Below are 162,022 nucleotides of genomic sequence, written 5' to 3'. Positions count from 1 at the left end.
ATTGACATCGTTTTTTGTTTTACTTTTTATAAAAAAAGTAAAAACAAGTAGCGATTATCATCAACGAGTGCCCACACAGATTGATAGGTTTATATTGTTAAAGAGCTTGTTTCGAAGTCACCCTCAAAACGGACGGCCATTTTAACCAGTTAAAACTCAGTGTCAACCACTTTCTTTTTAACTTTAAAACGTTGATTTTCATCACCGCTTTGGCCTTGCCAGTTATCCCTGACAACGGAGGCGCATTATAAGTAGAATTCGGGGTAGCGCAACCCTTAAAACAACGATTTTCAGGTTTTTTATTCCAAGCGAATAAAAAACCGTCAAATCGTCATTTAATCGTACAATTACTGCGCTTATTGGCTCGCTACAATGCGATTATCACGTACGCTCAGAGTAATCGTTTTGTTCGGAAGAAGTTTACCAGCGAGTAAAGATTTCGCCATTGGGTTCTCTACTAAGGTCTGAATCGCTCTATTTAGAGGGCGTGCACCATAAACAGGATCAAATCCAGCTTTCGAAATAAACTCCAATGCTTCTTCTGTTACTTCTACAATAAAGTCTTTCTCTTTCAATCGGTCGGTCATTCGTCGTAATTGTATAGCAGCGATTGACTGAATATGTTCCGCTCCCAATGGGTGGAACACTACACTTTCATCCACGCGATTTAAAAACTCTGGTCTAAAATGAGTTTTCACCACGTCCATCACACTACTTTTCATTTGTTGATAGCTTGAGTGACCAAACCCTTCTTGAATCCGATCAGAGCCCAAATTGGACGTCATGATTAATACCGTGTTCTTAAAATCGACAGTACGACCTTGGCCGTCGGTTAATCGGCCATCGTCCAACACCTGAAGTAAAATATTAAATACGTCAGGATGTGCTTTCTCTACTTCGTCTAAAAGAATGACTGAATAAGGACGGCGGCGAACAGCTTCTGTAAGGTATCCACCTTCCTCATAGCCAACATAACCTGGAGGAGCACCGACTAATCTTGCGACAGAGTGTTTCTCCATAAACTCAGACATATCGATACGGACCATTGCGTCACTACTATCAAACAGAAATGTCGCTAACGTTTTGCACAGTTCGGTTTTGCCGACTCCGGTCGGGCCCAAAAATAGAAACGAACCAATGGGCCTATTAGGATCAGACAATCCAGCTCGACTGCGTCGTATAGCATTAGAGACCGCTTCAACAGCTTCTCCTTGACCAATGACCCGATCGTGGAGCACTTCTTCCATACGAAGTAGTTTCTCTTTCTCTGCTTCAAGCATTTTGGCCACAGGGATACCCGTCTGCTTCGACAACACTTCTGCTATCTCAACATCGGTCACTTTATTGCGCAGCAACGTCATCTCTTGCATTTCAGCTTGGGCAGCTAGGTCGAGCTGCTTTTCAAGATCAGGGATCTTGCCGTATTGAAGTTCGGACATTCTGTTCAAGTCGCCAGCACGCCTGGCTATTTCCATATCTTGTCGAGCTTGCTCTAAATCCGCCTTAATATGCTGAGTACCTGAGAGAGCAGCTTTTTCTGCTTTCCATACTTCTTCGAGCTCAGCAAATTGCTTCTCTTTGTCTTCGAGTTCTACATTAAGAAGATCACGACGCTTACGACTGGCGTCATCGCCCTCTTTTGCTAGAGCCTGCAATTCTATTTTGAGCTGAATGACACGGCGCTCTAGCTTATCCATTTGCTCTGGTTTGGAATCGATTTGCAGACGAATTGACGAAGCGGCTTCATCAATAAGATCTATGGCTTTATCGGGAAGCTGTCTATCCGACACATAACGATGCGACAAACTTGCCGCTGCAACGATTGCTGGATCGGTAATATCAACATGGTGATGCAGTTCGTAACGCTCTTTTAAGCCACGTAGTATTGCAACGGTATCTTCTACTGTTGGCTCGTTCACTAGCACTTTTTGGAAACGACGCTCCAAAGCTGGGTCTTTTTCGATGTATTGGCGATACTCATCGAGAGTAGTCGCACCGACGCAATGTAACTCACCACGTGCCAGCGCTGGCTTTAGCATATTGCCCGCATCCATAGCACCATCGCCTTTACCTGCGCCGACGATAGTGTGCATTTCATCGATAAAGAGGATCACATTGCCCTCTTCTTTTGCCAGCTCATTAAGTAATGATTTTAAACGCTCTTCAAACTCGCCTCGATATTTCGCACCCGCCACGAGCGATCCCATATCCAGCGCCAATACACGTTTTCCGCGCAGCCCCTCAGGGACTTCATTATTAATAATTCGCTGAGCAAGACCTTCGACTATGGCCGTTTTACCCACACCAGGTTCACCAATGATCACTGGATTGTTTTTGGTTCTGCGCTGCAATACTTGGATGGTTCGACGGATCTCATCATCGCGACCAATAACAGGATCAAGCTTGCCTTGTTCAGCTCGCTCGGTCAGATCAATGGTAAATTTTTCGAGCGCTTGACGCAGCTCTTCGGCGTTAGGATCATCGACTTTTTGGCCACCGGTCACTTTCTCAATCGCAGCCGTCACTTTTTCTTCGGTGATGCCTAACTTCTTGAGCAGTTGCCCCATTGGGCCTTTGTCTTGCACAGCCGCAAGCAAAAAGACTTCTGATGATATGTAACTGTCATTACGCTTTTGAGCAATCTTATCGCAAAGGTTAAACAAGGTTCCCATTTGTGACGACAGTTGAACATCGCCCCCTATTCCAGAGACTTTAGGTAATTTGTCCAACATCTCTGCAATTGAGGATCGAAACTGAACCACATCAACATTAAGTAATGTAAATAACGGGCGTATCGAACTGCCCTCTTGATTGAGCAGCGAAGACATTAAATGAACGGGTTCTATATATTGATGGTCACGACCTAATGCCAGCGATTGCGCTTCTGAAATCGCCATCTGAAATTTGCTGGTAAATCTATCTAATCGCATGTCCACTCCTCACACATCACTTGGGTGAAAGTTGTTTCTACTATGTATAGAAAGTGGTCATCAAATTCACTATTTTCAAGTGCTAATTAGGCATTAATTGAGCGATAACAAAAAGCGGGGGGCAAAAAAAGAAAAGTTTCTCATTGGTAGAAGCAGAGTTCTATGAAGGGTTATGTTTCCATCCAGATCATCGTGGCCTGACGGCCGGTAATGGAACCTTGACGGTAAGAGAAAAATCGAACGTCGTCATAGGTACAGAGCCCACTACTGCTAACCTCGTTTACGCCGGCATTAAACAGTCGAATCGTGACTAACTGTTCTAAATCAGCCATCCATTTCCCCGGATTGCTTGAAGGGACAAAACAGCGTTCAACCTCGTCATTGCAGTCGATAAACTGCTGCCGAACCTCTGACCCCACTTCAAAGCGAGGTTGTCGAATCGCAGGTCCGATCCACGCAATAATGCGACCATCGATCTTATCAATGGTGTTTTCGAGCACGCCATTAAGTAAACCTCGCCAGCCCGCATGCACTGCAGCGACTTGTGTCCCCTCAGCATTGCAAAACAATACCGGAACACAGTCTGCGGTCATAACACTGCAAACTTGCCGTGGTGAATATGCTATTGATGCGTCAGCGCTAACAATCACATCCGGCTCAAGCGGAAGTGCGACCACATCGGTAGAGTGAGTCTGATTTAGCCAAGCGGGTGAAGAAGGCAGTTTTGCCTTCTTCATTAACCAGTGTCGGTTGCGCTCGACGGTTTGAGCGTCGTCCCCAACGTGCCGACCAAGGTTTAAGCCATCAAATGGCGGACTCGAAAAGCCTCCTTCTCGTGTCGTGCTGATGGCCTTAACATTTCTAGGTGCGTTCCAGTTAGGGACAATCCAACTCACAATAGACTCACTGTATTTGCTCAGTAATGAAGATTAATGTCATTGTTCAAAATGGCACTTGGTTAGTAATCTTCTTCCGGGTTCTCTTTAGCGTCTACGCGCAGAGCTTCCGCGATATCAATCATATCGTCGGGTACCGGTGCATGAAACTCCATCGACTCACCGTGACTAGGGTGGTCAAAACGCAGCATCACTGCATGCAATGCTTGACGGTCAAACCCTCGAATTTTGGCGGTGAGTTCTTCACTTGCCCCTTTTGGAATTCGAGCACGACCACCATAAGCGATGTCACCAAGCAATGGGTGCTGTAAATACGCCATATGAACACGGATTTGGTGTGTACGACCAGTCTCTAGACGTAAGCGAATACGAGTATGTTCACGGAAATGCTCTGCAACACGATAGTGAGTCACCGCTGGTTTGCCCATTTCGTTAACGGCCATTAACACACGTTTTTGCGGGTGTCGGCCTATCGGTTTTTCAATCATGCCACCAGCGGTCATTTTACCAATAGCGATTGCTTCATACTCACGAGTGATTTTGCGTTTTTGCAGCGCTCTCACCAAACGTGTCTGAGTGGGTACATTTTTCGCCACTACCATGAGCCCAGTCGTGTCTTTATCGAGACGATGGACGATGCCGGCACGCGGCACTTCAGCAATATCTGGGTAGTGGAACAATAAGGCATTTAATACCGTTCCATCCGGTGTTCCTGCCCCTGGGTGTACCACAAGATCGCGAGGTTTATTGATAACCAAAAGATCATCATCTTCATAGACGATATCTAACGGAATATCTTGTGCTTCCCAGCGTTCTTCGTCTTCCAGTTCAGCTTGAATAACGATCTCTTCGCCACCCATCACTTTTTGACGAGGTTTAGTGGTTACTTCACCATCTACCTGCACATGTCCAGCCAGCAACCACTCTTTGTGTCGCGAACGAGAATATTCGGTAAACAACTCGGCAATGGCTTGGTCTAAACGCTGACCAAGTTGGCTTGGTTGTACTTGTTTTTTTAACTCTATTGTCTGGGCCATATCGAACTTTTTAAAAAACTGTGGGACTAATGCTTGCTACTGTGAAAAAATAGCGACTTTGTATATTGTATCTGCTCAGCCCCTACTTGTAACGGGCAATAGCAATTTAAATAAAAAATAGGGACAGTATCTATCCCATGAGATATAGACATTTAGCTGCCGCACTCAGTTGCGCATTGATTTTTGGCTGCAGCAGCACGGAAGACGTCGTTCCGGATATTCCACCAGCAGAACTATACGTAGAAGCGCAGAAATCCTTACGAGAAGGTAACTGGGTGACGGCTGTGGATCAACTAGAGGCGCTTGATTCACGCTATCCTTTCGGCCCTTACTCTGAACAAGTTCAGTTAGACTTGATCTATGCATACTATAAAAATGACGAACTTGCGTTGGGTCTCGCAACGATAGAACGCTTTACTCGTCTAAACCCTACGCACTCTAAAAGTGATTGGGTATTGTACATGCGCGGTTTGTCACACATGGCACAAGACCGCAACTTTTTACACGATGTATTTAACATCGATCGGAGCGACAGAGATCCAGAACCCGTAAAAAAAGCCTTTGCTGACTTTAAACGTTTGGTACAGCGCTACCCAGACAGTGCCTATGCTGAAGATGCCGCACTTCGGATGGTGTCGTTAAAAAACAGGCTGGCCCGCTATGACTTAGCAACCGCAGATTTTTATCTGCGACGAGAGGCGTGGATCGCAGCAATTAATCGTTGCCAGGAAATACAAAAAACCTACCCCAATACCGTTGCCGCAAAGGAATCTCTAGACATTCAGCTTCAGGCATATAAAGAGTTAGGGTTAGAAGACGCCATAGCTAGAACTGAAAAATTGATTGAGATCAATCAGCTATAAATGCTACATTTTGCCCATCGATTCAAGGAATGAATTGATGGGCTTTCACTTTTTTTACAACACTAAGCCCACCCCGACCTACACTTAATGTAGATGTAAGGCATGCGTACTATGCGCAATCAAACATGGATGTTGTATGAAAAAACAGTTATTGCAGCTGGCGTTACTGCTATTTTCAGGACCGTTATTCGCTTTAGAACTCTCCCCGATTTCCAAATCACATTCGCTTGGCGACTTTGATAAGATAGTCGAATCTGGCAACCTTCGCGTGCTGGTTTCTGCTGATCTCGGTTTTTATTATATCGAGAAAGGTCGTCCCAAAGGCATCATTGCAGAGCAACTTGCACACTTTGAAGCCTATTTGCAAAAGTCTAATCCACTGCTAAAGATACAAATTATCCCTATCGAGCGCAGCGATTTATTCGTTGCATTAGAGGCCGGTTATGGAGACTTAGCCGTAGCAAATTTAACCATTACCCCTCAACGCCAACAGCAAGTGCAATTTAGTACGCCTTTCTTAGAAGATGTTTCCGAGCTTTTTATTACCAACGCTGATGAAGATCCAATTGACGAGATCAGCGATGTCAGTGGACAAGAAGTCTGGGTACGAGCCAGCTCTAGCTACTTCGAAAGCATTCAGCGCATCAACAACGAGCTATCGAGCATGGGATTGCAACCGATGGAGGTGCGATTTATTGAAGAGACCATTCAAGATTACGAGTTAATGGAGATGGTGAACCAAGACTATATCGACCTCACTGTATTGGACTCTCATAAGGCTGAACTCTGGCTTAAAGTCATGGATAACTTAAAAGCACATGAGGAACTTCCGCTAAGAACCGAGGGAGAGATCGCATGGGCCATGCGACAGGAAAGCCCAAAACTGGAAAGTACCGTCAATGCCTATTTAAAAACCGCTAAGAAAGGTACCTGGTTAGGCAATGTCATCTACGAAAAGTACATTGATAACACCAGTTGGTTAACGCGAGCACTGAATCCGGATCAACTTGAAAAGCTCAATGACCTTTCAACGGTGTTCAAAAAATACGGTGAACAATATGACATCGACTGGCTAATGCTATCTGCGCAAGCGTTCCAAGAGTCTGGGTTAGATAACTCGAAAGTTTCTCACCGTGGTGCAGTGGGCATCATGCAAGTATTACCGGCTACTGCATCGGATCCTTACATCAACATTCCCGATATCAAAGACCTTGATAATAATGTGCACGCAGGGACCAAATATATGCGATTTATCCACGATCGCTACTTCAGTGACGACGATATTTCAGCCAACGACAAGGTTTACTTTAGTTTAGCCGCGTACAACGCAGGCCCAGCCGCGATCAGACGAATGCGTACCTTAGCGACTAAACACGGTTATGATCCTAACAAGTGGTTTCAAAATGTAGAAATCATTACTCGTCGCAATATAGGCAAAGAGCCTGTGACTTATGTAGGGAACATAAATCGCTACTACATTATTTACAAACAGCTAGGATTGATCCGCGATCAGCAGAGCAACGCGAACGCCTTTAACTATCAAAGCGTCGTACTTGAGTCGCTAACGGATGAGTAAACATAGAGTGTGATGAAATTCACAAAAGGTAGGTGGTGAAAGTTCATTCAATGACTTTATTTAGGTCGAACTAATGCCCTAAAAACGAATGAATTTTTAGCTGCTTACCCTTCCCAATCTACCCTCCCCTCGTAATAATTCAAGCAAAATTCACCGAGTTTCGATAACTTTTTATGGTTTGGTCACATTTTCATTGGAGTCGCTAACTCCACCTCAATTTAGTGATCCATATCACTAAATTGATTCCTCAAATGCGTAATCTGAACTCATCCCACAAGGGAAAGCCACAGAGGAAAAGACACTATGAAAATAAATGTAACCGGCAAAAACCTAGAAATTACCTCTGCAATTCGTTCACATATAGAGACGAAGTTTAAAAAACTAGAAAAGTGGCAAGTCGATATCATTGCCTGTAATACCAGCTTTAGTGAAGAGCCTAATAAGCAGAAAAAATTTGAAGCGAGCATAACGGTACCAAAAGGACAGCTTAACGCTTCAGCGAGCAATCAAGACCTATATGTCGCTATTAATGAAGTTGAGCAAAAGCTAGAGCGCCAACTTAACAAGCTGCGACACAAACCAGACGCCCGACGTGCAAGTCACGCAGAACAACCGGCGGTAGAGCCCGATGAGGAAGTAGAAGAAGCGTCATAACAGATTCCGTACGGGGAGCATCGCTCCCCGTTTTTTTGCTTGACGAATATCTGCCCCTTGCTTACTGTGTAAAGACACAACATATTCATGCAGTTAACATCATGAAATCAGCCTATTTTGACCGTTTTATTCAGTTTATGATTCACTCTATATAGAGGCTGGACTGAAACCTATACGTTTCGAAATAAGTGAAGCCTCCTCAACTGGGAGGCTTTTTTGTAAGGAAGCCAAGAAATGCCCCAACCATCAATGCCGTTAGATAGAATTCGACTCGAGCTCAACGATCTGGATAAACAGTTACTTAAGCTATTATCAGAGCGACGCACACTGAGTTTAGAGGTAGCTAAAAGCAAAGTTGAAACCTCCAAACCCGTTCGTGATGCTTCGCGAGAACAAGAATTGCTGGTCAAATTGATCAAAATGGGGCAAAACGATTTCGATTTAGACGCTCAATACATTACCAAGCTCTTCCATACCATTATTGAAGACTCGGTATTACTGCAGCAATCTTACTTACAGAATTTGGCCAACCCAAAACTTGCAAGAAAGCCGTTGGCTCGTGTCGCCTTCTTAGGCTCCCGTGGCTCCTACTCTCATTTGGCCAGCCGTGAGTACTTTAGCCGAAAAAATACCGAGTTGGTTGAGCTAAACTGTACCGGTTTCAAAGAAGTGCTCAATACCGTTGAATCAGGACACGCTGACTATGGCGTTTTGCCTATCGAGAATACCAGTTCTGGGTCGATCAACGAGGTATACGATTTACTTCAACACACCAATCTTTATCTTGTTGGCGAAGTTACCTTACCTATAGAGCACTGTTTACTGGCGTCATCAGACGTGCCTCTAGAACAGGTGAAAACTCTCTATTCACACCCTCAACCGCATGCACAATGCAGTGAGTTTATTAGCCACCTAAAAGGGGTGACATTAGAAACCTGCGCAAGCACCGCTGATGCTATGCGTATCGTCAAAGATCTTGGTCGAGATGACGTCGCCGCAATCGGCAACTCTCAAAGTGGCAAGCTGTATGGACTCCAGCCCATTAAAGGCGATATCGCTAACCAGACCGAAAACCATACTCGATTCATCTTAGTTGCCAGAAAAGCCGTCGAGGTGTCGCTGCAAATCCCTGCTAAGACGACTTTGATCATGTCTACAGACCAGACGGCCGGTTCACTGGTTGAGTGTCTGTTGGTGTTCAAACGATTCCAAATCAATATGACCAAACTAGAGTCTCGTCCAATCATGGGCAATCCTTGGGAAGAGATGTTCTACATCGATCTTGACTGCCACCTAGAGTCAGAGCACATGCAAGCAGCCTTGACCGAGCTCACAGCCTTAACTAGGCAAATTAAGGTGTTAGGGTGCTACCCAAGCGAAAATATAAAAGCAACTCAAGTGAAGTTAGAAGGGTAAAGCATGTCTAAGAAAGTGATTGTTACTTCACTGAACCCAGCAAAGATATCTGCGGTTCAATGCGCTTTTGAAGACGCTTTTGAAGGGCAAGAGTTTGAGTTCGTTGGGGTCAGTGTCGCGAGCGATGTACCCGATCAGCCTATGAGTAATCATGAAACCAAACAAGGTGCCCTAAACCGAGTTCGCAACGCTAAAGCTGACCATAGTGCGGATTATTTTGTTGGCGTAGAGGCTGGTATTGAGGGTGATCAAACCTTCGCGTGGATGATCATTGAGACAGACACAGTCCGAGGTGAGTCACGCTCTTCTAGCTTATCACTTCCGCCTGAGGTTATGGCTAAAGTGCAACAAGGCATGGAGTTGGGTCACGCGATGGATGCACAATACGATACCGACAACATTAAGCAAAAAGGTGGAGCAATTGGGTTACTCACTCAAATGAGGCTGACCCGAAGCAGCGTATATCACCAAGCGTTAATCTTGGCGCTGATCCCGTTTCTAAACCCGCAGGATTTTCCGAGTAACCTATAATTTCCCACTAGGCTGACAAGCGTCCTCAGGGAAACAATCGCGCCGGACCATAGCGATTCAAGCAGGCTAGGGTTGTTCAAATAGTCCGTCTAGAAACTGCTGCAATCGAGCCAATTCGGCTTGATCGTGTTTTTGAAGCTCTTTAGACCCGCGAGTAATGGTGGCGATGCCGACTCCAATATCTTGGCTCAGTTGTCTTTGGGACTGCGATTTAAGTAGCAGCCCATCGAAGATTTTGGCGCGTACCAATAGGGCTTCACGTTCGTCCGCAGTCAAAAGAAACTGCAGTAAATCATTTAATTCACCCTTGTGAGCTGCTTGAGAGAGTCGTTCGACCAGCGCGTGCCACTCATTGCTTTCCATTACTAGTACCTTAATGTTGCTTCAGACGGCGTTAGAAAAGGCCCTGATTCATTCATAAGGTTGCGATAATACGTCTCAAACATCAATACATTTTGAACGTAGCCTCGTGTTTCCTTGAATGGAATGGCCTCTATAAACGAAAACACATCAATATTTTCGTTACTTCTTTCGCGCCAACTACGGACACGATTAGGTCCTGCGTTGTATGCCGCAAACGCAAATATACGGTTATCATCATATTGATTTAAAAGCCCCTTTAGGTAGTGACTGCCTATTTCAATATTCTTGCCTACGTCATACAGCTCTTCTGCTCCTGCGTAGTTGATGTCGTATTTGTTGGCGGTGTATTGCGCGGTGGTCGGCATAACCTGCATCAAACCTCGGGCGCCAACCGGTGAGCGAGCTTGAATGTCCATGGCACTTTCTTGGCGCGCCAACGCCATCAGTGTGATGGGATCCATCTCATTTTGCTTGGCGTAAAAGTCAAACCACCACTGATGGGCGACTGGGAAACGCAGTGCTGTATGCTCCCACATACGACCTTCTATCGTCGCGGTTACGGTTAGGTTATGCCAGCGCTTTTGAGAGGCGTAGTAAGCTAAGGTCTGTTTATCTTCGTTGTAGGCTCGGGTTAATAGCCAGCGCCATTCACTTTTTGCGGCAGCAATTTTATCCAGCTCTATCAGCTCTTCAATTCGAGTTAGAGTTGATTCATATCTCTTAACATCATCAAGATTCACTTCGGTAACCGCGCTGTAGTACTCTATTGGCACACCCAAATGGTGCGCAGCGGCCGCGCTGTAAAAGCTTAGCGATCCTAATAGCGTTTTTAATCGCTGTTCGCCTCTTTGAGTGTAACCCGTTTCGATTTCAGCCCTAGCCATCCAGTATTGCCAGCGGCGATCGTTTTGTTTCGATTCGGGCAAACGTGCGATCCAATCGCTAATGCCTTTCCAGTCTGCTTGCTGTATCGCAAGCCTCACACGCCGCTCTAACCAGTTCACATTGTCACTGTGAGACAAGGCAATATCACGCCACTGCGCCAACACCTCATTGTCGGTATTGATCAGCTGATAAGCGATGTAATCGGCAAGTTGCTGACTGGTTTGGTTGTCAAAGTCTAACTGCTCAAGTGTATCGATAGCGAGTTGAGCGTCACTTCTAGCGATTTTCTTTACGCTCAACGCGGCCACTTTTTGATTAAACTCTGTGGCTGGATAACGCTCTACAAATGAAATAATTTGTTCAGGGGTATTATCTAAAGTTACCATCCAAGCAGCTAATTTTTTTGCACTGTCTGAGCTTGGCATCTTGGCAAGGTAAGTCAGTAAACTGGTGTTGCGCTTTTCGTAGGCCAGGAGCATGCGCTGCAAAACCAGATCGTCACTACGAAGTCCTGCCATGTGCCACTCTTCAAACAACTCATCGCAACGTTCAGAGACGCTATTGCCCGAGAGCCAAAGTGATTCCGCACCTTCAAACGCACTTTGCTGCTGTTCGTTTTGCAGTTGCGCATAGTAGTAACTACAACGATAGCTTTCCATTCGAGGAAGCTCTTGTTGGAACTCAAAAAATCGCACCCAATCTTCTTTCTCCACCAAGGCATCTAAATACGCGCCGCGTATGCGATTTGAGAAAGGAAACTTACGGTAGTCCTTCATAAATTGCTCCACTTCTTGTGGAGAGCGCTCACTCAATTCGGCAAGAAAGACACGATAATCGAGGTACGGCGTCAACGTGTAATGAGCGATATGAGGTCTAAGTTGGTAGTACTGATCAATATGGTTGTTGTCCAACAGGCGCTGCGATTGTTCATAGATTTCTCGCTGATCCTTTATAGACAGCTGATTTGTGGCATACGAAGCACTAGTGGCCAGAGAAATGAAGCCTAATCCAAGGAGAATTTTATACAAGAAGGGCATTGTCAGCGTTACCTAAATCCTATTTATCACACTTACCAACGGCGCATGTAGCGCCAAAAAGTCGTCGTTATAGGGACGAGAATAGACCAAAATTGCAATTCCCGTACCACTGTCCAGTTAGACCGCTATGAGCTTAGATAATTCAACCTATCACAGTAAATGGATTAACAATATGACAGGAGTTGAGTTAAACTCTACCCTTTATATCCATTTACAAAAAGGCATTTAAAGGCAATGGCTGAATACGTCTATACCATGTCACGGGTGAGCAAAGTTGTGCCACCGAAAAGACAGATCCTAAAAGATATTTCTCTGAGCTTTTTTCCAGGCGCAAAAATCGGTGTGTTGGGTTTAAACGGTGCTGGTAAATCGACACTTCTGCGCATCATGGCAGGTATCGACACCGACATTGATGGTGAAGCACGACCGCAACCTGGATTGAATGTAGGTTACCTCCCGCAAGAGCCTGTTCTGGACGAATCCAAAACCGTGCGTGAAATCGTCGAACAAGCGGTATCGGATGTCGCAGTGGCGCTTAAACGTCTTGACGAAGTGTACGCAGAATACGCAGAAGAAGGTGCCGATTTTGATGCATTGGCAAAAGAGCAAGGCGAACTCGAAGCTCTTATTCAAGCAAAAGATGGGCATAACCTAGATAACGCGCTTGAGCGCGCGGCGGATGCACTTCGCTTGCCGGAATGGGATCAAAAAATTGAGCACTTATCTGGTGGTGAACGTCGTCGTGTCGCTATCTGTCGCCTGTTGCTTGAAAAGCCCGATATGTTGCTACTCGATGAGCCAACCAACCACTTGGACGCCGAATCTGTCGCTTGGCTAGAACGCTTCTTAGTCGACTACACAGGAACCGTTGTTGCCATTACCCACGACCGTTATTTCCTCGACAATGCCGCGGGTTGGATTCTTGAGCTAGACCGCGGTGAAGGCATTCCTTGGGAAGGCAACTACACCTCTTGGTTAGAGCAGAAAGACGCACGACTTCAACAAGAAGCGTCATCTGAAAAAGCACGCCAAAAAACCATCGAGAAAGAACTTGAATGGGTTCGCCAAAATCCTAAAGGACGTCAGGCGAAATCAAAAGCACGTATGGCACGCTTTGAAGAGCTGCAAAACTCAGATCACCAAAAACGCAACGAAACCAACGAGCTGTTCATTCCGCCGGGTGAGCGCTTGGGTGACAAAGTGGTCGAGGTTAACAACCTTACCAAGTCTTTCGATGGACGTGTGCTTATTGACGATCTTTCGTTTAGCATGCCTAAAGGTGCAATCGTCGGCATCATCGGCGCAAACGGTGCGGGTAAATCGACCCTGTTCAAAATGTTAAGTGGAACAGAGCAACCTGACTCGGGCACTATTGAGCTTGGCGACACTGTTAAACTAGCGTCTGTTGATCAGTTCCGTGACTCTATGGACGATAAGAAAACCGTTTTCCAAGAGATCTCTGAAGGCGCTGATATCATCAAGATCAACAACTTTGAAATTCCAGCCCGTGCGTACTGTTCTCGCTTTAACTTTAAAGGCTCCGATCAGCAAAAGATTATCGGTGAGCTTTCTGGTGGTGAGCGAAACCGTGTTCACTTGGCCAAGCTGCTTAAGACTGGCGGTAACGTACTGCTACTCGATGAGCCAACCAACGATCTTGACGTAGAGACACTGCGTGCCCTTGAAGAAGCACTGCTTGAGTTCCCAGGTTGCGCAATGGTCATCTCGCACGACCGTTGGTTCCTTGACAGAATCGCCACACATATCATTGACTACCGTGATGAAGGTGAAGTGAATTTCTATGAAGGAAACTACACCGAGTACATGGATTGGCTGAAAAAGACTTTGGGTCCTGAGGCTGCTGAGCCACATCGCATCAAGTACAAGCGCATGACCAAGTAAAGGTTGTCGAGTCATCACAATTAACGATCAAGGCCGAGCATTAAGCTCGGCCTTGTTGTCTTTTACTGCCGCGTTATCCTCGGTGGACCGCATCATTAGCTTGCTTGAGTAGGGTTTGACTCTCTTGCATAAATTGCTTGGAGTAATCACCAAACCAATCGCTTACTTGTTCAAAATGCTCGACAAAATTTTGCTTTGCGCTCTCCCCCTCAAGAAGATTCACCGCCTCCCCAAAACGCTGATGGAAACGCTTGATCATGGCTAAATTCTCCGGGGACGACAAAATGATATCACCGTAAAGATTAGGATCTTGCCCAAATAGACGCCCTACCATCGCCAATTCCAAGCGGTAAATGGGCGAGCTTAACTGCAATAGCGTTTCGATTTCTGGGTTTTCTTGGCTTAAGTGTGAGCCGTAAGCGAACGACGTAAAGTGGCGAAGCGCTTGGATCAGGGTCATTCCCTCATCATGTTTCTTTGCAGGCATCGCACACAAAGACGCTCCCCAAATCGTAAATTGGTCAAGCAACCATGCGTACTCGTCGGCTTTGCGCCCTTCACAATGCACAATCACCTGTTTTGCAAGGCTTGGTACATCGGGGCCAAACATAGGGTGCAGACCAACCACCGGACCTTGGTGCACATCCAACATGGCTTGTAGAGGCTGATCTTTAATCGAGGTTAAATCGCAAAGAATGCAATTGTCTGGCAGTGGTGGCAGCGTACGTATCACATCCAATGTTTTATCGATAGGGACGGTCACCACGACCAATCCCGCATCCTTGACGATCTCTTCTGCGTTTTCCCACTGTTGTCGACCAAGAATGTCGACTTGGTAGCCTGACAACTCAAACATTCGAACAAACAAACTACCTAGTTGACCTTTACCACCGACGACAACAACCTTTCCAAGGTTGGGTTTAAGGCATTTGAATCCCGAGTCTTTCTCACTCGCGTAGGACTCACGCATGGTACGACGCAAAATATCTTCGATAAGTTGAGCTGGCACTCCTCGCGACTCGGCTTCTGCTCGACGCGATGCTAGCATGGCCGCTTCTCTATCAGGGGCATAAATAGGAAGGCCGTGCTCGCTTTTCACTTCACCGACTTCTTCTACCAGAGACAGCCTCTGTGCCAATAGGTCGATCATTTGCTTATCGACTGCGTCTATCTTATCTCGCAGATCCGCAAGTTGGTGTGCCATGTTGTTTCCTACTACTTAATTCTTTGTTCTAAAAAGGGTATCAAATCACGATGCGCTTTAGTTAGCAATGCTTCTGTGCTATCCCAATTGATGCACGCATCTGTGATGGATATACCATATTGCATTTCTGACAGGGGTTGCTCTGAAGACTGGTTCCCTTCATTGATATGACTCTCTATCATCAAACCAATGATTGAGCGGTTACCTTCGCGAATCTGATGAATAGCATCTTCTGCCACTAAAGGTTGTCTGCGGTAATCTTTACGTGAGTTCGCGTGGCTGCAATCAATCATTAACGCACTGTCTAGGCCAGCGCTGGATAACGACTCTTCACACTCTGCTACCGACACTGAATCGTAGTTCGTTTGTTTACCACCTCGAAGGATCACATGACCATCGGGGTTGCCTTGTGTGGTCAATAGTGCCACTTGCCCTTCGCGGTTGATTCCCATGAACCTGTGGCTTGAAGATGCAGCTTGCATCGCATTAATTGCGGTAGACAAACTGCCGTCAGTACCATTTTTAAACCCAACAGGCATAGATAGACCACTGGCCATTTCGCGGTGAGTTTGAGACTCAGTAGTACGCGCGCCAATGGCAGACCATGAGAACGTATCAGCTAGGTACTGAGGACTGATGGGATCGAGCGCTTCTGTCGCCAATGGTATTTCTAGCTCAGCGAGATCAACCAACAGCTGTCGAGCTACATGCAGACCATGCTCAATATCGAAGCTGCCATCAAGATGTGGATCATTAATCAACCCTTTCCAACCTACTGTCGTACGTGGTTTTTCAAAGTAAACACGCATTACAAGGTACAGTTGGTCACCCACCTGTTCAGAGAGTGCTTTTAACTTAAGTGCGTAGTCTTTTGCCGCATCCACATCATGGATTGAGCAAGGGCCGCACACCACCAACAAGCGATGATCTTTTTTCTTAATGATATTTGCGATGGTGTCACGTGATTCAGATACAAATGCTCGCGCTTTTTCACTTAGCGGAAGCTTTGCTTTCAGCTCATTTGGGGTAATGAGCACTTGCTCATCGCTAATATGGACGTTACTAAGTTCACTTTTTTGCATCTCAATCACCGTAAATTATAGTTTACATCTATGTAAACAAGACTTCGTTACGAGAAACAATACCAGCTTAAACAAGCTTTTCAAGGCATTTGATAAAATAAATGATGTGTACAATATAATTTACACTCCGTAGATTTCATAAAAGACCTGCAGGGTAACAGTATTTACTAAACCAATTAATTACAATAACGAAAACACTCAACACTCTATAGCGTTATGGAACTGATATTTAGCCTATTGCAGCAAATGTGCGTCTACCTAATGGTTGCTTATACATTAAGTAAAACGCCCATCATCATTCCATTGCTGAACAATTCTACCCATATCAAGCACAAAGCCACCTGCTATTTATTGTTCTCTGCCTTCTGCATTTTAGGCACATACTTTGGTTTACAAATAGACGACGCCATCGCCAACACTCGCGCTATTGGTGCAGTGCTGGGAGGAATATTTGGCGGACCTATTGTTGGGTTTTTGGTTGGGCTTACCGGTGGTATTCACCGTTATTTTCTAGGCGGTTTTACTGACGTTGCCTGCGCCGTTTCCACCACAGCGGAAGGGCTCATTGGTGGATTTGTTCACCTTTATTACGTGCGCAGAGAACGCGCTGAGGCGCTGTTTAATCCAATGGTCGTGTTCGTCATCACGCTGGTTGCCGAAGTGGTTCAAATGCTGATTATATTGGCCATTGCGCGCCCCTTTGATCAGGCACTCTCTTTAGTTCAAGCTATCGCCGCACCGATGATCATTGCCAACTCTGTCGGTGCTGCGGTATTTGTGAGTATTCTTCAAGATCGAAAAATCATTGTCGAAAAGTTTTCTGCCACCTTCTCACGGAAATCGTTAAACATCGCCGAAAAAACGGTGGGTATACTCTCACAAGGATTAACCTCTGAAAGCGCAGATAAAATTGCGCGAATTGTGTATCAAGAAACTCGTGTCGGCTCAGTGGCGATCACCGATACCAAACAAATTCTTGCGTTTGTTGGTATCGGAGAAGATCACCATAAACCCTCCACCCTCATCTCTTCGCAATATACCCGAGACGCGATCAACAATAATTCAATCATCTATTTAGACGGCTCTGAAAAGCCTTATCAATGTTCAATATCAGACACATGTAAGCTTGGCTCTGCACTGGTAATTCCACTGCGCCGCGGCGAGGAGGTGATCGGTACCATCAAGTTGTATGAGCCCCGTAGAAAACTGTTTTCATCCATTCATATGTCTATGGCCGAGGGTATCGCAGAGCTCCTATCGACGCAGTTACTGTATATGGATTATCAACAAAAGCAGATGCTGCTGTCACAATCCGAAATAAAACTGCTCCAAGCCCAGGTAAATCCGCACTTTTTGTTCAACGCTCTCAACACCATCAGTGCGGTGATCCGCAAAGACCCAGACAAAGCGCGAGACTTAATTCAGCACCTATCTACTTTCTTCCGTGGGAATCTAAAACGTAATGTAGAGACCGTGACACTTGGGCAAGAAATCGAGCACGTAAATGCCTATTTGACGATTGAGCAGGCACGATTCATGGATCGCTTAACCGTTGACATTGATCTACCAGATGCACTGTTAGAAACGGTCATTCCAAGCTTTTCTATTCAGCCTCTAGTCGAGAACTCGATTAAGCACGGCATCTCAAAAATGCTGGAAGGGGGGACGGTTCGAATCTATGCTCAACCTATAAATGGGCGACACTTCTTGATGGTTGAAGATAACGCAGGCCTGTTTCCTATTGATCTCGATCCTCAAACCAGTGTTCAGTCACAAGGCTTGGGGCTCAATATTGTCGATAAACGACTGCAAAACTTATTGGGACCGCAATCTGCACTTAAAATCGATTGTGAGGTTGGCTCCGTGACTCGTGCTCGCTTTATGCTCCCCGTTCAATCATAAGGACTAAAAATGCCCCTGTTTACCGCCATAGTCATTGATGACGAGCCCTTAGCACGAGAAGAACTGATTGATCTTCTCCACCAAAGCAACCAAGTAGAAGTTGTCGAACAAGCCAGCAATGCCATTCAAGGATTAAAAGTGATCCAGTCGGTAAAGCCTGACGTGGTTTTCCTCGACATCGAAATGCCGCAAATCAGTGGTATCGAAATGTTGGCGATGTTAGATCCCGAGACGATGCCCAAAATTGTGTTTGTCACAGCTTATGATCAATACGCAATCCAAGCATTTGAAGACAATGCCTTTGATTACTTGCTTAAACCCATCAACCCTGAGCGATTACTAAAGACTTTATGTAAGCTGAAAAAACACCAGCCTAATCCTGTAGAAGCGATTGCCCCTGCTCAACTCGAACAAATACCGTGCACGGGTAACCACAGAATCATGATCATCTCGACCCAAAACGTAGAATGTGCGTATACGGGAATAACGGGAGTATTAGTTCGAACAGCAGATTCAGAGCTAACCACCCAGTTGTCACTCAAAGTACTGGAAGACAAAACACCCTTGATCCGCTGCCATCGACAATATCTAATCAATGTGAAACGGATCAAAGAGATCTCTTTGCTCGAGAATGGATTGGCAGAGATCGTGACACAATCTGGTTTTACTGTGCCAATTAGTCGCCGTTATTTACGCTCTGTCAAAGAGCATCTCGGCATCATTTAACGCCGAAGGCGACCGGGATTGTCAGCCGTTACTGCGATTGAGCCCAGCCACGTTGCCACTCCATACGGAATTTTTGAGCATCCGGATGCCCCTCACACACACCCTCGTAGTATTGACCAGATAGACCTATTTGATAGGCAAAGTCTGCGTTGCAGTACTCTTTGTTTCCGCGCTCATAACCTTGTTGGTATTGCGACACATCAGCTTCACCGAGTTCACTTAACGCTTTATAGCTGCGAGCGGTGACGCCCTTAGCGCCATCTTGGTAACCAATTGCCCGCCAATCGCCCTTGTCTGCAAGCTGCTGCTGCGAAACCGCGCATCCCATTAGAGAAACCGCGAACCCTACTAATAGCCACTGTTGTTTGTTCATAAAATTGTCCTTGTGAAGTCTTAACATCTTACCTTATTTATCAGTGACACCATATTGAGACGCTCGTCACTTTCTCGGCTTTACTTTATCACCGCTTACCCTCAGCGATAAAACCGTTTAATTGCATCATCAACCACTCAGCTTTACATACAACCAGTGAATCATTGTTCACTTCTTTATCGATGGTGGCGATTTACAATAACTGTAGATTAATCGTAAAGGACTAAAATTATGCTCTGGTTTCTAACTTGTGTGGCGGCTTTAATTGGTGGCTACTTTATCTATGGTGCGTTTATTGAAAAGGTGTTTGGTATCAACGAACATCGAACAACTCCTGCGCACACCAAAAATGACGGCGTGGACTATGTTCCGATGTCGACCAAGAAAGTGTACTTGGTACAACTACTGAATATTGCCGGCGTTGGCCCTATCTTTGGCCCTATCATGGGTGCTCTATACGGTCCCGCAGCAATGCTTTGGATTGTTATCGGTTGTATTTTCGCCGGTGCTGTACATGACTACTTCTCTGGCATGTTGTCTATTCGCAATGGCGGCGCATCCGTACCAACAATTACCGGTCGTTATCTTGGCAATGGTGCCAAACACTTCATGAATGTGTTTGCCATTGTTCTGCTTCTTCTTGTTGGTGTGGTATTTGTTTCTGCCCCTGCTGGCATGATCACTAACCTAATCAATGACAAAACTGATTTCACAATGACAATGTCTGTGATGGTGGCAATTATCTTTGGTTACTACATCATCGCCACTATTGTTCCCGTCGACAAAATCATTGGTCGTTTCTACCCACTCTTTGGTGCGCTACTCATTTTCATGTCAGTCGGTTTGATTACCGCTGTCGGCCTATCTTCTGAGCACACTGTACTAGGTGGATATGAAGTCAGTGATATGTTCACTAACCTCAACCCAAATGACATGCCTATCTGGCCTGCTCTATTTATCACTATCGCTTGTGGCGCAATTTCTGGTTTCCACGCAACTCAATCTCCGCTAATGGCACGTTGCATGCAAAACGAAAAGAATGGCCGTTTTGTATTCTACGGAGCAATGATCGGTGAGGGTGTCATCGCACTTATCTGGTGTGCACTGGCATTATCATTCTTTGGCACCATGGATGAACTTGCAGCCGCAGTCGCGAGCGGCGGCCCAGGTAATGTTGTGTACTCTGCATCATTTGGCTTACTTGGTCTATTTGGTGGTGTACTTGCGTTCTTAGGTGTAGTGATTCTTCCGATTACGTCTGGCGATACTGCATTCCGCTCAAGTCGTCTCATTTTGGCTGAATACTTCAACCTAGAACAAAAAACACTTCGCAATCGACTACTTATGGCTTTGCCTCTATTCGTTATTGGTGGCATTTTGACTCAAGTTGACTTTGGTATTATCTGGCGTTACTTCGGCTTTGCTAACCAAAGTACTGCAGTGATGATGCTATGGACGGCTTCTGCTTACCTACTACGTCATAACAAACTGCACTGGATAACTACAGTACCAGCCATGTTTATGACGACTGTGTGTGTCACCTTTATCCTAAACAACAGCACACTAGGCTTTGGGTTACCTATGAACTTCTCCACCATTGTGGGCATTCTATTTACTCTTGGCGTAACAACACTCGTCATTAAAACCTCAAAAGGAAAAGGCGAAGACGAGTTGCCTGGCGAAAAACAAGACGCGCCAAATACGGCTACTCAAAAAGTTTAACCCGTTCAATCAAACTCACCATACTGACTGTACAGTGTGGTGAGTTTTTTTGTATGTGTCGCTCCTTTTCTATCTTGCCATGTTGCTGTTACCTCAACCTGCTTTAACGGTTCGGCCGCCAAGGCCACCGTATTGACCTCCCAGGACAGCTCTATTCCATCGATTTGCTCAGTTCTATGGCCAGTGGTCAGTAACGCAAAATCTAAGCTACCCACAGCGGCACTCGGCGAGCTTGAACGTGTGCGAAAGTATTCCAATTGAGAGTCTATCTGGTGCAGGGCGCGCAAGTTTTGCAGAGCTTGCTCTGTGCTAGTAATAAAATGAGCCTGCAGTGAAAATAGAGACAGTAACCCAGCGGTTAGAACAGACAAGCCAACCAATACCTCGATCATTGTGGCTCCCTTCTGGTTAGAGGTCATTCCAACTGCCTTTTATCCAACGATTCTCAAGAGTATTAAAACCTTTACGCACCGTGACGCTGCCCGACGTAGAATGAATCACCCAACCATCGGGTATAGCCAAAAGGTGAATATCACTCGCTGTTAACCCGCAGCTGTGCGATACAATTCCGCTATTGCGCAATTGCCCATATGCGCACTCTAATCCCCCTTCCGCAATCCAAAACTCTTCGGTCATAATCATTTGCATATGACTCTCCTTGAGCAGGCCAAATATGCGATGATGCATTGTCAGTGTGATCATTAATGAAGCGCTTAACATAGTGAGCACTAACAGTAATACAGCCAAACCCCGCTGCTTGCCCGTCGCTATCATCACTGCCAGTTTCGCTGTTTGATCAACGTAGATTGGCTCAGTTGCTTCGCGGTATTGGCATGGCTTAGCGTCATGTCTATCGATAGTAGACTTGTATTTCCGCCCGCTAACATCGCCTGCGAAATGGAAAACTCACTGAGCTGAACAGCGTTATTATCCAGCAACGAGAAAAAGTTCCCACTGCATGGTCCAATACCTGGCTTTAAAAGGTGCGTAGCGACACTCTGAGTACAGACGTCTAACGTTGGGTCGCTAGCATCCTTCTGATAACGTGTTTTGTACCATTTACCCTCATCGTCAATAAGCGAAATAACATCGACCCAATCACTGCCTGACTCGATCACTTTCGATGCACCAGTCAAAGTAAGCGAATGGCCCAATGTTGCATTAAAGCCAGCTCGCCTTGCTTCTGTCTTGAGCATATACAATGTTCGATACAAATCTTCGATCAGTTGAACATCCTGCAGTAGTTGGTACGACTGCTGCTGCGTTTTAATAAACAGACGGCTACTAGACACAAGTAAACCACTCGCAATTAACGTCGCAAGTAGCAATTCAATAAGACTCGCGCCACGCTGTGTAGCGAACATCATTTGCTTAACAGCCTTTGTAGCCATATTTATCCTCCCCTGCACTGCACACACGAATTCGCCCACTGCCATTGTGGTAGATAATTTTTAGCGAACTCGATTGAGCCGGTAACTGAAGCTTAAAATGCCCAGCTTGATTTATTCGGCCATGCCTGGGTGAGTAGCCAACAATAGAGTGAGTAGACGTTAACAGCGCATCCCTGCCAGAGACTGTGGCTAATGCATTATGCTCATGATCCGAATAATCCCGTTCAGCATCATCCAGATACAAACTCACCCGCCAGTTCATTTCGCTGCTGCTAGAAATCGCCCGATGAACATAAACAGGCTGTCGCCGCTTCATCGACTCGATTCTAGCTTGATCCATTAGGCGTTTGATTTGATTGGCGTAGTTTCTCATTTGGTGATACTCGTGAAGCCGAATAAAGCTTGGTGTCGCAACTGCTACAAGTAGCGTAAGTAGCGACATACCAATGAGAAACTCTAGTAATCCAACCCCTCGAAGCGTCTCGTAAAATTTCATGAAACCTCATGCAACTGCTTCCTGACCGTTGCGAAAAGTGTAATGTGATCGCAGGTTGTATGGAGGGGTATTGCTTAGAGTGGGATGGAGAAAACATGTTTATTAAGAACTCGACAAAAGTTGCATCGCTAGGGATGACGCTTATCGAAGTATCCATAGTCTTACTGCTGATTGGGATAATCGCGAGCATTGCTTACCCTAGTTACCAGCAGCATCTAATGCGTAGCCATCGGGCAAATGTTCAATCTGATTTACTGACACTGCAACTTCATTTAGAAGCGCGCTATGACCGGTTAAATCCAAGCTTTATTAACGGCTACGATTTTCAAATCGTTTCAGAAGGGCAATGTACGGTCTGCACCTCTTCGTCCAACGTAGAGTTTGGGATAACGTCTGCAGCAACCTATACCATACAAGCTACTTCACTCTTTGGTGACGATGACACCTGCAGTATGATGACCTTGACTCAAGCTCAGCACAAAGCCCCCACATCATGTTGGGGACAATAAAAAAAACGGAGGTATTCGCCTCCGTTTTGTCTGTTTAAACAGTAATCTTAACTGGTTAAGTCGTCAAAGAACTTCTTAACACCGTTGAAAAAGCCTTCTGATTTTGGCTTGTGCTTATTCGCAGCATCGCCACCGCACGACTCTTCAAACTCTTTGAGTAACTCTTTTTGACGCGCGCTTAACTTAACCGGAGTTTCAACAACCAACTTAACGATTAAATCACCAATACCGCCGCCTCGAACGCCTTTAACGCCTTTACCCCGCATACGGAACATACGTCCCGTTTGGGTTTCTTCTGGCACTTTTAGGTTTACACGGCCATCAAGCGTTGGTACTTCAACTTCTCCGCCCAATGCAGCCATGGCAAAACTAACGGGCACTTCGCAGTACAAGTTGTTGCCTTCACGCTCAAAGATATGGTGTTCACGCACATGGACCTGCACGTACAAGTCTCCGGCTGGAGCCCCCATTTCACCCGCTTCACCCTCGCCAGAAAGTCGAATACGGTCACCTGTATCCACGCCTGCTGGGATTTTAACATTGAGTGTCTTGGTTTTTTGTACGCGACCTTGACCATGACAGCTATTACATGGGTCTTTGATCGTTTTACCTTTACCATTACAGGTAGGACAGGTTTGCTGAACCGCAAAGAAACCTTGGCGCATTTGCACTTGGCCATGGCCATGACAGGTACCACAGGTTTCAGGGGTTGACCCTTTTTTCGCGCCAGAGCCTTCACAGGTATCACAATTAACCAGTGTAGGCACTTCAATCTCTTTGGAGACACCTTTCACGGCTTCTTCTAGCGACAGCTCCATGTTGTAACGCAAGTCAGAGCCACGCTGTGCACGTTGACCACCGCCACCACGGCGACCGCCACCAAAGATGTCGCCAAACACATCCCCGAAGATATCGCCAAAATCGCCACCAGCACCGCCGCCATAGCCGCCGCCCCCCATACCACCTTGTTCAAAGGCTGCATGACCGTATTGATCGTAGGCTGCTTTCTTCTGTGCGTCGGTTAATATTTCGTACGCTTCTTTTACTTCTTTAAACTGTTCCGCAGCACCCGCATCGCCCTGATTCCGGTCAGGGTGATACTTCATTGCTAGGCGCTTGTACGCTTTTTTAATATCACGCTCAGATGCGTCACGGCTTACGCCCAATACTTCGTAAAAATCACGTTTAGACATGTTATGTGTCACCAAAAAAATTACTGCATGCGGCTTAGCCGCGAATTGCCCATGTTGATAGAGATAAAGATCAGCTCTTATTCGTTCAAGAGGTAAAGAACAACTAATGCAATATGCCTTGCTTAAGTCTCTCTTTGGTCTTTCTTTATCACTAGCAACTTATTACAAATATGCGGGCGAGAGATTACTCCAACGCCCGCACTTCAAGAATGTAAAATTACCCTCTAGTTAAAGAGGGTCGTTGTTACTTCTTATCTTCGTCTTTTACTTCTTCGAACTCAGCGTCAACAACATCGTCTTGTTGAGGTTGTTCACCTGCGTCTGCGCCGCCTTGAGCTGCTTGAGCTTGCTGCTGAGCAATCTCCATTAGCTTTTGAGCTGCTTGCATCAATTCTTGAACTTTTGAGTCAATCGCTTCTTTGTCATCACCAGACTTAACAGATTCTAGTGCTGCAATCGCTGATTCGATCTTTTCTTTCTCTTCAGCTGGTAGAGCGTCACCCGCTTCTTCCATTTGCTTACGAGTGCCGTGGATCATTTGGTCAGCTTGGTTACGAGTAGTGACAAGTTCTTCGAACTTTTTGTCAGCTTCTTTGTTCGCTTCCGCTTCTTGAACCATTGCTTCGATCTCTTCGTCAGACAAACCGCCAGACGCTTGAATAGTGATCTTTTGCTCTTTACCTGTCGCTTTATCTTTCGCTGATACGTTCAAGATACCATCCGCGTCCAGATCGAAAGTGACTTCGATTTGTGGCATGCCACGTGGCGCTGGGTTGATACCTTCTAGGTTAAACTGACCAAGAGACTTGTTGTACGTCGCTTGCTTACGCTCACCTTGAAGAACGTGGATAGTTACCGCGCTTTGGTTGTCTTCTGCTGTCGAGAACACTTGATCCGCTTTAGTCGGGATAGTGGTGTTTTTCTCGATAAGCTTAGTCATTACGCCGCCCATCGTTTCGATACCGAAAGACAGTGGAGTAACGTCAAGTAGAAGAACGTCTTTAACGTCACCTGCAAGAACACCACCTTGAACAGCAGCACCCATTGCAACAGCTTCGTCAGGGTTAACGTCTTTACGTGGCTCTTTACCAAAGAATTCGGTTACCTTAGCTTGAACCATAGGCATACGAGTCTGACCACCAACTAGAATAACGTCAGTGATTTCGCTAACAGATAGGTCAGCATCCGCAAGCGCGACTTTTAGCGGCTCAAGAGAACGTTGTACTAGGTCTTCTACTAGAGACTCAAGTTTTGCACGAGTCACTTTAATGTTCATGTGCTTAGGACCGGTTGCATCAGCGGTAACGTAAGGTAGGTTTACGTCAGTTTGCTGCGCTGAAGAAAGTTCGATTTTCGCTTTCTCTGCCGCTTCTTTAACACGTTGCATCGCAAGAGGATCGTTTTTCAGGTCGATGCCTTGCTCTGCTTTAAATTCGCTAACCAAGTAGTTGATCATGCGGTTATCGAAGTCTTCACCACCAAGGTGAGTGTCACCGTTAGTAGACAATACTTCGAAGGTTTTCTCGCCTTCTACTTCGTCGATTTCGATAATAGAGATATCGAATGTACCGCCACCAAGGTCATACACTGCGATAGTGCGATCGCCACCTTGCTTGTCTAAACCGTAGGCTAGAGCTGCAGCTGTTGGTTCGTTGATGATACGCTTAACATCAAGGCCTGCGATACGACCAGCATCTTTGGTTGCTTGACGCTGGGCATCGTTAAAGTAAGCAGGAACTGTTACAACAGCGCCAGTCACTTCTTCACCCAGGAAATCTTCTGCGGTTTTCTTCATTTTCTTAAGAACTTCAGCAGAAACTTGAGGAGCCGCCATTTGTTGGCCTTGCGCTTCAACCCACGCATCACCATTGTCCGCTTTAACAATTTTAAACGGCATGATTTCGATATCGCGCTGAACTTCTTCGTCTTCAAAACGACGACCGATCAGACGCTTGATAGCGAACAACGTGTTAGTTGGGTTTGTTACTGCTTGACGTTTTGCTGGTTGACCAACAAGCGTCTCACCATCGGTGTAAGCAATAACAGATGCTGTGGTACGTTCACCTTCAGCATTTTCAATTACGCGTGGCGCGTTGCCGTCAAGAACAGCAACACATGAGTTAGTAGTACCTAAGTCAATACCAATGATTTTACCCATCAGTTCATCTCCAAATTCAGTTTTCTTGCTAACCCCAGTAATGGGGGGATGCCACAAACTTTTCAAGTTCGAAGCAAAAGTTCATTTCGTATGCCCCTTAGATAAGGTCGCGAAATTACTTTTCAAGGGTATTAGGCAAAAATATGCAAAAAAAATGGCCAGGCAAGCCTGACCATTTATCACTTTGTTGGCGTTATACGTATTCGCGCTCTGTCCCTTTGACTCGCTCAGCCAATTGTTTGTATTTATCGGCAATGGTTTCACCAAATACGGGATCGTCTTCTTGCGTTCCCCACTGTGCTTCTAATGCTTGCCAGTCAGACACGGTAAAGGTATCGGTGATCCTTGGTAGAATTTCTCTTTCTTCGATGTCCAAGTGCGTTTTTTGGTCTCGGATGAAATCTCCCAGCTGCTGGGAAAAAATATCTGTGGGTACAATGGCATCTTGCAGAATCATCTCCACTGTGGTGAGAAACGCATGGGACTTCTCAGACAGCTGAACATGATCGTCTTCCAGATTGGTTATGGTTTTATCCATTCCATAGTGGTCTAGGTAGTAGCGGTAGATTAGGTCTTCTTTAGGGTGATGCGTTTTTTCTGTGTGGTTACACAGATAGTCGGCGATTTCATACACCAGCGAATAGTTTATTGTTTCTTCCGCTTGGAGCGCGGTCAGTTTTTTCTTTAGTATCGCCAGCAAACGCACCATATATCCGTGCTCTCGACGAATGGCTTCAATCATCATGATCCTATCCTCCAGAATCCCATCTGAAGTATAAGTGTATATCTTTTCGCCACATGGTGCTTTGACACAGGTTAAATATTCAATACCGAGTATCGGTCTTGATGACTAAAGTTGCCAATTAATCGGGGTGTGACCGTTTTTAATCAATAGCTTATTGGTTTGGGAGAAATGCTGACAGCCAAAAAAACCGCGCCTAGCTGACAGTGGCGAGGGGTGAGGTGCAACGAGCAAATGGTGCCTGTCGGGGTCGAGTATTGCGGCTTTTTTTTGCGCATGAGCCCCCCACAACAGAAAAATGACGCCCTGTCGATGCTGATTGATTTCACCAAGAACGGCATCCGTGAACTGCTCCCAACCACATTTTGCGTGCGAATGGGCTTTGCCCTCTTCAACCGTCAAAACGGTATTAAGCAACAACACGCCCTGATCGGCCCACTGTTGCAAATAACCGTGTTCTGGAGGTGTGAATCCCGCAATATCTTGATCAAGTTCTTTATAGATATTTCGTAGCGAAGGCGGAATTTTAACACCAGGCTTGACTGAAAAACTCAGGCCATGCGCTTGCCCAGCACCGTGATAGGGGTCTTGGCCTAGTATCACTACTTTCACTTGATCAAACGCCACTGCATCAAACGCAGAAAACACCTCGTCTTGAGGTGGAAAAATGTTCTTACCTTGCGCTCTTTGAGCAGCCACAAAACGCTCAACCTCAGAATAATAGGCAAGCTTACGCTGTGTATCTAAAATGCTAGACCAAGTGGTAGTCATACACCCTCCCTCTGTTTTTCAGTGGCACAAGTGTAGTTTTTTTTGGAGAAGATAAAAACCCTCGCCCACCAAGTAGTCAGACACAGAGAGTTGAACAAAAATGCTCTGCTAGCGACATTGTTGGACGAACGCTATTTAGGTCTAGAGAGTCACTTGTTATGACGTCGAAGGCTTTTTCTTTTGAGGTGTACGGAAATGACCACGTGAGTGTGAGTTACGATTGGGTACGGGATGAGCGTGAACAATAGGCATAGGACTTCCCCTTCTGCAAATAAGTACCGAAATTGAGGCGCATACAGCTCTTATACGCCTCTTGCCTTTCTAAACCATCCAATTTCCGTGCCAGCCCATCGCTAAAAAAACACCTTGTAGCTAATTGTAAAACTAAGCCAAAAGATTTGCGTGGTAAGCTCTTAATTGTTGGATTTCATTGTGCCAGATTTCAGGTTCAATTGTCTCTAAAATCAGTGGGATACCATCAAATCTGCGATCTTGAGCAATATATTTGAAACAGTCCCACCCAATATGCCCCTCACCAAGAGAATGATGGCGATCCACTCGCTTTCCTAACTCGACTTTAGAGTCATTAATGTGCATTGCCCTTAGGTAGTGCATACCAACAATTTTATCGAACTCTTCAAACGTTTGATTAAAAGCATCTTGAGTTCGTAAATCATAGCCCGCTGCGAATGTGTGACATGTATCAATACAGATACCCACTCTAGATTTGTCGTCTACCTGGTCAATTATCGACGCCAAATGCTCAAATCGCCATCCTAGGTTGGTCCCTTGGCCAGCGGTGTTCTCAATCACTGCAATCACATTAGGAACAGCTTTATGTGCTAAGTTGATCGACTCAGCTATGGTCGCCAAACACTCTTCCTCACTGCATTGTTTCAAATGGCTGCCTGGGTGAAAATTTAGCAACGTCAACCCAAGTAACTCACATCGCTCCATCTCATCGATAAACGCTGCGCGTGATTTTTCTAACTTCTCTGGATCTGGAGCGCCAAGATTGATCAAGTAAGAGTCATGAGGAAGAATTTGATCCGCGCTAAACCCCAGCTCTTTACACCGTTGCTTAAACAGCGAAATACTCTCGGCCTCCAAAGGTTTAGCCTTCCATTGACGCTGGTTTTTGGTAAACAACGCAAACGCGTTAGCACCAATCTCTTGTGCTCTTACCGGGGCATTCTCGACACCTCCAGCGGCAGACACGTGTGCGCCTATGTATTTGACAGATGGAGTGTGTGTCATGTTCTTTTCCTAATCTTTATAGAGATAACTCTGCTAATTTTGCGACATCAAAACATATTGTGCGCAATGGGTAAAGTAAGAGAAATATTGAACTTATTTTTAACCGTTCATAAAAACCAGCAACTTATCAAATTTTTTTGAATAACCTACACTTTTTTAAAAAATAATCATTGATTGATTTAGCGCAATCTTTTAACCTTAAGAAAAATACGGATTAACAGATTTTATTGACCCAAATCAACACGCGCTGTTTTTTAACGGCTACCTGTTGGTTTGAATTAAACAATTCTTAACAGCTAGTTAAACTTCCTATACAGGAAAGGAGTGAACCATGATTCAAGGTATTCAAATTACAAAAGCAGCCAACGATGATCTACTAAACTCAATTTGGCTAATCGATTCAGACAAAAACGAAGCACGCTGTGTTGCAGCTGTAGCCGGCTTTGAAGCTGATCAAGTTGTTCCAGCTGCCGATTTAGGTGAGTACGAAAGCCGTGAAGTGGCTATCGAAAAAGCGCCTAAGATTGAAGGTGGTCAACACCTAAACGTTAACGTTCTAAAACGTGAAACGCTAGAAGACGCTGTAAACAACCCAGAGAAGTACCCACAGCTCACTATTCGCGTATCAGGCTATGCAGTACGCTTTAACTCTCTCACTACAGAGCAGCAAAAAGACGTTATTGCACGTACTTTCACAGAAAGTCTGTAATTGTCACTACCCATTCAAAACGCTCGGCAACTGCCGGGCGTTTTTTTGTTTAAGACCTCCCCTATCGAATACCGCTCTCCTAGTACTATCACTGCGCAGCAGAATTTTATACAGTAAGTCTTTGCGAGATCAGTTTGGCTGATTTGGCCTTCTGTACGACCTTAAGAGGTGGAAGTAGTAGGCATGTTCGAAAAGATAAAAAATGCGATTAACCCGAGTCAAAACCCAGATCTAACCCAAGCGCGTGATGTTCAGCGCCAGCACCTTCCTACTCTTTGGCTTTTAGGTAAAACAGGATCAGGGAAATCCTCACTCGTTCATGCCATAACCGGTGAAAGCCATATCGAAATCGGCAATGGATTTGAACCCTGCACGCTTACAGCATCCAGCTACACGTTTCCAAAGCAGAGCCCATTACTTCGATTTATGGACACAAGAGGTTTGGCTGAGTCCGGGTATGACGCCAGTCACGATATAGAACAAGCTTTGAGCGGCAGTCACGGCATTGTAGTACTTGTAAAAGCGGACGATCCCGAACAAAGTGCGTTACTTGCCGCATTGAAACAGGTGAAAAAGCGGCTAGGGTCGACTCAATTACTGTTGGTTCATACGGCGGTCTTATCCTCATCCAAAGCCGATAGAGAGCGCCAAGTTGCGTTTAACACTCAGCAAATCACTCACCTTTGGGGCGCTAACGTGCGCAGCATTGAAGTAGACTTTGCCCCTTTAGATGCACACCCAGAGCAGCAGACCAGTGTCAGTCCTAACAGCACCGAGTGTTATCATTACCCTCAACTGATTGAGCAGCTTGCTGCGCAAATTCCAGTCATTGGCCTCATGGCCAACCATTCTGAACACGCATCCCTTGAACAGCAAAACTTTAAAGCATTGGAAAATGAAGTACTGTGGTATGCCGGAAGCGCAGCGACCACCGATATCTTTCCCGCCGTTGGGCTGGTCACCGTACCGGCTATACAGGCAAAACTGCTGCACAGCTTAGCCAACCAATATGGTGTAGAGTGGAATAAGCGTGCCTTTTCTGAGCTCATTGGCTGTATGGGGGGCAGTTTTGCGGTTCAATACGCTGTTAAGCTGGGTGCAAGACAAGTCCCCAAGTTAATACCTGGATGGGGACAAACCGTTGCCGCCGCCGCTGCTGCTGCAATTAGTTTTGGCACCACATACGCGATAGGTCGAGCAGCCTGCTACTATTTTTACAAGAAGAGCAGTGGTGAAGAGCCCAACCCTGAAGAGCTACAAGCGCTCTATCGCGACGCACTAAAACGAGGTAAAAAGGCATCTGGCTATGAAAAAGATCACTAATCTCTATCGATTTCTGGCCGCAATTTCTGGTGGGCGCATCGGCATTACGCTCATCTCATTGTTGTTTCCTGTGCTTATAACGATGGGGTATGGGATCGTGTTGGCCTTTCAGCATGGATACTTACTGCAACTATCACTGATCACCACCATTAGCACCTTGCTCGTTGCCCTACCGCTATTCTGGATTGCAAAAAAAGAACACAATGAGCCCCCCGCTGACGAAGTCGATATTGCACTAAATCCCGATTGGTCTGAGAACGAGCAACGTATATGGCAGCACGCGCAACACGTGGTTGAGGAGCAACTTAATCGCGAACTCGCTTGGTCAGAAATGGATACTGCGAGTATCAATGTATTGGAAGCCGTTGCCACCGAGTTCGAAAAGTCGACCCTCGACTTCTCTATCCCTGAAGGGTTAAAACTGTTTGAAGAGATCAGCCGGCGATACCGGTTAACCGTCAATGAACATATCCCTGCTATTGAACTCATGAAAATCTCATACATTCGAGCAGGTTATGACGCCTACGATAAATATGGCGAGCTAGGCAAGAACGTGGTGACTGCCGCAATATGGGCTAACCATGCGAAGAACCTCTATTTTAATCCCGCGAAAGTCCTTTCTGATATCGGTAAACAGCAAGCAACGTCTTCGATGACTCGTGGATTGGCCGACGAAATGCAATTGAAGGCCAAGAAGCTTCTCTTAGATGAGGTGGCAGCGGTCGCTATCGATCTCTACAGTGGTCGATTTAGCCTAGACGATGATGACATAACAGACTCCACCATCGCCGAAGAAGACGAACGATATCAGCCAGTAGAGCCAGAGCCGATACGCGTTGTGCTGGTTGGCCAAACAAGTAGTGGTAAATCTTCATTAATCAATGCGATGCAAAAAGAACTTATCGCAGAAGTCGACCCATTGCCCTCAACCGATATGCATGCGGTGTATCAAACTGTATTGGACGATGCCACGGTTAAAATCGTCGACCAAAAAGGACTCGATGGTGATGCGAAGACCGCAAAACAGAGTCTCAAGCAGGTGACCCACGCCGATATCGTGCTGTGGGTATTAAAGGCGAATCAACCTGCAAGAGCTTTAGATTCGCAGTTACTTGAGATGATCAATCACTTCTACACTCTGCCAGAAAATATCTCGCGCAAGAAGCCACGAATTATTGCCATAGTGAATCAAGTGGATAGGCTATCTCCACAAGCAGAATGGAGCCCTCCCTATGACCTTAGCAACCCAACCAGTGCTAAAGCTAAGGTAATTGCAGCTGCCGTTAAGCACAATCATGAGCTACTAAACGCTGATGTCAGTGCGCCATTATGCATTGCACCTGACAGAGTCAACATGGGTGTCCTAGAGCTAAAGCAGCTTTTACAACAGGAGCTTCAGCACGCCATACAGGTTCAACATAATCGCCAACGAATAGAAGCTATCAAGCGAGGCACTGCGCTAAAAACCCAGTTAAGACGCGCGGGCAAGCTAGGAGGCAAAGCGGTCAAAAAAGGTGCGCCTAAAGTCGCTAAAATCGCGGTGAAGCAACTACTTAAATAAAAAAAGCCCTAGGGCATAAATGCCATAGGGCTAGATAATTCATTGAGCGTGATGTTATTTATGCGCGGCGTAAAGCACTTCTTTTAACGCGTCAAAATCGTTGTCGCGCTCTTCAGAGAGCAGCTCCATTGCAGCATGTTTTGCAAGTGGTCCAGGTAAATCGATGTCCGTACCTAGAATATCGTCCACCACTTCCTTAAATTTCGCAGGGTGTGCGGTACATAAAAACAGTCCCGTTTCACCTTCTGCTAACTGCTGGTCCAACACTCGGTAAGCGATGGCGCCATGAGGCTCACAAAGATAGCCAAGATCGTGAAGCTCCTTCACCGACTCTGCACTTTGCGTATCGGTGACCGCGCCCTTTCCTAATGTCTCTAATCCCCACTCCTTAACACGGCACAACTCTTCGATGCGCGGCCAGTTGTTTGGCTGGCTTACATCCATTGCGTTGGATGTTGTCGCAACTGTTGGCTTAGGATCCCATTGGCCTGTTTCTAAATAACGAGGCACTGTGTCGTTTGCGTTAGTTGCGGCGATAAAGCGCTTAACCGGTAAACCTAACGCCTTCGCAAGTAGACCTGCAGTTAGGTTACCAAAGTTGCCACTTGGTACAGAAATCACCAAGTTTTCTCGCTCTGCTTTACTCATTTGCGCAGCGGCTTCAAAGTAGTAACAAATTTGCGCCATCAAACGACTAATATTGATTGAGTTCGCTGAGTTTAGGCCAATATCCTGACGCAGTTTTTCGTCATCGAACGCGTTTTTAACCAGCGCTTGGCAATCATCAAAGTCTCCATTAATGGCGACGGTATGAATGTTTTTACCCAAAGTACAAAATAGGCTCTCTTGCAATGGACTGATCTTTCCTTTTGGATACAAGATCACCACGTTGATATTGTCCATGCCATAAAACGCATGGGCGACTGCCGCGCCAGTGTCACCAGAGGTTGCCGTTAGTATGGTGATTTTTCCACCGTCGGATACCGCAGCCAGTGATTGCGCCATAAAACGCCCACCGAAGTCTTTAAACGCTAACGTTGGACCGTGGAAAAGTTCTAGCGCATACACGCCGTCTTTGACTGATTTGATTGGTGCTGGAAATTGAAAAGCCGCATTCACCAGCTCTGAGACTTGTTGCTCAGGTAGCTCATCTCCAATCAGTGCCGACAATATTTTGCTGCTACGAGAAGTAAAATCTTCCGCCAGCAGGCTGTCAATGTCGTCAAAAAATGGCAATTGGCTTGGAAAGAACAGACCCTGATTACGGCCTAGTCCTTGGCGAACCGCTTGTCCAAATGAGACTTGCTCGTCATTTTCTTTGATGTTGTACAGCTTCATAATTCCTTTCCTGTTACGACAGACCCTTGCTTATCCAATCGACAAATATGCACGAATCCTTGGTCATTTTGAACATAATTTTCGGCAAGCCAGCTTGCCACTCGTTGCGCGATATCTTCATTATCGCACACGCTAAATAGCGTGGGGCCACTGCCTGAAATTCCGGTAGCCAAAGCGCCGGCTGTCGCAGCAAACTGTCTTGCTCCAGCGAAGTTTGGCAGTAATTTCTCTCTGTAGGGTTCGGCAATCACATCTTTAATCATTTTAGCCGCAAGCTTTGGTTCTCCCGCATGGCTTGCGTGGATAAACCCAGCCAAGTGACGACCATGAGCAATGATATCTTGGCGACGATATTGTGCGGGAAGAATCTCTCTCGCGGCAGCCGTAGATACCGTAATACCAGGGTACGCCATAACCCAATACCATTGGTCAAAACTCGGAACTGACTGCGAAATAATCCCTAGCTCTTCAATCATCAACTGCAATCCACCAAGATAACAAGGCGCAACGTTATCGTAATGCACGCCACCTGAGATTTGGCCTTCCATCTCGCCCATTAGCGCGAGCAGTTCTGTTTCATCAAGCGGTTTATCATGATACTGATTAAGCGCGTCGAGTGCGGCAACAATGGAACATGCACTAGACCCTAATCCTGACCCAATAGGCATGTTCTTTTCAAGTGTCATCTTGAGGGGCAATAACGGCACACGCTTACGACTTAATTCACGGCCAAACACCCGCCAGCAATCATAGACAATGTTTTCTTTAGGATCCGCTGGCAACTTATCGACAAAATGCCCTACTGCCGCGAGCTCAAACTCCTGCTCAGAACTTTCTACCATAACTCGGTCACCTAACAAGGTACCATCGATAGGAGACACTGCAGCACCTAGCACATCAAAGCCGACACTCACATTTCCGATAGACGCTGGTGCGTAAACGACAACGCTTTGTTTTACAGCCATATTACACTCCTAGCTTCCATCCAAGGGTACGCATTACGTCCGAAAATACGCCCGCAGCGGTGACTTCAGTACCGGCACCGTAACCGCGAAGGACCAGTGGAATCGGTTGGTAATAGCGGCTGTAAAACGCCAGCGCATTCTCACCGTCTTTCACTTTATACATTGGATCGTTACCGTCGACAGCAGCGATTTTCACGCGGCACTTTCCATCGGCGATTTCACCGACGTATCGCAATACCTTACCTTCTTCTCGTGCCTGATTAAGTAGCCCAGAGAAATAGGCATCGGCTTCTGGCAAGCGAGCCATAAATTCTTCGATGCTACCAGAGTCGTCAAAACCTGGTGGCAATGCCTGATCGACAATGACATCTTCTAGCTCAATAGACATACCTGCCTCCCGAGCCAAGATAAGCAATTTACGGGCAACATCCATTCCCGAAAGATCATCACGTGGGTCAGGCTCAGTAAAGCCGTTGCTTTTCGCTACATTGGTTGCTTCACTTAGGGTCATCCCTTCGTCTAGCTTGCCAAAGATAAAAGAGAGCGACCCAGAGAGAATCCCATTAAAGCGTTCAAGCTCATCACCGGCAGAGATTAAGTTCTGTAGGTTCTCAATAACCGGTAAACCAGCGCCTACTGTTGTCTCGTAAAGCAATTTGCGTCGAGATGAACGGGCCACATCGCGCAGTTGATGGTAATACGCCATGCTAGCCGTATTCGCCTTTTTATTCGGCGTCACTACGTGGAAACCCGCAGCGAGGAAATCGGCATACTGAGCCGCAATATCTTCGCTTGAGGTACAGTCCACCAGCACCGGGTTGATAATGTGATTACGTTGCACGATTGAGCTCAATTGAGCAACCGAGAACTTTTCGCTCACGTTGGACATGCGATCGCGCCACTGCTCGAGTGGCAGTCCTGCAGGATCCGCTAATAACCCTTTAGAGTTGGCTAAACCACATACGCGGATCACTATGCCTTTGTCTTTTAGTATCGCTTGCTGACGTTCAATCTGATCAACCAGTTCACCACCAACGCCACCAACGCCTACGACAAACACATCCAAAAAGTGCTTAGAGTTAAACAAGTTTTCATGACAGGCTTTAATCGCCTCTGAAATTTTGTCTTCTGGGATCACCGCAGAGATAGCTCGCTCTGATGAACCTTGAGCAATAGCGACTACGTTGACGTTCACCTCAGCTAAAGAAGCGAAGAATTGCGATGCCACACCTTTCGATGTGCGCATGCCGTCGCCGACCAATGTCACGATGGCCACATTGCTGATAAATTCTACCGGCTCTAAAAGCGCGTCTTTTAGCTCAAGCTCAAAAGAGTCTTCTAAGGCGCGTTTTGCTTTTACTTTGTCAGCTTCTTCTATACAGAAGCTAATGGAATACTCTGACGAAGATTGTGTGATCAACACAATCGAAACGCCCGCTGCTGACATCGCACCGAACACGCGACTCGCCATGCCCACCATGCCTTTCATACCAGGCCCGGAGACATTGACCATGGTTAGATCACTTAATGTTGTGATCCCTTTAATTGGTAAGTTATCTTCGCCAGTGTCTTGTCCAATCAGAGTACCCGCACCTTGAGGATTAAAGCTGTTCTTTATTAGGCAAGGAATGTGGAATTGAGCGATTGGTGCAATGGTTTTAGGGTGCAGTACAGAAGCGCCGAAGTAAGAAAGCTCCATCGCTTCTTGATAGCTCAAACATTTGAGTAGACGAGCATCTTCAACCAGTCTTGGGTCACAGTTATACACCCCGTCGACATCGGTCCAAATCTCACAACACTCAGCACGAAGACACGCCGCCAATACTGCCGCTGAGTAATCCGAACCGTTGCGGCCTAGAGTAACCAGTTCACCTTGTTCATTACCGGCTGTAAATCCAGGCATGATGTGTACAACACCACCTTCTAGTGGTTGAGTGGCAAAGTTGATGGTCGACTTCTCAACATCCACAGACGCTTCAAGATGATCGCCCGATGCAATCAGATATTTTACTGGATCGATTAAACTTGCTGGCTGGCCTTTTGCTTCCAGCACCGCTTTCATTAACTGAATTGAAATTCGCTCACCTTTACTAATTATGCGCGCGTAAACGTTGTTTGGACACATACCCAATAAACGAATACCTTCAACAAATTGAGTGAGGTGACTCAGTGACTCTTCCACCTGTTCAAGATAAGCGGCAGAAGATAGGGTTGGGAGTTCAGCGCGAACGTGTTCCAGCAGTTGCGAGAAACTTTGGCGTAGTTCGTCTATTTGAGGTGTTGGATTGAGCCCATTTAATGCCGTTTCGACAACAGCAACTAATTTATTAGTGGTTTTCCCTGGAGCAGACAATACAACCGCAATGTCTTCTTGCTGTGCGTTATTCGCAATTATGTTAGCAGCCCTTAAGAATCGGTCTACATCGGCTAACGACGAGCCCCCAAACTTTAATACTCTCATTCCTTTCTCCCTGTTCAAATTTCAAAAAAAAGGCCTGTATCTTGTTGGATACAGGCCTTTTTATAAATTTCGCTTAGCAGCCTGCCCCAACATCCTCTGTGTCGGTAATAATCATGGTGGTAATTAGGCGGCTGTTTAAAATCATTGCGTTGTGTTTCAATTATATTTTGCTTTCCTCTATGAATACCTACTTTGGATACTTGAGTCAAACAATAATTGAATTTTCTTTCATTTAGACTATGAGAACAAGAATGATACATCCAACCCAAACTTGATGGTTACTCTAAGTACGGCAATTAATGTTGCGCCTAATGCAGCCAGATGCAGGAAAACTGTGATCCATTGTAAAAAGGCTTGATTGTGTTGTAGAAATATTGTGCACTTAAGGCCATACTTATCGTCTATTTAATAGCAGCAAGGAGCGCATCTTGAAACACATTCTGTCGTTCATCGCTTGTGCTGTTGCTTTTCCTATATTTGCATCACCCACCCTACCGAACATAGAAGAGTCTGAATCCAAGCACAAAGTATTCATGAACTCTAAAAGCCAAACTAACGAAGGCTTTGATGTTTGGCAGATCGACAGTGGTTATGCCTACAACTTATTTGACTCGTTTGATCTCTACGTGGGTACTCGTATCAAGAATACCGACTCTGAGGCCGATCGCGGTTTTTTAAGTGGTGTCAGTTACCAGTTCAACCATAAGATTTCAGTCAACAGTACACTGTACACCGGCGATACTGCGGTGATTGAAGAGCCCTCTTTTAATGCCGAGGTCTCGGGTAATTTTGAAATGAGTAACGGGCTTAACCTGCATGCCACTCTCGATTATGACGAGTGGCAACAGGGTATTACGGTAGGACTAGGCTACAACTTCTAACGGTTCACTGCTCACCAGTACCCCATTCCAATCCGCGTAGATGTAATCTCCTGGGTGCACCGAAAATCGATTAATCATCAAACTGACATTGATCTCACCAATGTCACGTTTTTCGGTTTTAAATGGGCAGGCTCCAATCGCCTTGATACCTAACGGCATTTCAGATAACTCACCCACATCGCGTACCGCACCATTAATAATAATGCCTTCCCAACCATTGTCGATGGCTGTCTGAGCGACCTGATCACCCAGTAAAGCTCGTTGGGTGGAGCCGTTACCGTCGACCACCAGCACTTTTCCTTTGCCTGGTTGTGTTACAACTTCGCGAACTTTGGAGTTGTCTTGAAAACATCGAACCGTAACAATTTCACCAAAAAACGCTGATTTTCCACCAAAGTTTTGTAATGGGATATCCCAGAGTAAGACGTGTCCTTCGTACTTATCACACAGATCCGGTAAAATATCTTGCATAAATCCTCCATTCAATTATTCGTGCTCCATGCACGTAAGTGCACATGACTATGCACTAATGTTGATACACTATTCTACAAACTCTTTGAATATCCAAGAAAATCATCAATTACTTGAATAAATTTTTAAAATTAGAGTGTATTCACCAACCTAATTAATCATGCGCAGTTGTTACAAAGTTTCTATTGATTTAAATCAATAAAGTGAAAAAAATTAACAACTCTTGATTGTTAAACTGCTGTTACATAGGTAAAATCTGCCATCAAGTTAGTCAAAAATGAAAGATAATAACGGTTTCGTAATTATCTTAAACAGTACCACGGATGGGAATGGCGTGATCTGAAACAAAACAGCAAGCGAAAAGTTTGCTATATTGTTAAAAATAGATTGCCCGCGTGTTGATTTTTTGCCTAAAATTTAACTCGTTAGACAAATTCCTTTAGAATACTAGGTGCCAGTAATGCATACCCCAAAAATCCTGATTGTAGAAGATGAACAAGTTACACGTAATACGTTAAAGAGCATTTTCGAAGCTGAAGGCTACACCGTATTTGAAGCCAGCGATGGTGATCAAATGCATCAGCTATTATCAGAAAACTCAGTAAACCTTGTCATCATGGATATCAACTTGCCAGGGAAAAATGGCCTTCTACTTGCCCGTGAACTGCGTGAGCAAGCAAACGTTGCGTTAATGTTCCTCACTGGCCGTGACAACGAAGTCGATAAAATCCTGGGTCTAGAAATTGGTGCAGACGACTACATCACTAAACCTTTTAACCCACGTGAGCTGACTATCCGTGCTCGTAACCTTTTAAACCGTTCAATGTCTAGCAAAAGTGATGACGAAGAAGCGCGTAACGTCGAAAAGTATGTGTTTAACGGTTGGGTTCTAGACATCAATAGCCGCTCTTTGGTTAACCCACAAGGTGAGAGCTACAAGTTACCACACTCCGAGTTCCGTGCGCTGCTTCACTTCTGTGAAAATCCAGGAAAAATCCAAACTCGCGCCGACCTATTGAAGAAAATGACAGGCCGTGAGCTTAAACCACACGACCGTACTGTTGACGTGACTATCCGTCGCATTCGTAAGCATTTCGAGTCGGTTGCAGGTACGCCAGAAATTATCGCCACCATCCATGGTGAAGGCTACCGCTTCTGTGGTGAGTTTGAAGATCAATAATCGATAGTTCACAAGAAAAAAGAGCCTGGTGGCTCTTTTTTTTATTACTGCACTCTAAGAGCTTAATACACTTTATCGACTTTGACTGTGCGTTCAACTAACCACTGCTCGTTACTCAACTCAACCGCAACATCCATAGTCTCTACATCCATCGCATCTACATTAGCATTAACACGGATTTTCCAGATTGATGGACTGATTGCTTCTAATTCAAAGTCATTGATCTGCCATGTAGCACCGTTAAAGGCAAACAACAGACTTTGAACTTCAACCCCTGCAGGAATTTCATCGATAGAGCTTAGCACCAGTGAGCCTTTTAACTTAGGGAACTCTTCATCTCCTATTCTAGGCATCAAATCAATCCATAGTGCCGACTCAAGCTTTACCACAGCACTTTGCCCATCGTGCTCAACCAATTGCTCTGCACTTTGATTCCACGTTGGTAGCAAAGGGTCAGGTATTACTTCTGCTGGAGGTGGAGCCATACAACCCGACAGTAGAGCAGCGCAACCTAGCGCAATCACACTCATCTTCTTCATCTTTTCATTCCTCTAATCAGGCGCGACCCCACTAGTTTACGCTTGTTCTATCCACTGTTTTAGGATCTCTACGTCACTTTGGTAACTATTGCGAATCTCGTCAACCCATTCATCGATATTCTCCCACCAAGCAGGGAGTTCTGGAGATTGCGCTTTTTGAGCAACGCTCTGGATACGCTTCAACCCAACAGACCCTGCAGCTCCCTTAATTTTGTGCGCCTCAGAGACAATGGCATCTTTATCCTTGGCGATGAGGTTAGATTGAAGTATCGAGGTATAGTCAGGCATTAGTTTCTCAAATACAGAGACACCTTCGAGAACTTGGTTTTTGCCGACTATATCGATGTAGGAGCTGAGCATTTCAATATCCACGACGGTGTCAAAATGATCATTTGATGCTTCGTATTCATAGCTCGGTTGCGACAGCAACGCCCCAACTTCACTGCTGCCGACTCTCGCAAGAACTTTTTTCAACGCTTTTGCCGATAACGGCTTGCTAAGCGCTTCATCCATACCTCGCTCGAAATACTCTTTTTTATCCTTGAGTACGTTTGCGGTAAGTGCTACCAATGGAGGCAAATGCTGGTGTCGATTACGCAACTCTTGAGCGACGTCAAAGCCACTCATATCGGGCAATTGAATATCGAGCAACACTAAATCAAACGACCCTTGCTCAAACTTTCTTAATGCCTCTTCACCGGTCATTGCAACGGTGACTTGATGGCCTAGGCCCTCTAAGAGCGATCGCGCAACGGTCACATTGAGTTCGATGTCTTCAACCATAAAAATATTGAGTGCGTCAACTTGTTCATCGGCCACTTCTAGCGATATTTCGTTGGAAATAGGAACCGCAATGGAAACCGTAAATGTACTTCCAAAGCCAAGCTCACTGCTGACTTCGATATCGCCGCCCATCATATTAACCAGCTCTCGCGACACCGATAGACCTATACCGGTACCCATTGCGTGCAAATTGTCTTTGCCCGATTTAACCTGATAGTACATCGCAAAAATTTTGTCGACTTCAGTGTCAGGGATCCCAATCCCAGTATCTTCCACCTCAAACTGGATATAGGCCAATCGCCCACTCACGTCGGCGCTAACACTCATGACCACGCCACCTTCTTTTGTAAACTTCATGGCATTGCTGATTAAGTTCCACAAGACTTGCCTTAGACGAGTCGCATCCACCTCTATGACATCTGGGAGTTCGGTTAACCTTTCGAGATCAAAGCGCAAGCCTTTCTGCTCCCCCATTAATCCTGCAATGCTCTCCATTTCGGCGACGAACTCTTTAAACTGCAGTGGCTTAGGCAACAGCTCGAGTTTATTGCGGTCAAATTTGTCCATATCAATAATATCGTTAAAAATATTACCCAAAGTGATGGCACTTACATTGATGGTTTGCATGTAGTGACGCTGCTGCTTATCCAGCTTACTTTCAAGCATCATACGACTCAGCCCAACGATCCCATTTAACGGTGTCTTCAGTTCATGGCTAATCGTTGAAATAAAGGTGGTTTTGTCTCGACTGGCTTTTTCGAGGGTGTCTTCATGCTCTTTACGTTCGGTAATGTCGCGACCAAAGCCCACTAACCCCAAGTGCTGACCTGTTTTGTCATAAAAAGGCACCTTGCGCAGTTCAAAGTAGGCTTTACGGCCATCGGGATACTCCAGCCATTGCTCATAGGTTAACGCCTGATTGTTGCTAAAGACTTTATCGTCGGTCTCAACAATTTGCTGCGCGACTTCTTTGCTATAGACATCCCACGGAGTAAGACCCACCAGTTCTTTCTCTTTACGCCCCGTCAACTCTTCCATCGCTTTGTTACAGCCAGAAAAGACCCCCTGAGCATTACGGTAATAGGTTAAGTCGGGAGACGCATCGATAAAGGAGCGCAACAGCGCGGTTCGCTCGGCTAGCTCAATCTGAGTTTTTTCACGCTCAAACACTTCCCGCTTAAGATCATCCATAACCTCAAGGCGCGCCGCTTCGGACTTTTCACGCTCTGAGATTTGTTTATTCAACTCTTCCACTTTTTGATGAAGTTGATCATTAAGCTCGCGATCCCTGTCTCTCATGTCACTCAACTTCGCGACCAACTTAGTCAGTCTTTGACGAGACTCTTCCAGTTGATCAACGACCACCGTAAGAAAGTAGACAGCCCACGGTGTCACCAACAATCCAAAAAACACCGAACGGATAATGTCCACGTCAGATACGCTGCTATTAAGAACAATGGTGATCCCCACTTGAATCACTACAGCGAGTGCGACAAGCGCTAGGGCTAAAAGAATAGAAAACTTGATAATGCCAAGTTTGACCAGCAGGTCGACATAATATTGAGCGAGATTTTTTATAGGTTTCATCGAGCAATCCATTGAAATCGAACTGGATCAGTGTACCTAAACTGAAAAATAAATGCGGTGTTTAGATCTCTAAATTGCTAGCGATGTGGAGAGGTATTGCGCCATTGACCACCAAACATTAAAAATTTTAGGTGGTCAAAGCTAATGCGTGACATCTAGGCAAAAATAACCGAGAAGTTATGCTGACGTAAGTACTGGCTGTTGATAAATAAACGGCGTACCTAAATCACTACCTTGAGCACCTAGTTGATCTAGGTTTCGCCCTATATCCGTCATCGCTAACCAACGGTTCTCACACCAATCAGGGGCTAAAAGCACTGGCTTTTTAGCGGAAGATACAACGCGATGAAATACAACGTCAGGTGGCGTTTTTCGAATAAGTTCACTGCACGCTTCCACATACTCTTGCATGCTAATCACATCCAACCTTCCTGCTTTCCATGCTTTACCCATGGTGCTGCCGTCGACAATATGCAAGCTGTGGATCTTCATACCATCGGTGCCTACTTCAAGCACTTTGTCTAACGTATCGTGATAGTCAGCGCGTGACTCTTTTGGCAGCCCGAGAATTAAATGGGTACACACTTTAATCCCCAAAGCGCGCGCACGGCGCGTAATCTCTGCATAGCACTCAAAATCATGGCCACGGTTAATTCGCTTTAAAGTGTCATTGTTGGCGGTTTGCAAACCCAATTCAAGCCAGATTTCGTAGCCTTGCTCAACATAACCAGACAGCAACTCTAATACAGCATCAGGCACACAGTCAGGTCTTGTACCGACGCATAAGCCCACCATATCCGCAGCCTTTAAGGCTTCTTCATACATGTTTTTCAGCACTTGCACTTCAGCGTAAGTATTGGTGTAGGCTTGAAAGTACGCCAAATACTTTTTGGCACGTTTAACTTCACCGGCCCGATCTTGCAGTTGATCGTGAATGGATTTGATTTGAGTGGCTTCATCAGCGAAAGAGGCAACATTACAAAAAGTGCACCCACCACGTCCTATCGTACCGTCTCGATTAGGACAGCTAAACCCCCCGTGGAGTGACAACTTATGAACTTTTTGACCATAGCGACGCTGGAGATCCTGACCTATGGTATTGACTAATTGATGGAGCTGCATGGTACGACCTAAGTTAGATTAGAGTGACAATTCTAATTAGTGAAACTTAATTACATCCCTGCAATTTATTTTCGGCTAATTCTAGCAAAATTAAGCCTGTGTGACCTGCACTATTTTGTGTCATCAAATCTTCGATATGCACCATTATGTAGTAAAAGTGCGTTTCATTAACGTTTGATTCACATTCTTACGCATAGTTGTTCATTTCTATGTGCAATAAAAGTGCAATTTTGAATGGAATTCACAGAAACAAAAATGTAGGATAGTTTCACATATCGTCTAAAAGGACACCGTATTCGGGTTCGCTTAGAGGATATACTTCGGCAAAAGCACACTCCCACCAATAGGATTCACTAACTTTTGTGATTTCCTCGTGTGCCAAACCAAGGGAATGTTTTTCTCACGATATTTTCAGTGAGTGACAGAAAGGACTCACATCAGCCAAAGAGCTGATTGAATATACGATTATAAGGATTGGCTCCGTTTGCTCCGTTCACACTCAATGCAAACGATTGCCCTCAAATTGGAAGGATGGTTCTATGTCTAATGAACTGGTAGAACACAAGCAAGCAGCTCAGGGTCTTTATACCCCAGAGCTAGAGCATGATGCTTGTGGTATCGGCTTTGTTGCCCACCTCAAAAACCGCAAATCGCATGCGGTCGTAACTCAAGCACTCGATATGCTTGCGCGTATGGAACACCGTGGCGGTCAAGGATGCGATCCTTGTTCTGGTGACGGTGCGGGTATCTTGCTGCAAAAGCCTCATGAGTTTTTGCTTGAAGAGACCGTAAAACTTGGCATCAAGCTGCCATCATTCGACAAATACGGTGTAGGCGTTGTTCTATTCCCGAAAGACGAATATAAACGCGCACAGTGTCGCGACATTTTGGAGCGTAACGCACAACGCCTTGAGTTAGACGTCATTGGCTATCGCGTATTACCTACCGATAACTCGATGATTGGTGCTGATCCACTGAGCACTGAACCTCAATTTGAACATGTTTTCATCAGCGGCGGTCCTGGCGTTTCTCCAGAAGAGCTAGAGCGTAAGCTGTATGTATTGCGTAACTACACAGTACGCGTCTGTTTAGAAAGCATCTCCAACATCGGCGACGATTTTTACATTAACTCAATGTCATACAAGACATTGGTGTATAAAGGCCAGCTCACCACCGAGCAAGTGCCGCAGTATTTCTTAGATTTACAAAATCCTACCATGGTGACCGCGCTTGCACTTGTGCACTCTCGCTTCTCCACCAACACATTCCCGCGCTGGCGCTTAGCACAGCCTTTCCGTTACATTGCCCACAACGGCGAAATCAACACCGTACGTGGCAATCTAAACTGGATGAAAGCGCGTGAAGCGATCATTGAGTCGGATCTGTTTACCCAAGCCGAAATCGACATGCTTTTGCCGATTTGTCAGGAAGGCAGCTCAGATTCGTCAAACTTTGATATGGCCCTTGAGCTACTCGTCCTATCGGGTCGTAGCCTACCCCATGCCCTGATGATGATGATTCCGGAAGCGTGGCAAGAAAACAAGAACATGGACCCAACGCGCCGTGCGTTCTATCAGTACCACGCTAACGTTATGGAACCATGGGATGGCCCAGCGTCTGTCTGCTTTACCGATGGTGTTCAAGTGGGTGCAACACTAGACCGTAACGGCCTACGTCCGTCACGCTACACCGTGACCAAAGATGATTATCTAGTCATGGCGTCGGAGTCAGGCGTTGTTGATATTAAACCAGAAAACGTAGAATTCCGTGGTCGCTTGCAGCCTGGACGCATCTTTGTTGCTGACCTTGAGCAAGGCCGCATCATTTCTGATGAAGAAGTGAAAGACGGCATCGCCAATTCGCAGCCGTATGAAAAGTGGGTAAAAGAGAACCTGCTTAACATTAATAAACTGCCAAGTGCCAGCAACCAATTTAGCCAACCAACGCCTGAGCGTCTGCTGCATCGTCAGCAAGCCTTCGGTGTGAGCTCTGAAGAGATCAATGAGATTTTGGTTCCAATGGCGAACGACGCCAAAGAGCCGCTATCAGCGATGGGCGCGGATTGGCCACTGGCTATTTTGTCGCACCAATCACAGCATCTGTCTAACTACTTTAAGCAGCTGTTTGCTCAGGTGACTAACCCTCCCATCGATCCGATTCGTGAACGTATGGTTATGTCCCTAAATACCTATCTAGGTAAGGACCAAAACCTGCTCACTGAAACCCCAGAGCATTGTCAAAAAGTAGAGCTAGAGTCGCCAGTACTGGCTAACTCAGAGCTTGAAAAACTGCGTGCGATCGATAACGAGCACTTGCAGGCAAAAACCTTAGATATTGTTTTCCAGGCTAATGAAGACACTGGCCGTCTAGAGCGCGCTCTAAAACGTATTTGCCAATACGCTGAAGATGCAGTGGTCGATGGCTACTCGATTATCTTGCTGACTGACCGAGCAGTAAACTCTAACCACGCGGCTATCCCAGCAATGCTGGCCGTAGGCGCGGTCCATCACCACCTAATTCGTAAAGGATTACGTGCTAAATGTGACATCGTCGTAGAGACGGGTGACGCGCGTGAAACGCACCATTTCGCAACTTTAATTGGTTACGGTGCCAACGCAGTAAACCCTTACCTTGTGATCGAAACCATTAGGGATCTGCAAACTAAGAAGAAACTCGATCCAGAAGCCGATCCTCGTGTGTTGTTCGACAACTACCGTAAAGCGGTTAACGGCGGCCTGCTTAAGATTTTCTCTAAGATGGGTATTTCAACCTTGCAGTCTTACCACGGTGCACAAATTTTTGAAGCACTGGGTATCAGCAAGCCGGTTGTTGATAAATACTTTACGGGTACGGTTTCTCGTATTCAGGGTTTGACCATCGATGACATCGCTAAAGAAGTATTAGTGCGTCACCGTGTGGGTTACCCAACACGCGAAATCCCAGTCAATGTATTGGATGTTGGCGGCGTATATCAATGGAAACAACGTGGTGAGAAACACCTGTTCAATCCAGAAACGATTTCTCTGTTGCAGCAATCGACACGCGAAAAGAATTACGCTCAGTTCAAGCAATACGCACATGCCGTCGACGCGCAAGGCGACAACGCTGCAACATTGCGTAGCCAATTGGATTTTGTGAAGAACCCAGCAGGTTCTATCCCACTGGAAGAAGTGGAGCCAATTGAAAGCATTTTGAAGCGCTTTGCAACAGGTGCGATGTCGTTTGGTTCAATCTCGTACGAAGCGCACTCAACGCTTGCCGTTGCGATGAACCGCATTGGCGCGAAATCCAACTCGGGGGAAGGTGGTGAAGATCCAGCACGTTTCGAACGTAAAGAAAACGGTGACTGGGAACGCTCTGCTATTAAGCAGGTCGCATCTGGCCGATTTGGTGTTACCTCTTACTACCTAACCAACTCTGACGAAATTCAGATTAAAATGGCGCAAGGTGCAAAGCCAGGTGAAGGTGGGCAGCTACCGGGTGACAAAGTGGATGACTGGATCGGTGCAACACGTCACTCGACCCCAGGCGTTGGCTTGATTTCGCCACCACCGCATCACGATATTTACTCTATCGAAGATTTGGCTCAGCTGATCTACGACTTGAAAAACGCGAACCGCTCAGGCCGTGTTAACGTAAAACTCGTCTCTGAAGCAGGTGTCGGCACCATCGCATCGGGCGTTGCAAAAGCAAAAGCCGATGTGGTACTGATTGCCGGATTTGACGGTGGTACAGGTGCATCTCCTATGTCGTCAATTCGACACACTGGTCTGCCATGGGAACTTGGTCTTGCTGAAACGCATCAAACGCTTCTAAAAAATGGTCTGCGTAACCGTATTGTGGTTCAGTCTGACGGCCAAATGAAAACCCCTCGTGACCTTGCCGTTGCGACTCTGCTTGGTGCAGAAGAATGGGGGGTGGCAACAGCAGCGCTGGTTGTTGAAGGCTGTATCATGATGCGTAAGTGTCATAAGAACACCTGCCCAGTAGGTATTGCGACACAAAACAAAACATTGCGTGAGCGCTTTGATGGCCGCGTAGAAGATGTAGTAACGTTCTTCCAGTACATGGCTGAAGGTCTGCGTGAAATCATGGCAGAGCTTGGTTACCGCACCATCGATGAGATGGTTGGTCAGTCACACAAGCTGAAAGTGCGCAGCGATATTGGTCACTGGAAATACAAAAACCTCGATCTTACACCTGTCCTGCACATTGAGCAGGCACGTGAAGAAGACGGCGTGTACAACCAAATAGAGCAAAACCATAACCTGGAAGAGGTTTTGGATCGCAAGCTGATCCAAGCAGCTATTCCTGCCCTTGAGAAAGGTGAAGCGGTGACAGCCGATTTCCCAATCATCAACACTGACCGCTCTGCGGGTACCATGTTGTCGAATGAGATTTCTAAGGTCTATAAAGACCAAGGCTTACCTCAACCAATGCAGGTGAAGTTTACGGGCTCTGCAGGTCAATCTTTTGGTGCATTCTTGGCTAAAGGCGTGAAGTTTGAAGTCGAAGGTGACGCAAACGACTACTGGGGCAAAGGCTTATCAGGCGGCACATTGGTGCTCTACCCAGACAGCCAGTCGACCATCGTTCCTGAAGACAACATTGTAGTAGGTAACGTCTGCTTCTATGGCGCAACCTCGGGTGAGTCGTTCATTCGCGGTATGGCAGGTGAGCGCTTCTGTGTGCGTAACTCTGGTGCCAAAGTGGTTGTAGAAGGGGTGGGTGATCACGGCTGTGAGTACATGACCGGTGGTGCAGCAATCATCCTTGGCTCTACTGGACGCAACTTTGCAGCCGGTATGAGTGGCGGTGTCGCTTACGTGTGGGACAAGTCTGGTGACTTTGAATCCAAACTTAACCCAGAACTGGTCGACCTAGATCCTATCGAGCAAGAAGACAAAGACCTGCTTCTCGATATGCTCACAAAACACGTGGAGTTCACAGGAAGTGACGTCGCGAAATCGTTCTTAGACAACTTTGAGCAAAGCCTCGCGTCGATGGTAAAAGTTATGCCACGCGACTACAAAGCAGTGCTACAAAAACGTAAAGAACAAGCGGAACAAACTGAAGCGGAGGCAGTGTAATGGGTAAGCCTACTGGATTTTTAGAGCATGGTCGTGAACTGCCACAGAAGGTGGATCCGGCTGAGCGTATCAAGCACAACAAAGAGTTTGTGTTAAACGAAGAGTTTGGCGCGAAGATCAATACTCAAGCCTCTCGATGTATGGATTGTGGTGTACCGTTTTGTCATAACGGCTGCCCGATTGGTAACATCATTCCTGAGTTTAATGACGCGGTTTACCGCGACAGCTGGGAAGAAGCTTGGAACATTCTAAGCTCGACCAATAACTTCCCAGAGTTTACGGGTCGCGTTTGCCCAGCACCTTGTGAAAGCTCATGTGTGTTAGGGATTAACCAAGATCCAATCACAATCTGTAATATTGAAAAGACGATTGTTGAAACCGCATACCGTGAAGGCTATGCAAAACCAAAAACGCCTCGTTCACGTACGGGTAAAACCGTCGCGATCATCGGTTCGGGACCTGCTGGTTTGTCTGCTGCAGAGCAGCTCAATAGCGCTGGCCACAGCGTGACAGTATTTGAACGCGATGAAAAAGTTGGCGGTCTATTGCGCTTCGGTATTCCTGATTTCAAACTCAGCATGGAAGTGATTGATCGTAAGATCAACCTGATGGCCGAAGCGGGCGTAGAGTTTAAAGTCAATCAGCACATCGGTGTCGATGTCAACGCCGCGCAGCTTCGTCAGGAGTTTGATGTAGTGTTGCTGACGGGTGGCTCTACTGTGCCTCGCGACCTGCCAATTCCAGGGCGTGACAACAAAGGCGTCTACTTTGCGATGCAATTTTTGGGTCAAAACAACCGCCGCGCTAACGACATGGATCTTAAAACAGAAGAGATCCACGCCAAAGGTAAGCACGTTGTTGTGATCGGTGGTGGTGATACAGGCTCTGACTGTGTGGGTACCTCTAACCGTCATGGTGCAGCAAGCATCACGCAAGTTGAAATCATGCCAATGCCTCCAGAAAAGCGCCCTGCTAACATGCCGTGGCCGCAGTACCCAATGATTCTTCGTACCTCAACCTCTCACGAGGAAGGTGTGGACCGTCATTGGAATATTCTGACTAAAGAGTTTATTGGTAACGACAAAGGTGAAGTGACTGGTCTTCGTATTGCTGACATCACTTGGGAAGAAGCCGAAGAAGGCCAGCGCCCTAACTTTGTCGAAGTGGCTGGCAGTGAACGCGTACTCCCTTGTGACATGGCGTTCCTAGCGATGGGCTTCTTACACCCAGAACCAACCGGTGTACTTGCGCAGCTTGACATCGCACTGGATGAGCGCGGCAACGTAGCGACGACGGACTTTGCCACAAACCAAGAAGGCGTATTCGCCGCAGGTGACATGCGTACAGGTCAATCATTGGTGGTTCGTTGTATTAACGAAGGCCGTGAGTGTGCTCGCACCGTCGATGCCTACCTCATGGGGAACACCAAGCTAGAAGCGAAAGCGGACTCGTTGATGCTATCCGCGAGCTAATCGATAAAGTTTCCTTCCAAACTTTATTGTTGGCCAGCACGAAAGTGCTGGCCTTTTTTTATGAAATACATTGCAAATGAAGAACGCAAGAAAAAACTTTGTTTCCCATAGTGCAACCAAAAATCAAACGAAAACATTTAATTCTCAAATTTGAGACACCCCTTTGGTGGTACTTAAATATACTCAAATCGCACCAACAACACATCGGACCTCTTGTGTATCATTGAAAGTGGATCGCCATTTGGATAAATACAATGGGTCGTATTTTAGATTGCTATTAACGTCTAGGAGCTTAGTATGGCTAGATATACGTTGGTATTTTTATGCGTCGCAAGTGTACTTATAGGTTGTGGAGGCTCGGATTCGCCAACAGTCCAATCCACTCCGGGAACAACGGAAACATCAACTTTTACCGGTAAACTCATTGATTCTGCAGTGATCAATATTGATTACAACACAGAGACTCAAAAAGGTGTAACCGATCAGAGCGGACAATTTAAATATTTAGATGGAGAAACAGTCGAATTTTCCATCGGAAATATCGTCTTTCAATCAGTACCTGCTAAAACAGTACTCACACCGTTGGATCTGGCAAATAATCGAGATGAACAATCTGCTGTAGTCTCTAATATTCTTCGTCTCTTGCAGTCGCTCGATGGCGATGGTGATCCCACAAACGGCATTACGATAACCGGCGCTGCAAAAGAAGCCGCATCTGAATACATTGACTTTTCGGTTCCTGAGACGGTGTTTGAAAACAATAGTGAAGTTATGGCCCTAGTCGCTAAAGTCGGTGGCAACAATGGAAACCTTGTCGAAAAAAACGATGCTATTGCCCACTTCACGGAAAGCTTGCACCATTACGGTATTCTTAATGGTCCATTTGTCGGCACGTGGTTAGGTCAATTTAGCAGCAACACTGATGGTTTACTCATGTTCACCTTCTATTCTGATGGTACGTATGTCCAATATCAAACTGAGCAGGGGCCTGATGAATACAATGGGCTCGAATGGGGCAACTATAAAGTCACTTCGACTGGGTATTTATATCCTGTTCCTGGTGGCAATATGCTCGATCAAAATGATAATACCGGACTCACAGGTGTAGTGAGTGATTCAGATGTTTCCAACACAAGCGATTTGGATGGTGAAACCATCAAAATAAGCTACCCAACACCGAGCCAAATCACTTTTACTATTACCGATTATGAATCTGGTCAAGAGGTCGAGGTGTACACGCGTGAATTTACGAAAGTTGAGAATGTTGGATTGACAGGTACATGGTTCAATCAAACGACAGAAAATGAGCTTTTGTCTATTACCTTTCTAGATGATGGGAGTTACGTTCATGCAGAAGTCGACCTAGATCCTGAAAATGCCGATAACCCTCACGAATTAAACGGCCTGGAATGGGGCTTATACACTCTTGACGAATCTAACAATCGATTAACAGTGTCGATCCCGGATCCTGAGTTTAGAGACCTGAATGGTGCGGTCGGCTTATCTAGTTTTGTTGATAATACGAACGGTGATGAACTCTATGTTGTCGTAGAGAACAACGTTTTGCAGTTGACAGTCATTGAAGATGGAAATGAGGAAATCTTGTTTTTCTATCGAGAATAATGTCATCGCGAATAAAGCATTAATCATCTAAACAGCAAGTGCTCATTTATAGTGCTCGTTAGGCCGTAACAATTTTTACCCGTTTGACTGTTGATGTATCGACTTGCCAAGCATCAACATCGATCGGGTAAAAACGAAACAATGTTCTGATTGGGTCTATTCTTTATCACTAAAACCTAATCGAAATATAGCAATCTAAGAGACTTTTTATACCAACTACTGCTTTACTAACCTCTATCAAAGCCACCTTGACCTTTGCGTCATTTCCTTATACTTTGTCAAATCCCTGATAATAAAACTTGAGTAAAATGTTAAATAAATAGTCATATCAGGATGATAAAAATTAGAATTTAGTTCGTCAAAATTCAAAGAGTATCTGTCAGGAAGACAGAGCAAAGACAAGTTGCAAAAGGAGTAAAGCAATGGCTCTTTACGATCCCACGCTCGAGAAAGACAACTGTGGATTTGGCCTCATCGCCCATATGCAAGGGCAACCAAGCCACAAGTTAGTCAGAACAGCGATTTCAGCCCTCGATCGCATGACCCACCGTGGCGGCATTAATGCCGATGGTAAAACCGGTGATGGTTGTGGTTTATTACTGCAAAAACCAGACAGCTACTTACGCTTAGTCGCCGAAGAAGGTGGTATAAAGCTTGGTAAGCAATATGCCGTAGGTATGATATTTACCAGCACGGACACCACCAAAGCGCATCATTCTCGAGACGTTGTGAATCGAGAACTGGCAACCGAAACCTTCACCGTGGCTGGATGGCGTGAAGTGCCGACCAATGCTGAAGTATTGGGGCCTATCGCACTCACGACATTGCCAAATATTGAGCAAGTATTTATCACTGCCCCCGCGGGTTGGAGTGAGCGCGATATTGAGCGCCGCCTGTATGTGGCAAGACGACGCATAGAAAAAGCATTGGTCGACGACAAAGAGTTTTACGTTTGTAGCCTTTCAACCAATGTGATTGTCTACAAAGGGCTGTGCATGCCCGCTGATTTGCCTCGTTTTTATTTGGATTTGGCCGATCTCAGAATGGAATCTTCCATTTGTCTGTTCCACCAACGATTCTCAACCAATACCTCGCCAAAATGGCCGTTGGCTCAACCCTTTAGGTACATGGCGCACAATGGCGAGATCAATACCATTGAAGGCAATCGTCAGTGGGCGCGAGCGCGAGCATACAAATTCAAAACCCCGTTAATTCCTGATCTACAAGCTGCTGCGCCTTTCGTTAATGAATCAGGCTCAGACTCATCAAGCCTAGATAATATGCTCGATCTGTTTTTTGCCGGTGGTATGGATCTGTTTCGAGCGATGCGCATGCTTGTTCCGCCAGCGTGGCAAAATCACCCAGATATGGACGACGAGCTAAAAGCCTTTTATGACTTTAACTCTAAGCACATGGAACCTTGGGATGGCCCTGCTGGCATTGTCTTGTCTGACGGTCGCTACGCCGCATGTAACTTAGATAGAAATGGTTTACGCCCGGCTCGCTACGTCATCACTAAAGATGGTTTTATTACCCTTGCGTCTGAAGTAGGCATCTGGGACTACACCCCCGATGAAGTGTCCGAAAAAGGCCGCGTTGGCCCAGGTGAGCTTTTGGTTGTTGATACACTCGAAGGCAAGCTGTGGCACTCAGACGATATTGATGCCGACTTAAAATCTCGCCACCCCTACAAAGCGTGGATGGACGAGCACGTCAAACGCTTAACCCCCTTCTCTGAGCTTGCTGACGATAAAGTCGGTGAGCGCGTGTTTGATGAAAACCAACTCAAAACCTTCCAAAAGCAATTTGCTGTGTCAAACGAAGAAGTGGATCAGGTTCTACGAGTGCTTGGGGATATGGGACAAGAGGCAACGGGCTCAATGGGTGACGATACCCCAATGGCGGTGCTCTCTTCTAAGGAACGTTTGGTTACTGATTACTTTAGACAGAAATTCGCTCAGGTAACGAACCCGCCGATCGATCCATTGCGAGAAAAACACGTAATGTCATTGGCGACCAGTATCGGCCAAGAGATGAATGTGTTTAACGAAACCGATGGTCACGCGCATCGAGTCACCTTCGACTCTCCGGTGCTCCTATACTCCGACATGCAGCAGTTGTTAACGCTCGATACGGAGTACTATCAACCTAGCATCATCGACATCAACTATGATCCGCAACACCTAGACTTAGAGCAGGCAATCCATCAAGTTTGTGATAAAGCCACCGCGGCCGTCAAGCAAGGAAGCGTACTGCTGGTATTATCGGATCGCGAACTGCAGAAAGGTCTCCTTCCTGTTCCTGCGGCCATGGCTGTAGGCGCGGTGCAAACTAGACTAATTGACGAAAACCTTCGCTGTGATGCCAACATCATCGCAGAAACGGGCTCGGTGCGAGACCCTCATCAATTTGCGGTGTTACTCGGCTTTGGTGCAACCGCCATCTACCCTTATTTGGCCTACGAAACTCTAGGCAAAGTGATTGACGATGGCGCGATAGATAAAAGCTACCGTCAGGTGATGCAAAATTACCAAAGCGGCATCAATAAAGGGTTATACAAGATCATGTCCAAAATGGGCATATCGACGATTGCGTCTTACCGCTGTTCGCAGCTTTTTGAGGCTGTGGGCTTAAGCGAGTCGGTCGTTGATCTCTGTTTTAAAGGCGTCACAACACGTATTCAAGGCGCCGATTTTGCGGACTTCCAGCAGGATTTGTTTAATCTATCTCGAAAAGCCTGGGCAAAACGTAAATCTATCGATCATGGTGGGTTACTCAAATACGTTCATGGTGGTGAGTATCATGCCTACAACCCAGATGTGGTGTCCACACTGCAAACTGCGGTTAAAACCGGTGAAGCCACCGACTATAAAACGTACGCAAAGCATGTGAATGCGCGACCTGCGGCGATGCTTCGCGACCTTATGCAACTCAAGAAAAGCGACTCACCGTTAGCGCTGGATCAAATAGAGCCTAATACCGAGTTGTTTAAGCGCTTTGACTCAGCCGCTATGTCGATAGGCGCATTAAGTCCAGAGGCGCACCAAGCACTAGCCACCGCAATGAACCGACTTGGCGGTTACTCCAACTCTGGTGAGGGTGGCGAAGATCCAAGCCGTTTTGGCACCGAGCGAAACTCTCGAATCAAGCAAGTGGCATCGGGACGATTTGGTGTGACTCCGCACTATTTAACCAATGCCGATGTACTGCAAATCAAAGTCGCGCAAGGGGCAAAGCCCGGTGAGGGTGGTCAGCTTCCTGGCCATAAGGTTACGGCTGAAATAGCCAAGCTTCGCTATTCAGTGCAAGGGGTTACGCTAATATCCCCACCCCCACATCACGATATTTACTCGATTGAGGATTTGGCGCAGCTTATATTCGACTTAAAGCAGGTGAACCCTAAAGCCTTGGTGTCGGTTAAATTGGTTTCAGAACCTGGAGTTGGCACTATCGCAACGGGCGTTGCCAAAGCCTATGCCGATTTAATCACCATTTCTGGCTACGACGGCGGAACGGCTGCAAGCCCACTCACCTCGGTGAAATATGCGGGTAGCCCATGGGAGCTCGGTCTTGCGGAAACCCAGCAAGCGCTTGTCGCGAATGGCTTACGACATAAGATCCGTCTGCAAGTTGATGGCGGTCTTAAAACCGGTCTGGATGTGGTTAAAGGGGCCATTTTGGGCGCCGAAAGCTTCGGCTTTGGTACCGCACCTATGGTCGCTATGGGCTGTAAGTTCCTTCGCATCTGTCACCTAAATAACTGTGCAACCGGTGTTGCAACCCAAGACCAGACCTTACGAGATGAGTACTTTAAAGGGTTACCAGAAATGGTGATCAACTACTTCACAGGCCTTGCCGATGAAGTTAGAGAGCTGCTCGCTGAGTTAGGCGTTGAAAAGCTCACTGACCTTATAGGTCGTACCGACCTACTAGAAGCCGTTGAAGTTAAAACCGCAAAACAGTCTAAGCTGGACTTGTCTCACATACTGGAAGCGCCGGTTTCACCTGGAGACTTCCCACTGTTTTGGACTGAGCCTAACCAACCGTTTGATAACGCAGAATTAAACCAAAAAATGGTTTCCGATGCCCTTGCCGCTGTAGAAGCTAAAGAGTCACTAAATCTATTCTATGATGTGATCAATACCGACCGCTCGGTGGGTGCTCGTTTATCGGGTGAAATTGCTCAGCGCTATGGCAATGCAGGCGTATCAGGCTCACCGATTAAAGTGCACCTAAATGGCACAGCAGGACAGTCGTTTGGCGTCTGGAACGCCGGTGGCCTAGAGCTGTTACTAACCGGTGACGCTAATGACTACGTAGGTAAAGGCATGGCAGGTGGCAAGATTGTCATCAAGCCTCATACGGGGACAACCTTTGCCTGTAACGAAGCCACCATCATTGGTAACACTTGTTTGTACGGTGCAACAGGTGGAAAGCTATTTGCTGCGGGCCGCGCGGGCGAGCGCTTTGGCGTTCGAAACTCGGGCACCATTGCGGTAGTAGAAGGCGCTGGTGACAACGCGTGCGAATATATGACAGGTGGTATTGTCGCGATTTTGGGTGCCACAGGGGTGAACTTTGGCGCGGGTATGACGGGTGGGTTTGCATACGTGTTAGACGAGAATGGTGATTTCTCGGGCCGTGTTAATGGCGAATCCGTCGAATCATTACCGCTGAACGAGTTGGCTATACATCAAGAACATCTTAGAGGGCTCATCGCGCAGCATCTCGAACTGACGCAATCAAGCCACGCCGAGACTATTTTGGCAAACTTTGATGAATGGATTCCAAAGTTCCACCTCGTGAAACCGAAAGCGGCAGACTTACGCACCCTTCTTGGGCATCAAAGCCGCAGCGCCGCAGAATTGCGCGTTCAAGCACAGTAATTGGAAGGAGCCAGTTTTATGAGCCAGAACGTATACCAATTTATTGATGTCAGTCGTGTGGATCCGGCCAAAAAGCCGATCAAGATCCGCAAGATTGAATTTGTCGAAATTTATGAACCCTTTACCAAGCAGCAAGCAACGGCGCAAGCCGACCGCTGCTTAGATTGTGGTAATCCCTATTGTGAATGGAAGTGCCCTGTTCATAACTACATCCCTCAATGGCTAAAGCTGGCCAACGAAGGACGTATCATTGAAGCAGCCGAACTATCACACCAAACCAACAGTCTTCCAGAAGTCTGTGGACGGGTGTGTCCGCAAGACAGACTGTGCGAAGGTGCCTGTACGCTCAACGACGATTTTGGCGCAGTCACCATTGGTAATGTGGAAAAGTACATTACTGACAAGGCCTTTGAAATGGGCTGGAAGCCAGACATGTCCAACGTTGAATGGACAGACAAAAAAGTCGCCATCATCGGCGCAGGACCTGCTGGGCTCGCCGCCGCAGATATTTTGGTGCGCAACGGTGTTAAGCCTGTAGTCTTTGACCGTTACCCAGAGATTGGTGGTTTGCTCACCTTTGGGATCCCTTCCTTTAAACTGGAAAAAGGGGTGATGGAAAACCGACGCAAGATTTTTACTGACATGGGTGTAGAGTTTCGATTAAACACTGAAGTTGGCAAAGACGTCACAATGCAAAGCCTGATTGATGATTTCGATTCGGTCTTTTTAGGCGTTGGCACCTATAAGAACATGCGCGCGGGACTGGATAACGAAGAAGCGCCAGGCGTGTACGATGCCTTGCCATTCCTTATTTCCAATACCTATAAGGTCATGGATCTGCCGACCGATGAGCACTACATAGATATGGCCAACAAAAAGGTCGTGGTGCTTGGTGGTGGTGATACCGCAATGGACTGTGTACGCACCTCTATTCGCCAAGGTGCTAAGCATGTCATTTGTGCTTATCGTCGTGATGAACAAAATATGCCGGGTTCACGTCGCGAAGTAAAAAATGCCCGTGAAGAAGGCGTCGACTTTCAATTTAACCTTCAGCCTTTAGGCATAGAAGTTGATCAAAATGGTCATGTCACTGGTGTGAAAGTCGTCAAAACCGCACTTGGTGAACCCGATGAGGCTGGTCGTCGTCGTCCAGAGCCGGTAGAAGGTAGTGAGCATGTTCTTTCCGCCGACGCTGTGATTATGGCATTTGGTTTCCAACCCCATGCTATGGAATGGTTAACGCCTTACAACGTCGACTTAGACCAGTGGGGTCGAATAAAAGCACCGAAAGATGGCGAGTTCTTGTATCAGACCACCAACCCTAAGATTTTCGCGGGTGGTGATGCGGTTAGAGGATCGGACTTAGTTGTTACTGCGATTGATGAAGGTCGTAAGGCGGCTGAGGGGATTTTGGATTACTTAGAGGTTTAAGAGCTAGGGCGCTTCGCTTTGAGGAGCGAGGTGCGGGGACGCTGCGCTGCGAGGGGCGAGAGGCGAGAGGCGAGTCTTAGCATCAATACCGGCCCAATCTCGCGCTAGCGAGCATTGTACCGGTAGTGACCCACGAAAGCCTCTGAGGATTTTGGATTACTTGGGGGTTTAAGGCTATGGCGCTTCGCTTTGAGGAGCGAGGTGCGGGGACGCTGCGCTGCGAGGGGCGAGAGGCGAGAGGCGAGTCTTAGCATCAATACCGGCCCAATCTCGCGCTAGCGAGCATTGTACCGGTAGTGACCCACGAATGCCTCTGAGGATTTTGGATTTCTTGTGGGTTTAAGGCTAGGGCGCTTCGCTTCGAGGAGCGAGGTGCGGGGACGCTTCGCTGCGAGAAGCAAGAAGCGAGTTAGTCTTAGCATCAATACCGGCCCAATCTCGCGCTAGCGAGCATTGTACCGGTAGTGACCCACGAAAGCCTCTAGTAGGACGCTTCGAAAGGCGAAAGTCTTAGATAGCCGAGATTGAAAGGTAAGAGGATGTTATCTTCTTGCCTTTTTGTTTTTTGGCTTGACGTTAGGCTGAATTGGCCTAACATATATGGAAATACATATATTCATATAAGGTTTTGAGATGGGGTTGTTTGAACGCTACTTAACGGTATGGGTTGGGTTGGCCATTGGCCTGGGGCTACTGCTGGGAAGCCTGTCACCGGAGCTATTCATTGGAATTGCAAGTTTAGAGTACCAACATGTCAATTTTGTGATTGCGGCGCTCATCTGGTTGATGATTTATCCAATGATGATCCAAATTGATTTCTCCTCCCTAAAAGACGTGGGCAAAAAACCGAAAGGATTAGTGCTCACGCTTGTGATCAATTGGTTGATCAAGCCTTTTACTATGGCGTTTTTAGGTTGGCTGTTTTTTAAAGTCTTTTTCGCAAGCTGGGTCGACCCGCAAACCGCCTCAGAGTATATCGCTGGAATGATATTGCTTGGTGTTGCACCTTGTACCGCTATGGTGTTTGTTTGGAGCCAGCTCACTAAAGGCGACGCCAACTACACCTTGGTTCAAGTCTCGGTAAACGATCTGATTATGATCATTGCATTCGCACCTATTGCGGGCTTCCTATTAGGCATTACCGACATCACCGTACCATGGGGGACCTTAGTGTTGTCGGTGGTATTGTACGTACTAATTCCACTGATCGCTGGCGCACTCACCCGTCGACAGCTATTAAAAAAACATGGTTCTAAAGCATTAGACCACTTTCTGGCGAAGCTAAAACCCTGGTCTATCATAGGATTATTGACCACGGTAGTGGTGTTGTTTGGCCTACAAGCCGAAACCATTATTGCAAAGCCTCAAGCCATTGTGATGATTGCCATTCCATTGATGATCCAGACCTACGGCATATTCGCCCTAGCCTACTGGATGGCGAAAAGAATTAAGCTACCGCACAATATCGCAGCGCCTGCCTGCATGATCGGTACGTCGAACTTTTTTGAACTCGCAGTAGCGGTCGCGATCTCTCTGTTTGGCCTTCATTCTGGAGCGGCACTTGCGACCGTTGTGGGTGTGCTCGTCGAGGTTCCAGTGATGCTATCTCTCGTCGCCTTTGCCAACAAAACCCGTCACTGGTTTGACGATTCTGACGCCAATGCGTAAAAAATAGGGTACCCTATTAGAGTTGAAGCTCAATTTTAGGCTTATGTACTGTAAAGGATTGAAATAAAATGAGAACATGGATAGTTGGATTGTTCAGCTTAGGCATCGTCGCCTGTAGCAATGGAGTAACAGAAATGGAAGACCGTACTTCTAACCCTTGTGGAGATAAGCCCAATTGTGTCTCGACACAAGACCAGCGCGAAAAATTTAATTTGGCTCCCTTTAAACTCAAGCCAGACGTCACCCTCGATCAAGTTGAACTGATTGCACTAGGTTTAAAAAATGCGAAAACGGCAGAAAAAAGCGAGCAGTATTTGCGTATAGAGTGCACCAGCAGTGTATTTCGTTTTGTTGATGATTTAGAGCTCAGTCTTAACGGTGATATGTTGACCGTTCGATCGGAGTCCCGCACTGGCCACTCTGACTTAGGGGTAAATCGTAAGCGCGCAGAAGCGCTACGAGAAGGGTTAACTAAAGCTGGATTGATGGCGCAATAACCCCTATTCATACTCTCCCCTCTTCAATGAGGGGAGCTGTAACGCGATACCGTCCCCACCTTGATACCGTCCCCCTGAGCCCTGCGAAGGGTAACGGTAGCAAAAATGCACCGACACACCCTTTCCCACCGCCACTACCATGAGCCCTTCGCTTCGCGAAAAGCGCACGGTATTGCCTTAGGCGCAGCTGCCTAACTCAACATTTAGTGCTACAATCGCGCCTAATATCTCCAGATTCTATTGAACAGGTTCACTATGAAAGTCGGTATCATTGGCGCGATGGAACAAGAAGTCGCGATCCTAAAAGCTAAAATTAACAACTGCACAACTGAAACCATTGGTAAATCAGTCTTTTACACTGGGACGATCGATGGTAAAGAAGTGGTGCTCCTTCAATCTGGAATCGGCAAAGTCGCCGCAGCTATTGGTACGACACTACTAATCGAAAAGTATGCGCCTGACGCGATCATTAACACAGGATCCGCGGGTGGGTTTGACCCTTCTCTAAACCTTGGCGATGTGGTGATATCAACAGAAGTTCGTCATCACGACGCAGATGTCACAGCCTTTGGCTATGAAATGGGACAAATGGCTGGCCAACCTGCGGCATTTGTCGCTGATGCTAAGCTTTGTGAATTGGTTGAGAAAGCCCTCACAATGACAGATAAACATGCTGTACATGGCCTGATCTGTACCGGTGATACGTTCGTGTGCACACCAGAGAGACAGCAATACATTCTGAAATACTTCCCGTCAGTCGTCGCCGTTGAAATGGAAGCCTCAGCGATTGCTCAAACCTGCGAGCAGTTTGGTGTACCATTTGTTGTGGTACGCGCTATTTCGGACGTTGCAGACAAAGAATCCCCAATGTCATTTGATGAGTTTTTGCCTCTGGCGGCACAAAGCTCATCTGAGATGGTCAGCAAAATTCTATCTCTGGTTTAATCAATGAATGAAGCGTGGCAGAGCGGTATTTCACTAGACACCTTCTATGCCGATGGCAGTGTGTTAGTGTTGTGCGCCGCTTTGCTCGCTCATCTGCTGATCCCTATCCCTCGCGAATTACACCCTACAACGCTGTGGCGTAAGTTCGCGCACCTATTAGCCAATAAAGTGAATCAAGGCAACGACCCAAATTATCAACGATTTGCAGGGTCACTTTCCTGGTTAATGTTAATGCTACCCGCAACAGCACTGCTGATAGCCGTATCCAATCTAGTCTGGGAGCCTTTGGTGTTTCAGTTTACGCTGCTGTTTTTCTCGCTGGGTTGGAGAGAGCAAGAAGTGTTTGCGCGCCAAAGTGGCCAAGCATTGGCTCAAGAAGATAAAGCCTCACTCAGAAAGTCACTGAGCCACTGTCTTAACAGAGACTGTGCGACATTGTCATTGTTAGGGTTGGGAAAAGCTTGCGTTGAAACCCTAACGCTTGGGCATCTTCGAAATGTTACTGGTGTTTTGTTTTGGTTTGCCGTTGCAGGTCCCATTGGTGCAGCGCTGTTTCGCCTGTGTGGCGAGATCGCTCGCGCTTGGCCAGCTCATTACCGACAATATAAAACCTTTGGTCAATTGGCTCGCACTTTTTATGCTCTGCTCGAGTGGCTACCAAGTTCGCTGTTTTCTCTATTACTCCTCCTAAATCAGCAATCGTTGTCATGCCTTTCAACCATAGTTAGCCAAGCAAAAACTTGGCGAAACAAGTCATCAGGTACTGCGCTTGCTTCTCTTGGAAATCAATACCAATTAAGTTTAGGGGGACCAGCGCTTTATCAAGGTCAAAAACTTGAGCGCGCCAAGCTAGGCGGCAAGATTGCTCCATCAGCCATTCATTTATCTCAAGTGGCAACTAAACTTCGCAACAGCCAGTACCTATTTATTGTATTGCTACTCATTACCTTAGCTTTGGCTAACGGTGGTATCTAAACCGAGTTTCCCATAGAATTGCCCCACCCTAACGATCCATTAATGCCATGAACCTTTCACTCCTTTATCTGATCGATCTTTTTGGAACCGCCATTTTTGCTATCTCTGGTGTGCTATTGGCTGGCCGACTTCGTATGGACCCTTTTGGCGTCATGGTATTGGCGACGGTGACTGCCATTGGTGGTGGCACGATAAGGGATCTGATTTTAGGCGCTACTCCAGTTTTTTGGGTAACCGATACTACTTACATGTGGATCATCATCATTACTAGTTTGGCAACCATGATACTGGTTCGTCATCCTAAACGACTGCCCTGGTACGTTATGCCCGTGTGCGACGCAATTGGTTTGGCGGCATTTGTCGGTATTGGTGTAGAAAAAGCGCTTGCCTTTCAGGACTCGCACTTAGTCGCGGTAATGATGGGCGTGCTAACAGGCTGTGGTGGCGGCATTATTCGAGATGTCCTTGCTAGAGAAATCCCTATGGTGCTACGTAGTGAGGTCTATGCCACCGCATGTATCGCAGGTGGTAGCGCGCATGTTCTACTTGTTCAGTGGGGGCTCGCTCACTCTCATGCAATGCTAGCTGGAGTCGTGGTTACTTTAACCATTAGGCTCACAGCCATTCGATGGCATTTGTCACTGCCTACATTTGCGCTCAACAAATAGCCCCAGTCATTCAAAAACATCTGGGGCCAGTGGAAGGTTAAGCTTTGGCGACCTCCTGATATTTAGCAAGATCCGTGTACAATTCATCCTTTATTGGGTTCAGTTTCATCTGAACTATGCGATAGCCCTGAAACACCACCAACGCAACGTTAGCCACAAAACTGAGCATTGAAATCAACCACATGGCATCTGGGTTATAGCTCACTTTTACCGTATAGATACTGTCGGTAAACATATACGGGAACGTCATCATAAACATCGCCCACAACGCCAACGTGTGTGCACGATGTTGTAACCAAGCCCCTTTTGCCCACCACAATGCAGGAATGGTACAAGAAAGTAATAACGCGACGCCCGTATAGAGCACATTGGCGGTTAAGCAATTATAGATGTATGCGAAGTTCCAAATGTCATAGGCGATAATCCAAAACCACAGCATATCTGGCCACACCATATCTCTATTTTTACCACGCGTTACTGCATAGATTCCCGCCCAACCACATATGGTCACAATATTTAAGATCCCTGCTGCGGCATTAAAGTAGTTCCAGTCTCCGCCCAGTAGCAACAGCCCCTCACTGACACCTTGAATATCCGCGACCTGAATTTCTCGGATCACCGCTTCGAGTATATTGATACTTAAAATGAGCGGTGGAAATAGAAGGTACCAGCGGTGCTTATTGGCAAAATTGCTAAAGCGTATCACCATAAAACCCACCGCCCCCATTAGCGCAGAGTACACTTTGACCCAAACGAACCAGTTGGAGACTTCGTTATCCATGTACATCCAGTAAGGGGTTAACATTATCGGCAGACCGACAAACAAAAACATCGACCACTTTAGGTTTCGACGAGACAATTCATTCACACCAATAAGGCCGAGCAATACCACCACAAACATGATTACAGCAGGTGTGGTAAACGATTCAAAGAAAAACATTAGTTATCTCCCTATTGAGCCAGCGGTGCTGGATGGGCTTTATCTGTCGGCGGTTCGTGCGTCTCGCTTTGAGATTTTTTATAGAAGTACCAGCAGAAATAAGGGACATGCAGAGCAAGGTTAATCGCCCCCCAATACCACAGTACTGTGTCGTTGTGCCACGATTCAGAGTTCATGACTGGGGTAAAAATGTCCGCACAGGCGCGCGCTAAAATATGGAAAGCCAAGGTGTAGACGCGAGCGATGATATACAGCTCTGGTCGCCCTTTAATGAGTGGATACAGTTCGGCAGCCATCAAAATACAGAACGAGCTAGCAAAGAACATTGGGGACTCACCGTACACAAACGCGAGATTCCAGGTGGTGTACAAGAAGTTCCAAGACGCAGTCGAATAAAACAGCAAGTCGTTGGGCTTATCTTTACCTATGACCCAATACTGGCGCAGGCCATTTTTGTAGCGAGGAAAAGGAATAGTCGCACACAAGATCACACCCGCTAGGGCATTAAAGTAGTTTGCAGTAGCGAAGTCTTTCAGCGTCGCTTCGGCAATATTTAAGAACAGCACTGCGTACAGCACTTTAAGCACCCAATCTCCTCGGAAAAACTGCAGCACTCGATTTGGATTGTCGTAATACAGGTACGCTATCCTCGCACCGCCAACCACAATCGCAGTAGGGATCAAAACGCTGACAGTTTTAGCCCAACGAAACCATCCTTCTACATTTTCGGCCCAAAGCGGCGCGGTAAGCAACGAAAGAAGCCAAAATACCGCCGTGATCCTTGGCGAACGGCGCATAAACTCCACTAGCAACAGTAGAAACAAAATATAAACACTCATAGAAAGAGCGTATTGCAACACTGGAATACCCATTGTAGATCCTCCTTAATCACAAATTAGAGTAATTACTCCATATTTTTGATTAATGGATATTGCGCCAAATCATATCCAAGTTAGATTTGTAATCGCAGCGTAATTGAAGTTGTTATTTTGTGATCATTACCACTGAACACTCGAAACAATTAAATATATAAATAAATAACTTTACTTAAAAAACAAACCTTCTACCCTATAGTTAATAAACATAAAACATTACTTAATTAGGAGGCGTGAATGAGTCAACCCTTTGTTGAGCACGATAGTTTGGAATGGGAATTTGTAGAATACCTATCCAGCGACAACCTTAAACGAAATGACTATGAGAGCTAAATCATGAAAACGGTCACTATCATTTACTACTCCAAAAACGGCTCTACCCATTCTTTGGCGCAAGCTCTTTCAAAAGGCGTGTCCGATTCACAGGCCCAATGTCACTTATACCGTATTGATCCAAGCCTCATAGTTGAAGGGCGGTTCAGAGATAACGACCTATGGCCACTGCTCGATAAAAGCGACGCTATTGTGTTTGGCGCCCCCACTTACATGGGGAGTGCCGCGGCACCTTTTAAGGCATTTATGGACGCCACTAGCGACAGTTATGTGAAGCAATCTTGGAATGGAAAGCTCGCTGCAGGGTTTACCTGTGGGGGGAGTGTGAACGGTGAACAGCAGCAAACGCTACTCAACTTTTTCGCTCTCTCATGCCAGCATGGCATGCTTTGGACCGGTTTAGACACCTGCAAGCACACCGATAAGAAAAATCTAAATCGTTTGGGATGCAGTATTGGGTTAGTCGCTTCGCACCATAACGAAGACAGCGACAAGATACATCCGATTGATCTCGCGACTGCCGAGTATCTTGGACAGAGAATAGTAACATTACTCGGTAAGCAATAAATCGACACAGCCGAACTTAGGTTCGGTAATAAATTTTGTCTATTTCTCACCAGTAAGACGTACCGACTGACACAAAATGATATTCTACTTGCGCATATGCTTTGCGGTTGTGATCTTCTTATCTACCGTTTTTACAACCAACAATAGCGCGTAAGGAGACAATCAATGTCTAACACCATTGCATCTGCCATAAACCAGTACTCAATCACCGATACTCATCTGCGAGTACGCCAGGATCAGTATGATCTAAACAAGATATTTCGCGCACAAGTAAAAGAACTGAGTTGGCGTAACCACTTACTCAAAATAATGTTGAGTGGGCTGCTGATCTCGAGTCTTCTGTTTCTTTTTGTGCCTGCATCACTGCCATTTGCACAGTGGTTACCTGTTATGGGGTTTACGGTGGGGGCTATTGCAACACTGTCGGCGTGCCATCGCTATGAACTTCGCGTGGAATTTATGCACATCGATGAGACAGGACTTCAGTGGGTAACCGTCGACTCGGGCCGAAACGTTGACGACCTAGAACGGTTTAAAAAGATGGCTAGAGAGATAAACCAAACTGTAGATTAAGGCTTACTCGTTCTATTTTTAGCGGGAGCGGTGGGCAATTTGTGTTTGCTCACCGAGACGCTATTTTGTGTGAGGCAGTTTGAGTATGGCTCAGCAGTAGTCACAAAATAGCGTTACGGGATTACCTTGAGGCAAAGTACGCAGCAATTAAGCGGCGTGTTTGCTCAATTCGTGTGGGTACACACGAGAACCGGTAGTTGTGTTTTCGTAGACTGATTCTTCTTTGATGTAAGACCAATCATAACGAGTGCTGTTAGTTTGCAGTGCTAACCTTTCGATAACAACATCAATGTCACGACCAGCATAATCTTTCTTCGGGATAAATAGTTCTTTTATTACGTTAATCATACTCAATACCTGTAATTTAGTTTCAATATTTTATGTACACATAATACATCAGCCAAAAAGTGTGATCAACATCTGATTTATAAATTAACAAAAGATTCATTTAGGTGGTTTAATTTCACATTAATGGAAGTGAGTTTATGTAGCAGAACTATCGCCAGAACATCATTGTTACTTAATTGTTGCTACACAATTTAAACGAACTTGATCGTAAGCAACCTATTGGTATTGATTATCTAATTTCGCAATCTCATGCCCAAAGCGCTGCATTTCCCCCCTGTCCCATCGGACTCTAAACTGGCAGCAAGATCTTCTTAAAAGAATTGTCGAGCGTAACCTGTGGCCAGAGCAGAGCATACTTTGCTCTGAAGACTCCCTTAAACGACTGGAAACCGGATTGATTGCGTTACTCGATCTATGGTGGCAACAAGCCTAATGAATGCCGCGCAACCGCGACATGGCAAATACGTTTATCATGGACGTATTCGCTATCGAATCAACGACACAGAGAACAAAAGAGAAGTTTGGACTAGACGGCGTTTTTTAGCTTCGCCAACCCATAAGCGGCTGTGGTCACGCAATCTTGAATCGAGCCATCAATAATCATTTTTTCAAACTCTTCTATCGCAAAGTCTTTCGCGATCAAATCTTCTTCTTCGCTATCAAGTTGTCGCTCTGACTGAGTTAGATCTGACGCGAGATAGATATGGCAGGTCTGGTTTAAAAAACCGTAGGCAATAAACTGACAACCTAAGTAAGTCATCTTGCTGGCGACAAGTCCGGTCTCTTCCTTGAGTTCACCTTTAGCCAACTCAAGTGGATCAGCGTCTGGGTTAGACTCCCATGCGCCTTGCGGCAACTCCCAAAAGCGCCCCTGTACAGCATAACGATACTGATTCACCAAATGAATTCGACCATTATCAATGGCTAGGATCGCCACACAATCGGGTTTGTCGACTACGCCATAAATGCCTTGAGATCCACTTGCGCGCTCTATACGATCTTCACGCACCGACATCCATCGATTCTGGTACACAACTTGCGACTCTAGCTGTTTTATCGACCTATCCGACTGATTGTCCATAGTGCACCCTTGCGTGTTGTTTATGAGAACATTACATCCACTTTAACTCGTCGTGCAAAGTCACTACATGACCTACCACAATAAGGGCAGGACTTTGCGCTTGACTGGCAAGCTCGGCAAGGCCATCAATATCACCTATGAGCACTCGCTGCTTCTCCGTAGTGCCATTTTCAATGATGGCGACAGGAGTATCTGCGCTCATACCCGATCCGATTAAGTTTTTAGAGATGTTTCCAGATTGCTTTAGCCCCATGTAGAACACAAGCGTAGTATTGGGGGCGGTTAACGTATCCCAAGCGACATCTTTACCATCCGACTTAAGATGCCCCGTTATAAACTGAACGCTTTGCGAGTAGTCTCGGTGCGTAAGGGGGATCCCTGCGTAGGCTGTAGCACCTGCAGCAGCGGTAATACCTGGAACGACTTCAAAGCCGACGCCTTGCTCAACTAGAGCTTGAGCTTCTTCGCCACCACGGCCAAAAATGAATGAGTCACCGCCCTTCAATCTGACAACATGCTTGCCTTCTTTCGCCTTGTCGACCAAGATCTGGTTGATTTTTGGTTGAGGAACATAATGAAAATCGAGCTGCTTACCCACGTACACCATTTCGGCATCTTCGCTGGCAAGCGCGAGAATCGCTTCTGAAACCAATCTATCGTACACCACCACATCCGCTTGTTGCAGCAGTCGATACCCTTTTACCGTTAATAGGTCAGGATCACCTGGACCTGCACCAATCAACGATACAATCCCTGATTTTGGGCCGGTTTTTTGCGAATCACTCATAATACAGTTTCCTTTAAAACGACAAAGCCCCCACCGAAGCAAGGGCTTAAAACCAGTCTAAACAATCACAGTGATCGTCACTAGTGGTTTTTTCTTATATGTTATTCAACTCGATTAACGCGCAGTTTGTGGCGCAGCAGTAGGTGCTTGCTCTTCGCTGTCGAGTGCCGGTGCTGTTTTAGCGTGCGTCAAGTAAAGTGGAATACAAGTAAACAGTAAGCCACCCACAACGTTACCCAATATCGTTGGGATCAAGTTGAAGTTAACGTAAGTTGCGATACCAAACTCTGCACCTAGCAACATACCTAGCGGGAATAGGAACATGTTGACTACGGTGTGCTCAAACACCAATGCGAAGAAGATGAAAATAGGCAGCCACATTGCCGCAATTTTGCCAGCCACAGTACGTGCGGTCATGTTACCTACTACACCTAAGCACACCATCAGGTTACACAGGATGCCGCGCACGAAACAGGTGATCCAACCGTCAGTGCCTAGATTTTCAAAACCAACGGTACGCGCAGTGGCAACTGCGATGATTTGTTGACCGACAGCATTAGGTTCTACAGCAAAGTTCATAGTCAGTGAGAGGGCGACCAGATAAGCCACAATCAAAGAGCCAATGAAGTTTCCTAAGAAAACCCAGCCCCAGCAGCGGAAAACACGATTCCAAGTGATGCCTGGGCGGTTGTCTAATTTAGCAAGAGGCGCTAAACCAAACACGCCAGTGACCAAGTCGTAACCCATTAAGCTAAGAATACAAAAGCCAACAGGGAACACCAGTGCACCAACAATACCGATGCCTGTTTGGGTGATCGTAGTCAGCGCGACGACTACTGCTAGCGACAAAATAATGCCAGCCATAGTGCCACGTAAAACAAGATCGCGAGCGGCGGTTTTGGTTTTTGCTTCGCCGATATCGATCATGGTTTGAACGAATTCAGCCGGTTTAAGTGCAGACATAGTTAATTCCTTTAAAAGTTTAAGATTAAATAGTCATAAGCTCAGCACTTCTCACCTCATCATCAATCCTAAAAACGATGACAGAGTGAGAAGCCGGTAGTGAGCTTATTGCTATTTACTCTTAGGCGAGTTCGACTTGCCCTTTGGTCACGCGAGCTTGGTAGGCTTTGATGTTAAATTGCTCATTTTCCATACATACGCCAGTTTTTAGATTGAAGCGCTGCTTTTTCAGCGGACTTGCCACCCATAGCTCATCGCTGTGCTCTACAATCAAGCCGCGTGATAGCACGTTAGATTGGTAGAATGGGTCCATATTGCTAATTGCAAACACTTCCTCATTAGCAGTAGGTCTAAATATCGCAACCTGCTCGTCACCCAACAACGCGCAAACGCCAGTGCCTGGGATAATGTCGTCAATGTTACAGATGGTTGTAAATGCCATGATGATTGCTCCCAATTACTCTGCGGTTACATGAAGGATATCGCCCTTCAATTCTGGATATTTTTCGGTAAATGTTGCTGGGCGATGCTGAGCACGCTCTGACACAAACACCACATTATCGTCACGCTTATCTGAGTTGATAAAGTGCGCGAAACGCTTCTGTTGTTCAGCGCTGTTCACCGTATCGGTCCACTCACAGCGGAACTCTTCCACCAACTTCGCGACGTCTTGTTCAAGTTGATCATTGATGCCAAGCTTGTCTTCAACAATCACCTGGCGAAGGTAATCAACGCCACCTTCGAGGTTTTCCATCCACACAGAGGTGCGTTGCAGCGGTGCCGCAGTGCGGATATAGAACATCATGAAACGATCGATGTACTTAAGCAGTGTTTGCTCATCAAGATCGCTGGCGAGTAGGTCGGCGTGACGAGGCTTCATACCACCATTACCACACACATACATATTCCAGCCGGCGTCTGTCGCGATGATACCCAGATCTTTACCTTGGGCTTCAGCACACTCACGAGTGCACCCAGAAACACCAAACTTCATCTTGTGCGGGGTGCGTATGCCTTTGTAGCGATTTTCGATCATCACACCAAGGCCGACAGAGTCTTGAACCCCGTAACGACACCAAGTAGAGCCGACACAGGTTTTCGCCATGCGAAGTGCTTTAGCATAGGCTTGACCGGTCTCGTAACCCGCCTCGATCAGCTTTTTCCAAATCGCTGGTAGATCATCTTTTTGCGCACCAAATAGGCCAATACGCTGTGCGCCAGTCACTTTGGTATACAGATTGTATTCAGCAGCGACTTCAGCCAGCACTTTTAGTGCTTGAGGTGTCACTTCACCACCCGCCATACGAGGGATCACTGAGTAAGTGCCGTCCTTTTGAATATTGCCAAGGAAGTTATCGTTGGTGTCGTGCAGTTTTACCAGTTCAGGTTTTAGGATGTGATCACCCCAGCATGACGCCAGAATTGACCCCACTAACGGTTTACACACTTCACAGCCGTAGCCTTTACCGTATTTTTCCAACAGCTCATCGAACGATTTGATCTCTTCAATGCGGATCAGGTGGAACAGCTCTTGACGAGAGTATGGGAAATGCGCACAGACATCGTTCTTCACTTCCACACCGGCTTTAGCAAGCTCTGCATTAAGCACTGAGGTCACTAGTGGAATACAGCCGCCACAGCCCGTTCCTGCGCCCGTTTCTGCTTTGATGTCTGCGATAGTATGATGGCCATCGGCAACCGCTTGAGCGATCTTGCCTTTGGTTACGTCAAAGCATGAACAGATTACCGCTGTCTCTGGCAGTGAATCCGCTCCAAGCGTTGGCTTCTCTGCCCCCGCGTGCGCTGGCAAGATAAGCGTGTCTGGGTGCTCTGGCAGTTCGATTTCGTTGAGCATCAGTTGCAGCAAGTCGCCGTAGTCAGAGGTATCCCCAACCATAACCGCACCCAACAGTTTCTTGTTGTCTGCAGAGACGATAAGGCGTTTGTACACCTCTTGCTCTTGGTTTTGGTATACGTAGCTGATAGAGCCTGGTGTGCGGCCATTAGCATCACCAATTGAGCCCACTTTGACGCCCAGCAGTTTAAGTTTGGCTGACATGTCAGCACCTTCAAACTTGCTTTCGTTGCCGACGACATGGTCCACAGCAACGGTCGCCATTTTGTAGCCTGGTGCTACAAGACCATAGAAGTTCTCATTCCATGACGCACATTCACCAATGGCGTAGATGTTTTGATCAGACGTTTGGCAGTGATCATTCACTGCAATACCACCGCGCGGAGCAATCTCTAGCTCCATTTGACGAGCGAGTTTATCTTGAGGACGAATACCGGCTGAGAAAACGATGAAGTCGGTCTCAAGCTCTGTGCCATCAGCAAAGCGCATCACGTTGCGAGCGTTCTTACCTTCTGGAGCGATCTCCAGCGTATTTTTGCTGGTGTGTACCTGAACGCCCATGCTTTCAATTTTACTACGCAGTTGCTCACCACCCGCTTGGTCAAGCTGCTCTGCCATCAGTTTTGGCGCAAACTCAACCACGTGTGTTTCTACACCCAGTGCTTTCAGTGCACCAGCGGCTTCAAGGCCAAGTAGCCCACCACCAACAACCACACCGACTTTGCTCTTTCTAGAGCACGCTTCAATCGCTTTCAGATCTTCGATAGTGCGGTACACAAAACAATCTTGGCTTTCACGCCCTTTAATTGGCGGTACAAACGGGAATGAGCCCGTCGCCATGATCAGTTTGTCATATTGAATTTCACGCCCTGAGCTTGAGTAAACCGTCTGCTTGTCACGATTAACATTGATTGCTCGTTCACCAATCAACATGTTGATGCCGTGCTTCTCGTAGAAGCCTTCTTTCACTAACGACAACTCATCGGCCGTATGGTGAGAGAAGTATGAAGATAGGTGCACGCGGTCGTAAGCAACACGTGGCTCTTCACAGAACACTGTAATGTTCATGCTGGCCAAATCACCTTTATCGACGAGATCTTCAATATAGCGATGGCCAACCATACCATTGCCTATAATGACGAGATTTAACTTGCTCATAGCGCTCTCAAAATTGTTAATAGAATCTACGGCGAATCTTATTCATAGGCCTATTTTTTAACCTGATCTACATCATTTTTACCCCTTAAACACCTCTAAAGGGGTAGTGTTTTCGGTGATTATTTCACCCAAAAAATTCAATAATCATACAAATTAAAATGCACTTATGAGCATAAGAAACGACTATGATCGCACTAGCCGCTAGAGAAAAGTACGCAATTGCCTCCCCTAATAAAGCTTACTGTCTATAAGGGTATTGACCTTTCATATGGCTAAAAACTGGCCGTAATAAAAGGGGCAACATCAAGGGTGAGTATGAAGTCGCTTAGATGTAGGGAACAAGTTCAGGGGAAACCAAAACTCATACCAATCGGAGTAACTAACTGGTCAGAAAATTGCGCCGAACAAATCGCTGATAACGAGCAAGAATGTTCAGATAACTGCTTTGGTTGGTATCAGTGCATAAAAAAGCCCGCTCATGAAGAGCGGGCAAAGAGGTTGTCTATAGGAGCGCTATACGCTCCCTAGTTGTTATTATTTAATTAACTTAGCTAAGGCTTTGCTTTACTTTTTCGTGCAGCTCTTGAACTGACGTCACTGATGTTTTCGCATCCGCTTCGTGCGCCAAGCAAGTGGCAAAGGCTGCATTTAGCGTGGTGGTGTAGTTTACCTTCTCAGCCAGAGCGCCACGACGAAGAACTTTAGAATCTTCAATCGATTGACGACCTGCGGTGGTGTTCACAATGTAGGTGTACTCATTATTCTTGATACGGTCAAGAATGTGAGGGCGACCTTCATGGACTTTGTTCACCAAGCGAGGGTTGATGCCCGCTTCGCCAAGAATAACCGCTGTACCGTGGGTAGCATCGAGTTGGTAGCCCAACTTGATAAGCTTAGAGGCTAGGTCTACAACACGCTCTTTGTCACCCTTACGTACAGACAGTAAAGCACGTCCGGCTTCAGGGTAGACATGGCCACAGCCAAGTTCAGCTTTAGAGTAGGCTTCAGCAAACGTTGCGCCCACACCCATTACCTCGCCGGTAGAGCGCATTTCTGGGCCTAACAGTGGGTCAACACCTGGGAACTTGTTAAACGGCAATACCACTTCTTTTACAGAGTAGTACGGTGGGATGATCTCTTTAGTAAAGCCTTGCGACTCAAGAGACTGTCCAGCCATTACGCGTGCTGCGATTTTCGCAAGCGGTGCACCGGTTGCTTTCGATACGAACGGTACCGTACGGGCAGCACGTGGGTTGACTTCAATCAGATAAACATCGTTGCCTTTAACCGCAAACTGCGTATTCATCAAACCGCGAACACCCAGCTCAAACGCCAGCTTTTCAACTTGCTCGCGCATAACATCTTGGATCTCTTGGCTTAGCGTATAAGCTGGAAGTGAACAGGCTGAGTCACCAGAGTGAACACCCGCTTGTTCGATGTGCTCCATGATGCCACCAATCACAACGCGCTCACCGTCACAGATAGCGTCGATGTCGACTTCAGTCGCATCGTCTAGGAAACGGTCAAGCAGTACTGGAGATTCGTTCGATACGCTGACGGCTTCGTTAAAGTAACGACGCAAGTCTTGCTCGTCGTACACGATTTCCATCGCGCGTCCACCCAATACGTAAGAAGGGCGAACCACCAATGGGAAACCGATCTCTTTCGACTTCTCGATAGCTTGGTCCATGGTGGTAACTGTTGCGTTTTGAGGTTGCAGCAAACCAAGACGATCAACCGCGACTTGGAAACGCTCACGGTCTTCTGCACGGTCAATCGCATCAGGGCTGGTACCAATAATAGGTACACCTGCCGCTTCTAGAGCGCGCGCAAGTTTCAGTGGTGTTTGGCCGCCGTATTGAACGATAACGCCCTTCGGCTTTTCAACGCGAACAATCGCTAATACATCTTCAAGTGTTACCGGCTCAAAGTAGAGACGGTCAGAAGTATCGTAGTCTGTTGATACGGTTTCTGGGTTACAGTTAACCATGATGGTCTCATAACCATCTTCACGAAGCGCCAATGAAGCATGTACACAACAGTAGTCAAACTCGATGCCTTGACCGATACGGTTTGGACCACCGCCCAATACCATGATCTTGTCGTTGTCGGTCGGTTGCGCTTCACACTCATCGTCGTATGACGAGTACATGTAAGCAGTGTCTGACGAAAACTCAGCTGCACATGTATCAACACGCTTATACACTGGGTGAATATCGTATTGGTCACGTAGGCGACGGATTTCACTTTCGGAAACACCAAGTAAGTCTGACAGACGCGCATCAGCGAAGCCTTTGCGCTTCAATACGCGTAAGGTGTCTTCGTTTAGACCTGCAAAACCACCGGCTTTTACTTGCTCTTCAAGTTTGATCAGCTCTTCAATTTGAACCAAGAACCAACGGTCGATAGACGTTAGGTTAAATACACCGTCTACTGACATGCCCGCACGGAATGCATCAGCGATGTACCAGATACGCTCAGCACCGGCTTCTTTCAATTCGTGACGAATTTTAGTCAGTGAGTCAGGTGCGTCTAGGTCAACCATAGGGTCAAAACCATTTACACCGACTTCTAGACCACGTAGGGCTTTTTGAAGCGACTCTTGCTGGTTACGACCAATCGCCATCACTTCACCTACAGACTTCATCTGCGTGGTTAGACGGTCGTTGGCACCGGCAAATTTCTCGAAGTTAAAACGAGGGATCTTAGTCACAACGTAATCGATAGTTGGCTCAAACGAGGCAGGCGTTGCTCCGCCAGTGATGTCGTTTTGTAGCTCATCTAGGGTAAAGCCTACAGCCAGCTTGGCTGCAATCTTAGCAATTGGGAAGCCCGTTGCTTTAGACGCCAGTGCCGATGAACGAGATACGCGTGGGTTCATCTCGATGATAACCATACGGCCATCTGCTGGATTGATACCAAACTGAACGTTAGATCCGCCAGTTTCAACACCGATTTCACGCAGTACCGCAAGAGAAGCATTACGCATCAACTGGTACTCTTTATCGGTGAGCGTCTGAGCAGGCGCTACCGTGATTGAGTCACCGGTGTGGATACCCATTGGGTCAAAGTTTTCGATGGCACAGACGATGATGCAGTTATCCGCTTTGTCACGAACCACTTCCATCTCGTACTCTTTCCAACCAATCAGTGATTCGTCGATAAGTAGCTCGTTGGTTGGAGAAAGATCCAAACCACGACGACAAATCTCTTCAAATTCTTCTTTGTTGTACGCGATACCACCACCGGTACCACCCATGGTGAACGATGGACGGATGATACAAGGGAAACCCACCATATCCAGAACGCCATAAGCTTCTTCCATGGTTTTTGCTGTATCAGCGCGAGGACACTCAAGGCCGATAGACTTCATCGCTTTATCAAAGCGTGAGCGGTCTTCCGCTTTATCGATAGCATCGGCCGTTGCGCCGATCATCTCTACACCAAACTCGGCAAGTACGCCTTCACGCTCTAAGTCTAGCGCACAGTTTAGTGCGGTTTGGCCACCCATGGTTGGAAGAACCGCATCTGGGCGCTCTTTTTCAATAATGTTGCGTACCACTTCCCAGTGAATAGGCTCGATGTAAGTCGCATCGGCCATTTCTGGGTCAGTCATAATAGTGGCTGGGTTCGAGTTAACCAGGATAACTCGGTAGCCTTCTTCACGAAGGGCTTTACATGCTTGTGCGCCTGAGTAGTCGAACTCACACGCCTGACCAATTACAATCGGTCCCGCACCCAAAATAAGAATACTTTGAATATCAGTACGTTTTGGCATTTTCTTCTACTCCAACTTACGCTTTATGTTGTTTAATTAATTCAATGAAGTGGTCAAACAGCGGCGCTGCATCGTGAGGACCTGGGCTTGCTTCAGGGTGTCCCTGGAAGCTAAACGCTGGCTTATCAGTACGATGAATGCCTTGCAGTGAACCGTCAAACAGCGATACGTGCGTTGCACGAAGCGTCTCAGGTAGCGTGGCTTCGTCAGCCGCAAAACCGTGGTTTTGAGAAGTGATCATAACGACGTTACGGTCGAGGTCTTTAACAGGGTGGTTAGCACCGTGATGACCAAACTTCATTTTCACTGTTTGTGCACCAGAGGCCAACGCCAGAATTTGGTGGCCTAAACAGATACCAAAAATAGGTAATCCTCTGTCTAGGAAAACCTTGGTCGCTTCAATGGCGTAAGTACAAGGCTCCGGGTCACCAGGACCATTTGATAAGAACACACCGTCAGGGTTGAGGGCCAAAACGTCTTCTGCTGAGGTTTGCGCCGGTACCACTGTTAAACGACAGCCGCGGTCAACCAACATACGTAGAATGTTGCGTTTAGCACCAAAATCGTACGCGACTACGTGGAATGGCAGTTCAGAGTCTGCTTTCGCTTCTGGCAATCCACCAGTCAGAGTCCAAGAGCCTTGTTTCCAAGGGTAGGCTTCTTTAGTGGTCACTTCTTTTGCCAAGTCCATGCCTTTTAGGCCTGGGAACGCTTTGGCATCGGCCAATGCAGCGGCTTCATCAATATTATTACCCGCAACGATACAGCCATTCTGAGCACCCTTTTCACGCAAGATGCGCGTCAATTTACGCGTATCAATGTCGGCTATGCCAACAATGTTTTGTGATTTAAGGTAATCAGAGAGGGTTTGTTCGTTTCGGAAATTAGATGCGATAAGAGGGAGGTCGCGGATCACAAGGCCTTGTGCATGGATTGAAGTAGATTCTTCGTCTTCGGAATTGGTTCCGGTATTGCCTATGTGAGGGTAAGTAAGAGTAACGATCTGTTGAGAATAGGATGGGTCGGTCAATATTTCTTGGTAACCCGTCATCGATGTATTGAAAACGACTTCACCAACTGCAGACCCGTCTGCTCCAATTGATACGCCCTTAAACACAGTCCCATCTTCTAGGACTAGTAGTGCTGGCTTATTCAAGACAACCTCCAAAAGAATAAAAATGCTAAATTAATAAATAAATTCGCAAAAATGCCGTCCCAGTATGCCTAAAAAATGCCATTTAGGGAAATTCGACAAATTGGGCGCATTCTAAATGTGACCTAGCTCTCTGTCAACAATCGCACCCCATTTTATTTAATCTTTTAGCAATGTCATCTAGAAAGCTATGCCAAGCCACCAAAACAATACTTTTAGTGGGCGATTTTCATTCATGTAATGCATTACTTATAATTTAACTGCTATTAGTGACGAATAATCGCACCATTTTTTAGCAAACCAAAAAAGCAAACGGTTATCCTGAAATTTAATAGCCACTTTTGCAGCCCAAAACGACAACTTAAAGATTAACCCACCAAAAGATCACATTAAGTATCTCTTTTTCATTAATTATCGACACTTTAATTTTGCAATGCTCACAAAAAAAGCCAGGCAATGCCTGGCTTCATGTATGAATAGTTATATTTTATTTATAGTTCGTCTAACGACAATACTTCTGTCATCGTGTAAAAGCCAGCAGGCTTATTTGATAACCATACCGCCGCTTTAACTGCACCATTAGCAAATGTCATGCGATCAGTAGCCTTATGGGTGATTTCTACCCGCTCACCAATATCGGCAAACATGGCGGTGTGCTCACCGACAATGTCACCTGCGCGAATGGTCGCAAAACCAATTTCATCTTTAGTGCGCTCACCGGTAATACCTTGGCGCGCGTAAACCGCCACATCTGACAGCTTGTTACCCATAGCTCCTGCAATAGCTTCCCCCATACCGATTGCCGTTCCCGATGGAGCATCCACTTTGTGACGATGATGCGCTTCCACAATCTCGATATCGGTGTAATCGCCCATGACCTTAGCCGCTTTCTCCAACAGCTTAAACACTAGGTTTACACCCACGCTATAATTTGGGGCCATAACCACTGGAATCGATTTGGCGTACTCATCAATTTGTGCACGCTCCTGCTCGCTAAAGCCCGTCGTACCGATGATGATACGCTTGTCATGCTGCTTACACAGTTCAAGGTTTGCTAGCGTGCTAGCTGGGGCAGTAAAATCAATAATGACATCAAAATCATTGATCGCTGAGCCGAGATCGTCGATGAGAGCAATATCGAATTTACTTTCACCAATTAGCTCACCAATGTCGGCCCCAACCAAGCTTGAGCCTGGTCGCTCTGTGCCCACCGAGATCTCTGCTTGCGGGTGCATAAACGTCGCCTTTGCTAAGTTACGTCCCATACGTCCTGCTGCACCGGCAATCGCGATTCTGATCATTATGTCTACTCCCTAAATATGTTGTGTGTTTAAACTATCAATAAAGATGCGCTTAGGTCAATCAGCTATAACGACTCTGTCGGCATATCAATTCATTTCGTTGTTCGACTCGGTAAGTGTCCAAGCCCTGAACTAAAAAACCATCCATGTTTTCACCCTAGTTCTATTTACCGTATTGCTGGATAACTTTATGCAAAATAGGCACATTGGCCTCAGGAAATTCGTACTGTGCTAACTGCTCGATAGCTACCCAACGCGCAGGTTGCCCTTCCCTTCCATAAGGGGTTCCTCGAAATTGAGTCACCGTAATAAAGTCGAACGTAAGTGCTTTATCGGGATAGTCGTGGTGCAAATGCTCAAACAAATTTTGTTCGGTCACTTCAATGCCAATCTCTTCATCCAATTCACGGGCAATAGCTTGTTCGACACTTTCAGACTCCTCAACTTTTCCGCCAGGAAACTCCCAATACCCCCCTTTATGTTTATCCTGTGGGCGCTGGGTAATAAATACTTCAGTTTTTTGAGGGTTAAAGATGATGGCGGCGACAATATGGATTCGCTTCATAGTCATTCCTTTGATTAAACGGTGGGGCTGGTCTGTTATTGCCTAGCTAATAAAAAGGCTGGTCACTTAAAAGTGACCAGCCTTATGGTAACGCGTAGAGAGTGTTACTCAACTTTACCGTGGCACTGCTTGTACTTTTTACCACTGCCACAAGGGCAAGGTTCGTTACGGCCTACTTTACGACCATCGCGGACCATCGGTTGCGCTGCAGCATCTTGTTGCGGCTGTTGTTCATCATCAGCGAGTTGATTTTCTGCTTGCTGATGTTGAGTTTGAGCTAAACGAGCCGCGGCTTCTGCTTGCGCGCGGCGCTGAGCTTCCATCTTTTCAACTTCATCTTGCGCTTGTACACGAACTTTACTAAGCACAGAGATCACGTCGAACTTCAGGGTATCTAGCAAGGTTTCGAACAGTTCGAACGACTCACGTTTGTACTCTTGTTTGGGGTTCTTTTGTGCGTAACCGCGTAGGTGGATACCTTGACGCAAATGATCCATCGCTGCAAGGTGCTCTTTCCACAAGGTATCAAGCGTTTGCAACATGACAGATTTTTCGAAGTTGCGAAGGATTTGTTCACCCACTGCTTCTTCTTTTTGCTTGTAGATTGCCACCGCTTCTTCGAGGATTCGCTCACGCAGCGCTTCTTCATACAGCTTGTCGTCTTCGTCAAGCCAAGACTGTATCGCAAAATCCAAATCAAAGTCAGCTTTAAGGCGAGCGGTCAATCCTTCGATATCCCACATATCTTCAAGTGATTGAGGAGCAATGTACTGATCAATAGTGCTGTTAAGCACTTCAACACGGTTGCTTTCAATCATGTCGCTAATGTCATCAACTTGCATCAGCTCGTCACGCAACTCGTAAACCACTTTACGTTGATCGTTGGCAACGTCATCGTATTCAAGAAGCTGCTTACGAATATCGAAGTTGCGGCCTTCCACTTTACGTTGGGCTTTTTCGATAGAGCGAGACAACATCTTACTTTCGATCGCTTCACCTTCGTCCATACCACTTTGGATAAGACCTGCCATACGATCAGAGGTAAAGATGCGCAGCAATGAATCTTCCATTGAAAGATAGAAACGAGATGAACCAGCATCACCCTGACGACCAGAACGACCACGCAGCTGATTATCGATACGACGAGATTCATGTCGCTCTGTACCAATAATATGTAGGCCACCTGACTCGAGCACTTTATCGTGAACAACTTGCCAGTCCGCTTTAATTTGATCAATTTGTTCTTGAGTTGGATTATCCAACTTAGCAATCTGCGCCTGCCAACTGCCACCTAGCACGATATCGGTACCACGACCGGCCATGTTAGTTGCAATAGTCACGGCCCCTGGTGTACCCGCTTGTGCAACGATTTCGGCTTCCATTTCATGGAACTTAGCGTTAAGAACATTGTGCTTAATCTTCGCTTTTTTCAGCGCGTTAGACAGCAGTTCAGATTTTTCGATTGACACTGTACCCACTAGACTAGGCTGGCCTTTTTCAACACGGCCTTTAATGTCTTCAATAATGGCGTTGAATTTTTCAACTTCTGTGCGATATACCATGTCTGGCATATCATCACGAACCATAGGTTTGTTGGTTGGGATAACAACCGTTTCTAGGCCATAGATCGATTGGAATTCGAACGCTTCTGTATCGGCGGTACCTGTCATACCTGACAGTTTCTCGTAGAGACGGAAGTAGTTCTGGAAGGTAATTGATGCCAGAGTTTGATTTTCGTTCTGGATCTTAACGCCTTCTTTAGCTTCTACTGCTTGGTGCAAACCTTCAGACCAACGACGTCCTGGCATAGTGCGGCCAGTGTGCTCATCAACGATGACCACTTCGCCTTCATCAGAGATGATGTAGTCCACATTGCGCTCAAACAACACGTGCGCACGCAATGCGGCATTGACGTGATGCAGAAGCATAATATTGGCCGGAGAATAAAGCGTATCGCCTTCATCCATCAGACCATTTTTAACCAATAGCTCTTCAACAAACTCTTGACCCGTTTCGGTCATGTGAACTTGCTTACTCTTCTCATCGAGTGTGTAGTGGCCATCACCGCGGTAATCCTCGGTATCTTCTTCATCCTGACGCTCAAGAGATGGGATCAACTTATCGATCTTTTGGTACATCTCTGAACTGTCTTCTGCAGGACCAGAGATAATAAGCGGCGTACGTGCTTCATCAATTAAGATCGAATCCACCTCATCGACTACCGCAAAGAAACGCTCACGTTGAACGCGATCTTCAGCTCGAAACGCCATGTTGTCACGCAAATAGTCGAAGCCAAACTCGTTGTTGGTTCCGTACAGGATATCCGCTTTGTAGGCTTCTTTTTTCTCAGGTGGTGGCATATTGGGTACGTTAACACCTACCGTCATGCCTAAGAACTCAAACAACTCTCGGTTGGTTTCGGCATCACGCTTTGCAAGGTAATCGTTGACCGTGACAATGTGGACACCCTTACCTGGGAGGGCATTGAGATAGGCTGAAAGCGTTGCCGTAAGGGTTTTACCTTCACCGGTGCGCATTTCTGCAATTTGGCCGCTATTGAGGACCATACCGCCTATCATCTGCACGTCAAAGTGACGCATCCCGTAGACACGCTTAGACGCTTCACGGACCGTTGCAAATGCTTCTGGAAGTAGTTTATCCAGAGTTTCGCCTTTTTCTAGGCGCTCGCGGAATTCAACGGTTTTGGCTTGTAAATGCTCATCGCTGAGTTGTTCAAATTCGGGTTCGTAAGCGTTGATCTGTTTGACGATTTTACCTAAACGCTTGATGGTTCGATCGTTGCGACTGCCTACGACTTTGGTCAGTATCTTAGTTATCATTATCTATTCTCTATCCAGTGACCTAGAGGTCTATCCCTGTACTGGGCTGTATCCTAAAAATGCTCTGCTTGATATATGGAGTTTAACTTTAGTAATTTCAAGCTTTAATCGAAATTGAGTTATGGCAAACAGTGTAGGGAAAAACCTGCTGCCAAACCAACTTGATTGCGGTTTGTTTGATGAAGATTTTGTTTTGATGTGCATATGCTGAATTTGCGAGCAATATCTCAACTCCAAAGCACAAAAAAACCGAGTTATTGCTAACTCGGTTTTCACATTCTTTTGCTGTTTGGCTTACGCTAGAACCATATTGGGTTCTGCAAAGGCAACTGGAGAGCCGACTTCTTCTTCGTAGCTCACCCACTCCCAAGCTTCTTGGTCAGCAAGAACTGCTCGTAAAAGTTGGTTGTTCAAACCGTGGCCCGATTTGAATGCACGAAGCTCACCGACGATCGGGTGGCCACACATGTACAAATCACCAATAGCATCGAGCACTTTGTGGGTAACAAACTCGTTATCAAAACGCAAACCTTCTTCATTAAGAATTCGGTATTCGTCGAGTACGATTGCACAGTCAAAGCTGCCGCCTAGACATAGGTTTTGAGACTGCAAGTATTCGATATCGCGCATAAACCCAAAGGTACGTGCGCGAGAGATTTCTTTTACGAAGCCCGCTGAAGAGAAGTCGAACAACATGTGCTGCTCGTCCACATCTATCGCTGGGTGATCGAATTCAATCTCGAAATCCATACGGAAACCGTCATAAGGGACAAGCTCTGCCCACTTATCGCCGTCTTCGATGCGTACTGGCTTTTTGATACGAATAAAACGCTTTGGTGCGTTGAGTGTTTCAACACCTGCCGATTGCAACAGATAAACGAAAGGACTCGCACTACCATCCATAATTGGAATTTCAGGAGCGTCGACTTCGATAACGATATTGTCAATACCCATACCAGCAAGCGCTGCGTTTAAGTGCTCAACCGTCGAAATACGAACGCCTTCATCATTGACCAGCGCCGTACACAGCATAGTGTCACGAACTGAGTTTGCGTCTGAAGGAAAATCCACAGGTGGGTTAAGATCCGTGCGGCGATAGATGATACCAGTATTCGCGGCAGCTGGACGCAAAGTAAGCGTGACTTTACGACCGGAGTGAAGACCTACTCCGATTGTTTTCACAATCTCTTTAATTGTACGTTGCTTAATCATCTATTTACCTCCATCCGACGATGAATATCCGTCGAACTTGCTAATTGGCCGCACATCCTATCACTTTTTTGACTGATGTCAAAGTTTGTGAAATTTCAGTCTAGTCTGCTTGACGACGTAAAAACGCTGGAATGTCCAAGTACGCAGACTCATCACGCTCGGTTTGTGGTGCTGTGCTCTGTCCACCAGTAGACGCTGCTTTTGACACAGACGCTTGTGATGGTGCAACGTTAGCTTCCACTTCTGGCGCTTTAGGCTGTACAGGTTGAGCGCGTTTTACAACAGGCTCAGACTTCACAGCCTCTTGCTCAACAGGTTGTGGAGCTACTGCTTTTTGCTTCACACCGTGTACCAGCGAGATTTCAGGTTTCTTCTCGTTACCGATACCCGTTGCAACAACAGTGACTCGGAACTCGTCAGTCATGTCTGGGTCTAGTGACGTACCAATCACGACTGTAGCATTATCTGATGCAAAGGCTTTCACTGTGTTACCGACCACTTCAAACTCGTCCAGACGCATGTCCATACCAGCAGTAATGTTAACGAGAACGCCACGCGCTCCTGCCAAATCGATATCTTCCAGTAGAGAGTGAGAAATCGCGGCTTCTGCGGCTTCTTCTGCACGTTCTTCACCTTTAGCCACGCCACTGCCCATCATTGCTTGACCCATCTCCGACATCACAGTGCGAACATCCGCAAAGTCGACGTTGATCATGCCAGGGCGCGTGATCAGCTCAGCAATACCTTGAACAGCGTCTTTCAATACATCGTTGGCATAGCCAAACGCTTCTAAAAGAGTGACATTACGTCCATACACCTTAAGCAATTTCTCGTTAGGGATCGTAATTAACGAGTCCACATGCTTTGACAGTTCTGTAATGCCTTGCTCGGCAAACGCCATGCGTTTTTTGCCTTCAAATCCAAAAGGCTTGGTGACAACGGCAACCGTCAACACATCGAGCTCTTTTGCAATTTCAGCAATCACAGGGGCTGCACCGGTTCCAGTGCCGCCACCCATACCTGCGGCTACAAACACCATATCGGCACCGTCAAGCATATCTTTAATCTTTTCGCGATCTTCGAGAGCAGAATCACGGCCTACTTGAGGGTTTGCACCCGCACCAAGACCTTTGGTGATATCACTACCAATCTGGATCACTTCATTAACGCTGGATTTGCGCAAAGCTTGTGCATCGGTGTTTATGGTAATGAACTCCACGCCTTCGATGGACTCGCGCACCATGTGTTCTACGGCGTTACCGCCACCGCCACCTACACCAACGACTTTAATTACTGCATCGTCTGACATTTCCATCATCGGTTCAAACATCTGTTTTCTCCGTATCCCTGTTGTTCAGGTTAAAACTCTTTTTGTATCCATTTTCGCACTTTGCCGAACATATCCGACAATGAAGAAGATTTGGGCTCTGTATAGTCGCTTTCTTCAACAAATTGATTATCTCTAGCATAGTGCAATAATCCGATGGCCGTAGACATATACGGCGCTTTTACGTAGTCGGTCAAACCCTTTACTTCAATTGGACGACCGACTCGGACTTGATTGCCAAATACGCGCTCTGCGCACTCGACCAAGCCTTGAATCTGAGCAGCACCACCGGTTAAGACAATGCCTGCTGCCAATTGGTGTTTGACTCCCGCTTGACGCATTTTTTCTTGCTCAGATTCAATCGTTTGGTTAATCAAACCCAATAATTCTGTATAGCGAGGTTCTATCACTTCTGACAAAGTTTGACGTTGCAAACTTCTTGAAGGACGGCCGCCCACGCTAGGTACATTCACTGTGTCGTCTTTACTGACCAACTCACTCAATGCACAGCCAAATTTCACTTTAATTTGTTCAGCATCACTTAATGGGGTGCCAAATGCAAACGCGATATCACTGGTCACGGCATTGCCTGCATAGGCGAGTACCTCTGTGTGTCTCAGTGCGCCACCAGTCCAAATGGAAACATCCATTGTACCCGCACCCACATCGACCACACACACACCGAGTTCTTTCTCATCGTCTGTAATGACCGCCTCACTGGCCGCTAACCCCGAGTAGACAACTTGCCCAACCTCCAGATTGCATCGGTGAACCGCTTTTTCTATGTTTCGTGCCATATCGCTATGACACGAAATCATATGAACGCTCACTTCCATTCTAACTCCGGAGAGTCCGACTGGATTTTTAATGCCCGCCTGATAGTCGATAGTGAACTCTTGTGGGATCACATGCAATATGCGCTCCTCATCACCAATTTTTATCGACTTAGCCGTGTGTATAACACGTTCAATGTCTTCTTGTGCCACTTCTTCGTCAGAAATGGTCCCCATACCTTTTTCGATACGGCTAGTAATGTGCTGTCCTGAGATCGACAAAAACACTTTACTAATGGTGCAATCGGCCATTAATGCCGCTTCATCTATCGCGCGTTGCACCGATTTGGTGACCGCTTCAAGATCGTTTACACCACCTTTATCCATTCCTCGAGCTGGGCTTGTGCCCACACCAATCACATTGATTTGTCCATCGGGAAGCATTTCACCGACAATGGCCGTCACACTCGAGGTACCGATATCAAGACCGACTACTAGGTCATCATCCGTATGTTTAGTCATTGTCACTCTCTTCGATGGCGTCTTGCTCTGGCATCCAACCTACTGCAGCGCCGGTATCATATCTTAAATCGATGTAACTGATCTGTTCGGTCTTTTCACCCATTTTTTTATAAAGGGAGATAAACCGCTGTAATCGCTCTTTTAATGCTTCGGTTCCAAGTTCTAACCGAATGCCATTTTCCAAAATTATCTGCCATGCTAAACGATCATTAAGCACTAATGAATCAATTCGCATACCAAGTTCTTCAAACTTGGGCTGTAACTCTCTATATGTCTCAAGAACAAGAAGACTTTTCTCGTCTGGCCCATACAATTTTGCAATATTGGGGGTATCCAATCGACTTGCGTCAGCATGAAAAACCACACCTGCTTGATTCAACATGGAAATACCATTCCAAATCGCCGCAGCTCTGTGCTCTACCGCGTAAATTTTTATGGTATCGGGCCACTGTTTACGAATCGACGCTCTATTCACCCATTCCAGCGACTCAACGGCTCGTTGCAACTGATTCACATCTTGGGTCATGAAGGTGCCCATTGGCGCTATTTGTACAAGCTGATGATGAACATCTTGCTCAGTAATATAGGCCAAGTCTCCTTGCAATATAAAGTTCGACAACGGCATGCTACGCTCATCACTCATCCAAGTGATTGTTTTATAAAGCAATCCACCAATCAGAAACACCACGATCAATAAAAACAACCCGTCAAACAGCGAATATTTTATTCTTGGCGAAGCCTGCTGTTGTTCGTAGTTGCTGTCGTCTATGTCCGTAGCGTCCAATTGTTCTACCGTTATCTGCAAGTCTCTATTCCCTTTTGCTTTGCAGAAGCGCATTGAATATACAAAACGCCGTCCAAATTATACGGTTTTCTTTGCTCGAATCCAGCGTTGAAAACCGTATTTGAGAACAAAGCAGTGCTATTTATCTTCGTTTGAAGAAGTTTTCTGCATTTTTGCAATATTTAGCTTTAAAGCGGCTAATTCTTTTGCCACTTTACCCACATCGCCAGCACCTTGTGTCAGAACTAAATCACCATCTTGCAGCACATTAGCCAATATGGAAGGAAGCTCATTTTTATTGGCAACGAATATTGGATCGATTTTTCCACGTGAACGGATTGTGCGGCACAATGAACGGCCGTCAGCCCCTGCAATTGGAGACTCACCAGCAGCATAAACATCCAACATCAGCAGAACATCAACTTTATCAAGAACATTGGCAAAATCGTCATACAGATCGCGAGTTCGGCTGTATCGGTGCGGTTGGAAAATCATCACCAGGCGTTTGTCTTGCCAACCAGAACGAGCTGCTGCAATCGTCACATCAACTTCGCTTGGGTGGTGGCCATAATCGTCGACGAGCATTGCGACGCCATTTCCAGTATCAAACTCACCTAGGTGGTCAAATCGACGGCCTGTTCCTTCTGTCGAAAGAAGTGCCTTTACAATGGCTTCATCCGCGACGTCATCTTCTGTTGCAACGGCAATAGCTGCAGCAGCATTTAGGGCGTTATGTCGACCAGGGATATTGAGTGTAATCGACAAATCTGAGCGATCTTTGCGAGAAACCACAAAGTGTCCTTGCTGCCCAACCTGGCGATACTCTTTTATGTGCACATCGGCTTCTTCAGAAAAGCCATAGGTAATCACTTGTCGACTGATTGATGGAATGATTTCTTGAACCACGGGATCATCAATACACATAATCGCTTGGCCGTAGAAAGGCAGCTGATGCAAGAAATCTCTAAAGGTTTGCTTAAGCACTTCAAAGTCACCACCGTAAGTGTCCATGTGGTCAGCTTCGATGTTAGTGACGATAGAAACCATCGGTTGCAAATGCAAAAACGACGCATCACTTTCATCGGCTTCGGCAATCAAAATACGGCTAGAGCCCAAGCGTGCATTGGTGCCAACACTTTTAACCAAGCCACCATTAACAAATGTTGGATCGAGGCCCGCTTCAAAATAAATTTGAGTGACCAAGGCTGTGGTCGTGGTTTTACCGTGCGTACCTGCAACCGCGATGCCATGTCGATAACGCATCAGTTCAGCCAGCATCTCCGCGCGTCGTACGACAGGTATACGACGAGACTTGGCTTCCATAACCTCTGGATTACTTGGATCAATCGCTGTAGATACCACCACAACAGACGCTGATTCTATATTGCTGGCTTGATGCCCAATAAATACCGTCGCCCCTTTTGACTCTAATCGTTGGGTTGTCGGATTACTGGCAATATCAGAGCCGGTAATGGCATAGCCTTCATTTAGTAAAACTTCAGCGATGCCGCTCATGCCTGCGCCACCAATTCCAATGAAGTGGATGGTCTTCACACGACGCATTTCAGGGATCATTGCGCGAATTTGCGCTAAGTCTTGCTTGTGGTTAATCGGCATAGTTGTTCTCAAGATTTTTGTTGTAATTCGATAATGGCATTGGCAACGATCTGCGCTGCATCGGTTTTCGCTCGTTTGCGCGAAGCGATGGCCATCGTTTTCAAGGCATCTCTATCTAAAGATTGTATCGCATCCTTTAGCGACTCAACACTTAATTGAGGCTGTTCTATCATTAGTGCGGCATTGGCATCCACCAAATAATCCGCGTTTAACGCTTGTTGCCTGTCTTTATGCTGAAACGGGATAAAAATCGCAGCGACGCCCGCGGTGCAGACTTCCGATACGGTGAGTGCGCCTGCTCGGCATACCACTAAATCCGCCCAGCGGTACGCCTTAGCAACATCATCAATAAAGTCAGACACGTCTACCTGATCAAACTGAGCCTGTTGGTACAATCCGCTAACTTCGTCGGTGTTGCCTTTACCGCACTGATGTCGCACTTCAACGCTGGCTGTGTTGTCTTTTAACAGTTGACCAAACACCTCAGGTAAAGTGTGATTCAATATTCTTGCGCCTTGGCTTCCACCCATGACCAACACACGTACCGGCCCACTTCGACCGGCTAATCTCTGTTGTGGTGGTTCTATCGCCAGTACGTCATCGCGTACAGGGTTACCAACGACCTCGGCGCGGGGAAACGCCCCAGGGAAAGCCTGGAATACTTTGCTGGCGACTTTCGCCAGCCACTCATTGGTCAGCCCAGCAACCGCGTTTTGCTCATGCAACACCAGAGGGATCCCACACATGCGCGCAGCGATGCCACCGGGGCCACTCACATAACCTCCCATGCCGAGCACTACGTCGGGTTGAAATCGTTTTATATGTTTGCGCGCCTGTGCAATCGCACTGACAATTTGAAATGGGGCTTTAACCAACTTAGCCAAACTTTGTCCGCGCAAGCCTTTGACTTTTATGAAATCAATATCGATACCATGTTTTGGTACTAACTCAGCTTCCATACGGTCTTCTGTGCCCAACCAACGGATCTCCCAGCCTTGTTGCTGGAGGACTTTGGCAACGGCCAATCCTGGAAACACGTGACCACCTGTACCACCTGCCATTACTAATAATTTTTTAGCCATGTTGCTCTTCTAACTGCTCGGGGTCGGAATGAGTGTGCTCGTCTGCAGAGCCTTCTTTACCAACCGCCAATCTTGTTTCAAAATCGATGCGTAACAGTAAACCTACCGCTACGGCCATAATACTTAAACTCGAGCCACCATAACTGATGAGAGGTAAGGTTAACCCTTTCGTTGGTACCATTCCAGCGGCTGCACCAACATTAACGACTGTCTGAAACGCAAACCAAATACCAATAGCGAAGGCAAGATAACCACCAAAATCCTGCCTGGCATCAAAAGCTTTTTTGCCTATGGTGATCGCTTTTATCACCAGTGCAAAAATCACCAATAAAACCAGTGTCACTCCCACAAATCCTAATTCTTCACCAACCACAGCAAATACAAAATCGGTATGCGCCTCCGGTAGATATTCTAGCTTTTGTATCGAGTTACCTAAACCGCGACCAAACCACTCGCCACGACCAAACGCCATTAAAGACTGGGTCAGCTGATAGCCACTGCCAAACGGGTCTTCCCAAGGGTCTAAAAATGAAGTAACGCGGCGCATCCTATACGGCTCAAAGACAATGAGTAGGACCACAGCAAATATGCCGGCAACCATTAGTGCCAAAAACTGCCAAAGTTTCGCTCCACCAATAAACAGCATGCCAAAGAGGGTCACGAGCATAACGATGACAGTACCCAAGTCTGGTTGTCCCAACAGCAATACTGCCAGTGCACTAAACACGATAAAGGGCTTAAAGAACCCCCCAAAAAAACTTTCCCTGACTTCGTCTTGCTTACGCACCATGTAACCCGACATGAACGTAAACAGAGATAGCTTAGCCAGCTCTGCTGGCTGGAAGTTAAAAAAACCTAACGGGATCCATCGTGACGCTCCATTCACCGACTTGCCGCCCAAAAGAACGACCACCAGCAAGACAAAGGTGACGCCTAGAAGAGGGGCACTATATTTAAACCACTGTTGTGTTGGGACTTGGATAACCATGCCCAAAATAACCATCGAGAAAGCCAAAAAAATGCCATGACGTATCATGAAATGAAAGGGCTGCTCGGTCAGTCGCGTACTGACTGGAATGGATGCAGACGTCACCATAATCAAACCAAATGCCATGAGTGCAAGCGCAATCCAGATCAACTGGCGATCATACAGCACGGCCGGTAGTGGCTGTTTTGGTTGATTCAGTGAAGCGCCAAGTTGTGACAATTTTGAAATCACGTATGCATCCCTTGCAGGTAAATCGAGTCAAATAGTAACGTGGTCTTGAAACGGCTACTTAATGCTTTAGCTTAAGCGTATTGTTTCGCCAAGGCGATAAAGGCATCACCACGGCACATAAAATTGGGGTATTGATCAAAACTCGCGCATGCGGGAGAAAGCATCACCATGTCTCCTGATGTCAGTTTGGTTGAAATTGACTCAATAGCCTGATCCATCGTTTGAAAACGCACAGAGTCCTTAGACAAGTTCATGAATGCATCCCCATCCCGACCAAAGCAACAGAGTGTAACGGGCAGTTGCTCTAGGTGCTCTTTAAGCGGTGTGAAATCGGCCCCCTTACCGTCTCCCCCCACAAGAAGATACAATCTACCGTCAACCTCTAAACCCGACAATGCCGCTTGTGTACTCGCAACATTTGTCGCTTTCGAATCATTCACCCAGCGCACCCCTTTTTGGTGCTCTACCACTTGGCAACGATGGCTTAACCCCGTGTAGGACTGCAGTGCACCTTGGCACTGAGTCGTATCGATGCCCGCCAGATCCAAAAGTGCCAGTGCCACGAGCGCATTCGATTGATTATGGCGGCCAACAATCGAAAGTTGACGCGTAAGAAAACTTGCTTTTCCTTGCAACCGGAAACGAGCTTCGCCATCAATCACTGCTATATCGTAATCCGTATCGCCCAGGGTATGTGTGGGCGAAAAACGATGCAGTTTTAGAGAGTGTGAATTGACTGGAGCAGTCTCTGGCTCGTCACCATTTACCAGCGCTTGCTTCGCATGGTCGAAAATCCGCAACTTCGCTTGTCGGTATTCTTCCATACCGACATAGCGATCCATATGATCTTCAGACAAATTTAAGAAGGTCGCGACTTTTGGTGCAAGATGATAGGTGGTTTCAAGTTGAAAGCTCGACAACTCTAAAACGTAGAGATCACAATTTTGCTGCAATAATGACAACGCTGGCGTGCCAATATTGCCGCCAACCCCAACTTTAATGCCGGCAGCTTTGGCAAGCTCTCCCGTCAAATCGGTCACGGTGCTTTTACCATTAGACCCTGTAATAGCGATGACTGGCTTAGTCACCTGCCAAGCAAATAGCTCTATATCACCGACAACCGGTGTACCTTGCTCTATAACAGTCGCGATTTCAGGCGTCGCCACGGCTATTCCTGGACTGCAAATCACAAGTTCGGCTTGTTGCAACCACGTGGTGTTCCAACTACCGCAGCAGAGTTCTACATCGTCGTCAAGGTGTTCACTCCCTGGCGCTTGTTCACGGGTATCAATGACCTTAACTTCAGCATGCTTGGCAAAAGTACGAAGGTGCTCCACCACCGATAATCCGGTGATACCCAACCCAACCACAACAATTTGACGATAGTCTTGCAGCGACGTAGAAAAACCCACCGATTTTGATGGCATATTAACGCACCTTAAGTGTGGCCAATCCCACCAAAACTAATACGATAGAAATGATCCAAAAACGCACAATCACGCGCGGCTCTGGCCAGCCTTTTAATTCGTAATGATGATGAATTGGTGCCATGCGGAAAATACGCTGACCGCGTAATTTGTATGAGCCTACTTGAAGTATGACCGACAAAGTTTCCATTACAAACACGCCGCCCATGATCACCAATACAAACTCCTGACGAACCAATACAGCAATGGTTCCCAGTGCACCGCCTAACGCAAGTGAACCAACATCGCCCATAAACACTTGTGCTGGGTATGTGTTAAACCATAAGAACCCCAAACCGGCACCGACCATGGCGGTACATACAATCACCAACTCGCTGGTGTAAGGAATATAAGGAATGTGTAAGTAGCTAGCGAAGTTAACGTTACCGGTTGCCCAAGCGATCGCAGCAAAGCCCGCTGCAACCAGAATAGTCGGCATAATGGCTAACCCATCGAGGCCGTCGGTTAAGTTAACGGCATTACTGGTTCCTACAATTACAAAGTAGGTAAGCACAATATACAAGATGCCTAACTGAGGCATGATGTCTTTAAAAAATGGCACCACGAGCTGAGTTGCTGCGGTGTCTTTACCATGAGCATACAAAGCAAATGCAACCACTAGTGCAATCACCGACTGCCAGAAGTACTTCCAGCGCGCAATGAGACCATCGCTGTTTTTTCGAACGACTTTTCGATAATCGTCGACGAATCCAACCACACCGTAACCCAGTAAAACCACCATAACGGCCCAAACATAAGGGTTGCTAAGATCGGCCCACATAAAGACGGTAAACGAAATAGCCGCTAGGATCATCACCCCCCCCATGGTAGGTGTACCGCGTTTACTAAAGTGAGACTCAGGGCCATCGTTGCGAACAACTTGGCCAATCTGCAACATTTGCAGTCGAGCGATAAGACGCGGACCCATCCACAAAGAGAGAGCAAGCGCGGTCAACGCACTAACGATGGCGCGAAAAGAAAGGTATTCGAACAGGCGGAAGAACGAAAAGTATGGCTGTAACAAGTCGGCAAGCCAAAGAATCATGGGTACATCTCCTTCAATGCAGATACCACGGTTCCCATTTGGGAACTGAGTGCTCCTTTAATCAGCAACGTGTTGGGCTCTGCAGGTGTTAAATGCGCTTTAATGTGCGCTATTAGGGCTTGATGGTCACTAAAATGGCGCCCTCCAGTTAACTCGCTGACCACTTTAGTATCGTCACCAAAGGTGAGCACGTGCTCAAACCCAAAAGTAGACGCATGTTCTCCGACTTGTCGGTGAAGTGCAAGACTTTCATCGCCAAGTTCGGCCATAAAACCCAATATCAGCCAGCGTTGGCCCTGATAACGAGCCAGCAAGTCGATAGCGGCTTTCACCGCCGGCACGCTGGCATTGTAGCTATCATCGATCAATCGTATATTGTCGGTCAGCGATTCTACCGCAACACGGCCTTTCACTTTGGACAGTTGCTCTAGACCTTGCTTGACTTGCGCCAAATCTGCGCCAACGTTAAGCGCCAAAGCGGCGGCGGCAACGGCATTAGTGACATTGTGCTCGCCAATGACATTGAGTGAAACAGGTAATGTGCCGTATGGAGTGTGTAGATGAAAATGCGAGTACCCCTGTTCGTCCATTTCTATATGTGAGGCGTAGTATTCTGCCAGAGAGTTCTGTTGAGAAAACTGCTGCACGCGCTTATTGCTGAGTGCATCTTGCCACTGTTGACCGCCCTGACTGTCCATATTCACTAAAGCGAAACCACCAGCAACGAGTCCTTGGTAAATCTCACCTTTTGCCTGCTTAACGCCATCGATTGAGCCAAACCCTTCCAAGTGTGCCGCGGCAACATTATTCACCATCGCCGCTGCGGGTTTCACTAAACCACTGGTATAAGCGATTTCACCAATATGATTGGCCCCCAACTCAATGACGGCGTAATCGACACTTTTATCCAGGCGCAATAACGTTAGTGGGACACCAAATTCATTGTTGAAGTTGCCCTTTGTCGCTAACGTTTTACCTTTTAGCTGTAAAATCGACGCCAGCATTTCTTTCACTGTGGTCTTTCCGCAACTTCCGGTGATAGCTATTGTTTTTACATCCGATTGCTCAAGCACCCAAGCCCCTAAATCACCGAGTGCCTTAGTGGTGTTGGCCACAACGACTTGTGGCGCATCAATATCTAAGGTTTTCTCGACCAACAAGGCAGAGGCACCATTAGACATGGCTTGTTCTACAAACTCGTGCGCATCGAACCGAACACCGTGAATAGCGACAAACAGCGCACCCGGCTCTATATGGCGCGTATCGGTTGATACCGCAGATACAACCTTGTCTTCACCAACTAAATGGCCTTGGGTAACACTTGCCAACTGAGCCAGAGAGATTGGGATCATAGTGACACTCCTAACTGTGTTGCTGCGTTATACCTATCAGAGGCTTCAACCGTCCGATCCGCATAAACTTGATAGTCTTCATGACCTTTGCCCGCCAACAAAATAATGTCGTTGGTGCTGGCATCGGCGAGCGCACGTTCTAACGCTTGACTGCGATCATGAATGGTCAGTATTTGTTGGGGCTGCTCTGTACCGTCAAGCATATCTGCAACAATGGTTGCTGGATCTTCACTGCGCGGATTGTCGTCACTAAAAATCACTCGATCCGCAAGTCGTTCGGCACTGGCAGCCATCATTGGACGCTTGCCCTTGTCACGATCACCGCCACAACCAACAACGACCCATAGCTTCCCAGAGCAATGAACACGAAGCGCCTGCAACGCTTTTTCCAGTGCATCTGGCGTGTGAGCATAATCAACCACGACTTTTGGCCTATTGGGCGCTGAAAACAGCTCCATTCGACCGATAACCGGCTTTATATTGCTGCTGATTGAAAGCAAACGCTGCTTATCGAAGCCTAGGGTTAAAAGCCCTGCGAGAGCCAATAGTAAATTGGAGGCATTAAATTCACCAATGAGTGGAACCGTCAATTGCCCTTCCCCCCAAGTCCCATCGATGCTTATTTGGATGCCCTGCTCGGTAAATTCGAGCTGAGTTGCCCATAAGCCACGAGTATTCTTAGGTAATGGCTTCACTGACACCGCGTAGGCATTGTCTAGCTCATCAAACCATCTAGCCCCTACCGGATCATCGACGTTAATCACTGCATGCTCACAATGATGCTCGGTAAACAACGAACGCTTGGCGGCTTCGTACTCAGCCATGGTGTGGTGATAATCAAGGTGATCACGACTTAGGTTGGTAAACATACCCAGTTTAAATGGTACCGCTTTCACTCGGTGTTGGACTAAACCATGGGAAGAGGTCTCCAACGCTGTGTACTCGGCGCCAGCTAATTCGAGTGAATGGAGAGTCTGCGCTATTTCTATTGGGCTACCAGTGGTATTTTTTGCCTCTGTCAGCGCGTCCAGAAACCCATTTCCTGTTGTTCCCATAACAGCAGCGCGATGACCAATCAGCTCTAACCATTGAGCGATTAGCTGCGTGATGGTGGTTTTACCATTTGTGCCTGTCACTGCTATCACTTGAGTGTTATTTACTGGGTAAAACCGCAATGCGAGTTCAGAGACCCTATCTTGCAAATCACTCATTTCAATTATGACAGCGCCATCCTTGTGGCTCACTGTCCCATGCTGTTCAGAATCACACTGAGACAGCACTACTTTAGCCCCATTGAGAATGGCTTTATCAATGAAGTCTCGACCATCAACAGTGTGACCCGGTACGGCAATGAATGCACTTTGCACCCCAACGTCTCGACTGTCGAGAGTAAGGTGATGTAACGAGAGTTGACTGATATCGTCAGCCAAACTCAACGCCCATGGCTCAAGCAAATCAGCCAATGTCATCGACTCGTGCTCACTTAGATTAATGGATGTGAATGCATTTTTTGTCATAGTTAAATACTGTAGTGTGTGTCTTAGTTGCCGTCAGGGGCGATGTTTAAAATCTGCAATGCCCCTTGCATAACTTCGGCAAAAACTGGGGCAGCTACGGAGCCACCGTAATATAGGTCACCTTGGGGCTCATTAACCACAACCACCAATGCAAGCCTTGGATTACTAATAGGCGCAACACCTGCTGTAATCGCAACATACTCATCGCTGTAGCCACCCGCCTGGGCCTTTCGTGAAGTACCTGTTTTTGCTGCAATTCGATAACCCGGTACAGCGGCGCGTGTTGCGGTACCGCCTTTTTGCGTTACCGATTCCAGCATCTCTAGCACCAGTTTGGCATTGTCACGATCGGCAACTTGTTTAGGTTCAATGTTGTGTTGATCTTTAATGATGGTCAGCGGGAAGAACTCACCATAACTGCCCAAGGTCGAATAGGCATGAGCTAGCTGAAGCGGCGTTACCGACAACCCATAGCCAAAAGAGAGTGTCGCAATTTCAAAGTTGGACCAGCGCCGACGATTTGGAAACAGCCCAGTCGTCTCACCAATTAAATTCAGCCCCGACGTGCTGCCAAAGCCTATAGAACTGTACTGCCCTAGTAGCGCTTCCAACGGCATGTCTAACGCCAATTTAGCAACACCAATGTTACTCGACTTCTGCAAAATGGTTTGTAAGTTTGCTTTACCAATCTTTGAGGAGTCTCGCACCCGGCTTCCGCCAATTTGCATCAAACCATTACCTGTATCAATGATGGTATCTTCGTCAGCGACACCGTTTTCCAGAGCCGCTAGCACGACAAATGGTTTCACGGTGGAGCCAGGTTCCATCGCATCGGTAATGTTGCGATTTCTCATTCTAAAACTTTGCAGCTGCTGTTTATTGTTAGGGTTATAGGAAGGTGCGTTCACCATCGCCAACACTTCACCAGTTTTAACATCAAGAAGCACGACAGAGCCTGACGTAGCACGGTGGTCGGCTACCGCCTGCTTGATTGCTCTATATGAAATTGCTTGCAATCGTTGATCTATCGTCAGCTCTAAAGGCTTACCCAACTCGCTCTCTGTTAGAGAGATGTTTTCAACCACCCGACCATAACGATCTTTACGTATAGTTTTAGAGCCTGCCTGTCCTGAAAGCCAGTTATCGTAACTGCGTTCTACGCCTTCCAAACCGTGGCCATCAATGCCAGTTACACCAATGACATGAGCACTCACTTCGCCCGTTGGGTAATAGCGACGAGACTCATTCGCAAGGCCAATGCCTTTTAGCTTTAGTTCTTTGACGTAGTTGGCCATCGCAGGGCTAACTTGACGCTGCAGGTAAATGAATTTTCGGGTACTTTGTTCTTCGATTCGTTTGAGCATACTTTGACGCTCAAGCCCTAACACATCAGCCAGCGCATACCAGCGATCTAACTCATTAAGGCCACCAAACTTAAACACGTCCGACGGGTTGGCCCACACAGCCTGTACCGGCACACTAACCGCCAACTGTTCACCATTTCTGTCTGAAATAATGCCTCGTGCAGTAGGAAGTGTTTTTACCCGCACCGAACGCATGTTGCCTTCTTTAATCAATCGATCCGGTTCAATCACCTGGATGTAAGCGACTCGGGCAACAAGTGTTGCTAAGACCAACCCCATAGCAAACAATACAAACAGGTATCGCCAACGAATCAGTACAGGTTGTGAACTGACACTTTGTTCGGCTTCAGGTTTGGCTTTATTTCTCTTGTTGGCAGGTACCCCAGTTGCACGAGCTTTTTTGTTGGTGACAACTTTGCTCGTATCGCTTTTTGCGGGTGCTTTTTTAGAGGGTCCGTTTGCACCTCTGCTCGGTCTGCGAGGGGCGTTACGTCGACGGGTCACAGGTGTCATCATGGGAATCTAACTATTACTTCCTTTTTTGAGTCAGGTCGCTTCATTTCAAGCTCTGAAACCGCCAGCTTGGTCACTCGGCTGTGTTCCGCTAACGCACTTTCTTCTAAAATCAGGTTACGCCATTGCTCATCCAACTTTAAACGTTGCTCAAATGCCATATCTTTTTGTGTGATGGCTTGCCGAGTGTGGTGTGTTATCCACACGACGCCCATAGCGGAAACAAGGATAAGAATTAGCACCAATAGATTCCAGCGCCCCACACTGATTAGGTCGCGAAAAATTATAGACAGTAAGTTAGGCGTTCCTTGCTGAGACATACTGAGTTCTTTTGCTAATGGGTATTATCGCTTCTGAGCGATGCGAAGTACCGAGCTACGAGAGCGTGGGTTAGCATCAACTTCTTCTGCGGTTGGCTTAATCGCTTTACCAATGGTATCTAGCGCCGCGCTGCCAAGTGCAGCGATTTGAGCTTCCGTCATCGGAATGCCATGCGGTACTTGAGGGCCACGGCTTTCTTTACGCATGAAGCGTTTAACCATGCGATCTTCTAGTGAATGAAAACTGATCACGGACAGTCTTCCTTCAGGCGCCAATACAGATAGCGCACCTTTTAAAGCCACGTCGATTTCTTCGAGTTCGCTGTTTATGTAAATACGAAAAGCTTGAAACGCACGAGTGGCTGGGTGCTTCTTCTCTTTAAAGCTTTTAGGGGCAGCTTGCTCAATCAGCTTGGCCAACTGGGACGTCCGCTCTAGGGGTGGCAGTTCTTCATCGTCACGGTTCGCGACAATGGCTTTGGCAATTCGTCGCGCGTGCTTGTCTTCGCCAAACTCGCGAATGACCCACGTAATATCGTCTAAATCCGCTTGTTTGATCCACTCTGACACAGGGATCCCAGAAGTTGGATCCATTCGCATATCGAGTGGTCCATCTTTCATAAAGCTAAATCCACGTTCTGCGTCATCAAGTTGCGGCGAAGAGACCCCCAAATCGAACAGCACCCCGTCCACTTTGCCCACCAAGTTGTGTTGCTCTGCGTACTGAGCAATACCAGAGAACGGGCCATGGATTATGGTAAAACGTGGGTCGTCGATTTTTGCGGCTTCAGCAATGGCTGTAGGATCTCTATCGATACTGTAGAGACGACCTGCCTCTCCCAACTTTGAAAGAATCGTTCGGCTATGACCACCTCGGCCAAAGGTTCCATCAATATAAATACCATCCGGTTTAATCGCCAACCCGTCGATTGACTCATTCAACAGAACAGAAATGTGTTTGAAGCCTTGTGTCATGCCGCTCTCACTATTTGGTTTAATTCTCTAGTTTACCCAATTACGCGACTGGTGCCACTACTCGCCCGAGGAGAATGCACCACAGCACGTGACTTCGGGCTAATTTTAGGTAAATTTTTGGTTAATATTGAAGCCTATAGGCGAACATCTACGGTTCTCCTAACGCCAAATGAAAAACCCACCGCCGAAGCGATGGGTTAAATAGAGGGAATTGGCCTATAAGCCGGGTTCTGTATCCGCTTGCGCGGTAGTAGCCATTCGTCTAGGCCAGCAATCGCTCACTGGCTCAAGCAACCTACCCGCCTCCTAACGCGAGCCGCGCTGTGTGAAGGCCTATTTGGTCTTGCTCCGAGTGGAGTTTACCCTGCTACGCACTGTTACCAGACGTACGGTGCGCTCTTACCGCACCCTTTCACCCTTACCTGTGCCATCTATAAAAGAGGCCATCGGCGGTTTTCTCTCTGCTGCACTTGTCGTGACCGCCGTCTTAAAACGGCAGCCCCCAGGCGTTACCTGGCACCCTGCTCTATGGAGCCCGGACTTTCCTCCCCTCCGTCAGTCTCCCCCACCCTTGCCTATACAGACGAGTTTGAAGGGACGTCAACGAAGCAGCGACTACTCAGCCAATTCCGCCGCGCAGTGTACTGATATTCGCTCCCGCTGTCCAACGAAAACGCCGATTAGATCACTGTTTCAATCCTTATAACGACTGCCTCAAAGTATGTAAGTTTGCAAAGTTGCTCCAAAACCAACGCACACCTCTTACTCATCAACATAAACAAAAGTGAAGTCGCTGCTAAAACCGTGTTGAAGGACTGCTTACCAATCGCGACTTGCGATAGTTTTTGTGGACCATCAGCATAGGAGAAGAGCATGAATACGTCGCATCAAAAAGGGTTTACTTTGGTAGAGCTATTGATTGTGGTCGCCATCATTGGGGTATTGTCTTCGATTGCAGTACCTACCTACAAAAACTACGTAAAAAAATCAGAAGCAGCCGCAGGGTATGCAACCGCTCGGGCTTTACTCACTAATATTGATATGCATTTGCAAGAGCAAGGGAGCTTTCCAACCGATCTTGCCGATGCTGGCGGTAGTGCCAATATGAGCAATCTGGGTCTACTGAGTTTTGACGACACAGAACAAACGGTCACCTTTGAGTTTAATGATAACTCAACCATCGACAATGCCAGTTTTGTACTAACGCGCAGCAGTACCGGGTGGGGCTGCCAGTTTGTGAGTGCGGGTGTCTCAATTGAAAGCAGTGAGCTGCCTAAGTCATGCAATTAACTCCACTGCGTTAAATCGACAATGACTTACTCTCAACTCCCGTTATTGCTACATAGCGAAGGTTATCTATCCGCGGAAGGTTTGCAGCGCTATGAACGTCAAAGCAATCAAAGCCAACGTTCGCCCCACCAAAGGCATTGTGAGCTGTTAAAAGTGGCAGACATCTCGGATGACAATTTGTGCCATTTGATAGCGGATCGCTTAAGCTACCCGACGGTCGAGCTGAGCTTAGTTGATCGTAAACAGTTCACTCAATGGTGCGAACTGGCCGATCTCTGTTTGGAGCACCTTGCGATACCGATATTGTATAAAAACGGTAATATCTGTATCGCTGCCGTTGACCCTACGCTCAAAGAGATTGAACAAAATTATCAGTTTGCGCTTCAACAACCTGTCCAGGTTGGGGTATGCACCCTCAAGTCTTTGGCTCAGTGCTATCAAACAGCCTTTGAACGGCCATTAAACGTGTCGTTGGACTCTGTAGGCTTAACGGCAACACAAAAACCAATGACCTCTCATGCTCAACTTACCAATAGAGACGATCAGTCACCTGTTAGTCAATACATCACTCACTTACTACTCGATGCTCATCAGCAAGGCTGTTCAGACATACATTTTGAGCCTTATCAGTCTCGATTTCGGATCCGCTACCGAGTCGATGGCATGCTGCGCGATGTGCCAAACCCTGCGCAAACAATCACAGCGCGATTAATCAGTCGTCTAAAAATCATGGCAAACTTAGACATAGCTCAGCAGCGAGTGCCGCAAGATGGCCGTATTGCCATTGAGTTGGCAGAGAAAGTTAACGCCGAGTACCGAGTTTCTACCCTGCCAACACTCTGGGGTGAGAAAGTCGTCTTGCGCAGTACACAAACTCAAACCCCTTTGCAATTAACGCAATTGGGGCTAAATGTTCAGCAAGTTCAAGTATTGAAAGACGCGCTCACTAAGCCGCAAGGTATGATCCTAATCACTGGGCCAACCGGAAGTGGTAAAACACAAACTCTTTATGCTGCTTTGCGGTTCTTAAATCAGTCTCATCGCAATATTTCAACCGCCGAAGATCCAATAGAAATGCAACTTGATGGGATCAACCAATTGCAGCTGCATTCTGGGGTTGGGCTAGACTACCATCAAGCTTTACGAGCCTTTTTACGCCAAGACCCCGACGTGATTATGATCGGAGAAATTCGTGATAATGATACCGCTTTGGCAGCCATTAAGGCCTCACAAACTGGCCACTTACTGTTGTCGACCTTACATACTAACTCAGCTTTGGAAACCATCACTAGGCTTGTCAATTTAGGAATCAAACCCTATAACCTCGCCGCGTCATTGAGTGTGATCATTGCCCAAAGACTGCTGCGATTACTCTGTACTGAGTGCAAACAACCTCAGGTTATGAATCAACAGATGAGAGAAATACTAAATCATGCCGATGCTGACGCCACGACTTTGTTTCAGGCGAACCCAATGGGGTGTTCTCACTGCCACTTGGGCTACAAAGGTCGTATCGCTATTTTTGAGTTCTTACTGGTCGATGCATCGATAAAACGAGAACTCCTCTCTACTCAGCATTTACTGCCTGGCGAGGCTGTGATTGAACAGGCCTGTATTAGCACTTTAATGAGCAGCGGGCTTGAATTAATAGCGAAAGGTCTAACGAGTTACTCCGAGCTCAAACGCATTGTCAGTGAGTACTAAATGCTTATCGACTCATTCCATCCCACCATTTTTTGTATCTATTATCGCGCGAGAGATGCAAAACGACAGGTTCGTACTGGACGTTTTTATGCGCTGTCGATGGCAGACGCGCAACATCAGTTTAGCCATATGGGGCTAACTCCGATGCGTGTAAAAAGCCGCGTCTATCAACCCAGCGTTTTTCAATCGACCTTTACCACTAAACAACTCAATGAATTTTCCACCCAACTGGCCACTCTACTAGCAAGCTCAATATCTCTTGAACAATCACTCAATATTATGCGTAAAGGAAGTTCGAACCCTGCACAACAAAGAGTGCTGTGTAAAGTTTTGCTGGCTATAACTTCCGGGATTTCACTGTCTGACAGTCTGCGCATGGCAGACAAAAAGTTTGACGGCTTTTACGCCAACTTAGTTAAAATTGCCGAAGCTCACGGAGATTTAGCAGGGTGTTTCAACGACCTCGCGACGTTACAACAAAAAAGTCAGCGCCTCAAAAAGCGAGTAACTAAAATGCTGATCTACCCAGCCCTTGTTACCGTTGTCGCCATGATTGTTTGCTATTTAATGCTCACACAAGTGATCCCAGAATTTGAGCTGATGTTTATCAGCTTAGGAGGCAGCCTTCCCTCATTTACACAGCATGTTTTAGCTCTATCTCATTGGCTACAAGCACACTCGCTGACATTAGCCCTAGTACTGCTGTCGCTGTTTGGCTCGCTTAGTTGGATATACCAACGCAACGCTCTAGGTCGTTATCTCATGCACAAGTACGCTCTAGCCATTCCACTTGTAGGGGATACCCTCAAACAGTTGGCTTGGTGTCGCATCTGCCAAACATTGGCCATCACTCTAGCGGCAGGTATGCCGTTGCTACACTGCCTAGCCTGTGCCAAAACCTCGTGCACCAACGACTACATAAAACAAAAGATCACCCACACCGGCTCGTTACTTGAGTCCGGAAACACCTTGTCACAGTCACTGCACGACAGCGAGCTGTTTGATCTTACGCGGCAGCAATTACTCTCTATTGGTGAGCAAAGCGGTCAGTTAGAAAAGATGTTAACCCACGGAAGCGAACAACTCACACAAAGTATTGATAGCAAGGTCGACCACCTAAGCCAACTTATTGAGCCGCTTATGATTGTCATCCTCGGCAGCATAGTAGGAAGCCTGGTGATTGCAATGTACCTACCCATTTTCGAGCTTATGAATCACCTGGGATGATACAAATCGTCATTTTTCTTACAAACTTAGGCATTTAGGTTGCACCTTGGGGGAGTAAGCAGGGATAATTCAATCTCTTCGTGATCATGAGAGACAGAATGGAACTTTTTTACTCTTACCCTTGGCTTTATCCTGCAGTCATTGCAGTGCTTGGCCTGATCGTAGGCAGTTTTCTGAATGTTGTGATCCACAGGCTTCCTATTATGATGGAAAGACAATGGCAACTCGATTTCTCTGAAGCGTTTACAAAGTATAATATCCCTGCTCCAGAGGGCGAATATGACCTCAGTACTCCACGTTCGACCTGCCCACATTGCAACACCCAAATTCGCGCAATAGACAATATCCCCGTGCTGAGCTGGATCGTTTTGCGTGGCAAGTGTCACCATTGTAAAGCCAGCATCAAGGTGCGTTATCCCATGGTGGAACTGCTAACTGCAGTACTGAGTACCGCCATTGCTCTTAAATTTGGCATGACGCCATTTGGCATGGCTCTAGTGGTATTTACTTGGGTGTTAATAGCTGCAACGTTCATCGACCTAGATACCATGCTGCTGCCAGATAGCCTTACCCTACCACTCATGTGGGCGGGCATAGTATTAGCATTACTTGGTCACTCTCCGGTTGACCTGAACAGCTCTGTTATTGGCGCGGTACTTGGGTATATGTCGCTATGGAGCTTGTACTGGATGTTCAAAATCATGACCAAAAAAGAAGGCATGGGTTACGGAGATTTTAAGCTGCTCGCCGCGCTGGGTGCCTGGTTGGGTTGGCAGGCTCTACCTCTAATTGTACTGATGTCATCATTTGTGGGGTTAATTTTTGGTGTAATACAATTGCGACTGAAGCAACAAGGCATTGATAAAGCGTTCCCATTTGGGCCTTACCTTGCCATCGCTGGGTGGGCCTATGTCATGTTTGGTGAGCAGATTGTGACTTGGTACTTGTCTCGATTTTTAGGAATGTAACTATGAGCTATGTTATTGGCCTCACCGGTGGGATCGCAAGCGGCAAAACGACGGTTGCCAACTGTTTTCACGACGCCTTTGGTGTCCCCATTATTGATGCAGACATCATCGCCAGAGAAGTGGTTGAACCCGGCACGCCGGGCCTTGCGGCTATACAAACGCACTTTGGAGACGACATTGTCGTGGATGGTGTGTTAAACCGCGCAGCCCTCAGAGAGCGTATTTTTAGTCACCCAGAACAAAAACAGTGGCTAAACAACCTACTGCACCCACTTATTCGCAAACAGATGCTGCAGCAAATTCAGCAGGTAAAAGAAGATTACTGCCTTTTAGTTGTGCCGCTATTGGTCGAAAACCAACTTACCGAGCTTTGCGACAGAGTTTTGGTGGTGGATGTGACTGAAGAGACCCAAATTGCACGGACTCAAAAACGCGATGGAGTGGCAAGCTCGCAAGTGAAATCCATCATTGCTTCGCAAGCTTCTCGTGCGGAACGTCTAGCAATTGCGGACGATGTGATTGATAATGATCAAGCAAATCATGAACTGCTTGCACAAGTCACAGATTTACACCAAAAGTATCTAGCCATTAGCACTAAAAATCGTTCAAAATACAAGGACTAACGGGTAAGGACGCACGGCATGAGCACCATTCACAAATTTGAGCATCCTCTCAATGAAAAAACACGTATCTATTTACGTGTCGAAGCGCTATTGCGCCAAATAAATCACTGCTCAGATTTTGCTGACCCTCAGCACTATCAAGTGCTGTTTCGTTCAATGTTTGATCTGTTGGATATTTTTGAACAGATACAGCTAAAGGCTGAACTTGCTAAAGACCTAGAAAAACAACGCATCAGTTACCGCAATTGGCTCAATGTCGATGGCGTCAATCAACAGATGCTGCAATCGGTTCTTAGCGATCTCGATGCTGTTCACCGGGGACTCATGAGTTCAGAGCGGTTTGGCGTGTCCCTAAAAGAAGACCGATTTTTAAGCGTGGTTAGACAGCGGTTTAGTTTGCCTGGTGGCAGCTGCTGTTTTGATCTGCCAAGCCTTCATTATTGGTTACACCTTCCTATTGAACGCAGGCAACAAGATGCTCAGCGCTGGATTGAAAGTGTAAGCGCTTTGAATGCCGCTCTTAACCAATGGCTTAAACTAACGCGAGAAACAGGTGTCTATCACCCTCAAATTGCGCGCAACGGTTTCTTCCAAAGCGATGCCGAAGAAGCCAATATCCTACGATTAAATATTCCCATGAACTATGGTGTATTACCCACCATATCGGGCCATAAAAATCGTTTCGCCATAAAATTTGTCAATTTTGAAAACGGACAAGCCAGTAGTCAAGACGTTGAGTTTGACTTGGCGGTCTGTCAATAGAGTACCATTATGAACAAAGTTACCACCGTACCTTGCCCTCAATGCAAAACACCTGTTGTGTGGAGCGAGAAAAGCACCTATCGACCATTTTGCTCTAAGCAGTGCCAACTGATCGATTTTGGTGAATGGGCTGAAGAAGAAAACAGCATCCCAGGTGCGCCGGATATGTCCGACAGTGATGGATGGTCTGAAGACGAGTATTAGGGTCCAAGCCAATTTAACCACGAAAGATCCGTAGACCCCAAAATTTGAAGCAAAAAAAAACGGAGCCTCAAGGCTCCGTTTTCATACTGAGAGAATGCAGGTTGTGCATTACTTCTTAGCAAGTTTCTCTTTAATACGAGCTGACTTACCAGAACGCTCACGTAGGTAGTACAACTTGGCACGACGTACTGCACCACGGCGTTTAACTTCGATGCTATCAACCATTGGAGAGTGAGTTTGGAACGAACGCTCAACACCTTCACCGTTAGAGATTTTACGAACGGTAAATGCTGAGTGAAGACCACGGTTACGAATAGCGATTACAACGCCTTCGAATGCCTGTAGACGCTCACGGTCACCTTCTTTTACTTTAACCTGAACCACAACAGTGTCACCTGGTGCGAATTTAGGAAGATCTGTTTTAAGCTGCTCTTGCTCAAGAGCGTTAATGATATTACTCATGTTTCTATACCCTAGAATAAACTGAATCTAAATATATTAATTACTTGTTGTTTTCGTGTTCACCAATGAACTCGACAAGCAATTTTTCCTGTTCGTCAGTCAGAGCTAGGTTTTCCAGCATCTCTGGTCTTCTTAGCCAAGTCCGGCCTAACGACTGTTTTAGTCGCCAGCGACGAATGTCCTTGTGGTTACCCGACTTGAGTACCGAAGGCACTTCTTTGTCGTCTAACACTTCAGGGCGCGTGTAGTGTGGACAATCTAGCAAGCCATTGGCAAAAGAGTCTTCTTCTGCTGACGCCATATCCCCAAGTACTCCCGGTACAAACCGAGCGACTGAATCAATTAACGTCATGGCTGGCAGTTCGCCACCCGTCATTACAAAATCGCCGATAGACCATTCTTCGTCTACCATTGATTCGATAATACGCTCATCTATCCCTTCGTAGCGTCCGCAAATCAGAACTAAGTTCTCACTCGTAGACAGCTCTTCGACACCTTGTTGGTCGAGCTTGCGACCTTGAGGTGACAGGTAGATGACTTTCGTCTTACCAGGTGCGTGCTCTTTAGCTGTTGTGATAGCGTCGCGCAAAGGCTGAACCATCATTAACATGCCAGGGCCGCCCCCGTAGGGTCTGTCGTCGACAGTGCGATGTTTATCGTGCGTAAAATCTCGAGGATTCCACGTGTTGATAGACAACACCCCTTTTTTTACCGCTTGACCAGTTACTCCGTAATCGGTAACGGCTTTGAACATTTCAGGAAACAGGCTAATCACCCCAATCCACATGTTCGCCTCCGATGAGTAAGTTAGAATCCAGGATCCCAGTCAACTTCGATCCGTTGAGCTTCGCGATCAACATTAATGATCACTTGCTCTTCAAGGAACGGAATTAAGCGTTCCTTTTGTCCAAAAGCATCTTTTAAGTTCGCTTTGACTACCAAAACATCGTTTGAACCTGTCTCGAGGATGTCAGTGACCTCCCCTAAGTCGTAACCTTTTGTGGTCACTACTTTCATGCCAAACAATTCACGCCAGTAGAACTCATCTTCTGACAGCTCTGGTAAAGCGGCTGGATTAACGCTGATTTCAAAGTTGACCATCAAATGCGCGCTTTCACGTACATCTAGGCCTTCAAGCTTACACACATAACCTTTGTTATGACGCTTCCAGCTCTCTACTTTGTGTTCAACCCAGTTGCCATTTTGGTTAACTAACCAAGGGCTATACTCAAAAATACTTTCAGGATTTTCTGTGAAGGAATGAACCTTAAGCCAACCACGAATACCGTAGGTAGCACCAAACTTGCCTACAATAATTGCTTCGTTTTGTTCACTCATGTTTAATCCTTATACACCGAAAATGGCCAATTAAGCCGCTTTAGAAGCGTCTTTAACTAGCTTAGCTACGCGGTCAGAAACGCTAGCACCTTGTGAAACCCAGTGGTTTACACGGTCTAGGTCTAGGCGCAAGCCTTCTTCTTGACCTTTAGCAGTAGGGTTGAAAAAACCTACTTTTTCGATGAAACGGCCAGTAGCCGCATTGCGGCTATCAGCCACTACGATTTGGTAAAATGGACGCTTCTTAGCGCCGTGACGTGCCAAACGAATGGTAACCATGTCGTTCCTCTTTGCTTTCTCAAAAATAAAATTAACCCCAATAACTGCGCCGTCTTGAGTAACTCAAAACGGAAGTCTGGGGTCTCGTGCCAAAATAAAGCCTCGGAATTTTACTCTTATTACGTTTCTTTGCAAGGGGTTTAGGCACTTTTTAACCAGTCTCAGTAGGAAAACCATTGTGTGAGCTAGGTAACAGTTTGAAAACTCTTGGAGAAGGGCGCGAGGGGCGAGAAGCGAGGGACGAGGAAAAGCAATCAGGCCTTCGTGGATCACTACCGGTACAATGCTCGCTGACGCGAGATTGGGCCGGTAGTGATGCTCGCGCCTCGCAGCGAAGCGTCCTCGCTCCTCGAAGCGAAGCGCCCAGCTCTTTCCCATTGGTGAGGAAATGCAGTTAAACCTCCGTGGGCCACTACCGGTACAATGCTCGCTGACGCGAGATTGGGCCGGTATTGATGCCCGCGCCTCGCAGCGAAGCGTCCTCGCCCCTCGAAGCGCAGCGCCCTGCTCTTTCCCATTGGTGAAAAAATGCAGTCAGACCTCCGTGGGCCACTACCGGGACAATGCTCGCTGACGCGAGATTGGGCCGGTATTGATGCCCGCGCCTCGCAGCGAAGCGTCCTCGCCCCTCGAAGCGCAGCGCCCTGCTCTTTCCCATTGGTGAAAAAATGCAGTTAGACCTCCGTGGGCATCAATACCGGTACAATGCTCGCTGACGCGAGATTGGGCCGGTATTGATGCTCGCGCCTCGCAGCGAAGCGCCCTCGCCCCTCGAAGCGCAGCGCCCTGCTCTTTCCCATTGGTGAAAAAATGCAGTCAGACCTCCGTGGGCCACTACCGGGCCAATGCTCGCTGACGCGAGATTGGGCCGGTATTGATGCCCGCGCCTCGCAGCGCAGCGTCCTCGCCTCTCGCAGCGCAGCGTCCTCGCCTCTCGAAGCGAAGCGCCCTGCTCTTCCTTGGCTACTCCAAATTCTCCAATCCCCACTTATAAAGCGCATTTTTTTTCAGGCTAAACAGTTCCGCTGTAATTGCGGCGGCCTTTTTAAGAGGTAACTCATTTGCTATGGCCGTCAAGGTACGGATGACCTCTGGAGACATCTCTTCAGTGGTCGTTGCGCGGTAACCATGAACCAATAGCACCATTTCACCTCGCTGCTGGTTGCTGTCGGCAGCAACCCATTCTATAAGCTCACCGAGTGGCAGCTTCTTGAAGGTTTCAAAGGTTTTAGTTAGTTCACGAGCCATCACCACTTCTCTATCGGGGCCTAATACCTCCAACATATCCTTTAATGAATCAATGATACGATGAGGAGATTCATAAAAGATGGTCGTGTGTGGCATCTGCTCAACTTCTTTGAGCTTATCTTTACGCCCTTTGCTCTTCGCGGGCAAAAAACCTTCAAAGCTAAAGCGGTCAGAAGGAAGTCCTGATGCACACAACGCGGTAGTGACAGCGCAGGCGCCAGGTAAAGGAACAACCTTGACCCCAGCATCACGACATTGAGTCACCAGATGATAGCCAGGATCACTAATAAGAGGTGTTCCCGCATCCGAAACTAAGGCTATGGACTCACCATTTTGCAATCTTTCGATTAAATAAGCGGCTTTTTGCTGCTCATTATGATCATGCAGTGCAAAAGTTTTTGTTTGCACACCTAAGTGCGACAGTAATTTCCCCGTATGCCTTGTATCCTCAGCTGCAATCACGTCTACGCTCGATAATATGTCGATGCTGCGCTGGGTAATATCGCCCAAATTGCCTATTGGAGTAGGCACAATATAGAGAGTTGAGACCTCTGCAGGGTGCAAAATGTTATCTGTCATTTGTTTACCATCACTCAAGGGATTAATATAGAGGGTATTGCAACTAATTCAGCAGTTTAACATGGCCGAAAAACGACTCAATCGACACAGTGTATCACGCGTACTCTCACCTATCGCTCTTTCTCTATTTTTAGTAGCGTGTGGCAGTACTCCCGACCAGCCAACTGAGACTCGCGTCAACCAACAAGTCGCCGAGAATCAGGATTCGGCTTACTACCTTCTGCAAGCGGATAGAAGCAGTGGCAGTGAGCAAGTAGACTGGCTACTGATCGCCTTTGATGCTGCTATCAATGAAGGTGACTTGGAGCTATCCGATCGCATTATGCGTAGATTGGCGCAATCAGAAATGTCTGCGCAACAGCAGGCACTATGGCAATTGAGTCGAGCTGATTTGTTGTTGGCCAAAGAGCAACCAAGCGACGCAATTCGACAGTTGAACTTCTTACCTAACTGGATACTTGAAGATTCGACTTGGGCTAGGTACCACCAAACCCGTTCAGAGATCTATTTTGCTCTATTTGATCCACTTTCAGGGTTAGAAGAGTTGGTTTCAGGATTTTCTTACCTGACTCAAGAGCAGCGTCAACCGTTCTCTGACACCGTCTGGTCACGACTCAACACATACTCGGCAGATGAACTCGCTGCATTCGACACACAAAATCTAGACCTTCAAGGGTGGATTGATCTCGCGACGATCGCCCAGCAGTACCCGAACGATTTTGCCAACCAAAAACGCCGCTACGAGCTTTTCTTAAACGAAAACTTCGATCACCCAGCCGCCTTTTACACGCCAAACGCTATTAAAGAAGTCTTGGCGATGGATATTGTCACTGCAAGTAATACAGCCTTGCTGCTCCCACTGAGTGGAAAATACGCCAAACAAGCAAGCGTCATTCGTGATGGATTTTTATTTGCGCTGTTCAATGATAAAGAGCGTGACGAAACTCTGCGTTTTAGTGTAATTGACACAGATGGGAAATCCATCGAACAGTTAGAGCAAGAGCTTGCCAATAACAACTCTGATTTTATTGTTGGCCCTCTACAAAAAAACACCATTGAAGAATTGCAGGTTTCGCAACAAGCCAGAATTACTCCAATCCCAATGCTTGCACTAAACTTCCCAGATGAGATTATGCAAGACCAATCTCTTTGCTACATTACATTATCACCTGAACAAGAAGCCGCAGAAGCAGCGCAACACCTGTTTGATTTAGGGTATCGATTCCCGCTGCTTGTTGCACCAAACAATAGCTACGGCAAACGTATGCAAGCGGCCTTTGACACCCAATGGCAGACTATTTCTAACACGGTATCCGACGATGTGTACTTTAAAAATCAACGTGAACTGCAGTACGTGATTAATACCGCGTTCGACATTCGAAATAGCGAGGCTAGAATTGCTCAACTTAGCGCACTTTTTGATACTACACTTGAAGGTGAAGCACGAAGTCGTCGAGACATAGATGCCGTCTATATCGTCGCCAAAGACAGCGATTTAAATCTGATAAAACCTTTTATTGATGTAGCGATAAACCCAGAAGCACAGGCACCTGCGGTTTTTGCCAGCTCATACAGTAATTCTGGTGGCAATAATGCAACCCTCGATCTTACTGGCGTTATTTACAGTGACATTCCATTTCTAGCTGCCCCGGATCCAACAGTGAAAGAGCAGTATGAGTTCATTTGGGAAAAATCAAGTCACGCTCAAAAGCGACTGTTTGCTTTAGGAATGGATGCCTATTCACTGACGCATGCATTGCCGAATATGAAGCTTGACCCTGAGTTCGAATACAAAGGTCAAACCGGTGTACTATCCATTGACGAAAGCTGCGTTGTCGATAGACAACTTAGTTGGGCCGAGTTTAGTGCTGAAGACGAGCAAACTCAGGCTGACGAGGTGGCTGATGAGCTACCCGAAACATTCGTCGACAATGAATAACCGACGTCTCGGCGAGTCGTACGAATCGCAGGCCTGTGACTATTTAACGTCACAAGGCTTGCGTTGCATTGATAAAAACTACCACGCTAAATGTGGTGAGCTGGATATCATCATGCAAGATAAAGACACCTACGTGTTTATCGAAGTCAAATACCGAACATCAACACATTATGGGTTACCGCAAGAAATGGTCACTCGCAATAAACAACGAAAAATTATTAAAACCGCTCAGCATTGGTTGCTGTCTAAGCGTCTATCGCCTCACACTACTGACGTAAGATTTGACGTCGTTGCGATACACGCCGATCAACCCCATCCTGAGTGGATAAAAAGCGCATTCTATGAAGGATAATCATGCTAGACAGTATTAAAGAAACGTTTACTGAAAGTATTCAGATTCAAATCGCCGCAGCTGAGGCGCTTCCTGACGCGATCACCCACGCGTCACAAGCGCTGGTCGCCACACTATTGAAAGGTAACAAAATATTATGTTGTGGGAACGGAGGTTCAAATGCCATCGCACAGCAATTCGTATCTTGCCTACTCAATCGATTTGAAACTGAACGTCCAAGTCTACCAGCATTGATGTTGTCGCAAGATCCAACAACGCTAACCGCTGTCGCCAACGATTATGATTACGATGAAGTCTTTTCAAAACAAGTTCGCGCATTTGGTCAGACGGGCGATATCTTGCTGGCGATCTCAACCAGTGGTAATAGCCGCAGTATCTTAAAAGCGATGGAAGCTGCAGTGACTCGCGATATGACGATCATTGCGCTCACCGGTAAAGATGGTGGTGAAATGGCAGGTCTACTGGGTGAACACGACGTGGAAATCCGTATCCCATCTCATCGCACAGTTCGAATTCACGAGGTTCAATTGGTTACTCTTCACTGTCTTTGTGACCTGATTGATCAAGTGCTTTTCCCTCCACATGCCGACTAAAGGTAGGACAATGCAAACAACGTTATTCACTCGTATCTCACTCGTACTATGTAGCCTGTTACTTCTCGGTGGATGTGTAAATACACAGCCTCAAGATGTCGATGGGCAAGATCCTCGGACAACGAAACAGAAGTGGGTAGACAGCACCATAGAGTTTGAAGCCGCTTCATGGAATAACAAAGCGCCATTCAAAGGTGAAGTGCGTGTCAACGCGACCGCATACAATGGAAGAGTGGTGCTGTTTGGTCAGGCAAGCAATGACACGTTAAGCCAAGGTCTAGAACAGAAGGTCAGTGAAATAGCCAACGTCACCTTGGTGCACAACCAAATTAGGATCAAGCCCCCGCTAGCGTTCCCCGAACAAAGTAAAGATGGTTGGATTACCGCAAAAGTGAAAACGGCTTTCGCCGAAGAGCCGTTACTAAAAGGCAATAACATCAAGGTGATCACTGAAGATGGGGAAGTGTTTTTATTAGGGTATATTTCACCAGCCAAAGCGGATCTTGCGACCAACATTGCACGTAATGTACAAGACGTGAAACAAGTCGTGAGAGCGTTTAACCTATCGGAATGATCTTATTCGCTAGCGTCTACGCATAAAAAAAGCAGCTTTCGCTGCTTTTTTTGATTCTATACTTTGAGTGCACTCAATGAGTAGTACTACTTGATCACACGTAGAGACGGCTTGCTCTTTTTAGGCGGTTCTGGAGTTGGATCGTCATCCCCATCATCTGCTCTATGGATTACTGTCGGTGCTTCTGGTTGCGGCTGTGTTACAGCAGACAAACTTGGCTTTTCAACACTAATTTTCGGCTCATCGTTACTTGGTTGGTCGAGATTATCGTACGCCTCTTCAGGCTCAAACATTGTCCCAGCACCATTTTCACGCGCATAAATCGCAAGCACCGCATACATAGGGACAATCACCGAATGAGGCTTGCCACTAAAACGAGCTTGAAAAGTGATCACTTCATTGCTGATCTCAATATTACCCACCGCACGCGGCGCCACATTCAAGATAATTTGTCCGTCTTGAACAAACTCAAGAGGAACGCGAACACCACTCATGTTCGCATCGACCATCAGATGTGGAGTCAACTCATTATCCAGTAGCCACTCATAAAAAGCGCGTACCAAATAAGGACGACGAGGAGTCATATTATCCATGTTCGTTATCGAACCAAGCGCATTTCACGTTCAGCTTCTGTGAGCGAAGCAAGGAATGAATCACGTTCGAATACACGGTTCATGTAAATTTTTAGCTCTTTTGAACCTGGACCTGTCAGCTCGATGCCAAGTTGAGGCAAACGCCATAGTAGCGGCGCTAGGTAGCAATCGATAAGGCTAAACTCTTCGCTCATGAAGTATTCGTATTCCGCGAACAGTGGGGCAAGAGTGAGCAAATCGTTTTTCAGTTTTTCACGGGCTTTCTGTGCTTCTTCACCAGACGCGTTGACGACTTTTTCAGCTAGGCTATACCAGTTACGTTCGATACGGTACATCATCAAACGGCTGTTACCACGGGCAACAGGGTAAACCGGCATCAATGGTGGATGTGGAAAACGCTCATCGAGATACTCCATGATGATCTTTGAGTCGTACAAAGCAAGCTCACGATCCACTAGAGTTGGAACTGACTTATAAGGGTTCAGCTCGATGAGTTCAGTGGGAAGAGAACCTTCTTCAACTAACTCAACTTCTACACTCACCCCTTTTTCTGCAAGTACGATGCGTACTTGATGACTTTCCATCTCAGTTGCGCTTGAGAATAGAGTCATCACAGATCGTTTATTGGCAGCTACAGCCATTGAGCCCTCCGGTATACAGTACAAAAACAACAGTGGAGGCCAATTGCCTCCACTGATTTATAATTAGCGCCTAATGATATCACATCTAGTGAATATCACGCCAATACTCTTTATACAGCAAGAATGCGACTGCTGTGAAAATGACTAGGAAAAGCAGCACCCAAATCCCCAGTTGCTCACGCTCTACCTGTACCGGATCAGCAGCGTACTGTAAGAAGTTCACAAGGTCGCGCATTGCCGCGTCGTACTCAGACGTGCTTAGCTCACCAGTACCATCTGTTTGCACGCCAACCACGGTATCCACTTCTTCACCACCAACGACAGTTTTGCCCCAGACAGGTTGTGGCACACCCTGAAGCTCTTCCAATACATGTGGCATACCCACATTTGGGAAAACGATGTTATTGACACCAAATGGACGAGATGGGTCTGCATAAAATGTACGAAGGTATGTATATAGCCAATCAGTACCACGTACACGTGCAACCAAAGTCAAATCCGGTGGCGCAGTACCAAACCATTTAGCACCGTCTTCTGCTTTCATTGGATTGGTCATTAGCTCACCGATGTTAAGCTCAGGATCAAACATTAAGTTTTCTTTCATCAGCTCTGATGGAATGCCCAAATCGGTCGCAACGCGCTCATAGCGTTGATATTGCGTTGCGTGACAGCCAAAACAGTAGTTCATGAACAACTTAGCACCGTTTTGCAATGACGCTTTATCGCGAATGTCGTTATTTGGGTTATCTAGAGGAACAGACGATCCTCCAGCGGCAAACACCAACGATGGCAACAGAGCGAATACTAATGTCATTAACTTCTTCATTATTTAGTGATCCTCGTTGGTAGTTCTTTGGTTTTCTCGTTTTTACTGTAGATAAACAGCAGCACGAAGAACATGAAGTAGCCGATAGTAAATACACGAGCCAATAGTGTGTACAGTTCAGTTGCAGGCAATGTACCCAATACACCTAACGCGACAAAACTAATAATGAATTGTACTAGGTTAATGTAGTGGATCTTGCTGCGGTAGCGGAACGAGCGAACGTTGCTACGGTCAAGCCACGGTAAGAAGAACAACACAACAATAGACGCACCGAAGAAGACAAAGCCAATAAGCTTATCTGGGATGGCACGCAAAATGGAGTAGTTAGGTGAGAAATACCAAACTGGTGCAATGTGCTCAGGGGTCTTCAGTGGGTTTGCCACTTCAAAGTTAGGCGGCTCTAGGAAATAGCCTCCCATCTCAGGGGCATAGAACATGACTAAGGCGAACGCGATAAAGAACAGACCTGCATAGAACAAATCTTTCAATGTACCGTAGGGATGGAACGGCATTGAGTCAATAATGTCGTACTTCTTAGTGAAGTCTTTGTGGAACTTAAACTCTGGCTCGTAATCATCGCCCATAGTGCCTTTGGGTAACTTAGTTTCGATACCGTCAGGGTTGTTTGAGCCCACTTCGTGAAGCGCTAGTACGTGCAAGGCAACCAGCAAGATGAGTACAATCGGTAGCGCAATAACGTGAAGCGCGAAGAAGCGGTTCAGTGTTGCACCAGAAATAACATAGTCCCCACGGATCCAGAGCGTTAGGTCGTCACCAATAAACGGTATCGCACCAAACAGCCCTATGATTACCTGCGCACCCCAGTAAGACATTTGTCCCCAAGGCAGTAAGTAACCCATAAAGGCTTCGGCCATCAGTACCACCAGCAGCAACATACCAAACAGCCACACTAACTCACGCGGTTTTTGGTATGAACCGTAGATAAGTCCACGGTACATGTGAAGATAGACAACGATAAAGAAGAACGACGCACCGGTTGAGTGCATATAACGCAGTAACCAACCGTATTCCACATCACGCATGATGTATTCAACAGAAGCAAACGCACCATCACCGGATGGTTCGTAACTCATGGTAAGGAAAATACCAGTAACAATTTGGTTGATGAGCACAATCATGGCGAGCGCGCCAAAAATGTACCAAAAGTTAGAGTTCTTCGGCTGCGGGTACTCCGCCATGTGTTTGTTGTACGCATTCATCATTGGAATGCGTTTTTCGATCCAGTTAAGCAAAGCGTCCATTATGCTGCTCCCTCATCCTGTCCAACTAGGATACGGTTATCGTCCAGATACATATGCGGTGGAACCACCAAGTTCAGCGGCGCTGGCACCCCTTGGAATACTCGACCTGCCATATCAAACTTTGAGCCGTGGCATGGGCAGAAGAAACCCGCTTTAATTCCAGAAACGTGCTCGCCGAATGTATCTGGCAAGTGGGTTGGCGAACAGCCTAAGTGGGTACAAAGTCCAACCGCCACAAAAATTTCTGGCTTAAGTGAACGGTGCGCATTTTGCGCATAACCCGGCTGCTGCTCTTCTGCTGACGCAGGATCACGCAATTGACCGTCAATTTGGGCTAACTGATCAAGAGTTGCTTGAGTACGACGAACCACCCATACAGGTTGTCCACGCCAGATAACACGTTGCATCTGACCTTCTTCAAGCTTGCTGATATCCACTTCGACCGGTGCACCCGCTGACTTGGCTCGGGCACTCGGATTCCAAGATTTAATGAAAGGTACAGCGACACCGACCGCTCCAACCCCGCCCACTACTGCTGTAGTGGCGGTTAAGAACTTACGACGACCGCTATTTAATGGCGCATTGCTCATCCAACTTATCTCCCATTTGCCCTTTAGGACCTCCGAATTCAGATAAAATAACCCCTGAATTGCGACGTCTCATCCCTAAGAGAGCATGGCTATGTTTATTTGTACTTGAATGACCGAAAAAAATGGCTTTGAACGTGCCTCAAGTACAGTGCTTTTATTTATCGCGAAATGATAAATAAAACCCTACTTTTTGACAAGATAAAGCTACCTTTTTATAACAATTGTGAGAGGTATCATCGCTATCGTCACAAAACTGTTAAAATAGCACCAGAATCGGCGGGAGTGTGAGGTGTGCTCTTGCATTAGCAAATTGCAGAAATAAAAAAGCTCGGCAATAATGCCGAGCTTTTGACCAGATATTCTGCAAGAGAACGTAATTTCTGAAATAGAAATTAACGCTTTGAGAATTGTGGACGACGACGTGCTTTACGTAGACCCACTTTCTTACGCTCAACTTTACGAGCATCACGAGTAACGTAGCCAGCTGCACGTAGTGCAGGACGTAGAGACTCATCTAGCTCCATAAGAGCACGAGTGATACCGTGACGAATTGCGCCAGCTTGACCTGTAGTACCACCACCAGAAACGGTGATGTAAAGGTCTAGGTTTTCAGTCATTTCAACAAGCTCAAGAGGTTGTTTAACAACCATACGTGCTGTTGGACGACCAAAGTACTCATCAAGACCACGCTTGTTGATTACGATGTTGCCACTGCCTGGTTTGATGAAAACACGAGCAGTTGAGCTTTTGCGACGGCCAGTGCCGTAGTATTGATTCTCAGCCATTTTCATAGTCCCCGATTAAATGTCTAGTACTTGAGGTTGTTGAGCAACATGGTTGTGCTCAGTTCCCGCGTAAACTTTCAGCTTACGGTACATAGCGCGGCCTAGAGGACCACGTGGTAGCATACCTTTAACCGCTAGTTCGATAACCATTTCTGGTTTACGGTCGATCAGCTTGTCAAAAGTGATTGACTTAAGGCCACCTGGGAATTCAGTGTGACGGTAGTAAGTCTTCGCAGCAGCTTTGTTACCAGTTACAGTAACTTTTTCCGCGTTGATAACGATGATGTAATCACCAGTGTCAACGTGTGGAGTGTATTCTGCTTTATGCTTGCCACGTAGGCGAGATGCAATTTCACTTGCTAGACGGCCAAGAGTTTTACCTTCAGCGTCTACAACGTACCAGTCGCGTTTTACAGTTTCTGGTTTAGCAACGAAAGTTTTCATGCTAATAATAACCCGTTAATTAAAAATTAAACTAAAAGGAGCATTTGCTCCCACTGTCTAAGAGCCCAGTCATCACCCCTTCGAGTGGTTGGCACTCTCGGCACTATTTCGAAAAATAGTATTGCCGCAGTAACGGTGGGTCGCAGGATTATACCCAAGTCGCAGAAAAAATCATCTTTTTTTTGGCGTAAGCTATGATTTTTTAAGTTGCTATAATAATCGGCTCAAGCCAAGTGCTCTAAGGCGAGGTACTCTTCGCTTTGCATTTCAGTAAGGCGAGAAATACAGCGTTTAAACTCAAACTCTAATTGCCCATGTGTATAGAGCAGATCCATCTCGACTTCTGCCGAAATAATAAGCTTTACCTTACGTTCGTAAAATTCATCCACCAACGCAATAAAACGCCTTGCGGCATCATCGTTGCTCGACGACATCTGACGAACATTGGCCAACAACACAGTGTGATACAGCCGCGACATCTCTATATAGTCATTGTGACTGCGCGCACTTTCACAAAGCTGTGCAAATGTGGCATGAAGAAGCCCTTTGCATTCAGCTTCAACCTCAACCCAGCGATGGTTAATTTCAATGCTTGTTGACGACAAACTGGGCTCACCCGTTAATTGCTGGCGGTAATTGAGCAAGTTTTCCGTCGCTTGAGCATCAAGAGGAGAATGATAGATTTCTGCTTGGGTGAGGGTGCGAAGTCTATAGTCTACCCCACCATCCACATTCAACACTTCACAGTGAGCTTCAATTTGCGCAATAGCCGGTAAAAAACGGGCGCGCTGTAGCCCGTTTCGGTATAAATCGTGAGGCGGAATGTTGGAGGTCGCAACCAATATGACGCCTCGCTCAAATAGCGCTTCAATCAGCGTACCGAGAATCATGGCGTCTGTAATGTCTGAGACGAAAAACTCATCAAAGCATAAAATGTCCGTTTCCTGCTTCAGCCTGTCTGCCACTATCAGTAAAGGATCGCTCACATCTGACAGTGTTTTCAGCTCATCATGGACTCGATGCATAAAACGGTGGAAATGGAGACGCAACTTACGCTCGCTGGGTAAGGTGTCAAAAAACGTATCCATAATGTAGGTTTTACCGCGCCCTACTCCACCCCAAAAATAGAGCCCTCTAGGTGTCGAAGGTAGCGCCTGTTGCTGTATTCCTAGCCATTTTTTCCATTTGGTCACAGCAACAGGCTTAAATGACTGGTAATCAGCGAGTTGATGATAGAGCGCATCCAGTTTGGTGACTGCGTGCATTTGAACGCTATCGGATTGATAACCATTATGTTCAAGGTCGTGTTGATATCGTTGTAATGGAGTCATAGTGCAAATATTTCTAAGTCTTGGATTAAGGTAAAGAGTAGAGGCACATCGCAAACCGCACTGAACTTTTAGGCGATATTGAAGAACTAAAACAAAGAAAAACTGATGTCAATTCTCGCTTAGTCGGCTTTATTGAGTGACCAACTCATAGTAACATGGAGTCTGGTGATATGTAATCAGAGCGTGACAAAGCTGTAACAAAAACAATAATTAAGGAGTCAATATGCCTTGGATTTTTGGGGTAGTAGGTTTGGTCGTTGGGCTGATTGTAGGTGTCGTAGCCACTCGTATGACGGCGCCTCAATACAGCAAGCAAAAAGACCTTCAAAAGGCGTTAGATACGTCAAAATACGAACTAGAACAGCAAAAACAAGACCTTACCGATCATTTCGCTCGCAGTGCCGAGCTGCTTGAGGAGATGGGTAAACAGTATTCTAATCTTTATCAGCACATGGCAAAATCATCGTCAGAGATGCTGCCAAACATACCCGAGCAAGATAACCCGTTTGTCAAAAAACTGGATGTTACCGACAACCATGTTGAGAGTGAACCTGCCGCAGATATCGAGGGACAACCTAAAGATTACGCGAATGGTGCAACAGGTATGCTAAAGAGCGAAGAAAAAGTGATCGTCGACTCTCCTAACGTTGCTAAGCCTGCTTAACTGCTGAAAACAAAAAGAAAATAAAAAATTAGGAACTCAAGCTCGATTTTTTTGTCATACTCTTCACAGGAACAATGAGGAGTTAAATCGATGAAAAAACCGATGTTAGTCTTATCAACATTAGCCTTAAGCTTGAGTTCAGTTCTTACCCCTATTCACGCTACTGCCGCATTACCACTGAGTGTTAATGGTGAGCAACTTCCCAGCCTAGCGCCAATGCTAGAAAATATTACTCCAGCTGTCGTTAGCATTGCGGTTGAAGGTACGCAAGTCTCTCAGCAGCGCATTCCCGACGCTTTTCGTTATTTCTTCGGGGATGACTTTCCTGGTAACCAAGTCCAAGAGCGACCGTTTAGAGGATTGGGGTCCGGTGTGATCATTGATGCAAAAAATCGTCATATAGTCACCAACTACCATGTTATTAATGGCGCCGACAGTATCACTGTTCAGCTAAAAGATGGCCGCGAATACGACGCCGAGCTTATTGGTGGAGACCAAATGTCTGACGTTGCTCTGCTTAAGCTGGAAGAAAAAGCCACCAACTTAACCCAGATCGAACTAGCTGATTCCGACAACCTCAGAGTTGGTGACTTTACCGTTGCCATAGGTAATCCATTTGGATTAGGACAAACCGCGACATCCGGCATTATTTCCGCGCTTGGCCGAAGCGGCCTCAATATGGAAAACTTAGAAAACTTTATTCAAACCGATGCCGCCATAAATAGTGGTAACTCTGGTGGTGCTCTAGTCAACTTAAATGGTGAGCTCATCGGTATCAATACCGCAATCATCGGTCCCAATGGCGGGAATGTCGGTATCGGGTTTGCGATTCCATCAAATATGATGAAGAACCTAACCGATCAAATTGTCGAATTTGGCGAAGTAAAACGTGGCCTATTGGGCGTACGTGGTGGCGAAGTCACTTCTGAGCTTGCTGAAGCACTTGGCTACAACTCCAGTAAAGGCGCATTTGTCAGCGAAGTTACCGAAGATGGTGCAGCCGAGCTTGCAGGTATTGAAGCGGGCGATATCATCGTTTCTATCAATGGTAAGCGCATCAACACCTTTAGTGAACTGCGCGCTAAAGTAGCCACATTAGGCGCTGGAAAAACGGTTGAAGTTGGTATCGTTCGTGACGGTGAAGAGCAAACCTTTGATGTCACCTTGCAAGAGCAAAGTGATGTAAAAACCAAAGCGGAAAATCTCCATGAAGGGTTGGCCGGTGCTGAGCTCACAAACACCACATCAGCCGACAGCGTCGAAGGGGTTAAAATCGCTAGTGTGGTAGAAGGCTCTGCGGCTCAACGTTATGGATTGGCCGAAGGTGACATTATCGTTGGACTCAACCGCCAACGAGTCAATAACGTAGCTCAATTGCGCGAAATGCTGGAAGAGAAGCCAGACGTATTGGCGCTCAATATTCAACGTGGTGAACGCGGTTTGTATATCGTTGTACGCTAAGTACTTCATTTAATGAACAAGGGTGGCTTAGGCCATCCTTTTTTTGTTTATAAGGCAGTGTTATCCTTAAACCATATCTAATACCAATATATTAAGGCTAGCATGCTTCGCTATCTGACACGCTCGATCGCCATTGGATTGGTCACTGCGCTACTGCTTATTGCTGTAGTGCCCTCATTGCGTGATCCACTGTTGGATAAGTTTGCTTCGCAAATTACTCAGCCCAATTCATTAACTGAAATGCGTGTGTCGTTTAAAAATGCGGTACGCAAGGCAGCGCCTGCGGTTGTTAACATCTACTCACGCCAATACTCCCCGCAAGACCGTTCACAGTTAAAAACCCAAGGTTTGGGCTCAGGCGTAATCATTGACGAACGGGGTTACATCATTACCAATTATCACGTCATCGCACAGGCAGACCAAATTATTGTCGCTCTGCAAGATGGTCGCATCGCTAACGCGCAAGTAGTCGGTAGCGACCAACGCACCGATATAGCAATATTGCAGATCGCCATGACAGACTTACCCGTTATCCCGCAAAACCCAGACAACGAGAGTCAAGTCGGTGATGTCGTGCTTGCTATTGGTAATCCATATAACCTCGGCCAAACCACAACTTTTGGTATTATTTCAGCCACCGGCCGCTCCTCTATAAGTGCCGATGGGCGCTACTCATTTCTGCAAACCGACGCTGCAATCAATGAGGGTAACTCTGGCGGCGCATTGGTTAACACCCTAGGCGAGCTCGTAGGGATCAATACAGCTTCGTTCCAACAAGCGACTGATATGGATACCTATGGCATTTCGTTCGCCATTCCGTATGGGCTAGCAAATGTGATTATGAAAAAAATCATCGCTGATGGTCGAGTGATCCGCGGTTACATCGGGATTGATGCTCAAGACATTAATGCGGTTACTGCAAGGTTGCTTGGGGTAAACTACACCCATGGGATCATGGTGTTGGCGGTCAATACCGGTGGACCAGCCGACCAAGCGGGGCTGCAAGAACAAGACATCATTTTAGCCATCGATGACAAGAAAGTAGAAGGCCGTGAAAGCGTGATGGAAATCGTCACAGATTTGCGCCCAGGCACCACCGCCAAATTTGATATTCTTCGAGATGGTGACGCTATGACCTTAGACGTCATAGTGGGTGAAGACACCCAATAACAAACTACAAACGTAAAACTACAAGCGTAAAAAAGGTAGCCAATGGCTACCTTTTTTACGTTCTACAGCACATAGCTTAGCTTTCGACATCCGAGACATCATCGACTTCAATGCGTGTAACGCGTTGCAGTCCTCGAGGGAGCATTCCACCGCGACGGCCACGCTCTCCTCGGAAGTTATCAAGATCGGACGTTTTAAGCCCTAGCTTACGTTTGCCCGCATAAAGAGTCACACTCACACCCGCAGGGATCGCCATTAGATGGGAGACAATCTCTTCACGAGATTTCGCTTTTGCCGAGGGTATATTAATGATCTTGTTGCCTTTACCTTTACCCAGTTGAGGCAAATCTTTAATCGGGAATAACAGCATGCGGCCCTGATTAGTGATCACCAATATCTCGTCCGTATCTAAGCTAGATACAGGCATTGGTGGAACCAGTTCAGACGCTTGTGGAAGGTTGACGAGTGCTTTACCACTGCGATTTTTAGATAACAGATCGGAGCCTTTACACACAAAACCGTAACCCGCGTCAGAGCCTACTAGCCATAATTGGTCATCTTCGCCCATTACAACCTGACGAACAGAGGTGCCCGCTGCAATGTTTAATCGACCTGTAATCGGCTCTCCTTGACTACGCGCAGATGGCAACGAGTGCGACTCCAATGAGTAGCTTCGCCCATCAGAACCCATAAAGACCGCTTGCTGATTACTCTTGCCTAGTGCATGAGCAAGGTATTTATCTCCAGACTTATAATTAAGCCCTGCAACATCCACATCATGCCCCTTCGCATGACGTATCCAACCTTTTTCAGAAATCACCACGGTGATGGCTTCATTAGGCAGTAAATCACGCTCAGTCAACGCTTTTGCTTCAGAGCGCTCCACCAGAGGCGAGCGCCTTTCATCGCCGTATTTTTCAGAATCTGCGATGATTTCTTTTTTGAGTAGTGTGTTCATACGGCGCTCAGAACCTAGCGTCAGTTCAAGCTTCGCACGCTCTTTCTCTAACTCTTCTTGCTCGCCACGGATCTTCATCTCTTCCAGCTTCGCCAATTGGCGTAAACGCGTATCAAGGATCGCGTCAGCTTGAATGTCAGACAGTCCAAAACGCGCCATTAACACCGCTTTTGGCTCGTCTTCTGTACGAATGATCTCAATCACTTCATCCAGGTTGAGGTACGCAATTAACAAACCTTCCAGAATGTGCAATCGCGCCATAACCTTGTCGAGGCGAAACTGCAAACGGCGACGAACGGTTTCGCGCCTGAAAGTGATCCACTCACCCAGTATTTGCACCAAGCCTTTAACTTGCGGACGGTTGTCCAAACCGATCATATTGAGATTCACTCGGAAGTTTTTCTCAAGATCGGTCGATGCGAACAAGTGGTTCATAAGCTGATCGCAATCGACACGATTGGAACGTGGCACAATCACAATTCGAGTGGGGTTCTCATGGTCAGACTCATCACGTAAGTCATCCACCATTGGCAGCTTTTTGGCTCGCATCTGATTGGCGATTTGCTCTAGCAACTTAGCGCCAGACACTTGATGAGGAAGGGCTGTGATCACGATGTCACTGCCTTCTTTAACCCAAACAGCGCGCATCTTAATGCTGCCACGTCCTGTGCGATAGATTTTCTCAATATCACTGCGTGGTGAGATAATTTCGGCTTCGGTCGGATAATCCGGACCTTGCACAAAGTTCATGATGTCTGGCAACTCTGATTTAGGATTATCAATCAGATGAATGGTCGCATCAGCAATTTCTCTCACATTGTGTGGAGGAATGTCCGTTGCCATACCCACGGCGATACCGGTAATGCCGTTCAGCAAAATATGCGGTAAACGTGCCGGAAGCATCTTAGGCTCTTTCATGGTGCCGTCAAAGTTCGGCTGCCATTCAACCGTGCCTTGACCCAGCTCCCCAAGCATCACTTCGGCAAACTTAGACAGTTTTGCTTCGGTATAACGCATTGCTGCAAACGACTTAGGATCGTCAGGCGCACCCCAGTTTCCTTGACCATCTACCAGTGGGTAACGGTAAGAGAAAGGTTGAGCCATCAACACCATCGCTTCATAACAGGCTGAGTCGCCGTGTGGGTGATACTTACCTAATACGTCACCAACGGTACGTGCTGATTTTTTGTATTTAGACGAGGCCGAAAGGCCCAGTTCAGACATGGCGTAAATGATCCGGCGTTGAACCGGTTTTAGACCATCGCCAATATAAGGTAATGCGCGATCCATGATCACGTACATTGAGTAGTTTAAGTAGGCGTCTTCGGTAAACTTGCGCAGTGGCAACTGCTCGACACCATCGTATGTAATTTCGTTAGACATTCTTATACCTCAGCCTGATCGCCATAGTCTTGTAACCATGCACGGCGATCATCTGCTCGCTTTTTACCAAGCAGCATATCCATCATTTCCATCGTTGATTGGTCATCGTCGATGGTTAACTGCACCAAGCGTCGTGTGTTTGGATCCATAGTGGTTTCACGCAGTTGTAATGGGTTCATTTCACCCAGACCTTTGAATCGCTGGACATTTATCTTGGCGCGTTTTTGACTTAAACGCTCTAATACGCCTTCTTTTTCATCTTCATCAAGGGCGTAAAACACCTCTTTACCGCAGTCGATTCTAAACAGCGGTGGCATGGCGACATACACGTGCCCTGCACGTACTAACGATTCAAAGTGACGCATAAAGAGTGCGCACAACAACGTCGCAATGTGCAGCCCATCGGAGTCCGCATCCGCAAGAATACAGATTTTACCGTATCGCAAGCCATCTAGATTTTCGGTATCCGGATCAATACCTAGCGCCACAGAGATGTCGTGTACTTCTTGAGAAGCCAACACTTGATCGGCCGCAACTTCCCAAGTGTTTAGGATTTTACCGCGCAATGGCATGATCGCCTGAAACTCACGGTCACGAGCCTGTTTCGCTGAGCCACCCGCCGAGTCACCCTCCACCAAGAAGAGTTCTGTACGAGACAAATCTTGCTGAGAACAGTCCGTCAGTTTACCGGGCAATGCCGGTCCAGAAGCCACCTTTTTACGCACGACTTTCTTTGCTGCACGCATACGTCGATGAGCACTTGCAATACACAGATCTGCCAGCAATTCCGCAAGCTGTGGTTTTTCATTGAGCCACAGACTGAATGCGTCTTTAACCACACCTGACACAAAGGCGGCGGTTTGACGAGAAGAGAGACGCTCTTTAGTCTGTCCCGCAAACTGAGGATCTTGCATCTTCACCGACAACACGTAAGACGCTCGGTCAAACACATCATCGCCGGTAAGCTTAACGCCACGCGGCAGCAAATTACGAAATTCACAGAACTCTCGCATTGCATCAAGTAAACCTTGGCGCAAACCATTTACGTGAGTACCACCTTGAGCCGTAGGGATCAGGTTTACGTAGCTTTCGGTAATGAGCTCGCCACCTTCTGGCTGCCAAATGATCGCCCAATCAGCGGCTTCTGTTTCTGCAGAAAAGTCACCCACAAACGGGGCTTCTGGTACAACAGTGTACCCTTTGACGCCTTCTGCGAGGTAATCTTTCAACCCGCTTTGATAAAGCCACTGATGTTCTTTACCGTTTACTTTATCGGTAAACACAATCTCAAGGCCTGGGCACAACACTGCTTTTGCTCGTAAGTTATTGACTAAACGAGTCACAGAGAAGTTTCCAGAATCGAAATAGCTGACTTCTGGCCAAAAATGAACACTGGTACCGCTATTGCGACGGCCGACCGTGCCAGTAACTTGTAAATCAGAGACTTTGTCACCGTGTTCAAATGCAATTTCATACACTTGGCCATCGCGGCGAACTTTCACCTCAACACGCTTCGATAAAGCGTTTACAACCGATATACCTACCCCATGCAAACCACCAGAGAACTGGTAGTTCTTGTTGGAGAACTTACCACCAGCGTGAAGTTTACATAAAATAAGTTCAACACCAGATATGCCTTCTTCTGGATGGATATCCACAGGCATACCACGACCATCATCGATCACTTCGAGTGATTGGTCGGCGTGAAGAATAACGTGTACCTTTGATGCGTGTCCGGCTAATGCTTCATCGACACTGTTATCGATAACCTCTTGCCCCATATGGTTAGGGCGAGCCGTATCCGTATACATGCCAGGGCGACGACGCACTGGCTCCAATCCATTGAGAACCTCTATGGCTCCGGCATTATATTGTTCTGTCATAGTTGAACGTTTCTTAGACTTGGGATGCGATAACGATAATCACCGCAAAAATTGAATCTAGTATTGCAGACAGTCTCAAGATCTGGGGGATCTATGTCAAGCAAAGGCGCTGTTAGCAACTGCGAAAATATGACTTTGAGCATTTTCGCAGCAACATCCTCTTGAATTTGCCGCGAATTTAGCCACTCTATTACAGTTTTAAAAATTGGATGATTTTCTCAGGGAAGCGTTCGAACTGCTGGAAACTGTGATCTCCACCTCGCTCTACCGTTTGGCGACTGGCAGAGAACTTGTCGACCGCTTGACGATAGTCTAGCACCTCATCCCCCATTTGCTGTATCAACCAAAAATCAGTGGGGTCATTGAGCCGCTCTACATCAAGTTGCTTTAGATCTTCAATATGGCTGTGATCAAGTGTGTAATGTTCATTGGTATACGGATTAGTTTGCTCACCAAGATAGTCACTCAATAATTCGTAGGGTTTAACTGCTGGATTCACCAACACAGCTTTCAACCCATACTGTTGATTGAGCCATGTAGAGAGGTACCCACCTAGAGAGCTACCTACCAGTCCAATCTCATAATCGTCCTGGTGAGTCTCAACAAGCTGAGTAAGCAAGGCTATCGCAGTTTTTGGATAGCAAGGGATCTGCGGGATAAGTAACTGAATATCAGGGCGATGAGTGTTCACATAATCAGCCATGAGGTTGGCTTTCATCGACTTTGGAGATGAGTTAAATCCGTGAATATAGAGAAGTAATGAAGGCTTAGTAGACATAAGTATCCGCTTTTATCTTTGGTCGTATAAGCGGACTCGTTAGTAACCTTCCGCATCAAAGTCTGGTTCAAATAGTCCCGATGCCAATCGATAAACCTGTGTCTCGATCTGCCCATTTTCAAGTAAGCTCAGGCTCCGCCAACCCGGCGCTACATTATCGAGCGCAAAATCGTTGGAGTTGGGTTTGAATTGAGCACACGTTGATGGTGTCGCAATCACTCGGACCCCACTGTGAAGTTGGTCAAAGTCTTGATGCACATGCCCGCACACCAACCCTTTTACATTACTGTGACGATTGATCACTTCCCATAATTGGGATGCGTTCCTTAACGTATGTTGATCAAGCCACGCACTGCCAATCAAAACGGGATGATGATGCAGCAATACTAAGCTGTGTTTGTCGGGGTGTTGATTCAAGCATTGATCGAGCATCGCTAATTGCTGTTGGGACAGCTCACCGTATGGCACTCCAACAACTTGGCTATCGAGTAATATCAGTTGCCAGTGTTTCCCCATCATCACATGAGTGTCTTCGACAATTTGGCCAGTAGGAATTACGCTGCCCATACTGGGCTTGTAATCGTGGTTTCCTGGCAACCAGTAACACTGTTTTACAAGCGGCCGAATACCTTGAACGAATTTTTGGTATGACGCTGGGGTATGATCTTGAGAGATATCTCCAGTCGCCAAAACGGCATCAAACGCACATTGACTATCGATCACATTTTGCACTACCGCGTGGAAGCTTTGCTCAGTATTCACACTCAGCAAATTGCCATCCGCAGGTTCAAACAAATGCGTATCAGTAATCTGTACTAACTCAACCCTGTCCTTTGAGGGCGCAACGTGTTGGCTCAATCTCGTATCCTATGCCCAATTGGGGTTTCATAAACCCACAAGGGTTTCTCTTTTTCAGGTCAATATGACCAAATAATCTAAAATAGTTGCTCGCGGCTGATGCCTTGTTTTAGGCAGTAAGTCAGCCACTCCCCCAAAAACTGATTAAGTTGAAATTTTTCATCTTTTTGTCGCATGTCAGGGTTGGGGTAGTCATATCGAGCATGCATCCGACTTATTTTGTCACTCGCGAATACTTCTGCAACCCTTGCGTCATGATAAAGGCGTACTGTCATATTCGGAAGTGGAAAAATGGGCACTTGCTCACACTGAGCAACGTTTACAAGTGTTGTATAACGAGTAACTTCCAATACCGTGATCTGATAAATATTGTGATTGACCTGATAGGTTCGAACATCGTCGACCTCAGGATTGACCGATATTAACGCGTTCAGCTTGGCATAATTGGTCTCATAAAGACGCATTAAAGCGGCTAAATCGACGTGATAAGGTGTAGTATTACTCACACTGACCAGCGCTCTTGGATCTGCTTGTAATTGAGTTCTAACCATTGCAGCAAGATTATCGATGCTCCGTTCTCTATGACTCCCTGTTTCACCAGATCGTACGCTTTTTCTCTAGACATTGTGGTCACTTTTATGTCTTCGTTTTCATATTCAAGACCATAAATACCACCTGCTTTTGAGCAATCGACTTCACCTACATACACATCCAACTTTTCTGAACAGCCTCCAGAAGATGGGTAATAGCTGGTCACAAACTCTAGATGACCAACTTCAACGCCCGCCTCTTCCATTGCTTCCCGTCTAACAACCTCTTCAGCGGATTCATCGGTATCAATAATTCCAGCAACCACTTCAAACTGCCAAGGACTTGCTTGTTCAAGTGCGCCAACGCGGATCTGTTCGATGATCACCACTTCATCACGAATAGGATCATAGGGCAACATGGCGGCGGCATGACCACGCTCAAACATCTCGCGATCAATAGGTTCACTCCAGCCGCCAGCAAACAATTTGTGACGAAAACGGTATTGGATCATACGGAAAAAGCCGTTAAATAACGGTTTCTTATCTAAAATTTCGACATCTTCTTTCGAGAAAGAGACGGTAGGTTGTTTAGACATAACATTCCTTGAGCAAAGCCTAAAACTGCTTATCATACCTGAATTACTCTAAAAACGGAGTTGAAAGGTGATAGAGATCCCTAATTTACACTAAACTTCTTAGAGTTAACTATTATTAGCATTTCAACTCTTAACCCATTTACTGTAGAGTTGAAATCAGTACAACTCTTACATTTACTCATCGGATCCGAGTTTAAAACATGAAAAAACTAGTCGCATTAGCAGTAACTGCAAGCCTAGCAAGTCTCTCGACTTTCGTCATAGCAGAAGACCTTGCTCAAGTTTATACTCAAGCCAAAGATAATGACCCAACGATTCTACGATCAATTGCGCAGCGCGATGCCGCTTTTGAAGCGATTACCTCTAGCCGTTCTACCCTATTGCCTCAAATTAATTTAACGGCGGGATACAATTACGCAAATAATGCTTCTGATGTTACGAGCCAACAGCTTTCTGCTGGCATTGGTTTTTCTCAAGAGCTATATAACCGTTCAAGCTGGATTAATCTGGACACCGCAGAGAAACAAGCGCGTCAAGCAGACTCTGCCCTTGCAGCTCAGCAGCAACAGTTAATTTTACGTGTCGCAACCGCTTATTTCGAAGTACTAAGAGCGCAAGACGCTGTAGTTTTCGTTCAAGCGGAGAAAAAAGCGGTTGCTCGTCAACTTGACCAAATGAAGCAGCGTTTTGAAGTGGGTTTGTCTGCAATTACTGATGTACACGAAGCGCAAGCTCAATACGATACCGTATTGGCAGACGAAGTGGTTGCTCAAAACAACTTGGTGAACAGCTACGAATCACTACGTACTATCACTGGTCGCGATTACCAGTCGCTCGATATCCTAAATACTGATCGTTTTTCTGCTAGCGCCCCTGCTGACACAGTCGATTCACTGGTACAGCGAGCAGAGCAAGAAAACTTATCACTGCTGGCCGCAAGAATTAGTCAAGACATCGCCCGAGATCAAATTGAGCTAGCAAGTTCTGGTCATTTACCCAGCCTGTCTCTAAGCGGTGGCTATGATGTGGGTCGTGGTGAAGCAGATTCAATTGACTGGACAACGTCAGACCAATACAACATTGGCATCAACTTGTCTGTTCCGTTATACACTGGTGGCAACATCACTTCGCAGGTGAAACAAGCTGAGTTCAATTATGTGGCTGTCAGTGAAGACCTTGAGGCTGCCTACCGTGAAGTCGTGTCAGGCGTTCGTGCTTCTCGCAACAATATCAATGCGACCATCGGTTCTATCCGAGCATTTGAACAACTTCAAGTTTCTGCTAAATCTGCACTAGAAGCGACGGAAGCTGGTTTTGAAGTGGGTACTCAAACTATCGTTGAGGTGTTAGATGCAACACGTCGTGTGTTTGAAGCTGACCGTAACCTTGCAGATGCGCGTTACAACTACATCATTAGCGTATTGAACCTGCGCCAAGCGACGGGTTCTTTGAGCGAGCAAGATATCCTAGATATTAATGCAGGATTGATGAAGCCTACTTCATAATTCTTTATCTAATAAAAAAACCGCAATTTTTTGAATTGCGGTTTTTTTGTACCAGAAGGAAAAGGCTTCGATGCCGATAAGGCACCAAACTTTTCTTTACCTTAGCCCTTGCCACCTTTGATTGCGTTGATGATTTCGGAGGTTGAACAGCCGTCTTCAAAATTGAGCACTTTAACCTCACCACCAGCGGCAATGACTTCTTCACCACCGGCAATCTCTTCAGGTTGATAATCGCCACCTTTGACCAATAGATCTGGCAATACATTTGCGATCAATCGTTGTGGTGTTTCTTCACCAAACGGTACGACCCAATCTACTGCACCTAACCCCGCTAGCACCGCCATTCGGCGATCTGTTGGGTTTACAGGGCGACCTGGACCTTTCAATATTTTCACTGATTCGTCCGTGTTCACTGCCACAATCAGCAAGTCTCCCAGCTCTGCCGCATGATTTAGGTAAGAAACATGACCAGCGTGCAAAATATCAAAGCAGCCATTAGTCATTACCACTTTCTTGCCACGAGACTGAGCTTTTTTAACCGCCTCAATAAGGTTCTCTTCTGTCATGATGCCAAAATCAGTATCGCGGCTACCATGCACAGCTTCTGCCAATTCAATGGTAGATAATGTTGACGTACCTAGTTTTCCAACCACAACGCCTGCTGCTGCATTCGCCAATGCACACGCCTCATCAAGCGGCTTTCCAACCGACACTGACGCTGCTAGTACCGAAATGACCGTATCTCCAGCCCCGGTTACGTCATACACTTCTTGAGCTTGAGTTGGCAGATGGAAAGGTTCGCAATTTTTGCGCAGCAGTGTCATGCCATGCTCGCTTCGCGTGACCAACAAGGCTTCAAAGTCGTACTGCTCGATCAACGCCATGCCTTTTTTAACAAGGTCTGCATCATCTTTAACTTTACCCACCACCGTTTCAAACTCAGATAGATTTGGCGTTAGCAATGTCGCACCGCGATAACGTTCAAAATCTGCACCTTTAGGGTCAATGAACACTGGCACATTATGCTCACGTGCTTTGCGGATAATGGCTTTGGAATGCTCTAATGCACCTTTCGCGTAGTCCGATAAAATCACTGCTTTGCAGTGCGTTAACGCGGTGTCCATACGCTGCGTGATAGCGGACAAGTCAGTGTTTTCAAATTTGTCTTCAAAATCGAGGCGGATCAGCTGCTGGCCGCGGCTCATCACACGCAACTTGGTGATTGTAGGGTGCGTATCAACAGCTATAAAATCACAGTTAACATTCAGTGATTGCAAAGTGTTGGTTAGTACCGCTGCTGGTTCATCATTGCCGGTAAACCCCACCAAGTGAGAATGGCCACCAAGGGCGGCAATATTCATGGCAACGTTCGCGGCACCACCTGGACGTTCTTCGTTCTCTTCAACTTTCACAACCGGTACGGGCGCTTCTGGTGAAATGCGTCCAGTTGGGCCATACCAGTATCTATCCAGCATGACATCGCCAATAATCAATACACCAGCGTTGGCATATTCAGGCAAAATCGGTTTCATTTTTTTCTCCACTGGGGGTTTAGCGAGAGTGTAGCACAACTCATTTTAGTTAATCACTTTAGAGGGTTAGCTTTAGCGCTAGCCCTCGTTGTTTGGTGATAATTCAACCATTAGCCTTCACTCTCAAGCCATTGCTTCCAGGCCGTTTTAATCACCTCTCGGTGCTCGGTAAAGCGTGCTTCATCAACGTCGGCATCTTGGTTTAGTAAATTGCGATGATGGATCTCATCTCTTAATTCGGTATAGGCCAAATTGAGCGCTTGCTGTTGCGTTTGAGTAAAAATATCCAACTGTGCTAAGGTTTCAAAAATTCGAACATTGTCCGACCATGTCACCAACTCCGGATGTTTGTGTGCAAGATCCAACACCAAAAACTGCGCAATAAACTCAACATCAGTGATCCCTCCAGGATCTTGCTTAAGCATAAAGCGACCGGCCTTTTTGCCACCAAGGTGATCACGCATTTTCATTCTCATATCGACCACGTCTTTACGCAGTTTGTTACTGTCACGTGCTTGGCAAAGCACTTGTTGTCGAATATTGGTAAACGCGTTCTGCAAAGGTTCATCGCCATATATCATACGCGTACGTACCAGCGCCTGATGCTCCCAAGTCCAAGCTTCTTGTAACTGATACTCTAAGAACGCTTCTGTTGGGCTGACCAGCAGACCCGACGCTCCCGATGGGCGCAGTCGAGTATCAACTTCATACAAAATGCCCGACGCTGTGCGCACAGAGAAAATGTGTATGATGCGCTGAGCAAGCCTTAAGTAGAACTGTCGAGCATCGATCTCTTTTTTACCGTCGGTGTAACTATCCAGCGGGCTATCGTGCAAAAAGACGATATCGAGATCCGAATTATAACCCAGCTCCCATCCTCCCACTTTGCCATAACCAATCACCGCAAAACCTTTACCATCACGCTGCGCAAGGTGGTTTGGTTCGCCATATTTTTCGGACAGTTGTAACCACGCTTGATGCACGACGGCATCGACAATAGCTTCCGCGAGTGAGGTTAAGTGATCGCTCACTTTCATCACTGGCAATGCACCCGCAATGTCGGCCGCTGCAATACGCAAAATGCAAACTTGCTTAAACTGACGCAGACCTTCCATCTGCTGCTCCATATCATCTTGCGGGATGCGCGCTAAAAAGTCTCTAAGCTCACTTTTGTAACTGCTCAGTTCGACCGGGTTATACAGATGCGCAGGATCGAGAAGCTCATCCAGCAAGATAGGGTATTTACCCAGTAGCTCTGAGATCATCGGACTGGCGGTACATAGCCTAACCAACTGTGACAGCGCTCCAGGATGTTCATCTAGCAACTCTAAATACGTGGTACGCGTAGAAATCCTATTGAGTACGTGAAGCACTCTTGGTAAACCAAATTCAACGTCTGCGTTGGAAAAGGCCTTTTCAAACAGCTTCGGCATTAAGTGGTTTAACACCTCTCGGCCACGGGGGCCTAAAGTTCGTTTGCCGAGCTCTTGTTTAAACTCAATGATCGTTCGCGTAAGCGCTTCTGCTGCTGGGTGCCCTAGGTCGCTTTCAATCACGTTAATCACCAATTCACTGTCTGCTGCGTTATCCCACATTTCAGCAAAGTGCCTTGGCACTGCAGCGTCACCGTCTTCTTCTTCGTCACCTATCAACTGCTCAAATACGGAATGAACTTGCGACATGTTGTCACTCACTGCAGCGCTTAGCTGTGACCAATCGTCATAACCCATCGCATAACATAGGCGTGATCGATTGAGATCATCTTGTGGAAGGGTTTGCGTCTGTTTATCCTCGAGCGCTTGCAGTAAGTTTTCTAGGCGACGTAAGAATCGGTAGCTGTCTGCAAGCTGCGTTGCCTGCCCATCGTGCAACAATTGCAGATCGTCTATCGCTTTAAGTGTGATCAGTAGCCCGCGTTCACGCAGTTGCGGCTCTCGTCCACCACGGATAAGCTGAAACACCTGAGCAATAAACTCTATTTCTCGAATGCCTCCAGCCCCTAACTTAATATTGTCTGTTAAGCCACGTCTGCGCACTTCACTGCGGATCATCCCTTTCATTCGGCGCAATGATTGTATCGCGCTAAAATCGATATAACGCCTAAACACAAAGGGGCGAAGCATTTTGCGCAAACTTTGGTATTGCGGGTACATTTCTTTGCCCATGACTCGCGCTTTGACCATAGCATAACGTTCCCAGTCTCGGCCTTGCTCTTGATAGTAATCTTCTAAGGCAGAAAAACTCATGACCAAGGGGCCACTGTCCCCGAAAGGACGCAATCGCATATCGACGCGATAACAAAAACCATCAAAGGTTTGCTGATCCAGTGCTTTAATCACTCTTTGGCCAAGGCGAGTGAAAAACTGCGCGTTCGCAATAGAGCGGCGTGCCCCCTGAGTTTCGCCGTTTTCTGGGTAGGTAAAGATAAGATCGATATCCGATGAGAAGTTTAGCTCTCCTCCACCCAGTTTCCCCATTCCAATCACCAGCATAGGTTGAGGAACACCTTGCTCATCGACAGGCGTACCCCATAGATTACAGCAGAGCGTGTATTGCCAATTGTACGCCTCGACAATCAGTGCTTCGGCAAGCTCAGACAGCTGCGTTAAGCTTGGCTCGACGTCCCACAGCCCTAAGAAGTCTCGCCACGCAATGTAGAACATTTCACGATTACGCGTCTTTCGTAAAATTCGTAGACCTTGCAGTTCATCATCGCAAGTCGCCAATTGCTCGGCAAGGGAGGCTCGATAATCGATGCTGTCAACATCGCGCGACAGCCACTCAGGGAGCATCTGCACAAATTCAGCGTCTCGTTGCAGCACTTGCATGCAAAACGGGCTCAAGGCCAACACGGCCTTCAACGGCTCAATAAACTCTGGTGTCCAGCGCGAAGTGCAGTCGGAATAAAGAGATTCAAGCTCGGTATAATGTTTGTCTGCGAGCAAGTTGAGCGTGCTGGGTAATGGCATCGGCTTTCCTTAAGCAATAATGAACGGTCTACTGTAGTTATAACAAAAAATGTTCCATAAAAAATGCCCACTCCGTCAGAGTGGGCATTTGGTCTCGCACAATGTTAGCGGTTACACCGCAAATCGGCTTACTCGGCTGTTCAGCTCTTCCGCGCCTTTTTGAATAAAGTGCGAACTTTCCTCAAGCTCAGAAACCGTGATCACGGTGATTTCTACAATCTCTTTCACTTTCTCAACGTTTCGGCTCATCTCTTCCGCAACTGTCGATTGCTGCTCTGCGGTAGTGGCAACTTGATAGTTCATGTCGTTAATTTGGTTCACCTGCTCAACAATGCCGTCGAGCTCGCCACCTGCGCTGCTGACCAAATCCACACTGTCAGCGGTATCAACCACACTTTTTTCCATTAAGCCCACGGCCCGATTTGCACTGTCTTGTAATTGAGTGATCATGTCTTGGATTTCAACGGTGGCTTGTTGAGTGCTCTGCGCCAGTTTACGAACTTCATCGGCTACGACAGCAAATCCGCGGCCAGCATCACCCGCTCGCGCAGCTTCAATTGCGGCATTCAGTGCCAACAAGTTCGTTTGCTCTGAAATGCCTTGAATGGTTCCTACCACACTGCTGATCGCTTCAACGCGCTCTTCAACTTGGTTTACCGCGCCCGCTGATTGCGAAATATCTTTCGACAACGCCGTCATTTTAGCGACCGTGTCTTGAACAAAACGTTGACCTGTTTCTGCTTGAGTAGCAGCGCTCTTCGTCACATCAGAAGTACCACGAGCATTGTCCGCCACCGTTTGGACGGTTTGTGCCATTTCACTCATTGCCGTCGCCAACATCTCTATCTGACCGTACTCTTCTTCAGAGGCTTGCTTGGTTTCAGCCATGCTATTGGTCATCACTGAGGTCATTTCTTTAGTCTCTTCAGACGAATCACGCTGAGCACGAATAGTTTCACTAAACGTCACACGCATCTTTTCGAGGTTACGTGCAACATCACCAAATTCGTCTTTGCAATCCATCATAATTGGCTTGGTGAGATCTCGATTGGCTAGATGGGAGATGGATTCTTGCAAATAGGTAAACTGGGCGTTAAGCAATTTAGCCGCCCCCAGCAATACCAAGCAAAATATCACGAGTAACCCGACCGTTTGCAATGCCGCGTTTTTTACGTAATCGATGTAGAACTCTTGGGCAATTGCAGGATCGGATGTCGCCTCCAATACGTAACTATAAACCAGCGATGCGTCCCAAGTTTGCTTTAGAACCAACAAGATTGTACTGAATACCATGAGCAGTACCAACTTGTTGGTGAAGCGAACATCTGTGATCACTTTTTGCCATGGTTTGAATGTCATTTTTTGCATTTCGAGACCCCGCCTAAGGTTGTGCGCTATATTCTTTTTGTGATGACCCGTGAATAGAAGCTTATGGTTAAATTGGTTGTCAAAAGCTATCACTATCCATTGCGCGTATCGGCGGCTATTCGATCAACTTTAATCAATTACACCAAAAAAGCCTTACTGATCACAGTAAGGCTTCAAGGGTAAAACAATAAGTAACAAATTGTTAAGGTTTAGTCTTCACGCCAATACGGTCTGGCTTCTAAACTGCTGGTACGAGTTTGTTCCATAGCGTGCAAAATGGAGCTTTGCTGGCGAGCAAGCCAACGTTCCAGCTGCTCTTTTTCGTCGCCTTCTAGCGCCGCCAAGTAAGGCGTCAAGACATCCAACTGAACCAGATCGTGAATGCCTTCTAACAAATCATGCCATGGCAGGCGAAAACGCATTCGTTCTTCTTTGTCGTATATTGAGGCAAAGCTAATTCCGGTATATAGGCACCGGCTTAACTTGTAGTACTCTTTTTTATAGGCTTGGGCATCAAGAAAGGTTTCGACTGGAAACGTGTCCATCAACTCTTTCCACGTATAATCGAGCTGTTGTTTCGAAAATGCTCTAATTGAACTGGCTAACATTTTACGAGCTTTGTCATCCAAAAATGGTTGCCAGCCACGAGTGAGTAACCAACGATTAAGATCCAATATAAGGCCGGTATAGCGCGCAGATGCAAACAGAGCCAATACTTGATCTCGATTTGGTAATTGCTGACGTTCGTGTTTGAGCTGTTTAACCAACACTTTCTTAGCATCGAGCTTACGTAGCACATGCCCTTTATCTTCGGTAAGCTCGTCGATGCACTGATATCGATATACCCACTCCAACTCTTGCTCTAACCACTTCAGCTCTTGCCTTAATATCGCACTGGCACGACGCGGCACAATATCACCGTACATTGCCAATATATGTCGTATATAGCTGGTCGAGTTTCTTACTTCTATCAGGGCTTCAATCGAGTCTAACTCGGTATACACCTCATCGTGATACAGCCACTGAGACAAAGCGTGTTCCAATGAGTTGATAAGGCAATCTTCTGCAGAATCATCGTAGCGAGTATTTACAAGGGTAATTGGCTTTGGCTCTCTCGCTGGCGCATCAAACGCTAGGCGATAGCCACGAGCTGCTTTGCTCATATTACCAAGTCGCATCCCACCAGACTCAGACAATTCGCGGGCAAGAGAAAAAAGTGCGTCGGTTTGCCCCGACTTTAATTCGAGCTCCACTTCGCAAATGGGCGATTGTTTATTAGCGGCTTCAACAACACCTTGATCAAACGCCACTTCTATTTGACTGCCATCGGTGGTCCCAACCAACCACTGCTCGCGCATAAAGTTAGTTTGGAATAGAGGGGCGAGTTGGTCTTGAAGCTGTTCAAGATCGCGCTGCTCTGGCCATATATCTTTAGGGTGAAGGCCCACATCGGGCTGGTCTGAATCGATAGGGGCATTAAACTCGGGGCGCTGATGCAATCCTGCCACCACGCGGCCCGCCGTTTTTACAGTTTGTACTCGAGCGCCTTCCACAGAACGTATTCTCATGCCTATATCGTGTTGACGTAGCCAGTTGTCTGGCGTGTCGAAGTAGATATTACCTAGCTCTCTGCTGCTGTGTTGCAACACTTTATGTTGTGCAATTTTCTTGCGTAGCACGTCAGCAAATTCTGGTTCTACAAAGAACTTCAGCTCTATTTCTGTTTCCATACCTTTCCTATAACACTCGTGTCGACAGACTAGAATCTATTATGCGCTAAAACGAATCGAATTTTTAGCCACTGTTTATGATCTAAAACAGTTTTAAATAGTAGGGGATTAGGATAACATTCGCGCCTTTGTAGACTGCTGTCGATTTATTCACCTACTATTAGAGTTAGACAGTTAGGTTCAATTAAAAGGTTTGTATACCATGCCAGTAAATACCATCATGGGGTTATTCGCAAAATCCCCTATCCAACCGCTGCAAAAGCATGTGGTTTGTGTCAATGAGTGCTGCTCGCACCTATTAACCTTCTTTGAAGTATGTGCACAAGGAGACTGGGAAAAAGCAGCAGAAATACGCGCGCAAATTTCTCACCTGGAAAAGGAAGCCGATGTACTAAAGCGTGAAATCCGACTTTCACTACCCCGTGGGCTATTTTTACCCGTTGATCGTAGCGACATGCTCGACCTACTGACTCAACAGGACAAACTCGCCAACATAGCAAAAGACATCTCAGGTCGTGTACTTGGTCGTCAATTGCAAATTCCTCAAAACATGCAAGGTGGCTTTAACGCCTATCTTCAACGTTGTTTAGATGCTGCGCAGCAAGCTCAAAAAGTGATTAATGAGTTTGATGAGCTACTTGAAACAGGCTTTAAAGGCCGTGAAGTTTCATTGGTTGAAGAGATGATCCATCAATTGGATTTGATCGAAGACGATACCGACAGCATGCAGATTGAACTTCGCCAGCAACTGCTTAAGCAAGAAGCTGAACTTAACCCAATTGATGTGATGTTTTTATACAAGACATTAGAGTGGGTAGGCGGCATTGCCGATCAGGCTCAACGTGTTGGATCACGCTTAGAGCTTATGCTATCTCGCACTTAGTTTTTAAAGCGCTGTGCAAACTGCGGCGCTAAGTAATTTGAATAATTTGTAGGAATGACAATGGATATCATTGCAAACCACGGCACCACGCTCATTATGATTGCCGCCCTTTTCGGCTTTTTAATGGCAATCGGTATTGGTGCAAATGACGTAGCCAATGCTATGGGTACTTCGGTCGGTTCTAAAGCTCTGACCGTGAAACAAGCGATTATTATCGCAATGATTTTTGAATTCGCCGGTGCTTATTTGGCCGGTGGTGAAGTGACCGACACAATCCGTAAAGGGGTTATCGATACCTCTCTGTTTGTCGACACACCAGACATACTGGTCTATGGCATGATGTCAGCACTTTTGGCCGCAGGTACATGGCTATTGCTGGCATCTTTTATGGGTTGGCCGGTATCTACAACACACTCAATCATCGGTGCAATCATCGGTTTTGCTTGTGTTGCTGTGGGTACAGAAGCTGTAGACTGGGGTTCAGTACAAGGCATCGTAGGTAGCTGGATTGTTACTCCTCTTATATCGGGCTTTTTCGCCTATGTTATCTTTGTGAGCGCACAACGCCTCATTTTCGATACCGATAACCCGCTCATTAATGCGAAACGTTTTGTACCTGTCTACATGTTCATGACCACTATCATCATCTCTTTGGTGACCATCAAAAAAGGTCTAAAACACGTTGGGCTTGAGCTTACCAATGGCGAAGCATGGTTCTGGTCTGCTGCAGTGTCTGGATTGGTTATGCTATGTGGTTACCTATACATCAACCGCCGTTTTGCTAATCGTGAAGACGACCATAGCTTTGAAGGTGTTGAGAGCATTTTTAGCACGCTAATGGTTATCACTGCATGTGCAATGGCATTTGCCCATGGTTCTAACGATGTTGCCAATGCCATCGGCCCACTATCTGCGATTGTTTCAACGGTTGAAAACGCCGGCGAAATCATGGATAAAACACGTATTGCTTGGTGGATATTGCCACTGGGTGGTATTGGTATCGTTGTTGGCTTGGCCACTTTAGGTCATAAAGTGATGGCAACGGTCGGCACAGGGATCACGGAGCTGACACCAAGTCGTGGCTTTGCTGCACAGCTAGCGACTGCGTCTACGGTAGTGCTTGCCTCTGGTACTGGCCTTCCAATCTCGACAACGCAAACGCTAGTGGGCGCAGTCCTAGGTGTTGGCTTTGCTCGCGGTATTGCTGCACTTAACCTTGGTGTAGTGCGAAATATTGTCGCTTCTTGGGTGGTGACTCTGCCAGCAGGTGCTGGTTTGGCGGTAATCTTCTACTACTGCATGTTGGCTTTCGTCTCTTAATGTAAAACTTGTGTCAAAAATTAGATGCAACATCAGAAATAGGGAGCTTAGTCTCCCTATTTTGTTGCAGCGCCCGCAAAATATTCTTACTATTTGAAAAGAGAAATCGACGCTCGCGCCTATCATTAACAAGGACCGATTGTGAAAAAACAATTTTTTGTACTGCTAGCCCTCTTACTTGCACTTCCTTCTGCTTTTGCTCAGCAGTATTTTATCGCCGACAAGCTATTTACATACATGCACGCTGGCCCCAATAACACCTACCGTATTATTGGCAGTGTGAATGCTGGTGATAAAGTCACATTCATTAGCAATAATAACGGCACTGGATACACTCAGATTCAAGACGACCGAGGCCGTAAAGGCTGGGTTGAATCTAAGTTTGTTTCTCAACAAGAAAGCATGGCTGTTCGCCTACCACGAATTGAGTCTGAGCTCGCAACGGTAAAAACTGAGCTTGAGAAAGCACGCAATACCGCCGATCAAGAGCAGGCTGGGTTAATCAGTTCTCTCGAAGCGCGCAATACTCAAATTGCCGAGATGGAACAGAACTACTCTGAGATCAGCCAAAAGCTCACTGCGGCACAAACTGAGGTTAGAAACCTTACCGCTAAGCTAGACACTCAAAAAGAGGACCTACTGCTTAAGTACTTCATGTACGGCGGTGGTGTTGCTGGTGGTGGCTTATTGCTGGGTTTGATTCTGCCACATGTGCTACCACGCAGAAAGAAATCACCAAACGGCTGGGCGTAATACCTTAGGCTTAATAGGTGATACATTGAATACGTAAATAAGGCTTGCCGATCGGCAAGCCTTATTTTTTGGTTCTTTATTCGGATATACTGACTGTACAATCAATGGCTATTGCCACTCAAACAGGGCTGGAAATTCTATCTGCTGCCCATCGAACTCCATCACCACATATCGAGGGGCAATTTCAACGACTTTCACTTCTTGATCTAGCCACTCTCCCTGTTGCAACTCTTTTCCATTGACCTTAACCCATCGTTTTTGTGGGTCGCTGGCGTACATATGAGTTTGAAAATTCATTGTAGGAAGGCGCTCGGTGAGTTGCGGATCGGCACTCTCGATCTTAACCCTTCGGCTCGACAGCACTGAAGGCGAGGCTTCAGAATTAACTTCTGGCGTGTTCTCAATAGCGTTGGCGACCATCCTAGCAATGTCGGGATCAAGTTCGTCCAGGTTAAGCTCTTTAAAATCAAAGTGTTCGCTGCCATCAGGCTGAGTAGGAATGACTACCGGCTGTCGCGTCACCCGTTCAGAGGCGTCAAACTGCTCTGCTGACTGCGCCTCAGATACAGACAAGCTCGCTAAGGAAGCAATTGTCGGTAACATAAGCTTTAACGCTTTATCTTCAATCATAATGTCTGCATCAACGGGTGGAACGCGTGTTGATGGCGCTGCACTATTGGATGCTTTATCTAGTGCTTTCAGCGTCTGATTGCCAACCACACCATCCACGTCCAGACCTTTCCATAATTGGAAGGCTTTAACTTTGTTGGCCAATATAGAATCAAAGCGATCATTAAGTCTGGTCGGCTCGCTTAACGCTAACGAAAGTTGATCCTCAAGAACTTGTATTTGATCACTCTGCTGACCTTGTTTTAGCGGTGCCTGCAAGGCGCTGTACCAAAGCTCAATGTAATCCCCATCCCAGTATCGCTCAATCCATTGTGTCTTTACTCGAAGGCGAGCCTCGTCAAACAAAATATCGACCGCATCGTTATGAATGGCATACACAACCCCATACTTCAGCTGCTCATCGTGACGTAGTGCCAAAATGACTGGTCTTTGGGTCTGCACAACTTGCTCCCAACTTCCTTGATTCACGACGCACCGAAATGGTAAAGGCACTTGCGAGCAGCTTGATGCCATGATTGACGCTTGGTATCCCCACAGCTGAAACAGCCGCTGCATGGCGATGATTTCACTATTAAAGCGAGGGTCTACATCCACCAGCCAGTCAGGGGTCGTCACCTGGGTGACAACAGTGGTTTGTGCGTTGTTCACAACGTCAAGAGATTCACCTAACGACTCTTGAGACACTGGTACCTCTGGAACAATATCTTGACTCTTAGTCTGATCATTCTCAGATAAAATCGTAGCCACAGGTTCAACCGGTTCAGTGGGTAATTGAGGCGCTGTTACATCGCTTTGACTTGCACTAACACCGGTTGGCTGCATAGTATTTGATGGTTGATACCACCACCATGCAGTGACTGCGCAGGCCGCAACAATCGCCGCGGTAACCGCTTTGAGTGGCCACTTATGGCCTGTCGTGGGTGGGTGTTGATATTGATGCAACATCACAGATTCAATTGCTTCTGCGACATAGTGTTTGCTGACGTGAGTCGCTCCTGCCATATAAGCGAGCTGCAACGATTTATCGGCAATCAAGTTTATGAGCCGTGGCACCTGAGCCGCTTTCGCAATTTGTTTGGTTTGCGCCGCCATCAGTATTGACTGATTTGCGCCTGCTTTGGTCAATCGGTGTTGAATGTAGGCTTCGACTTCATGAGGTTGCAGGGCCAGCAAATGATAACGGCCGGTGATACGCTGTGCGAGTTGACGTAACTCTGCGGTTTGTAGACGCTGCTGAAGCTCTGGTTGCCCAATGAGCCACACCTTTAAGAGTTTATGAGGGCCAATTTCAAAGTTCGTCAGCAGCCTAAGTTGCTCCAACGCTAGCACCGACAAGTGATGAGCTTCATCCACGACTAGAAGTGGCTGAGTACCGCCTTCAAATAGCTCGGTTAAGTGCTGCTTTAACTGCTCGACCAAAGGGCGGTTCACATCGATTGGACAGGAAAATTGCTCGCAAATACTTAATAGCAAGTCGTGCTCAGACAACTTAGGGTTTACGATAAGTGCAACCTGAGTATGCTCGGATAGCTCTTCCAGTACCGATTTACAGACCAAGGTTTTACCGGTGCCAACTTCGCCCGTTAACATGGCAAAACCGCCTCCCGCCGCAATGCCCGACTTTATGTGAGCGATCGCTTCTTTGTGTCGCTCACTTAAATAGAGAAACTGCGGATTGGGGACAATAGAAAATGGCTCTTCATTTAGGCCAAAATGAGACAAGTACATAGAAGGCGTTGTTCACAGTTATCATTCACATATCAGTAGAGGCAAAGTATCATTGCACGCTAGAAAGTAAAGGTTGGCACACTTTTTTTGGGAACATAACAAATGGCACAAGTAGGAACCGTCTATCTCGTAGGCGGCGCAGTACGCGATCAATTGCTCGGCATTGACAACTATGACCAAGATTATGTGGTGGTAGGCGCGACGCCCGAAGCGATGCTAAAAGCAGGCTATCAAGCGGTGGGCAAAGACTTCCCAGTATTCCTGCACCCCAAAACATCACAAGAGTATGCACTAGCGCGTACTGAACGCAAAAGCGGGCAAGGCTACACAGGCTTTGAGTGTCATTTTGCCCCTGACGTGACGCTAGAAGAGGATCTCCAACGTAGAGACCTCACCATCAATGCCATTGCCCAAGACAGCCTAGGAAAACGCTACGACCCATACGGTGGCGAGCAGGACCTTAACAATCGTGTATTACGACATGTCTCTGAGGCATTTAGCGAAGACCCGCTGCGCGTACTTCGTGTCGCTCGCTTTGCCGCTAAACTCGACCACCTTGGTTTTACTATCGCAGCAGAAACCCAGCAATTGATGAAAGAGATTGCCCAAAGCGGAGAACTCAAAACACTGACGCCCGAGCGTGTATGGAATGAGTGGCACAAATCGCTTTCAACACACTCACCGCAGCGCTTTTTAGAAGTACTGAGAGATTGCGGAGCCTTGCATGCACTGATTCCAGAGATCGATGTGTTATTTGGCGTGCCACAACCGGAAAAATGGCACCCAGAAATTGACACCGGCATTCATACATTGATGGTCGCAAAGCAAGCCGCTGAGTTAACTGACAATGTGCAAGTTCGCTTTGCCGCTCAAGTGCATGACCTAGGCAAAGGGATCACTCCCAAAGAAGAGTGGCCCAGTCATAAAATGCACGCGCAAACCGGTGTTGCGCTGATAAAAGATTTGTGTGAAAGACTCAAAGTGCCCAATAAGTTCAAACAGTTAGCTATGGTGAGCTGCAAACAGCACACCAATATCCATCGGGCGATGGAGCTCAGACCAGAAACGTTTATCAAGGTTTTGACTCAAATAGATGTATGGCGAAAACCTGAAGCGCTTGAGCATGTACTGCTAGTATGCCAAGCAGACCATCAGGGCCGATTAGGGTTAGAAACCCAACCTTATCCACAAAAAAGTCGATTTGAACAGGCATTTAAAGCCGCCGAAAGTGTGAGCATTCCACCGATTATTGAGGCTGGATTCAAGGGTGCAAATATTCGACAAGAACTGGATAGGCGCAGAGTGGCAGCGGTCAGAGAAGCCTTGAACGCCTGTCGCTGAAGACTAAAAAAGAGACACAAAAAAAGCAGCCGGCTTGCACCAAAGCTGCTTTTTTATTACCTGCTAAGCCTCTATTGCATGGTCAAAAATGCAAACAGACCAATACCCAGAGCCAGTCGATAAATCACAAATGGCGTCATACCCATTCGAGAAATCAGCTTTAAGAAAAAGTGAATACACAGATAAGCGCTGATAAAGGAGACCAAGATCCCCAATGCAATAGGACCCCACGTGACCGCTTCACCACTTGCGACCAACTTAGAGCCTAAGTAACCACCCGCTAAAAAGATGATTGGAATCGACATCAAAAATGAGAACCGAGCGGCTGCTTCACGGGTAAACCCAAGATATAAAGCAGCGGTGATAGTAGCTCCAGAACGAGACGTCCCTGGAATCATCGCCATCGCTTGCGCAAGACCGCATATTAGCGCCTGTTTCCATGTGGTTTGGTACTCATCTTGGTTTTGCGGAGCATTTTTGTCGGCATACCAAAGCAGCAAGCCAAATACGATAGTGGTAATGGCAATCACGTACGCGCTGCGCAGGTATAGCTCAATCAAATCGTTTAGGAACAGTCCCGCTAACCCTGCTGGAATAGTCGCTAAAATGATCATCCAAGCAAGTTTAGATTCTTTCGTCTGTTGTTTCTTAAACACCGATGCAAAGAACGCACGAAGCAGTGTTACTACTTCGTTTCTAAAATAAATCACTACCGCCGCTAACGTACCAACGTGCACAGCCACATCAAACGCAAGGCCTTGATCATCCCAGCCTAAAACCGCTGAGGGCAGGATGAGGTGAGCAGAGCTTGAGATAGGTAAAAATTCAGTAAGGCCTTGAATTAAGGCTAAGAAAAAGGCTTCGAAATAACTCATTTAACAATCCAGTTGAATGGGAGTAATAGGTTGTTGTACCAATAATTGATGCTGTCGTTGTTCCCATAATTGAGAGATGGAGGTCACCGTACCTGGAATGACCAAGTTCGGGGCTAACTCATACATAGGCAACAGCACAAACGCAAACTGATGAATATCCGCCCTCGGTATCGAGGGTGTATTAGAAATGAGGTCGTTAAATAGCAGAATATCAATATCGATGCTTCGATTTTGGTTCTTCTCGGCCAGTTCAGGTCGACCCAGCGTAAACTCAAGTTCGCGACAAAACGTGGCAACTTGCTCAAGCGATAGCTCAGTCTCCATTTCGACCACAAGATTCACAAACCTTGGCCCGTCAAAGCCAACGGCGTCACTTTGATATGCCGTAGAGCATCGGACCGCAGAGCTAACAGCCTTGATTGCTACAATCGCTTGAACACAATGTTTTAGAGGCTCTATATTGCTACCGAGCCCCAAATAGACTCGATTCAACGCTCACCTCGAGTAATCACAACACCCACACCAGCAGCCTGCGCAACCGCTCCTGGCTTGGTCAGTTTGATTCTCACCCAAGGCACTGAGAATTGAGTACGGATCAACTCGGCAACTTCTTCAGCCACACGCTCAACCAATAAAAACTGCCCCGATTCGATATGCTGGATCACCGCTTGTGACACCGAGAAATAGTCCAATGCGTCACTCACATCATCACTTTTTCCTGCCGGTGCATTGTCGTGCGCCATTTCAATGTCGAGCACCAATTTTTGCTTTATGGTCTGCTCCCAATCGTAAACACCAATAGTGGTAATGACTTCCAGTTGCTGTATAAATACCGAATCCATAACAATTCCTAATAAAGAGACGATTTTTGAGGTCGGATTCCTCAACATGTCGCGATGGCGTAATATACTACACCTTCACCCTAAACATACTCAATCATCTAGACAAAATGTAAGGAAGCGTATGTCCGCACTGACACTAATCATGATCGTTTTTTCCTACTTGCTAGGCTCGATCTCGAGTGCAGTGTTGATTTGTCGTGTTTTTGCTCTTCCTGACCCACGTAAAACAGGCTCGGGAAATCCTGGCGCGACTAATGTGTACCGTCTAGGAGGCAAGACCCCTGCGGCGCTGGTATTACTGTGCGATATGCTAAAAGGGACAATACCGGTTTGGCTTGCGTATTACTTGAACATCACCCCGTTCTTTCTAGGTGTTATTGGCATAACCGCGTGCTTAGGGCATATTTACCCTATCTTTTTTCATTTTGATGGTGGGAAAGGCGTTGCGACAGCCATTGGGGCAATTGCGCCTATTGGTCTCGATTTAACAGCAATGCTAATGGGGACTTGGTTAGTTGCAGCGTTCATTTTTCGATTTTCTTCGCTTGCGGCGATTATCGCGGCGCTGCTGGCACCGTTTTATACTTACTTAATCAAACCTCAATACACCATGCCTGTGGCCATGTTGTGCTGCCTGATCATCTGGCGACATCAAGACAACATTAAAAGACTATTCGAAGGCACCGAACCCAAAGTAGGAAAGCGCTAACCCATGTAGCGCTTTCACTGGTTTCTCGTTTCTCGCCTCTCGCTTCTCGACTCTAACTTGTCGCCTCTTCCTTCACAGGCGTTAACTGGTCAATAGGCCAACGCGGCATTGCTTTAACCGATAACGGCGCTGTATCGCCATTTTTGAGGCGCTGCATTCCTGCGTACGCAATCATTGCCCCATTATCGGTACAAAACTCTGTACGTGGGTAATAGACGTCGCCACCAATTTTATTGGCTAACGTTTCAAGTTCAACTCTTAACTGCTTGTTGGCGCTGACACCGCCGGCAATAACCACACGTTTCAGCCCAGTTTGTTGAAGAGCGCGTTTACACTTGATCACCAATGTCGCACACACCGCTTCTTGAAATGCATACGCAATATCGGCGCGAGTCTGTTCGCTATCATCATTGGCTGAAATAGTATTGGCGGCAAAGGTTTTAAGACCCGAAAAGCTCATATCGAGCCCTGGTCTGTCGGTCATTGGACGAGGAAACTTAAAGCGACCGGGTGTCCCTTTCTCTGCAAGACGAGAAAGTAAAGGCCCACCAGGGTAGTCGAGCCCCATTAACTTGGCCGTTTTATCAAACGCCTCGCCCGCGGCGTCATCAATGGACTCACCTAAGATGGTGTAGTCACCAATATTTTTTACTTCCACAATCATAGTGTGTCCACCAGACACCAACAGCGCTATGAAGGGAAAAGGAGGAGGATTATCTTCCAACATTGGGGCCAACAAGTGACCTTCCATGTGATGCACAGGGACTGCCGGAACATCCCATGCAAACGCCAAGCTGCGACCTATGGTTGCGCCCACAAGCAGTGCACCTACCAAGCCTGGGCCTGCGGTATACGCCACGCCATCAATATCGTCTTTGGTTAAACCGGCTTCTTTTAACGCTTCGCGAATCAGAGGTAAGGTTTTTTTAACGTGATCACGAGAGGCAAGCTCAGGCACGACGCCGCCGTAGTCTGCGTGCAGCTTGATTTGACTGTACAGCTGGTGAGACAATAGCCCTTGCTGGTCGTCATAGATTGCGACGCCCGTTTCGTCACAGGAGGTTTCGATACCTAAAATGCGCATGGTGAATCCAAATTACTAAAAACTTTGGCGAATCTTACCTGTTAATCCTCAAGCAAACAAATATTGCTGATTTTCTCGCACCAAATGCTTTACAAAGCCCCTCTGTTCGGATTAAAATTCCGCACCATTTTTGATCTAGCTGACACTTTCTCGCTCAATGTTGAGCAACATGAATCGTCAGCACAAACGAATAACCCCTGAGGTGAAAGGCATATGCCAGTAGTTAAAGTACGTGAAAACGAACCGTTCGACGTTGCACTACGTCGTTTCAAGCGCTCTTGCGAAAAAGCAGGTATCCTTTCTGAAGTGCGTCGTCGTGAGCACTACGAGAAACCAACTACCGTTCGCAAACGCGCTAAAGCAGCAGCTCAAAAGCGTCACGCTAAGAAGCTTGCTCGCGAAAACGCACGTCGCGTTCGTCTTTACTAATCAACAAACTGACGTTTAGTCACTGAGGTTTGATGATGGCTCTTATTGAAAGACTCAAAGAAGAGCAAAAATCTGCGATGAAAGCCAAGGACAAACCGCGCCTTGGCACAATTCGTTTAGCTCTATCTGCTATTAAGCAACGTGAAGTCGACGAGCGTATTACGCTAACGGACGACGACATTACTGCTGTTTTAGTAAAAATGGTTAAACAACGTCGAGATTCTGTCGCTCAATTTCAACAAGCAAATCGTACCGATCTTGCTGATGTTGAACTGGCCGAAATTGCTGTGCTAGAGGATTTTATGCCTCAACCGCTTAGCGATGATGAAGTAAGCGCGCTTATTGAAGCTGCGATTGCCGAATCTGGCGCTGCGGGCATGCAAGACATGGGCAAAGTAATGGGCGTATTGAAGCCACAGATTCAAGGACGCGCAGATATGGGGAAAGTCAGCGGACTCGTTCGCTCAAAACTTGGCTAACCCCACCCCGGTTTAGAACAAGCCGTGCTATTCTAAGAATGCACGGCTTGTTTTGTATCTAACGTCCTTATTTCTAGTAAAAATTTTACGGAGACAACCTTAAAGTCATGGCTGGCCATATTCCACGTAGCTTTATCGATGACCTCCTAAATCGCGTAGATATTGTCGATATCATCGACCCTCGCGTAAAACTAAAGAAAAAAGGTAAGAACCACGGCGCTTGCTGCCCATTCCATAACGAAAAAACCCCCTCTTTTAGCGTAAGCCAAGAAAAACAGTTTTATCACTGTTTTGGGTGCGGTGTGCATGGTAATGCCATTGATTTTCTTATGGAGTACGAACGCCTAGACTTTGTCGAAGCCATCGAAGAGCTCGCCTCCTTTTCCGGTGTCGAAGTCCCTCGAGAAGAGCGTTCTGGACACTTTCAAAAAGGTCCTACCGCCAACAGTGAGCAAAAACGTTCACTGTATGATTTGCTGGGCTCCATCTCTAACTACTATCGCAGCCAACTCAGCCAAGCCAGTGGCAAAATAGCCATCGACTACCTAAAAGATCGCGGTCTTTCTGGTGAGGTGGTGAAAAAGTTTGGCATTGGTTGGGTCGCAGACGAGTGGGATTCCGTTCGCAAGAACTTTGGCCAACAACCCGCGACTCAAGAGATGTTAGTGAGCGGCGGCATGCTCATAGAAAACGATCAGGGCAACCGCTATGACCGCTTCCGTGGTCGAGTGATGTTCCCTATTCGCGATCGACGTGGACGTGTCATTGGCTTTGGCGGCCGTGTGATTGGCGATGGCACGCCCAAATACCTAAACTCACCAGAAACTCCGATTTTCCACAAAGGCAAAGAGCTGTATGGATTGTACGAAGTGCTGCAAGCGCACCGCGAACCACGTGAAGTGCTTGTTGTTGAGGGGTATATGGATGTGGTGGCACTTGCTCAGTTTGATGTTGACTATGCGGTCGCGTCATTAGGCACGTCAACCACTGGTGATCACCTACAGCTGCTATTTAGACAAACCAATACCGTGGTCTGTTGTTACGATGGCGACCGCGCTGGTCGTGAAGCTGCGTGGCGAGCGTTAGAAAATGCGCTGAGCTATTTAAAAGACGGCAACACATTAAAATTTATGTTTTTGCCCGATGGTGAAGATCCAGATTCGTACATCCGTAAACATGGAAAACAACAGTTTGAGGCGCAAATTGCCTCAGCGACCCCAGTTTCGGAATATCTGTTCGATAACTTGCTCACCCAAGTTGACTCAGGTAACGAAGAAGGCAAGGCAAAACTGGCGGCACTGGCCAAGCCACTCATTGGTAAAATCCCATCCGATGCGTTGAGACAGCAACTCACCAAACGGCTTGGGGAGCGCATAGGTATTTTTGATCAGCGCCTGTTGAATCAAATGGCCCAACCAAGCCAGAAAAAGTCGACAATTCCTCGACCTCATCAAGAGATAAAACGTACCCCAATGCGAGAAGTGATTGCATTGCTACTTCAGCACCCTTCGTTCATCGAATTGGTCCCGAATCTTGATGCGGTTCGTGAACTAACCGTACCTGGGTTAAGTTTATTGTGTGAAGTGGTTGATATTTGTGTAAATACCCCCAATATCACCACTGGTCAGTTACTTGAGAATTGGCGCGGAACAAAACATGAGTCTTTGTTGTTTCGATTAGCGGCGTGGGATATCCCACTCGACGAAGACAACGAACAAACAATATTTATCGATTCATTGGACAAAATATTCGCCCAATGCGTTGAAAAGCAAATAGAAAACTTACAAGCCAAAGAGAGAAGTGTCGGCTTATCAGTCGATGAAAAAAGGGAGCTAGTCGCATTGATGCTAGACTTAAAGGCATGAATCCCTATCGAATGGCGCGTCAAGTGATATTTTGCTATAATGAGCGGTCTGCATTTCGCAAACTATAATTCTTTACCAGACCTAAAGTTGGATACCGTCTATGGATCAAAATCCGCAGTCACAGCTGAAGCAACTTGTTATAAAAGGCAAGGAGCAAGGCTATCTGACATACGCAGAAGTTAACGATCACCTACCTGCCGAAATCGTAGATTCGGAACAAGTAGAAGATATCATTCAGATGATCAACGACATGGGCATCAAGGTGGTGGAAAGCGCCCCTGAAGACGATGACATGTCTATCAACGATGACGATGCCGTTGTCGACGAGGAAGCAGTAGAAGCGGCTGCCGCTGCACTTTCAAGTGTAGAGAGCGAAATTGGCCGTACTACCGACCCTGTGCGTATGTATATGCGTGAAATGGGCACGGTAGAGCTGTTGACTCGCGAAGGCGAAATCGACATTGCAAAACGTATTGAAGACGGAATTAACCAAGTACAGCGCTCTGTTGCTGAATACCCTGGTACCATTCCTTACATCTTAGAGCAGTTCGACAAAGTACAAGCTGAAGAGATGCGTCTAACTGACGTGATCAACGGTTTTGTTGACCCTAACGATGATGAAACAGCTGCACCTACTGCGACACACGTAGGGTCAGAGCTGGCTGAAAACGACTTGAAAGACGAAGACGCAGAAGACAGCGACGACGACGAAGATGACGAAGAAGAAGATACCGGTATTGATCCGGAGCTTGCTCTAGAGAAGTTCACTTCACTTCGCAACTCATACCAAGATCTTCAGCTGGTCATCAACGAAAAAGGCCGTGATGGCGCAGACTACCAAAAGGCCAATACTGAGCTTTTGGAGATCTTTAGCGAGTTCCGTCTTACACCAAAACAGTTCGACCACTTGGTTAACGAATTGCGCACCTCTATGGACCGCGTTCGTACTCAAGAGCGTTTGATTATGCGTCAAACGGTAGAATACGGTGGAATGCCAAAGAAAGAATTTATTCAGTTGTTCACAGGCAGCGAATCAAACCAAGCTTGGTTTGATATCGTACTGGCGTCTGGCTCTTCGTACATTCCGAAGATCAAACGTAACGAAGAAGAAATTCGTCGCAGCATTCATAAGCTAAAGCAGATTGAAGAAGAGACCTCTTTAACCGTTCAAAACATTAAAGAGATCAGCCGTCGCATGTCAATTGGCGAAGCGAAAGCTCGTCGCGCCAAGAAAGAGATGGTTGAAGCGAACTTACGTCTGGTTATCTCGATTGCGAAGAAGTACACCAACCGTGGACTACAGTTCTTGGATCTTATCCAAGAAGGTAACATCGGTTTGATGAAAGCGGTTGATAAGTTTGAGTACCGTCGTGGTTACAAGTTCTCGACTTACGCTACATGGTGGATCCGTCAGGCGATCACTCGTTCAATTGCAGACCAGGCACGTACTATTCGTATCCCTGTTCACATGATCGAGACCATCAACAAGCTGAACCGTATTTCTCGTCAAATGCTTCAAGAAATGGGCCGTGAACCTCTACCAGAAGAACTTGCTGAGCGCATGCAAATGCCTGAAGACAAGATCCGTAAAGTATTGAAGATCGCGAAAGAGCCTATCTCTATGGAGACGCCAATCGGTGATGACGAAGATTCGCATCTAGGTGATTTCATCGAAGATACGACTCTAGAGCTTCCTTTAGACTCTGCAACATCGACCAGTCTAAAAGTCGCGACTAAAGACGTTCTTGCTGGATTAACACCCCGTGAAGCGAAAGTACTTCGCATGCGTTTTGGTATCGACATGAACACTGACCACACCCTAGAGGAAGTGGGCAAGCAGTTCGACGTTACTCGTGAGCGTATCCGTCAGATCGAAGCAAAAGCACTGCGTAAACTCCGTCACCCAAGCCGCTCAGAAACCCTGCGCAGCTTCTTGGACGAGTAATCGTTTGATGTAAAAGTGTTTAAAAGGTGAGCTTAGGCTCACCTTTTTTGTATCTACTGGTCTAAGTGGATAAAAACTAAGCGCAAATCCACCCTTTGCTCTCTAGACAGCCTGAGAAGCATCCCCTATAATCGTTCACCTATTCGGCCCCTTAGCTCAGTTGGTTAGAGCGCACGACTCATAATCGTTAGGTCCACAGTTCAAGTCTGTGAGGGGCCACCAAATACATAAAGGCCTGAGAGCGCATGCGTTCTCAGGCCTTTAGCTTTTGGGGTCAGAGTCAATTGACTCTGACCCCATTCCGGAAGCTCTGGATTAATTATGAACTGAGGCTATTCGCTAATTTGGCTCTAAAACTATGCATAAACATAGAATGTAGATTAAACTCTAAAAAATAACGTTGAACTGCAAATACGGGCCCCACATTAAATTCGAGCCTGAATAAGCGATCTCTAAGTCATCATGACTTGACGGCGTAAACGCAGCTTTTGATGATGTCCAGTCGTATTTAGCGCGCAGACCACCTTGTACTGAATACCCAAGCCCTTTTGATTCCAGCCAACGGCGCTGATAGATATACCCGAAGTCAATCGTCCCTGTTAGTGCTAGTGCGAATTCGCCAATGACATCTCTACCATCACCATTTAGTGCCTCTTGAATGGCGCTATCCGAGAACCCGTGTTGCACCGCACCAATGCCAAGAGTAGGCAGAAGGTAAATACCTTTGTAATCCAATTCGTAGCGGGAAGCGTAAGCCGCAGCATCACGACCAATCACAAACATATATTTCTTGTGTTCATAGTCTTCATCGAACGCGATACCGTGTAACCGTTCCGACGAAGTCTGTAAACCCAGTGCGCTAGGCATAGCGTAGTTTGTGTAACTCAGTCCCATGAAGTTACCACCTTCACTGAATACTAAAGTTTCAATGTTGACATATTTCGAATCAAACTCGCTAGTAACATTGCATCCACTCTGTAAACAGAAATTTTGATTACTGGATTTGAAATTAGCAGTGCCACTGGTTTTCATAATATCCATTTTAAAACGCAGTGTATCTGCACCCTTAAAAAAACCATCAAAGTCGACGAGGCCAGTTAAAATGTCTACAGATTCGCTTGCACCTTGTGTGTTACTTTCATCGGCTAAACTGGTTAAGTACTTTAGACTGACTTGAGTATCCTTTATTCGCCCCTGCAGGTAAACAGTGTGAAGTAATGAATCATCAATGCTGTATTTAGTTTCAATATCCTCGTTAACACTCTGCCAAGCTTCCCATTTATTCGCTTGGACCCCATAACCTCCCATAAATTCAAACATGCTCGCATTATTGTTTTCATTAGAATATGTTTCGGGTTCCGATAGTAAAGATGAGTCTATATAGTAAGTTGCCTTATCGTTGTTAAACCCTTGCTTAGCCGTGATTACGTATTGTCCGCCAATATAAAACACTTCAGGTTCAAATCCCCAGCTATTGTCTTCATTATTGGTGACAACGCGATAACTGCCTCCTTCTTCATCAAACTGATATAGATTTAGCCCTTTGTTTAAAGCGCTTACATATTCATAGACTGCAACGACACTTTTAGCCCGGTTTACAGGATATAAAGCCATTACGTTACGGCGATCAGAGCGACTATGAATCACGGTCGGCATTGTTTGCCAAGCCTTATCGCCATTCGCATTAAGATTGTAATAATTGCTATAGGCCAGTTGCTTACTTTGAGTGTCAATAATAGAAATGCCCAAGGTGCCAGCTAAGTTATTGTTGATAGTAGCGATGTCGGCACTGACAGGGAGTTCGATTTGTTGGGAGTCATTGACATCGTGAACTTCAATAGATTTGTTTGTGACGCAAATAAGCTCACCACGAACTGTAATACCTGTATCAAGTGAGTTACCACACAACGTTTTAGCTATTCGCCTTTGTGCCCCCTGCTCACTAGCGAAGTGATACTCATCACGACTAAAACTTTTTTTACCATCATTCTTAATATAACCTTGTTTGACTACTGCGTAACTTTTTCCTTTGTATCGAGCCCGTGCTATTACGCTTGCATCAGGATTGAAACGCATTACTTTGTTGCCTATTTCTAAATACCTATCACAGTTTTCTTTACAAGATTTCTTAGTATAAAAATGAATGGTAGGTGCGCCATTTTGTGACTTGAAACTCGACTCTAAATACAACTGTTCGCTTGGAGTGGTTATTTCGTATGCGCTTACATTTGAGAATGCAGCAGTGGCGAGTACGATGCCGAAGGCTCGAACCAAGTATTGCTTATAACTCATGCTCTATCCGTGTGAAATGATATATATATAAGATAAGGCAGCTACTAGCTGCCCATAGGGAGTAAATCTAAAACGAGATGCGGGTTGGTGTGCTATCTTGCTTAGGTTTTGTTGCGGCAGGTTTAACAGGAGTCGGAGTTTTGGGAGAACTGTAAACAATAGGAACACTGCGAACAAACGCATGCTTTGCCACATTATCCAACGACCCAGAAGTTAACTCAACGTAAGCAAGTTTAGGCAACACGCGACTAACACGCACTTGGCCAACTTTGGTTTCATTGTAGCCAAGAGACTCTTTTGTTATTGGGTCAATAATCTTTTCACCAAGTGAAAAGACATCAAAGCGCTGCCCCTGCTTGACTGTTTCACCACCAGAATTAAGCACTAAGCTGCCATCAGTATTCTTGATAAGCATAAGTGGGTAGATGTTCTCTTTTAGTTGATCAAACACTTTTCCTGCTGACAGTGTAATAAGCAAACTGAGGTTATTGCGACCGGAGGTGGTTGGAACTACGGCGCTCCACTTTACCTGCTGATTAACTCGATCGATTAACTTGTATTCGAGCAATACTTTAGAACGATAGGTGGTGGTGATATCTTCGATATATTCACCGGTTAATTTTACGGTCCTAGAGTTATCAGTGACAGATTTATGCGTATACGCTTCAATAACCCTTCCTTCGAGTACATAGTCTAAATTAGTGCTGTTTAAGTCAGTCAGTACCGAGAATTTGCGATCTTGAACAAAACGCGCTTCAACTTCACGTGCTATTGCCGCGGCCTTGGGGCCAGTAAAGGGGGCAATGGCGATAGTACGGCGATTTTTGTTTAGTGATTTTAAGTTCTTTTGACGTTCATAACCGTCAGGTACCGACACGTCAACACTTAGTCTTACTCGACACTCGTTTGCTTGACATTTCTCACTGATAATTCTGTAGGTGGCATTGCCTTGAGTGGTCACAGATTGGCCGTGTTGGGATTGGTTTTTAAAGTTTGAACCTTTATTGCTGTCTCGTTCATAGGAAGACTCGTTGATACGAATACTTTCAATCGAAACACCCTTCACCTGCTCGATTGACCGCCTAACAGCTTCATCAATTGCCTGTTGAAGTGATGCACCCGTACCCGTGTTCTCTACGTTGATTGTTTCGGCATGCGCGGAAACCGTCATCGCCACGCATAATGCCGCAGCGATGACGAGGGTGCGCCACCATTTGATCGGTGATTTCACGTTTTCCCTTATCGTTTAAAAGTCAGCTAAGTCGAAACCGTCGTCCGACTCATAGCTTTTTGAAGTAGTTGAATTGACGGGTTCATTAGCGTTAACCGTGCTTTGGTTAATATCGGTTGCGCGTTTACCACTTTGCAAGTTAATGGTTTCTTGCACCGCAATAGGGTGCCAAACCAACGCAACACCAACCATCTCTTTGCCACTAGCTGGATGTTTAGCGCGCCACTTATGTTGGAACGTCACACCATTTAGTCCGCTAACTTTTGCTGTCATCGCAGTACTGGCCTCTAGGCTAGAACGGATACTGTGCTGAATTCCCGTTGTAGCTGTACTTACAGAGCCTGGACCAACGAGTGTCGACATTCGTTCTTTTTCTGCTGTTTTAGCGGATAGCGCACTTTGGCTATATTCACCACTGAGATTATAAGCTGACGCCAGTGAACCCCAGGCATCTGATTCTGCAAAATCATATGCGGCTTTGCGTTCAAAGTAAGTCTCATCGGGATCGCTGCTATAGGTGACTCCGCTTTGCCCGTAGGCGATTAGCATCGGGTAGCCTTGAGCGTCATAATGAACACGTACACCTTTGTTTAAATAAGGGGCTGGATTCTCAGAAAGTGCGGCGTTAATGTTAGCAAACTTGGGGTTGGCTTTGTCAGGCGACGGCGCTATCTGACCATCAGAGTTAACCATATCCACAATTTGATCGCGCCTGTCAGCGGACAAAACCATAATGACGCCTACTGTCCCTTTGCCATTATCTAGATAGTTCTCAAAGGTTTTAGTGACGGTTAAGCCAGAAATATCACCATAGGCTGTGGTAACGGTTTTAGTTCCAAAGTATTGGCGTAATAAAGTTTGTTTCTTTTGCGGTGGCGAAGATTCAAATTTAGCAGCGTCAATACCCATCCCTTTCAATTGATTGAGGAGCGCGGTATCGACAACGGCTATCGCCTTATCCATAAGCTGTTCAAACGTCGACTGAGATTTAAATTCGTCGGCTGTTGGTTCTGGCAATCCGCGCTCTTTAAAAAACTCTTTAACGGTTTCTTGCATGACAGAGGTGTTAACGGTCTTTAGGTACTCCTCTCGCGCACTTGCAACAGCTTCATCTAGTGCATTAGCACGAAATATTGCCCAATCGGGATTATCTTTGGTTACAGGGATTTGTGCAGTACCACTGTAAAACTTAAACAAATGAGACTTGCCAGCATTAATAATCGATTGATTAGTCTTCGCTAAGTAACGTTCAATTTGTTGCTGTGTATCATCAGCAGGGCTACTCGCATCTTGAGTGATTTGCGCCGCTGTTTGCGCTGGCTCATCAATTTCGACGATAACTTGCTCATCAGTCTGACCAATAGCAGCAGACGTAAATGAGAAGCCTAACGCACTAACAAGTAGCGTCTGTTTAAGTGAATTTTTTGTTTTCATTTTTTTCATCTCTACCAGTTTACGCTCGAGCCATCAGCGATTTTACCTACTACCTCCTCACCTTCCCAATATGCAATCCCTGTTTTAAGGTGCGTTAACGAGAGTTGGAAGTAGTAATCGAGGCGAGTGTCACCATTATCTAACCTGTTGGTACGCTCCAAAATTTTACCGGTCATGCTAAAGTCTGGAGCAATCACCGTTTGTCCTTTATTGACGGTCGATTGATCAACCATGTCAGAGTCTTTAAGATCTCGGAAATCCTTTGTCGCACTGTCTTCACCAAATGCTGTTGTCATTGCAAACTTACCTGATCTCAGCATTTTTACGCGCAGACCCTTTGCAAGTTGGTCTGTATCAATTCTTTGCATAGTGTCGTTTTCGATATTACCCATATAAACAATAATCCGAGAGCCGTCTGCACGATCGAATCCTGGGCTAGCGTTTAGATCATCAATTAATATGCTGCTGGCACCATTGAAATCTGCGTATGACAACCCTGCAACGATATTACTCGATTGGTCCTTGGCATCGATAACCGTAGTAGGTGTAGAACAACCGGTAAGGGCAAGTGTTGAGGCAACAGTGGTTGCAATAAATAATAGGCGGTAATTAGACATATTTTGACCTTAAAGATTAATTATATTGATGATAGGTTCGACGTTTGCGACGGGAGCTTTTACATGCACAATATGGCTGTTCGCGGATTCGTCTAATTCGATGATATGTGATTGCCCGCCTATCTCTAACGTAAAGCTGTTTCCTACCTTATCAACCTGAGCCGTGTGATACTGACTTGGCAGGGCACTAAAGCTGCGAACATCTGCTGATGTAGTTGCAATCGAATAAAGGGACGCTGCCAACCCAAGTAATTCATCTTGCTCATTGAGTGCGACTTCTGCCGTCAATTTAACCAGCATGCGTGATATTTCTCGACTAAGGATGGTTGGAAATTCTTTATCAAATTCAGCCGCGATGATCCGATCCATATCGGCAACAATGGTACTTGATTCACCATTCACTCTAATTTCGGGATAGGCAGCACCACGCGCTTTTAGTCTTGGTAAAGCCATGCCGGTATAATTGGCTTTATTGGTTACTAGGAACAGCGGAATATCAACGCGTTTTTCTTCTTTAATTGATGATTGACCATTTTCAAATACTAGCCAAATCTTATTGTTGCGAGCATTTGTATTGCCCGCCGCTAATTGGCGCGCAAGTTCAAGATCTTTTTTCACCATTGGTGATGGCGAAAGACTATCGACTCTTTCAAAAGCCTCTATGGCTCTTTGGTAATCTGAGCGGCTTTTACCATGAATCAGATAATTGAGCCCAAAAGTATAAGTTGTAAAAGGATTGACGTAGCCCTGGTAGGGCTCCCATTTTCCCATTTGGAATCCGGCTCGTTGTAGCGCGATTTGAGTTTCTTTAGCCGTTAACGTTTGATCGATTTGCGCATTGATTTCATCCGATTGCGCTTGCTGTTGATTTGAGATCTGTTTTTCAAAATAATGAACCGCTCTTCTTTGTCTTTCTTCTGCCCTATTGAGCTCAACTCGAGCGTTTGCATAATCATTTTGAGCCAAAAACGCCCATGCTTTAGTCGTATTTAGCATCACACCATCATAATGAGACTGTTTATAACTAAGTTGAGCATCATTCGTTAATGTTGAGCCCATAATGGATGTGCTTCGTGAAAGGACACCTTCTAAGTCTTCATCTTTCATCATGTTTTCGCTTGCGTCTAAAATAGCAATCGAAGTGTCGACCTGACCTAATTGGGCTTGCGTTAGGCCGGCTTGAAGGCCCCAAAGTAAATCGTCGACGGTGCCATGTTTAGCATTGAAACCAGAGTGCTGAACTGCCATTGTAGAAGCGGTGACGTAATCCCCTTTCTCCATCGCATTATTAAAAGAAGAGAGCGTTTGTTTTTGGGTAATTGAGGCACAACCACCAAGGACTAAACAGCCAAAAGCAAATAAACACTGCTTTCGCATGCTATTTTTAGCAATAGACATTGAATTCCCTTTCCAATTTTAAATTTTTATTATGTTGAATTGACGCGTATTTTTCGTTTAGATCAAGGTTAACTTTTTAAATCGTATAGCGTCTAGTAATAAATAGGTCGCACACTAAATTGAAAGTAACGAGCTATTTTTAACTGTAATTAAATGTAACCCCCTCTTGTAT

135 protein-coding genes, 1 tRNA gene, 1 other RNA gene and 1 other annotated feature are annotated in these 162,022 nt (G+C 46.5%); of the genes, 52 read left to right on the top strand and 85 right to left on the bottom strand.

The genetic code is table 11. The features are described 5' to 3' along the window. Window positions 1-356 precede the first annotated feature (356 nt). From clpB to rluD, 3 genes are all read right to left on the bottom strand, one after another. Window positions 357-2,930, bottom strand: a complete 2,574-nt coding sequence (gene clpB, locus ST37_RS19625; RefSeq protein WP_084889234.1) for an ATP-dependent chaperone ClpB — start codon at window positions 2,928-2,930, stop codon at window positions 357-359. A 170-nt stretch (window positions 2,931-3,100) separates the two neighbouring features. Next, window positions 3,101-3,826 carry a peptidoglycan editing factor PgeF gene (gene pgeF, locus ST37_RS19620; protein ID WP_084889233.1) on the bottom strand — a complete coding sequence of 242 codons (726 nt, stop codon included), beginning with the start codon at window positions 3,824-3,826 and terminating at the stop codon, window positions 3,101-3,103. Between the two features lie 62 nt (window positions 3,827-3,888). Then, window positions 3,889-4,863, bottom strand: coding sequence for a 23S rRNA pseudouridine(1911/1915/1917) synthase RluD (gene rluD / locus ST37_RS19615; protein WP_084889232.1), 975 nt, complete (start codon window positions 4,861-4,863; stop codon window positions 3,889-3,891). A gap of 137 nt (window positions 4,864-5,000) precedes the next feature. On the opposite strand from rluD, the gene bamD reads away from it, so the two are divergent. The 5 genes from bamD to yjjX all read left to right on the top strand — a co-directional run bounded on the left by bamD (window position 5,001) and on the right by yjjX (window position 9,903). Then, complete coding sequence (bamD, locus tag ST37_RS19610; RefSeq protein ID WP_084889231.1) at window positions 5,001-5,726, top strand: outer membrane protein assembly factor BamD; 726 nt, start codon at window positions 5,001-5,003, stop codon at window positions 5,724-5,726. Window positions 5,727-5,862: 136 nt separating this feature from the next. Then, the gene (locus ST37_RS19605) at window positions 5,863-7,302 is read left to right on the top strand and encodes a lytic transglycosylase F (RefSeq protein WP_084889230.1); all 1,440 of its coding nucleotides are present in this window, start codon (window positions 5,863-5,865) and stop codon (window positions 7,300-7,302) included. 303 nt (window positions 7,303-7,605) lie between these two features. Beyond that, window positions 7,606-7,956, top strand: coding sequence for a ribosome-associated translation inhibitor RaiA (gene raiA / locus ST37_RS19600; RefSeq protein ID WP_084889229.1), 351 nt, complete (start codon window positions 7,606-7,608; stop codon window positions 7,954-7,956). A gap of 234 nt (window positions 7,957-8,190) precedes the next feature. Then, the gene (gene pheA, locus ST37_RS19595) at window positions 8,191-9,372 is read left to right on the top strand and encodes a prephenate dehydratase (RefSeq protein WP_084889228.1); all 1,182 of its coding nucleotides are present in this window, start codon (window positions 8,191-8,193) and stop codon (window positions 9,370-9,372) included. A gap of 3 nt (window positions 9,373-9,375) precedes the next feature. After that, complete coding sequence (gene yjjX, locus ST37_RS19590) at window positions 9,376-9,903, top strand: inosine/xanthosine triphosphatase (RefSeq protein WP_084889227.1); 528 nt, start codon at window positions 9,376-9,378, stop codon at window positions 9,901-9,903. A 66-nt stretch (window positions 9,904-9,969) separates the two neighbouring features. Here the strand turns inward: yjjX and trpR are convergent, their stop codons facing one another. After that, on the bottom strand, window positions 9,970-10,266 hold the full coding sequence (trpR, locus tag ST37_RS19585) for a trp operon repressor (protein ID WP_084889226.1): 297 nt from the start codon (window positions 10,264-10,266) through the stop codon (window positions 9,970-9,972). Window positions 10,267-10,268: 2 nt separating this feature from the next. Further along, window positions 10,269-12,188, bottom strand: coding sequence for a transglycosylase SLT domain-containing protein (locus ST37_RS19580; RefSeq protein ID WP_084889225.1), 1,920 nt, complete (start codon window positions 12,186-12,188; stop codon window positions 10,269-10,271). Between the two features lie 234 nt (window positions 12,189-12,422). On the opposite strand from ST37_RS19580, the gene ettA reads away from it, so the two are divergent. Beyond that, the gene (gene ettA / locus ST37_RS19575; protein WP_084889224.1) at window positions 12,423-14,090 is read left to right on the top strand and encodes an energy-dependent translational throttle protein EttA; all 1,668 of its coding nucleotides are present in this window, start codon (window positions 12,423-12,425) and stop codon (window positions 14,088-14,090) included. Between the two features lie 73 nt (window positions 14,091-14,163). Here the strand turns inward: ettA and tyrA are convergent, their stop codons facing one another. Further along, window positions 14,164-15,294 (bottom strand): bifunctional chorismate mutase/prephenate dehydrogenase, encoded by a 1,131-nt coding sequence (tyrA, locus tag ST37_RS19570; RefSeq protein ID WP_084889223.1) that lies wholly within the window; start codon window positions 15,292-15,294, stop codon window positions 14,164-14,166. Window positions 15,295-15,305: 11 nt separating this feature from the next. Then, complete coding sequence (locus tag ST37_RS19565; protein WP_084889222.1) at window positions 15,306-16,376, bottom strand: 3-deoxy-7-phosphoheptulonate synthase; 1,071 nt, start codon at window positions 16,374-16,376, stop codon at window positions 15,306-15,308. A 216-nt stretch (window positions 16,377-16,592) separates the two neighbouring features. Here ST37_RS19565 and ST37_RS19560 point away from each other — a divergent pair, with 216 nt between their 5' ends. Both ST37_RS19560 and btsR read left to right on the top strand, forming a co-directional pair. Beyond that, complete coding sequence (locus ST37_RS19560) at window positions 16,593-18,278, top strand: sensor histidine kinase (RefSeq protein ID WP_084889221.1); 1,686 nt, start codon at window positions 16,593-16,595, stop codon at window positions 18,276-18,278. 15 nt (window positions 18,279-18,293) lie between these two features. After that, window positions 18,294-19,004 (top strand): two-component system response regulator BtsR, encoded by a 711-nt coding sequence (btsR, locus tag ST37_RS19555; protein ID WP_084889242.1) that lies wholly within the window; start codon window positions 18,294-18,296, stop codon window positions 19,002-19,004. Window positions 19,005-19,032: 28 nt separating this feature from the next. Here btsR and ST37_RS19550 read toward each other — a convergent pair whose 3' ends face one another. Next, on the bottom strand, window positions 19,033-19,377 hold the full coding sequence (locus tag ST37_RS19550) for a DUF2799 domain-containing protein (RefSeq protein ID WP_084889220.1): 345 nt from the start codon (window positions 19,375-19,377) through the stop codon (window positions 19,033-19,035). 231 nt (window positions 19,378-19,608) lie between these two features. Between ST37_RS19550 and ST37_RS19545 the strand changes: the two genes are divergently transcribed. Next, window positions 19,609-21,099 (top strand): carbon starvation protein A, encoded by a 1,491-nt coding sequence (locus tag ST37_RS19545; RefSeq protein WP_084889219.1) that lies wholly within the window; start codon window positions 19,609-19,611, stop codon window positions 21,097-21,099. A 5-nt stretch (window positions 21,100-21,104) separates the two neighbouring features. Here ST37_RS19545 and ST37_RS19540 read toward each other — a convergent pair whose 3' ends face one another. From ST37_RS19540 to ST37_RS19525, 4 genes are all read right to left on the bottom strand, one after another. After that, window positions 21,105-21,491 (bottom strand): hypothetical protein, encoded by a 387-nt coding sequence (locus ST37_RS19540; RefSeq protein ID WP_084889218.1) that lies wholly within the window; start codon window positions 21,489-21,491, stop codon window positions 21,105-21,107. A gap of 16 nt (window positions 21,492-21,507) precedes the next feature. Beyond that, on the bottom strand, window positions 21,508-21,747 hold the full coding sequence (locus tag ST37_RS19535) for a hypothetical protein (protein WP_084889217.1): 240 nt from the start codon (window positions 21,745-21,747) through the stop codon (window positions 21,508-21,510). 125 nt (window positions 21,748-21,872) lie between these two features. Beyond that, on the bottom strand, window positions 21,873-22,490 hold the full coding sequence (locus tag ST37_RS19530) for a hypothetical protein (protein WP_084889216.1): 618 nt from the start codon (window positions 22,488-22,490) through the stop codon (window positions 21,873-21,875). Continuing rightward, window positions 22,471-22,986 (bottom strand): GspH/FimT family pseudopilin, encoded by a 516-nt coding sequence (locus ST37_RS19525; RefSeq protein WP_084889215.1) that lies wholly within the window; start codon window positions 22,984-22,986, stop codon window positions 22,471-22,473. The genes ST37_RS19530 and ST37_RS19525 overlap by 20 nt, the downstream gene beginning before the upstream one ends. 95 nt (window positions 22,987-23,081) lie before the next feature. On the opposite strand from ST37_RS19525, the gene ST37_RS19520 reads away from it, so the two are divergent. After that, the gene (locus ST37_RS19520; RefSeq protein ID WP_242426365.1) at window positions 23,082-23,495 is read left to right on the top strand and encodes a type IV pilin protein; all 414 of its coding nucleotides are present in this window, start codon (window positions 23,082-23,084) and stop codon (window positions 23,493-23,495) included. Between the two features lie 47 nt (window positions 23,496-23,542). Here ST37_RS19520 and dnaJ read toward each other — a convergent pair whose 3' ends face one another. The 5 genes from dnaJ to nfo all read right to left on the bottom strand — a co-directional run bounded on the left by dnaJ (window position 23,543) and on the right by nfo (window position 29,616). Next, window positions 23,543-24,688: a molecular chaperone DnaJ gene (dnaJ, locus tag ST37_RS19515; protein WP_084889214.1), complete on the bottom strand. Its 1,146-nt coding sequence runs from the start codon at window positions 24,686-24,688 to the stop codon at window positions 23,543-23,545. A 244-nt stretch (window positions 24,689-24,932) separates the two neighbouring features. Beyond that, window positions 24,933-26,846, bottom strand: coding sequence for a molecular chaperone DnaK (gene dnaK, locus ST37_RS19510; protein ID WP_084889213.1), 1,914 nt, complete (start codon window positions 26,844-26,846; stop codon window positions 24,933-24,935). A gap of 193 nt (window positions 26,847-27,039) precedes the next feature. Next, window positions 27,040-27,591, bottom strand: a complete 552-nt coding sequence (locus tag ST37_RS19500) for a hemerythrin domain-containing protein (RefSeq protein ID WP_084889211.1) — start codon at window positions 27,589-27,591, stop codon at window positions 27,040-27,042. Window positions 27,592-27,696: 105 nt separating this feature from the next. Beyond that, window positions 27,697-28,359, bottom strand: coding sequence for a uracil-DNA glycosylase (ung, locus tag ST37_RS19495; protein WP_084889210.1), 663 nt, complete (start codon window positions 28,357-28,359; stop codon window positions 27,697-27,699). A 384-nt stretch (window positions 28,360-28,743) separates the two neighbouring features. Further along, window positions 28,744-29,616 (bottom strand): deoxyribonuclease IV, encoded by an 873-nt coding sequence (nfo, locus tag ST37_RS19490; protein WP_084889209.1) that lies wholly within the window; start codon window positions 29,614-29,616, stop codon window positions 28,744-28,746. Window positions 29,617-29,947: 331 nt separating this feature from the next. Here nfo and grcA point away from each other — a divergent pair, with 331 nt between their 5' ends. The 3 genes from grcA to ST37_RS19475 all read left to right on the top strand — a co-directional run bounded on the left by grcA (window position 29,948) and on the right by ST37_RS19475 (window position 33,209). After that, a complete protein-coding gene (gene grcA / locus ST37_RS19485) occupies window positions 29,948-30,325 on the top strand; it encodes an autonomous glycyl radical cofactor GrcA (RefSeq protein ID WP_084889208.1) in 378 nt (125 codons plus the stop codon). Window positions 30,326-30,508: 183 nt separating this feature from the next. After that, on the top strand, window positions 30,509-31,648 hold the full coding sequence (locus ST37_RS19480) for a GTPase (protein WP_084889207.1): 1,140 nt from the start codon (window positions 30,509-30,511) through the stop codon (window positions 31,646-31,648). Beyond that, window positions 31,632-33,209 (top strand): GTPase, encoded by a 1,578-nt coding sequence (locus tag ST37_RS19475; protein ID WP_084889206.1) that lies wholly within the window; start codon window positions 31,632-31,634, stop codon window positions 33,207-33,209. The genes ST37_RS19480 and ST37_RS19475 overlap by 17 nt, the downstream gene beginning before the upstream one ends. 54 nt (window positions 33,210-33,263) lie before the next feature. Here ST37_RS19475 and thrC read toward each other — a convergent pair whose 3' ends face one another. From thrC to thrA, 3 genes are read right to left on the bottom strand one after another with little or no spacing between them, the layout of a single operon-like run. After that, entirely contained in the window at window positions 33,264-34,547 is a 1,284-nt protein-coding gene (gene thrC, locus ST37_RS19470) for a threonine synthase (RefSeq protein ID WP_084889205.1), read from the bottom strand. Beyond that, window positions 34,544-35,512, bottom strand: coding sequence for a homoserine kinase (thrB, locus tag ST37_RS19465; RefSeq protein ID WP_084889204.1), 969 nt, complete (start codon window positions 35,510-35,512; stop codon window positions 34,544-34,546). Before thrB ends, thrC begins: the two co-directional genes overlap by 4 nt. 1 nt (window position 35,513) lies before the next feature. Further along, window positions 35,514-37,973: a bifunctional aspartate kinase/homoserine dehydrogenase I gene (gene thrA, locus ST37_RS19460; RefSeq protein WP_084889203.1), complete on the bottom strand. Its 2,460-nt coding sequence runs from the start codon at window positions 37,971-37,973 to the stop codon at window positions 35,514-35,516. 23 nt (window positions 37,974-37,996) lie between these two features. Further along, window positions 37,997-38,111 (bottom strand) — a sequence feature (Thr leader region). A gap of 290 nt (window positions 38,112-38,401) precedes the next feature. Here thrA and ST37_RS19455 point away from each other — a divergent pair. Then, entirely contained in the window at window positions 38,402-38,854 is a 453-nt protein-coding gene (locus ST37_RS19455) for a hypothetical protein (protein ID WP_084889202.1), read from the top strand. Here the strand turns inward: ST37_RS19455 and ST37_RS19450 are convergent. Further along, window positions 38,837-39,325 carry a putative 4-hydroxy-4-methyl-2-oxoglutarate aldolase gene (locus ST37_RS19450; protein ID WP_084889201.1) on the bottom strand — a complete coding sequence of 163 codons (489 nt, stop codon included), beginning with the start codon at window positions 39,323-39,325 and terminating at the stop codon, window positions 38,837-38,839. The two genes, ST37_RS19455 and ST37_RS19450, sit on opposite strands and share 18 nt — an antisense overlap. Before the next feature lie 460 nt (window positions 39,326-39,785). Here ST37_RS19450 and arcA point away from each other — a divergent pair, with 460 nt between their 5' ends. Next, on the top strand, window positions 39,786-40,505 hold the full coding sequence (gene arcA, locus ST37_RS19445) for a two-component system response regulator ArcA (protein ID WP_084889200.1): 720 nt from the start codon (window positions 39,786-39,788) through the stop codon (window positions 40,503-40,505). Between the two features lie 62 nt (window positions 40,506-40,567). On the opposite strand, the gene ST37_RS19440 is transcribed toward arcA, so the two are convergent. From ST37_RS19440 to ST37_RS19430, 3 genes are all read right to left on the bottom strand, one after another. Next, window positions 40,568-41,044 carry a hypothetical protein gene (locus tag ST37_RS19440; RefSeq protein ID WP_143698255.1) on the bottom strand — a complete coding sequence of 159 codons (477 nt, stop codon included), beginning with the start codon at window positions 41,042-41,044 and terminating at the stop codon, window positions 40,568-40,570. A gap of 36 nt (window positions 41,045-41,080) precedes the next feature. Continuing rightward, window positions 41,081-43,414 (bottom strand): aerobic respiration two-component sensor histidine kinase ArcB, encoded by a 2,334-nt coding sequence (gene arcB, locus ST37_RS19435; protein WP_084889198.1) that lies wholly within the window; start codon window positions 43,412-43,414, stop codon window positions 41,081-41,083. Between the two features lie 177 nt (window positions 43,415-43,591). Next, on the bottom strand, window positions 43,592-44,536 hold the full coding sequence (locus tag ST37_RS19430; RefSeq protein WP_084889197.1) for a TIGR01212 family radical SAM protein: 945 nt from the start codon (window positions 44,534-44,536) through the stop codon (window positions 43,592-43,594). Window positions 44,537-45,087: 551 nt separating this feature from the next. Between ST37_RS19430 and gltB (ST37_RS19425) the strand changes: the two genes are divergently transcribed. The 10 genes from gltB (ST37_RS19425) (at window position 45,088) to ST37_RS19380 (ending at window position 63,791) form a co-directional block, all read left to right on the top strand. Further along, entirely contained in the window at window positions 45,088-49,626 is a 4,539-nt protein-coding gene (gene gltB, locus ST37_RS19425; RefSeq protein ID WP_084889240.1) for a glutamate synthase large subunit, read from the top strand. Further along, window positions 49,626-51,098 (top strand): glutamate synthase subunit beta, encoded by a 1,473-nt coding sequence (locus ST37_RS19420; RefSeq protein ID WP_084889196.1) that lies wholly within the window; start codon window positions 49,626-49,628, stop codon window positions 51,096-51,098. Before gltB (ST37_RS19425) ends, ST37_RS19420 begins: the two co-directional genes overlap by 1 nt. Window positions 51,099-51,395: 297 nt before the next feature. Then, window positions 51,396-52,721: a hypothetical protein gene (locus tag ST37_RS19415; RefSeq protein ID WP_084889195.1), complete on the top strand. Its 1,326-nt coding sequence runs from the start codon at window positions 51,396-51,398 to the stop codon at window positions 52,719-52,721. 422 nt (window positions 52,722-53,143) lie between these two features. Continuing rightward, window positions 53,144-57,607 (top strand): glutamate synthase large subunit, encoded by a 4,464-nt coding sequence (gltB, locus tag ST37_RS19410; protein ID WP_084889194.1) that lies wholly within the window; start codon window positions 53,144-53,146, stop codon window positions 57,605-57,607. 18 nt (window positions 57,608-57,625) lie between these two features. Further along, window positions 57,626-59,038: an FAD-dependent oxidoreductase gene (locus ST37_RS19405; protein ID WP_084889193.1), complete on the top strand. Its 1,413-nt coding sequence runs from the start codon at window positions 57,626-57,628 to the stop codon at window positions 59,036-59,038. A 633-nt stretch (window positions 59,039-59,671) separates the two neighbouring features. Further along, on the top strand, window positions 59,672-60,706 hold the full coding sequence (gene arsB, locus ST37_RS19400; protein ID WP_084889192.1) for an ACR3 family arsenite efflux transporter: 1,035 nt from the start codon (window positions 59,672-59,674) through the stop codon (window positions 60,704-60,706). A gap of 68 nt (window positions 60,707-60,774) precedes the next feature. Continuing rightward, on the top strand, window positions 60,775-61,203 hold the full coding sequence (locus ST37_RS19395) for a DUF1499 domain-containing protein (RefSeq protein ID WP_084889191.1): 429 nt from the start codon (window positions 60,775-60,777) through the stop codon (window positions 61,201-61,203). A gap of 255 nt (window positions 61,204-61,458) precedes the next feature. Then, window positions 61,459-62,148 (top strand): 5'-methylthioadenosine/S-adenosylhomocysteine nucleosidase, encoded by a 690-nt coding sequence (mtnN, locus tag ST37_RS19390; protein ID WP_084889190.1) that lies wholly within the window; start codon window positions 61,459-61,461, stop codon window positions 62,146-62,148. Between the two features lie 3 nt (window positions 62,149-62,151). Further along, window positions 62,152-63,123, top strand: a complete 972-nt coding sequence (locus tag ST37_RS19385) for a cobalamin biosynthesis family protein (RefSeq protein WP_084889189.1) — start codon at window positions 62,152-62,154, stop codon at window positions 63,121-63,123. 47 nt (window positions 63,124-63,170) lie between these two features. Then, window positions 63,171-63,791 (top strand): TRIC cation channel family protein, encoded by a 621-nt coding sequence (locus ST37_RS19380; protein ID WP_084889188.1) that lies wholly within the window; start codon window positions 63,171-63,173, stop codon window positions 63,789-63,791. 37 nt (window positions 63,792-63,828) lie between these two features. Here ST37_RS19380 and ST37_RS19375 read toward each other — a convergent pair whose 3' ends face one another. After that, the gene (locus tag ST37_RS19375; RefSeq protein ID WP_084889187.1) at window positions 63,829-64,731 is read right to left on the bottom strand and encodes a DUF5692 family protein; all 903 of its coding nucleotides are present in this window, start codon (window positions 64,729-64,731) and stop codon (window positions 63,829-63,831) included. Between the two features lie 11 nt (window positions 64,732-64,742). Continuing rightward, window positions 64,743-65,603, bottom strand: a complete 861-nt coding sequence (locus tag ST37_RS19370) for a hypothetical protein (RefSeq protein WP_084889186.1) — start codon at window positions 65,601-65,603, stop codon at window positions 64,743-64,745. A 339-nt stretch (window positions 65,604-65,942) separates the two neighbouring features. On the opposite strand from ST37_RS19370, the gene ST37_RS19365 reads away from it, so the two are divergent. Next, a complete protein-coding gene (locus tag ST37_RS19365; RefSeq protein ID WP_084889185.1) occupies window positions 65,943-66,506 on the top strand; it encodes a flavodoxin family protein in 564 nt (187 codons plus the stop codon). 165 nt (window positions 66,507-66,671) lie between these two features. Next, window positions 66,672-67,079, top strand: coding sequence for a DUF6232 family protein (locus tag ST37_RS19360; protein WP_084889184.1), 408 nt, complete (start codon window positions 66,672-66,674; stop codon window positions 67,077-67,079). A 147-nt stretch (window positions 67,080-67,226) separates the two neighbouring features. Here ST37_RS19360 and ST37_RS19355 read toward each other — a convergent pair whose 3' ends face one another. From ST37_RS19355 to rnpB, 26 genes are all read right to left on the bottom strand, one after another. After that, complete coding sequence (locus tag ST37_RS19355) at window positions 67,227-67,427, bottom strand: hypothetical protein (RefSeq protein WP_084889183.1); 201 nt, start codon at window positions 67,425-67,427, stop codon at window positions 67,227-67,229. A 526-nt stretch (window positions 67,428-67,953) separates the two neighbouring features. Then, the gene (locus tag ST37_RS19350; RefSeq protein WP_084889182.1) at window positions 67,954-68,508 is read right to left on the bottom strand and encodes an NUDIX hydrolase; all 555 of its coding nucleotides are present in this window, start codon (window positions 68,506-68,508) and stop codon (window positions 67,954-67,956) included. A 31-nt stretch (window positions 68,509-68,539) separates the two neighbouring features. After that, window positions 68,540-69,295 carry a uroporphyrinogen-III C-methyltransferase gene (gene cobA, locus ST37_RS19345; RefSeq protein ID WP_084889181.1) on the bottom strand — a complete coding sequence of 252 codons (756 nt, stop codon included), beginning with the start codon at window positions 69,293-69,295 and terminating at the stop codon, window positions 68,540-68,542. 114 nt (window positions 69,296-69,409) lie between these two features. Then, window positions 69,410-70,258 carry a formate/nitrite transporter family protein gene (locus ST37_RS19340; protein ID WP_084889180.1) on the bottom strand — a complete coding sequence of 283 codons (849 nt, stop codon included), beginning with the start codon at window positions 70,256-70,258 and terminating at the stop codon, window positions 69,410-69,412. A gap of 121 nt (window positions 70,259-70,379) precedes the next feature. Further along, entirely contained in the window at window positions 70,380-70,700 is a 321-nt protein-coding gene (nirD, locus tag ST37_RS19335) for a nitrite reductase small subunit NirD (RefSeq protein ID WP_084889179.1), read from the bottom strand. Window positions 70,701-70,715: 15 nt separating this feature from the next. Next, a complete protein-coding gene (gene nirB, locus ST37_RS19330; protein WP_084889178.1) occupies window positions 70,716-73,271 on the bottom strand; it encodes a nitrite reductase large subunit NirB in 2,556 nt (851 codons plus the stop codon). Between the two features lie 547 nt (window positions 73,272-73,818). After that, entirely contained in the window at window positions 73,819-77,049 is a 3,231-nt protein-coding gene (gene carB / locus ST37_RS19320) for a carbamoyl-phosphate synthase large subunit (RefSeq protein WP_084889176.1), read from the bottom strand. Between the two features lie 16 nt (window positions 77,050-77,065). After that, entirely contained in the window at window positions 77,066-78,205 is a 1,140-nt protein-coding gene (gene carA, locus ST37_RS19315) for a glutamine-hydrolyzing carbamoyl-phosphate synthase small subunit (protein WP_084889175.1), read from the bottom strand. 488 nt (window positions 78,206-78,693) lie between these two features. Then, entirely contained in the window at window positions 78,694-79,503 is an 810-nt protein-coding gene (gene dapB / locus ST37_RS19310) for a 4-hydroxy-tetrahydrodipicolinate reductase (protein WP_084889174.1), read from the bottom strand. A 163-nt stretch (window positions 79,504-79,666) separates the two neighbouring features. Beyond that, on the bottom strand, window positions 79,667-80,068 hold the full coding sequence (mutT, locus tag ST37_RS19305; protein WP_084889173.1) for an 8-oxo-dGTP diphosphatase MutT: 402 nt from the start codon (window positions 80,066-80,068) through the stop codon (window positions 79,667-79,669). A 104-nt stretch (window positions 80,069-80,172) separates the two neighbouring features. Then, the gene (gene secA, locus ST37_RS19300) at window positions 80,173-82,908 is read right to left on the bottom strand and encodes a preprotein translocase subunit SecA (RefSeq protein ID WP_084889172.1); all 2,736 of its coding nucleotides are present in this window, start codon (window positions 82,906-82,908) and stop codon (window positions 80,173-80,175) included. A gap of 294 nt (window positions 82,909-83,202) precedes the next feature. Next, window positions 83,203-84,120, bottom strand: a complete 918-nt coding sequence (gene lpxC, locus ST37_RS19295; RefSeq protein WP_084889171.1) for a UDP-3-O-acyl-N-acetylglucosamine deacetylase — start codon at window positions 84,118-84,120, stop codon at window positions 83,203-83,205. A gap of 100 nt (window positions 84,121-84,220) precedes the next feature. After that, on the bottom strand, window positions 84,221-85,450 hold the full coding sequence (gene ftsZ / locus ST37_RS19290) for a cell division protein FtsZ (RefSeq protein WP_084889170.1): 1,230 nt from the start codon (window positions 85,448-85,450) through the stop codon (window positions 84,221-84,223). Between the two features lie 29 nt (window positions 85,451-85,479). After that, window positions 85,480-86,742, bottom strand: a complete 1,263-nt coding sequence (ftsA, locus tag ST37_RS19285; protein WP_084889169.1) for a cell division protein FtsA — start codon at window positions 86,740-86,742, stop codon at window positions 85,480-85,482. Continuing rightward, window positions 86,735-87,547 (bottom strand): cell division protein FtsQ/DivIB, encoded by an 813-nt coding sequence (locus ST37_RS19280; protein WP_242426364.1) that lies wholly within the window; start codon window positions 87,545-87,547, stop codon window positions 86,735-86,737. The genes ftsA and ST37_RS19280 overlap by 8 nt, the downstream gene beginning before the upstream one ends. A 117-nt stretch (window positions 87,548-87,664) precedes the next feature. Then, complete coding sequence (gene murC / locus ST37_RS19275; RefSeq protein WP_084889167.1) at window positions 87,665-89,143, bottom strand: UDP-N-acetylmuramate--L-alanine ligase; 1,479 nt, start codon at window positions 89,141-89,143, stop codon at window positions 87,665-87,667. A gap of 8 nt (window positions 89,144-89,151) precedes the next feature. After that, a complete protein-coding gene (murG, locus tag ST37_RS19270) occupies window positions 89,152-90,225 on the bottom strand; it encodes an undecaprenyldiphospho-muramoylpentapeptide beta-N-acetylglucosaminyltransferase (protein ID WP_084889166.1) in 1,074 nt (357 codons plus the stop codon). Beyond that, entirely contained in the window at window positions 90,218-91,444 is a 1,227-nt protein-coding gene (gene ftsW, locus ST37_RS19265; protein WP_347336212.1) for a cell division protein FtsW, read from the bottom strand. Before ftsW ends, murG begins: the two co-directional genes overlap by 8 nt. Window positions 91,445-91,515: 71 nt before the next feature. After that, window positions 91,516-92,871: a UDP-N-acetylmuramoyl-L-alanine--D-glutamate ligase gene (gene murD, locus ST37_RS19260; protein ID WP_084889165.1), complete on the bottom strand. Its 1,356-nt coding sequence runs from the start codon at window positions 92,869-92,871 to the stop codon at window positions 91,516-91,518. A 1-nt stretch (window position 92,872) separates the two neighbouring features. After that, on the bottom strand, window positions 92,873-93,955 hold the full coding sequence (gene mraY / locus ST37_RS19255; protein ID WP_084889164.1) for a phospho-N-acetylmuramoyl-pentapeptide-transferase: 1,083 nt from the start codon (window positions 93,953-93,955) through the stop codon (window positions 92,873-92,875). Continuing rightward, window positions 93,952-95,307: a UDP-N-acetylmuramoyl-tripeptide--D-alanyl-D-alanine ligase gene (gene murF / locus ST37_RS19250; RefSeq protein ID WP_084889163.1), complete on the bottom strand. Its 1,356-nt coding sequence runs from the start codon at window positions 95,305-95,307 to the stop codon at window positions 93,952-93,954. Before murF ends, mraY begins: the two co-directional genes overlap by 4 nt. Next, entirely contained in the window at window positions 95,304-96,824 is a 1,521-nt protein-coding gene (murE, locus tag ST37_RS19245) for a UDP-N-acetylmuramoyl-L-alanyl-D-glutamate--2,6-diaminopimelate ligase (RefSeq protein WP_084889162.1), read from the bottom strand. Before murE ends, murF begins: the two co-directional genes overlap by 4 nt. A 23-nt stretch (window positions 96,825-96,847) precedes the next feature. Then, window positions 96,848-98,704: a penicillin-binding transpeptidase domain-containing protein gene (locus ST37_RS19240; protein ID WP_242426363.1), complete on the bottom strand. Its 1,857-nt coding sequence runs from the start codon at window positions 98,702-98,704 to the stop codon at window positions 96,848-96,850. Next, window positions 98,701-99,021: a cell division protein FtsL gene (gene ftsL, locus ST37_RS19235; protein WP_084889161.1), complete on the bottom strand. Its 321-nt coding sequence runs from the start codon at window positions 99,019-99,021 to the stop codon at window positions 98,701-98,703. The genes ST37_RS19240 and ftsL overlap by 4 nt, the downstream gene beginning before the upstream one ends. 24 nt (window positions 99,022-99,045) lie before the next feature. Then, window positions 99,046-99,996, bottom strand: a complete 951-nt coding sequence (gene rsmH, locus ST37_RS19230; protein ID WP_084889160.1) for a 16S rRNA (cytosine(1402)-N(4))-methyltransferase RsmH — start codon at window positions 99,994-99,996, stop codon at window positions 99,046-99,048. Window positions 99,997-100,199: 203 nt separating this feature from the next. Beyond that, window positions 100,200-100,627, bottom strand: an RNA gene (gene rnpB, locus ST37_RS19225) — RNase P RNA component class A. A 242-nt stretch (window positions 100,628-100,869) separates the two neighbouring features. Here rnpB and ST37_RS19215 point away from each other — a divergent pair. From ST37_RS19215 to yacG, 7 genes are all read left to right on the top strand, one after another. Beyond that, window positions 100,870-101,286 carry a pilin gene (locus tag ST37_RS19215; protein ID WP_084889158.1) on the top strand — a complete coding sequence of 139 codons (417 nt, stop codon included), beginning with the start codon at window positions 100,870-100,872 and terminating at the stop codon, window positions 101,284-101,286. A 21-nt stretch (window positions 101,287-101,307) separates the two neighbouring features. After that, on the top strand, window positions 101,308-102,990 hold the full coding sequence (locus ST37_RS19210) for an ATPase, T2SS/T4P/T4SS family (protein ID WP_084889157.1): 1,683 nt from the start codon (window positions 101,308-101,310) through the stop codon (window positions 102,988-102,990). Next, entirely contained in the window at window positions 102,991-104,217 is a 1,227-nt protein-coding gene (locus ST37_RS19205) for a type II secretion system F family protein (RefSeq protein WP_084889156.1), read from the top strand. Window positions 104,218-104,315: 98 nt separating this feature from the next. Then, on the top strand, window positions 104,316-105,185 hold the full coding sequence (locus ST37_RS19200) for an A24 family peptidase (RefSeq protein ID WP_084889155.1): 870 nt from the start codon (window positions 104,316-104,318) through the stop codon (window positions 105,183-105,185). A 2-nt stretch (window positions 105,186-105,187) separates the two neighbouring features. Further along, the gene (gene coaE, locus ST37_RS19195; protein WP_084889154.1) at window positions 105,188-105,808 is read left to right on the top strand and encodes a dephospho-CoA kinase; all 621 of its coding nucleotides are present in this window, start codon (window positions 105,188-105,190) and stop codon (window positions 105,806-105,808) included. A gap of 18 nt (window positions 105,809-105,826) precedes the next feature. Next, complete coding sequence (gene zapD, locus ST37_RS19190; RefSeq protein ID WP_084889153.1) at window positions 105,827-106,570, top strand: cell division protein ZapD; 744 nt, start codon at window positions 105,827-105,829, stop codon at window positions 106,568-106,570. Window positions 106,571-106,579: 9 nt separating this feature from the next. Then, window positions 106,580-106,774, top strand: coding sequence for a DNA gyrase inhibitor YacG (gene yacG, locus ST37_RS19185; RefSeq protein ID WP_084889152.1), 195 nt, complete (start codon window positions 106,580-106,582; stop codon window positions 106,772-106,774). Between the two features lie 108 nt (window positions 106,775-106,882). On the opposite strand, the gene rplS is transcribed toward yacG, so the two are convergent. The 5 genes from rplS to rsmI all read right to left on the bottom strand — a co-directional run bounded on the left by rplS (window position 106,883) and on the right by rsmI (window position 110,680). Beyond that, the gene (rplS, locus tag ST37_RS19180) at window positions 106,883-107,236 is read right to left on the bottom strand and encodes a 50S ribosomal protein L19 (protein ID WP_084889151.1); all 354 of its coding nucleotides are present in this window, start codon (window positions 107,234-107,236) and stop codon (window positions 106,883-106,885) included. 40 nt (window positions 107,237-107,276) lie between these two features. After that, a complete protein-coding gene (trmD, locus tag ST37_RS19175) occupies window positions 107,277-108,023 on the bottom strand; it encodes a tRNA (guanosine(37)-N1)-methyltransferase TrmD (protein WP_084889150.1) in 747 nt (248 codons plus the stop codon). 20 nt (window positions 108,024-108,043) lie between these two features. Next, the gene (gene rimM, locus ST37_RS19170; RefSeq protein ID WP_084889149.1) at window positions 108,044-108,574 is read right to left on the bottom strand and encodes a ribosome maturation factor RimM; all 531 of its coding nucleotides are present in this window, start codon (window positions 108,572-108,574) and stop codon (window positions 108,044-108,046) included. A 30-nt stretch (window positions 108,575-108,604) separates the two neighbouring features. Beyond that, window positions 108,605-108,853, bottom strand: a complete 249-nt coding sequence (gene rpsP, locus ST37_RS19165) for a 30S ribosomal protein S16 (RefSeq protein ID WP_084889148.1) — start codon at window positions 108,851-108,853, stop codon at window positions 108,605-108,607. Between the two features lie 963 nt (window positions 108,854-109,816). Further along, window positions 109,817-110,680, bottom strand: coding sequence for a 16S rRNA (cytidine(1402)-2'-O)-methyltransferase (gene rsmI / locus ST37_RS19160; protein WP_084889147.1), 864 nt, complete (start codon window positions 110,678-110,680; stop codon window positions 109,817-109,819). A 61-nt stretch (window positions 110,681-110,741) separates the two neighbouring features. Here rsmI and ST37_RS19155 point away from each other — a divergent pair, with 61 nt between their 5' ends. The 4 genes from ST37_RS19155 to ST37_RS19140 are packed head-to-tail and all read left to right on the top strand — an operon-like array spanning window position 110,742 to window position 114,138. Then, window positions 110,742-112,619 (top strand): penicillin-binding protein activator, encoded by a 1,878-nt coding sequence (locus ST37_RS19155; protein ID WP_084889237.1) that lies wholly within the window; start codon window positions 110,742-110,744, stop codon window positions 112,617-112,619. Then, on the top strand, window positions 112,585-112,971 hold the full coding sequence (locus ST37_RS19150; RefSeq protein ID WP_242426362.1) for a YraN family protein: 387 nt from the start codon (window positions 112,585-112,587) through the stop codon (window positions 112,969-112,971). The genes ST37_RS19155 and ST37_RS19150 overlap by 35 nt, the downstream gene beginning before the upstream one ends. Window positions 112,972-112,973: 2 nt before the next feature. Next, window positions 112,974-113,564: an SIS domain-containing protein gene (locus ST37_RS19145; RefSeq protein WP_084889145.1), complete on the top strand. Its 591-nt coding sequence runs from the start codon at window positions 112,974-112,976 to the stop codon at window positions 113,562-113,564. A 10-nt stretch (window positions 113,565-113,574) separates the two neighbouring features. After that, window positions 113,575-114,138: a BON domain-containing protein gene (locus ST37_RS19140; protein WP_084889144.1), complete on the top strand. Its 564-nt coding sequence runs from the start codon at window positions 113,575-113,577 to the stop codon at window positions 114,136-114,138. 86 nt (window positions 114,139-114,224) lie between these two features. Here ST37_RS19140 and sspB read toward each other — a convergent pair whose 3' ends face one another. The 8 genes from sspB to zapE form a co-directional block, all read right to left on the bottom strand. Further along, window positions 114,225-114,722 carry a ClpXP protease specificity-enhancing factor gene (gene sspB / locus ST37_RS19135; protein WP_084889143.1) on the bottom strand — a complete coding sequence of 166 codons (498 nt, stop codon included), beginning with the start codon at window positions 114,720-114,722 and terminating at the stop codon, window positions 114,225-114,227. A gap of 14 nt (window positions 114,723-114,736) precedes the next feature. Then, window positions 114,737-115,372 carry a stringent starvation protein SspA gene (gene sspA / locus ST37_RS19130; RefSeq protein ID WP_084889142.1) on the bottom strand — a complete coding sequence of 212 codons (636 nt, stop codon included), beginning with the start codon at window positions 115,370-115,372 and terminating at the stop codon, window positions 114,737-114,739. 85 nt (window positions 115,373-115,457) lie between these two features. After that, window positions 115,458-116,198, bottom strand: coding sequence for a cytochrome c1 (locus ST37_RS19125; protein ID WP_084889141.1), 741 nt, complete (start codon window positions 116,196-116,198; stop codon window positions 115,458-115,460). Next, on the bottom strand, window positions 116,198-117,460 hold the full coding sequence (locus ST37_RS19120; RefSeq protein ID WP_084889140.1) for a cytochrome bc complex cytochrome b subunit: 1,263 nt from the start codon (window positions 117,458-117,460) through the stop codon (window positions 116,198-116,200). The genes ST37_RS19125 and ST37_RS19120 overlap by 1 nt, the downstream gene beginning before the upstream one ends. After that, the gene (gene petA, locus ST37_RS19115; protein WP_084889139.1) at window positions 117,460-118,050 is read right to left on the bottom strand and encodes a ubiquinol-cytochrome c reductase iron-sulfur subunit; all 591 of its coding nucleotides are present in this window, start codon (window positions 118,048-118,050) and stop codon (window positions 117,460-117,462) included. The genes ST37_RS19120 and petA overlap by 1 nt, the downstream gene beginning before the upstream one ends. Window positions 118,051-118,442: 392 nt before the next feature. After that, window positions 118,443-118,835: a 30S ribosomal protein S9 gene (gene rpsI / locus ST37_RS19110; protein WP_084889138.1), complete on the bottom strand. Its 393-nt coding sequence runs from the start codon at window positions 118,833-118,835 to the stop codon at window positions 118,443-118,445. Between the two features lie 15 nt (window positions 118,836-118,850). Beyond that, window positions 118,851-119,279, bottom strand: a complete 429-nt coding sequence (gene rplM / locus ST37_RS19105) for a 50S ribosomal protein L13 (protein ID WP_084889137.1) — start codon at window positions 119,277-119,279, stop codon at window positions 118,851-118,853. A gap of 224 nt (window positions 119,280-119,503) precedes the next feature. After that, window positions 119,504-120,610 carry a cell division protein ZapE gene (gene zapE / locus ST37_RS19100; RefSeq protein WP_084889136.1) on the bottom strand — a complete coding sequence of 369 codons (1,107 nt, stop codon included), beginning with the start codon at window positions 120,608-120,610 and terminating at the stop codon, window positions 119,504-119,506. Between the two features lie 223 nt (window positions 120,611-120,833). Here zapE and zapG point away from each other — a divergent pair, with 223 nt between their 5' ends. The 3 genes from zapG (at window position 120,834) to degS (ending at window position 123,905) form a co-directional block, all read left to right on the top strand. Continuing rightward, complete coding sequence (gene zapG, locus ST37_RS19095; RefSeq protein ID WP_084889135.1) at window positions 120,834-121,274, top strand: Z-ring associated protein ZapG; 441 nt, start codon at window positions 120,834-120,836, stop codon at window positions 121,272-121,274. Between the two features lie 90 nt (window positions 121,275-121,364). Continuing rightward, the gene (locus ST37_RS19090) at window positions 121,365-122,735 is read left to right on the top strand and encodes a Do family serine endopeptidase (protein WP_084889134.1); all 1,371 of its coding nucleotides are present in this window, start codon (window positions 121,365-121,367) and stop codon (window positions 122,733-122,735) included. Between the two features lie 102 nt (window positions 122,736-122,837). Then, on the top strand, window positions 122,838-123,905 hold the full coding sequence (gene degS, locus ST37_RS19085) for an outer membrane-stress sensor serine endopeptidase DegS (protein WP_084889133.1): 1,068 nt from the start codon (window positions 122,838-122,840) through the stop codon (window positions 123,903-123,905). Window positions 123,906-123,981: 76 nt separating this feature from the next. Here degS and parC read toward each other — a convergent pair whose 3' ends face one another. The 6 genes from parC to nudF all read right to left on the bottom strand — a co-directional run bounded on the left by parC (window position 123,982) and on the right by nudF (window position 130,891). Next, window positions 123,982-126,246: a DNA topoisomerase IV subunit A gene (parC, locus tag ST37_RS19080; RefSeq protein ID WP_084889132.1), complete on the bottom strand. Its 2,265-nt coding sequence runs from the start codon at window positions 126,244-126,246 to the stop codon at window positions 123,982-123,984. Between the two features lie 2 nt (window positions 126,247-126,248). Continuing rightward, on the bottom strand, window positions 126,249-128,129 hold the full coding sequence (gene parE, locus ST37_RS19075; RefSeq protein ID WP_084889131.1) for a DNA topoisomerase IV subunit B: 1,881 nt from the start codon (window positions 128,127-128,129) through the stop codon (window positions 126,249-126,251). A gap of 190 nt (window positions 128,130-128,319) precedes the next feature. Continuing rightward, window positions 128,320-128,907, bottom strand: a complete 588-nt coding sequence (gene yqiA / locus ST37_RS19070) for an esterase YqiA (RefSeq protein ID WP_084889130.1) — start codon at window positions 128,905-128,907, stop codon at window positions 128,320-128,322. A gap of 39 nt (window positions 128,908-128,946) precedes the next feature. Then, window positions 128,947-129,765, bottom strand: coding sequence for a 3',5'-cyclic-AMP phosphodiesterase (cpdA, locus tag ST37_RS19065; protein WP_084889129.1), 819 nt, complete (start codon window positions 129,763-129,765; stop codon window positions 128,947-128,949). Between the two features lie 77 nt (window positions 129,766-129,842). Next, window positions 129,843-130,280 (bottom strand): DUF1249 family protein, encoded by a 438-nt coding sequence (locus tag ST37_RS19060; RefSeq protein ID WP_172401047.1) that lies wholly within the window; start codon window positions 130,278-130,280, stop codon window positions 129,843-129,845. Next, window positions 130,268-130,891: an ADP-ribose diphosphatase gene (gene nudF / locus ST37_RS19055; protein ID WP_143698254.1), complete on the bottom strand. Its 624-nt coding sequence runs from the start codon at window positions 130,889-130,891 to the stop codon at window positions 130,268-130,270. Before nudF ends, ST37_RS19060 begins: the two co-directional genes overlap by 13 nt. 200 nt (window positions 130,892-131,091) lie before the next feature. Between nudF and tolC the strand changes: the two genes are divergently transcribed. After that, window positions 131,092-132,396 carry an outer membrane channel protein TolC gene (gene tolC / locus ST37_RS19050; protein WP_084889126.1) on the top strand — a complete coding sequence of 435 codons (1,305 nt, stop codon included), beginning with the start codon at window positions 131,092-131,094 and terminating at the stop codon, window positions 132,394-132,396. Between the two features lie 101 nt (window positions 132,397-132,497). On the opposite strand, the gene hldE is transcribed toward tolC, so the two are convergent. The 4 genes from hldE to ST37_RS19030 form a co-directional block, all read right to left on the bottom strand. Beyond that, entirely contained in the window at window positions 132,498-133,928 is a 1,431-nt protein-coding gene (gene hldE / locus ST37_RS19045; protein WP_084889125.1) for a bifunctional D-glycero-beta-D-manno-heptose-7-phosphate kinase/D-glycero-beta-D-manno-heptose 1-phosphate adenylyltransferase HldE, read from the bottom strand. A gap of 110 nt (window positions 133,929-134,038) precedes the next feature. Further along, window positions 134,039-136,897 (bottom strand): bifunctional [glutamate--ammonia ligase]-adenylyl-L-tyrosine phosphorylase/[glutamate--ammonia-ligase] adenylyltransferase, encoded by a 2,859-nt coding sequence (glnE, locus tag ST37_RS19040; RefSeq protein ID WP_084889124.1) that lies wholly within the window; start codon window positions 136,895-136,897, stop codon window positions 134,039-134,041. Between the two features lie 111 nt (window positions 136,898-137,008). Beyond that, on the bottom strand, window positions 137,009-138,265 hold the full coding sequence (locus ST37_RS19035; protein ID WP_084889123.1) for a methyl-accepting chemotaxis protein: 1,257 nt from the start codon (window positions 138,263-138,265) through the stop codon (window positions 137,009-137,011). 209 nt (window positions 138,266-138,474) lie between these two features. After that, a complete protein-coding gene (locus ST37_RS19030; protein ID WP_084889122.1) occupies window positions 138,475-139,995 on the bottom strand; it encodes an inorganic triphosphatase in 1,521 nt (506 codons plus the stop codon). Between the two features lie 202 nt (window positions 139,996-140,197). On the opposite strand from ST37_RS19030, the gene ST37_RS19025 reads away from it, so the two are divergent. The 3 genes from ST37_RS19025 to ST37_RS19015 all read left to right on the top strand — a co-directional run bounded on the left by ST37_RS19025 (window position 140,198) and on the right by ST37_RS19015 (window position 142,951). Then, the gene (locus ST37_RS19025; protein WP_084889121.1) at window positions 140,198-140,878 is read left to right on the top strand and encodes a TIGR00153 family protein; all 681 of its coding nucleotides are present in this window, start codon (window positions 140,198-140,200) and stop codon (window positions 140,876-140,878) included. Between the two features lie 60 nt (window positions 140,879-140,938). Continuing rightward, on the top strand, window positions 140,939-142,198 hold the full coding sequence (locus ST37_RS19020) for an inorganic phosphate transporter (RefSeq protein WP_084889120.1): 1,260 nt from the start codon (window positions 140,939-140,941) through the stop codon (window positions 142,196-142,198). Between the two features lie 141 nt (window positions 142,199-142,339). Beyond that, on the top strand, window positions 142,340-142,951 hold the full coding sequence (locus ST37_RS19015; protein ID WP_084889119.1) for a TIGR04211 family SH3 domain-containing protein: 612 nt from the start codon (window positions 142,340-142,342) through the stop codon (window positions 142,949-142,951). 108 nt (window positions 142,952-143,059) lie between these two features. Here ST37_RS19015 and ST37_RS19010 read toward each other — a convergent pair whose 3' ends face one another. Then, entirely contained in the window at window positions 143,060-145,309 is a 2,250-nt protein-coding gene (locus ST37_RS19010) for an AAA family ATPase (RefSeq protein WP_084889118.1), read from the bottom strand. 102 nt (window positions 145,310-145,411) lie between these two features. Here ST37_RS19010 and ST37_RS19005 point away from each other — a divergent pair, with 102 nt between their 5' ends. Next, window positions 145,412-146,650, top strand: coding sequence for a multifunctional CCA addition/repair protein (locus tag ST37_RS19005; protein ID WP_084889117.1), 1,239 nt, complete (start codon window positions 145,412-145,414; stop codon window positions 146,648-146,650). 71 nt (window positions 146,651-146,721) lie between these two features. Here the strand turns inward: ST37_RS19005 and ST37_RS19000 are convergent, their stop codons facing one another. The 3 genes from ST37_RS19000 to folB are packed head-to-tail and all read right to left on the bottom strand — an operon-like array spanning window position 146,722 to window position 148,367. Beyond that, window positions 146,722-147,525, bottom strand: coding sequence for an undecaprenyl-diphosphate phosphatase (locus ST37_RS19000; protein WP_084889116.1), 804 nt, complete (start codon window positions 147,523-147,525; stop codon window positions 146,722-146,724). Then, the gene (folK, locus tag ST37_RS18995; RefSeq protein WP_084889115.1) at window positions 147,526-148,017 is read right to left on the bottom strand and encodes a 2-amino-4-hydroxy-6-hydroxymethyldihydropteridine diphosphokinase; all 492 of its coding nucleotides are present in this window, start codon (window positions 148,015-148,017) and stop codon (window positions 147,526-147,528) included. Next, window positions 148,014-148,367: a bifunctional dihydroneopterin aldolase/7,8-dihydroneopterin epimerase gene (folB, locus tag ST37_RS18990; protein WP_084889114.1), complete on the bottom strand. Its 354-nt coding sequence runs from the start codon at window positions 148,365-148,367 to the stop codon at window positions 148,014-148,016. The genes folK and folB overlap by 4 nt, the downstream gene beginning before the upstream one ends. A gap of 121 nt (window positions 148,368-148,488) precedes the next feature. Between folB and plsY the strand changes: the two genes are divergently transcribed. After that, window positions 148,489-149,076 carry a glycerol-3-phosphate 1-O-acyltransferase PlsY gene (gene plsY / locus ST37_RS18985; protein ID WP_084889113.1) on the top strand — a complete coding sequence of 196 codons (588 nt, stop codon included), beginning with the start codon at window positions 148,489-148,491 and terminating at the stop codon, window positions 149,074-149,076. 52 nt (window positions 149,077-149,128) lie between these two features. Here the strand turns inward: plsY and tsaD are convergent, their stop codons facing one another. After that, complete coding sequence (tsaD, locus tag ST37_RS18980; RefSeq protein ID WP_084889112.1) at window positions 149,129-150,160, bottom strand: tRNA (adenosine(37)-N6)-threonylcarbamoyltransferase complex transferase subunit TsaD; 1,032 nt, start codon at window positions 150,158-150,160, stop codon at window positions 149,129-149,131. A gap of 213 nt (window positions 150,161-150,373) precedes the next feature. On the opposite strand from tsaD, the gene rpsU reads away from it, so the two are divergent. The 5 genes from rpsU to ST37_RS18955 all read left to right on the top strand — a co-directional run bounded on the left by rpsU (window position 150,374) and on the right by ST37_RS18955 (window position 155,100). Further along, window positions 150,374-150,589, top strand: coding sequence for a 30S ribosomal protein S21 (rpsU, locus tag ST37_RS18975; protein WP_001145625.1), 216 nt, complete (start codon window positions 150,374-150,376; stop codon window positions 150,587-150,589). Between the two features lie 35 nt (window positions 150,590-150,624). Further along, window positions 150,625-151,068: a GatB/YqeY domain-containing protein gene (locus ST37_RS18970; RefSeq protein ID WP_084889236.1), complete on the top strand. Its 444-nt coding sequence runs from the start codon at window positions 150,625-150,627 to the stop codon at window positions 151,066-151,068. Between the two features lie 107 nt (window positions 151,069-151,175). Then, window positions 151,176-152,933 carry a DNA primase gene (dnaG, locus tag ST37_RS18965; RefSeq protein ID WP_084889111.1) on the top strand — a complete coding sequence of 586 codons (1,758 nt, stop codon included), beginning with the start codon at window positions 151,176-151,178 and terminating at the stop codon, window positions 152,931-152,933. A 100-nt stretch (window positions 152,934-153,033) separates the two neighbouring features. Then, window positions 153,034-154,878 carry an RNA polymerase sigma factor RpoD gene (gene rpoD / locus ST37_RS18960; RefSeq protein ID WP_084889110.1) on the top strand — a complete coding sequence of 615 codons (1,845 nt, stop codon included), beginning with the start codon at window positions 153,034-153,036 and terminating at the stop codon, window positions 154,876-154,878. A 145-nt stretch (window positions 154,879-155,023) separates the two neighbouring features. Further along, window positions 155,024-155,100: transfer RNA gene (locus ST37_RS18955), tRNA-Ile, on the top strand. A gap of 165 nt (window positions 155,101-155,265) precedes the next feature. Here ST37_RS18955 and ST37_RS18950 read toward each other — a convergent pair. The 5 genes from ST37_RS18950 to ST37_RS18930 all read right to left on the bottom strand — a co-directional run bounded on the left by ST37_RS18950 (window position 155,266) and on the right by ST37_RS18930 (window position 161,850). Then, window positions 155,266-157,170, bottom strand: a complete 1,905-nt coding sequence (locus ST37_RS18950; protein ID WP_084889109.1) for a hypothetical protein — start codon at window positions 157,168-157,170, stop codon at window positions 155,266-155,268. A gap of 67 nt (window positions 157,171-157,237) precedes the next feature. Further along, entirely contained in the window at window positions 157,238-158,401 is a 1,164-nt protein-coding gene (locus ST37_RS18945; protein ID WP_084889108.1) for a hypothetical protein, read from the bottom strand. Between the two features lie 15 nt (window positions 158,402-158,416). Next, the gene (locus tag ST37_RS18940) at window positions 158,417-159,835 is read right to left on the bottom strand and encodes a DUF6844 domain-containing protein (protein WP_143698253.1); all 1,419 of its coding nucleotides are present in this window, start codon (window positions 159,833-159,835) and stop codon (window positions 158,417-158,419) included. Window positions 159,836-159,846: 11 nt separating this feature from the next. Beyond that, window positions 159,847-160,452: a penicillin-binding protein activator LpoB gene (gene lpoB, locus ST37_RS18935; RefSeq protein ID WP_084889106.1), complete on the bottom strand. Its 606-nt coding sequence runs from the start codon at window positions 160,450-160,452 to the stop codon at window positions 159,847-159,849. A 9-nt stretch (window positions 160,453-160,461) separates the two neighbouring features. Beyond that, window positions 160,462-161,850, bottom strand: coding sequence for a hypothetical protein (locus ST37_RS18930; RefSeq protein WP_084889105.1), 1,389 nt, complete (start codon window positions 161,848-161,850; stop codon window positions 160,462-160,464). Window positions 161,851-162,022: the final 172 nt, after the last annotated feature.

The organism is Vibrio sp. qd031, assembly GCF_002100145.1.
In the GTDB taxonomy this organism is placed as follows: Bacteria; Pseudomonadota; Gammaproteobacteria; order Enterobacterales; family Vibrionaceae; genus Vibrio.
The sequence above is the reverse complement of the archived record's forward strand: the minus strand, read 5'-3'. Positions and strand labels throughout refer to the sequence as shown.

Coding starts and splice junctions, on each gene's coding strand:
- carB (WP_084889176.1), bottom strand. CDS start 77,049: ATGCCAAAACGTACTGATATTCAAAGTATTCTTATTTTGGGTGCGGGA.
- rplS (WP_084889151.1), bottom strand. CDS start 107,236: ATGAGTAATATCATTAACGCTCTTGAGCAAGAGCAGCTTAAAACAGAT.
- degS (WP_084889133.1), top strand. CDS start 122,838: ATGCTTCGCTATCTGACACGCTCGATCGCCATTGGATTGGTCACTGCG.
- rluD (WP_084889232.1), bottom strand. CDS start 4,863: ATGGCCCAGACAATAGAGTTAAAAAAACAAGTACAACCAAGCCAACTT.
- dnaK (WP_084889213.1), bottom strand. CDS start 26,846: ATGGGTAAAATCATTGGTATTGACTTAGGTACTACTAACTCATGTGTT.
- ST37_RS19540 (WP_084889218.1), bottom strand. CDS start 21,491: ATGATCGAGGTATTGGTTGGCTTGTCTGTTCTAACCGCTGGGTTACTG.
- arcB (WP_084889198.1), bottom strand. CDS start 43,414: ATGAAACCTATAAAAAATCTCGCTCAATATTATGTCGACCTGCTGGTC.
- ST37_RS19090 (WP_084889134.1), top strand. CDS start 121,365: ATGAAAAAACCGATGTTAGTCTTATCAACATTAGCCTTAAGCTTGAGT.
- ST37_RS19535 (WP_084889217.1), bottom strand. CDS start 21,747: ATGCAAATGATTATGACCGAAGAGTTTTGGATTGCGGAAGGGGGATTA.
- rsmI (WP_084889147.1), bottom strand. CDS start 110,680: ATGACAGATAACATTTTGCACCCTGCAGAGGTCTCAACTCTCTATATT.
- ung (WP_084889210.1), bottom strand. CDS start 28,359: ATGACTACCACTTGGTCTAGCATTTTAGATACACAGCGTAAGCTTGCC.
- dnaJ (WP_084889214.1), bottom strand. CDS start 24,688: ATGTCTAAACGTGATTTTTACGAAGTATTGGGCGTAAGCCGTGACGCA.
- arcA (WP_084889200.1), top strand. CDS start 39,786: ATGCATACCCCAAAAATCCTGATTGTAGAAGATGAACAAGTTACACGT.
- yacG (WP_084889152.1), top strand. CDS start 106,580: ATGAACAAAGTTACCACCGTACCTTGCCCTCAATGCAAAACACCTGTT.
- ST37_RS19605 (WP_084889230.1), top strand. CDS start 5,863: ATGAAAAAACAGTTATTGCAGCTGGCGTTACTGCTATTTTCAGGACCG.
- ST37_RS19145 (WP_084889145.1), top strand. CDS start 112,974: ATGCTAGACAGTATTAAAGAAACGTTTACTGAAAGTATTCAGATTCAA.
- ST37_RS19375 (WP_084889187.1), bottom strand. CDS start 64,731: ATGTTTTTCTTTGAATCGTTTACCACACCTGCTGTAATCATGTTTGTG.
- parE (WP_084889131.1), bottom strand. CDS start 128,129: ATGACAGAACAATATAATGCCGGAGCCATAGAGGTTCTCAATGGATTG.
- thrA (WP_084889203.1), bottom strand. CDS start 37,973: ATGAGAGTATTAAAGTTTGGGGGCTCGTCGTTAGCCGATGTAGACCGA.
- ST37_RS19560 (WP_084889221.1), top strand. CDS start 16,593: ATGGAACTGATATTTAGCCTATTGCAGCAAATGTGCGTCTACCTAATG.
- ST37_RS19385 (WP_084889189.1), top strand. CDS start 62,152: ATGAATGAAGCGTGGCAGAGCGGTATTTCACTAGACACCTTCTATGCC.
- dnaG (WP_084889111.1), top strand. CDS start 151,176: ATGGCTGGCCATATTCCACGTAGCTTTATCGATGACCTCCTAAATCGC.
- ST37_RS19200 (WP_084889155.1), top strand. CDS start 104,316: ATGGAACTTTTTTACTCTTACCCTTGGCTTTATCCTGCAGTCATTGCA.
- folB (WP_084889114.1), bottom strand. CDS start 148,367: ATGGATTCGGTATTTATACAGCAACTGGAAGTCATTACCACTATTGGT.
- ST37_RS19140 (WP_084889144.1), top strand. CDS start 113,575: ATGCAAACAACGTTATTCACTCGTATCTCACTCGTACTATGTAGCCTG.
- tyrA (WP_084889223.1), bottom strand. CDS start 15,294: ATGGCACACCAACTTGCGGATCTGCGAGATAAGATAGACGCAGTCGAT.
- mtnN (WP_084889190.1), top strand. CDS start 61,459: ATGAAAGTCGGTATCATTGGCGCGATGGAACAAGAAGTCGCGATCCTA.
- ST37_RS19415 (WP_084889195.1), top strand. CDS start 51,396: ATGGCTAGATATACGTTGGTATTTTTATGCGTCGCAAGTGTACTTATA.
- murC (WP_084889167.1), bottom strand. CDS start 89,143: ATGCCGATTAACCACAAGCAAGACTTAGCGCAAATTCGCGCAATGATC.
- ST37_RS19525 (WP_084889215.1), bottom strand. CDS start 22,986: ATGAAATTTTACGAGACGCTTCGAGGGGTTGGATTACTAGAGTTTCTC.
- ST37_RS19005 (WP_084889117.1), top strand. CDS start 145,412: ATGGCACAAGTAGGAACCGTCTATCTCGTAGGCGGCGCAGTACGCGAT.
- ftsA (WP_084889169.1), bottom strand. CDS start 86,742: ATGACTAAACATACGGATGATGACCTAGTAGTCGGTCTTGATATCGGT.
- zapG (WP_084889135.1), top strand. CDS start 120,834: ATGCCTTGGATTTTTGGGGTAGTAGGTTTGGTCGTTGGGCTGATTGTA.
- trmD (WP_084889150.1), bottom strand. CDS start 108,023: ATGTGGATTGGGGTGATTAGCCTGTTTCCTGAAATGTTCAAAGCCGTT.
- rpsI (WP_084889138.1), bottom strand. CDS start 118,835: ATGGCTGAGAATCAATACTACGGCACTGGCCGTCGCAAAAGCTCAACT.
- murF (WP_084889163.1), bottom strand. CDS start 95,307: ATGATCCCAATCTCTCTGGCTCAGTTGGCAAGTGTTACCCAAGGCCAT.
- ettA (WP_084889224.1), top strand. CDS start 12,423: ATGGCTGAATACGTCTATACCATGTCACGGGTGAGCAAAGTTGTGCCA.
- ST37_RS19545 (WP_084889219.1), top strand. CDS start 19,609: ATGCTCTGGTTTCTAACTTGTGTGGCGGCTTTAATTGGTGGCTACTTT.
- coaE (WP_084889154.1), top strand. CDS start 105,188: ATGAGCTATGTTATTGGCCTCACCGGTGGGATCGCAAGCGGCAAAACG.
- ST37_RS19205 (WP_084889156.1), top strand. CDS start 102,991: ATGCTTATCGACTCATTCCATCCCACCATTTTTTGTATCTATTATCGC.
- ST37_RS19010 (WP_084889118.1), bottom strand. CDS start 145,309: ATGTACTTGTCTCATTTTGGCCTAAATGAAGAGCCATTTTCTATTGTC.
- ST37_RS19025 (WP_084889121.1), top strand. CDS start 140,198: ATGCCAGTAAATACCATCATGGGGTTATTCGCAAAATCCCCTATCCAA.
- murG (WP_084889166.1), bottom strand. CDS start 90,225: ATGGCTAAAAAATTATTAGTAATGGCAGGTGGTACAGGTGGTCACGTG.
- raiA (WP_084889229.1), top strand. CDS start 7,606: ATGAAAATAAATGTAACCGGCAAAAACCTAGAAATTACCTCTGCAATT.
- ST37_RS18950 (WP_084889109.1), bottom strand. CDS start 157,170: ATGAGTTATAAGCAATACTTGGTTCGAGCCTTCGGCATCGTACTCGCC.
- glnE (WP_084889124.1), bottom strand. CDS start 136,897: ATGCCATTACCCAGCACGCTCAACTTGCTCGCAGACAAACATTATACC.
- ST37_RS19580 (WP_084889225.1), bottom strand. CDS start 12,188: ATGCCCTTCTTGTATAAAATTCTCCTTGGATTAGGCTTCATTTCTCTG.
- ST37_RS19420 (WP_084889196.1), top strand. CDS start 49,626: ATGGGTAAGCCTACTGGATTTTTAGAGCATGGTCGTGAACTGCCACAG.
- rpoD (WP_084889110.1), top strand. CDS start 153,034: ATGGATCAAAATCCGCAGTCACAGCTGAAGCAACTTGTTATAAAAGGC.
- ST37_RS19480 (WP_084889207.1), top strand. CDS start 30,509: ATGTTCGAAAAGATAAAAAATGCGATTAACCCGAGTCAAAACCCAGAT.
- plsY (WP_084889113.1), top strand. CDS start 148,489: ATGTCCGCACTGACACTAATCATGATCGTTTTTTCCTACTTGCTAGGC.
- bamD (WP_084889231.1), top strand. CDS start 5,001: ATGAGATATAGACATTTAGCTGCCGCACTCAGTTGCGCATTGATTTTT.
- ST37_RS19355 (WP_084889183.1), bottom strand. CDS start 67,427: ATGATTAACGTAATAAAAGAACTATTTATCCCGAAGAAAGATTATGCT.
- clpB (WP_084889234.1), bottom strand. CDS start 2,930: ATGCGATTAGATAGATTTACCAGCAAATTTCAGATGGCGATTTCAGAA.
- ST37_RS19215 (WP_084889158.1), top strand. CDS start 100,870: ATGAATACGTCGCATCAAAAAGGGTTTACTTTGGTAGAGCTATTGATT.
- ST37_RS19370 (WP_084889186.1), bottom strand. CDS start 65,603: ATGGGTATTCCAGTGTTGCAATACGCTCTTTCTATGAGTGTTTATATT.
- ST37_RS19030 (WP_084889122.1), bottom strand. CDS start 139,995: ATGGAAACAGAAATAGAGCTGAAGTTCTTTGTAGAACCAGAATTTGCT.
- sspA (WP_084889142.1), bottom strand. CDS start 115,372: ATGGCTGTAGCTGCCAATAAACGATCTGTGATGACTCTATTCTCAAGC.
- ST37_RS19395 (WP_084889191.1), top strand. CDS start 60,775: ATGAGAACATGGATAGTTGGATTGTTCAGCTTAGGCATCGTCGCCTGT.
- pheA (WP_084889228.1), top strand. CDS start 8,191: ATGCCCCAACCATCAATGCCGTTAGATAGAATTCGACTCGAGCTCAAC.
- ST37_RS19125 (WP_084889141.1), bottom strand. CDS start 116,198: ATGAAGAAGTTAATGACATTAGTATTCGCTCTGTTGCCATCGTTGGTG.
- ST37_RS19500 (WP_084889211.1), bottom strand. CDS start 27,591: ATGATGATTGAAGCCATTCGTCGAGAGCACGGATATATGGTGCGTTTG.
- petA (WP_084889139.1), bottom strand. CDS start 118,050: ATGAGCAATGCGCCATTAAATAGCGGTCGTCGTAAGTTCTTAACCGCC.
- rplM (WP_084889137.1), bottom strand. CDS start 119,279: ATGAAAACTTTCGTTGCTAAACCAGAAACTGTAAAACGCGACTGGTAC.
- ST37_RS18930 (WP_084889105.1), bottom strand. CDS start 161,850: ATGTCTATTGCTAAAAATAGCATGCGAAAGCAGTGTTTATTTGCTTTT.
- thrC (WP_084889205.1), bottom strand. CDS start 34,547: ATGAAGCTGTACAACATCAAAGAAAATGACGAGCAAGTCTCATTTGGA.
- gltB (WP_084889194.1), top strand. CDS start 53,144: ATGGCTCTTTACGATCCCACGCTCGAGAAAGACAACTGTGGATTTGGC.
- dapB (WP_084889174.1), bottom strand. CDS start 79,503: ATGATCAGAATCGCGATTGCCGGTGCAGCAGGACGTATGGGACGTAAC.
- ST37_RS19240 (WP_242426363.1), bottom strand. CDS start 98,704: ATGATGACACCTGTGACCCGTCGACGTAACGCCCCTCGCAGACCGAGC.
- rpsU (WP_001145625.1), top strand. CDS start 150,374: ATGCCAGTAGTTAAAGTACGTGAAAACGAACCGTTCGACGTTGCACTA.
- ftsL (WP_084889161.1), bottom strand. CDS start 99,021: ATGTCTCAGCAAGGAACGCCTAACTTACTGTCTATAATTTTTCGCGAC.
- ST37_RS19440 (WP_143698255.1), bottom strand. CDS start 41,044: ATGAAGAAGATGAGTGTGATTGCGCTAGGTTGCGCTGCTCTACTGTCG.
- nfo (WP_084889209.1), bottom strand. CDS start 29,616: ATGACACACACTCCATCTGTCAAATACATAGGCGCACACGTGTCTGCC.
- ST37_RS19365 (WP_084889185.1), top strand. CDS start 65,943: ATGAAAACGGTCACTATCATTTACTACTCCAAAAACGGCTCTACCCAT.
- nirD (WP_084889179.1), bottom strand. CDS start 70,700: ATGGCATTTACAACCATCTGTAACATTGACGACATTATCCCAGGCACT.
- hldE (WP_084889125.1), bottom strand. CDS start 133,928: ATGAAACCGATTTTGCCTGAATATGCCAACGCTGGTGTATTGATTATT.
- parC (WP_084889132.1), bottom strand. CDS start 126,246: ATGTCTAACGAAATTACATACGATGGTGTCGAGCAGTTGCCACTGCGC.
- ST37_RS19155 (WP_084889237.1), top strand. CDS start 110,742: ATGGCCGAAAAACGACTCAATCGACACAGTGTATCACGCGTACTCTCA.
- ST37_RS19530 (WP_084889216.1), bottom strand. CDS start 22,490: ATGGCTACAAAGGCTGTTAAGCAAATGATGTTCGCTACACAGCGTGGC.
- ST37_RS18940 (WP_143698253.1), bottom strand. CDS start 159,835: ATGAAAACAAAAAATTCACTTAAACAGACGCTACTTGTTAGTGCGTTA.
- yqiA (WP_084889130.1), bottom strand. CDS start 128,907: ATGTCTACTAAGCCTTCATTACTTCTCTATATTCACGGATTTAACTCA.
- ST37_RS19150 (WP_242426362.1), top strand. CDS start 112,585: ATGAGCTACCCGAAACATTCGTCGACAATGAATAACCGACGTCTCGGC.
- ST37_RS19020 (WP_084889120.1), top strand. CDS start 140,939: ATGGATATCATTGCAAACCACGGCACCACGCTCATTATGATTGCCGCC.
- ST37_RS19120 (WP_084889140.1), bottom strand. CDS start 117,460: ATGGACGCTTTGCTTAACTGGATCGAAAAACGCATTCCAATGATGAAT.
- secA (WP_084889172.1), bottom strand. CDS start 82,908: ATGATAACTAAGATACTGACCAAAGTCGTAGGCAGTCGCAACGATCGA.
- mraY (WP_084889164.1), bottom strand. CDS start 93,955: ATGATTCTTTGGCTTGCCGACTTGTTACAGCCATACTTTTCGTTCTTC.
- lpxC (WP_084889171.1), bottom strand. CDS start 84,120: ATGATTAAGCAACGTACAATTAAAGAGATTGTGAAAACAATCGGAGTA.
- ST37_RS19210 (WP_084889157.1), top strand. CDS start 101,308: ATGACTTACTCTCAACTCCCGTTATTGCTACATAGCGAAGGTTATCTA.
- rsmH (WP_084889160.1), bottom strand. CDS start 99,996: ATGACACAAGGCTTCAAACACATTTCTGTTCTGTTGAATGAGTCAATC.
- ST37_RS19380 (WP_084889188.1), top strand. CDS start 63,171: ATGAACCTTTCACTCCTTTATCTGATCGATCTTTTTGGAACCGCCATT.
- nirB (WP_084889178.1), bottom strand. CDS start 73,271: ATGAGCAAGTTAAATCTCGTCATTATAGGCAATGGTATGGTTGGCCAT.
- rpsP (WP_084889148.1), bottom strand. CDS start 108,853: ATGGTTACCATTCGTTTGGCACGTCACGGCGCTAAGAAGCGTCCATTT.
- ftsZ (WP_084889170.1), bottom strand. CDS start 85,450: ATGTTTGAACCGATGATGGAAATGTCAGACGATGCAGTAATTAAAGTC.
- tolC (WP_084889126.1), top strand. CDS start 131,092: ATGAAAAAACTAGTCGCATTAGCAGTAACTGCAAGCCTAGCAAGTCTC.
- grcA (WP_084889208.1), top strand. CDS start 29,948: ATGATTCAAGGTATTCAAATTACAAAAGCAGCCAACGATGATCTACTA.
- sspB (WP_084889143.1), bottom strand. CDS start 114,722: ATGACTCCTCGTCGTCCTTATTTGGTACGCGCTTTTTATGAGTGGCTA.
- ST37_RS19035 (WP_084889123.1), bottom strand. CDS start 138,265: ATGCAAAAAATGACATTCAAACCATGGCAAAAAGTGATCACAGATGTT.
- zapD (WP_084889153.1), top strand. CDS start 105,827: ATGAGCACCATTCACAAATTTGAGCATCCTCTCAATGAAAAAACACGT.
- ST37_RS19405 (WP_084889193.1), top strand. CDS start 57,626: ATGAGCCAGAACGTATACCAATTTATTGATGTCAGTCGTGTGGATCCG.
- murD (WP_084889165.1), bottom strand. CDS start 92,871: ATGCCATCAAAATCGGTGGGTTTTTCTACGTCGCTGCAAGACTATCGT.
- trpR (WP_084889226.1), bottom strand. CDS start 10,266: ATGGAAAGCAATGAGTGGCACGCGCTGGTCGAACGACTCTCTCAAGCA.
- ST37_RS19340 (WP_084889180.1), bottom strand. CDS start 70,258: ATGTCTGCACTTAAACCGGCTGAATTCGTTCAAACCATGATCGATATC.
- ST37_RS19565 (WP_084889222.1), bottom strand. CDS start 16,376: ATGCAAAAAAGTGAACTTAGTAACGTCCATATTAGCGATGAGCAAGTG.
- mutT (WP_084889173.1), bottom strand. CDS start 80,068: ATGAAGCGAATCCATATTGTCGCCGCCATCATCTTTAACCCTCAAAAA.
- ST37_RS19000 (WP_084889116.1), bottom strand. CDS start 147,525: ATGAGTTATTTCGAAGCCTTTTTCTTAGCCTTAATTCAAGGCCTTACT.
- cobA (WP_084889181.1), bottom strand. CDS start 69,295: ATGAGTGATTCGCAAAAAACCGGCCCAAAATCAGGGATTGTATCGTTG.
- ST37_RS19430 (WP_084889197.1), bottom strand. CDS start 44,536: ATGCAGCTCCATCAATTAGTCAATACCATAGGTCAGGATCTCCAGCGT.
- ST37_RS19520 (WP_242426365.1), top strand. CDS start 23,082: ATGTTTATTAAGAACTCGACAAAAGTTGCATCGCTAGGGATGACGCTT.
- yjjX (WP_084889227.1), top strand. CDS start 9,376: ATGTCTAAGAAAGTGATTGTTACTTCACTGAACCCAGCAAAGATATCT.
- ST37_RS19450 (WP_084889201.1), bottom strand. CDS start 39,325: ATGCAAGATATTTTACCGGATCTGTGTGATAAGTACGAAGGACACGTC.
- zapE (WP_084889136.1), bottom strand. CDS start 120,610: ATGACTCCATTACAACGATATCAACACGACCTTGAACATAATGGTTAT.
- ST37_RS19360 (WP_084889184.1), top strand. CDS start 66,672: ATGTCTAACACCATTGCATCTGCCATAAACCAGTACTCAATCACCGAT.
- murE (WP_084889162.1), bottom strand. CDS start 96,824: ATGACAAAAAATGCATTCACATCCATTAATCTAAGTGAGCACGAGTCG.
- ST37_RS19350 (WP_084889182.1), bottom strand. CDS start 68,508: ATGGACAATCAGTCGGATAGGTCGATAAAACAGCTAGAGTCGCAAGTT.
- nudF (WP_143698254.1), bottom strand. CDS start 130,891: ATGTCTAAACAACCTACCGTCTCTTTCTCGAAAGAAGATGTCGAAATT.
- tsaD (WP_084889112.1), bottom strand. CDS start 150,160: ATGCGCATTTTAGGTATCGAAACCTCCTGTGACGAAACGGGCGTCGCA.
- rimM (WP_084889149.1), bottom strand. CDS start 108,574: ATGAGTGAACAAAACGAAGCAATTATTGTAGGCAAGTTTGGTGCTACC.
- ST37_RS19475 (WP_084889206.1), top strand. CDS start 31,632: ATGAAAAAGATCACTAATCTCTATCGATTTCTGGCCGCAATTTCTGGT.
- ST37_RS18970 (WP_084889236.1), top strand. CDS start 150,625: ATGGCTCTTATTGAAAGACTCAAAGAAGAGCAAAAATCTGCGATGAAA.
- ST37_RS19550 (WP_084889220.1), bottom strand. CDS start 19,377: ATGAACAAACAACAGTGGCTATTAGTAGGGTTCGCGGTTTCTCTAATG.
- arsB (WP_084889192.1), top strand. CDS start 59,672: ATGGGGTTGTTTGAACGCTACTTAACGGTATGGGTTGGGTTGGCCATT.
- thrB (WP_084889204.1), bottom strand. CDS start 35,512: ATGGCTGTAAAACAAAGCGTTGTCGTTTACGCACCAGCGTCTATCGGA.
- lpoB (WP_084889106.1), bottom strand. CDS start 160,452: ATGTCTAATTACCGCCTATTATTTATTGCAACCACTGTTGCCTCAACA.